The following is a 230,686-nucleotide window of genomic DNA, read 5'->3' as shown; positions in this document are numbered from 1 at the left end:
AATTTAAACCTTGACAACGCCACCATTACACTCAATTCCGCCTATCGCCACGATGCGGCAGGGGCGCAAACCGGCAGTGCGGCAGATGCGCCGCGCCGCCGTTCGCGCCGTTCCCTATTATCCGTTACGCCGCCAACTTCGGCAGAATCCCGTTTCAACACACTGACGGTAAACGGCAAATTGAACGGGCAGGGAACATTCCGCTTTATGTCGGAACTCTTCGGCTACCGCAGCGACAAATTGAAGCTGGCGGAAAGTTCCGAAGGCACTTACACCTTGGCTGTCAACAATACCGGCAACGAACCCGTAAGCCTCGAGCAATTGACGGTAGTGGAAGGGAAAGACAACAAACCGCTGTCCGAAAACCTTAATTTCACCCTGCAAAACGAACACGTCGATGCCGGCGCGTGGCGTTATCAGCTTATCCGCAAAGACGGCGAGTTCCGCCTGCATAATCCGGTCAAAGAACAAGAGCTCTCCGACAAACTCGACCAAGCGGAAAAAACAGAAGCCGCCCTGGCGGCGAAACAGGCGCAACTTGCCGCCAAACAACAGGAGGAAGAAGAAAAGGTGCGCTTGAAAAAGGCGGAAATTTCCGACGCTGTGCCGTCTGAAAGCGAATTGAACCGCCTCAATGCCGAACTTGAAGAGGCAAAAAAACAAACCGCCGCCGCCCAAGCCGCACAGGCGGAAAAAGAAGCCGCGTGGGCGCAGGCAAAAACGGCGGCAGCCGAAGCAGGCAGACGCGCCGAAGAAGCCGATGCCGGCTACCGGCACGGCAACACCTTGGAAGGTGCGGAAAATGCGGACGCGGCAAACCTTGCGCTGGCGAAGGCGCAAATTGCCGAACAAACCGCCAAAATCGATTGGGCGGAAGCCAAATTGACGCGCCTGAACCGAATCAGGGACGAACGTGAAAAAGCCGTTGCCGCAGCCGGGGAGGCAAAAGCCCTTGCCGACAAAATCGCAGAAACGGCGAAAGAAAAACAAGATTTGCAATCAATGGCGCTTTCACTGGCGAACGTGAAGGAAGAGCTGGTTATAACGGAGGCGGAACTGCAAAACGCCAAAGCCGAACGCGCAGTGCTGGAGGCAAAACGGGCATTGTTGGAACGCAGGCAGTCCGACAAAGTGCAAAAAGAACAGGAGGCGCAAACCGCCCTAACCGCCGCCCGGCAATCGGAAGCGGCGCGCGAAGGCGCGGCGGAAGCCAAGAAACAGGCGGAAAAAGACAACGCGCAAAGCCTTGACGCACTGAATGCGGCCGGGCGCGATGCCGCCGAGAAGGCAGAAAGCGTTGCCGAACTGGCTCGGCAGACAGGCGAGGAAAATGCCGGCATTATGCAGGCGGAGGAAGAGAAAAAACGGGCGCAGACGGATAAAGACACCGCCTTGGAGAAACAGCGCGAAGCGGAAACCCGGCCGGTTACCGCCGCCTTCCGCCGCGCACGCCGGGATTTGCCGCAACCGCAGCCCCAACCGCAGCGCGACCTGATCAGCCGTTATGCCAATAGCGGTTTGAGTGAATTTTCCGCCACGCTCAACAGCGTTTTCGCCGTACAGGACGAATTGGACCGCGTATTTGCCGAAGACCGCCGCAACGCCGTTTGGACAAGCGGCATCCGGGACACCAAACACTACCGTTCGCAAGATTTCCGCGCCTACCGCCAACAAACCGACCTGCGCCAAATCGGTATGCAGAAAAACCTCGGCAGCGGGCGCGTCGGCATCCTGTTTTCGCACAACCGGACCGAAAACACCTTCGACGACGGCATCGGCAACTCGGCACGGCTTGCCCACGGCGCCGTTTTCGGGCAATACGGCATCGGCAGGTTCGACATCGGCATCAGCGCGGGCGCGGGTTTTAGCAGCGGCAGCCTTTCAGACGGCATCGGAGGCAAAATCCGCCGCCGCGTGCTGCATTACGGCATTCAGGCACGATACCGCGCCGGTTTCGGCGGATTCGGCATCGAACCGCACATCGGCGCAACACGCTATTTCGTCCGAAAAGCGGATTACCGCTACGAAAACGTCAATATCGCCACCCCCGGCCTTGCGTTCAACCGCTACCGCGCAGGCATTAAGGCGGATTATCCATTCAAACCGGCGCAACACATTTCCATCACGCCTTATTTGAGCCTGTCCTATACCGATGCCGCTTCGGGCAAAGTCCGAACGCGCGTCAATACCGCCGTATTGGCGCAGGATTTCGGCAAAACCCGCAGTGCGGAATGGGGCGTAAACGCCGAAATCAAAGGTTTCACGCTGTCCCTCCACGCTGCCGCCGCCAAAGGCCCGCAACTGGAAGCGCAACACAGCGCGGGCATCAAATTAGGCTACCGCTGGTAAACAAACAAAAAGGGTTATCATTAAAATAGAAAATAGCCATATCGCCATTGAATCCTGCAACAAAAAGCTACGGATATTTATCCGAAATAACAGCAACCATCCGCCGTCATTCCCGCGAAAGCGGGAATCCGGTTTTTTGAGTCTCAATTATTTCTAATAAATTCTTGCCGCTTTGAGTTTCCGGATGCCCGCTTTCGCGGGAATAACAAATTAAAAGTTACTCAAAACTCAAAAGAAACCGAAACCGAACGGACTAGATTCCCACTTTAGCGGGAATGACGAATTAGAAGTTACTCAAAACTCAAAGAAACCGAAACCGAACGGACTAGATTCACACTTTCGTGGGAGTGACGCATTTTAGGTTTCTGTTTTTGGTTTTCTGTTCTGGTGAAAATAACGGGATTTTGGCTTGTGGTATTTGCCGGGAAAACAACAACCGCTCCGCCGTCATTCCCGCGCAGGCGGGAATCCAGCCTCGTCGGCACGGAAACTTATCAGAAAAAAAGGTTTCTCCAACCCTGCGTCCTAGATTCCCGCTTTCGTGGGAATGACGAATTAGAAGTTACTCAAAACTCAAAGAAACCGAAACCGGACGGACTAGATTCCCACTTTCGTGGGAATGACGGGATTTTAGATTGTGGGTATTTGTCAGGAATGGCGGTTTGGAAGTTACCCAAAGAAACCGGACAGGCCGGATTCCCGCTTTCGTGAAAGTGCCGGCGGCAAGGTTTTTCCAGATCAGTTTCCGCAACATCAATGCGCCTCTTCCCAATTCATCCCCGCGCCCACTTCCGCCGCCAACGGCACATCCAGCATCCCGTCATCCACTGCCGCCATCATCTGCGGCAGTTTTTCTTTCACCAAATCCAGCTCGGCTTCAGGGACTTCCAACACCAGTTCGTCATGCACCTGCATAATCAGTTTGCTTTGCAAAAGGTCGTCCCACGGGGAGGCTTCGCACTCTGAAAGCCAGCGGGATACGTCTATCATAGCGCGTTTGATGAGGTCGGACGCGGTGCCCTGCATCGGGGCGTTGATGGCGGCGCGTTCGGCACGGGCGCGGATGTTGGCGTTTGTGTGGCGGATGTCGGGCAGGTAAAGCCTTCTGCCGAATAAGGTTTCGACATAACCTTGCCCTGCCGCGCATTCCCTGGCGCGCTGCATATATTCGGCAACGCCGGGATAGCGGGCGAAATAGCGGTCGATAAAGTTTTTGGCGGAAAGGTTGTCGATGCCCAATGATTTTGCCAAACCGTATTGCCCCATACCGTAGATTAAGCCGAAGTTGATGGTTTTGGCGTAGCGGCGTTGTTCGGACGAGACGTTTTCAGGGGCGATGCCGAATACTTCGGCGGCGGTGCGGCGGTGTACGTCTTCGCCGTTTTGGAACGCGGCGATGAGGGTTTTGTCGCCGGAGAGGTGCGCCATAATGCGCAGCTCGATTTGGGAATAGTCGGCGGAAACGATGACGCTGCCCGGCGGCGCGGTAAAGGCGCGGCGGACTTTACGCCCTTCTTCGGTACGGATGGGGATATTTTGCAGGTTGGGGTTGTTGCCGGCGAGGCGGCCGGTGATGGCGACGGCTTGGGCGTAAGTGGTATGCACGCGCTTATCCCGGGGCGAAATCATTTCGGGCAGTTTGTCGGTGTAGGTGGATTTGAGTTTCGCCAAACTACGGTTTTTCAAGATGATTTTGGGCAGCGGATAGTCGGGCGCGAGTTGTTCCAACACGTCTTCGTTGGTCGAAATGCCGCCTTTGGCGGTTTTTTTCAGCCCTTTTGTCGGGATGCCCATTTTGTCGAACAGGATTTCTTGAAGCTGTTTGGGCGAGTTGAGGTTGAACGGCTGCCCGGCGGCGGCGTAGGCTTCTTGTTCGAGCTTCACCAGCTCCGCACCGAGTTCCGCGCTTTGGCGGGCGAGTTCGGCACGGTCGATTTGCACGCCGACGCGTTCCATTTCAAACAGCACCTGCGCGACGGGAAGCTCCATTTTTTCATACATTTCAAGCTGTTTGTCGTCCATTTGCGCGCGCAGGTGCGCTTCGAGGCGCAGGGCGAAATCGGCATCTTGGGCGGCGTATTCGGTTGCCGGCCCGATGGCGACATCGGCAAAACCGATTTGTTTCGCGCCTTTGCCGCACAGCGATTCGTAGGTAATGGTTTCCAAGCCGAGCCAGCGTCCGGACAATTCGTCCAAGCCGTGTCCCAGATGGCTCTCGATGATGTAGGAAGCGAGCATCGCATCGCCGACGATGCCGTTCAGGGCGATGCCGTAGTTGGCGAAAACGTGTTGGTCGTATTTGAGGTTTTGCCCGATTTTTTTCAGGGCGGAATTTTCCAAATGCGGTTTCAAGCGGTCTAATACATATTGCAAATCAAGCTGTTCTGGCGCGGCGGTCAGGCTGTGTCCTACGGGGATGTAAACCGCCTCTCCTGCTTGGAACGCAATGCTGATGCCGACTAGCGAGGCGTTCATCGCGTCTAATGACGTGGTTTCCGTATCGATGCCGATTTTTTCCGCCTGCGACAGTTTGTCCAATAAGGCGGCAAACTGCGCTTCGGTGGTAACGGCTTGATAATCCAGTTTTTCGGGGGCAACGGCTTTTTCAGGCAGCCTTTCAGACGGCATTTCCGCCGCCGGCGCAGCTTTTCCGCCGATTGCATCGCTGCCGGACAAACCGCCGTCCGCCGCTTCGTGCATACGGCTTTCCGCCTCTTTCAACCAAGTGCGGAAGCCCCAGCGTTTGAAATCAACCGCAAGCTGCGCCCATTTCGGCGTAGTGCGGCGCAGGCTTTCGAGGCCGTCTGAAAGCTCGGCGTGCAAGTCCACATCAGTTTTAATCGTAACCAAATCATACGACAGCGGCAGGCGCGGCAGGGCGGCACGCAGATTCTCGCCCACTTTGCCCTTGATTTCCAAAGCGTGTTCCATCACGCCTTGCAACGAGCCGTAGGCTTCCAGCCATTTTTCCGCCGTTTTCGGGCCGCATTTTTCCACTCCCGGCACGTTGTCCACCTTGTCGCCCGTCAGCGCGAGATAATCGCGGATCTGGTCGGGGCGCACGCCGAATTTTTCCTTCACGCCTTCAATGTCCAGCGTTTCGCCGCTCATCGTGTTCACCAGCGTTACGCTCTCGTTTACCAGCTGCGCCATATCCTTGTCGCCGGTGGAAACGATAACCTGCAAACCGTGTCCCACGCCCTGTTTTGCCAGCGTGCCGATCACATCGTCCGCCTCCACCTGCCCAATCACCAGCACCGGCCAGCCCGTCAGGCGCACCAATTCCGGCAGGGCTTCCGCCTGCGGGCGCAAATCGTCGGGCATCGGCGGGCGCGTCGCCTTGTATTCGGAAAACATCTGATGGCGGAAATTTTTGCCCTTTGCATCAAACACCACCGCGCAATAATCGTGCGGATAATCCGCACGAAGCCGGCGCAGCATATTCAACACGCCGTAAAGCGCGCCCGTGGGTGCGCCGTCGGGGGCGGTCAGGTTTTGCCGCAGCATCGCGTGATACGCGCGGTAGAGGTAGGACGAACCGTCAACGAGGAGGAGTGTAGGTCTGTTGGACATAAAAAACCCGCTTGAAACCGATAAGGGACAGGAAAAGAAACAGGGAAGGACGATTGCGGCGTGCAGGACGATGCCTGCTTCAAACCCGCTCCCGCACAACCCCGGATGATAAGGGAAGAGGTAAAGGCCGTCTGAAACCCTTGTTCAGACGGCATTTGCGGCGGATTAGGCGTTCAGCAGCCCTTCGTCCAGCGTCAGCTCTTCGTTTTTATTCACCGCCACTTTGCGCGCCAACACGTTTTGCGCGATTTGCTGCGCTTCGGCAAGCGAGTGCATCAGATAAGTGCCGCATTGGTATTCGTTCAGCTCGGGGATTTTGCTTTGGTCTTTGACATTCAAAACATCCTGCATCGAGGCGAGCCATGCGTCGGCGACCTGCTGTTCGGAAGGCGTGCCGATAAGGCTCATATAAAAACCGGTGCGGCAGCCCATCGGGGAAATGTCGATGATTTCCACGCCGTTTCCGTTCAAGTGGTCGCGCATAAAGCCTGCAAACAAATGCTCCAGCGTGTGTATGCCTTTTTCGGGCAGGATTTCTTTGTTGGGAACGCAAAAGCGCAGGTCGAATACGGTAATGGTGTCGCCTTTGGGTGTGGTCATGGTTTTCGCCACGCGTACGGCGGGGGCGTGCATACGGGTGTGGTCGACTTTAAAACTGTCTAACAGGGGCATTTTGTTATCCTTTTGTGCGGGTTATGTAGGTTTTCGGGAGAGGAGTTTGTCCAGCAATTCATCGTCCAAGACGCGGTTTTCGACTTTCAGCCATTCGCCTTGTGCTTCAGGGAAGCCGTTGCGGCAATATCCTGCCTGTTCGACAAAATCATAGACGGCATGGATGTAGTCGTTGATACACAATGCGGCTATGGTGCAGGCATCATCCCATAAAATCAAGACATGATTGGGGATATGTTTGTCGGATACATCTTCGACATTGTAGATGTGCAAGGCATCTAGAATCCCGTCTTGCGAAGCGGCATAGAAGTAGCCTGTGTCGCCGTCGTCTTCAAAGACGACACCATAAGGGACATGTTCGAAAAATGATTGTAAAACTTCGGGCGTGCCGACAGTAAAATTTCCGATTTCGGCAGTCCGATATAGAGGTAATTGTGCCATTGGGTAACAATCTTTTTATATCGAAAATTGAATCACAATTCGGCAATTGCCACCGCTTCGCCTGAAGCCGCGCTCAGGGCTTCGTTTAAAACATCATAAAAATCGCGGCTGTCGCGCGTTGCCAGCCATTTGCCGTTTTGTTCGGCGAAATGGTAGCCGCCGCTTTTTGCGGCAATCCACAATTCCTGATTGGGCGTGTGGCGGTTGACGATGATTTGCGTGCCGTCTCCGGCTTCGATGGTCAGGACGTTTCCGGCAAACCGGCAGTCGAAATCCCAGCCGTTTTCGTCGATTTGGTCTTCGATGTGTTCGAATAATGCTTCGCTCGCGCGGATAAACTCGCTTTCGGTCATCATAGCTTTTTGCGTGTTTTTTGTTTAAGATGCCGAATCTTGCCACATTCGCGCTTATGAAGGAAGTTTACCGATGAAATACGGCGTATTTTTTGCGGCGGCAACCGCCCTCCTGCTTTCCGCCTGCGGTTACAAAGGCGACCTCTACCTGCCCAAAGAAGGCGACAAGGCGCGTTTCGGCGTAATCCAAACCGGTTTGCAGCTTCAAAGCACACCGCAATCCGCCCCACCAACCCGAAAATGAAAACGAAAATATGACCCTGTTTTGCGAACAAGTCCCCTACCCCCGCCTTGCCGAAGCATTCGGAACGCCGCTTTATGTGTACAGCCAATCCGCGCTGACCGAAGCGTTTGAACACTACCAAACCGCCTTTGCCGCTTTAAACCCGCTCGTCTGTTACGCCGTCAAGGCAAACGGCAATCTGAGCATCATCAAACACTTCGCCTCGCTGGGCAGCGGTTTCGACATTGTCTCCGGCGGTGAGTTGGCGCGCGTTTTGGCGGCAGGCGGCGATGCGGCGAAAACGATTTTTTCCGGCGTGGGCAAAAGCGAGGCGGAAATCGAGTTCGCGCTGAATGCAGGCGTGAAATGCTTCAATATGGAAAGCATCCCCGAAATCGACCGCATTCAAAAGGTTGCCGCGCGTTTGGGCAAAACCGCGTCCGTCTCCCTGCGCGTCAATCCCGATGTCGATGCGAAAACCCATCCTTACATCTCCACAGGTCTGAAAGCCAACAAATTCGGCATCGCCTACGCCGACGCGCTCGAAGCCTACCGCCACGCCGCACAACAGCCCAATTTGAAAATCGTCGGCATCGACTGCCACATCGGTTCGCAACTGACCGACTTAAGCCCGCTGGTCGAAGCCTGCGAACGCATTTTGATTTTGGTTGACTCGCTTGCCGCCGAAGGCATTGTGTTGGAACACTTGGACTTGGGCGGCGGCGTCGGCATTGTTTACCAAGACGAAAAAGTGCCCGATTTGGGCGCGTATGCCCAAGCGGTTCAAAAACTGATCGGCACACGCCGTCTGAAACTCATTCTTGAGCCCGGTCGCAGCTTGGTCGGCAACGCAGGTTCGCTGCTGACACGCGTCGAGTTTGTCAAACACGGCGAAGAGAAAAACTTTGTGATGGTCGATGCGGCGATGAACGATTTAATGCGTCCGGCGCTTTATAATGCCTATCATCACATCGAGGCGGTCGAAACCAAAGACATTGAGCCTCTGACCGCCAACATCGTCGGCCCGATTTGCGAAACCGGCGACTTCCTCGGCAAAGACCGCACCATCGCCTGCGAAGAAGGCGATTTGCTGCTTATCCGCAGCGCGGGCGCGTATGGAGCCAGTATGGCGAGCAATTACAACGCGCGCAACCGTGCGGCGGAGGTATTGGTTGACGGCGGCGGATACCGGCTCATCCGCCGGCGCGAAACCTTGGAACAGCAAATGGCAAACGAACTCGCCTGCCTGTAAGCAGACCATCAAAATGCCGTCTGAAGCCTTCAGACGGCATTGTCCGTTTAAAGTGACATCTTAGGGCCGCATCGGCGGAATATTCAAGCACAGCCTATTTTTTTAATGACGGCATAACAAATCCCCGCCTCGCCCGGCTGCCGAAGGGAATGGTTGAAAAAAATTACGCGCCCCTGTTATGGGGTGCAATATCTAAGGAATTGAAATGAAACACGCCCCGATTATCCTCCTGCTTGCCGCTTTGTCCGCCACCCTCCTTTCGGCGGGTTGTTCCGGTCTGCCTGCCGCACAAACCCCGCTTTACAAACTGCCGCCCGCCGCGCCCATCCAACCCGCCAACCCATACAGCCGACCGCCTTCAGGCACGCCGGACGGCGCGTACAGCATCCGCGCCTCAAACGGGCGCGTCTTGAAAAGCATCGTCAAAAACGGCGTGTTCGACCGCTTTGTCGATATTTACCACCCAAACGGCAAACTGCATTCGCACACGCCGGTTGAAAACGGCGTGGCGCAAGGCTGGTCGCAAGGCTATACCGAACAGGGCATATTGCGGACGCGCATCCTGTACCGGGACGGGCATATCGTCCGAGCGCAAACTTTGGATGCGTCGGGCAAGGTGGAACGCGAATGGCAGCCGTAAAGGCAAATGCCGTCTGAAGCAGTTCAGACGGCATTTTTAACGCTCTAAAGGCTTACTCTTCCGGCAGCCTTAACAGGGAAAGCAGCAGCCCGCCCCAAATCACCGCGATGGCGGCAAGCATCATCACAATGGCGGAAGTACTCATTTTTCTTCTCCCTGTTCATGTTCGTGTTCGTCTTTGACATTAAAATCCTGACCGTGCTTCCAAGGCAGCAGCGACAGCAGCAGCCCGAACACGACCAACGCCGCCGACATCCCCCAGCCGAAAATATTGAGGAAACCATCCGGATAGTCGCCGTAGTTTTTCTCCAACAATCCGGCGGTGTCCTGATACAGCATATAGCCGAGCATCACGACGGTAAACACGACGCAGGCCGTCCACAAGCCGCCGACGCGGATGGAGGACAAAGCGTTCAGGTGCCTGCGTAATTCCGGCAGCCTGCCGCTGATGATGATGGCGGCAACATAAACAAAGCCGGCGGCAACAATGCCGTAGGTGTTGACGAATTTGTCCATCACGTCCAAAACCGGCAGCCCCGTCGCCGTACCGAACAACAGCGTAGAAACAATGCCCATCGGAATGCAGACCAGCAGCGTGGCGTTGACACGCCCGATGTTCAGCTTGTCCTGAATCGCCGCCACAATCACTTCAAGGATGGAAATCATCGACGTAACGCCGGCGAACACCAGCGAACCGAAAAACAATATGCCGATCAGCCAGCCCATCGGCGCCTGGTTGATAATGGTCGGAAAGGCGATAAACGCCAAACCGATGCCGCCGGAGGCAACCTCGTTGACCGCCTTACCGCCCGCCTGCGCCATAAAGCCCAATGCGGCAAACACACCGATGCCCGCGAGCAGTTCAAAGCTGCTGTTGGCAAAACCGACCACCAGCCCCGTTCCGCCCAAGTCGGTTTTTTTCTTCAAATAAGAAGAATAGGTAACCATAATGCCGAAGCAGATGGAAAGAGAGAAGAAAATCTGCCCGTATGCCGCCACCCAGACCTTGGAATCGGCGAGTTTCGACCAGTCGGGCGTAAATAATGCGTCCAAGCCCTTTGCCGCGCCCGGCAGCGTCAGCGAAATGCCGACCATAATCAAAAACATCACCAAAAGCAGCGGCATAAAGAACGACGAGGCGCGCGCCACGCCCTTTTGCACGCCCAAAGCCATAATGGCGGCGGTAAAAACCCACACGCCCGCCAAAGGGCCGGCCACTTTGCCGACAAAATCCAAGCCCAAGGCTTCCGGACCCGCCATTTGCAGGAAGTCCTTAAAGAAAAAACCCTGCGGATCCGCACCCCAGGCAGCGTTGACCGAATAATAGGTATAGCTTGCCGCCCAACCGATAATTACCGCGTAATAGATGCAGATGACGATATTGGTCATCACGTTCCACCAGCCCACAGGTTCAAACCATCGTCCGAGACGGCGGAAAGCCAAAGGCGCAGAACCACGGTAACGGTGTCCGATGGCATAATCGAGCAGCAGCAGCGGGATGCCCGCCGTCAAAAGGGCGACCAAATAAGGCAGGATGAACGCGCCGCCGCCGTTTTCAAAAGCAATATAGGGGAAACGCCAAATATTGCCCAAGCCGACGGCGGACCCGATGGCGGCAATCATAAACGCGCGGCGCGTGCCGAATGTGGCGCGTTCTTTCGTTTTGGAATCAGACACGTTGATACCTCTTGAATTATTTATTAAAAACAAGCCGTTATAGGCAAACATATATAGAAACAGCGTCTGACAGGGATAATGTCTTCTGAAAAAACAAACCGGCTTGTGGCCGATTGTTTACAATCTATGTGCTTATCGTAAAAAAATTTAACGCCGATGGCAAGCGGTGAAGGCTTGAAAACGAAAAAATTTTTTATCCAGATACAAAAACCACTCCATAAGAAACAACCTCCAACTTCCCCGTCATTCCCGCAAAAACAGAAACCAAAGTCCCGTCATTCCCGCGCAGGCGGGAATCCGGTTTTTTAAGTTTCGGTTGTTTCTGATAAATTCTTGCAGCTTTGGGTTCCTAGATTCCCGCTTTCGCGGGAATGACGCGGAAAGGTTGCTTTTCGTCATTCCCGCGCAGGCGGGAATCCGGTCTGTTCGGTTTCGGTTTTTTCCGATAGATTCCTGCCGCGTTAGGGGTTCTAGATTCCCGCTTTCGCGGGAATGACGGCGGAAAGGTTGCTGTTTTTCCGATAAATTCCTGCCGCTCTTCGTTTTTGGGATGGCGGGAAATATAGTGGATTAACAAAAATCAGGACAAGGCGACGAAGCCGCAGACAGTACAAATAGTACGGAACCGATTCACTTGGTGCTTCAGCACCTTAGAGAATCGTTCTCTTTGAGCTAAGGCGAGGCAACGACGTACTGGTTTTTGTTAATCCACTATAATTTTAAAGTTTGCGCCTTAGCTGTACTTATTCGAAAAAAAAAACCGCACGGCGTTGACCGTGCGGCTTGTTGTCTGAAGGTTTCAGACGGCATTGCTTACATCATGCCGCCCATACCGCCCATGCCGCCCATATCGGGCATAGCCGGTTTGTCTTCAGGGATTTCGGCAATCATACAGTCGGTCGTCAGCATCAGGCCGGCGATAGACGCGGCGTGTTGCAGCGCGGAGCGGGTTACTTTGGCGGGGTCGAGTACGCCCATTTCGATCATATCGCCGTACTCGCCGCTGCCAGCGTTGTAACCGTAGTTGCCTTTGCCTTCCAACACTTTGTTCACAACCACGCTAGGTTCGCCGCCTGCGTTGGCAACGATTTGGCGCAGCGGAGACTCAACGGCGCGCAATACGATTTGTACGCCTGCGTCTTGGTCGGCATTGCCGGTGTGCAGGTTTTCCAAAGCGGCACGGGCGCGCAACAGGGCTACGCCGCCGCCTGCAACCACGCCTTCTTCAACGGCTGCGCGGGTAGCGTGCAGCGCGTCTTCCACGCGGTCTTTTTTCTCTTTCATTTCGACTTCGGTAGCAGCACCGACTTTGATGACTGCCACGCCGCCTGCCAGCTTGGCAACGCGCTCTTGCAGTTTTTCTTTGTCGTAATCGCTGGTTGCGGTTTCGATTTGTTGGCGGATTTCGGCAACACGCGCTTCGATTTGGGCTGCCTCGCCGAAGCCGTCGATGATGGTGGTGTTTTCTTTACCGATTTCGATGCGTTTGGCCTGACCCAAGTCTTCCAAAGTGGCTTTTTCCAAAGACAGGCCGACTTCTTCGGAAATCACTGTGCCGCCGGTCAGGATGGCGATGTCTTGCAGCATCGCTTTGCGGCGGTCGCCGAAGCCCGGGGCTTTAACGGCAACGGTTTTCAGAATGCCGCGGATGTTGTTCACCACCAAAGTCGCCAAGGCTTCGCCTTCTACGTCTTCAGCGATAATCAACAGCGGACGGCTGGCTTTTGCCACTTGTTCCAAAACAGGCAGCAAGTCGCGGATGTTGCTGATTTTCTTGTCGAACAGCAAAACAAACGGGCTGTCCAAAGCAGCGATTTGTTTTTCAGCGTCGTTGATGAAGTAAGGGGACAGGTAGCCGCGGTCGAACTGCATACCTTCAACCACGTCCAGCTCGTTTTCCAAAGATTTGCCGTCTTCAACGGTAATCACGCCTTCTTTGCCGACTTTTTCCATCGCTTCGGCGATAATCGCGCCGACTTGTTCGTCAGAGTTGGCGGAAATCGAGCCGACTTGGGCGATTTCTTTGGAAGTGTCGCAAGGTTTGGCGATGTTTTTCAGCTCGTCAACCAAAGCGGCGACGGCTTTGTCGATACCGCGTTTCAGGTCGGTCGGGTTCATACCGGCGGTCACGTATTTCATACCTTCGGCAACGATGGATTGCGCCAATACGGTGGCGGTAGTCGTACCGTCGCCCGCTACGTCGTTGGTTTTGGATGCGACTTCTTTCACCATTTGCGCGCCCATATTTTCAAACTTGTCTTTCAGTTCGATTTCTTTGGCGACGGTAACGCCGTCTTTGGTGATGTGCGGGCCGCCGAAAGCGCGGTCAACCACCACGTTGCGGCCTTTGGGGCCCAAGGTTACGCGCACGGCGTTTGCCAGAATGTTCACGCCGTTTACCATTTTTTGGCGGACTTCATTGCCGAACTGTACGTCTTTTGCTGCCATTTCAATTCTCCAAAAATCATTAAAACTGTCTGATAAAACCGTTTATGCCGTCTGAAGGCGGTTTGCCGTTTCAGACGGCATCGTGTCCGTATTTATTTTTCAACGATGCCGAAAATATCTTCTTCGCGCATTACCAACAGCTCTTCGCCGTCGGCTTTGACGGTTTGGCCGCTGTATTTGCCGAAGATGATTTTGTCGCCGACTTTGACATCCAGCGGACGGCGCGCGCCGTCTTTACCGATTTTGCCCGCGCCCACGGCGATGACTTCGCCCATATCGGGTTTTTCGGCGGCCGCGCCCGGCAAAACGATGCCAGAGGCGGTTTTTTCTTCAGCTTCCAAGCGTTTGACGACAACGCGGTCGTGTAAAGGACGGATGGTCATATTTATGCTCCGATAAATGGTTTGAAAACAATCATCTGCCCGAACGGTTCGGACAGATTGAAGTGGAAACCGGGCTGCCGCCTGCCGGCCCGCCCGTATAAGTCGGCAAAATTAGGGTGTGTGCGGGTAAATTCAAGTGAGGCGGAAAAAATTTATTTCCGCCGTTTTTACATTTCCGACAAAACCTGTCAACAAAAAACAACACTTCGCAAATAAAAACGATAATCAGCTTTGCAAAAATCCCCCCCCCCCTGTTAATATAAATAAAAATAATTATTAATTATTTTTCTTATCCTGCCAAATCTTAACGGTTTGGCTTAACTTCCCTCATATACTCAAAAGGACGACTGAATGAACGCCCCATTGTTCCGCCTCAGCCTGCTCTCGCTCACACTTGCGGCAGGCTTTGCCCACGCAGCAGACAACGCCAATGTCGCATTGGATACCATTACCGTAAAAGGCGACCGCCAAGGCAGCAAAATCCGTACCAACATCGTTACGCTTCAGCAAAAAGACGAAAGCACCGCAACCGATATGCGCGAACTCTTAAAAGAAGAGCCCTCCATCGATTTCGGCGGCGGTAACGGCACATCCCAACATATGACCTTGCGCGGTATGGGTCAGAACTCTGTCGACATCAAGGTGGACAACGCCTATTCCGACAGCCAAATCCTTTACCACCAAGGCAGATTTATTGTCGATCCCGCTTTGGTTAAAGTCGTTTCCGTACAAAAAGGCGCGGGTTCCGCCTCTGCCGGTATCGGCGCGACCAACGGCGCGATTATCGCCAAAACCGTCGATGCCCAAGACCTGCTCAAAGGCTTGGATAAAAACTGGGGCGTGCGCCTCAACAGCGGCTTTGCCAGCAACGAAGGCGTAAGCTACGGCGCAAGCGTATTCGGAAAAGAGGGCAACTTCGACGGCTTGTTCTCTTACAACCGCAACGATGAAAAAGATTACGAAGCAGGTAAAGGCTTCCGTAATAATTTCAACGGCGGCAAAACCGTACCGTACAGCGCGCTGGACAAACGCAGCTACCTCGCCAAAATCGGAACAAGCTTCGGCGACGGCGACCACCGCATCGTGTTGAGCCATATGAAAGACCAGCACCGGGGCATCCGTACCGTCCGTGAAGAATTTACCGTTGGCGGCGATAAAGAGCGAATAAGTATGGAACGCCAAGCCCCTGCTTACCGCGAAACCACACAATCCAACACCAACTTGGAATATACGGGCAAAAACCTGGGCTTTGTCGAAAAACTGAATGCCAACGCCTATGTGTTGGAAAAGAAACGCTATTCCGCCGATGACAGCGGCAGCGGTTACGCAGGCAATGTGGTCGGCCCCAACCATACCCAAATCACCACTCGGGGTATGAATTTCAACTTCGACAGCCGCCTTGCCGAACAAACCCTGCTGAAATACGGTATCAACTACCGCCATCAGGAAATCAAACCGCAAGCGTTTTTGAATTCGGAATTCTCCATCCCGATAAAAGAAAAGAAAAACGGTCAAGAAGTCGATAAACCGATGGAACAACAAAAGAAAGACCGTGCAGATGAAGCCATTGTCCATTCCTACCGCCTGACCAACCCAACCAAAACGGATACCGGCGCGTATATCGAAGCCATTCACGAAATTAACGGCTTTACCCTGACCGGCGGGTTGCGTTACGACCGCTTCAAGGTGAAAACCCACGACGGCAAAACCGTTTCAAGCAGCAGCCTTAACCCGAGTTTCGGTGTAATTTGGCAGCCGCACGAACACTGGAGCTTCAGCGCGAGCCACAACTACGCCAGCCGCAGCCCGCGCCTGTATGACGCGCTGCAAACCCACGGCAAACGCGGCATCATCTCGATTGCCGACGGTACGAAAGCCGAACGCGCGCGCAATACCGAAATCGGCTTTAACTACAACGACGGCACGTTTGCCGCAAACGGCAGCTACTTCTGGCAAACCATCAAAGACGCGCTTGCCAATCCGCAAAACCGCCACGACTCTGTCGCCGTCCGTGAAGCCGTCAATGCCGGCTACATCAAAAACCACGGTTACGAATTGGGCGCATCCTACCGCACCGGCGGCTTGACTGCCAAAGTCGGCGTAAGCCACAGCAAACCGCGCTTTTACGATACCCATCCTAAAAAACTGTTGAGCGCGAACCCCGAGTTTGGCGCACAAACTGGTCGCACTTGGACAGCTTCCCTTGCCTACCGCTTCCAAAATCCGAATCTGGAAATCGGCTGGCGTGGACGCTATGTTCAAAAAGCCGTGGGTTCGATATTGGTGGCAGGTCAAAAAGACCGCAGCGGCAAATTGGAAAACGTTGTACGCCAAGGTTTCGGTGTGAACGATGTCTTCGCCAACTGGAAACCGCTGGGCAAAGACACGCTCAATGTCAATCTTTCAGTTAACAACGTGTTTAACAAGTTCTACTATCCGCACAGCCAACGCTGGACCAATACCCTGCCGGGCGTGGGCCGTGATGTACGCTTGGGCGTGAACTACAAGTTCTAAAACGCACATCCCGAAAAAATGCCGTCTGAAAGCCTTTCAGGCGGCATCTGTTCTGATAATTTGATATAGGTTATCATTTATCCTTTCTAAAGCCGTTCCGGTTTGTCCGACCGGCGGCTTTGCCCCAATATCCCCATTTTGGAGACACCCTATGTTGCGTTTGACCGCATTAACCCTCTGCACCGTCCTCGCCTTGGGCGCGTGTTCGCCGCAAAATTCCGACTCTGCCCCACAAGCCAAAGAACAGGCAGTTTCCGCCGCACAATCCGAAAGCGCGTCCGTTACCGTCAAAACCGCGCGCGGCGATGCGAAAGTGCCGCAAAATCCGGAGCGTATCGCCGTTTACGATTTGGGTATGCTCGACACTTTAAATAAATTGGGCGTGAAAACAGGTTTGTCCGTCGACACAAACCGCCTGCCCTACTTGGACGAATATTTCAAATCCACGAAACCTGCCGGCACGCTGTTCGAGCCGGATTACGAAGCACTTAACGCTTACAAACCGCAGCTCATCATCATCGGCAGCCGCGCCGCCAAAGCGTTTGACAAATTGAACGAAATCGCGCCGACCATCGAAATGACCGCCGATACCGCCAACCTCAAAGAAAGTGCCAAAGAGCGTATCGATGCGCTGGCGCAAATCTTCGGCAAACAGGCGGAAGCCGACAAGCTGAAGGCGGAAATCGATGCTTCGTTTGAAGCGGCGAAAACTGCCGCGCAAGGCAAAGGCAAAGGTTTGGTGATTCTGGTCAACGGCGGCAAGATGTCCGCCTTCGGCTCGTCTTCACGACTGGGCGGCTGGCTGCACAAAGACATCGGCGTTCCCGCTGTCGATGAATCAATTAAAGAAGGCAGCCACGGCCAGCCCGTCAGCTTCGAATACTTGAAAGAGAAAAATCCCGACTGGCTGTTTGTCCTTGACCGCAGCGCGGCCATCGGCGAAGAGGGTCAGGCGGCGAAAGACGTGTTGAATAATCCGCTGGTTGCCGAAACAACCGCCTGGAAAAAAGGACAAGTCGTTTACCTCGTTCCTGAAACTTATTTGGCGGCCGGTGGCGCGCAAGAGCTGCTGAATGCAAGCAAACAGGTTACCGACGCTTTTAACGCCGCGAAATAATGAAACGGCGGCATTCGATGCCGTCTGAAACACGGATGCAAACCGCTTCCTGTGTTTCAGACGGCATTGCCCGATACGGAGGCTTCAAACAAGGCTTTCCGCTCCGACGGTTCGGACTGCCTTGTTTGAATCTTCTACGCCTTAACGCTTTTCCCTTCTGTTTATGACTGCCAAACCTTTTTCCCTCAACCTGACCAACCTCCTGCTGCTGGCGGTGTTGTTTGCCGTCAGCCTGTCGGTCGGCGTTGCCGATTTCCGCTGGTCGGATGTGTTTTCGCTGTCCGACAGCCAGCAGGTTATGTTCATCAGCCGCCTGCCGCGCACGTTTGCGATTGTGCTGACGGGCGCGTCGATGGCGGTGGCGGGGATGATTATGCAGATTTTGATGCGCAACCGTTTTGTCGAGCCTTCTATGGCGGGCGCGGGTCAGAGTGCGGCTTTGGGTTTGCTTCTGATGTCCCTGCTGCTGCCTGCCGCACCGCTGCCGGTCAAAATGTTGGTTGCCGCCGTTGCCGCGCTAATCGGAATGCTGGTGTTTATGCTGCTTATCCGCCGCCTGCCGCCGACGGCGCAACTGATGGTGCCGCTGGTGGGGATTATTTTCGGCGGCGTGATTGAGGCGGTGGCGACGTTTGTCGCGTATGAGTTTGAGATGCTGCAAATGTTGGGCGTGTGGCAGCAGGGCGATTTTTCGAGCGTGCTGCTGGGGCGGTACGAGCTGCTTTGGATTACGGGCGGTTTGGCGGTGTTTGCCTATCTGATTGCCGACCGGCTGACGATTTTGGGGCTGGGCGAGACGGTGAGCGTGAATTTGGGTTTGAACCGGACGGCGGTGTTGTGGTCGGGTTTGATTATTGTGGCTTTGATTACGTCGCTGGTTATCGTTACGGTCGGCAATATTCCGTTTGTCGGGCTGGTCGTGCCGAACATCATCAGCCGCCTGATAGGCGACAGGCTGCGCCAAAGCCTGCCTGCGGTGGCCTTGCTGGGCGCGTCTTTGGTGTTGCTGTGCGATATTTTGGGACGCGTGATTGTGTTTCCGTTTGAAATTCCGGTATCGACCGTCTTCGGCGTATTGGGTACGGCGTTGTTTTTATGGCTTTTGTTAAGGAAACCCGCCTATGCCGTCTGAAAACAAAATTGAATTTATGCAGGGTTCGCCGCGCCCGTTATGGGCGGCATTCGCACTTTTACTGATCTGCTGCGGACTGTTTTTAACGCTCAATGTCAAAGGCGATTGGGATTTTGTACTGCAACTGCGGCTGACCAAACTTGCCGCGCTGCTGATGGTCGCCTATGCGGTCGGCGTGTCCACGCAACTCTTCCAAACGCTGACCAACAATCCGATTCTCACACCCTCGATTTTGGGTTTCGATTCGCTGTATGTGTTTTTGCAGACCTTGCTGGTGTTTACGCTCGGCGGCGTGGGCTATGCTTCCCTGCCGTTGACGGGCAAATTCGGCTTTGAACTGGTCGTTATGATGGGCGGCTCGCTGCTGTTGTTCTACACGCTCATCCGTCAGGGCGGGCGCGATTTGCCGCGTATGATTTTAATCGGCGTGATTTTCGGGATTTTGTTCCGCAGCCTGTCGTCGCTGCTTTCGCGCATGATAGACCCCGAAGAATTTACCGCGGCTCAGGCGAATATGTTTGCCGGATTCAATACCGTCCACAGCGAGCTTTTGGGCATAGGCGCGCTGATCCTGCTCGTCAGCGCGGCGGTCGTTTGGCGCGAACGCTACCGCTTGGACGTACACCTTTTAGGGCGCGACCAAGCCGTCAATTTGGGCATCAGCTACACGCGCAACACCTTATGGATACTGCTTTGGATTGCCGCATTGGTGGCGACGGCGACCGCCGTAGTCGGCCCGGTAAGCTTTTTCGGGCTTCTCGCCGCCTCGCTTGCCAACCACTTTTCCCCGTCCGTGCGCCATTCCGTCCGCCTGCCGATGACGGTTTGTGTCGGCGGCATCCTCTTGGTCGGCGGACAAACCGTATTCGAACACTTCTTGGGCATGAAGGCGGTATTAAGCGTGGTGGTCGAATTTGCGGGCGGACTCGTTTTCCTCTATCTCGTTTTAAAACACAAAAAATGACGGATGCCGTCTGAACGGCAGCCCGACTCGAAAGGACAAACCATATGACGCAAGAACGTTTCCCATCATTCTTCAACCAAGCCCCGACCATCACCGTCAGAGACCCGCTTGCCGACTTCCTCGGCGCGGCCGAAAACGGCATCCTCACTTACCGCTACGCCGATGCCGTGCGCCTGTGCGGACATTCCTGCCCGACCGTCGCGGGCGCGTACCTGATGGTTATCAAAGGTCTGAAAGCCCTTTACGGCGAAGAGCTGCCCGAACGCGGCGGCATCGAAGCCGCCATGCAGGGCGCGCGCGACGAAGGCACGGTCGGCGTAACCGCGTCCGTCGTCCAACTCCTTACCGGCGCAGCCCCCGAAACCGGCTTCGGAGGCATCGGAATGCAGGGACGCTTCGCCCGCCGTAACCTCTTATCCTTTGGTGCAGGCGAAATCAACGGCACACTGACCCTGCGCCGCAAAGACAACGGCAAAACCGTCGCCGTCAACCTCAACGCCGCCCTGCAACCCTTTGCACCCGAAATGCGCGAACTTATGCCCAAAGCCGTCGGCGGCAGCGCAAGCGCAGAAGAACTCGAACGCTTCGGACAACTCTGGCAGGCACGCGTCCGTGCCTTCCTGATTGACCAAGCCGACAACCCCGAATTTGTTACCGTCAGCGAAATCTAACCATACAGGAATAAAATTCAGACGGCCTCATCATTTAAAGGCCGTCTGAAAATCCAATTCCCCATATTCGAATCCGCCTATGATTACCATCCGCAACGTCAGCTACCGCATCGGCACTCGCCCCATTCTGGACAACATCAGCCTCGACATTCCCGAAGGCGGCATTACCGCACTGATCGGCCCCAACGGCGCAGGCAAGTCCACCCTCCTCTCCTTTATGGCGCGGCTTCAGCCTCTGGCACACGGCAACATCAGCTACGCAGGCAAAGACATCAAAACCACCCCCACCGCCGAACTCGCCCGCACGCTCTCCATCCTTACCCAAGAAAACAGCATCATGAGCCGCATTACCGTGCGCGACCTGCTGATGTTCGGCCGCTATCCCTACCACCAAGGCAGGCCGTCTGAAAACGACAAAACCATCGTCGAAGAAGCACTTGCCGAGTTCCACCTGCAAGACTTCGCCGACCGCTACCTGACCGAGCTTTCCGGCGGCCAACGCCAACGCGCCATGATTGCGATGGTGTTCTGCCAGCGCACCGACTACGTTTTGCTGGATGAACCGCTGAACAACCTCGATATGTATCACGCCCGCTCCCTCATGCAGATCCTGCGCCGGCTGACCGACGAACACAAACGCACCACCGTCGCCGTATTGCACGACATCAACCAAGCCGCAGCCTACGCCGACCACGTCGTCGCCATGAAAAACGGCAAAGTCGCCCTGACCGGCACACCCGAAGAAGTATTCACCGCACACAACATCAAAGAACTGTTCGACATGGACGTGGACGTACTCGACTACGAAGGCAAAAAACTCATCGTCCACCACATCTGAACCCGAAAAAAATGCCGTCTGAAAGCCTTTCAGACGGCATTTCCATTCCAAACGCTCAAACCGCCGCGTCCGAACGTTCGCCCGTGCGGATACGGATTGCCTCCTCGACCGGCAGCACAAAAATCTTGCCGTCGCCGATTTTGCCCGAACGCGCCACCTCGACAATCACGTCAATCGCGCGTTCCACAGCGTCATCCGCCAACACCAGCTCGATTTTGACCTTGGGCAGGAAATCGACGGCGTATTCCGCACCGCGATAGATTTCCGTATGCCCCTTCTGCCTGCCGAACCCTTTGACCTCGCTGACGGTCATCCCCGTAATGCCGATTTCCGTCAACGCCTCGCGCACGTCGTCGAGTTTGAACGGTTTGACAATCGCCTCGATTTTTTTCATCACATTCTCCATTAATTAACGTAAACAAACGACAAATATAGCAGAAACCGCCGGCAAACGATAAACGGTACTGTTCGCCCGGCGATGCGGCGATTTGCCGGAAACCGTCATTCCCGCGCAGGCGGGAATCCCGATCTCTGCATTTCAGCAATATTTAAAGGTTTCTGTAAATCCAAACTTCCATATTCCTAACCGTGCGGAAACGACGGCATTTGATCTAAAAACATACGGAAGCAGTTGCCCGCCCCTCTACTTCCTGCAATTATCCGCATACCCGGCTTTGGGTAAAAATCAGAAAAACAGATAAAACCCTTATTCCTTAATATCTTCAGACGGCACCTGTATTTTCCCCAACTGTATGCCGTCTGAAGATTGTCAACATTTTAAGCCAAAATATCCAAGCAATACAAACCTGTCCGGCGTATAATCCCTCTTTTTCCCAACCGCATTTGTGAGCCGAATTATGTCTGTCGTTTTGCCCTTGCGCGGCGTTACCGCCCTTTCCGATTTCCGTGTTGAAAAACTCTTGCAAAAAGCCGCCGCACTCGGTCTGCCCGAAGTGAAACTGAAAAGCGAATTTTGGTATTTCGTCGGCAGCGAGAAAGCACTTGATGCCGCGACTGTCGAAAAACTGCAAGCCTTGTTGGCGGCGCAAAGCGTTGAACAAACGCCAAAAGCGCGCGAAGGCTTGCATTTGTTTTTGGTCACGCCCCGTTTGGGTACGATTTCGCCGTGGGCTTCCAAGGCGACCAATATCGCGGAAAACTGCGGTTTGGCAGGCATCGAACGCATCGAGCGCGGTATGGCGGTGTGGCTGGAAGGTGCGCTTACCGATGAACAGAAACAGCAATGGGCGGCTTTGCTGCACGACCGCATGACTGAATCCGTGCTGCCCGATTTTCAGACGGCATCCAAATTATTCCACCATCTCGAATCCGAAACCTTTTCCACCGTCGATGTTTTGGGCGGCGGTAAAGAGGCTTTGGTCAAAGCCAATACCGAAACGGGTTTGGCACTTTCCGCCGACGAAATCGATTATCTGGTTGAAAACTATCAGGCTTTGCAGCGCAATCCGTCCGATGTTGAATTGATGATGTTCGCGCAGGCAAACAGCGAACACTGCCGCCACAAAATCTTCAACGCCGATTTCATCCTCAACGGCGAAAAACAGCCCAAATCCCTCTTCGGTATGATACGCGACACGCACAACGCGCATCCCGAAGGCACGGTCGTCGCTTATAAAGACAATTCGTCCGTAATCGAAGGCGCAAAAATCGAGCGTTTCTATCCGGATGCGGCGGAAAACCAAGGCTACCGTTTCCACGAAGAAGACACGCATATCATCATGAAAGTGGAAACGCACAACCATCCGACCGCCATCGCGCCGTTTGCAGGCGCGGCAACGGGTGCGGGCGGCGAAATCCGCGACGAAGGCGCAACGGGCAAAGGTTCGCGCCCGAAAGCAGGCCTGACCGGCTTTACCGTGTCCAACCTCAACATCCCCGGCCTCAAACAGCCGTGGGAACAAGATTACGGCAAGCCGGAACATATTTCCTCGCCGCTGGACATTATGATTGAAGGCCCCATCGGCGGCGCGGCGTTCAACAACGAATTCGGCCGCCCCAACCTCTTGGGCTACTTCCGCACTTTTGAAGAGAAGTTTGACGGTCAGGTTCGCGGCTACCACAAACCGATTATGATTGCCGGCGGCCTGGGCAGCATTCAGGCGCAGCAAACACATAAAGACGAAATCCCCGAAGGCGCATTGCTGATCCAACTGGGCGGCCCGGGCATGCTTATCGGCTTGGGCGGCGGTGCGGCTTCTTCGATGAATACCGGTACAAATGACGCGTTTTTGGACTTCAACTCCGTGCAACGCGGCAACCCCGAAATCGAACGCCGCGCGCAGGAAGTCATCGACCGCTGCTGGCAGCTCGGCGACAAAAACCCGATTATCTCCATCCACGACGTCGGCGCGGGCGGTCTGTCCAACGCCTTCCCCGAACTGGTCAACGATGCCGGACGCGGCGCGGTATTCGAGCTGCGCGAAGTGCCGCTGGAAGAACACGGTTTAACGCCTTTGCAAATCTGGTGCAACGAATCGCAAGAGCGTTATGTCTTGTCGATTTTGGAAAAAGATTTGGATGCCTTCCGCGCCATCTGCGAACGCGAACGCTGCCCGTTTGCCGTAGTCGGCACGGCGACCGGCGACGGCCATTTGAAAGTACGCGACGATTTATTCTCCAACAACCCCGTCGATTTGCCGCTGAACGTCTTGCTCGGCAAACCGCCCAAAACCACGCGTACCGACAAAACGGTTGCGCCGTCCAAAAAAACGTTTAACGCGGGCGATATCGACATTACCGAAGCCGCCTACCGCGTTTTGCGCCTGCCTGCCGTAGCCGCCAAAAACTTCCTGATTACTATCGGCGACCGCAGCGTCGGCGGTTTGACGCACCGCGATCAAATGGTCGGCAAATACCAAACCCCGGTAGCCGACTGCGCCGTGACTATGATGGGCTTCAACACCTATCGCGGCGAAGCGATGTCTATGGGTGAAAAACCGGCCGTCGCCCTGTTTGACGCGCCTGCCTCGGGCAGAATGTGCGTCGGCGAAGCCATTACCAATATCGCGGCGGTCAATATCGGCGACATCGGCAACATCAAACTTTCCGCCAACTGGATGGCGGCGTGCGGCAACGAGGGCGAAGACGAAAAACTCTACCGTACCGTCGAAGCGGTTTCTAAAGCCTGTCAGGCATTGGATTTGAGCATCCCCGTGGGCAAAGACAGCCTGTCGATGAAAACCGTTTGGCAGGACGGCGAAGAGAAAAAATCCGTCGTTTCGCCTTTAAGCCTGATTATCTCCGCGTTCGCGCCGGTTCAAGACGTACGCAAAACCGTTACGCCCGAATTGAAAAACGTCGAAGACAGCGTATTGCTGTTTGTCGATTTGGGCTTCGGCAAAGCGCGTATGGGCGGCTCGGCATTCGGTCAGGTGTATAACAATATGACCGGCGATGCGCCTGATTTGGACGATACGGGCCGTCTGAAAGCGTTTTACAACGTGATTCAGCAGCTTGTCGCCGAAGACAAACTCTTGGCGTATCACGACCGCAGCGACGGCGGCTTGTTTGCGACGCTGGCGGAAATGGCGTTTGCGGGGCGGGGCGGTATCAGTGCCGATATAGATTGCCTGATGGATAAATTCCTACCGATTCATTATCCGGATTTCCAAGGCGACCCGGCCGAAGACTTATCTGACGAACTTTATAATCATGCCGCCATTAAAATCTTATTCAATGAAGAATTAGGTGCGGTTATCCAAATCCGCCAACAAGATAGGGATTACGTTGATGCGGCATTTGAAGCGGCCGGCTTAACCGGTGCGGTCAGCCGGATTGGCTCTCCTGATTTTGACAATGAATCTATTTCTTTCTTTGGTTACGGTTATTTCCTAGAACAAAACCGTGCCGACCTGCAACGCGCTTGGCAGGAAACCAGCCACGCCATCCAACGCCTGCGCGACAACCCCGCCTGCGCCGACAGCGAGTTCGCCCTGATTGGCGACAACGGACGCAGCGCATTGTTTGCCGACCTGAAATTCGACGTGAACGAAGACATCGCCGCGCCGTTTATCAACAGCGGCGCGAAACCCAAAATCGCCATCCTGCGCGAACAGGGCGTGAACGGGCAAATCGAAATGGCGGCGGCGTTCACCCGCGCCGGATTCGATGCCTACGACGTGCATATGTCCGACCTGATGGCAGGCCGCGTCCGCCTTGCCGACTTCAAAATGCTGGCGGCGTGCGGCGGCTTCAGCTACGGCGACGTACTCGGCGCGGGCGAAGGCTGGGCGAAATCCATCCTGTTCCACCCCGCCTTACGCGACCAATTTGCCGCCTTCTTTGCCGATCCGGACACGCTGACATTGGGCGTGTGCAACGGCTGCCAAATGGTCAGCAACCTCGCCGAAATCATCCCCGGCACGGCAGGCTGGCCGAAGTTCAAACGCAACTTGAGCGAACAGTTTGAAGCGCGCCTGAGTATGGTTCATGTTCCAAAATCCGCATCGCTGATTCTGAACGAAATGCAAGGCTCCAGCCTGCCCGTCGTTGTCAGCCACGGCGAAGGCCGCGCCGACTTCGCGCTTCACGGCGGCAATATTTCCGCCGATTTGGGCATTGCGCTGCAATATGTAGACGGACAAAACCAGGTTACCCAAACCTACCCGCTCAACCCTAACGGCTCGCCGCAAGGTATTGCCGGTGTAACCAACGCCGACGGCCGCGTGACCATCATGATGCCGCATCCGGAACGCGTATACCGCGCCGCGCAAATGAGCTGGAAACCGGAAGACTGGACGGAATTGTCCGGCTGGTACCGCCTCTTCGCCGGCGCAAGAAAAGCTTTGGGCTAACCGCCCTACTCAAACCAATGCCGTCTGAAAAATATTTCAGACGGCATTCCCACATACCATCCTTTAAACGGCATCCGCCGCCGGGGAACACTCATGAAAATCACACCCGTCAAGGCTCTGACCGACAACTACATCTGGATGATACAGGAAGGCAACCGGGCCGTCTGCGTCGATCCTTCCGAACCTGCGCCCGTCTTGGAATTCCTCGTCCGCAACCGCCTTATGCTCGCCCAAACCTGGGTTACACACCCCCACCCCGACCACGAAGGCGGTGCTGCCGCATTATGGCGCGCCTATATGGAATCGCCCGTTTACGGCGAAACCGACATCGAAGCCGCCACCCACACCGTAACCGCCGGCACCCAATTCACCTTCGGCGACGTGCAGGTTACCGTTTGGGCAACCCCGGGCCATACCGGCCGCCATATCAGCTACCTCATGGAAACTTCAGACGGCATACACGTCTTTTGCGGCGACACCCTTTTTTCCGCCGGCTGCGGACGCGTGTTCACCGGCACAATCGAACAACTTTACGACAGCTTCCAACGGTTCAACCAATTACCCGAAGGCACCCTGTTTTATCCGGCGCACGAATACACCGCCGCCAACCTGCGTTTTGCCGCCCATATCGAGCCGGACAACGCCGACATTCAGACGGCATTGAAAGCGGCAGAGCATACGCCCACCCTGCCCGTTACTCTCGCCCACGAACGCCGCGTCAACCCGTTTTTGCGGACAGAAATCCCCGCCGTCCGCCAACGTGCCGAAGCCCTGGTCGGCAAAACGCTGAACAGCGGTTTGGAAGTATTCGCCGCCCTGCGCGGACTGAAAAACGCCTACCGCTGACCTGTCCTCCGAAAAATGCCGTCTGAAACCCGCGTTTCAGACGGCATTTGCGTTAAAAATAGTAAACTGTTTCAAAAGGGAGTAGAATAGTGCCGTTTCCAACCCTGCGCCTGTACCGTCAGGCTTTTATTATGGACCTTCCCAGTTCGTTTTTACTGAACGCCCCTTCCGATTCCAAACGACAATAACCATCCCGCCGGAATGCCTCCCCGCACACGGCGGGCGGAGCATTTATGAGCATCGAACCAACCCCTCCGAACCTTGAAAACGACGGTATCGAAAACGATGTAGAACGCGTTTCCGCCGATTTCGACCGTGTCCACTCCCTCTGCGAAATCCTCGAACCTGCTTTTGAACAAATCGAAAACGGTACACCGCTCGAAGACGCGCCGCTGCGCGACAAGCTGACCGAGCTGACCGTCCTCTTGAGCGAGCTGCACCCTGCCGACGTGGCGGCGGTATTGGAATCGCTGCCGCCGCGCGAACGCAATATCGTCTGGATTCTGGTCAAACCGGAAGACGATGGCGAAGTATTGCTGGAAGTGTCCGACGCGGTGCGCGAAACGCTGATCGAGTCGATGGACAAAGACGAATTGTTGGCGGCGGTCGATGATTTGGACGCAGACGAACTGGCGGAGCTGGCAGACGATTTGCCGCACCAAGTGGTTTATGAAGCCTTACAGACGCGCGATGAGGAAGAACGCGCCCAAGTCAAGGCGGCAATGTCCTACGAAGACAACCAAGTCGGTGCGATTATGGACTTCGAGTTGGTCAGCATCCGCGCCGATGTCGCCTGCGAAGTGGTGCTGCGTTATCTGCGCCGCTTCGAGCGTCTGCCCGACCATACCGACAAGATTTTCGTGGTCGATGAAAACGACGTGCTGCAAGGCGTACTGCCCATCCGCAAACTTTTGGTTGCCGACCCCGAAGACTTGGTGGAAAACGTGATGGCGAAAGATGTCGTGCGCTTCCGCGCCGAAGACGACGTGGAAGAAGCGGCGCAGGCATTTGAACGCTACGACTTGGTTACCGCGCCGGTGGTCGATGACGGCAAAAGGCTGATCGGCAGGATTACCGTTGACGAAATGGTGGACGTGATCCGCGAAGAGTCGGAAGCGGATATGCTGAATATGGCGGGTCTGCAGGAAGAAGAAGATTTGTTCGCACCCGTGTGGGACTCGGTGAAAAACCGCTGGACATGGCTTGCCGTCAACCTCTGTACGGCATTTGTCGCCAGCCGCGTCATCGGCGCGTTTGAAGGCAGTATCGAAAAAATCGTCGCACTCGCCGCGCTGATGCCCATCGTCGCCGGCATAGGCGGCAACTCGGGCAACCAAACCATCACCATGATTGTCCGCGCGATGGCGATGGGGCAGCTGACGGATACGCAGGCGGGGCGTTTGCTGAAAAAAGAAGTCGGTGTCGCCCTGGCCAACGGCATCATCTGGGGGACGGTGATGGGGGCGGTTTCGTGGCTGCTTTACGGCAGTCTCGGCATCGGGCTGGTGATGATTGCCGCGATGACGCTCAACCTGCTGCTGGCGGCAACGGTCGGCGTGCTGATTCCCGTCATTATGGAAAAGTTCGGACGCGATCCCGCACTGGGCAGTTCGGTACTGATTACCGCCGTTACCGATTCCGGCGGCTTCCTGATTTTCTTGGGTCTCGCCACCCTGTTCCTGCTTTGAATGCCGTCCGGACCCGCGCAAAAATGCCGTCTGAAGCGGAAGCTGCTTCAGACGGCATTTGACTATTTATCCTTGTTGCTCAAGATTATTGGACGGTATGCCGGGGCAGCCCTTTGGCAACGCCGACCACATCCTCTCCGAACAGGGCGTTGACATCGGTTTCGTCAAACACGTATTTGCTGTGGCAGAAGTCGCAATCAATCTCGATGCTGCCTTGTTCCGCCACCACGCCGCCGACTTCTTCCCCGCCCAGCATCAGCAGCATATCGCTGACCTTGCCCCGCGAACAGGTGCACGAAAATTCAAACGTTTCCGGCGCGAACACGCGCGGCGGCGTTTCGTGGAACAGGCGGTACAAAACATGTTGCGCATCCAATTCTACCAGCTCCTCCGCCGTCAGTGTGCGCGCCAGCGTGCTGACGTGTTCCCACGCCCCTTCATCCGACACCGCTTCGGGCAGACGCTGCACCAGCAGACCGCCCGCCGCTTCATCGCCTGCAGACAGGACGATGTGCGTATCAAGCTGTTCGGAACGTTTCATATAGTTCACCAACATTTGCGCGATACTGTCGCCTTCCAAAGGCACTACGCCCTGCCAGGGTTCGCCGTCTTTGGGCTGCAGCGTCAGCACGAATACGCCGTTGCCGCCCAAAAGGTCGCCGAGGCTTTCGTCATCGGCTATTTCTGCGGTTTCGTCCCACCGCGCGGTCGCACGGACGGTACGGTCGGAAGCCGCTTCCGCAACCAGCATTTTCAGCCGCCCCTGCCCCTGAACCTGCACAATCAGCGTGCCTTCGTTTTTCAAATTGCCCGACAGCAACACACCCGCCGCCAACAGCTCGCCCAAGGCGCGGCGGATGGCGGCGGGATAGTTTTTCTGTTTTACAATGTGCTGCCACACGTTTTCCAGACGGACGTGCAGCCCGCGCACGGGCATATCGTCGAAAATAAAGCGGGTACGCGCATCGGCGCAATCGGCAGGCGTTCGGTTCATCATTTTCCCTGACTGGTTATTCGGATGGCGGCTATATGGTTGCGGTCGGCGCGAAAACAAGGTCGGGCTGCGGACGCGCCTGTCCGGATATTTGATAAAACAAACAAAATCAACAGATTAACTAAATCTAACAAGCCGTTTTTTGCCAAACGCCTGTTTTTTTATATACAATCAACAAGATATTTTTAATTGATACAGCATAACATCGCACGGCGGTATGATGCCCCTGCACGGAAACGCCGATATGGATTCTTTTCTCAAGACGGTCGTTTTGGCGGTATTGTGGTCGGTATTTGCCGCCCGTCCCGCCTTTGCCGACGAGTTGACCAACCTGCTCAGCACCCGCGAGCAGATTCTCAAACAGTTTGCCGAAAACGAACAGCCCGTTTTACCCGTCAACCAAGCCCCCGACCGGCGGGCGGGCAATGCCGACGAACTCATCGGCAGCGCGATGGGGCTCTTGGGCATCGCCTACCGCTACGGCGGCACATCGGTCGCCACCGGTTTCGACTGCAGCGGCTTTATGCAGCACATCTTCAGACGCGCGATGGGCATCAACCTGCCGCGCACGTCGGCAGAACAGGCGCGGATGGGCTTCCCCGTTTCCCGGAGCGAATTGCAGCCCGGGGATATGGTGTTTTTCCGCACTCTGGGCGGCAGCCGCATTTCCCACGTCGGGCTCTACATCGGCAACGACCGCTTCATCCACGCGCCGCGCACGGGGAAAAATATCGAAATCACCAGCCTGAGCCACAAATATTGGAGCAGCAAATATGCGTTCGCCCGCCGGGTCAAGAAAAACGACCCGTCCCGCTTTTTGAACTGATTTTCCAAGGAATACGCAATGAGTATGCCCGAAATGCCCAAATGGTACGATGATGGCGGACAAATCGTATCCTGTACCGAAAAGGTCAAAGTAATGTCCGAGAATATGGCCGAACTGTACCAGACGGCACAAGATGCGTTTGAAGACGCGTTGCTGATGGGGTGCGGCGAAAACCAGTTGCGCGCTTACCTGCACACGCTGATCGAGGGCTTGGAAAACCCTTACTGCAAAGCTTAAACAGGGCAGGCGCGATGCGGCACGGTTCGTCCGTGCCGTTTTCCGTTTCCGCCTTCCGGCTTTTCAGACGGCATAAATACCGTTATGATTAAACAATTAACAAAATAAATCATACCACGCCGGCATCCGGACACCCGCTATGAACATCATCCGCGCACTACTCATCATCCTCGGCTGCCTCGCCGCCGGCGAAGCCGCCGTTTTCCTTGCAGGCATCAAACTGCCCGGCAGCATTATCGGTATGGGCATCCTGTTTTTCATGCTTCAGGCAGGATGGGTTCAAGCCGCGTGGCTGCAAGAATTGACCGACGCGCTGATGGCAAACTTAACGCTGTTCCTCGTACCGCCCTGCGTCGCCGTCATCAGCTACTTGGATTTGATTGCCGAAGGCTGGTTTCCCATCCTGACCGCCACCGCCGCCAGCACGCTGTGCGTCCTAATCGTTACCGGCAAAGTCCACCGCCTGATACGGGGTATTATCCGATGAACGAAATCCTCAGGCAGCCCAGCATCCTGCTTTTCCTCACGCTTGCCGTGTACGCGCTCGCCATCATTGTCAGAAAGCGCACGGGCAACATCTTCTGCAACCCCGTACTCGTCAGCACCGTGGTGCTGATTGCCTACCTGAAAATCCTCGACATCGATTATGCGGTGTACCACAACGCCGCACAGTTTATCGATTTCTGGCTCAAGCCCGCCGTCGTCGTGCTTGCCGTACCGCTCTACCAAAACCGCCGTAAAATCTTCAACCAGTGGCTGCCCGTCATCGTTTCGCAACTTGCGGGCAGCATTACGGGCATCGTTACGGGAATGTATTTCGCCAAATGGCTGGGGGCGGGGCACGAAGTCGTCCTCTCGCTTGCCGCCAAATCCGTGACCAACCCCATCGCCATCGAAATTACCCGTTCCATCGGCGGCATTCCCGCCATTACCGCCGCCACCGTCATCATCGCCGGTCTCGTCGGGCAGATTGCCGGTTACAAAATGTTGAAAAACACGGTCGTTATGCCCTCGTCGGTCGGAATGTCGCTCGGCACGGCCTCGCACGCGATGGGCATCGCCGCCTCGCTCGAACGCAGCCGGCGTATGGCGGCATACGCGGGATTAGGCTTAACCCTCAACGGCGTATTAACCGCACTCATCGCCCCGTTGATGATACCCCTTTTAGAATTTTGAAACCGCTTCAGACGGCATAGGCAGACGATGCCGTCTGAACACCGCACGACACAAGGAGAACCGTTATGGCTGTCAAACTGACCGAAAAAACCGCCGAACAACTCTACGGCATCGACGGCATCACCCTTTATACCGCCCAAGCCGGCATCAAAAAACCCGATCAAAACGACCTGACGCTGATCGACATAGCCGCCGGCAGCACCGTCGGGGCAGTGTTTACAAGCAACCGCTTCTGCGCCGCCCCCGTCCGCGTCGCCAAATCGCACCTTTTCGACGAAGACGGCGTGCGCGCCCTGATTATCAACACGGGCAATGCCAATGCCGGCACCGGCGAACAAGGCAGGCAGGACGCTTTGGCGGTTTGCGCCGCCGCCGCCGGATGGGCGGGCTGTTTGCCCAATCAGGTATTACCCTTTTCCACCGGCGTGATTCTCGAGCCGCTGCCCGCCGATAAAATCATCGCCGCCCTGCCCAAAATGCAGCCTGCCTTTTGGGACGTTGCGGCACGCGCCATTATGACTACCGACACCGTGCCCAAAGCCGCATCGCGCGAAGGCAAAGTCGGCGAAAAGCACACCGTCCGCGCCACCGGCATCGCCAAAGGCTCCGGTATGATTCATCCGAATATGGCGACGATGCTCGCCTTTATCGCCACCGATGCCAAAGTTTCCCAGCCCGTCCTCCAACTGATGACGCAGGAAATCGCCGACGAAACCTTCAACACCATCACCGTTGACGGCGACACCAGCACCAACGACAGCTTCGTCATCATCGCCACCGGCAAAAACAGCCAAAGCGAAATCGACAACATCGCCGACCCGCGTTACGCCCAACTCAAAGAATTGTTGTGCAGCCTCGCGCTCGAACTCGCCCAAGCCATCGTCCGCGACGGCGAGGGTGCGACCAAGTTCATCACCATCGAAGTGCAAAACGCCAAAACCCGCGAAGAGGCGCGCCAAGCCGCCTACGCCGTGGCACGTTCGCCGCTGGTCAAAACCGCCTTTTTCGCCTCCGACCCCAACCTCGGCAGGCTGCTCGCCGCCATCGGTTATGCCGGCATTGCCGACCTCGACACCGGCCTCGTGGAAATGTATCTCGACGATATCCTGGTTGCCGAACACGGCGGACGCGCCGCAAGCTACACCGAGGCGCAAGGACAGGCGGTGATGGCGAAAGACGAAATCACCGTCCGCATCAAGCTGCATCGCGGACAGGCCGCCGCCACCGTCTATACCTGCGACCTGTCGCACGGATACGTCTCCATCAACGCCGACTACCGCTCCTAAACCCGCCGGCCTTCAGACGGCATCGCCGGCAGGCAGGCCGTCTGAAAGCCGCTTTTCCCGCCACCGCCTTATGTTCCGCACACTTATCCGCAATCTACGCCGCAAAATCCGCCAAACCCGCCGCATTTCGCGCAAAAGCATCGCCTTTATGTTCCTTCTGGCAGGCTCCGCGCTTGTCGCCCTGACCGCGCTGTTTTTCGCCCGCCTTGCCGACTACGCCCTCGAACTGAATGCCGCGTGGGTGCAAAAATACCCGTGGTTCGCGTGGGTCGCGCTTCCTTTGGGTTTGCCTCTGATTGCGTGGTTCACACGCAAATTCGCCCCCTTTACCGCCGGCAGCGGTATTCCGCAAGTCATCGCCTCGCTGTCGCTGCCCTACGGCGCACAAAAAACACGGCTGCTCCGCCTCAAACCGACACTGCTGAAAATCCCGCTGACCTTTTTGGGTATGCTGTTCGGCGCGTCCATCGGGCGCGAAGGCCCGTCCGTCCAAGTCGGCGCGGCAGTGATGGGCGCGTGGGGCGCATGGTGCAAAAAACACGGTTTGGCATTCAAAGGGATGCAGGAAAACGATTTGATGGCGGCGGGCGCGGCGGGCGGCTTGGCAGCCGCATTCAACGCGCCTTTGGCAGGCGTGATTTTCGCCATTGAGGAACTCGGGCGCGGCATTATGCTGCGTTGGGAGCGGCAGATTCTTTTGGGCGTGCTCGCCTCCGGCTTCATACAGGTCGCCATTCAGGGAAACAACCCGTATTTTTCCGGTTTCAACGGCGGCGTGTTGGAAAATATTTTGATGTGGGTCGTGGCGGCCGGGCTGGTTTGCGGCGCGGCGGGCGGTCTGTTCGGACGGCTGCTCTATCAGGGCGCGGAGGCATTTTCCCCGCGCAAAATCCAAGGCTTCGTCCGCAACCGTCCGTTGCTGCTCGCGGCTGTCATGGGGCTGCTGCTTGCCGCGTTGGGCACGCTTTATCAGGGCAAAACCTACGGCACCGGCTACCACGAGGCCGCACAGGCGTTGCACGGCGTTTACGAAGCCCCCTTCGGTCTGGCGGCGGCGAAATGGCTCGCCACCGTATTCAGCTATTGGGCAGGCATTCCGGGCGGCATTTTCACTCCCTCGCTGACCATAGGCGCATTCTTAGGCGAACATATCGCCTCCGCCGCCGACGTATCCGCCGGTGCAAACATCATCGTCCTCATCTGCATGGCGGCATTTCTGGCGGGCGCGACACAATCCCCGATTACCTCCGCCGTCATCGTTATGGAAATGACCGGCGGGCAAAGCCTGCTGTTTTGGATGCTGATTGCCTGCATTTTCGCCTCGCAGGTTTCGCGCCAGTTTTCGCCGCAGCCGTTTTACCACGCATCGGGAATGCGTTTCCGCCGGCGCGTGCTTCAAGAAACCGCCGCCCAAACCGGCAATGCGCCTGCCGGACTGCAAGCCGCAAACAGCAAAGCGGGAATGCCGTCTGAAAATTAAAACGTCCCCCGATCAAACGCCGGCAGCCGCCTTGATTTGAATACCGTTCCGCCGCCGCTTGAAATTTCAGCAACAATGCCGTCTGAACGACAGAATGCGGTTTTCAGACGGCATTGCCCCATCCCGATATTGCCCGAACCCAACCAAAGCGTTTGCTATAATTTCATTTTTACCGTACCCGCACCAATCATGTTTCCCGATTTCTCCCAAACCCTCTCCAAAGACCGCCACTTCCTGCAATCCGCCTTCAAAAATCCCAACAAATACGGCGGTTTGTCCAAAGTCGAAGAAAAATACCGGAAATCGCACGAAATCTTTTTGAAGCGTTTGGCAGCATTGCCCAAACCCGAGTTCGACAACACCTTGCCTGTTCACGAAAAACTCGAAGAAATCAAAAAAACCATTGCCGAGAATCAGATAACGATTATTTGCGGCGAAACCGGTTCGGGCAAAACCACGCAGTTGCCCAAGATTTGTTTGGAACTAGGACGCGGGGCGGCGGGTTTGATCGGACATACCCAGCCGCGCCGTTTGGCGGCACGTTCCGTAGCGGAGCGGATTGCCGAAGAATTGAAATCGGAAATCGGCAGCGCGGTGGGCTATAAGGTGCGTTTTACCGACCACACGTCGCGCGATGCCTGCGTCAAGCTGATGACCGACGGCATCCTGCTGGCGGAAACGCAGACCGACCGTTATCTCGCCGCCTACGACACGATTATCATCGACGAAGCGCACGAGCGCAGCCTGAACATCGACTTCCTCTTGGGCTATTTGAAACAACTGCTGCCGCGCCGCCCCGATTTGAAAATCATCATCACCTCGGCAACCATAGACGCAGAACGCTTCTCCCGACACTTCAACGGCGCGCCTGTTTTAGAAGTAAGCGGGCGCACCTATCCCGTCGAAATCCTCTACCGCCCGCTGACCGGCAAAGACGAAGACGATGCAGAAGTCGAGCTGACCGACGCAATTGTCGATGCAGCCGACGAATTGGCGTGCTACGGCGAAGGCGATATCTTGGTATTCCTGCCGGGCGAGCGCGAAATCCGCGAAGCCGCCGAAGCCCTGCGCAAATCTACACTGCGCCGCAACGACGAAATCCTGCCCCTGTTCGCACGCCTGTCCCACGCCGAACAGCACAAAATCTTCCACCCTTCAGGCGCGAAACGCCGTATCGTGTTGGCAACCAACGTCGCCGAAACCTCGCTCACCGTGCCGGGCATCAAATACGTCATCGACACCGGCCTCGCGCGCGTCAAACGCTATTCCGCACGGGCAAAAGTAGAGCAGCTTCATGTCGAAAAAATCTCCCAAGCCGCCGCCCGCCAACGCTCCGGCCGCTGCGGACGCGTCTCCGCAGGCGTATGTATCCGACTGTTTTCAGAAGAAGATTTCAACAGCCGCACCGAATTCACCGACCCCGAAATCGTCCGCAGCAACCTCGCCGCCGTCATCCTGCGCATGGCATCGCTGAACCTGGGCGATGTGGCGGCATTCCCGTTTTTAGAAATGCCCGATTCGCGGTATATCAATGATGGGTTTCAGGTGTTGCTGGAATTGGGTGCGGTGGAGGCCGTCTGAAAGCAAAAAATAGCCTACACTCTATAACCTGCATCATATGAATTGAAGGATAAGTATATGGTTAATAAACCGCGTTTATTTGGATTAACCAACTCAAACCGAGATTTTTCTTTAAAAGATACTTGGGGAAAAAATCAATTTAATTCATCATTTCCCATTGCATTATGCTGCTATATGGCAAGTAAAGAGATTGATGTCAACTACTTGATTTCAAAAAATAATCAAATTAAATGTCAATCCATTTCTGTCAATGAAGTCTTTGGTGTCGAAGCAGATAGCCAAGATATATTTTTTGCATTTGAAACCGCCCACACACCTTTTGCAAAATATGTAGTCGGGTCATTGCCAAGAACGGATATTGTTATTCAAAATATCCGTACGGGGCAGTGTTTGACAGGTTTGGAGATAAAGTTTGCCGGACCATACGACATGCCATCTGTCTGATGAATTTTTTGGTAGCGAAATTGTTATACGCCCTGATAGCATAGTTTATTTGGCTTGTAGCATTGCTGAAAATTTTGGTCAAAATTTGAATGAGTTGATTGTTGCGTCTGAAATTTCAGGAGAGACAGATTGGTCCGATCCAAAACAGGTTATTCCTCTTTTCAACGATATTTCTATCACTTTAAATAACCTATGCAGAAATGAAACTGCTATTCAAAAGCCATTTTTAATACAACCAGTTTGGAAAACCATAGGGAAATCTCCCAGATTGGCGGAAAATTGTTTGGATGTATTTGTATGGAGTGATTTGGCTTTTGTTAGGTTTATACTTTCTATTGCTGATTTATCTGAAAATTGTTTAAAAATTACGCGACCAACCCGTACGGCAATTTGGCTGTATAAAATGCTATTGGATATTTGTCAAAATGGGAAATTCAACCATGAACAAATTATTGATACCTGCTCTTTCAATACAAAAAATGATAAGGCATTTTCTTCATCAGGGCAGATAACTAATCCGTTTATGAAAAGCACAAGGTTAGAAACACCGATTATTTTAAAATCAGAAATTAAAAAAATTATTTTAGGCGGGGGACAGGAATTGCTCAGCCCCGAAAGACGTTTTGATGCCATTCTTTATAATTCTCCCGAGTTGTTCTTATGAAATGTATTGATTTATTTGCAGGTTGTGGCGGTTTGTCTTTAGGATTTGAGCAGGCAGGCTTCGAAGTTTGTGCAGCTTTTGAAAAATGGGATAAGGCAATCGATATTTATAGAAAAAATTTTAATCACCCTGTCTACGAGACTGATTTAACCGATGAGCAAACAGCAATTTCACAAATTTCGAATTATCAACCTGATTTGATTATGGGCGGCCCGCCCTGCCAAGATTTTTCCAGTGCAGGAAAAAGAGATGTTACTTTGGGGCGTGCTGATTTAACTTATCATTTTGCCAATATCGTCTGTTCAGCCCACCCAACTTGGTTTGTGATGGAAAATGTAGAGCAAATTAAAAAGAGCCATATTTTGCATGATGTGATTAAACAATTCATGCAGGCAGATTATGGGCTGACTTCCGTTATTTTAGATGCTTCCTATTGTGGTGTGCCGCAAGCGAGAACCCGTTTTTTCTTAATAGGAAAATTGGGGGAAGAACATAATTTCCTTACACCGATTTTAACTGATCGTTTGGCGGAAAAACCGATGACAGTCCGAGATTATTTGGGTAATTCTTTAAATCTCGAACATTATTACCGCCACCCGAGAAACTATAATCGACGCGGTATATTCTCTATTGACGAACCCAGTCCGACAATTCGTGGGGTTAACCGTCCTATTCCCAAAGGTTATCGACTGAATAATTGCGACCCGCAAGGCATTGAGTTATCCGAAGTCCGACCACTTACTACCATAGAGCGCAGTTATATCCAAACTTTTCCAGAAGATTTTGTATTTGCGGGCACAAAAACAGATTTGGAACAGATGATAGGAAATGCGGTACCTGTTAATTTGGCTAAGTTTATTGCTGAATCTATCCGGAATTTTATAGAAAACCCACTTGTGAAAGGGTATGAAAATACAGATTTATTTGAAATAAAAGATAACTGTTTCATGTTGGCTGAAAAGGCCTTGCATAGAGATATAAGATATTAAGTCTGAATTATATTTAAGGTTTCATATCAAACCAGTACGGCACAAAAAAGCAGCCTGCACTTTTCAAATTGCCTTCCTATTTTCACAATCCCTTCTAAAACAATATGATGCAAGACACCAAAGATTTTTCAGGTAACCTGAAAGCCGCCCCATCCGATACTCCCCGCTACCGCCTGACCAAACTCGGCGAACAGATGGCGCGCCTGCCCATCGATCCCAAAATCGCGCGCATTTTGCTGGCGGCGAAGAAACACGACTGCATGGCGGAAATATTGGTGATTGCGTCCGCGCTGTCGATTCAAGACCCGCGCGAGCGGCCGTTGGAAGCGCGCGATGCCGCCGCCAAGGCGCACGAGCGTTTTACCGACAAGCAATCCGACTTCCTTGCCTACTTGAACATTTGGGACAGCTTCCAGCGCGAGCGCGACAAAGGTTTGTCCAACAAGCAGCTGGTGCAGTGGTGCCGCCAATATTTTCTGTCGCACCTGCGTATGCGCGAATGGCGCGAGCTGCACCACCAGCTTGCCCAAACTGCGATTGAAATGGGTTTGACCACCAAAGAAGCCGCGTTTAGGCAACCTCCTACCCAAGAGCAATTAAGGCCGTCTGAAAGCCAAGGCGACCAAGATTTGGCGGCCAAGCTCAAACAAAAACAACTGGACAAGAAACAACACCGCGCCCAAATCCGAGCCGCCAAAGAAGCAGGCTACGAACAAATCCACCGCGCCCTGCTGACCGGCCTCATCGCCAACGTCGGCATGAAATCTCCCGACGGCAACGACTATACCGGCGCGCGCGGCAGCCGCTTCCACCTTTTCCCCGCCTCCGCCCTGTTCAAAGCCAAACCCAAATGGGTGATGGCGGCAGAATTGGTTGAAACCACGCGCCTTTACGCGCGCGATGTCGCCGTCATCCAGCCCGAATGGATAGAGCAGGAAGCGCCGCACCTCGTCCGCTATCATTATTTCGAGCCGCACTGGGAGCAAAAACGCGGCGAAGTCGTCGCCAGCGAACGCGTGACGCTCTACGGCCTGACCGTATTGCCGCGCCGCCCCGTGTCCTACGGCAGAATCGCCCCCGAAGAAGCGCGCGAGATCTTTATCCGCAGCGCATTGGTGGCGCAGGAATGCGATTTGAAGGCAGACTTTTTTGCCCACAACAAAAAGCTGATTAAGGAAATTACCGAACTCGAACACAAATCGCGCAAGCAAGACGTATTGGTCAATGACGAAGCCCTGTTTGCGTTTTATAACGAACGCCTGCCCGATTTTTATACGGCGGACACGGTTTCAGACGACCTTCATCCTGCAAATCCGCAGCAAACTACCCCCTCCCTCGTGGGGGAGGGCTGGGGAGAGGGCAAAACAGTTGCCACACAAACCAACTTTTCCGCAACCGCAGCAAACCCTCTCCCTAACCCTCTCCCGCAGGAGAGGGAACAGAGTGCCGCAGCTTCAACAGTTTCAGACGACCCCAAAACCAATAAGCAGCCTGCACCTCAAAAAGGCTGTCTGAAACCTCTGCCCCTTGCCGATATCCGCACCTTCCAAGCCTGGCTCAAAACCGCCGAACGCGACAATCCGCGCCTGCTGTTCCTCAGCCGCGACGATTTGATGCAACACGCCGCCGCGCACATTACCGAAGAGCAGTTCCCCAAATTCTGGCAAACCGCAGACGGCAAGTTCAAACTTTCCTACCGCTTCGAGCCGCACCATCCGCTCGACGGTGTGACCATGACCGTGCCGCTGACCGTCCTCAACCGCCTGCACGCGCCGTCGCTCGAATGGCTGGTGCCCGGTATGTTACGCGAAAAAATCCAGCTGCTGATTAAAGCACTGCCGAAGCAAATCCGCCGCATTTGTGTGCCCGTGCCCGATTTCATCACCAAATTCCTCGAAAGCAATCCCGACCGCCAAGCGGCCATCATTCCCCAGTTGGCGCACTTTATCGCCAAAAGCGCAGGCGATATGCGGATTCTCGAGCAAATCGACCAAGACGCATGGGCGGCGCAAGAATTGCCCGAACACTGCTATCTGAATCTGCGCATTGTCGACGACGGCGGACAAGAGCTTGCCGGCGGCCGCAAACTGCACGAATTGCAACAACAACTCGGCCAAGCCGCCGCCGTTACCTTCCGCGACAACACCCAAGAATTCGAGCGCGACAACGTTACTGCATGGGACATCGGCACCCTGCCCGAATCCATCAAATTCGCCCGCGGCAAACAACAGCTCACCGGTTACCTCGGCCTGCAAAAAGAAAAAGACGGCCGCATCGCCCTGCGCCTGTTTGACACCACCGAAGCCGCCGAGCAGGCACACCGTCAAGGCGTAATCGAATTGATGAAGCTGCAATTAAAAGAGCAGGTAAAAGATTTGAACAAAGGCATCCAAGGTTTCACCCAAGCCGCCATGCTGCTCAAACACATCAACGCCGACACCCTGCGCGACGACCTCACCCAAGCCGTCTGCGACCGCGCCTTTATCGGCGAAGACGAGCTGCCGCGCAACGAAAAAGCCTTCAAAGAGCAAATCAAACGCGCCCGCAGCCGCCTGCCCGCCGTCAAAGAAGCCCTCAGCCGCTACCTGCAGGAAACCGCCGCCGCCTACGCCGAACTCAACGGCAAACTCGGCAAACACCCATTGACCCACCTCATGCGCCAACGCCTGCAAACCCTGCTTGCCGCCGGCTTCGCCACCCGCACCCCGTGGGCACAATGGCCGCGCCTCCCCATCTACCTCAAAGCCATGACCCTGCGCCTTGAAAAATACAGCAGCAACCCCGCCCGCGACGCAGCCCGCGAAGCCGATATTCGAGAGCTGGAACAAATGTGGCAGGAAAAAACAGACAGCCTGATCAAACAAGGCCTCCCCATTTCAGACGGCCTTGCAGGGTTTAAATGGATGATTGAAGAATTGAGGGTATCGCTGTTCGCGCAGGAATTGAAGACACCTTATCCGGTGTCGGTGAAGAGGTTATTGAAGGTGTGGGAGAGTCTTATTATCTCTGGCTGAAAGTGCCTGACGGGGACGATTTAAAACTATGGCTCACAAGGCAGCGATACAGGTTCTGCAGAGATGCCTTTTGGCGCGGGATACGCCGAACGGCAATCTGAGCAAGGGTTATATGCGCATCGCCCTGATGGCGGGCGTGGAAGAATGCGTGGAAGGTGCGCGGCGGATGGTTGCGCCATTCCGGCACGATTGAATATAAGGATTTGAGGCCGTCTGAAAACCGCTCGGAGCTTCGGGTGGCGCATTTTCAGACGGTCTTTGCAATCCTTCCTCAGACATTAGCCTGCTGCGTTCTTTTTTCCTTCGGAAATTTCGTAAACCGCCAGCGCGGGTAGGGCTAAATACACAATATTCGCAATCAGTTTAAGGTAAAGGTTTATATTTGGCAAGGAGACCACGGTCATCACACAGGCCACATGCACAATACCCAAAACAATCACTGCCGCATGAAGGGACTCGTTCCGTTCGTGCCATTTTGTCAGCATCCAAAGAAGAAGCATGGTTGCCGTACACATGCCTATGCCGAATAGAATGTTGTGAAGACAGCTAAGAGCACCGCTGGCCATTATTACAGATATTTCCAAGCAAATCAGAACGAACACCAAAGCAGAAAAACTCCCATACTGCCAACCCAATTTACAGAAGCCTTTACGCAAAGGAAATAATAATAATAAAAATGTTGCAGCAAAAACAATGCCGATTACAATCCATCCGTTCATTTTTTAGTCCCTCCAAGTCCGGTCGGGTCAGGAATAACATCAAATAATTTGTATTTTCCGTTCAGTCCGAAGAAGCATTTACAGATTTGCCATCAGCCATACATCTGAAGATGTACGGCTGATGGCATTGGTATTTTCAATGTTTTCAGCGCAAAAAAACATCAGCACATTCTTTCCTGTCCTTTTGGTATAGAGACATAAAATCTGTATCCGAACCTATAACCAATCCTTTGAGTAAACGGTTTTCAAGTTTTCTACCCTGGCATTCACACAATTTTTTTATAAGTGGCGTTGAAGCTAGCTTTTGCCTTTGGTCTTCATCCAGACCCTCTTTAGCTGCGCCATCATCTATATCTTTATAGCAAGCTTCTGTTACCATTTGTCTGGCTTTAGCTGCCTTTGCCTTTGCCGTTAGGCTTAGGTTGTCGGCACCGGCGGCTGCGGCAGTTCCAATCGACAATAATGCAACTGCCAATAAAAAATTCTTCATAACATTTCCTTTAAATAAAAGTTTTAGGAAATGTTATTTTATGTTTTGCGGGGGGGCAAGTATTTTTTTGTATACTTTAGTTATTTGTTGTAAATAATATTGTATTGAGAGTTTGAGTGAAGGAAGTTAAGGCCGTCTGAAAACATTTTCAGACGGTCTGCCCGCATTTAAATCCTTATCCGGGCTTACCGTCCAAGCACGGTGGGATGTAACGCTATGCATATAGCGAAGCGGTGAACAACACGCCCAAAGAGCTCAAGCTGTGCAGGTAGGAGGTCGGATGCACGGTCAACATGACTACGGTCAGTGTACGGAAAAACAATGCAAAAACCATCAGGTAGAAGGCGTTAGGTATCAGTTTCAGCGTGGGGTAGAGCTGGCGGCATTAAAGAAAGATGCTGTCTGGTTTTTTCAGACGGCATTATAAAATCTGTTTAACCTTTCAGATTAGTAATGTACACTCCGATACAATTTTTGCTACCATGCTCCATAAATCCACGGCTAAAGATATCCTTACTTATGTCCTATGATTTATCGAAACGACTTGTAATCGGCTTAGCATCAAGCGCACTATTCGACTTATCTGAATCGGATAATATATTTAGAACAGAAGGGGCAGAAACCTATAGGCAATATCAGAGGGAAAAACAAAACCATCCCCTAAAAGAAGGCGTTGCCTTTCCATTTATTAAGAAACTTCTGTCAATCAATGAAATAAACCCAAACGACCCATCGATTGAAGTTATTCTTTTATCCAAAAACAATCCAGATACCGGATTACAAATCATGAATCCGATAGAAGCCTATAGGCTTAATATTGCACGAGCCTCATTTCTTCAAGACAGAAACCCGCACAGATGCATTAAAACACTATCGATTGATTTGTAAGCAAGCCTACTTAAGTAACTTGCAGTCCTTATCGTTACCTTTAAAATAATCTAGTCCGTCATCGCACGAACTGGCGGACTTCTTGCAAATAAAGGTTACCGAATTCTCATTCATCTTAATAATAAAAGGATTTTTATCTTTATCTATGGCTACCGCCTTTAACATGAACTTACTATCTAAAGCCCCACGCGCAATTCCATTCAAACGGATACAAAAGCCTTCTGCCTCTTTAATCGGCAAACTTGGCCATTTAGTAGATGTTTGTTTAAACCTCCCATTCTGCAGATAAAACTTTTCCATAAAATGTGCATTTTCTAACAAAGCCGCCCGCACTGCATTTATCTTTGCTTTCTCAACATAATTGCGATAGCTCGGATAAACAATTAAAGCAAGTACAGACAATATCAAGACCACTGATATTAATTCAACCAGCGTAAACCCCCGATTATCAGTCATTACTTTACTTCCAATAAGAACAGATTATTCAACATATTTCTTTGAACAGACTTACTATCCCATTCAGCAGTATGCATATTTCCCACTCTATTTTTTAGCGGCGGGCGTTGCCGGTTTGGCGGGGGCCTTGGGCGCGGGCGCGCCGACCGAGGCCTGGTCCCTCAGCTTCGCCAGCACCGCGGGGCCGATACCCTTAACTTTCGTCAAATCGTCCACAGACTTAAACGCGCCGTTTTGCGCACGGTATTCCGCAATGGCCTTCGCCTTTGCAGGGCCTATCCCCGGCAGCGCCTCCAGCTCCTGCTGCGAGGCGGTATTGACGTTTACCGCCGCAAAGGAGAAGGCGCAGGAGAACAGCATACAGAACAGCACAAACATCTTCTTCATGGTTTTTCCTTTAAAGGTTGCAAACAATAAAACCGCATCCTGCGGACGATAAAACGCGCCATTCTAAAATGAATATCCAAAAGTTTCAAGCCGTTCCTCCGCAAACCCGGCCGGACACCGTACGGATACCGTCCCGCCACCCCCGACATTTTTTCCGCACAAAGCAAAGACCCCCGGATTCCGGGGGTCTTCTGAATGGGTGTTTGGCAGTGACCTACTTTCGCATGGAAGAACCACACTATCATCGGCGCTGAGTCGTTTCACGGTCCTGTTCGGGATGGGAAGGCGTGGGACCAACTCGCTATGGCCGCCAAACTCAAACTGTTACAAATCGGTAAAGCCTTAATCAATATATTCGGTGATGACTGAATCAGCCGGTAAGCTTTTATCCCTTGAAGTTCTTCAAATGATAGAGTCAAGCCTCACGAGCAATTAGTATAGGTCAGCTTCACGCGTTACCGCGCTTCCACACCCCACCTATCAACGTCCTAGTCTCGAACGACTCTTTAGTGCGGTTAAACCGCAAGGGAAGTCTCATCTTCAGGCGAGTTTCGCGCTTAGATGCTTTCAGCGCTTATCTCTTCCGAACTTAGCTACCCGGCTATGCCACTGGCGTGACAACCGGTACACCAGAGGTTCGTCCACTCCGGTCCTCTCGTACTAGGAGCAGCCCCCGTCAAACTTCCAACGCCCACTGCAGATAGGGACCAAACTGTCTCACGACGTTTTAAACCCAGCTCACGTACCACTTTAAATGGCGAACAGCCATACCCTTGGGACCGACTACAGCCCCAGGATGTGATGAGCCGACATCGAGGTGCCAAACTCCGCCGTCGATATGAACTCTTGGGCGGAATCAGCCTGTTATCCCCGGAGTACCTTTTATCCGTTGAGCGATGGCCCTTCCATACAGAACCACCGGATCACTATGTCCTGCTTTCGCACCTGCTCGACTTGTCGGTCTCGCAGTTAAGCTACCTTTTGCCATTGCACTATCAGTCCGATTTCCGACCGGACCTAGGTAACCTTCGAACTCCTCCGTTACTCTTTGGGAGGAGACCGCCCCAGTCAAACTGCCTACCATGCACGGTCCCCGACCCGGATGACGGGTCTGGGTTAGAACCTCAAAGACACCAGGGTGGTATTTCAAGGACGGCTCCGCAGAAACTGGCGTCTCTGCTTCCAAGCCTCCCACCTATCCTACACAAGTGACTTCAAAGTCCAATGCAAAGCTACAGTAAAGGTTCACGGGGTCTTTCCGTCTAGCAGCGGGTAGATTGCATCTTCACAACCACTTCAACTTCGCTGAGTCTCGGGAGGAGACAGTGTGGCCATCGTTACGCCATTCGTGCGGGTCGGAACTTACCCGACAAGGAATTTCGCTACCTTAGGACCGTTATAGTTACGGCCGCCGTTTACCGGGGCTTCGATCCGATGCTCTCACATCTTCAATTAACCTTCCGGCACCGGGCAGGCGTCACACCCTATACGTCCACTTTCGTGTTGGCAGAGTGCTGTGTTTTTAATAAACAGTCGCAGCCACCTATTCTCTGCGACCCTCCGGGGCTTACGGAGCAAGTCCTTAACCTTAGAGGGCATACCTTCTCCCGAAGTTACGGTATCAATTTGCCGAGTTCCTTCTCCCGAGTTCTCTCAAGCGCCTTAGAATTCTCATCCTGCCCACCTGTGTCGGTTTGCGGTACGGTTCGATTCAAACTGAAGCTTAGCGGCTTTTCCTGGAAGCGTGGTATCGGTTGCTTCGTGTCCGTAGACACTCGTCGTCACTTCTCGGTGTTAAGAAGACCCGGATTTGCCTAAGTCTTCCACCTACCGGCTTAAACAAGCTATTCCAACAGCTTGCCAACCTAACCTTCTCCGTCCCCACATCGCATTTGAATCAAGTACAGGAATATTAACCTGTTTCCCATCGACTACGCATTTCTGCCTCGCCTTAGGGGCCGACTCACCCTACGCCGATGAACGTTGCGTAGGAAACCTTGGGCTTTCGGCGAGCGGGCTTTTCACCCGCTTTATCGCTACTCATGTCAACATTCGCACTTCTGATACCTCCAGCACACTTTACAATGCGCCTTCATCGGCCTACAGAACGCTCCCCTACCATACGTGCAAGCACGTATCCGCGGCTTCGGTTATAGATTTGAGCCCCGTTACATCTTCCGCGCAGGACGACTCGACCAGTGAGCTATTACGCTTTCTTTAAATGATGGCTGCTTCTAAGCCAACATCCTGGCTGTCTGGGCCTTCCCACTTCGTTTACCACTTAATCTATCATTTGGGACCTTAGCCGGCGGTCTGGGTTGTTTCCCTCTTGACAACGGACGTTAGCACCCGCTGTCTGTCTCCCGAGGAACCACTTGATGGTATTCTGAGTTTGCCATGGGTTGGTAAGTTGCAATAACCCCCTAGCCATAACAGTGCTTTACCCCCATCAGTGTCTTGCTCGAGGCACTACCTAAATAGTTTTCGGGGAGAACCAGCTATCTCCGAGTTTGTTTAGCCTTTCACCCCTATCCACAGCTCATCCCCGCATTTTGCAACATGCGTGGGTTCGGTCCTCCAGTACCTGTTACGGCACCTTCAACCTGGCCATGGATAGATCACTCGGTTTCGGGTCTACACCCAGCAACTCATCGCCCTATTAAGACTCGGTTTCCCTACGCCTCCCCTATCCGGTTAAGCTCGCTACTGAATGTAAGTCGTTGACCCATTATACAAAAGGTACGCAGTCACACCACTAGGGCGCTCCCACTGTTTGTATGCATCAGGTTTCAGGTTCTGTTTCACTCCCCTCCCGGGGTTCTTTTCGCCTTTCCCTCACGGTACTGGTTCACTATCGGTCGATGATGAGTATTTAGCCTTGGAGGATGGTCCCCCCATATTCGGACAGGATTTCACGTGTCCCGCCCTACTTTTCGTACGCTTGGTACCACTATTGAGATTTCGAATACGGGACTGTCACCCGCTATGGTCAAGCTTCCCAGCTTGTTCTTCTATCTCGACAGTTATCACGTACAGGCTCCTCCGCGTTCGCTCGCCGCTACTTGCGGAATCTCGGTTGATTTCTTTTCCTCCGGGTACTTAGATGGTTCAGTTCTCCGGGTTCGCTTCTCTAAGTCTATGTATTCGACTTAGGATACTGCACAGAATGCAGTGGGTTTCCCCATTCGGACATCGCGGGATCATAGCCTTATTGCCGGCTTCCCCGCGCTTTTCGCAGGCTTACACGTCCTTCGTCGCCTATCATCGCCAAGGCATCCGCCTGATGCACTTATTCACTTGACTCTATCATTTCAAGAACTTCTTTGACTTCGTCTGTCTACCCGTTGACTAGGGAAACAGACTTGAAATTCCTACTCTGATAAAGCTTACTGCTTGTTGTGCCTTAATCCTGCCTTTTGTGTTTCAGGATTAAGTCGATACAATCATCACCCAAATTCTGTGTTTGTCTTCTTTTCCCTCTCGGGAGATTTTTATCCTTTGCAAAGGGTAAAAATCAAAACAAACTCATTGTCTTTGTTTGTTGATTTCGGCTTTCCAATTTGTTAAAGATCGATGCGTCGTTATTTTACTCCGCAAATCAAAATAAGTTGCTATAAAATATAAAAAAATAAAAGCAACAGGATTACTTTGATTTGCAAAGTTTTGGTGGAGGCAAACGGGATCGAACCGATGACCCCCTGCTTGCAAAGCAGGTGCTCTACCAACTGAGCTATGCCCCCGTTATTGGTGGGTCTGGGAGGACTTGAACCTCCGACCCCACGCTTATCAAGCGTGTGCTCTAACCAGCTGAGCTACAAACCCGGATTCTCTTCTCAAGCGAACCTTGCCTTCACTCAAGCTTCTTCCGCATCTTTTCAGTTTACCGATAAGTGTGAATGCCTAAAGCCCCTTCTTTCTCTAGAAAGGAGGTGATCCAGCCGCAGGTTCCCCTACGGCTACCTTGTTACGACTTCACCCCAGTCATGAAGCATACCGTGGCAAGCGGCCTCCTTGCGGTTAGCCTACCTGCTTCTGGTATCCCCCACTCCCATGGTGTGACGGGCGGTGTGTACAAGACCCGGGAACGTATTCACCGCAGTATGCTGACCTGCGATTACTAGCGATTCCGACTTCATGCACTCGAGTTGCAGAGTGCAATCCGGACTACGATCGGTTTTGTGAGATTGGCTCCGCCTCGCGGCTTGGCTACCCTCTGTACCGACCATTGTATGACGTGTGAAGCCCCGGTCATAAGGGCCATGAGGACTTGACGTCATCCCCACCTTCCTCCGGCTTGTCACCGGCAGTCTCATTAGAGTGCCCAACTGAATGATGGCAACTAATGACAAGGGTTGCGCTCGTTGCGGGACTTAACCCAACATCTCACGACACGAGCTGACGACAGCCATGCAGCACCTGTGTTACGGCTCCCGAAGGCACTCCCCCGTCTCCGGAGGATTCCGTACATGTCAAAACCGGGTAAGGTTCTTCGCGTTGCATCGAATTAATCCACATCATCCACCGCTTGTGCGGGTCCCCGTCAATTCCTTTGAGTTTTAATCTTGCGACCGTACTCCCCAGGCGGTCGATTTCACGCGTTAGCTTCGCTACCAAGCAGTCAGGCTGCCCAACAGCTAATCGACATCGTTTAGGGCGTGGACTACCAGGGTATCTAATCCTGTTTGCTACCCACGCTTTCGGGCATGAACGTCAGTGTTATCCCAGGAGGCTGCCTTCGCCATCGGTATTCCTCCACATCTCTACGCATTTCACTGCTACACGTGGAATTCTACCTCCCTCTGACACACTCTAGCCACCCAGTTCAGAACGCAATTCCCGGGTTGAGCCCGGGGATTTCACATCCTGCTTAAGTAACCGTCTGCGCCCGCTTTACGCCCAGTAATTCCGATTAACGCTCGCACCCTACGTATTACCGCGGCTGCTGGCACGTAGTTAGCCGGTGCTTATTCTTCGGGTACCGTCATCAGCCGAGGGTATTAACCCCGACCTTTTCTTCCCCGACAAAAGTCCTTTACAACCCGAAGGCCTTCTTCAGACACGCGGCATGGCTGGATCAGGCTTGCGCCCATTGTCCAAAATTCCCCACTGCTGCCTCCCGTAGGAGTCTGGGCCGTGTCTCAGTCCCAGTGTGGCGGATCGTCCTCTCAGACCCGCTACTGATCGTCGCCTTGGTGGGCCTTTACCCCGCCAACCAGCTAATCAGATATCGGCCGCTCGGATAGCGCAAGGCCCGAAGGTCCCCTGCTTTCTTCCTCAGAAAATATGCGGTATTAGCTGATCTTTCGATCAGTTATCCCCCACTGCCCGGTACGTTCCGATATGTTACTCACCCGTTCGCCACTCGCCGGCAGTAGTGCAAGCACTACCCCGCTGCCGTCCGACTTGCATGTGTAAAGCATGCCGCCAGCGTTCAATCTGAGCCAGGATCAAACTCTTATGTTCAATCTCTAACTTTTTTAACTTCTGGTCTGCTTCAAAGAAACCGACAGGACAATGTTCAAAACATTATCTTGTCTGTCTTTCAAACAGTGTGAGGCCCAAGGCACTCACACTTATCGGTAATCTGTTTTGTTAAAGAGCGTTTGAAACTGTCGGTATGTACGGCCGATGCGTCAAACATCCTGCAAACCGTGATATACTTGTCCGTTTCGTTCCGCCGCTTCGTCGGCAGCGAAGAACCGAACTATACGCCCGAAGACGGAGGCGGTCAACACTTTCAGCGGGATTTTTTGGGGAAATTCGTCATATCCCTGTCGGATAAGGGTTTTTATTTTTAAACTTTCATCCGAACTGTCCTGCAAAAACGGGAAACGCCTGCCTGTCGCTGCAATCTTGTCCTGCTCCGGTCAGGCTGTGCTTGAATCCCCTGTGCGCCGCCTTGCAAGTGCGCCGGCGGGGGCAGACGGCATTTTGACTTTTTATCTCTGCAAATTATCTCTGCAAAATGATTTCCAATACAAACTTGCTTCCCATATAGGCAATCATAAGGCTGACAAATCCGATGATGGTCCACACGGCGGCTTTTTTGCCGCGCCATGCGGTCATGCTGTGCTTGAGCAGCAGTCCGCCGTAAATCAGCCATGACAATATGCCGAATACGGTTTTATGGGTAAAGGTCATGGGTTTGCCGAATACGGCTTCGGCAAAAAATGTTCCGCTGACGACGGAATAGGTCAGCAGGATGAAACCTGCCCACATGGCCTGGAACATGAGTTTTTCCAAACTGAGCAGCGACGGCAGGAATCCTGCGAGCTTGGAGAAGCTCCTGCGGTGCAGGCTCCGATTCAGCAGCAGGGTCAAAACGGACAATAATGTTGCGATGCCGAACAGCCCGTATGCGAGCAGCGAAGTTCCGATATGCAGCATAAAGGGAAGGTCGGTAATTTCATATCCCGAGAATTTTCCCGGGAAAACCAAACCTGACAGCAGCATCAGTGCGGCGCAAGGATACAGCAGCAACTGCACTCCGCGCAGCGAATAGAAGAAGCTGCCGGCAAAATAAATAAACAGCATCATCCAGACAATTAGGCTGCCGGAATACCCGAAGCCCATAATGATGATTTTGTCTTGAATGACCGGCATAAGCAGTGCCGCGCCGTGGACGGTCAATGCCGCGCCCAAAACCGGCAATTCCGTCTTCCACGGGTAATCCCGGCCGCGCCCCTGCTGTTGGCAGTGCCATGCAAATGCACCCAATCCCGCGTAAACCGCCGTCAAAAAGATGAAAACTGTCGGCATGGTGGACTTTCTCTATCTATACTGTTGCGCCGTATGCGGCCGCTTATGAAATATTGGAACTTTTAACGTTGGAATTGTAAAATCCCCGTTTCGGGCAAGCCTTGGCGGATTTGCCGATATGCCGTCCGGCACACAAGCCGCATCAAATTATTTTGATTTTATTTTAACAAAGAATGCCCCTGATGGGGCAAGCTATTCTTATTCAGACCAAGGACCAGTATGTTAGACAATTTAACCGGCCGCTTCAGCAATGTCTTCAAAAACATCCGGGGGCAGGCCAAGCTGACCGAAGACAATATTAAAGAAGCCTTGCGCGAAGTCCGCCTCGCCCTGCTTGAGGCGGATGTCGCCCTGCCTGTCGTCAAAGAGTTCGTCAACAACGTCAAAGAAAAGGCACTCGGTCAGGAAGTGGCGGACAGCCTGACGCCGGATCAGGCATTTATCGGCGTGGTAAACAAAGCCCTGACCGAACTGATGGGCAAGGAAAACAAAACGCTGGATTTGTCGGTTGCACCGCCCGCCGTCGTGTTGATGGCGGGTTTGCAGGGCGCGGGCAAGACGACGACCGTCGGCAAACTCGCCCGCCTGTTGAAAAACGATCAGAAGAAAAAGGTTTTGGTCGTATCTGCCGACGTTTACCGCCCTGCCGCGATTGAACAACTGCGTCTGTTGGCCGAACAGGTCGGCGTGGATTTTTTCCCGTCCGATACCAACCAAAAACCGGTTGAGATTGCAACTGCCGCCGTCGATTACGCCAAAAAACATTTTTACGATGTCTTAATGGTCGATACCGCCGGCCGTTTGGCAATCGATGAAGAGATGATGAACGAAATCAAAGCGCTTCACGCGGCGGTCAACCCGGTTGAAACTTTGTTCGTCATCGATGCGATGCTGGGTCAGGATGCGGTAAACACTGCCCAAGCATTTAATGAAGCCCTGCCGCTGACCGGCATCGTGTTGACCAAGATGGACGGCGACTCGCGCGGCGGTGCGGCATTGTCCGTACGCCACGTAACCGGCAAACCGATTAAATTTATCGGTGTCGGCGAGAAAATCAACGGCCTCGAGCCTTTCCACCCCGACCGTATCGCCGGCCGCATTTTGGGTATGGGCGACGTATTGACCCTGATTGAAGACGTTCAAAAAGGCATAGACGAAGAAGCCGCCGCCAAAATGGCGAAAAAGCTGCAAAAAGGCAAAGGCTTCGACCTCAACGACTTTAAAGAACAAATCCAGCAGATGCGCAATATGGGCGGCTTGGAAAACCTAATGTCGAAAATGCCGGGCGAACTGGGCCAAATATCGAAACAAATCCCCGAAGGCACGGCAGAAAAAGCGATGGGCAAAGTAGAAGCCATCATCAACTCGATGACTCCAAAAGAACGCGCCAACCCTGCCCTGCTCAAAGCCGGCCGCAAACGCCGTATTGCCGCCGGCGCAGGGACGACGGTTCAAGAAGTCAACAAATTGCTCAAACAGTTTGAACAAATGCAGCAGATGATGAAGATGTTCAGCGGGAAAGGCTTGGGCAACCTGATGCGTATGGCGAAGGGGATGAGGGGGATGAAAGGGATGTTCCCGGGTTTGTAAGGTTTGAAAACGGATGCCGTCTGAAACGATTTTCAGACGGCATCTTGTCTGCTACCATATCCGCGCACCATCTTGCATCATCTTGAAACGGGGCGGCGCGCCTTTTCTTAACTTTCCGAACAGCCGAACCTGCCTGCCCGTGTGACAATCCCGCACCGGCAAAATCAGCCGGTTGTTCAAAAAAGCCCCACGGTCGGGGCAGTATGCGGGGGAGTGCCTTGTGCCTGCCCCACTTTCTTAAACCATAAAGGAAACATTATGAACCGTCGTCAATTTTTGGGCAGCGCCGCTGCCGTCTCCCTGGCTTCCGCCGCCTCTTTCGCGCGTGCACACGGACACGCCGACCACCACCATCATCACGATATGCAGCCTGCCGCCGCATCCGCCTACACCGCCGTCCGCCAAACTGCCGCACACTGTCTGGATGCCGGACAGGTTTGCCTGACACACTGCCTGTCCCTGCTTACCCAGGGCGATACGTCTATGTCCGACTGCGCGGTTGCCGTGCGCCAGATGCTTGCCTTATGCGGCGCGGTGCACGACCTTGCCGCACAAAATTCCCCTCTGACACGCGACGCGGCAAAAGTATGCCTCGATGCGTGCAAACAATGTGCCAAAGCCTGTAAAGAACACGCCGCCCACCATATGGAATGCAAAGCCTGTTACGAGTCCTGCCTCGACTGTATCAAAGAATGCGAAAAACTCGCCGCCTGATACTGAAAAATGCCGTCTGAACAGGGTTCAGACGGCATTTTTTTGACCGCGAAATTATGCGCCGAACACTTTCAAACGTTCTGCAACGGGTTGGAACGTTTTTTCTCCGGCAGGCGCACCGATTCCCCCGACGACCATTTGCGCGCGCAACAGCCAGTTTTCGGGGATATTCCACGCTTCGGCAATCGCCGCATCGGGCAACGGATTATAGTGTTGCAGGTTTGCACCTGCGCCGGCGGCGGCAAGCGTCGTCCAGACGGCATACTGTACCATCGCGTTCGCCTGGTCCGCCCAAACGGGAAAGTTGGCGGCATAAGCAGGGAACTGCTCCTGCAAACCTTTGACAACATTTTGATCTTCATAAAACAAAATAGTTGCCGCACCCGCCTTAAACAGCTTCAATTTTTGCGCGGTCGGTTCAAAACTGTCGGCAGGCACGACGGCACGCAGCGCGTCTTCGACAAATTGCCACACTTTGTCGTGCTCTTCGCCAAACAGCACGACTACACGGGCAGATTGGGAATTGAACGAAGAAGGTGTGTGCAAAACGGCGTGTTCGACGATTTGGACGATTTCATCTTTGCCGACGGGCAGGTTTTTATTTAGCGAATAAACGGAACGGCGGCTTTCCGCAGCCTGTTGCAGAGATTGGCGGCTCATTTCTTTTCCTTCCAAAAACATTCGTAAAATACGCTTCAGACGGCACGGTTCAGGCTTTACGCTTGAAAAACAGCCTGTCCAGCGACCACGCGCCGCCGCCCGCTGCCGCGATATAGAGGAATACGAAGCAGAACAGCACCGCGGACTCGCCGCCGTTGGCAATCGGGAACAAAGCATTGCCGGAAGCGTGCGCCATAAAATAGGCAACCGCCATCTGGCCGGACAAAACAAACGCGGCAGGGCGCGTAAACAAGCCCAACACCAGCAAAATGCCGCCGACGACTTCCAAAATACCGGCAAGCAGCATCAACCCTTCGGGCGAACCGCTGCCCATTTCAATGGGGAAGGCGAAGAATTTTGACGTACCGTGCAACAAAAATAGGTAGGCGGTTACGATACGCAAAACAGAAAGCAGAACAGGTTGGATACGGTTGCAGCAATTGGACATAAAAGCTCCTTCGATATTTGTCTTCATTTCAGACGGCAGAGTATAGATGTTTCCCCTTTTCAAATATATACTGCTTTTATTGATACAACTTTTCCACACAAGAAAATATGGACACCCTGTTCAGCCTCAAAGTTTTCCGCCAAGTCGTCCAAAGCGGCGGCTTCACCCGCGCCGCCGACGCGCTCGGCATCTCCACCGCAATGGCAAGCAAACACGTCAGCCACTTGGAAAACACCGTCCAAGCCAAACTCCTGCACCGCAACAGCCGCAACCTCAGCCTGACCGAAGCCGGGGAAGAATACTACCGGCAATGCAGTTACGCGCTCGACACGCTCGACGATGCCGCCCAAAAAGCCGCCGGAGGGACGGAAAAACCGCAGGGGCTGCTGCGCGTAACGATGCCGCTGTGGTTTGCCGGCAGCCTGATATGCAACTGGCTGGCAGAATACCGCGAACGTTATCCCGAAGTAACATTAGAACTGATTTTGGACAACCGCCACGTCGATTTGATTGCCGAAGGCGTGGATTTGGCGTTGCGCGTTTCCCAAACCCTTTCCCCTTCGCTGATTGCGCGCCCGCTGGCGGAAATCGAATTTGCCCTGCTTGCCTCGCCCGATTTCCTGAGGCGCAACGGCGTACCGGAAACGCCGGAAGAAGTGGCGGGGCTGCCCGCCGTCCTGCCGACCTACACCAACCAGCAGAAACTCGACATCACCCGCAAATCGGACGGCAAAAAATACCGGCTTGAGCTGACCCCCGTCATCCGTACCGACAATACGCTGATGATGCGCGAAATGATTAAGGCGGGCGCGTGCATCGGTTATCAGCCGTTTTGGGCGGTGGAACACGATTTGCGTTGCGGCTCGCTGGTGAGGCTGCTGCCCGAATACGCCACCCCGACCGTCCGACTGAACGCCGTTTATGCGGACAGGGCGTTTTTGAGTGCGAAAGTCCGCAGCTTCATCGATTTCCTGAACGAAAAAATCGCCAGCAGGAAAGGCAGCCGAAATGCCGTCTGAAACCGCCGCCACTGTTGCACACGCTATGTATACGCTCGTCTGGTTCCGGCAAAACCTCCGTATCCGCGACAACGCCGCCTTATGCGCCGCCGTTGCCGAAGGTTCGCCCATTATCGGCATTTGGATTGACGATGCCGAAACAGGCAACCCTCGCCGCACCGCGTTCTACCGCCAATCCGCCGCCGAACTCGCCCAAGTGCTCGCAGGGCGCGGCATCCCGCTCTACACGGCGGCATCGCCTGCCGGGCTTGTCCGGCTCGCCGTCCGCCTCAATATCCGCACCGTCATCGCCGACGCATCCCATACTTTTGCCGACAAACTCGCCGACAACGCCCTTTGGCACGAATTGGACAAACACGGCATCGCGTTAACCTTCGTCAACGACCGTTCCGTTTTCGACAACACCGACCTGATACCCGACAACGGTACGGCACACACCGATTTCAACCGCTACCGCGAAGTATGGCTCGACCGCTTTTCCAAGCACCCCCCCGCCGATTCGGACCTATTCGCGGCATACCGCCAACCCTTCCCCGAAAACCTGCCCGCCCCGCAGCCTGCCGCGTTTTCAGACGGCATCTTCCTGCCGCAAAACGGCGGCGAAACGGCGGCTTGGCGGCAGTGGCGGCGGTTTCTCGAACAGGCGGATTCCTACTCCGTCTTAAAGGATTTCCCCTCGCGCAAAAACACTTCGCTGATGGGCGCGTATTTGAGTGCCGGCTGCATCTCGCCGCGCCTGCTCGCGCGGGAAAGCCTCGAACGCCGTCTGAACGCGTGGGCGGACAACATCATCCGCCGAGATTTTTTCCTTCAACTTGCCCTGCAACACGCGGACGATGCTCCTTCAGACGGCAATCCGGAACACACCCTGCGCCTGACGCTTTGGCAGCAGGGCCGGACCGGCATTCCGATTATCGATGCCGCGATGCGCTGTTTGCACAAAACCGGCAGCCTCCACCCCGCCCTGAAACGCTTGAGCGCGGATTTTTTCTGCCACGTTTTAAACCTCCCCCGCCGCGAAGGCGAAATATGGTTTGCCCGGCAGCTGACCGATTTCGATGCGGCAATCAACCAAGGCAACTGGCGGCTTGCCGCCTCACGGCACACCTGCCCCGACATTGCCGCCGCCTCATACCGTACCGACCCGGACGGTACTTTTATCAAACGGCACATTCCCGAACTCGCCCACCTGTCCGCCGACACCGTCCACACGCCTTGGCGGTTTGCCTGTTCGGTCGATACCCACGGCTATCCCGCCCGCCCCGTCGCCGGCGTATAAGCGCGGCAATGCCGTCTGAAGCCCGTTTCCCGCTTCAGACGGCATTGTGTCCGAATGACTCAATATCTTCCGTTTTTCTCACTTTCAATAATCAGATACGTCCAAAACCGCCACCCAAGCCGACACCGTTCCCATCGCCAGCAAAAAATAGAAATCGATGACGAAGGACAAGTCAGCGACACCAGCGCGGCAAACGCCGTGACCATGCCGATAGCAAAGAGTTTTTCCAACAGCTTTTCCAAAGGCTTCGCCCACCGCACCGACACGGCAGGTCGTGCGGCGCGGGCTTGGCGGTTTTTCGTTTTGCGTTTGTTCACGGGCTGTCTCCGCTGTTTGAGGCCGTCTGAAAACCTTGGGATATGGTTTTCAGACGGCCTTTTGCTGTTTGCCTTACAGATACGGCAAATCAAACGCTTCGCCGTAGCTTTCGGCCAGAATGGTGTTGATGCGGGCGGCAAATTCAACGGCGGGCATCACGACGCTGTCAGGACGGGCGGCCACGGGGAAAACGCTGATGCCGTATCCCTCTTCCGCCAGCCACGGAACGCTGTCCTGCAAAAATTCTTCCAACTCGAATTCCCACACCGATTCGCCCTCGGATTTCACCATTTCGGCAAATTCCTGCTCCGGCCACACGGGCAGGAAAGTTGCCCCACCATCGTCCACCCAGAAACGGCATTCGCCTTCGTCGTCGGCCAACACATACAGCGTTTCCGCCTCGGCGATGTTTTTCAGTGCGTGCAGGCAGCGTTTGTCGGCGGCGGGTTGAGGATGTTGTCTATGGCCTGTTGCGGGTAGCTCATGGTTTTCCTTTAAACGGTTTTACGCGTCAATGTTCTGCGCGATCAGGGCGTTGTTTTCGATGAAGGCGCGGCGGGGTTCGACTTCGTCGCCCATCAAAACCGCCGGTTTCCTATCCGCGACCGATTGTTCTAATCAGTTCGTTCAAACTGTCAAGCTGCTGCTTTTGCCAAGTAATCAGTTTTTCTTTTTCCATCAATATGGCTTGCAAATAGCAGTTTTGCTGCTTCAGCTTTTCGATTTCGATCACATACTGCTCCTGCGATGCGTAATAGTTGGCGGAGTTGGTGCGGTTTTCCATATTCAGAAACACCAGATTTTTCTCAACCGTGAGCAGATCCACCACGTCCATGCCCAACACATCGGCGATTTTTTCCAGCTTGTCCATCTGCAAACCCACCTCCCCGCGCTCGATTTTGGCATAGCCGTTTACCGACATCTGAAGCTGCTCGGCCATGTTTTCCTGCGAGAAGTTTTTCAGCTCCCGGATTTTGCGGATTTTTTCGTGAACTTTCATCAATAACCTTCCTTCTGCGTGGGGCTAAGCAATATTGGTGGTGGGTGTTATGTAAATTGTTGTGAGTTTAACATAATACGCTTTGTACCTATATAGAAGATTTTTGCTTACAGGAGTTTATTTAAATGAATAAACTATTGCTTTTCTGCATGATTCCAGTGCTGGCTGCTTGTCAATCGGTACAGCCTTATGTTGATGCTTATCTGAATGACCTTAACCAAAAACTGCAACAGAATATTGAAGGGTTGCAGACTGAATCTGCTTCAAACACTGAGCCGAAAAACACTGAGCCGGAGATTGTAAAAGATGAAGCGAATGCTTTGCCAGAAAAGGTATCTCACAAAAAATCAGGTGGTTCGGCTGAGCTTAATCCGTCGGATATTGCGAAACTGATAGCCGACAACCGGCTGCCTAAAGCCAAAAGTATGTGGAAACTGCTTCCTGAGTGCCGCAAGCAATTTAGCTTGCAATATTCTCTTTTGGAGAAAGATGGTAGACCTGAGAGAAAAAATATATTAATGAATTGGTTATTGATTGCAGACGAACTACACAGGAGCAAACAAAATAACGGGTTGATAGATACATTTACAGCACAAAAATTGGAGAACGTTTGCAAGAAGACAAATGTTACTTTGGTTGACACGGCTGCAAAGCAATTTGGATTAAATCTAAGTCAGATAAGGAAAATGCAGAATCGTTCTGAGTTTATTGACGTTAAATTTTAGGAGTAAACATGGATATCAAACAAAACTATGACTGGCTGCGCGACTTTCACGGCTGCGACGGCGGCGACATCGGATCGCCCGAGAAACCGTCTGTGTGGGTATGCGGCATCGAATGGGGCGGCGGGCACACCGTTGAAAACCTGCGGCAGATTGCGGCAGAGCCGTACACGGGCGACACGGAGTTCGGTTATGGAGACTGGCAGGAATGCGTTGCCTATCCTTACAACATCAGCGTCTGCAAACTGTTGTGCGCCTTAAACGGCGGGCAGGTAGAGAATTACCGCCGCTTTGCCGAAGAAGTGCAGCCGTTTGTACACAAAGCGGATTCGGGCTATTTCAAAATGAACCTGTATCCGATTGCGTTTAAAAACACTGATGCCAGCCTTTGGCAGCAGGAGTTTTCCGAGATTACGGGTTTTGCCGACAAGCAGGAATACGTCAATTTCTGCAACAAATACCGCTTTGCCCAAATGAACCAATGGGCGGAACAATACCGCCCGCGCCTGATTATCGGATTCGGCACATCTTACGATAAGGAGTTTAACGTTGCGTTTTCAGACGGCCTTTCAGGTTTTCGTCAGGAAGAAATCGTCGGAAAAAAATTAAAATGGAAGCGCAATCAAAACGACACATTGCTGGCAGTATTGCCGTTCCCGAGCGGTTCTCACGGTTTGAACAGTAACGAATCTTTGCAGAAATTCGGCGAAAGACTGGCGGAGTTGCTGGTCGGCAGGGAGTAAAACAGCATTTAATAGTTGGGGCAGGTTTCACAGCAAGCATAGTTTGGGTTGCCAAAACCAACAGATAGCATGAGACCTTTGCAAAATTCCCCAAAATCCCCCAAATTCCCACCAAGACATTTAGGGGATTTCTCATGAGCACCTTCTTCCGGCAAACCGCCCAAGCCATGATTGCCAAACACATCGACCGCTTCCCACTATTGAAGTTGGATCAAGTGATTGATTGGCAGCCGATCGAACAATACCTGAATCGTCAAAAGACCCGTTACCTTCGAGATCACCGTGGCCGTCCCGCCCATCCTGTCGCCGGTATTCCCTAAGCGGCACGGCAACCTAAAACAAATGCCGTCTGAACTTCCGTTTCAGACGGCATTGTGTCCGAATGACTCAATATCTTCCGTTTTTTTCACTTTCAATAATCAGGTATGCCCAAATCACCGCCACCCAAGCCGACACCGTTCCCATCGCCAGCAAAAAATGCTGCCAATCCGTCATCGGCGGTACAGGGCAACGGCCACATTCGATTTCCGCGCCGCCCAACAACCGGTACAGCAGCATATCCGCAATCCAAAGCAACAACGGGTATTTCAAACGCTGCAACCAAAAAACCAACCACGTCCGCACGATTCACCTCACCCCCATTCCGACAACGATATTGTACCGCTTCCGTGCAATGTTAAAATAAGCCCACTTCTACCGCCGTACAAAACGCTATGCTCACCGATTTAGAAAAAAACGCCATCCGCGACCATTACCAAAATATCGGCAAAAACCTGCCCGGTTTCCGTCCGCGTGCTTCGCAGCGGGAAATGATTGCGGCGGTTGCCAACGCTTTTTCGCGGACGTTGGCGCGTGAAGAAGGCGGCGAGCCGCCCAAGCGCGAGGGCGAGAGCATCGCCGTAATCGAAGGGCCGACCGGCGTGGGCAAATCGTTGGCCTATCTTTTGGCGGGCGGCATCATGGCGCAAACGCGCGGCAAGTGGCTGATTGTGAGCAGCGCAACGGTTGCCTTGCAGGAGCAGTTGGTTGACCGCGACCTGCCGTTTCTGGTCGAAAAAAGCGGTTTGGAGCTGAGCTTCGCGCTTGCCAAAGGGCGCGGCCGCTATCTCTGCCCCTACAAACTCTACCAACTGACGCAAAACAACGCCCAGCAAAACCTGCTTGGTTTTGAAGCGCCGGAAGTATTGTGGGACAGCAAACCCAAGCCCGAAGAATTGAAGCTGCTGCGCGACATTGCCGACGAATTTTCTGCCCGACGGTTCAATGGCGACCGCGACGCCTGGCCGGAAAAAATCGACGACGCGGTTTGGCTCAAAGTGACCAACGACCGCCACGGCTGCCTTAAAGCCGCCTGTCCCAACCGCGCCGAATGCCCGTTTTACCTGGCACGCGATGTCTTGGAAACCGTCGATGTCGTCGTTGCCAACCACGACCTTCTGCTTGCCGACATCAGTATGGGCGGCGGCGTGATTCTGCCCGCGCCCGAAAACAGTTTCTATTGCATAGACGAAGCGCACCACCTGCCCAAAAAAGCCCTCAGCCGTTTTGCCGCCGAACATTCATGGAATATTGCCGTTTGGACGCTGGAAAAACTGCCGCAGCTGACCGGCAAAATTGCCGCGCTTACCGATAAAGCCGAACTTGCCAACCTTGCCGACGAAGCCGCCGCATCCTTGCTCGACAGCCTGCACGAATGGCAGTTCCATTTGGCGGAAGAGCCGTCTTTAAGTCTGGGGTCGTCTGAAAACGACAGACGAACCAACAGCGAACCGACTTGGCTGTGGGAAGACGGCAAAATCCCCGAAGGCCTCGAAACCACCGTTTCCAATACGGCCGTTGCCGCGCGCAGCCTGCTCAAACACGTTATCGGGCTGAACGATGCGCTTTCCGCCGCGCGCCGCGAAAAAGAACAGGACGGCGCGCTCCTCGACCGCCTGACCGGCGATTTCGGCATCTTCATCGCCCGTATCGAACAAATCAGCGCGGTTTGGGATTTGCTCTCTACCGTTCCCATTGAGGGCGAAGAGCCGTTGGCAAAATGGATAACCCGCCGCGCCGACGACAAAAACGACTACATTTTCAACGCCAGCCCCATCAGCAGCGCGTCCCACCTTGCCAACAGCCTGTGGCGGCGGGCGGCAGGCGCGGTGTTGACCTCCGCCACCCTGCAATCCTTGGGCAACTTTAACCTGATGCTGCGCCAAACCGGGCTGCAATGGCTGCCCGAAACCACCACCCTCGCTCTCAAAAGCCCCTTTGACTTTGAAAAACAGGGCGAACTCTACATCCCTCCCATATACGCCAGCCCCAAAGACCCCGAAGCCCACACCGCCGCCGTCATCGAATGGCTGCCCAAGCTTATTTCACCCACCGAAGCCATCGGCACGCTCGTCCTGTTTTCCTCGCGCAAACAAATGCAGGATGTCGCCCTGCGCCTGCCCGGAGACTACCTGCCGCTCTTGCTCGTACAAGGCGAATTACCCAAAGCCGTCCTCCTGCAAAAACACCACCGGGCCATAGAAGAAGGCAAAGCCAGCATCATCTTCGGACTCGACAGCTTTGCCGAAGGACTCGACCTGCCCGGCGCCGCCTGCGTGCAAGTCATCATCGCCAAGCTGCCGTTTGCGATGCCCGACAACCCCATCGAAAAAACCCAAAACCGCTGGATAGAACAGCGCGGCGGCAACCCCTTCATCGAAATCACCGTTCCCGAAGCCGGCATCAAACTCATCCAGGCCGTCGGCCGCCTCATCCGCACCGAGCAAGACTACGGCCGTGTAACCATCCTCGACAACCGCATCAAAACGCAACGCTACGGGCAGCAATTATTGGCCGGCCTGCCGCCGTTTAAAAGGATAGGGTAAAAAAATGCCGTCTGAACACATCTTCAGACGGCATTCCCGGCAGATACGGCACGCCGAACTCGTTGCCATGACAGGCTCTACTCTTACACTAATCCCACTTGCCTTCCAAAACTTCTTTCAAGAATTTCTTGGTCATCCAAAATGAGTGTTTGGTAATTCTCAGTCCATTCGGTAATTCATCCGTATCAGATAATTTTCCTTTACCGACAAATTTTCCTTTTTCAATCTCATAGTAAGAATTGCTGGCATGGATTTTGGTAAAAATTACTTGATTTACCCGACTTTGTGGAAAATTGGTAGAAACACGGTTATTTTGGAAGGTGAGCTTCACACTATTTTTGATAATATTCCTCGTTTCCTGCCAAACTCGTTGCAATTCTTCTATTTGACTATCGGGAAATCCCCAAAATTTCATGGAATCCAATACAAATAATTTAGGCTCAATTTCCTTAAACACGACAAATAAAAATTGCTTGCTGAAAATTTCCAAATAAGGTTGAGAATCCTCCCAATTGTCATTTTCAGACAATTCTTTAAATTGATAGGTTTTGAATGGCGAATCTTCTTTGGGCAACCCTTCTTTATCCACCCGAATTACCCGCAAATTCATATTTGCCTTCTGAAATTCCTGTGTTTTTTCAATATCACCCGTCAAGCCTAATATTTTTCGGATCAATATGCTGTTTTTCCCTTTAGCTTTCGGATTGACTTTAAATAATTTATAAAGCTCGCTCTCTGAACACCCTTTGTAAACAGAGATTCTTTCCTCGATTATTTTCGTAAAAGATTTTTCCTTACCTCGAGAGGTTTCCGTTATACTTTCGTCCTCCTGCCCTCCCTGGTTGAAAATTCTATTTCGGATAAGATTGGTCATGTAGCTAGCTTTCAATTCCCAAGCTCGCTGTTTCGCTAGTTCGTTACCAAACGGCTGTTTCCGAAAATCCTTTCCGTGCCCCTCCCCTTTGGTACAAGTTGATAAATATTTACCATCAGATTCAGATAACTGATGGGCGTTTCCATCCTTAATCTTTTTCGTAATCTTTTGATAATCTTCAAGAATGACAGCCATATCTTCTTCAAACCATTCGTACAGGAAGATTTTTTCGATACTGTAATCTTCCATAGTTTGTCCAGAAATCAGACCGTTATAAAACAGTAAAAGAAGGTTTTGGCACTTTTGCCAAAGATGGGTTTTGTAGAAATCATCCAAATTTTCTGTTTCATAATTCAAGATATTTAATACCAAGCGCTCCTTTGCACTGATTGTGCCATTTTTATTTATCTTAAAAGGAGTAACTTTCAACTCCACGCCTATTTTTTCAAAATCTGGTGTCGAATCGTTATTGGGCAGATAGCCGAAAAAGTATTTTTCAATGTAATTTCCGTACTGACCTTTAGACCTCATACTAATGGGTTTATCATCCATTGTTGAAACTGTCTTATTCACATAATCTTGATACGTTTTGTACGGAGATTTCCTATATTCTTCCATCAGCTCGGAAAACTTCCGATTAAGCAGCCGTTCGGAATACTCCAAAACGCTTTCAACTTTACTGTCGTCATAATCAAATAAGTCCTTGCTCATTTATTCCCCCGTTCTCTGTTGCGGCATAAAGCCTGTCCTAAATACTTTCAACTTGATCGATTTTTCGAAATGGTATATAGTCTTGGAAGAATAAAAAATCAAGGCAGAAAAAAATGAAAGTTCTTGAATTATTTGCCGGTGTCGGTGGTTTTCGAATCGGACTCGAAAATGCGAACAAAGACTTGTTTGAAACAAAATGGGCAAACCAATGGGAACCTTCCCGAAAATCTCAAGATGCTTTTGAGGTTTACGATTACCATTTCCCAAACAGCGAAAACATCAACATCAGCATCGCAGACATTACAAATGAAAAATTTTCCGAAATGGATGCCGATATGATTGTCGGAGGCTTTCCATGCCAAGACTATTCTGTTGCCCGCAGTAAAAAAAACGAGCAAGGAATCGAGGGGAAAAAAGGAGTTCTCTTTTGGGAAATCATCCGTGCCACCCGCATCATTCGCCCCAAATACCTCATTCTTGAAAATGTTGACCGATTGCTAAAAGCACCGTCTAAACAGCGGGGACGTGATTTTGCCATCATGCTGGCAGCCTTTGCCAATTTAGGCTACTCCGTTGAATGGCGGGTTATCAACGCAGCCGAATACGGACGCAGCCAACGCCGTCGCCGCGTTTTCTTTTTCGTTTACCGCAACGATACGGATTTTGCCAAGCAAATTGATAAGCAATGCGAGAATAAAGCCCCCGTCTTTGAAAAAAACAAGTACGATGACTACCTTTTTCATACTGGTCTGTTTGCAACACAATTTCCAGTCAAACCTGCACCTCTAAAGAACCGTCAGGTTTACCACGAACTAGCTGAAGATATTGTCGATGTATCGGACAACTTTACTGGAACGGTTTGGAATACCGGCATCATGCGCCATGGAAAATACTATTCTGTCGACACTGAACCAGATTACGACGGCAAACCGATTACGCTGAGGGAAATCTTGCAAAATGAAGAGGATGTCCCAAAGAAATATTTCCTGACAGATTCTACAACACTAGAAAAATTCCAATACCTGCGAGGATCAAAAAAAATCGAGCGGATTTCTGCCGACGGTCATACCTATATCTACTCCGAAGGCGGTATGTCGCCTTATGACGACCTGAATCTTCCTGCGCGTACCATGTTGACCTCTGAAGGATCTGTCAACCGCTCCACCCACCTTCTAAAAGTGCATGACAAATATCGTCTTCTCACACCTATCGAAGCGGAGAGGCTGCAAGATTTTCCAGACAACTGGACAGCAAAGAAAAAACTAGCAGATGGCTCTATTGCCGATGTCTCGGACAAAATGCGTATGTTCTTTATGGGGAATGCCCTAGTAACCGAAATTGTTAGAAAAATTGGAGAGTTTATCAAATCATGAACTTCACCCGACTGCTCAACCAAGTCTTAAGCACGGTTCAAAAAAAGGCAACACATTCTCCGACAGCCCGCTCAATTCATTCGGCGGAGGCGCGCCGGTTGCCGGTGCCGCCTCCATGCTGCTGAACGGTAAAAACCGCAAAACCATCACCAAAATCGGTTCGACCGCCGCTTTGGGCTACCTCGCCTACCGGGGCTATCAGATGTGGCAGCAAAACAAAGGGCGGGCAACCGTAACACAAAGCGATTTCCAACCTGCCGGAGAAACTGAAGAAACATACAGCCGCACCGTATTGCGCACCATGATAGCCGCCGCCGCTTCAGACGGCATGATAGACGAAGCCGAACGCCGGACTATCGGACAGGAAAGCGGCACAGACCCCGAAACCGCCGCATGGCTCGCCGCCGAATACCGCCTTCCCGCAAGCATCGAAGACATCGCCGCCTCCGTCGGTAACGATGAGGCGCTGGCGGCGGAGGCCTATCTGGCGGCAAGACTGGTATGTGCCGATTTGTCGCGGAAAGAAACCGTCTTCCTCTCCCGCCTGTCGCAGGCTTTGGAACTGGATGACAATCTGGTGGAAAACTTGGAAAGGCAATTGGGGTTTTGATTCAAAATTCCCTCCCGCAGGGGAGGGAAAATAAAAACCGCCGCCGCCACGAAGGGCAAACGGCGGCATAGGCTGCCAAAGGCAATATCCGACAAGAAGGCAGGCTACTGCAATGCGCCGCCGTGGGAAGATTTAAGCAGGCGTTCGTGTTTGTGGAATTCCCGCCCCATATAATAAGAACCGAAATAGGTCAGGTGGTCTTGGTCGCCGTAAAGATAGCGTCCGTGTATTTCGACCGTGTTTTTGGGCAGGTATTTTTGTGCGTCCACCCAATGCACATTGGGGATATCTTTAACCAAATCAAAAACCGCCTGATTGCTCTTGCCGATGTCGCCCATAGCCTGAATGGGGCGGAGATATTGGTTTGCGGCAAATCTTTTCAATTTTTCCTCCCTCAGGGGCGAACGGCTGATTGATGTGTTGTTTGCAAAAACATAGACGGGTTTGACGGCGGCTATCCTTTTGACGGTTTCCCTGAATCGGGCTTGGAACCCGGGTATTAGGAAGGATTGCGCTTCAAATCTCGGCACGGGCTGGCCGCCCATCCTCAAATCATAGAATTGGGCAATGAAAACGGCTTCGGCTTTTTCAACTTCATCCCGGTATTTTCGACATAACGGGTTGTCTGCCAGCTTCTCATCTACCCAAACCAAACACTCCGAATCGAGGGACAGGATTTTGGCTTTCCACCCTTCCCGGCTGCCGACATAATCCAGAAACCCCCGCAGGTGTCCGGCGTGCGAGTCGCCGAGGGTCAGGACGGTTTCCGGAAAATGATTTTCCGCAGCAAGGGGCGCGCCGGGCAACGGGCGGAGGTGTTCCTGTTTCAATATCCCCCTTGCGTACAGGTTGTAACCGACAAGTATCAGGGACGGGGCGAGATAGAGGCAGAAAAATGCCTTTTTGAAGGTCATCTTCCGTTTTCTAAGCGGCTGTTCAATCAAATAATAACTCAACAGGGAAAATCCGGCCGTCAACGCGGCAACCGCCGATACGGCAGGCAGTCCGAGCTGTTTGTCGCCTGTAATGTAATGGGCGAAGGCAATAAAAATCCAATGGTACAGGTATAGGGAATAAGAGATTTTGCCGACAAATACGATGGGGCTTGCCGACAGGATGCGGGTCGGAAGTGTCCCGTATTGCATACTCCGGATAAGCAGTGCCGTCAGCAGGCAGGGAAGGAGCAGGGTCATTCCCGGGATAAACGGATTGTGTTTGTCAATCACGAACAGGCAGGCAAGCAATGCGCCGAAGCAGAGTGATGAAAGCAACTGCCGTTTTCCGTTTGCTGTTTGCCGTCTGCCGTTTTGCGTTTGCCCGTAAACCGCCAGCAGCGAACCTGCCAACAGCTCGGGAAACCTCAGTGTCGAAAGGTAATAAGTATTGGGTTGGTTGAGAATATCGGTATAAAACCCGCTTGGCAAAAACGATGAGGCAGTCAAAATCAGAAACAGGATGATGCTGATGTTACGCAGCACCCGTAGCGATTTGGTTTTTTTGCAGCAGAATATCAGCAAAAGGGGATACAGGAGGTAATACTGTTCCTCTACCGCCAAAGACCAAATATGCAGTACGGGGTTCTCGTTGGCACTCAAATCGAAATACCCCTGCTGAAACCCCAAATAAATATTGGACAAGAAAACCGCAGAAAGCTCCACGGTTTTCCGCATTTGGTTGAAATCTTCGTAAAGGAAGATTTGAGAGGCAATCACCGAAGCCAGCGACACGGCCGCAATAAAGGCAGGGTAAATCCGCTTAATCCTGCGGGTATAAAAACCCCGGAAAGAAAAAGAACCGTTCTGTATTTCAGAAAGAATGATGCCGGTAATGAGGAATCCCGAGATGACAAAGAAAATGTCCACCCCCAAGAATCCTCCGGGCAGCCAGCGGTTATTCAGGTGGAAAATAATGACGGATAGCACGGCAACGGCCCGCAATCCGTCAATTTCAGGCCTGTATCGGACAGCTTGCATAAATATCGCCCCTGTATATCCGGTATTTTAAAAATGCCGTCTGAACGCGCGTTCAGACGGCATCGGTTTCAATAAACGCTCAAATCCGTTTCGCCAACGCTTCAGCCTTGCCCACATACAGCGCGGGGGTCAGCTCAAGCAATTTTGCTTTGGCTTCGGTAGGGATTTCCAGCGATCCGATGAAGACTTTCAGCACTTCGGGCGTGATGCCGCCTTTGCCGCGCGTCAGGTCTTTCAGTTTTTCGTAAGGATTGGCGACACCGTAACGGCGCATCACGGTTTGAATCGGCTCGGCGAGCAGCTCCCAAGTGGCATCCAAATCGGCGGCAAGGGCGGCAGGGTTGGGTTCGAGCTTGTTCAGACCGCGCAGGTGGGCGGCGAAGCCCAACACGGCATAGCCCACGCCCACGCCCATATTGCGTAAGACGGTGCTGTCGGTCAAATCGCGCTGCCAGCGTGAGACGGGTAGTTTTTCCGCCAAAAAACCCAATACGGCGTTGGCCATACCGAGGTTGCCTTCGGAGTTTTCAAAGTCGATGGGGTTGACTTTGTGCGGCATCGTGGAAGAACCGACTTCACCTGCTTTGACTTTTTGTTTGAAGTAACCCAATGAAATATAACCCCAAACATCGCGGTTGAAGTCGATGAGAATCGTGTTGATGCGGCTGAGGGTTTGGAAAAACTCCGCCATATAGTCGTGCGGCTCGATTTGGATGGTGTAGGGGTTGAAGGTCAGACCGAGGCTGATTTCGACAAAGTTGCGGCAGTGGGTTTCCCAATCCACATCGGGATAAGCAACCATATGGGCGTTGTAGTTGCCGACCGCGCCGTTGATTTTGCCGAGGAACTCTTGCGCTTGCAGGTTTTTAAACTGGCGTTGCAGGCGGTACACGATATTGGCGGTTTCTTTGCCCAAAGTGGTCGGCGTGGCGGGCTGGCCATGCGTGCGGCTCATCATCGGGACGGCGGCAAGGTCGTGCGCCATAGCGGTGAGTTTGCCGATGATTTCGGCAAGTTTGGGCAGGATGACGGTTTCGCGCGCTTCCTGCAGCATCAGGGCGTGGGACAGGTTGTTGATGTCTTCGCTGGTGCAGGCGAAGTGGATGAACTCGCCCACGGCGGCGACTTCGGGCACTTCGGCAAAACGTTTTTTCAACCAATATTCGATGGCTTTGACATCGTGATTGGTGGTCGCTTCGATGGTTTTGACGGCGGCAGCGTCTTCCAATGAAAAGTTTTCAATCACTGTGTCGATTTCGGCAAGCGTTTCGGCACTGAAGGGCGGCACTTCGGCAATCTTCGGCTCGGCGGCGAGGGCTTTGAGCCAGTTTAATTCGACTTTGACGCGCGCCTTCATCAGGCCGTACTCTGAAAAAATCGGGCGCAATGCTTCAACGGATTGGGCATAACGGCCGTCTAGGGGGGAAAGCGAGGCGATGGGGTTGATCATATCGGCATCCTGTTCGGAAAAGACATCAAAATTTGTTAAATTGTTTGCAATTATACATCACTCTCAGGACGCTATGCCGTCTGAAGCCCGTGTTCCGACAGATACGCAACGATTTCGTCTTCGTCGTCCGATATGGCGAACAAAGAGGCCGCGCCTTCAGAAATCAGACCGCGCGCCAAAAGCTGCGCGTTTATCCACTCCGCCAAACCCGACCAGAACGCCTTTCCGACCAAAACGACCGGACGCGGCGGCACTTTGCCCGTCTGCACCAAGGTCAGGATTTCAAACAATTCGTCCAGCGTCCCGAAGCCGCCCGGCATCACGACATATGCTTGGGAATAGCGGAAAAACACCGCCTTGCGTTCGGCAAAACGGGAAAACCGCAAGGCGATGTCCTGATACGGATTCGGTTTCTGCTCGTGCGGCAAAACGATGTTCAGCCCCACCGAAACCGACTTCCCGGCAAACGCGCCCTTGTTTGCCGCCTCCATAATCCCCGGCCCGCCGCCCGAAATAACGGCAATACCCGAATCCGACAGCCGCCTCGCCAGACGGCAGGCAAACGTATAATCCGCATGATTCTGCGGCGTGCGCGCGCTGCCGAAGATACTGACTGCCGGAAACACGCCCGCCAATACTTCGTCTGCCTGCCGGCGTTCGGCATCGTAACGCGCCTGCTCCGGCACACGGTTTACATTCTCCATTCCGTCCTCCGTTTAAAAACGGCGATTGTACCCCGTCAAAAACGCAACGCAAGCACCGCAAAGCCGCGCCAAACCTTTTTTCAGACGGCATTTTCGGTAATCTGCTAAAATCGCCCGCTTGAGTTTCCACAGAAAAATCCGAAAAATGTTTCAACACACAGGACGGCACATAAAGCACCGCCCTATGTGTTGCCCTGATTTGGAAGGGGTTGCGCCCCTCCCAAATAAATTCTGATTCTACCGCCCTAAAGGTTGGGGTTTCAACCGAAAAGGAAACACGATGAATATCTTTTACGAAGAGTCCGGTCAATTCAAAGTCGCCGCCGTCGTCCAAAAAAACGATGCCACCTACCAAGTCGATACCCAACACGGCAAACGCACCAAAGTGAAGGCAAACAATGTCTTTGCCGAGTTTGACGGCGATATGGCGGCATTTTTGGAGAACGCGCAGGCACAAGCGGCAGACATTGACACCGATTTATTGTGGGAAGTATGCGGCGAAGAGGAATTTACCGCCGAAGCCATCGCCGAAGAATATTACGGACACGCGCCGACCAAAACCGAGCTGGCGGCAACTTTGATTGCACTTTACGCCGCGCCGGTGTATTTCTACAAAAAAGCCAAAGGCGTGTTCAAAGCCGCGCCCGAAGAAACCTTAAAACAAGCGCTTGCCGCCATCGAACGCAAAAAACAACAAGACGCGCAAATCGACGCTTGGGCGGAAGCCTTGAAACGCGGCGAGATGCCGTCTGAAATCGCGGCGGATTTGAAAACCATCTTACACGCGCCCGACAAGCAATCATTGACCTACAAAGCCTTTACCAAAGCCGCCGACGCATTGAAAACCTCCGCCTACGAATTGGCGAAAAAAACGGGCGGCATTACGTCCATTCCCCAATACCTGCAAGACGGGTTTGAAATCAAATACTTCCCCAAAGGAACAGGCTTTCCCGACCTTCCCCTTCCCGAAATGCCCGACCTGCCCAAAGCCGATGTTACCGCCTTTTCCATTGACGACGAATCGACCACCGAAGTGGACGATGCCTTGAGCCTGACCGACTTGGGCAACGGCACGAAGCGCGTCGGTATCCACATCGCCGCGCCGTCGCTTGCCGTTAAACCGGGCGACAAAATGGAACAAATCATTATGCAGCGGTTGAGTACGGTTTATTTTCCCAACGGCAAAATCACTATGCTGCCCGAAAACTGGATAGCCGCGTTCAGCCTTGATGCAGGCGCACACCGCCCTGCCGTCAGCATTTATTTTGATATGGACAACGAGTTCAACGTCGGCACGCCGACCTGCAAAATCGAAGCCGTCAACATCGCCGCAAACCTGCGTATCCAAGCCATCGAGCCGCATTTCAACGCCGAAACCGGCTTGGACGAAGCCGGCGAAATGATGTTCGCCCACCATCAAGACCTGATTTGGTTCTATCAATTCGCCACCGCCCTGCAAAAAGCGCGCGGCAAATACGAACCCGACCGCGTGCCGCAATACGATTACAGCATCGAATTGGATGAGGAAGGCAAGGTATCCGTCGTCCGCCGCGAACGCGGTTCGCCCATCGATACACTGGTCAGCGAGATGATGATTTTGGCCAACAGCACTTGGGCGCAGATGCTCCACGACAACGACCTGCCCGGCCTTTTCCGCGTCCAACCGGCAGGCAAAGTGCGTATGAGCACCAAATCCGAGCCGCACATCGGTATGGGCGTGCAGCATTACGGCTGGTTTACCTCGCCGCTGCGCCGCGCCGCCGACTACATCAACCAAAAACAACTCCTCAGCCTGATCGACGACTCCGCCGAGCCGCTGTATCAGAACAGCGATGCCGAGCTTTTTGCCGCACTGCGCGACTTTGATGCCGCCTATACCGCCTACGCCGATTTCCAACGGCAGATGGAAGCCTACTGGAGCCTGGTTTACCTGCAACAGCAAAGCATCAGCGAACTGACCGCGACGATTCTGAAAGAAGACCTCGTCCGCATCGAAGGCCTGCCGCTGGTCACGCGCGCGACCGGTATTCCGTTTGACGCGCTGCCCAAATCGCAGGCATTGTTCAAAATCACCGAATTGGATGCCGAGAAGCAGTTTGTCGCGCTCAACTACATCAAGGCAGCCGCACCTGCGGGCAAAACGGCAGGCAATGCCGTCTGAAGCCGTGTGCGGCAAATTCCCACAACCCAAAATCCCGTCATTCCCACAGTCGGGAATCCGGTTTTTTGGGTTTCCGTTGTTTTTGCGCTTCAGTAAACTTCCAAACCGCCATTTCCGACAAATACCCGCAACCTAAAATCCCGTCATTCCCGCGAAAGCGGGAATCCAGACCTTTAAACTCCAGCCATTCCCGATAAATTCCTGTTACTTTTCGTTGCTAGATTCCCGCTTTCGCGGGAATGACGATGGAAAGATTGTTGTTGTGTCAGATAACGCTGTGATTTTGAATAACCGGACTCCCGCCTGCGCGGAAATAACGGCGGAGAGATGATTGTGATTTCGGATAACGCCGTGATTTTGAAATTTTGAAATGACAAGATAGGTATTTTCCATTTCCGTCATATCTGCCGATTTCGTGCGTCAAAATGCCGTCTGAAGCCTGTTTCAGGTTTCAGACGGCATTGCCTGCACGCTTACCGTTTAATAAGCGTATGTTTTACCGCTAAATATTTAGAGGCACTTACCATTCTAAATTGACACCGGCGTGATAAGCCGCACCGCCGCCGGGTGCAAAGGCAAATCCTGCTTTTGTTGCAAATTTTTCGTTGTAACGGTAACCGACACCGACGGCAAATGCGGATTGCGACTGATAGCCGCCTACAGCGGCGGTAACGTTTGCCTTGCCAACAGAGTAGGGTTGGAATAAACCGCTTAACGCGGCTTGTGCCGCCAAACCGCGTTTCAGTTTTTTGTTTTCAGCATCTGCCGTTTTTCCGTCATTTGTTGCAACAACCGAAGTCCCATTAGAATTTGTTGCAACAACCGCAGTCTCATCAGAATTCGTCGCTGCAAGCGAGTAATTAGAAATTACCCCCCCCCCGCGATTACCAGCAGGGAAAGTACTGATGGTGCCAATAATTTTTTCATCATTAAAATTCCTATGTTTAATATAATACAAAGCGTGAAATTACGATTAATCCGCCATTTTCCAACTTATGCGGAAAATATGCTTCCCAACCGTAAGCCTGCATTGTAAAACAATAACATTCAATTACTGAATAATTTTCGCAGATTCAAGGAAAAAATCCTGATTCCTTACTTCTGCCTTCTTTGTTTCATCATTCCCCGGCAGGCGCGGATTTGGTTTTTGCGTTTCAATTGCTTTTAGGTTTCAGGCAACTTTTAAATCGTCATTCCTGATAAATACCCGCAATCTAAAATCCCGTCATTCCCGCGCAGATGGGAATCTAGGTTTGTCCGCACGAAAACCGATATGCCGTCATTCCCGCGAAAGCGGGAATCCAGACCTTTAAACTCCAGCCATTCCCGATAAATTCCTGTTACTTTTCGTTGCTAGATTCCCGCCTGCGCGGGAATGACGAATGACGGTGTAAAAGTAACTCGAAATTCAAAAAAGCCATACCGCCCGGATTTTTGCCGATCGGTATGGCTTTTTGATTCAAACCGTTTCAACGGATGTCGATGTACGCGCCGGAATGCAGGTCGCGCAACAGTTCGGCGGTTGCCTGTTCGGCTTTCTGTTGGAAAATATATTGCCGCACGGAGTTGCGGATACGTTCTTCCGGCGTGCCGGCATCGCGCACTTCGTTCAATTTGATGATGTGCCAGCCGAATTGGGTGCGGACGGGCGCGCTGACCTGGCCGGGTTTGAGCGCGTGGACGGCCGCCTCAAACGGCGCAACCATCACGCCGTCTGAAAACCAGCCCAAGTCGCCGCCGTTGCCCGCGCCCGCGTCTTGCGAATATTGGCGCGCCAAGCCGGAAAAATCCGTGCCGTTGCGCGCTTGATCGTAAATTTTACGAATCGTGCTTTCTGCGCCGACAGCGGCGTTTTCGCCGTCTGCCTTAATCAGGATGTGTTGGGCGCGGTATTGGCGCAGCGGCTCGCCTTCGGGCAGGGTAATGCCCTGTTTCTGCGCCTGTTCGATAAAGCGGTCAACCTCTGCCTCGCTTACCCGGCTGTTCTGCATCACTGCCTGCTGGCGGACTTTTTCGGCAATAATGCTGTCGGCAAGTTCGCGGCGTTGTTCGGCAGACAGGTGCTTAAGCTGCGGATTCTGCGCGGCGGCGGCATCGATTTCCGCTTCGCTTGCCTGAATGTTGCGGCGTTTGCCCGCCTGTACGATCAGGGATTGGTTAACCAGCTGCATCAGGACTTGCCCGGTCAATTCCTCATCACCGATTTGCACGTCTTTGGGCAGGTTTGCCTTGGCATCGGCAACGGCCTGCGCCAGCCTGCGGCGCGTGATGACTTCGTTGTCGGCAACGGCGGCGATGCCGTCTGAAAAGTGTATGCCGCCTTCCTGTCCGGCGGGGGAGGCTGCTTGGCGCGCCGGCTTGGCGGCAGGTGCGGGTTTTGCCTTGTGCGGGGCGGCATAGCCGAAGTTTGCCGCCAACAGTGCGGACGCAATGATCAGGGTTTTGATTTTCATCTGTTTTTCCTTATCGGTTAAACCCGCCCTGCGGTTCGGCGGGTTGTTTGTCGGGCGTGCCGGGGCGGTTTTGCGGAACCGGCAAAATATCATCAATCAGGGTTGCGCCCCGTGCCTGCGGGAGGAGCCCAGGTTCGGAATATAGCCGGGAACGGCGACATCCATCCTGTCTGCGGGATTTTTGCCGACATTGCTCAAATCTTTCAGGTGCAGGGTAAGGAAGACGGCGTTTTTGTAGGTATCCCTGCCGGTAACGTAACGCTGCGCGTACACGCCCGCGCCCCAGCAGCCGCAACTGCTCCGGTATTCCGCACCCGCCAGCACCTCTATCGGTTTTTTGGCTTCAAAACCGTAGTTGTAGCGGACGACGGCCGACAGGTTGCGCGTCAGCGGCCACTGTGCGGACAGGTCGAGCTGGCTGAGTTTGTCGTAAAAATAGGAGCCGTCCGCCTGCAGGTAGATTTTTTCGTTGCGCCCGTATTTGTAACGGGCGTTCAACACTTTTCCGGGGGCGGGGCGGTAGCCTGCGCCGACGGCGTAATGTTCGGCGCGTTTGTCGTTTTGGTTGTAGTGGATGCTGCTGTCGAGGGTGAAATGCCCGCCTATGCCGCCGGAGGCGAATGCCACCCAGTCGGAACGGCTGCGCGGATTTTTGCCGACGCTGCCGTCAAGCATCACCGCATCATCCTTGAAATAGAATTTCTGACCGATGCCGGCGCGGAAACGCTCTTCCCCCGTCGCGCCGTCCAAAATACGGCTCTGCACGGCGGCGGAAAGGCTGTTGGCGGCATTGATCCTGTCGTTGCCGTAATAGAGGTTTTCACGGAAGAGCTGCCCGTAACCGAAGCTGCTTTCCGACGAATCGAAATTGGGCAGGTCGTTTTGGGATTTGGCCGGGATATAGTTGTAGAACAGGCGCGGCTCGAGGGTTTGCACGACTTCGCCGCCGAACAGCCGCGTATTCCGCTCAAAAGTCGTGCCGCCGTCGATATTGACAACGGGCAAAACGCGCCCGACGCTGCGGGACGCTTTGCCGCCGAAACTGTCGAGGCTGTAATAAGTGGCGTGCAGCCCGAGTTTGGGGCGGACGTAGCCCCAACTGTTGCTGAAATCCCATTTGATACCGGGATACACGACCAGTCGGCTGCCGTCTTGGCGGCTGTCGTGGCTGAAGCGGGTAAATTGTGCGGACACGCCGATTTGCGCCCTGCCTGCGTTTTTATGCCAATCGGCAGAAAGGCGCGGCATCAGGGCATACGGTTTGTCTTTGTAGCCGCTTTGGTTCGCCAGCGTCTGGTATTTCTGAACCGAAAGGCCGGCATTCAGGCTGCCTCCCGCCGCCCTGCCGCCATAATCCAGCCATACGCGGCGGTTGAGGTTGACGTTGCCGGCGATTTCCCCGCTGCCGTAAAAGTCGCGGTAGTAGCCGCTGTCGGAGACTTGGTTGAAATCGACACCCGCCTGAAGCGTGTCGGAAATGTCGTGCCGGTGCTGCCATTTCGCCTGATAGCGGTTGTTCCTGCCGCTTTTCTTATCGTGCGGCAGCCAGGTCAGGTCGGCCTGTCCGGCATAATCCGGTCGCAGGTAGCGTACCTGCCCGTCAAAGACCGCGCCGCGTTCGCCGATCACGCCGGGCGCGAACGTGGCATCGAGATTGGGGGCAAGGTTGAAATAATAGGGGGCGGAAAGGGAAATGCCGTCCGAACCGGCGGATACGGACGGGACGAGCAGGCCGCTTTTGCGGTTGCCGTCAAGCGGGAAGTCCGCCCAAGGCGTATAGAAAAGGGGAACACCGCCGAACACGAAGGCGGCGTGTTTGGCAACGCCTATGCCTTTTTCCCGATCGGCTTCGACAGAGGCAGCCTTGACATACCAGCCGGCATCGCCGGCGGAACAGGTGTTGAATTGGGTTTCCGTCAGTTTGTAATGCCCTTCGCCCAACATTTCGGCGGTGCGGCTGACACTTTGCAGCCGCCGTCCGCCGTGTTCGGTTTCCATGCGGACGTTGTGCGCTTCGCCGGTCTGCTGCTCGAGATTGTAGGTCAGGGTTTCGCCCCGAATCAGCGTACCGTCCTGTTGGAGGGCGAAACGGTCGCCGGCGGTAACGGTGTCGCCCGACTGGTCGTAATCCGCCCAGTCGGCATTAAGGGTTGTCCGGTTGCGTTCGACGACGACGTTGCCTTCGGCACGCACCTGCACCTGCGACTGTCCTTCCATCCTGTCGGCAACAATGCGCGTATAGTCTTCGGGGATGGATGCTTCGCCGCTGCCTTGGACGGCAGATTCGGTTTTTTCGGGTTTGCCGCTTTCGTTACTGCAAAATAGGCAGGTCGAGCCGAGGGTCAAATCGGAAGTTTGTGCGGATTCGGACGCGCCCTGCGCGCCGCCTTCTGCGACACGCCCGTCCGCCTCTTCCGCCGCAACGGTATCGGCGGCGCAATGCGTGCCGAAACAGAGGCCCAGTGCCAGCACCAGTGGTTTGAGTGAAAATAAACGAGCCAAAATCGCCCCTCGAGTCGGTTTACCGGTTAGAATAGCGTTTATTGTAACCTGAAATGCCCGGATACTGTTATGCAACGGCAAACCGAACTGAAAGATTGGCTTCAGACCGTTTATCCCGAACGGGACTTCGATCTGTCCTTCGCGGCGGCGGATGCAGATTTCCGCCGCTATTTCCGTGCAACGTTTTCAGACGGCGGCAGCGTCGTCTGCATGGATGCGCCGCCCGACAAGATGAGTGTCGCACCTTATTTGAAGGTGCAGAAACTGTTTGACATGGTCAATGTGCCGCAGGTATTGCACGCGGACACGGATTTGGGGTTTGTGGTATTGAACGACTTGGGCAATACGACGTTTTTGACCGCGATGCTTCAGGAGCAGGGCGAAGCGGCGCACAAAGCCCTGCTTTTGGAGGCAATCGGCGAGCTGGTCGAATTGCAGAAGGCAAGCCGTGAAGGGGTTTTGCCCGAATATGACCGTGAAACGATGCTGCGCGAAATCAACCTGTTCCCGGAATGGTTTGTCGCAAAAGAATTGGGGCGCGAATTAACATTCAAACAACGCCAACTTTGGCAGCAGACCGTCGATACGCTGCTGCCGCCCCTGTTGGCGCAGCCCAAAGTCTATGTGCACCGCGACTTTATCGTCCGCAACCTGATGCTGACGCGCGGCAGGCCGGGCGTTTTAGACTTCCAAGACGCGCTTTACGGCCCGATTTCCTACGATTTGGTGTCGCTGTTGCGCGATGCCTTTATCGAATGGGAAGAAGAATTTGTCTTGGACTTGGTTATCCGCTACTGGGAAAAGGCGCGGGCTGCCGGCTTGCCCGTCCCCGAGGCATTTGACGAGTTTTACCGCCGGTTCGAATGGATGGGCGTGCAGCGGCACTTGAAGGTTGCAGGCATCTTCGCACGCCTGTACTACCGCGACGGCAAAGACAAATACCGTCCGGAAATCCCGCGTTTCTTAAACTATCTGCGCCGCGTATCGCGCCGTTATGCCGAACTCGCCCCGCTCTACGCGCTCTTGGTCGAACTGGTCGGCGATGAAGAACTGGAAACGGGCTTTACGTTTTAAACCCAATCAAAATGCCGTCTGAAAACCAAGTTTCAGACGGCATTTTTCAAACGGGCTTACTGCGCGGCTTTTTGTTCTTCGCGTACTTTGTCCGCCAAAAGGTCGATGGTGTTCATACCGGACTCCCAGTCGGCAAATTCGACTTTATATTTGCCGCCGACGATAACCGTGGGCGTACCGTCGATTTGGAAGGTTTCGGTCAGCTCCTGCATTTTGCCGGCACGCGCCTGGCTTTCGGGAGATTCGTAGGCGGCAAGGACTTTTTTGCCGTCAAAGGCGGTTTGTTCGCCCAGCCATTTTTTGAGGACTTCCGGCTCTTGCAGCTTAATTTTCTGATTAACCATCGCATCGAAAATATGGCTGTTCGCCACATCTTTGCTTTCGGCGGCAGCCATATCGACGGCGGCGGCGAGGCGTGCCAGCGGCAGCATTTCTTTCTGCCAGACGACGTGTTCGGTACGCAGGTACATATCGTCTTTAAAAGACTTGGCGTGTTTGCTCAAAACAGGTTCGAGGTGGGCGCAGTGCGGACAGAAGTAGCCGAAAAATTCGAGCACTTCAACCTTGCCTGTCTGCTGTTGGGGAATCGGGTTGGCAAGGACGGTGTAGTTTTGCCCTTCGACCAGCCCGGCGGGGGCGGCGGCGGAAGCGGCAGGCGCGCTGTCGGCGGGGACGCTGGTTTGGACTTTGCTGTCGCACGCGGCAAGGGCGAACAGGGCGGCAACGCCGAGGGCGAGGTGTCTGGATTTCATACGGCTCTCCGTGATGTTGGAAATGAATGTTGGAAATCAATCGGAATCCGGCTATTTTATTGCATTTCCGCGTGTTGATACAGTTTGCCGCCGGAAAAGGAAGCTTTCGTATCGGGAAACCGCTTCAGACGGCATCAAACCCGATGCCGTCTGAAGCGGTTTCTGTCGTACAATACGCGCCGTTGCCCCAAACGGGTACGACTGTTGAGGAACAATAATGAATATGCTTGGAGCTTTGGCAAAAGTCGGCAGCCTGACGATGGTGTCGCGCGTTTTGGGATTTGTGCGCGATACGGTCATTGCGCGCGCATTCGGCGCGGGTATGGCGACGGATGCGTTTTTTGTCGCGTTCAAACTGCCCAACCTGCTGCGCCGCGTGTTTGCGGAAGGGGCGTTTGCCCAAGCGTTCGTGCCGATTTTGGCGGAATACAAGGAAACGCGTTCGAAAGAGGCGGCGGAGGCTTTTATCCGCCATGTGGCGGGGATGCTGTCGTTTGTACTGGTCATCGTTACCGCGCTGGGCATACTTGCCGCGCCTTGGGTGATTTATGTTTCCGCACCCGGCTTTGCCCAAGATGCCGACAAATTTCAGCTTTCCATCGGTTTGCTGCGGATTACGTTCCCCTATATCTTATTGATTTCACTTTCCTCTTTTGTCGGCTCGGTACTCAATTCTTATCATAAGTTCGGCATTCCGGCGTTTACGCCCACGTTTCTGAACGTGTCGTTTATCGTATTCGCGCTGTTTTTCGTACCGTATTTCGATCCGCCCGTTACCGCACTGGCATGGGCGGTTTTTGCCGGCGGCATTTTGCAACTCGGCTTTCAGCTCCCTTGGTTGGCGAAACTGGGTTTTTTGAAACTGCCCAAACTGAATTTCAAAGATGCGGCGGTCAACCGCGTCATGAAACAGATGGCGCCTGCGATTTTGGGCGTGAGCGTGGCGCAGATTTCTTTGGTGATTAACACGATTTTCGCGTCTTATCTGCAATCGGGCAGCGTTTCATGGATGTATTACGCCGACCGCATGATGGAACTGCCCGGCGGCGTGCTGGGGGCGGCACTCGGTACGATTTTGCTGCCGACTTTGTCCAAACACGCGGCAAACCAAGATACGGAACAGTTTTCCGCCCTGCTCGACTGGGGTTTGCGCCTGTGCATGCTGCTGACGCTGCCGGCGGCGGTCGGAATGGCGGTGTTGTCGTTCCCGCTGGTGGCGACGCTGTTTATGTACCGCGAATTCACGCTGTTTGACGCGCAAATGACACAACACGCGCTGATTGCCTATTCTTTCGGTTTAATCGGTTTGATCATGATTAAAGTGTTGGCGCCCGGCTTTTATGCGCGGCAAAACATCAAAACGCCCGTCAAAATCGCCATCTTCACGCTTATCTGCACGCAGTTGATGAACCTCGCCTTTATCGGCCCGTTGAAACACGCCGGACTTTCGCTCGCCATCGGTTTGGGCGCGTGCATCAATGCCGGATTGTTGTTCTTCCTGTTACGCAGACACGGCATTTACCGCCCCGGCAAGGGTTGGGCGGCATTTTTGGCGAAAATGCTGCTCGCGCTCGCCGTGATGTGCGGCGGACTGTGGGCGGCGCAGGCTTGCCTGCCGTTTGAATGGGCACACGCCGGCGGAATGCGGAAAGCGGGGCAGCTCTGCATCCTGATTGTCATCGGCGGCGGACTGTATTTCGCCTCGCTGGCGGCTTTGGGCTTCCGTCCGCGCCATTTCAAACGGGTGGAAAGCTGACCGGAGCGCCGCCTTTTGCCGGCAAACGCTTTTTCCGCGCGTCCGTGCCGACCGGGCTGCCGCACCATCAATGCCGTCTGAAAACAGAAAAACCGATACCTTATGATTTTGACACCGCCGGACACACCGTTTTTCCTCCGCAACGGCAATGCCGATACGATTGCCGCCAAATTCCTGCAACGCCCCGCGCCCGTCTACCGCCGAGAGCTGCTTCCCGACAGCACGGGTAAAACCAAAGTCGCCTACGACTTTTCAGACGGCATTTCGCCCGATGCGCCGCTGGTCGTGCTGTTTCACGGTTTGGAAGGAAGCAGCCGCAGCCATTACGCGGTCGAACTGATGCTCGCGGTACGCGATCGGGGTTGGAACGGCGCAGTCGTCCATTTCCGCAGCTGCGGCGGCATTGCCAACACCGCTCCGGTGTTCTACCACTTGGGCGATACCGCCGAAATCGCCTTTACTTTGGACACGCTTGCCGCGCGTTACCGTGAAATATACGCCGTCGGCGTATCGCTGGGCGGCAACGCGCTGGCAAAATATTTGGGCGAACGGGGCGAAAACGCGCTGCCGCAAGCCGCTGCCGCCGTATCCGCCCCCGTCGATGCAGAGGCGGCAGGCAGACGCTTCGACAGCGGCATCACGCGGCTGCTCTACACGCGCTACTTCCTCCGCACACTGATACCCAAAGCACGTTCGCTCCAAGGTTTTCAGACGGCATTTGCCGCAGGGTGCAAAACACTGGGCGAGTTTGACGACCGCTTCACCGCACCGCTGCACGGCTTTGCCGACCGGCACGACTACTACCGCCGAACTTCCTGCAAACCGCTGCTCAAACACGTTGCCAAACCGCTGCTCCTGCTCAATGCCGCCAACGACCCCTTCCTGCCGCCCGAAGCCCTGCCCCGCGCAGACGAAGTGTCCGAAGCCGTTACCCTGTTCCAGCCGGCACACGGCGGACACGCCGGCTTTGTCGGCAGCACCGGCGGCAGGCTGCACCTGCAATGGCTGCCGCAGACCGTCCTGTCCTATTTCGACAGCTTCCGCACAAACAGGCGTTAACGGTTTGATGCTAATATTCCCCCCTTTCCCCGGACAAATACGGAACACGACATGACCGACATCCTCAATAAAATCCTTACCGCCAAGGCACAGGAAGTTGCCGCCCAAAAAGCCGCCGTCAACGCCGAACACATCCGAGCACTTGCCGCAGAAGCCGCGCCCGTCCGCAGCTTTATCGGTTCGATACGCGGCAAACACCGCCTCAACCTGCCCGCCGTCATAGCCGAAATCAAAAAGGCAAGCCCGAGCAAAGGGTTAATCCGTCCGGACTTCCGACCGGCCGAGATTGCACGCGCCTATGAAAACGCCGGAGCGGCGTGTTTGTCCGTACTGACCGACGAACCCTATTTCCAAGGTTCGCCCGAATACCTCAAACAGGCGCGCGAAGCCGTATCGCTGCCCGTGCTGCGCAAAGACTTCATTATCGACGAATATCAGGTTTATCAGGCGCGCGCATGGGGGGCGGATGCCGTCCTGCTGATTGCCGCCGCACTGGAACAGGAACAATTGGAACGCTTTGAAGCGGTGGCGCACGAATTGGGCATGACCGTCCTGCTCGAGCTGCACGATGAAAGCGAATTGGAAAAATGCCGCAACCTGACCACGCCGTTGTGGGGCGTAAACAACCGCAACCTGAGGACTTTTGAAGTCTCCCTCGACCAAACCCTGTCGCTGCTGCCCGCGCTGGAAGGCAAAACCGTCGTTACCGAAAGCGGCATTACGGGTAAGGCGGATGTGGAATTTATGCGGACGCGCGGCGTGCACACCTTCCTGATCGGCGAAACGTTCATGCGTGCCGGCGATATTGAGGCGGAAGTGGGCAAACTCTTCTAAATCCCGATTTCAGACGGCATATTGCCGCCGACCGATCAACATCCTTACCGAGCACGGAACAATGACGCACCGACCGACCGCCAAACAGATTTTGCACGAAGTATTCGGCTATCCCGAATTTCGCGGCAGGCAGGAGGCTGTCATCAATACTTTGGCAGACGGCGGCAGTTTGACGGTGCTGATGCCGACGGGCGGGGGCAAGTCTTTGTGTTACCAGATTCCCGCTCTGATGCGCGAAGGCGTGGCGGTTGTCGTATCGCCGCTGATTGCGCTGATGAACGACCAAGTGGCGAACCTGCACGCCGCCGGCATCGAAGCGGCGGCAGTCAACAGCGGCACATCGGCAGACGAGGCGCGCGAGATTGCCGACCGGCTTGCCCAAGGCCGTCTGAAGCTGCTTTATGTCGCGCCGGAACGCTTGGTTACCGACCGCTTTTTGCGTTTCCTCGACCAACAAACCGTCAGCCTGTTCGCCATTGACGAGGCGCATTGCGTCAGCCAGTGGGGACACGATTTCCGCCCCGAATACCAACAGCTCGGCATCCTTGCCGAACGCTATCCGAACGTCCCGCGCATCGCCCTGACCGCTACCGCCGATGCCGCCACGCGCGCCGACATCAAGCATTATCTGCACTTGGACGACGCGCCCGAATTTGTCTCCAGCTTCGACCGTCCGAACATCTATTATCAGGTTATCGAAAAAAACAACGGCAAAAAACAATTGCTGGATTTCATCCGCAAAGAAATGGCGGGGCAAAGCGGCATTGTGTATTGCCTAAGCCGCAAAAAGGTTGAAGATGTGGCGCGGTTTTTGCGTGAAAACGGATTAAACGCGATTCCGTATCACGCCGGTTTGGGTATGGACGTGCGCGAGGAAAACCAACGCCGCTTTACGCGTGAAGACAATATTATCGTGGTGGCGACCGTGGCGTTCGGTATGGGCATAGACAAACCCGACGTGCGCTTTGTCGCCCATCTCGATATGCCCCAGAGTGTCGAACATTTCTATCAGGAATCGGGGCGCGCCGGCCGGGACGGGCTGCCTGCCGCGAGCTGGCTGTGTTACGGCCTGAACGATTGGGTGTTGCTGCGCGAACGCATCGCCGAAGGCAACAGCGGCGAAGTGCAAAAGCAAATCGAAATGCAAAAACTCGATGCCATGCTTGCCGTCTGCGAAACCGCCGCCTGCCGCCGCGTGCTGCTGCTCAAACATTTCGGCGAAGCATCCGAACCCTGCGGCCATTGCGACAACTGCCTGCATCCGCCCGTACGGTTTGACGGCACGGTGTTGGTGCAAAAACTCCTAAGCTGCGTGTACCGCGCCGGACAACGTTTTGCCGCCGGTTACATCACCAACCTTTTGCGCGGCAAAAGCGACGATTGGATACGCGGCAACCGGCACGAACAACTGTCCACATTCGGCATCGGTACGGAGTTGTCCGACAAAGAATGGCGCAGCGTCATCCGCCAGTGCATCAGCCTCGGCTACCTCACCGTCAACATTACCCGATATCAGGCATTGCAACTGACCGAAGCCGCCAAAAAAGTCCTCAAAGGCGAAACCGAAGTGATGCTGCGTCCGCTCAAGCGCGACAAGCCCACCGTCCGCACCCTCAAAGACAACTGGCTGCGTACCGAACGCGAAGAACGCCTGTGGCAGGCATTGCGCGTCTGGCGTATGAAACAGGCTGAAGCCGAAGGCATCCCCGCCTATATGATTTTCGGCGACAAAACCCTGCGCGACCTTGTCGAAAAAATGCCGCAAGACCTCAACGGTCTGCGCGACATCTACGGCTTGGGCGAAGCCAAAACCGACCGTTTCGGACACGGCATCCTCGAAGTCTGCCGCAACGCCGCCGGCTTCAGCCGCGACGCGGTCATCCGTCCTCAAACCGAACGCGAACAGCAACTGCGCCAAAAACTCGAAGCCTGGCGGTATAAACGGGCAAGGGCGGAAAACTGCGCCCTGCATGCCGTCCTCTCCGACGAAAGCCTTGCCGATATGCTTGCCGCCACGCCCGAAACCGAAACCGACCTCGAAGGCGTGCACGGCTTGGGCAGCGTACGCGCCGCCAAATACGGACGGGACATCCTCGCCGTCTGCCGTCCGTTTTCAGACGGCATCGATGAAACCGCCAAACGCAAACGCCGCCTGATGCGCGCCCTGATCCAATGGTGCGGCGAAACGGCAAAACACGAACAGTCCGAACCCTACCGCATTCTCAGCAAAGCCGCCCTGCGCGCCATTGCCGCCAAACAGCCGGAAGGCTTGGCGGAGCTTGCCGCCGTATACGGCGTAGGCGAAGAAAAAGCCGCACGTTACGGTGCGGCGGTGTTGGCGGTGTTGGAACGGGATGCCGTCTGAAGCCCGTTACCAAGTTTCAGACGGCATTGCCCCTATTTAAAAATTCCTGTTTTTATCAAATATTTCAAACAGTTTTTCCTTGTCAGCACAAGACCCCTCCGGTATCAGGTCCAATATCGTTTCCAACGCCTCGGCAATATCTTCCCGTTCTACCGTGTCGATAAAGTGTTTTTTGTCCATTTTGTTGAAACCTCCGGTATAGGCTTTGACCGCCTCTGCCAGCCCCCCTCCTATGTTTTCAGGCGGATTGCCGAGCAGTTTGACCACGCCGGCACGGGTTTTCCGGTACAGCTCCGCCGCTTTTTTGGCTTGGCTTTTCGGGATATGCTCCGCGCCGTCCCAATCGCGGAAGGGGTTGTCGAAATTTTGCGCCAGCCATTCGGGTTTTCGGGCTTTTTCTATCCACAGGTCCAGCCCGTCTTCCTTCCGTTTCTTATAAAGTTTCTTCACTGCCTTCGCCGCCTCTTCGGGCAGGCTGCTCATCCACAGCCTGTGCAGCTTCGGCAGCCGGTCGGGATGCGGGATGTCGTCCGCGCCGAAACCGAACAAATCTACGGTAGTGAACACTTCCAAATCCTCAAATCCCGATACGGCGGAAAAATTGGCGATATTGCCCGGTTTGCCCCACAGCCGTATGGTTTTGAGCTTGGGATAAGTTTCCGACAGGTTTTGCATATCGAAATCGGCAATGCCCATAACGTTGACGGCGGTCAGGTTTTCCAAACCCTGCACTTTGGGAACGCTTTTGCCCACTTCCAAAATCAGACCCGCGCCCTTTTCGGCGGTATAGACCTTGCAGTTTTCCTTGATTTCGCCTTTCAGGTTCAGGCTGTCCAAGCCTTCGTTCAAATAAAGCGATTCCACGCCGGTCATATCGACAGAAAGGTCGGTTATGCGCGTATTGCTGAAATCCAGCACGGTCTGACCGTGGTTTTCCAGACACAATCGGGTGATAAACGGATATTCCTCCAGATATTCATATAGATTTTTATGCCATTTGGTCAGAAACAGCGAAGACAGGCAGGGAAACGCCTTCAGTTCCATCGCGTCTTCAAAATCGTCCCAAACATCGCTCAAATTCTGTTTGGATATACCGTATTCCCGTCCGGCAAACATCACGGTCTTTTTGCTTTTGGCGGCTTTTTTGAATGCCTTTCTCTGTTTTTCGGGTATCTGCTGCCATCTCAACTGACGGTACACGTCGTAGCCGTCGCCCCAAAAAGAGGCATACCGCTGCGTGTCTTCGCCGACCAGCGGCGCGGTATTCCCAACCCGTACATATCCCGTTGGCACGACGGCACTTGCCTTATACATGTGCAGACCGCGTTCCCAATACATAAAGTCTTTGTAAAGCGGTTTCAAATCCGCCAGCTCCTCCGCCCCAAGCGGTTTGTTGCCCTGCCAGTCCAAAGCCAGCAGGGTTGCATATGTTTTTTTGCCACCGTGTTCTTCAACCCGGGTAACCTGGCAGGCAGTGTACTGCTTCAGTCTGATGTTATAGACGCAATATACGTCTCCGGCATCGGCATACATCGGCATTTCCTTTATTTCTGTAGGTTTTCACAGACAGATACCGTCTGAAACCTGGAAACGGCTTCAGACGGCTTCAGACGGCATCTGCACATCATCTTATCTAGTACAGCCCCTAAATTTTTATTCATGGAGATTTTCATTTATTAAAAATTCGGGTAAGTTTTTAAACAAAAAAAATTCATCTCCCCAATTAATCATATTCAACACTGATTGGGAAAAAATTAGCCGAAACCCGATTTCATCATCATCAAGATATAGTTTTCTCATTTCCAATAGGTCTTCATCTTTAAGGAAACCAAAAAAATCAAAATCGGTTAAATCGAATATTTTAAGCTCTCCATAACTACCTAAAGATACGTTTTCAGCTTCCTTGTTGATTTCATAAGACAGATTCGGTTCGCTGCCATTACACTTAAATAAAACAGAGATCCCTTCCAAATCAAACTGTATTTCATCGGGACGTTGGACATCAATATCAAGATCCGTTTCGTCATATATGAAGAAAAGCCCCTTTACTGATAAAATCCTTCCATTTAACTCATTCATTTATTTACCCTTATCCCTTTTTTTACTGATGGATTAGTTAAGCCATTCTTCGGAAAGAACTGCACCACGTTCTCCCCTTGCGGCAGCATCAGTTTTTTCACGGCGTGTCCGTACACTGTTTCCAGCGTAATACTCAAACCGCCTTCCCGTTCAAATATTGTCCCGACACACGAACGCGCGGCGTTTTCATCGTTCCACGACATCGCCCGCCAAACGCCCAGCGTGTCCATATCCGCCCAAAACGTTTCCGCCTTTTTGTAATCCAACACCAGCTTCGCCGTATCGGTAACGGGGTCGTAAAACCCGTTTTCAGCAAGCATATCGCCCAAGTCGTGCATATCGGGGAAAAGCGCGCTGCGGCTTTCAATGCCATTTTCTTTCAGACGGCATTTCAGTTCCGCCAAGGTATCTCGCCCGAAGCAGGTGAAAAACAGCAGCCCGTCCGTCTCCAGCGCGCGCGCCCAGTTGTGCAGCACAGGAAGGATTTGTTCCGCCGCCAACAGTCCGAGATTCGACCACAACATATCGGCACACGCTTCGGGCAGCGGCGCGGTCGGGGATTGGCAGTGTTGCACCACGCCCTTACCCGTAAACCTTTGCCAAAAACCGCCCTTGCGCACGGCTGCGGCAGCCGCCAAAAAATCCGCACGGGAATCGTATTCTTCAAATACCGCCTGCGGATATCGTTTCGCCAGCAGGCTGCGGCTGATGTCCGCATCCGCACCGGCAAGCAGGATATGTTTGGGCGCGTTGCGGACGAGTGTCAGCCGTTGGTCGGTATGTTCGGCAAGATGGCGGTGAACCTGCCAGCGTGCGTCCTGATGGTTCATCTCAAACCCCTTCCACAAAGTCGCGGTACAGCGCGGCAAACGCTTCCGCGTGGCTTAAAAACGGCGCGTGTGCCGCCTTTTCCATCACAACCAGCCTGCTGCCCTTCAAACGGCGGTGCAGATACTCGCCCATACGCGGCGGCGTAATCGCGTCTTTGCCGCCGAACACCAGCAGTACCGGAACATCTATCTTGTCCAACAAATGCCGCGCATCCGCCCTTTCCGCCGCGTCCAAAGCTTCATGTAAGGCGGAGGGCGTGCCGCACCGTGCCAAATCGGGCAGGATTCTGCCGATGATTTCGGCGGCATCGGGCGCGTGCAGAAGCTGTAATTGTAGAAACTGTTTGATATGTTTGGCATAATCCGAACGGAACGCACCGACCATTTTGCCCAATGCAGGCGCGGCAAGCCCTTCGGGATAGTCTTCGGCGGCCGTCAGCCGGGCGAAACTCGCCGTCAGGCAGAGCGAACGGACTTTGTCAGGATGGCGCGCCGCCAGATACAGCGCGACCAATCCGCCGAGCGACCAGCCGAAAATGTCGGCCGGCGCGTCAATTTGGGCGGCAACAGCATCGGCGGCTGCCTCAATATCGAAGGGTTGCACGAAGGGCGCGTCGCCGTGTCCGGGCAAATCGACGGCGGACACCGGCCACGTTGCGGGCAGGCGCGGCATCAAATCGTCGAACACGTGGCGGTTCGCCCCCCAACCGTGTATCAGGTAAACTTTTTTGACGGCATCAGGCATGGATTTTCTCTCTTGTTGGCGGCGCATTGCAGACGCGCCCACTATCAGGCGTTGCGTATTATGCCACGGTTCGTCCGGCGTTTCAGACGGCATCTGCGGCGGCTGCCGCGACGATTTGGCGGCATACCGCACCGACGCGGCAAACAGCTGCCCCCTGTGTTTCAGACACATCCAAGGCGGATCGGTATGCGGCGCGTGCCAGAAAAAACCGCCCGCATTCGACCGGATGTGGGCTTCGCTGTATTACGAACTGCCCGTCAGCAATATGATACGCGCGCTGAAACACTTGGCAGATTTGAGTATGGCGCGCCCGTTGGCAGACCTGATGATGCAGAATCCGCCCGACAGGCTTGCAGACGAATGTTTCGATTTCGTCCTGCCCGTACCGCTGGGCAAAGAACGGCTGCTGCAACGCGGCTTCAACCAAAGCGAAAGCATCGTTGGGCTGCTGGCGCAGCATTACGGTTGGCGCACGCTGCCCCGACACACCGTTTTCCGCCGCCACCGGCCGCCGCAAAGCACGCTCAAAGGCAGCGAACGGCGGCGAAACATCAAAAACGCCTTTGAAATCCGCGAACCGCTGCCGAAAGGCTGTAATATTTTGTTAATCGACGATGTCTTTACCACCGGCGCGACACTGAACGAACTGGCGAAGATGCTGAAAAAATCGGGCGCGCGCCGCGTCTGCTGCTGGACGCTGGCACGCACGCCAATGAAAAAATAACTAAATTTTTTGACACCTATGCCGCCTTGTGGCAAGGTTACGCGCCTATAAGTGATTGATATTTATGTTTACCATTGTTTTATACCAACCGGAAATCCCCCCGAATACAGGCAACATCATCCGCCTGTGCGCCAATACCGGTGCGGATTTGCACCTTGTCAAACCGCTCGGTTTCCCATTGGATTCCGCCAAAATGAAACGCGCCGGACTCGACTACCACGAGTTCGCCAGCCTGACGGTGCACGAAAACTTCGACGACTGCCTCAAGGCGCTGGCAGGCAGGCGCATTTTCGCCCTGACCACCAAAGGCACGGCGCGTCCCGATGAAACGGCGTTTCAAAAAGGCGACGTTTTACTGTTCGGGCCGGAAACGCGCGGGCTGCCCGCCGACATCCTCGACAGCCTGCCCGCCGCGCAAAAAATCCGCCTGCCTATGCAGCCCGGCAGCCGGAGTATGAACCTGTCCAACACCGTCGCCGTGATTCTCTTTGAAGCGTGGCGGCAACACGGTTACGCGGGCGGCGTTTGAACGCAAGTTCATGCCGTCTGAAAACCCGTCCGGACACGATGCCCATTCATCTTTAACTCAAGAACGGAACACGTTTTGACTTTAACCCGAAAAACCCTTTTCCTCCTCACCGCCGCATTCGGCACACATTCCCTTCAGACGGCATCCGCCGACGCAGTGGTCAAGGCAGAAAAACTGCACGCCTCCGCCAACCGCAGCTACAAAGTCGCCGGAAAACGCTACACGCCGATAAACCAAGTTGCCGAATTCACGCAAACCGGCAACGCCTCGTGGTACGGCGGCAGGTTTCACGGGCGCAAAACTTCCGGCGGAGAACGATACGATATGAACGCCTTTACCGCCGCCCACAAAACCCTGCCCATCCCCAGCTATGTGCGCGTAACCAATACCAAAAACGGCAAAAGCGTCATCGTCCGCGTCAACGACCGCGGCCCCTTCCATAGCAACCGCATCATCGACGTATCCAAAGCCGCCGCGCAAAAATTGGGCTTTGTCAGCCAAGGGACGGCGCACGTCAAAATCGAACAAATCGTCCCGGGCCAATCCGCACCGTCCGCCGGCAAAGACATCTTTATCGACTTAAAATCCTTCGGTACGGAACACGAAGCACAAACCTATCTGAACCAGGCCGCCCAAAACTTCGCCGCTTCGACATCAAGCCCGAACCTCGCCATTGAAAAACGCCGTTACGAATACGTCGTCAAAATGGGCCCGTTTGCCTCGCAGGAACGCGCCGCCGAAGCCGAAGCTCAGGCGCGCGGTATGGTTCGGGCGGTACTGACCGCCGGCTGACGGTCATTTGATGCCTTATTAATATCCGCATTTTCCAACCCCCGATTTACAAAGGCAAAATATGAACATCAAACACCTTCTCTTGACCGCCGCCGCAACCGCACTGATGGGCATTTCCGCCCCCGCACTCGCCCACCACGACGGACACGGCGATGACGACCACGGACACGCCGCACACCAACACGACAAACAAGACAAAATCATCAGCCGCGCCCAAGCCGAAAAAGCGGCGTTGGCGCGTATCGGCGGCAAAATCACCGACATCGATCTCGAACACGACAACGGCCGTCCGCATTACGATATCGAAATCGTCAAAAACGGACAGGAATACAAAGTCGTTGTCGATGCCCGCACCGGCCGCGTGATTTCCTCCCGCCGCGACGACTGAATTTGATACAATCCGTGCCGTCTGAAGCCCGAACCGGTTTCAGACGGCATTTTGCACCCGACACTTCAGGATTCGGCACATTATGATCAGCAGGCTGACCGGCAAACTGGTTGAAAAAAACCCTCCGCAAATCGTCATCGATGTCAACGGTGTCGGCTACGAAGCCGACGTATCGATGCAGACCTTCTGCAACCTGCCGCCCGTGGGCGAAAGCGTACAACTGTTTACCCAACTTATCATTCGGGAAGACGCACATCTTTTATTTGGTTTTGCCACTGCGGAAGAACGCAAGACCTTCCGCCAACTGATCAAGGTCGGCGGCATCGGCGCGAAAACGGCTTTGGGCATTTTGTCGGCGATGACGGCAGACGAGCTGGCGCGGGCGGTGGCGGAAGAAGACGTGAAACGCCTGTCTTCCGCTCCAGGAATCGGCAAAAAAACCGCCGAACGTATGGTTTTGGAACTGCGCGGCAAGCTGGTCGCGCATACGGTAACGGACGGGCTGTTTGCCGCCGCACCCGCCGCCGACGAAACGGAAGACATCGTCAGCACGCTGCTTGCGCTGGGTTACAGCGAACGCGAAGCAAAAGCGGCGGTCAAAGGCGTTCCGAAGGGGGCGGACGTGGGCGAAGGCGTGCGCCTTGCCCTGAAAAACCTGCTGAAATAATGCCGTCTGAAGGCGGCGCGGCGTTTTCCCTGCCGAAACCCTGCGTTTCCGCCCCGTGCTGTCTTCCCGACGGCTTTTCCCGTAAAATGGCGTTATTGTCCTTCCTTTCAGACGGCATTGTGTTTGATGCCGTCTGAAACTGTTTTACCGAAATCGAAAACAATGTTGAACAAAATCTTTTCCTGGTTCGAATCCCGAATCGACCCTTATCCGGAAGCTGCCCCGAAAACGCCCGAAAAAGGCTTGCGGCGGTTTGTCTGGAGCAGTATGGCCGGGGTGCGGAAATGGATCGCCGCCCTGGCGGTGCTGACCGCCGGCATCGGCATTATGGAAGCCCTGGTTTTTCAATTTATGGGCAAAATCGTGGAATGGCTCGGCAAATACGCGCCCGCCGAACTGTTTGCCGAAAAAGGTTGGGAACTGGCGGCCATGGCGGCGATGATGGTGTTTTCGGTCGTGTGGGCGTTTGCCGCGTCCAACGTGCGCCTGCAAACCCTTCAGGGCGTGTTCCCTATGCGCCTGCGCTGGAATTTCCACCGCCTGATGCTGAACCAGAGCCTCGGTTTTTATCAGGACGAATTTGCCGGCCGCGTGTCCGCCAAAGTCATGCAGACCGCGCTGGCGTTGCGCGACGCGGTGATGACGGTTGCCGATATGGTCGTTTATGTGTCGGTGTATTTCATCACCTCCGGCGTGATTCTCGCCTCGCTCGACTCATGGCTGCTGCTGCCCTTTATCGGCTGGATTGTCGGTTTTGCTTCGGTAATGCGCCTGCTGATTCCCAAGCTCGGCAAAACCGCCGCGCGGCAGGCGGATGCCCGCTCGCTGATGACCGGCCGCATTACCGATGCCTATTCCAATATCGCCACCGTCAAACTCTTCTCCCACGGCGCGCGCGAAGCCGCCTATGCCAAGCAGTCAATGGAAGAATTTATGGTTACGGTGCGCGCCCAAATGCGGCTGGCGACGCTGCTGCATTCGTGCAGCTTCATCGTCAACACTTCGCTGACCCTCTCCACCGCCGCACTGGGCATCTGGCTCTGGCACAACGGACAGGTCGGCGTGGGCGCGGTCGCCACCGCCACCGCGATGGCGTTGCGCGTCAACGGTTTGTCGCAATACATTATGTGGGAATCCGCCCGATTGTTTGAAAACATCGGTACCGTCAACGACGGTATGGCAACCCTGTCCAAACCGCACACCATCCTCGACAAGCCTCGGGCATTGCCGCTAAAAGTGCCGCAAGGCGCAATCAAATTCGAACACGTCGATTTCTCCTACGAAGCCGGCAAACCGCTGCTCAACGGCTTTAACCTGAATATCAAACCCGGCGAAAAAGTCGGCTTGATCGGACGCAGCGGCGCGGGCAAATCCACCATCGTCAACCTGCTTTTGCGCTTCTACGAACCGCAAAGCGGCACGGTTTCGATCGACGGGCAGGACATAAGCGGCGTGACCCAAGAATCTTTACGCGCCCAAATCGGCCTGGTTACGCAAGATACTTCTCTGCTGCACCGTTCCGTGCGCGACAACATCATCTACGGCCGCCCCGACGCGACCGATGCCGAAATGATTTCCGCCGCCGAACGCGCCGAAGCCGCCGGCTTCATCCCCGAACTTTCCGATGCCAAAGGGCGGCGCGGCTATGACGCGCACGTCGGCGAACGCGGCGTGAAACTCTCCGGCGGGCAACGCCAGCGCATCGCCATCGCCCGCGTGATGCTCAAAGACGCACCCATCCTGCTGCTTGACGAAGCCACCAGCGCGCTCGATTCCGAAGTCGAAGCCGCCATCCAAGAAAGCCTTGACAAAATGATGGACGGCAAAACCGTCATCGCCATCGCCCACCGCCTCTCCACCATCGCCGCGATGGACAGGCTCGTCGTCCTCGACAAAGGCCGCATCATCGAAGAAGGCACACACGCCGAACTCCTCGAAAAACGCGGGCTTTACGCCAAACTCTGGGCGCACCAGAGCGGCGGTTTCCTCAGCGAACACGTCGAGTGGCAGCACGACTGAACCGATGCCGTCCGAACACCCGTTTTCAGACGGCATTTCCACACCCAACCCCAAAGAAACCATGAACGACACCGCCCAAATTACCGCCAGCTACGGCCGCCGCTACATCGTCCGCACGCCCGACGGCACAACCTACGAAGCCAGCACCCGCAAAAAACGCGTCGATTTCGCCTGCGGCGACCGCGTCCGCATCAGCCCCGTCAACGCCGAACAAGTCGTGATTGAAGATTTTTTACCGCGCCAAAGCCTGCTCTACCGCCAAGACGCGTGGAAAACCAAACTCATTGCCGCCAACGTTACCCAACTCCTCATCGTAACCGCCGCCGTCCCGAGTCCGAGCGTGCGGCTGCTACAGCGCGCCCTGCTTGCCGCCGAAGCCGCCGGCATCCGCGCCGTCATCGTCCTGAACAAAGCCGACCTGCCCGAAACCGCCCTTTGGCGCGAAAAACTCAAATTCTACGAAACGCTGGGTTATCCCGTCATCGAAACCCGCGCGCTGGAAAACGCCGACAGCCTGCGTCCCATTTTGGAAGGGCAGACCAACATCCTGCTCGGACAAAGCGGTATGGGCAAATCCACCCTGACCAACGCCCTTTTGGGCAGCCAAACCGCCCGTACCGGCGACATTTCCGCCTCGCTCGATTCCGGCAGGCACACCACCACCCACGCCCGGCTTTACGATTTGAACGGCGAAACCCAACTCATCGACTCCCCGGGTTTGCAGGAATTTGGTTTACACCACCTCCAAGCCGCCGATTTGCCGCGCTATTTCCCCGATTTCCGCCACCTTGTCGGGCAATGCCGCTTCCACAACTGCACCCACCGCGCCGAACCCGGCTGCGCCTTCAAAGCCGCCGCCGAAACCGGGGCGGCAAGCCCAGAACGCCTCGCCTTTTTGCAGGGCATCACCGACGAACTGCTCGGGTAACGCCTTGCCGTTTGCAGGACAAAACAATGCCGTCTGAAACCGGATTCGGGTTTCAGACGGCATCCGTTTTACAAAAATGCTACAATCCGCTTTTTACCGGAACACCCGAAACTATGTTTCAACACACAGGACGACACATAAAGCACCGCCCTATGTGCCGTCCTGATTTGGAAGGGCTTACACCCCTCCCAAATAAAGTCTGATTCTACCGCCCCGAAGGACAGATGTCCAAGTGGCGGGGTTTCAACCGAAAAGGAAACACGATGAAGAAAAACGCACCGAAATCGTTTGAAGAAGCCTTGTCACGCCTTGAATCGCTGACGCAGTCTATGCAGGGCGAAATGCCCTTGGAAGACGCGCTTGCCGCCTATCAGGAAGGCAACGAACTGGTCAGATACTGCCAAACCAAGCTGGCACAAGTCGAACAGAAATTACAGGTTTTGGATGCGGACGGGCCGAAGGAGTTGAACCTTGAATCCGACGAATGATTTGAAAGCGTGGCAACAGAGGGCGCAGGCACAGACAGAGCTGCTGCTGGAACGCTTTTTGCCGTCTGAAAACGAAATCCCGCACACGCTGCACGAAGCGATGCGTTATGCGGTTTTAGACGGCGGCAAGCGTCTGCGCCCTATGCTGGTTCTGGCGGCTTCGGAATTGGGCGAGTCCGTGGCGGATGCGGTCGGACAGGCAATGGCGGCAATCGAGATGATTCACGCCTATTCGCTGGTTCACGACGATATGCCGGCGATGGACAACGACAGCCTGCGCCGGGGCAAACCGACCTGCCATGTGAAATATGGCGAAGCCACCGCGCTACTGACCGGCGATGCTTTGCAGACGCAGGCGTTTGACGTATTGAGCCGTCCGACAGAACTGCCCGCCGCACGCCAGTTGGCGATGCTGTCGGTGTTGGCAAAAGCGGGTGGAAGCAGGGGTATGGCGGGCGGTCAGGCAATCGATTTGGCAAACGTCGGCAGGCAGATGCCGCAAGCCGATTTGGAACAGATGCACAGCCTGAAAACAGGTGCGCTAATCCGTGCGGCGGTTGTATTGGGGTCGATGTCTTGCCCGAATCTGTCTGAAGACAGTCTGGCGATATTGGATGATTATGCGGCAAAACTGGGGCTGGCGTTCCAAGTCATCGACGATGTGTTGGATTGTGAAGCGGACACGGCGACTTTGGGCAAGACGGCGGGCAAAGACGCAGACAACGACAAGCCGACTTATGTGAAACTGATGGGCTTGGAAGCGGCGCGCCCATACGCGCACAAACTGGTTGCCGAAGCGGTCGCGCTGCTCGAACCCTTCGGCAATAAGGCATTACGGCTCAGGCAGCTTGCCGAATTTACGATTGCGCGCACATACTGAGCAGACTCGGATATGCCGGGACCTTTGCAAAATTCCCCCAAATCCCCTAAATTCCCATCAAGACATTTAGGGGATTTTTGGAGTTTTACAAAGGTCTCTAGTATTGCTTATCATATCCGTGTACCTCTTCAGAAAGTATGATGATGAATGCCCTAAACAAAACCATCTTATCCGTTTCTGTCGCTCTAGGATTGAGCGCCTGCGCTTCCGTCAAAACCGCAGACATCTACGACCTAGACTTTTCCAAACAAAAATACACCGAACAAAGCATCGAAGTGAACGGTCAAACCATCAAATTCCGCGCTTACGAAAACGTGGTGTACGTCCGCAATCCTGTTGATACCCGTTACGAAATCATCAATATTTATGTACCCGAAGCCTATTACAACGGCGGCGAGATAGACGGTTTCAACGCCGAAACCGCACCGATTTTCCTGCCCAACCAAATCGGCGGCTATATGCCCGCCGAACCGGGCAAACCCGCTTTAGAAGGCAAACGCGGCGAGCCTGAAAACGGCCAAAAATCGCCCAACGCCGCCCTGGTTGCCCTCTCCGAAGGCTACGTCGTCGCATCCCCCGGCGCACGCGGCCGGACAGAACCCACCGGTAAAGCACCCGCCGCCATTGTCGATTTGAAAGCCGCCGTCCGTTACCTGAAAGCCAACGACAAAGCCATGCCCGGCGATGCCGAAAAAATCATTTCCAACGGCACAAGCGCGGGCGGCGCGATGTCCGCCCTCTTAGGCGCAACAGCCGACCAAAAAGATTACGAAAACCACCTCAAAGCCTTAGGCGCGGCAGACGGCAGCGACAAGGTTTTCGCCGTATCCGCCTACTGCCCGATTACCGATTTGGACCATGCCGACATGGCTTATGAATGGCAGTTCAACGGCGTTAACGACTACAAAAAAATGAACATTTCCATGCTCGACTACCGCGTCAAACGCGAGCTGGTCGCCGGCACGCTGTCCGATGACGAGAAAAAACTGTCCGACCTCCTCAAACCGCTGTACCCCGCCTATCTCAACAGCCTGAACCTGAAATCCCCCGAAGGCAAACCCCTGACGCTGGATGCCCAAGGCAACGGCAGCTTTAAAAACCATATCGCCGGTCTGCTCGCCCAATCCGCACAAACCCAGCTTGATGCAGGCAAAGACCTGAGCGACCGCGCTTGGCTGACCGTCCGTAACGGCAAAGTCGTCTCCGTCGATTTCGATGCCTACGCCAAAGCCGCCGGCCGCCAAAAAACACCGCCTGCCTTTGACGGCGTAGATTTGAGCGCGGGCGAAAACCAACTCTTCGGCACAGAGAAAGTCGACAAACGCCACTTCACCGCGTTCTCCATGCAACACAATACCGCCGCCAACGCCGAAATCGCGGACGAAGAAACCGTCAAAATCATGAACCCGCTCAACTATATCGGCAAACCGGGCGTAAGCCTGCCGCAAAACTGGCGTATCCGCGTCGGCACCAACGACCGCGACACCTCACTGGCAGTCTCCGCCGTCTTAGCCGCCAAACTGCAAAACAACGGCTACACCGTCGACTACGCCCTGCCTTGGGATGTCGGCCACGGCGGCGATTATGACTTGGACGAACTGTTTGCCTGGATGAAACAGGTCAGCAGAGCTGCAAAATAATTGTTCGCAACATAGATTGAGATGAGATTTCGTATCCCGTTTTAATTGGAAAAATGCCGTCCGAACAAGGCTTCAGACGGCATTATTGTTACCCTATTCCCTGTTGCGCGTGTGCCAGAAATACCGCCGCACAAAACAGGGAAACGCAAAAATCAGGTACAGGCAGACGGCTGTGGCGTAAAACTCCCAACCCTGATCGTGTACCGATCCCGCACGGGATTCGAGGATGTAGGCAAGAACGGCGGTCAGCGCGAAACCTGCCGCCAGCTCGATCAGGTGGTGTCCGAAATGTTTGCGCTTGAGCGGAACAATGCCGAACAGCCTGACAGTGAGAAACGGGGCATTGGCAAAAATCAAGGCAAGCAGCAAAAGGATGTACATCGATACGGTCATAATTCCCTTCCTTCCCTTTCAGACGGCATTCCGGCCTGCGGATGCCGTCTGAAACCGAAAAACGGCAGCCCCTCATACGGCTGCCGTCTCGGCGGCTTACAGCGTATTTTCCAGCGCCTTGGCGCACCAGTCGATAACGGTTTGCGGCATAATGCCCCACAGCACCAACAGCAGCGCGTTGACGCTCAAGAGGAATTTTGCGGCATTGTTGCCGGCTGCGGCAGGGCGGGCGCGGTCGGATTCGTCAAAATACATGACTTTGACCACGCGCAGGTAGTAGAACGCGCCAATCAGCGACATCACGACGGCAAACACCGACAACCATACATGGCCTTGTTTCAAAAGCGCCATAATCACGCCGAATTTGGCGTAAAAGCCCATCAGCGGCGGAATACCCGCCATAGAGAACATAACCAGCAGCATCAAAAAGGCAAGCCATACGCGGTGTTGGTTCAACCCTGCCAAATCGCCGATGTTTTCGCACTCGTTGTCCCCGTCCGACAACACCATCAACACGCCGAACCCTGCCGCCGCCATCAGCGCGTAAGTTACCGCGTAATACAGCCCCGCCGCAAAACCGACCGCGCCCGCCATAAACGCCAGCAGGATAAAGCCCATATGTGAAATAGTGGAATAGGCGAGCATACGTTTGATATTGGTCTGCATGATGGCGGCAAGGTTACCGACCAGCAGCGAAGCGGCGGCAAGCAGGGCAAACATCGGCGACCAGTCCTGATGCACCGTACCCAAGCCGGTAACGAGGATGCGGAAGGCGAAAACGACGGCGGCAATTTTCGGCAGCGTGCCGGCCAGCGCGGCGACGGAAGTGGGCGCGCCCTGATAGACATCGGGCACCCACATATGGAACGGCGCCGCACCCAGCTTGAACGCGACGGCGACGACAATAAACACCAAACCCAGTTTTAAAAGCCAAACATTTGCCTGTTCGTTATACGAGTTTGCCAATACTGTGGCAAATTCCAGCGAACCGGTCGCGCCGTAAACCATAGAAATGCCGTAAAGCAATAATCCGGAAGCCAAAGCACCCAAAACAAAATATTTCAAAGCGGCTTCGGCGGCAAAGCCGGAATCGCGGCGCAGGGCGATCAGGGCGTAAAGTGCGAGCGACAGCAGCTCCAAACCGATATAGGCGGTAAGGAAATGCCCCGCGCCCACCATCACGCCCATACCCAAAAGGGCAAACAGCGACAGGGTGTAAAACTCGCCTTTAAACAGGTTGCGCGTTTGATTATAAGGCTTGGCATAAACAAACATGGCAAACGTCAAAGCATATAAAACCATTTTTGCCAAACGCGACATACCGTCCGCAATATACATCCCGTTGAATGAAGACGTACTGCCCTGCTCCCAAACGGCAAGCTGCACCGCCGCCGTAACCGCCACCGTTGCCAGCGCGCCGTAATGCGTCAAACGGCGTTTGTCATCACTGACCCACAAGTCCGCCAGCAACAATAACACCAGCAGCGCAAACAGCACGATTTCGGGCAACGCGGGCATTAAATTCAAATCAGACCAGTTCATTTATACACCTCAAATCTTGCTTTGCGCCACATGGGCAATCAAATCGTTTGCCGCCTGATGCACCACTTCGATAAACGCGTTCGGATACAGACCCATACCCAAAACAGCAATCGCCAAAACCGCCAAAATCGCAAATTCGCGGCAATTGATGTCTTTCATTTCGGCAACGTGCGGATTGCGAATCGCGCCGAAAATCACGCGTTTGTACATCCACAGGGTGTAAGACGCACCGTAAATCAAAGTCATGGCAGCCAACGCGCCGACCCAGAAATTCACTTTGACCGCGCCCATAATCACCATAAACTCGCCCACGAAGCCGGAAGTTGCAGGCAGACCGGCATTGGCCATACCGAACAACATCATAAACGCCGCAAACTTAGGCATCACATTGACCACGCCGCCGTAATCGGCAATATTGCGGGTATGCAGGCGGTCGTACATCACGCCGATACACATAAACATCGCGGCAGACACAAAACCGTGGGAAATCATTTGAATGATTGCGCCTTTCAATGCCCAGTCATTCAGTTGGCCGTTCACAAACAGGAACATACCCAAAGTGACAAAACCCATATGGCTGATGGAAGAGTATGCCACCAGTTTTTTCATATCGGTTTGCACCAAAGCCACCATACCGATATAAATCACGGCAATCAGGCTCAATACAATGATCACAGGGGCAAAATAGCGTGCCGCATCCGGCATAATCGGCAGGATAAAGCGCAAGAAACCATACGCACCCAGTTTCAGCGTAATTGCCGCCAACACCATCGAACCGCCGGTCGGCGCTTCAACGTGGGCATCCGGCAACCAAGTGTGCACGGGGAACATCGGCACTTTTACAGCGAATGACAGGAAGAATGCCGCAAACAAAAGCTGTTGTACGCCCAACGGAATCTGTTTGATGTTTTGGAAATCGACAATAGAGAAGCTGCCTGTTTGATAGTACAGGTAAACCATAGCAACCAGCATCAGGAGCGAACCCATCAGCGTATAGAGGAACAGCTTGACCGACGCATAGACGCGGCGCGGGCCGCCCCATACACCGATAATCAGGTACAGCGGAATCAGCATACCCTCGAAGAACACATAAAACAGAATCGCATCCTGCGCGGCAAACGCACCGTTAATCAAACCCGACATCATCAGGAAAGCGGCCATATACTGCGCCGGACGTTTCTGAATAACTTCCCAACCGGCCAATACCACCAACAGCGTAATAAACGCATTCAAGATGATAAAGAGCACTGAAATACCGTCCACGCCCAATGCATAGTTGATTTTCAGAAGCGGAATCCACTCGTGGAACTCGGTAAACTGATAGCCGCCGCTCAAACGGTCGAAACCGGCAAACAGGGGCAGCGTTACCAAGAAACCGGCAAGCGCACCCACGAAGGCAAGCACACGCGCCAGCGGCGCACGGCTGTCTTTACCGGCCGCCAAAACCAGCACGCCTGCGGCGATGGGTATCCATATTGCCAAGCTGAGTAGGTAGTTGGAAAACATAGTGGTTAACCTGTGGTTAGAATAAAAATATCGTTGTACGGGTTGGTTTGTCAGACGACGTTTTAAGAGGCCGTCTGAAACCTCATCCTTATCGGAACAATCCCCAGAAGGTCATACCGAGCAGTACCAATACGCCGAATACCATAGCGGCGGCGTAGGTGTAGATAAAGCCGGTTTGGGCTTTACGCACTTGCGCGGCAACCGCGCCGACCAGTTTGGCGGAGCCGTTGACGATGCCGTTGTCGATAATGGCGGTATCGCCGACTTTCCAAAAGAAGGTACCCAATGCGCGCGTGCCTTTGGCGAAAACGTTGAAATACAGGGCATCGAGGTAGTATTTGTTTTCAAACAAAACGTAAACCGGACGGAACGCCTGCGCGATTTTGGCGGGCAGGTGCGGCAGTTTGACGTACAAAAGCCACGCGGCGGCAACACCGGCAGCCGCCAAATACAAAACAGGCGATGTCAAGCTGTGCGACACCATTGCCAATGCGCCGTGGAACTCTTCCTTCATGATGTGCATGGTCGGATGCGCGTCGGCGTTGACGAAAATCACGTCTTTGAAGAAATCGCCGTAAAGCATAGGCTCGATGGCAAGGTAGCCGATGATGACGGACGGAATCGCAAGCAAAATCAAAGGCAGGGTAACAACCAGCGGGCTTTCGTGCGGATTGTCGTTTTTGCCCAAGCCGTGATGTTCTTCGCCATGATGATCGTCATGATGTTCGGGCAGGCTGCGCCATTTCTCTTCGCCGTGGAACACCATAAAGTATTGGCGGAATGCGTAAAAAGCGGTAACGAACACACTGGCAAGGACGGCAAAATAAGCAAAGCCGCTGCCCGGCAGGGTGCTGTATTTCGCTGCTTCGATAATCGAATCTTTAGAATAGAAGCCGGAGAAGAACGGCGTACCGATCAGCGACAAATTGCCGATCAGCATAGTCAGCCAAGTAACCGGCATATATTTTTTCAGGTTGCCCATATGGCGCATATCTTGGTCGTGATGCATACCGATAATCGCGCTACCTGCCGCCAAGAACAGCAAGGCTTTAAAGAAGGCGTGGGTCATGACGTGGAACATCGCCACGGAATAGGCGGACGCGCCCAAAGCCACGGTCATATAGCCCAGTTGCGACAGGGTGGAATACGCAACCACGCGCTTGATGTCGTTTTGAATCACGCCCAAGAAGCCCATAAACAGGGCGGTAATCGCGCCGATCACCATAATGACAGACAGCGCGGTGCTGCTCATCTCATAAATCGGCGACATACGCGACACCATAAACAAACCCGCCGTAACCATGGTTGCGGCGTGAATCAATGCGGAAATCGGGGTCGGGCCTTCCATCGAATCAGGCAGCCAGACGTGCAGCGGGAATTGTGCCGATTTACCCATCGCACCGACAAACAGGAGCAAACAGGTTACAGTAATCAAAGACCATTCCACACCGGGGAACAATTGAATGGTGGCCGTCTGAACATTAGGCAGATAAGCGAATACATCTTGATAGCGCAGGCTGCCGCCGAAATAGGCAAGCACCAAGCCGATACCGAGCAAAAAGCCGAAATCGCCGACACGGTTGATCAGAAAGGCTTTCAGGTTGGCAAATGTTGCGCTTGGACGTTTGAAATAGAAACCGATCAAGAGATACGACACCAAGCCCACAGCCTCCCAGCCGAAGAAGAGCTGGATGAAGTTGTTGCTCATAATCAGCATCAACATGCTGAATGTAAACAAAGAAATATAGCTGAAGAAGCGTTGGTAGCCGACTTTTTCATCGTGCATATAGCCGATGGTGTAGATATGCACCATCAACGACACGCCCGTTACCACGACCATCATCATCGCCGTCATCGTATCGACCAAGAAGCCGACGGAGAAATCCAAGCCGCCCATTGTCAGCCAGGTATAGACGTTTTCGTCAAACTTGGCACGGCTGCCATTGAGGAATCCCCACAGCACATAAGCCGACAGCACGGCGGACACCGCCACACCGAGTATCGTAACCGTATGCGCGCCGGCACGTCCGATTTTATTGCCGAACAAACCCGCAATCAGCGAGCCTGCCAAAGGCACGAGGGCAATGATGAGATATAAAGTCATGTCGTTCATTTGATTGAATCCGATTGATTTAAAAATCTATGTTTATTTCGTACAAAATTACTTCGGAAAAACAAATCCAACACGCTCCAATCGTTTGCGTGCCACAGCTAATTGCTCTTCAGTAAATAAATCACACCACGGCTTTTGTAACACCAGATATTCCATACTGTATTTCAAGGTGTGGACTCCGCCACCACTCAGAATCAGCTCTGTAAAACCGGTCTGAGTCTTCTTTTCCCCCGTACTCAATAATTTATCCGCCGCCTCTTTACCACCAAATTCATTTACAATTTGTAAAAATCGTGTCGCCTTGTAAGGTTGCGGCAAATTCAAAGCCTCCTGATAAATATTTAACATGGCTTTATGAAATTCTTGTTCTAACTGATTTTTATCCATCATTCTTCTTCCAATATTTCAGACCGGATTATTCTTACCCAGAATTTCTTTTCTCATCCGCTCCCGTCTGATCACCTACCGAATCAGGTCGTCTGAAACAGTCTGAAATCGCTTTTCAGACGACCCTCAGCCTTTTTCATACCCTTCGTAATAATACGACTGCTCGATACCTTTAAAGATGATTTCACGGTTGTCCACATCGTCAGTCAGGTTATCCTTTAACAGAAAGCGCAGTTCTAAATCGTTGACGGGACTGCGTTCCATCGCCTGCAAATACAAGGTTTTGCTTACATTTTGCCAGTTTACGACTTTTTTCAGGTTTTTTTTCAGCACCAAATCCAGCCAGATGCGGGTACTTCTGCCATTACCCTCCAAAAACGGATGGGCAATGTTCATTTCAACATATTTGGCGATGATTTCTTCAAAAGTCCGCTCGGGCATCTGCTCGATTTTAACCAAAGCCTCTTTTAAATACATGGCGTTGGCAAAACGGAAACCGCCTTTGGAAATGTTGTCTTCCCTGATTTGACCCGCAAAATCATATAAGCCGCCGAACAGGTAACGGTGAATCTGTTGCAGGCCCGCGGTGGTACCGACTTCGATACGGTCAATGTCGCCGCTTTCAAACAGGCGGCGGGCATTATGCAGGCTTTGTTCGTCTATGGATTTCATCGTTTTTCCTATCGGGTTTTCAGACGGCATCGGTGTCTTGTCAGGTCTCGACCCAACCTACCTTTACCCTTTCAACTCATCCAAATCGGCAACATTAATCGTTTGTCGGTTGCGGTACACCAGCACCATAATCGCCAAACCGATGGCGGATTCGGCAGCGGCAACGGTCAGTACGAAGAATACGAAAATCTGTCCGGCGGTATCGCCCAAATGTTGCGAGAAGGCGATAAAGTTGAAGTTCACCGCCAAGAGCATCAGCTCGATGGACATCAGCAATACCAGTACGTTTTTGCGGTTCATAAAGATACCCATTGCGCTGATACCGAACAGGAGCGCGCCCAATACCAAATAATGCGTCAAGGTAATCATGCTTTGCCCTCCCCTTCCGGCTTGAGGTCGTCTGAAACTTCGTTTTCTTCGGCAGATTCGACTTGCGGTTTGACCGCTTCCATTTTCACCAGACGCATACGGCCTTGGTCGGCGCGCACTTTAACTTGGTCGGCTGGATCCATTCGTTTCGGATTGGTAGTTTTGCGGTGAACCAGCGCAATCGCCGCCACCATACCCAACAGCAGCAATACCGCCGCCAATTCAAACGGCAACAGGTAGTCGGTATAAATACGGCTGCCCAAATCGCGGATATTGTTGTAATCGGCGGGAATGTCTTTCATCAGACCAAATGCGGCCAGGTCGGTTTTCGGGTTGACCAAAATCAGAATCAGGGCAACCGCCAACAATGTACCGACCACGCCGGCAACCGGCGCGTGCCGCCAAAAACCGGCGCGCATTTCCTCGATGTCGATGTTCAGCATCATCACGACGAACAGGAACAACACCATCACGGCGCCGACGTAAACCACCACCAGCGTCACACCCAAAAACTCAGCCTGCATCAGCATCCAAATCATCGCGCTCACGCAGAAGGTCAGCACCAGATGCAAAGCGGCGTGGACAGGGTTTTTAGCTGTAACGGTACGAACCGCTCCGTACAAAACGATGGCGGCAAGGATATAGAACAGAATCGCGGAAAAAGTCATTCGTCTGCTCCTTAACGATACGGCGCGTCAGCGGCTTTGCGTTTGGCGATTTCAGCTTCGTATTTGTCGCCGATTGCCAAAAGAATCGGCTTGGTCATATGCAAGTCGCCTTTTTTCTCGCCGTGGTATTCGAAAATATGGGTTTCCACAATCGCATCGGTCGGACACGCCTCTTCGCAGAAACCGCAGAAGATGCACTTGGTCAGGTCGATGTCGTAACGCTTGGTGCGGCGCGTGCCGTCTTCGCGTTCTTCCGATTCGATGTTGATCGCCATTGCCGGACACACCGCCTCGCACAATTTGCACGCGATGCAGCGTTCCTCGCCGTTCGGATAACGGCGTTGCGCGTGCAAACCCCTGAAACGCACGGATTGCGGCGTTTTCTCTTCGGGGAAATAAATCGTGTCTTTGCGGGCGAAAAAGTTTTTGAGCGTTACGCCCAAGCCTTTTACCAACTCGCCAAGCAGAAAGGTTTTTACTAAGTTAGCCATATTATTCAACCCATTATCTCAGGGAATATTTTGAGGGCTTCAAGCCGTCTGAAAACCGGTTATTTTAAAAACGAAACGTTGAAATCCGTTTCACCGCGTTCATCTTCGCGCATATGCACATTGTAATGGCGCACCTGACCGCAAGCCTGGACTGTCCACACTTCCTCGGACTGTATCCGCCCTTCCACACGTTTGACATCGCTGATTTTTGCATCGATGGCTTTGATGTTTTGGCATAAGAAAGCGGTACTTTCCCATTGCTTGATGACCTTCGCGACATCATTGCGCAAAACATTGTCGCCGCCGAACGCGGTACTTTGACCGCCGTATTGGATATCGCCGACAAAGGCGCACGATGCCAAGATGGCGGAAGACAATATTGCTGCATATCTCTTCATTTGCTTCATCCTTTCAAAAGCCGCATCTGAATCAAAGTTTTCAGACGGCCTATTTCCACAAATTCAGCGGTGAAATCATCCACACGCCCAAAATCACGATGTAGGCAAAGCCGATCGGAATCAGCACTTTCCAGCCCAAACGCATAATTTGGTCGTAACGGTAGCGTGGGAAAGTTGCACGAATCCACAGATACCAGTACAGCACCGCCGCCATTTTCACGAACATCCAAAATGCGGAAGGCGTACCGATAAAGCCCCAGCTTTGCGGGAACGGAGACAGCCAGCCGCCGAGGAACATCAGCGATGTCAGCGCGGCAATCAGAATCATGAAAATGTATTCGGCAAGGAAGAACAGCGCGAACGCGAAGCCGGAATATTCAACGTGGTGTCCGGCAACGATTTCAGACTCGCCCTCTGCCACGTCAAACGGTGCGCGGTTGGTTTCGGCAACGGCGGAAATCAAATAGACGATGAAGATTGGGAAGAGCGGCAGCCAGTTCCAAGAGAATACCGAACCGCCGGCAATACCTTTAGCTTGTGCGGCAACGATGTCGGAGAAGTTCATGCTGCCCGACACCATCACGACGCACACCAGCGCGGCACTCATGGCGATTTCGTAGGAAATGCTTTGCGCGGAAGCACGCATTGCGCCCAAGAACGAATATTTGGAGTTGGAAGCCCAGCCCGCGATGATCACGCCGTAAACCGACAGCGAGGTAATCATCAGGATGTACAAAAGACCGATATTGATGTTGGTCAGCACCCATTCTTCGTTGAACGGAATCACTGCCCACGCCGCGAAAGACGGTGCAAGCGACATAATCGGGCCAATATAGAACAGGGCTTTGTTTGACAGCTTCGGACGGGTTACTTCTTTAAACAAGAGTTTGAACACGTCGGCAAACGGCTGAATCAGACCCCACGGGCCGGTTACGTTCGGGCCGACGCGAAGCTGCATAAAGCCGATGACTTTACGTTCAAAATAAGTCAGGTAGGCAACGGTCAGAATCAGCGGAATCAGGATAATCACGATTTTGACGATGACGGATACCACCAAGCCCACGGTGATACCCAAATCGCCCAGACCGAGCGTTGCGGCAAAGAGGTTTTGGAACCATTCCTGCATAATCAAGCTCCCGCCAGTTCAATAGTGTCCATCAACGCACCCAGCGCGGCATTTTCGGTATGCAGCGGCAGATGCACCACGTTTTCAGGCAGTCCGGCATCGGCTTTGACGGCAACCGATACGCTTGCGCCGTTTTGTTTGGCGACGGCGGTTTGTCCGTCTTGCAGGCCCAAGCGTCCCAAAGTGTTCGGATTCACACGCGCGGCAGGCACGGCAGCATGGACGGTTGCCTGCAACGGTGCGGAACGGCGCACGATGGCATCGGTGTGATAGATGCCCACTCCGCCCACGCGCACGAGGCGGCTTGATGCCGTCTGAAAATCTTTTTGAGTCGAAGACACGCGGTTGTCCAGTTTGGACGGCAGGCTTTCCGCGTCCAGCGCGTCTTTCAGAATCGCGGCGGTATCGTGGTATTCAAAACCTTGCAGGTCAAACAGGTTGCCCAATACGCGCAACACTTTCCACAGCGGACGCGAGTCGCCGAAGCCTTGTACCACGCCGTGGAAGGATTGCAGACGGCCTTCCATATTGATGAAGCTGCCTGATGTTTCGGTAAACGGCGCAATCGGCAGCAATACGTCGCACACATCCAGCAGCGTTTTGCTGACAAACGGTGTAAACGCCATCACGCTTTTCGCCTGTTTCAACGCGGCTACGGCTTTTGCACCGTCAACCGTATCGATTTCAGGCTCGACATTGAGCAGCAAGACTGCCTGTTTCGGCGCGTTTGCCATTTCGGCAACGCTCTCGCCGGAGTTCACGCCCAAGACATCCGCACCGACGCTGTTGGCAGCCTGCGGCAGAATGCCCAGCACCGCGCCGGTCGCGTCTGCCAGCTCTTGCGCGGCGGCATAAATGGCGGCGTAATCAGGATGGTTTTGCACTTCCGCGCCCAAAATCACCGCTGCTTTTTCAGCGTTTTTCAGGCTGGCGGTAACGGCGTGTTCCGCATTGGCAGACAGGTTTTTCAGACGGCCTGCCCACTCGTCGGGATGTGCGGCTTCTTGAGAGAGAAGCGGCATCAACAACTCTTCCTTGCTGCCGGCCAATACGCTCAAGGCCATACGGTCTTTGGCGGCGCGGCGCAAGCGGGCGGTCAGGAGCGGCTGTTCTTTGCGCAAGTTCGCGCCGACTACCAATACGGCATCGTTGTCAGCCAAAGATTCAATGCTTTGTCCCAACCATTGCGCACCTTTAAGGCCGTCTGAAAGACGTTTGTCTTGTTGGCGCAAACGGGTTGCAAAGTTTTTAACACCCAAGCCGTCGGCGAGTTTTTTGGCCAGATACAGCTCTTCAACCGTATTCATCGGGTTCGCCCAAACGCCGACTTGGTTTTGGTTGCCGTCTTTGGCGATACATTCAATCGCGCTGCGGACATATTCCAACGCGGTTTTCCAATCCACGTCCATCCACTCGCCGCCCTGTTTGATTTTCGGGTTTTTCAGACGGCTTTCGTGATACAGGCCTTCGTAGGCGAAACGGTCGCGGTCGGACAGCCAGCATTCGTTGATGGCTTCGTTTTCCAGCGGCAACACACGGCGGACGGTATGGTCTTTGGTTTGCACAATCAAATTGCTGCCCAAAGCATCATGGGCGGAAACGGATTTGCGGCGGTTCAATTCCCAAGTACGCGCATTGAAGCGGAACGGTTTGCTGGTCAATGCGCCGACAGGACACAAATCGATGACGTTGCCCGACAATTCGGTTTCCACTGCTTTACCGATAAAAGGCATAATCTCGGAGTGTTCGCCGCGATTCGCCATCGCAATTTCCTGCAGACCGGCGATTTCTTCGGTGAATCGCACGCAGCGGGTGCAGTGGATGCAGCGGCTCATTTCCTCGGCGGAAACCAAAGGCCCCATATCTTTGCCGACGACGGAACGTTTTTCTTCGGTATAGCGGCTGGTGGTTTTGCCGTAGCCCACCGCCAAATCCTGCAACTGGCATTCGCCGCCCTGGTCGCAGGTCGGACAATCAAGCGGATGGTTGATGAGCAGGAACTCCATCACGCCTTCTTGCGCCTCTCGGGCTTTTGCCGAATGCGTACGCACAATCATGCCGTCCGTTACCGGCGTGGCACAGGCTGGCAGAGGTTTGGGGGCTTTTTCCACGTCCACCAGACACATACGGCAGTTGGCGGCGATGGAAAGTTTTTTGTGGTAACAGAAATGCGGGATATAAGTACCGAGCTTGTGCGCGGCTTCAATCACCGTCGCGCCCTGCTCCACAGATACCTGTTTGCCGTCGATTTCGATTTGTAACATGGTTCGTTCCTAGTTACGGGTATTTGATAAATCATTCTTTTGGATGCCGTCTGAAAACTCAGCACCACTTATTCGGCTTCATCGGCCCGCCGTGTTCGATGTAATGCACAAACTCATCACGGAAATGCTTGGTAAAGCTGCGGACGGGGAAGACGGCGGCATCGGCAAGGGCGCAGATGGTGCGGCCTGCCATTTGGTTGCCGACAGAATCGAGCAAATCCAAGTCTTCCATACGGCCTTTGCCTTCTACGATGCGGTGGACGATGCGGTAAAGCCAGCCGGTGCCTTCACGACAAGGCGTACATTGGCCGCAGGATTCGTCGTAGTAGAAGTAGCTCAAGCGTTCGAGGGCTTTGACCATGCACACGTCTTCGTCCATCACGATAATCGCGCCGGAACCCAACATCGAGCCTGCTTTGGAAATCGAGTCGTAGTCCATATTGGTCTGCATCATGATGTCGGCAGGCAATACGGGCGCGGACGAACCGCCGGGGATAACGGCTTTGAGTTTTTTGCCGCCGCGCATACCGCCCGCCATTTTCAAGACTTCGGCAAACGGCGTGCCCAACGGCACTTCATAGTTGCCCGGACGTTCGACGTGGCCAGAAATACAGAACAATTTAGTACCGCCTGCATTCGGAATACCTTTATCGGCAAATGCCTGTCCGCCGTCACGGATAATGAATGGAACGGAGGAGAACGTTTCGGTATTGTTGATGGTGGTCGGTTTGCCGTACAGGCCGAACGACGCAGGGAATGGCGGCTTAAAGCGCGGCTGGCCTTTTTTGCCTTCCAACGATTCGAGCAAGGCGGTTTCTTCGCCGCAAATATATGCGCCGTAGCCGTGGTGGGCGAAGAGTTCGAATTCCAAATCCGAACCCAAAATATTTTTACCCAAAAAGCCTGCGGCACGCGCCTGCTCCAAAGCGGCCTCAAAGCGTTGGTAGCCTTCGAAAATTTCGCCGTGAATATAGTTGTAACCGGCTTTCGCACCCATCGCGTAACCGGCGATAATCATGCCTTCAATCAGAGCATGGGGGTTGAACATGATGATGTCGCGGTCTTTGAACGTACCCGGTTCGCCTTCGTCGGTATTGCAGACGACGTATTTTTCGCCGGGGAAGGAACGGGGCATAAAGCTCCATTTCAAGCCGGTCGGGAAGCCCGCACCGCCGCGCCCGCGCAAGCCGGAGGTTTTGACTTCGTCAATCACATCGGTTTGCGAGATGTTTTCGGACAGGATTTTACGCAGGGCGGTATAGCCGCCGCGTTTGACGTATTCGTCCAATGTCCAGCAATCGGGATTGGCGGTATCCACTTGGTCAAAAATCACGCCTGATTGGTAAATAGCCATTTTTGGTGTGCCTGTTTGTTTTCGTATCGGTTGCGGCTGCCTGCCGTCTCAATGTTCCTGATGCCGTCTGAAACGGTTTGTCTGTTTTCAGACGGCATTTTCCTGTCTTCGTTTAATCTGAACCAAACCTGCGTTTGTTCTTCCCGTCATCAATCAAAATTACCATCCGCCGCATTTGTCTTCACATGGAATGCCGTCGCCATCACCGTCCATCTTGGTATCGGAACAGTTCCTTACAAACCATTTGGCTTCTTCGCACGAAGTCATTTGTGAGCAATGTTGCCTGCCGTCGCAACGGTATGGGCTGCTGTCGGGCTGCTGCCGTTTTATTTCGGGCAATACTTGCGTTTTAACCGGCGTATTTTCCTGTTTCGGAGTCAGCTTCTCTGACGCATATTGATACGCCTTATAGCCGATTACCGAAACAAGCAGCAAACCGACCAACAAAGACAACACAACCTGAACAATCGAAGTGGGAGATTCCTCGTCTTTTCGATGTTTCTTGCGGTATCCGGGAGAAACTGCACGCTCCCGATTCAGATAGCGTATCTGTTTTGCAGAAAATCTTCCCTTGCCGTCTGAAACCACTTCAAAACCGACCGCCTCGTTAATCTCAGGACGCGGGTTTCTTGGGGAAAAGTCGGAAATATGGCAGAAGATTTCTTTGTTACCGCCGTCTATCCGTATAAAACCATAACCTTTTTCGTCATCCCACTTGACGATTACCCCCCTCATCAACCACTCCCCTTTTTTATTGTTACTTTTTAAAATCACAATTTAGAATTTTGGAATAACTAGTAAGTTTGATTACAAACCTAATGTGTTCAGACGATCTATTCCAACTCCGCCAGTTTCTTCTCAATCGCCTCTTCGGTCATAAAGCTGCACATGCTGTGGTTGTTGACCAGCATAACCGGAGCGTCGCCGCACGCCCCCATGCATTCGCCTTCGACAAGGGTAAATTTGCCGTCGGGCGTGGTTTCACCGTAGCCGATACCGAGTCTTTGTTTGAGGTATTCGCCGGTAGCCATACCGCCGCGCAGGGCGCAGGGCAGGTTGGTACAAACGGTCAGTTTGTATTTGCCGACAGGCTCAAGGTCGTACATATTGTAGAAGGTAGCGACTTCGTAGGCTTGTGCAGGCGAGATGCCGATGTAGTCGGCGACAAAGGCGATGGTCTCGGGAGCAAGCCAGCCTTTTTCGGTTTGGGCAATACGCAATGCGCCCATGATGGCGGAGCGGCGTTGGTCGGCAGGGTATTTCGCCAACTCTATGTCGATTTGTTTTAAGGATTCTGCGGATAACATTATCGGTCAACCTCCCCGAATACGATGTCCTGCGTACCGATGATGGCAACGACGTCGGCGAGCATGTGGCCTTTTGCCATTTCGTCCATGCCTTGCAGGTGGGCGAAGCCGGGTGCGCGGATTTTCAGGCGGTAGGGTTTGTTCGCGCCGTCTGAAATGATGTAAACGCCGAACTCGCCTTTCGGGTGTTCGACAGCGGTGTAGGTCTCGCCCTCGGGAACGTGCATACCCTCGGTAAAGAGTTTGAAATGGTGAATCAGGTCTTCCATACCTGTTTTCATTTCGGTACGTTTGGGCGGAGCGAATTTGTGGTTGGTGGTGATGACCGGACCGGGATTCACGCGCAACCACTCGGAGCATTGTTTGATGATGCGTACGGATTGGCGCATTTCTTCCATACGGCAGAGGTAACGGTCGTAGCAGTCGCCGTTGACACCGACGGGGATGTCGAAATCCATTTTGCCGTACACTTCGTAAGGCTGCGTCTTACGCACGTCCCATTCCACGCCCGAACCGCGCAGCATCACGCCGGTAAAGCCTTTTTGCATGGCACGCTCGGGAGAGACAACGCCGATGCCGACGGTACGCTGTTTCCAGATGCGGTTGTCGGTCAGGAGGGTTTCGAGTGTGTCGATATTTTTGGGGAAGCGTTCGCAGAAGGCATCGATAAAGTCGAGCATGGTGCCTTCGCGGGATTCGTTGAGCTGCTTTAATACTTTGGCGTTGCGGAATTTGCTGCTCTCGTATTTAGGCATGAAGTCGGGCAGGTCGCGGTAAACGCCGCCGGGACGGAAGTAGGCGGCGTGCATACGCGCGCCGGAAACGGCTTCGTACAAGTCCATCAGCTCTTCGCGGTCGCGGAAGGCGTAAAGAATGGCGGTCATCGCGCCGATGTCGAAGGCATGCGAACCGATGCCCATCAAGTGATTGAGGATGCGCGTTACTTCGGCGAACATCACGCGGATGTATTGGGCGCGGATAGGCACATCGATACCGGCAAGTTTTTCTACTGCCAAACAATACGCCTGCTCATTGACCATCATGGAAACGTAGTCCAAGCGGTCCATATAGGGCAGGGCTTGCAGATAGGTTTTGGTTTCCGCCAGTTTTTCGGTACCTCGGTGCAAGAGGCCGATATGCGGGTCGGCACGGACGATTTGTTCGCCGTCCAACTCCAAAATCATACGCAATACGCCGTGCGCCGCAGGGTGTTGCGGGCCGAAGTTGATGGTGTAGTTTCTTAATTTATTGGCCACCGTAGTTCTCCTCACGGACGATACGCGGCGTGATCTCGCGCGGCTCAATGGTAACAGGTTGGTAAATCACGCGTTTTTGCTCTTCGTCGTAACGCATTTCCACATAGCCGGAAATCGGGAAATCTTTGCGGAACGGATGTCCGACAAAACCGTAATCGGTCAGGATGCGGCGCAGGTCGGGATGGTTGTTGAACATGATGCCGTACATATCGAAGGCTTCGCGTTCGTACCAATCCGCGCTGTTGTAAATATCGACGACGGATTCGACTACGGGGAAGTCGTCGTCTGAAACCCAGACGCGTACGCGGATGCGTTGATTGTTTTTAACGGAAAGCAGCTGACTGACGACGGCAAAGCGTTTGCCCTGCCATACTTCGTTTTTGTAAGTGCTGTAATCGACACCGCACAAATCGACCAGAAGCTCGAAATGCAGCTCTTCATGGTCGCGCAATGCGGTCATGACGGAAATATAGTGTTCGGGCAGACACTCAACGGTAATCTCGCCCAAAGCTGAAATGACTTTGCCTGCCTGATTGCCCAAAACTCGGCTGACGGTCTCGTATAAGTTTTGAATGCTTGCCATATCGTTCCCCCTCCTACTCGTCCCGCGCGATGGTGGAAGTGCGCTTGATTTTTTGCTGGAGCTGAATCAGGCCGTAAATCAGGGCTTCCGCAGTCGGCGGACAACCCGGTACATAAACGTCTACCGGCACGACGCGGTCGGCACCGCGCACAACGGAATAAGAATAGTGATAATAGCCGCCGCCGTTGGCACACGAACCCATAGACAACACCCAGCGCGGCTCGGCGAGCTGGTCATATACGCGGCGCAGGGCGGGCGCCATTTTGTTGGTCAGCGTACCTGCCACAATCATCAGGTCGGCCTGACGGGGAGACGGACGGAAAATAATGCCGAAACGGTCAAGGTCATAACGCGCCATACCCGCGTGCATCATTTCCACGGCGCAGCAGGCCAAGCCGAAAGTAACCGGCCACAATGAACCGGTACGCATATAGTTCAACACCGTATCCGCGCTGGTGGTGATGAAACCTTTTTTCAAAACGCCTTCTATTCCCATTCCAGCGCACCTTTTTTCCATTCGTAAATAAAGCCTACCGTCAGAACGACGATAAACACCAGCATAGACCAGAAGCCGTACGCGCCCAAATCTTTGAACACGACTGCCCACGGCAACATGAACGCAACCTCCAAATCAAACAGGATGAAGAGGATGGCGACGAGGTAATAGCGCACGTCGAACTTCATCCTTGCGTTTTCAAAGGCTTCAAAACCGCATTCGTAAGGCGCGTCTTTTTCGGCGTAGTGGCGTTTCGGGCCCAAAATCGTGCCGAGCAGGATAAACAGCACGCCGGCCGCGAGGCCGACGAGGATGAATACGAGGACGGGAAAGTAACTGGCCAACATAATTGATGCCTGACTGGTTGACGGACAAATCGTTAAAACAAGCTGCTATTTTAGCGAATTTCAAAACCCATTAAAAGGTAAACAGGCAAAAAACACCAATAAATACAACCATTTTATGATAACGATTCTTATTTTGATTTTATAAATACCCTATCTGATTTCCCCTTTACCGCTTGCTCCCCGCATTCCTCCTTACCCGCATACAGAAATGCCGTCTGAAAGCTTCAGACGGCATAGGATAATGTATGGTAAAACTATCGGACAGCCTGCAAGGCTTCGCGCACGCCGGCTTTGAGTTCCGCACCCAAACGCCTGCCCAACAGCGTGCCGAAATCGTCCTGCCGCGTGTAATCGACCAAATCCGGGGCTTTGACCACGTCTCGCGCCACGCTGTAAATATTGCCGAGTCCGTCCACCAGCCCGACTTTCTGCGCATCCGCACCCGTGTACACCCGACCGCTGAACACGTCGGGATATTGTCGGAATTTGAGGCGGCCGCCGCGTCCGGTTTTGACGGCTTTGATGAACTCGCCGTGTATGCCGGTCAGCATTTCTTCCCAGATTTTCGACTGTTCGGGCGTTTCGGGCGAAAACGGATCGCCCATGCCTTTGTTGCTGCCCGCAATTTTAACCCTGCGTTTCACGCCGATTTTTTCCATCAGGCCGGTCGCGTCGAAACTGCTGCCGATAACGCCGATGCTGCCGACGATGCTGGACGGGTCGGCATAGATTTTATCCGCCGCCGCCGCGATGTAGTAGCAGCCGGACGCGCACATATCCTCCGCCACGAGATAAACGGGGATGCCGGGATGTTGCGCCTTCAGACGGCGTATTTCTTCAAAAGCGGTGTTGGAGACGACGGGCGAACCGCCGGGGCTGTTGGCGCGGATGACGATGGCTTTTGCCTGCGGATTTTTGTAGGCGGCTTCCATACCGTCTTTGAGTTTTTTGACCTGGTCTTCTACGCCGTTGCCGATTTCGCCGTACAGGTTGACGACTGCGGTATGCGGCGTATTGCCCGTCAACTGCAATGCGCTTTCGTCTTTTTGGAAAATGCCTGCAATCAGGGCAACCAGAATCAGGGTGCTGACGGCGCGCCAGATGTTTTTCCACATCCGCTCCCTGCGCCTGTCCCGATAGGCGGACAGCAGCACTTCGCGCATAATGTCGCGTTCCCATAAGGTTTCCCCCGCATTTTTTGCTTCGGGTGCTTCGTTTTCTCTTCTGATTCGGTATTGCATGGTTTTCCTTAAATATCGTCCGATTTGGGCAAACGGTTTTCAGTTTACCCGATTTTTCAGCTCTGCTCCCAATCCGTCCAAGCTGTGCAACACTTCCGCCCACGCCGCGTCCAAAAGGTTGACGGCTTCTCCTTCGGCTTTGATGCCGAACTCAATGTGCGGTTTGACCTGCGTGCCGTCTGAATGCGTCCAACCGACGCTGGGCAGGCTGTACGAACGCACGCCGGGATAAGTTTGCTCGATATGCTCCATAATCGGCGTAATGCGCGATTCGGGCTGCTCGAACACATACACGCTGCGGCTGCCGCGTTTGGTTTGGTTGAAGCGGCCGACGTAATAAGTATCCAAAACCCATTCCGCCATCGGGTGCGCCATCACGGGGAAGCCGGGGAAAAAATAATGCTCGCGGATAGAAAATCCGGCGATGTTGTTAAACGGATTGGGCACCAATTCCGCGCCTTCGGGAAAGTCCGCCATTTTCAGACGTTGGGCGTGTTCCGGCGAATCGAGCGGCTCGCCGCGTTTCAGGGTTACGCCTTCGATAAACCCGGCGGCTTGCGCGTGGCGGACGACGGGCAAATCCAAAGCAGCCGCTGCGGCTTGGCGCGTGTGGTCGTCGGGCGTGGCACCGATGCCGCCGGTAACAAACGTCGGTATGCCGTCTGAAAAGCTGCGGCGCAGTTGTTTGACCAGCAAATCGGGTTCGTCGGGCAGATATTGCACCTGATTGAGCTTCAGCCCTTTGGATTCGAGCAGGGATTTGAAAAAGGCGAAATGCTTGTCTTGGCGGCTGCCGTGTAAGATTTCGTCGCCGATGATGATAAGGTTGAACGCGTTCATAATGTTTTCGGTTTTAAATACCGCCTGAAACGGCGGAATACCCGTTCAGACGGCATGATGGCTGACAATATTTCCTATTTATAAGATAATGGCTTTGATTTTTCAAGCTATCGAGGATTTTTTCATGAACCAAAACCATACTATTTTACAAAACCTCCCCGTCGGTCAGAAAGTCGGCATCGCCTTCTCCGGCGGACTTGATACCTCCGCCGCGCTGTTGTGGATGAAACTCAAAGGCGCGCTGCCTTATGCCTACACCGCCAACCTCGGGCAGCCCGACGAAGACGACTACAATGCCATTCCCAAAAAAGCAATGGAATACGGTGCGGAAAACGCCCGCCTGATCGACTGCCGCGCGCAGTTGGCACACGAAGGCATCGCCGCCATCCAATGCGGCGCGTTCCACGTTTCCACCGGCGGCATCGCCTATTTCAACACCACGCCTCTGGGTCGCGCCGTAACCGGCACGATGCTTGTTTCCGCAATGAAAGAAGACGATGTGAATATCTGGGGCGACGGCAGCACCTACAAAGGCAACGACATCGAGCGTTTCTACCGCTACGGTTTGCTTACCAATCCCGCGCTGAAAATCTACAAACCCTGGCTCGACCAGCAATTTATCGACGAACTCGGCGGCCGCCACGAAATGAGCGAATTTCTGATTGCCAACGGCTTCAACTACAAAATGTCGGTTGAAAAAGCCTACTCCACCGATTCCAATATGCTCGGCGCGACCCACGAAGCCAAAGACTTGGAATTTTTGAACTCGGGCATCAAAATCGTCAAACCCATTATGGGCGTTGCCTTCTGGGATGAAAACGTCGAAATCGAACCCGAAGAAGTCAGCGTGCGCTTTGAAGAAGGCGTGCCCGTCGCATTAAACGGCAAAGAATACACCGATCCTGTCGAACTCTTCCTTGAAGCCAACCGCATCGGCGGCCGCCACGGCTTGGGTATGAGCGACCAAATCGAAAACCGCATCATCGAAGCCAAATCACGCGGCATCTACGAAGCCCCGGGTATGGCGTTGTTCCACATCGCCTACGAACGCTTGGTCACCGGCATCCACAACGAAGACACCATCGAACAATACCGCATCAACGGCCTGCGCCTCGGCCGCCTGCTCTACCAAGGCCGCTGGTTCGACAGCCAAGCCTTGATGTTGCGCGAAACCGCCCAACGCTGGGTCGCCAAAGCCATCACCGGCGAAGTCACCCTCGAACTGCGGCGCGGCAACGACTACTCGATTCTGAACACCGAATCGCCCAACCTGACCTACCAACCCGAACGCCTGAGTATGGAAAAAGTCGAAGATGCAGCGTTTACCCCGCTCGACCGCATCGGACAGCTCACGATGCGCAACCTCGACATCACCGACACCCGCGCCAAACTGGGTATCTACTCGCAAAGCGGTTTGTTGGCATTGGGCGAAGGCTCGGTATTGCCGCAGTTGGGCAATAAGCAATAAGTTTCGCCGCATTGCATCGCTGCAATTTAAGGGATGGTCTGAAAAGGCAATCCCTCAATTAAAGGAATCCTATGAAAGAATACAAAGTCGTCATTTATCAGGAAAGCCTGTTGTCCAGCCTGTTTTTCGGCGCGGCAAAGGTCAACCCCGTCAATTTCAGCGCGTTCCTCAACAAACAAACCCCCGAAGGCTGGCGGGTCGTAACGATGGAAAAAGATTTGCGCCGTATGCTGTTGTTTTTCAAACGCGAAGCCTACGTCGTCATTTTGGAGCGGGACCGTGTTTAAGCTCGGCGTTTATGCCTGTCTCGGACTGTTTGCCGGCTGGGTGCTGCTGCTGATCGTGCAACTCTGGTTTTCTTTTCTCGAAGCGGAATTATTCTTCAAAATCACACTGACTATGGCGGGGCTGTTTGTCATCATCCTCGCCGCCCTGCTGGTATTCGGCCAGTATTTTTCCGAAAAGAAAATGAAAGACGACGGGTTTATCAACTGATGCGGATTTGAACCGGATTCGCAACCCAAACATCACAATGCCGTCTGAACGCCCCCGCTTCAGACGGCATACCGTTTCCGCAAGCCCTTTCGGCACATAAGGCGCGCCTCGTTGTACCGCCCCGAGTGCGGGTATTCAAGCGTTAGGGAAATGCCGATGAGATTCTTTTTGTTAAAACGCAGCCGTTTAAAAAAACAGGCCGTCTGAACATTCAGACGGCCTGTGCTTCACTTTCATATTTCAACGGTCTGAAAAAGGCGGGCGGGATGCCGCCGATACGCGCGGCATCAACATCAATCCTGCTCTTTTTTGCCGGCAAACACGCCGAATCCTCCCTTTTCCGCATCTGTCGGGCGATAGCTGTATTTCCCCGCCACTTCCTCGCCGGCCGGGCCGTAAAACTTTCCGGAAACATCCCCGCCGCCATTTTCCGTCCAAGTCCCCTTAAAGCCGTTTCCATTGATGGCGGCTTTGAATTTTTGCGTACCCATATGCAAATCATCGCCGCTGTCGATAATGCCGTCCACAGATTTGCTGCCGAAATCGACTTTTGCGGCAAACCTGCCTTTGGTCGGGTACGAACGTCCGTTTTCCGTATGGAAATGCAGCACTTCGCCGTTGTACACGGCTGTGCCAGCAAGCATTTCGCCTTTTGCCGGTTCGCCTTGCACACGGAGGGCATACGATCCGCCGGACAATTTTTCCGCCCCGTAAGTCAGATACCGGTAATTCCCTTCGGGCGCGAAGATATTGCCGGGATGCTCCGTCAGGATGACCGCCTCCCCATCGACAATCAGCGTATCCGCCTGATTGACGGGGATTAGCGGCATCTCGGCAGGAAGCGACCTCCTCGACCGTGCAGAACGCCTAACTCGCGCAGATGAAGTGGACTTGTCTTTATAAATGATGACATATTTATTCACCCCATTAGCTTGAACTTCTGTCGCGACCAAATTAGTAAACTTTTCTCCATCTTTTTTATATTTCTCAATTTTCTTTTCATCACTTAACGATTCAAATTCTGATTTTGACGGTGCTTCTTCATCTAAGAAATCACTACCGCATACTGTGTCTTTACAATGAGTCAAGGTTATATTTTGCGACGGCCCATCAAGTTTGATGCCATTAGCCACGTTCGTCCTTCCAAAATCGCCGCCGCTATTCGTAGTGGCAGGGTTTGACGCAGGGGTGGAATCTGAAGAACCGGCGGCTTGATTGTTTCCGGCTTGATTTGCACCTTGGGCAGCCATATTGCCGGCATTTTCCCCTACCGACGGATCGTCCCCCTGCATTCCGTCCGCCGTATTTGCCATATCCGGTTGGTTTGCCGGCTGCTCCGATTCCCCGGCATCCGTTGCTTGATTTTCCATATTTCCGGCAGGCATATTCGGATCCGGGGTGTGATTCGGTGTCGAACTATCTGTACCGGCGGCTTTTTGCGGCATATCATCTTGCGCCCCCTCGTCTTCATTTTTGGGATTATCCGCTGTTGCCGCACCGCCATTGCCTGTATTTTCTTCCGAAACCGCCGCCATATCTTGACTGCCTTGTGTGGATGGCGCGCCCTGTCCTTGAGAACCTGCCTGTGGCGCATCTTCTTTTACCTCTGTCTCTTTTTCAGCAACAACAGGAGCGGCCGGTTTTGACAGCGTGTCCGCCGATTTAACATCGGGCGATCCGCCACCGCCGCCCCCACAGGCTGAAAGGGCAACAATACAAGCCATTGCAATCACACTGCGTTTAAACATCATCATCTCCTTCATATTCAAGGCAGCCGGTATTGTTTCCGCCATATGCCCATAAAATTGTAAAAATATGCCGTCTGAACGCCAAACGGGCTTCAGACGGCATAGCTTGGTTTATTCCGCCCGGTTTCTCTGTCGGCCCAAATCGGCGGCAGCGGTAAACAAAACATCGGTTGAAGAATTCAACGCCGTTTCCGCCGAATCCTGAATCACGCCGATGATAAAGCCGACGGCAACCACCTGCATGGCGACATCGTTGCTGATGCCGAACAGGCTGCACGCCAGCGGAATCAGCAGCAGCGAACCGCCTGCCACGCCGGATGCGCCGCACGCACTGACGGTTGCCACCAGGCTCAAAAGCAGCGCGGTGGCAAAATCAACATGAATCCCTTGAGTGTACGCGGCCGACATTGCCAACACGGTAATCGTAATCGCCGCACCCGCCATATTGATGGTCGCCCCCAACGGGATGGAAATCGAATAAGTGTCTTCGTGCAGCCCCAGTTTTTTCGCCAAAGCCATATTCACGGGGATATTGGCGGCGGAAGAACGGGTAAAGAAGGCATACACGCCGCTTTCGCGCAAACAGGTAAACACCAGCGGATAAGGATTACTGCGGATTTTCCACCACACGATGGCGGGATTGACCGCCAGCGCGATAAACGCCATACAGCCCAACAGCACTGCAAGCAGCTTCGCGTACCCCGCCAGCGCGCCGAAACCCGTCTCCGCGATTGTGGACGACACCAGCCCGAAAATGCCCAAAGGGGCAAAACGGATAATCCATTTCACGACGGTGGAAACCGCTTCCGCCAAATCGGCAACGACCTGCCGCGTAACGTCCGAACCGTGATTCCGCAACGCCGCGCCCAAAACCAAAGCCCAAGCCAGAATGCCGATATAGTTGGCATTGGCAATCGCGTTAATCGGGTTGGCGACCAGGTTCATCAGCAGCGATTTCAACACTTCCACAATGCCGGAAGGCGGCGCGGCGGACACATCGCCCGCGCCCGCCAAAACAATGTGCGTCGGGAAAACCATACCGGCGATGACGGCGGTCAGGGCTGCGGAAAATGTGCCGATGAGGTAAAGGACGATAATCGGCCTGATATGCGCCTTGTTGCCTTTTTGGTGCTGTGCGATTGTGGCCGCCACCAAGATAAATACCAAAACCGGCGCGACCGCTTTGAGCGCGCCGACAAACAGGCTGCCGAACAAGCCTGCCGCCAAGCCCAGTTGCGGGGAAACCGAACCGATTACGATGCCCAACGCCAAACCGGCGGCAATCTGCCTGACCAGGCTGACGCGGCCGATCGCATGAAATAAGGATTTGCCGAACGCCATAATTCTTCCTTATGTTGTGATATGTTAAAAAATGTTGTATTTTAAAAGAAAACTCATTCTCTGTGTTTTTTTATTTTTCGGCTGTGTTTTAAGGTGCGTTGATTTGCCCTATGCAGTGCCGGACAGGCTTTGCTTTATCATTCGGCGCGACGGTTTAATTTATTGAACGAAAATAAATTTATTTATTTAATCCCGTTTATTTTCCGGCACTATTCCGAAACGCAGCCTGTTTTCCATATGCGGATTGGAAACAAAATACCTTAAAACAAGCAGATACATTTCCGGCGGGCCGCAACCTCCGAAATACCGGCGGCAGTATGCCGTCTGAAGCGTCCCGCCCCGTCCGAACAGTGTTAAAATCGAAAGCCGCCACACCGATACCCGACACCCGTACCATGATGATCAAACCGACCGCCCTGCTCCTGCCGGCTTTATTTTTCTTTCCGCACGCATACGCGCCTGCCGCCGACCTTTCCGAAAACAAGGCGGCGGGTTTCGCATTGTTCAAAAACAAAAGCCCCGACACCGAATCAGTCAAATTAAAACCCAAATTCCCCGTCCGCATCGACACGCAGGACAGTGAAATCAAAGATATGGTCGAAGAACACCTGCCGCTCATCACGCAGCAGCAGGAAGAAGTATTGGACAAAGAACAAACAGGCTTCCTTGCCGAAGAAGCACCGGACAACGTTAAAACGATGCTCCGCAGCAAAGGTTATTTCAGCAGCAAAGTCAGCCTGACGGAAAAAGACGGAGCTTATACGGTACACATCACACCGGGTCCGCGCACCAAAATCGCCAACGTCGGCGTCGCCATCCTCGGCGACATCCTTTCAGACGGCAACCTCGCCGAATACTACCGCAACGCGCTGGAAAACTGGCAGCAGCCGGTAGGCAGCGATTTCGATCAGGACAGTTGGGAAAACAGCAAAACTTCCGTCCTCGGCGCGGTAACGCGCAAAGCCTACCCGCTTGCCAAGCTCGGCAACACCCGGGCGGCCGTCAACCCCGATACCGCCACCGCCGATTTGAACGTCGTCGTGGACAGCGGCCGCCCCATCGCCTTCGGCGACTTTGAAATTACCGGCACACAGCGTTACCCCGAACAAATCGTCTCCGGCCTGGCGCGCTTCCAACCGGGCACGCCCTACGACCTCGACCTGCTGCTCGACTTCCAACAGGCGCTCGAACAAAACGGGCATTATTCCGGCGCGTCCGTACAAGCCGACTTCGACCGCCTCCAAGGCGACCGCGTCCCCGTCAAAGTCAGCGTAACCGAGGTCAAACGCCACAAACTCGAAACCGGCATCCGCCTCGATTCGGAATACGGTTTGGGCGGCAAAATCGCCTACGACTATTACAACCTCTTCAACAAAGGCTATATCGGTTCGGTCGTCTGGGATATGGACAAATATGAAACCACGCTTGCCGCCGGCATCAGCCAGCCGCGCAACTACCGGGGCAACTACTGGACAAGCAACGTTTCCTACAACCGTTCGACCACCCAAAACCTCGAAAAACGCGCCTTCTCCGGCGGCGTCTGGTATGTGCGCGACCGCGCGGGCATTGATGCCAGGCTGGGGGCGGAATTTCTCGCAGAAGGCCGGAAAATCCCCGGCTCGGCTGTCGATTTGGGCAACAGCCACGCCACGATGCTGACCGCCTCTTGGAAACGCCAGCTGCTCAACAACATGCTGCATCCTGAAAACGGCCATTACCTCGACGGCAAAATCGGGACGACTTTGGGCGCATTCCTGTCCTCCACCGCGCTGATCCGCACCTCTGCCCGCGCAGGTTATTTCTTCACGCCCGAAAACAAAAAACTCGGCACGTTCATCATACGCGGACAAGCGGGTTACACCGTTGCCCGCGACAATGCCGACGTTCCTTCGGGGCTGATGTTCCGCAGCGGCGGCGCGTCTTCCGTGCGCGGTTACGAACTCGACAGCATCGGACTTGCCGGCCCGAACGGATCGGTCCTGCCCGAACGCGCCCTCTTGGTGGGCAGTCTGGAATACCAACTGCCGTTTACGCGCACCCTGTCCGGCGCGGTATTCCACGATATGGGCGATGCCGCCGCCAATTTCAAACGTATGAAGCTGAAACACGGTTCGGGACTGGGCGTACGCTGGTTCAGCCCGCTCGCACCGTTTTCCTTCGACATCGCCTACGGGCACAGCGATAAGAAAATCCGCTGGCACATCAGCTTGGGAACACGCTTCTAAACCGATACGGCCGCTTCAGACGGCATTGCAGCAAACTATTTTGAAACAGACATTATGACCGATACCGCACCGACAGATACCGATCCGACCGAAAACGGCACGCGCAAAATGCCGTCTGAACACCGCCCTGCCCCGCCGGCAAAAAAACGCCGCCCGCTGCTGAAGCTGTCGGCAGCACTGCTGTCTATCCTGATTTTGGCAGTATGTTTCCTCAGCTGGCTCGCCGGTACGGAATCCGGTTTGCGTTTCGGGCTGTACCAAATCCCGTCTTGGTTCGGCGTAAACATTTCCTCCCAAAACCTCAAAGGCACGCTGCTCGACGGCTTCGACGGCGACAACTGGTCGATAGAAACCGAGGGTGCAGACCTTAAAATCAGCCGCTTCCGCTTCACGTGGAAACCGTCCGAACTGATGCGCCGCAGCCTGCACATTACCGAAATTTCCGCCGGCGACATCGCTATCGTTACCAAACCGACTCCGCCTAAAGAAGAACGCCCGCCGCTCAGCCTTCCCGACAGCATAGACCTGCCTGCCGCCGTCTATCTCGACCGCTTCGAGACGGGCAAAATCAGCGCAGGCAAAGCCTTTGACAAACAAACTGTCTATCTCGAACGGCTGGATGCTTCATACCGTTATGACATCAAAGGACACCGCCTCGACCTGAAGGCTGCCGACACGCCGTGGAGCAGTTCGTCGGGGTCAGCCTCGGTCGGCTTGAAAAAACCGTTTGCCCTCGATACCGCCATTTACACCAAAGGCGGACTCGAAGGCAAAACCATACACAGTACGGCTCGGCTGAGCGGCAGCCTGAAGGATGTGCGCGCCGAACTGGCGATCGACGGCGGCAATATCCGCCTCTCGGGAAAATCCGTCATCCACCCGTTTGCCGAATCATTGGATAAAACATTGGAAGAAGTGCTGGTCAAAGGGTTCAACATCAACCCGGCCGCTTTCGTGCCTTCCCTGCCCGATGCCGGGCTGAATTTCGACCTGACCGCCATCCCGTCGTTTTCAGACGGCATCGCGCTGGAAGGTTCGCTCGATTTGGAAAACACCAAAGCCGGCTTTGCCGACCGCAACGGCATCCCCGTCCGTCAGGTTTTAGGCAGCTTTGTCATCCGGCAGGACGGCACGGTGCATATCGGCAATACGTCCGCCGCCCTGCTCGGACGGGGCGGCATCAGGCTGTCGGGTAAAATCGACACCGGAAAAGACATCCTCGATTTAAATATAGGCATCAACTCCGTCAGCGCGGAAGACGTGCTGCAAACCGCGTTCAAAGGCAGGTTGGACGGCAGCATCGGCATCGGCGGCACGACCGCCTCGCCCAAAATCTCTTGGCAACTCGGCACTGGCACGGCGCGCACGGACGGCAGCCTCGCCATCGCAAGCGACCCCGCAAACGGACAGCGGAAACTGGTGCTCGACACCGTCAACATCACCGCCGGTCAAGGCAGCCTGTCTGCCCAAGGCTATCTCGAGCTGTTTAAAGACCGCCTGCTCAAGCTGGACATCCGTTCCCGCGCATTCGACCCTTCGCGCATCGATCCGCAACTTCCGGCAGGCAATATCAACGGCTCAATAAACCTTGTCGGCGAACTGGCAAAAGAGAAATTCACAGGCAAAATGCGGTTTTTACCCGGCACGTTCAACGGCGTACCGATTGCCGGCAGTGCCGACATTGTTTACGAGTCCCGCCACCTTCCACGCGCCGCCGCCGATTTGCGGCTGGGGCGGAACATTATTAAAACAGACGGCGGCTTCGGCAAAAAAGGCGACCGGCTCAATCTCAATATCACCGCACCCGATTTATCACGTTTCGGTTTCGGACTCGCGGGGTCTTTAAATGTACGCGGACACCTTTCCGGCGATTTGGACGGCGGCATCCGAACCTTTGAAACCGACCTTTCCGGCGCGGCGCGCAACCTGCACATCGGCAAGGCGGCAGACATCCGTTCGCTCGATTTCACGCTCAAAGGTTCGCCCGACACAAGCCGTCCGATACGCGCCGACATTAAAGGCAGCCGCCTTTCGCTGTCGGGCGGGGCGGCGGTTGTCGATACCGCCGACCTGACGCTGGACGGCACGGGCGCGCAGCACCGCATCCGCACACACGCCGCCATCACGCTGGACGGCAAACCGTTCAAATTCGATTTGGACGCTTCAGGCGGCATCAACAGGGAACTTACCCGATGGAAAGGCAGCATCGGCATCCTCGACATCGGCGGCGCGTTCAACCTCAAGCTGCAAAACCGTATGACGCTCGAAGCCGGTGCGGAACGCGTGGCGGCAAGTGCGGCAAATTGGCAGGCAATGGGCGGCAGCCTCAACCTGCAACACTTTTCTTGGGATAAAAAAACCGGCATATCGGCAAAAGGCGGCGCACACGGTCTGCATATCGCCGAGTTGCACAATTTCTTCAAACCGCCCTTCGAACACAATCTGGTTTTAAACGGCGACTGGGATGTCGCCTACGGGCGCAACGCGCGCGGCTATCTCAATATCAGCCGGCAAAGCGGCGATGCCGTATTGCCCGGCGGGCAGGCTTTGGGTTTGAACGCATTTTCCCTGAAAACGCGCTTTCAAAACGATCGCATCGGAATCCTGCTTGACGGCAGCGCGCGTTTCGGACGGATTAACGCCGATTTGGGCATCGGCAACGCCTTCGGCGGCAATATGGCAAATGCACCGCTCGGCGGCAGGATTACCGCCTCCCTTCCCGACTTGGGCGCATTGAAGCCCTTTCTGCCCGCCGCCGCGCAAAACATTACCGGCAGCCTGAATGCCGCCGCGCAAATCGGCGGACGGGTCGGCTCTCCGTCCGTCAATGCCGCCGTCAACGGCAGCAGCAACTACGGGAAAATCAACGGCAACATCACCGTCGGGCAAAGCCGCTCCTTCGATACCGCGCCTTTGGGCGGCAGGCTCAACCTGACCGTTGCCGATGCCGAAGTATTCCGCAACTTCCTACCGGTCGGACAAACTGTCAAAGGCAGCCTGAATGCCGCCGTAACCCTCGGCGGCAGCATCTCCGACCCGCACTTGGGCGGCAGCATCAACGGCGACAAACTCTATTACCGCAACCAAACCCAAGGCATCATCTTGGACAACGGCTCGCTGCGTTCGCATATCGCGGGCAGGAAATGGGTAATCGACAGCCTGAAATTCCGGCACGAAGGAACGGCGGAACTCTCCGGCACGGTCGGTATGGAAAACAGCGGACCCGATGTCGATATCGGCGCGGTGTTCGACAAATACCGCATCCTGTCCCGCCCCAACCGCCGCCTGACGGTTTCCGGCAACACCCGCCTGCGCTATTCGCCGCAAAAAGGCATATCCGTTACCGGGATGATTAAAACGGATCAGGGGCTGTTCGGTTCGCAAAAATCCTCAATGCCGTCCGTTGGCGACGATGTCGTCGTATTGGGCGAAGTCAAGAAAGAGGCGGTGGCACCGCTCCCCGTCAATATGAACCTGACTTTAGACCTCAATGACGGCATCCGCTTCGCCGGCTACGGCGCGGACGTTACCATAGGCGGCAAACTGACCCTGACCGCGCAACCGGGCGGAAGCGTGCGGGGCGTGGGCACGGTCCGCGTCATCAAAGGGCGTTACAAGGCATACGGGCAGGATTTGGACATTACCAAAGGCACGGTCTCCTTTGTCGGCCCGCTCAACGACCCCAACCTCAACATCCGCGCCGAACGCCGCCTTTCCCCCGTCGGTGCGGGCGTGGAAATATTGGGCAGCCTCAACAGCCCGCGCATTACACTGACGGCAAACGAACCGATGAGTGAAAAAGACAAGCTCTCCTGGCTCATCCTCAACCGCGCCGGCAGCGGCAGCAGCGGCGACAATGCCGCCCTGTCCGCAGCCGCAGGCGCGCTGCTTGCCGGACAAATCAACGACCGCATCGGGCTGGTGGATGATTTGGGCTTTACCAGCAAGCGCAGCCGCAACGCGCAAACCGGCGAACTCAACCCCGCCGAACAGGTGCTGACCGTCGGCAAACAACTGACCGGCAAACTCTACATCGGCTACGAATACGGCATCTCCAGCGCGGAACAGTCCGTCAAACTGATTTACCGGCTGACCCGCGCCATACAGGCGGTTGCCCGTATCGGCAGCCTTTCATCGGGCGGCGAGCTGACATACACCATACGTTTCGACCGCCTATTCGGTTCGGACAAAAAAGACTCCGCCGGAAACGGCAAAGGGAAATAAACGGTTTTCAGACGGCGCGGCACTGTCCGCCGCCGTGCCGTCTGAAAGGCGCGCCGCCAAACCGGACATTTGAAAACCTGCTTTTCCGCCGCCGTCCGCCTGCAAGGGAACAGAATCGATATAGTGAATTAACAAAAATCAGGACAAGGCGACGAAGCCGCAGACAGTACAAATAGTACGGAACCGATTCACTTGGTGCTTCAGCACCTTAGAGAATCGTTCTCTTTGAGCTAAGGCGAGGCAACGCCGTACCGGTTTTTGTTAATCCGCTATATTCCGCCATCTCTAAGATTTACAGCGATACACGGGTAATTTAAGGAATGCCCGAACCGTCATTCCCGCAACCTTTCGTCATTCCCGCAACCTTTCGTCATTCCCGCGAAAGCGGGAATCTAGAATCTCGGACTTTCAGATAATCTTTGAATATTGCTGTTGTTCTAAGGTCTAGATTCCCGCCTGCGCGGGAATGACGGCTGCAGATGCCCGACGGTCTTTATAGCGGATTAACAAAAATCAGGACAAGGCGACGAAGCCGCAGACAGTACAGATAGTACGGAACCGATTCACTTGGTGCTTGAGCACCTTAGAGAATCGTTCTCTTTGAGCTAAGGCGAGGCAACGCCGTACTGGTTTAAATTTAATCCACTATAAAAAACCGCCCTATCGGATAAGCCGCTTGACTGAAAAGGCTTTACCCGCGCCGTATCGGAACACGTACTCTAAAATACAATCCATTGAATTGAAACAAATATAAAAACATTTGACCGCAAAAACGGCAGCGCATCATTTGACAAAGAATGACAATATCGGTTACAAACCGATTTTCATACAAAAAACACCGCCGCCGTCCGCATCCGTTTCAGACGGCATTGAGAGAAAATCTTTTAGGAGAACCTTTATATCCCGGCATCCCGCCCGCACCGGAGAAAAAACATTCTTCGGCCACCCCTTCCAGCTTTCCACCCTCTTCCATATCGAATTGTGGGAACGTTTTTCATTTTATGGAATGCAGGGCATCCTGCTGATTTACCTCTACTACACCGCCGACAAAGGCGGCTTGGGCATAGACAAAACCCTCGCCGGCGGCATTGTCGGCGCATACAGCGGCAGCGTGTACCTGTCCACCATTTTGGGGGCGTGGTTTGCCGACCGAGTATGGGGTGCGGAAAAAACCCTCTTCCTCTCGGGCATCGTCGTGATGCTCGGACACATCGTCCTTGCCGCCGCCCCGGGCCTGTACGGCCTTTTAATCGGGCTGATATTCATCGCATTGGGCAGCGGCGGTGTGAAATCTACGGCCAGCTCTATGGTAGGCGCATTATACGAACAGGACGAAATGCGCCCGCTGCGCGATGCGGGATTTTCCATTTTCTACATCGCCATCAATATCGGCGGCTTCTTAGGCCCCTTATTGACCGGACTGCTTCAAGAAAACATCGGTTTCCATTATGGTTTCGGCGCGGCGGCGGTCGGTATGGCATTCGGCTTGTGGCGTTATTCCTTGGGACGTAAAAACCTGCCCCACCCCACCGTCCCCCATCCGCTTTCAAAAGGACAGGGCAAAACTGCGGCCGCCGTCGGCATTGCCCTCATCGCCGCACTTGCAACCGCCATCAAAACGGGGCTTGTCAACCTCGACAATTTCTCCGGCATCCTCTTATCTACCGTCATCCTTGCCGTCATCGCCTATTTCGCCCGCCTGCTGACCAACCCCCGCGTCAGTTCCGACAACAAACGGCACATCATCGCCTACATCCCGCTTTTCCTGACCATCTGTATGTTTTGGGCCGTTTGGTTTCAGATTTACACCGTAGCAACCGTCTATTTCGACGAAACCGTCAACCGCACCATCGGTTCGTTTACCGTGCCCGTCGCCTGGAAAGATTCTATGCAAAGCCTGTGGGTCATCCTGTTTTCCGGACTTATGGCGGCAATGTGGACAAAAATGGGGCGCAAACAGCCCAAAACCCCGCTGAAATTCGCTATGGCGGTATTTGTTACCGGCGCGTCGTTTTTGGGATTCATCCCCTTTATTTCCGCCGGCACGCCGATGCCTATTGCGGTTTTCGCACTGATCGTCCTCGCCATCACGATAGGCGAACTGATGATTTCCCCGATTGCGCTGTCCATCTCCACCAAAATCGCACCGCCTTTATTCAAAACCCAAATGGTCGCCCTTAATTTCCTTGCCTTTTCATTAGGCTTCACTTTGGGCGGCGTATTGTTTGAAAAAGGCTATCAGGCGGGCGACGAAATCGGCTTCTACCGGCTGCTGTTCTACATCGGCGCAGCCACAGGCTTCCTGCTGCTCCTGCTCGTCCCCAAATTGAACAAAATGCTCGAAGGCACAGACTAAGTCCCGCCCCGATGCCGTCTGAACCCTTCAGACGGCATTTTTCCGCATAATGAAACCAAACCGTTTCCACCCGACAGGACAGGCTCCCCCCAACCGGAAGGCAGCCTGCCGATTGTCATTTAAATATCTGACTGATTCCGTCTGTTTGCAAGGGAAATAGCCGTTTATTTCCGCTTGGGCGGAAACCGGTTCTATTGAGTAAAAGGCATTTTATCCGACTAAATTAGTGCTGCATCAACGGAATATATAGTGGATTAACAAAAATCAGGACAAGGCGACGAAGCCGCAGACAGTACGGATAGTACGGAATCGATTCACTTGGTGCTTCAGCACCTTAGAGAATCGTTCTCTTTGAGCTAAGGCGAGGCAACACCGTACCGGTTTTTGTTAATCCACTATAAAAACACAACCTAAATAAAAATGCCGTCTGAACCATATTTCAGGTTTCAGACGGCATTTGCGTGTCGGATGCACACCGGACGGGCGGTAAGCCGGGTTCTGTCTCGGACAGTCATTCCTCTAGGCATACCGTTGCCGGTATGCTCAAGCAACCTACCCGAACGCTCGGCGGGCAGCGTCATTGCGTTCTGTTTGGTCTTGCTCCGAATGGGGTTTGGCCTGCCGCATATTGTTACCAAATGCGCGGTGCGCCCTTACCGCACCTTTTCACCCTTGCCTGTGCTGCCAAAGCAGCCATCGGCGGTTTTGCTTTCTGTTCCACTTTCCGTCGCGTTACCGCGCCCGGCCGTTAACCGGCATTCTACCCTGCGGAGCCCGGACTTTCCTCCCCGTATGCCTTACGCGATACGCGGCGACTGTCTGCCCGTCCCGTGTGCGGCGCGGATTATAACACGAAACGCAAAAATGCCGTCTGAAACGGTACAGGTTTCAGACGGCATACAGCCTAAACTACACACCCTGTTTCAGGCTGGCTTCGATAAAGCCGTCCAAGTCGCCGTCCAATACGGCTTTGGTGTTGCCGACTTCGTAGCCTGTACGCAAGTCTTTGATACGTGAGGAATCCAAAACATACGAACGGATTTGGCTGCCCCAACCCACATCGGATTTACCTTCTTCCAATGCCTGTTTCTCTTCGTTGCGTTTGCGCATTTCCAATTCATACAGTTTGGATTTCAACATTTCCATCGCGGCCGCTTTGTTGGCGTGTTGAGAACGGTCGTTTTGACATTGCACCACAATCCCCGTCGGCTCGTGGGTAATGCGCACGGCGGAGTCGGTTTTATTGATGTGCTGACCGCCCGCACCCGATGCGCGATAGGTATCGATGCGCAAATCGGCGGGGTTGATTTCGATTTCGATGGAATCGTCGATTTCAGGGTAAACGAACACGGAGGCAAACGAGGTATGGCGTTTGTTGTTCGAGTCAAACGGCGAATAGCGCACCAAGCGGTGAACGCCGGTTTCGGTACGCAGCAAACCATAAGCGTATTCGCCTTCCACGCGGATAGTGGCGCGGTTGATGCCTGCGATTTCGCCGTCGTCTTCCTCAAGGATTTCGATTTTGAAGCCTTTGCGCTCGGCGTAGCGGCTGTACATACGGAACAGCATACCCGCCCAGTCTTCCGCTTCGGTACCGCCCGCGCCTGCAGTGATGTCGATAAAACAGTTGTTCGGGTCGGCGGGCTGGTTGAACATCCGTTTGAACTCCAAATCCGCCATCTGTTTTTCCAGCCCCACCACGTCTTCCTTCACAGCGGCAAAACCTTCTTCGTCGTTTTCTTCGACGGTCATTTCAATCAGCATGCGGTTGTCTTCGATGCCCGAAGCGATGTTGTCCAGCGTCAGCACGATGCCTTCAAGGATTTTGCGCTCTTTGCCGATTTCTTGGGCGCGTTTCGGGTCGTTCCAAAGTTCGGGGTCTTCAGAAAGGCCGACAACTTCTTCCAATCGGTCTTTCTTGCCCTGATAATCCATATAGACGCGGATGTCTTCGCTGCGTTTCTCCAAGTCGTTCAGGGTGTTGTTGAGCTGGTTGATTACTTCGGCTTCCATGATTCTTTTGTTCTTTCAAAATTTTAGGGGCGTATTGTACGGGATTCGGGTATTTTTTTCTATGGATAAAGCCTTCTGGAAACACGTTCAGACGGCATAGCGTCAATAACGGTATGCCGCTAGTTTGCGTTTGATTTCAGGCAATGCGGCACGTGCGGCCTCCTCGCCCAACCGGATGGCGCGTTTTTTCTGATCGAATCCGCCGACTGCACCCAAATCCAAAACCTGCGGTTTGATAACCACATCCGCCTGCCCCAACTCATTTTGCAACGCGGAAACGCTCATCACGTTCAGCGTCTGATCGAGATAAGAGAAGAAACCTTGACCGACATTTTTGCTCGGACGTGCGGAAATATCGACAGCAATCACGAAATTCGCCCCCTGCCGCCTGGCCGAACTGACAGGGACAGGCTGAGACAGGCCGCCGTCAACATATGTATGCCCGCTGATGATAACAGGTTGGAACACATTGGGAATGGCTGCGGAAGCACGAACCGCCTGCCCGGCATTCCCCTGATTGAAAGCGGCGGCCTTGCCGGTTTCAAAATTAGTGGCAACGGCGGCAAATTTGATGGGAAACTGCTGAATCTGCCTGCCGCCGACTTTTCGGTTGATGTAATTTTGCAGCTTTTCGCCTTTGATAAAACCACTGGTGGACAAGGTTAAATCGACTAAATCGGTTTTACCTAAAATTTCGGCTTCCAATTCGAGGCGGTCGGGCGACATACCCGATGCAAAAAGGCTGCCGACTATCGAACCTGCCGATGTGCCGGTTACTACTTTTACAGGAATACCGTTTTCTTTCAAAACCTTAATAATGCCTATATGGGCAAATCCTTTAGATGCGCCGCCACCGAGAGCCAAACCGACCACTGCGGCGGGTTTGGCGGTTTGCACCGGCTTGCGGGCGGCATTGTTTCCCGCCGTACCGCAGGCGGCAAGCAACGCGGCGGCGGCGATTGCCAAAAGTGGTCTGATTTTTGAAAACGTTACCATATTTTCCATTCCTTTATATATCGCATCCTGTCAAAGGGGGATTGCTTTTCTTAACAACCACCTTTGACAGCCAAGCGAAAGGGGCTTTGTTAAGTCATCATCAAAATTAATATTTTCTTTTTTTCCTTTACGGAAATTGTAATTGTTGGGGTTATATGAATGATCGAAGCCACCATCAATAGTTTCATTTTCCAGCGACATAGGCCGTTGCCCCTATAAATACTGAGATGGCAAAGGAAATATGCCTTCACTTTCTGGATAATTTTCCACATTACTAGACAGCCAGAGTTCAAAGATTTTGTAATCGTCAAAGAAACCAAATATATACCCTCGCTTTAGTAAGTCTATATAATCTTTTTGAGAAACTACCAAAGGATTTCCGTTTCTTATTACTCTTGATTGTCTAATAAAAAGTTCTTTATTGTATGATAAGAAAATCGCTAAATCTGGATATATTATATTTTCTTTCTCTAAATCAACTTGCCCTATCAGTTTCCAAATCTTCTTTCTTATGGCTGTTTCTATACAGGCTTTATAAGTCTTAAACCCAACAGAAAGAAGCTCATCCATATTGGCTGTCTTTTCCGAGAGATAATCAAAAATACCAAACTCGTATTGCCTCACCCTACATATGTAAGCAAATTTCCCATTTGGGAGCGAGATTTCATAGATTTTTCCGTATTTTTTTACACCCTTATCCATATTGATTATTTTTAATGTGATTTATTTGATAAATTATCATCGAGTAGTCCCGTTTTGTTGTTGTCGGGATTAACATTTGAAAGCATACCGTCCAAGGCGGGAATTATCTCACAACACCGCCGTTATCCAAATATCCCACCTTTTTCCCTTTCTTTCCGTCAAAATACTTTCTTTTTATATTCATTAACTTGTTAAATTATTGGCTGCCGGGTGTCAGTTTTTCCGACAAAATCCGTCTAATGGGGTATCAACAGAACCAAAATAGGAACACTTATGAAAATCGGAACAACTTGGCAGACGGCATCCGCTATGCTGGTTTTGCGTCTGTTTGCCGCATATGAATTTTTGGAATCGGGTTTGCAAAAATGGAACGGGGAGAATTGGTTTTCCGAAATCAACGATCAATTTCCATTCCCGTTCAACTTGCTGCCGGACGCGTTAAACTGGAATCTCGCGATGTATGCGGAGCTTTTGCTGCCCGTACTGTTGCTTTTGGGTTTGGCAACGCGCCTGTCGGCATTGGGGCTGATGGTCGTTACCGCCGTCGCCTGGGCTGCGGTTCACGCCGGTTCGGGTTACAATGTCTGCGACAACGGTTATAAAATGGCTTTAATTTATATCGTGGTATTAATCCCGCTGCTTTTGCAGGGTGCGGGCGGATGGTCGCTGGATACGCTGCTGAAAAAACGGTTTTGCCCCCGATGCCGTCTGAAACAAGATTGATTCAGTCGTGGAATCTGACTTTAAACATTCCAACCTTATCTCGTTAACTTGATATTCTGAAAAGGAAATAGAAATGAACAAAAACATTGCTGCCGCACTCGCCGGTGCTTTATCCCTGTCTTTGGCCGCCGGTGCCGTTGCCGCCGACAAACCGGCAAGCAACGCAACAGGCGTTCAAAAATCCGCCCAAGGCTCTTGCGGCGCGTCCAAATCTGCCGAAGGTTCGTGCGGCGCGGCTGCTTCTAAAGCAGGAGAAGGCAAATGCGGCGAGGGCAAATGCGGTGCAACCGTAAAAAAAGCCCACAAACACACCAAAGCATCTAAAGCCAAAGCCAAATCTGCCGAAGGCAAATGCGGCGAAGGCAAATGCGGTTCTAAATAATCCCACCCCTTCAAACCAAGCCGCGTTTTTCAGTAAAATGCGGCTTTTTTAACGGCAAACAAAGATTTTTTTAAACAAGCACATTATTCTTTTGTGCCATCCGAACCGGGTAAAAATATGATTCAACACGCAGGCTTAGGCTACCGCCGCGACTTGGCGGAAGACTTTCTTTCACTTTCAGACGACAGCCCGATACGCTTTATTGAAGCTGCCCCCGAAAACTGGCTGAAAATGGGCGGCAGGGCGCGCAAACAGTTTGACCGCGTAGCGGAACGGCTGCCGCTGGCGTTGCACGGATTGTCTATGTCGCTGGGCGGGCAAGCCCCGCTGGATACTGATTTGATAGATGGCATCAAAGAAATGATGCGCCGTTACGATTGCACGTTTTTCTCCGATCATTTGAGCTACTGCCACGACGGCGGTCATCTTTACGATTTGTTGCCGCTGCCCTTCACTGAAGAAATGGTGCATCATACGGCACGGCGTATCCGCGAAGTGCAAGACCGTTTGGGCTGCCGCATCGCTGTAGAAAACACGTCCTACTACCTGCATTCCCCGCTTGCCGAAATGAACGAGGTCGAGTTCCTCAACGCAGTTGCACGCGAGGCCGATTGCGGCATTCATCTGGACGTGAACAATATCTACGTCAACGCCGTCAATCACGGCCTGCTGTCGCCGGAGGCTTTTTTGGAAAACGTTGACGCAGGGCGCGTGTGCTACATCCACATCGCCGGACACGATGCCGAAAATCCCGAATTACTGATTGATACCCACGGGGCGGCAGTTTTGCCGACTGTTTGGGACTTGCTCGAACTTGCCTATGCCAAACTGCCGACGATTCCGCCCACCCTGTTGGAACGCGATTTCAATTTCCCACCTTTTGCCGAACTCGAAGCCGAAGTTGCCAAAATTGCCGACTATCAAACGCGTGCCGGAAAGGAATACCGCCGTGCAGCCTGAAACCTCCGCCCAATACCAGCACCGTTTCGCCCAAGCCATACGCGGGGGCGAAGCCGCAGACGGCCTGCCGCAAGACCGCCTGAACGTCTATATCCGCCTGATACGCAACAATATCCACAGCTTTATCGACCGCTGCTATACCGAAACGCTGCAATACTTTGACAGCGAAGAATGGGGCCGTCTGAAAGAAGGTTTCGTCCGCGATGCGCGCGCCCAAACGCCCTATTTTCAAGAAATCCCCGGCGAGTTCCTACAATATTGCCAAAGCCTGCCGCTTTCAGACGACATTTTGGCACTGATGGATTTTGAATATACCCAATTACTGGCAGAAGTTGCACAAATTCCGGATATTCCCGACATTCATTATTCAAATCACAGCAAATACACGCCCTCCCCTGCGGCCTTTATCCGGCAATATCGATATGATGTTACCGATGATTTGCAGGAAGCGGAAACAGCCTTGTTAATATGGCGAAATGCCGAAGATGATGTGATGTACCAAACATTGGACGGCTTCGATATGATGCTGCTGGAGATAATGGGTTCCTCCGCGCTTTCGTTTGACACCCTCGCCCAAACCCTTGTCGAATTTATGCCCGAAGCCGATAATTGGAAAAATATTTTGCTTGGTAAATGGTCAGGTTGGATTGAACAAAGGATTATCATCCCCTCCCTGTCCGCCATATCCGAAAATATGGAAGGCAATTCCCCGGACCAAAACCATCTATCCGCATAAAATTACCTTGTTCCCGATACTATGCCGCTACCCGACCTGACCGATGCCGAATTAATGGAGTCGCGCAAACTGCTTCTGCATTTTGCGCGGCTCCAGTTGCCCGACCACCCTGATTTGGCTGAAGATTTAGTGCAGGAAACATTGCTGTCCGCATACAGCGCAGGCGACAGTTTTCAAGGCAGGGCGCTTGTCAACAGCTGGCTTTTTGCCATATTGAAAAACAAAATTATTGACGCATTACGTCAAATCGGGAGGCAGAGGAAAGTCTTTACCGCACTGGATGACGAGCTGCTGGATGAAGCATTTGAAAGCCATTTTTCCCAAAACGGGCATTGGACGCCGGAAGGGCAGCCGCAACATTGGAACACTCCGGAAAAATCATTAAATAACAACGAATTTCAAAAAATTCTGCAAAGCTGCCTATACAACCTGCCTGAAAACACCGCACGGGTATTTACCCTGAAGGAAATACTCGGTTTTTCATCCGGCGAAATACAACAAATGTGCGGTATCAGCACGGCCAACTACCACACCATTATGCACCGCGCCCGAGAATCATTGCGCCAATGCCTGCAAATCAAATGGTTCAACCAAAAAAACCTGAAGTAAACGTTATGAAAAAATGCCGCGATATTGCCCTGCTTCTTTCCAAACATCAGGAACGGGAAACCACCCCGGGCGAGAAGATTTCCATATATATGCACCTGCTGTTCTGCCCGCATTGCCGGGAATATAAAAGACAGCTTCAAACCATCAAAATATCACTGGCAAAAACAACCAGAACTTCAAAATAAATGCCGTCTGAAAGGGCTTCAGACGGCATAAGCTGACGGAAACAAATCAAACCGATTTACTGTTATCGGCAGTTCATCCATAATACACGCTTCAAAAGCAGCATATTCCCATACGGAATGTATAAATACGCAAAACACGAAGGCTGCATCAATTTGCCATATTTGCCTCATTTCACAGACGACACTACCCCTCCCGCCCAACCCGTTCTTTCTGAATGAGCAGATTTCAATGATTAAGGAAACCCCAATGCGCCCAATCTTCCTATCTTTCGTTTTACTTCCTATATTGCTAACCGCCTGCAGCACACCGGACAAGTCTGCCCGATGGGAAAATATCGGCACAATCTCAAACGGCAATATTCATACATATATCAATAAAGACAGCGTGAGAAAAAACGGAAATCTGATGATTTTCCAAGATAAAAAAGTTGTGACCAATCTAAAACAAGAACGTTTTGCCAACACCCCCGCATACAAGACTGCCATTGCCGAGTGGGAAATCCACTGCAACAACAAAACATACCGCTTAAGTTCGCTACAGTTGTTTGATACAAAAAACACAGAAATTTCCACACAAAGCTACACAGCCTCTTCCCTCCGCCCGATGAGCATCCTGTCTGGGACATTAACCGAAAAACAATATGAAACCGTATGCGGAAAAAAACTCTGATTGTAACTTATACACAAACTTATCCACAAGCCTTATCATAAAAATGCCGTCTGAAATACTGAAATATCCGCATTTCAGACGGCATTTTGCCATTTTCCTGAAAAGTTACCCCAAAAATTATCCACATTATTTTTTCAAACCGGCTTCCATCCGAAATATAAACTTGCTATACAATTTCATTATCCAAACGTAAATTGTTCCATTGATACACAAAACTGCTTGCCCCCATAATTTTGATAAAGCATTTTTTGCATTCCCGGCTTCGTCCCGTAACCAACACAGCCTCTAAAAAATAATCGCTTGTTTTGACACCGATACACTCATACAAATACAGAAATTCAAGAAAATAGCCTTGTGTATTGACCATCTCAAGCAATTCAGAAAAATCAAGAAATTTTCTGACTGTAAACAAACGTTTCCCTAAAAAAACGATGTCTTCAAAAATATCGACCAAATAATCATCTTCGGCGTTTTCATTTTCATGGGTTAAAACAACACGGGAAAAATCTGTTTTCAGATGCTTGCCCGCTTGATTGTTCGGATTATTGTTCAGAACGACAAAACCGTCCTCAAAATCAAAGCAGACGTTGCGTCCTTCTACCTTTATCTCTGTGCAATAACAATCATGTAGAGAAATACCATCCGAAAAATTTTTTCTTTGCGTATGCAAAAAAGTTTTCATTCAAGCCCCCATATCTAACGCAAACGTTTACCTGTTTCCCCGTCGATAATCTGACTCGGCGATTTCTGCCTGCCGATTCTCCCGCCGACAATCCACACATCGCGTCCGAACTGCCTTCTGACTTCCCTCTCCGCCCGACACGCACGTTTGCCCGCCCGATTACATGAAGTGGAAACCAAAGGCATACCCAATGCCTGACACAAACGCCTTGCACCTGCATGATCGGGAATCCTGACCGCCAACTTGCTGCGCTGTTTCCCCCGCAACTCGGGTAATACGCAGGATTTGGCGGATAATAGGAACGTTTTAGGGGCGGGCCATTCTTTTCTAAGCATATCCTGCAGATTTTCAGACGGCATTTGAAGCAAAGGCTGTAATTGTTCAAATTGATTCCCGATGACAATCATCCCCTTATGTTGCGGCCTTTTTTTCAAATGCGCCAACTTACCGAGTGCTTTGGCTAATGTCGGAAGACACCCCAAACCATAACAAGATTCGGTCGGATAGGCGACCAAACCGCCTTTTTTCAAATAAACGCTTAACTTACGTTGCGCTGATGCTGCGATAATTCTCGGAAATAACATAATATAAAATGCCGTCTGAAGCGTATCAGTCACTTGGCTTCAGACGGCATCATCCTCTTTCTAATTAACGGTTAATCGCTTTATCGGCAATGTCTTTACGGTATTGCATCCCGTCAAAGCTGATTTTTTCCAATGCGTCATACGCCTTGGCTTTGGCTTGCGCCACATCGTCGCCCAATCCTACGACACACAATACTCGTCCGCCGTTGGTCAATACGTCGCCTTTCCCGTTTGCCGTTGTACCTGCGTGGAAAACTTTGCCGATTTGGTTGGCGGCATCCAGACCAGAAATAACATCGCCTTTTTTAGGCGTTTCAGGATAATTTTGTGCCGCCAGCACCACGCCTACGGCAGTTTGCGGGTTCCATTCTGCGGTTACACTATCGAGTTTGCCGTCTATTGCCGCTTCGACCAAATCCGCCAAGTCGCTGTTCAGGCGGCTCATAATCGGCTGAGTTTCGGGATCGCCGAAACGGCAGTTAAACTCAATCGTATAGGGTGCTCCGCTTTGATCGATCATCAAACCTGCGTACAGGAAACCGGTGAACTCATATCCTTCCGCTTTCATCCCCGCTACGGTCGGCAAAATAATCTCGTTCATCGCGCGCTCGTACACAGCAGGCGTTACCACGGGCGCGGGACTGTACGCACCCATACCGCCCGTATTCGGGCCTTTATCGCCGTCCAAGAGACGTTTGTGGTCTTGGCTGGTCGCCATAGGCAACACATGATTGCCATCAACCATGACGATAAAGCTCGCTTCTTCGCCTCGCAGAAAATCTTCAATCACAACACGTGCGCCGGCATTGCCCATTTTGTTGCCCAGCAGCATATCGTCAATCGCAGCATGCGCTTCATCCAAAGTCATCGCCACAATCACGCCTTTACCTGCCGCCAAACCATCGGCTTTGATAACGATAGGCGCACCTTTCTGATTGACGTAATCGTGTGCAGCATCGGCATTTTCAAAGGTTTGGTATTGCGCGGTCGGGATATTGTATTTCGCCATAAATGCTTTGGCGAAATCTTTAGAACTTTCCAACTGCGCTGCATATTGTGTCGGACCAAATATTTTTAGCCCCGCGGCACGAAAATCATCCACAATACCTGCCGCCAAAGGTGCTTCAGGGCCAACGACGGTAAAAGTAATATTTTCTTTACGACAGAATTCAATCAAATCCTGATGCGCAGTCAAGGCGACGTTTTGGAGCTTGGGTTCAATCGCCGTACCGGCATTACCGGGCGCAACAAATACCGTTTCCACTTTGGGCGACTGCGCCAATTTCCAAGCCAGCGCGTGTTCGCGACCGCCATTACCGATAACCAGCAGTTTCATGCCATCTCCTTGACAAATATATACTTTTAACAAAAACTCAACATAAAGGGACTTTTGTCCCGTTTGAATAAATTTTAGTGGAATCAAACAAAGACCGCTTCATTCCACTATGCCAATCTATTTAACTTATCCACAAAATTGAAAAAGGACAAGCAACCATGCAAAAACGTATTGATGAAATCCAAAGCAAATACCGCGAATGGTGTCATTTACTACCGCAATTAGAAGAAGACATCCGGCGTTGGAAACATGCCGCCGCTTTGATTCGCGATATGGACAATTTCTATACCCACGAATATCAGGCGTGTCATCAGGCTATTGAAGACGGGGCAGAACTAGATTTGCGTACGGAAGGCGAATACAGCATTATGAGGAAGATGCGTTATGGAACGCGCTGGGCGAATCCCATCAATCGGCTTGGCTATATTTACGCTCCAGCGTCGATGCCTTAGACAGATATATGCAAGAAGATTAATGAGCGAAGAGGTCGTCTGGAAACCCTAAGATATGGGTTTTCAGACGACCTTTTCATTCAAAAGGCTTTTCCGTATCTACTTCAATCTGCCGTGTATTCTTCCAAGCTGCAACACAGACTTCATAATTCGCCAACGACAAACTTACCGTCAATCGGCAATCCAACTGTAAATCCTGCTCCAATATACCCGCCTGATATTGTTTGGCAATGCGTATCGCTTCATTCAAAAACGGATATTCACATTTCAGCCAAACGGTTTTTTCAATATTCTTTTCAACTACTTCTGCAACTGCCAACACTTGAGCCGTCGCCTCTTTATACGCATATATCAGACCTGGAACACCCAATAAAGTACCACCGAAATAGCGCACGACCACAACCAAAACATCGGTGATACCTACCGAATCAATCTGCCCCAAAATCGGCCGACCCGCGCTTCCTGACGGTTCTCCATCATCGTTGGCGCGAAATTGCATGCCATCCACACCCAAACGATAGGCATAGCACCAGTGTCGCGCTTTATGATGCTCTTCCTTTAACGGATCGAGGTATTTTTTCACGTCAGCCAATGTCCGAATCGGATAGGCAAATGCGATAAAACGGCTGCCTTTATCTTTAAACTCAGCCCGCGTCGGGGAAGTAATGGTTTTATAAGTCGTAATCATACTGAAATGTTTTCAGACGACCTCATTAATAATAAGGTCGTCTGAACGTTTCACGTGAAACATCAATTTTTCAATGCTTCTGTTAATTGCGGGACGATTTCGAATAAATCGCCAACCAATCCGTAATCAGCTACATTGAAAATCGGCGCATCGGCATCTTTATTGATTGCGACAATCACTTTACTGTCTTGCATACCGGCAACATGTTGAATCGCACCTGAAATACCGATTGCAAAATACAGCTGTGGCGCAACCACCTTACCGGTTTGTCCGACTTGAGCATCGTTTGGCGCATATTCGGCATCCACTGCCGCACGGGATGCACCGATTGCCGCACCCAAAACATCCGCCAACGGTGTCAGCACTTCATTAAATTTCTCCGCACTACCCAGCGCACGACCGCCGGAAACAATCACTTTTGCCTGAGTCAACTCAGGACGATCGGAATGGGAAAGCTGGCGGTTCACAAAACGGCTCAGGTTTTGAGCAGGGGTTGCTTCAACATTAATTGCTTCAGCGTTACCACCTTGCGCAGGAGCTGCATCAAAAGCCGTCGCACGAAAAGTCAGCACCAATTTTTCCGAATCAGCCCGCACGGTTTCAAATGCATTCCCTGCGTAAATCGGGCGTACAAAAGTCGTGTTATCCACAATCTCGGTCAAGTCGGAAATTTGCGGTACGTCTAATAAGGCGGCTACACGGGGCAAAAGGTTTTTACCAAATGTGGTTGCCGTTGCTGCAACATGGCGGTAATCCGCTGCCAATTTGACAACCAACGGAGCCAGTTCTTCAGCCAAACCTTCGGCATAATAGGCAGCATCTGCAACCAAAACTTTTTCCACACCCGCTACTTGCTTCGCGGATTCCACTACGGCCGATGCATCGCTTCCGGCAACCAATAAATCGACTTTGCCCATTTTGGCGGCAGCAGTAACAGCATGCAAAGTGGCAGGATTCAACTGTTTGTTGTCGTGTTCGGCAATAATCAATACGCTCATTTCAGTCTCCTCAAATCACTTTGGCTTCGTTTTTCAATTTTTCAACCAATTCGGCAACGCTTGCTACTTTTACGCCTGCCTGACGCGCTTTAGGCTCGGCGAATTTCACCGTTTTCAGACGAGGTGAAATGTCGGTAACCAAATCGGCAGGAGTTAGTTTTTCCAGAGGTTTTTTCTTTGCCGCCATAATATTGGGGAGTTTGACAAAGCGCGGCTCGTTCAAACGCAAATCAGCACTGATAACAGCAGGCAGTTTCAATGCAATGGTTTCTTCGCCGCCATCGATTTCGCGCACAATCTGCACTTCGTCACTTTCAATTTGTACCTTTGAAGCAAACGTACCTTGCGCCGCATTCAACAAAGCTGCCAGCATTTGCGCCACTTGGTTGGCATCATCATCGATTGCCTGTTTACCCAAAAAGAAAATTTGCGGATTTTCTTTGTCCGCAACAGCTTTCAGCAGCTTGGCAACTGCCAGCGGCTCCAATTTTGCATCGGTTTCAACATGAATGGCACGATCGGCACCCATCGCCAAAGCGGTACGCAAGGTTTCTTCGCATTTTTTTCCACCCAAAGAAACCGCTACGATTTCGCTCACTTTTCCGGCTTCTTTTAGTCGGACGGCTTCTTCCACAGCAATTTCGTCAAACGGATTCATCGACATTTTGACATTACCGATATCTACATCCGAACCATCGGCTTTTACACGAACTTTGACGTTGTAGTCCACTACGCGCTTTACCGCGACCAGTGCTTTCATTGAATTCTCCCAAAAGAACGTTGCTTTCCATTCAGCGAAACCAAACCTTCTTTCCTATAAAACCAAATCCGCTTTCCTTAAAAACGAATTTATTTAAAAATCTTCCGGATAATACTTGCCGATTATATTATTTTAAAGTATTTACTCAGACCGGCAGGTATACATTCCCACACTCGATAAATTGGAAGCATCACCCCGCCATTTCAGTTTCAGACGGCATCCGAACCTTATCGGCAGCCACGCAATCCATTAATGTTTGATAAACCAAATCCGCAGTCGGAATCTGCCCGATATTGCCCAAATTTTTTGCAACAGCCGAAACCTGAACACCTGTTTTAATCGGATCGGTATCAGTATAAATACCGACCACAGGTTTTTCCAAAGCATTTGCCAAATGCAGCAAACCAGTATCCACGCCGACAATTCCGACCGCCTGCTTCAACAGATACGCCGCCTGCAACAAATTCATTTTATCGCACACAATGGCAAAAGGCAGCCCATCTGCAATCTGTTCCGCACGCGCCTTTTCAGTCTCGTTTCCCCAAGGCAGGTAAACGTTGCATTGTTGTTCTTCATTTAATTTTTGCAGCAACACTCGCCAATTTTCCATAGACCATAACTTACTGTCCCGGCTGGTCGCATGTAAAGCAACATAATACGGTTGCTCTAAGTTTTTCAGACAACCTACTTCGGGAACAGTCAAACCGAATACCTGCGTTTCAGGCATCACATACTCAAACACTTGGGCAAACAACTCACGGTTGCGCCAAACGGCATTTTTACCTTTGGGTACAGCGTATGTTTTCACATACGCCAAAGCAGCCCATCCCTCGCGCGCACTGTGTTTATCCAAACCATAAATAGGGGATTTTGCCATTTTGGCGAAACACGCGCTTTTAATCAGACCCTGACTGTCCAATACGAAATCAAATGCTTCCTGCCGCAAAGTCTGTTTCAGACGACCTATTTCATGCCAAGTTTCAGACTGAAAGAGATGTTTGCGCCATTGCCGCCATTTCATTACATGGATTTTTTTCACAAACGGATGCAGGCGCACAATATCGGCAAATCCGGCTTCACACAACCAATGAAGTTCCACACTGGAGTATTGGCGCGCCAAATCTTCGATTGCGGGCAAAGTGTGAATTAAATCGCCCATACTGGACAAGCGGACAAGCAAAATTTTCATACTTTAGAAAGGGAGGGTTTCACGTGAAACAATTATAAGTTATTGATTGTTGATATAATTTTTAATTTCTTCAGCGTTTTTTAAGATAATTGCACCGGCAGAACGCATTTCCTGCCATGCCGCTTTAATAGTTTCCGGCGCAATACCCCGACAAGCCGCCTCATTGACGACAACCTGCCAACAACCACCTTCAAGTAACTGTAAAACCGTTGTTTTCACACAATAATCTGTAGCCAAGCTGCCGACAATGACCGTATCCGTATTTTGACAGCACAGCCATTCAATCAACCCTGTGCTCAGTTTTTCCTCAATATCGTGAAAACACGCGCCGTAAGGATGTAATTCGGGATCAACGCCTTTCCAAACGCAATAATCGTATTCTTTGGCAGAAGGCAGCCCATCCAACAATTCATAGCCTCGCGTACCAACCATCGCATGAGCCACCCAAGTCAAATCCGCATCGGGCAAACCTGTCGGTTTCAACATATCAATAGGGTTATCCACAAGCCATTTTGCCGCCATATGATGCGCATCTTTCGTCATCACACGCAAATCCGCCAAAGCGGCTTGGGCATTCAACTCCTCGACAATCAGATGCCCCTCGTTCACAGGCAGCTCGTCAGGACACAAAGGCGTAAAAGTTTTTTGTGCATCAACATCAATGGAAACAATCATCTCATCATTTCAACACGATTAAAATGCCCTGTATTATAACAAATTACTGCCCGAAAGCGGTAAAACCGGCTGTGATAAGATAAGGTTTTTCCAAAAAACTTATCCACAATCTTATGACTTATACCCTTACCCCCATCGGCACCGCCCGCTCGCCCTACAAACAGAAATTCGGCATCGCCCGCCAGCCCGGTTTGGTCTCCGCCGCAGAAGCCTGCATCGAGCTGAATCCTGAATTTACCGCAGACAGCGTGCGCGGGCTGGAAGATTTCGATTATGTGTGGATAAGTTTTATCTTCCACGGCGTATTGGATGAAGGCTGGGCGCAAATGGTGCGCCCGCCACGGCTCGGCGGCAAACAAAAAATGGGCGTGTTCGCCACGCGCAGCCCCCACCGCCCCAACCATCTCGGACTCTCGCTCCTGAAACTCGAACGCATCGAAACCGGCAAACCCGTCCGCCTCTATTGCAGCGGTGCAGACCTGCTGGACGGCACGCCGATTGTGGACATCAAGCCTTATATCCCCTTTGTCGAATCCAAACCCGATGCTGCATCCGGTTTCGTCAGCGGCAAACCCGTAGAGTTGGAAGTCGTTTGGCAGGAAAACATCGGTGCGGAAAATTTATCTGCAAACACCAAAAAACTCATCATCCAAAGTATTGCCCAAGACCCGCGCCCCGCCTATCAGGATATTCCCGAACGGATTTATGTGATGAATATTGCGGATTACGAAGTCAGGTTTCAAATCGAGGAAAACCGCGCAACCGTTATTGATCTTTCCCTAACCCCGCTTTAAATCGGGCAAAAATCCGGTTTTGCCGCATAGCAGTTGAACAAACGGCTGTTGTTTGTTCGCCATAAGCCGCAATATCAAGTGACAGATAAACAATGCCGTCTGAACACATTGCGCTCAGACGGCATTTACTTATCCACAGGTTTGTTCAAGCCTTAGATTTTGCCTGCAAAGTATTCCAAAGTGCGGACGAGTTGGCAGGTGTAGGACATTTCATTGTCGTACCAGGCAACGGTTTTCACCAGTTGTTTGCCGCCCACGGTCATCACGCGGGTTTGGGTCGCATCGAAGAGCGAGCCGTATTCGATGCCGACAACGTCGGAAGAAACAATTTGATCTTCGTTGTAGCCGTAAGATTCGCTGGCGGCGGCTTTCATCGCGGCGTTGATTTCTTCTTTGGTTACAGGGCGTTCGAGGACGGAAACCAATTCGGTCAGCGAGCCGGTGGCGACGGGGACGCGTTGGGCGGAGCCGTCGAGTTTGCCGTTCAATTCGGGGATAACCAGACCGATGGCTTTGGCGGCACCGGTGCTGTTGGGCACAATATTGAGCGCGGCGGCGCGGGCGCGGCGCAAATCGCCTTTGCGGTGCGGCGCGTCAAGGGGGTTTTGGTCGCCGGTGTAGGCGTGGATGGTGGTCATCAGACCTTCGACCACGCCGAACTCTTTTTGCAGGACTGCCGCCATCGGGGCAAGACAGTTGGTGGTGCAGGAAGCGGCGGAGATGACGGTTTCGCTGCCGTCCAAAATATCTTGGTTCACACCATATACGACGGTTTTCACATCATTGCCGCCGGGGGCGGAAATCACGACTTTGCGCGCGCCGGCACGGATATGGGCTTCGGCTTTGGTTTTGTTGGTAAAGAAGCCGGTGCATTCGAGAACGACATCCACACCCAACTCGCCCCAAGGTAATTCTTCGGGATTCGGATTGGCGAAAACCTTGATTTCTTTGCCGTTTACCACGATGGCATCGTCTTTCAGTTCGGCTGTGCCTTGGAAACGGCCTTGGGTGCTGTCGTATTTGAAAAGGTGCAGCAGCATTTCGGCCGGGGTCAGGTCGTTGACGGCGACGACTTCAATACCGTGGGCTTTTTCAATTTGACGCAATGCGAGGCGGCCGATGCGGCCGAAACCGTTAATCGCTACTTTGATGCTCATATTTTGTCTCCGGGTTGTGAAATAAAGTCCAATGTCTGTATTGTATTCTGAAACAAAATTACATTCCACTATTACATAAAATTACTTGTGCTTTGTTTGATACAGATGAATTTCGTTATTTTAAAACGCACACTCAATATTTGACTTTAAATTTTAATGATGATTTTGATGATTGCCGCCTGTTATGTGTATAAGTAGAAATAGTTTGGGTTTTTCATTAACTTATTGTGAAGATTTTTTGAGTTTAAGAATTGAAGTTGAAGTAGGGCAGAAGTGGATATTTTAGGCTTTTCAATATTTGCTATGGATAACTTTTCCCTTTTCCAAGGTGTGCCGACAGATTTACAAACAAGTTTCCCCCACTCTTTCGCGCCGTCTGAAACAAATCCTTTTTGCTACAATACCGGTCTTCCATATTGATAAGGCAGCCTTATGAGCAAATCCGCCGTTTCCCCGATGATGCAGCAGTATCTCGCCATCAAATCGCAACACGCCGACAAGTTGGTGTTTTACCGTATGGGCGATTTTTACGAATTGTTTTTGGATGATGCGGTGGAAGCGGCGAAGCTGTTGGACATCACCCTGACCACGCGCGGGCAGATGGACGGCGTGCCGATTAAGATGGCGGGCGTGCCGTTTCACGCGGCGGAGCAGTATCTGGCGCGGCTGGTGAAGATGGGCAAAAGCGTGGCGGTGTGCGAACAGGTGGGCGAAGTCGGCGCGGGCAAAGGGCCGGTGGAGCGCAAAGTCGTGCGCATCGTTACGCCCGGTACGCTGACCGACGCGGCGTTTTTGGAAGACAAGGAAACCAACCGCATCGCGGCGGTAAATATAGACAAAAAACACATCGCTATCGCGTGGGCATCTTTGCAAAGCGGCGAATTCAAAACCAAGCTGACGACGGCGGACAAACTCGCTGACGAGCTGGCGCGTTTGCAGGCGGCGGAAATTCTGTTACCCGAAGGCAAAAGCCTGCCTGACGGTTTTCAGGCAAACTTCTCCAACATCACGTGCCTGAACCCGTGGCAGTTTGCCGCCGATGCGGGCGCGAAACTGTTGACCGAATACTTCGGCTGCCAAGACCTGCACGGCTTCGGTTTGGACGGCAAGGAACACGAAGCCGCCGTCGGCGCGGCGGGCGCGCTGCTGAACTACATCCGCCTGACGCAAAACCTGATGCCGCAACACCTCGACGGCATTTCGCTCGAAACCGACAGCCAATATATCGGTATGGATGCCGCCACGCGCCGCAACCTCGAAATCACGCAAACCCTCTCCGGCAAAAAATCGCCGACCCTGTTTTCCATACTCGACGGCTGCGCCACCCATATGGGCAGCCGCCTTTTGGCACTCTGGCTGCACCACCCCTTACGCAGCCGCGCCCACATCCGCGCCCGCCAAGAAGCCGTTGCCGCGCTGGAAAGCCAATACAAGCCTCTCCAATGCCGTCTGAAAAGCATTGCCGACATCGAACGCATCGCCGCCCGCATCGCCGTCGGCAACGCCCGTCCGCGCGACCTCGCCGCCCTGCGCGACAGCCTGTTTGCCCTGTCCGAAATCGAATTGTCCGCCGAGGGCAGCAGTCTCTTAGAAACCTTCAAAGCCATTTTTCCCGAAACCCTGCCCGTCGCCGAAACCCTCAAAGCCGCCGTGATGCCCGAACCCGCCGTCTGGCTCAAAGACGGCGGCGTCATCAACCAAGGTTATTCGGCAGAACTTGACGAATTGCGCCACATCCAAAACCACGGCGACGAATTCCTGCTTGAGCTTGAAGCGCGCGAACGCGAACGTACCGGACTCTCCACCCTCAAAGTCGAGTTCAACCGCGTTCACGGCTTTTACATTGAATTATCCAAAACCCAAGCCGGACAAGCACCCGCCGACTACCAACGCCGCCAGACCCTGAAAAACGCCGAACGCTTCATCACGCCCGAACTCAAAACCTTCGAAGACAAAGTCCTGACCGCGCAAGAGCAGGCATTGGCATTGGAAAAACGCCTGTTTGAAGCCCTGCTGAAAGAAGTTCAGACGGCATTGCCGCAGCTTCAAAAAGCCGCCAAAGCCGCCGCCGCACTCGACGTACTTTCCACGTTTGCCGCCATTGCCGCCGAACACGGCTTCGTCCGCCCCGAGTTTGCCGACTATCCGGTTATCCGCATCGAAAACGGCCGGCATCCCGTCGTCGAACAGCAGGTGCGCCACTTCACCGCCAACCACACCGACCTCAACCACAAACACCGCCTCATTCTGCTTACAGGCCCGAATATGGGCGGCAAATCCACTTATATGCGCCAAGTCGCCCTCATCGTCCTATTGGCGCACACCGGCAGCTTCGTGCCTGCCGATTCCGCCCGAATCGACCCCGTCGATCAAATTTTCACCCGCATCGGCGCATCCGACGATCTCGCCTCCAACCGCTCCACCTTTATGGTCGAAATGAGCGAAACCGCCTGCATCCTCCACCACGCCACCGAACAAAGCCTTGTTTTAATGGACGAAGTCGGACGCGGCACTTCGACTTTTGACGGACTCGCCATCGCCCACGCCGTTGCCGGACACCTGCTGCAAAAAAACAAATCCTTCAGCCTCTTCGCCACCCATTATTTTGAATTGACGCGCCTGCCCGAAACCTGCGCCGCCGCCGTCAATATGCATCTTTCCGCGCTCGAACAGGGGAGGGATATTGTGTTTTTACACCAAATCCAACCCGGTCCCGCCGGCAAAAGCTACGGCATCGCCGTCGCCAAACTCGCCGGCCTGCCCAACCGCGCTTTGAAAGCCGCCCAAAAATATCTGGACGAACTCGAAGCCCAAGCCGCCGACGCACAACCGCAGCTCGATATTTTCAATCTTGCGCAGGAAGGACGGGGCGGTTCGGATGCCGGCACGCCGGCGGACGACGATGCGGGCAGCCGTTCGGACGGCATCCTGACCGAAACATTAAACCGGCTCGACCCGGACAAATTGACCCCGTTGGAAGCCCTGTCCGAGTTGTACAGACTGAAAGAATTGGCCCGGGCATCCTCATAAGGTTTGCGTTCAAGCCGGTTTCCCTTGCAAACGGATGAAATCAACCGATTCAAACACATACAAAAAAACCGCCCGCTCCCGCAGACGGCATTCGCCGGGCAATCCGAAAAGATATGACGGATATTTTATCCGCAGGCCGGCGCAGTGTTAAGCCGCACCGGCTCCGGATTGGCAATCTCCGTATGTTGCCGCCGGTAAAAAACACCGCCGCCTTTGTTTTCCGCAAAATCAGAATGCATCGGTTAATTTCCCGCCGCTTTCGTCCCTCCTGCACCATAAACCGCATTCCAAGCATGGTTCAAACGCAGCCCCGCCTGCTTCAATTCCTCTTCCTGCCTTGCTTTCATCGCCATCGCCTTGGGGATTTCCGCCTCCAAGCGTGTAATATCCGCCTGCGCCGCCTGCAAACGCCGGCGCGCATCTTCCAAATCCGACTGCATCCCGATAATTTTTCCGTCCAGATTGTTTTGCTTTTGCAATAAGGCGCGGTAACCGGATTGGATACTGAGCAGATTGTCTTCAGCATCCCCGGCCCATACGCTTGTAGAAAAAACAACCATCAGAAAATACAATATTTTTTTCATTTTCAACTTCCGTTTGAATGCCGTCTGAAGCCGTATTCCGACATCAGACGGCATCGCCCGCGCCTGTGGATAACTTAAGCGCGGATGCGTTTCAACACTTCTTCTTTGCCGATTAATGCCAACACGGCATCGACGCTCGGGGTTTTCGCCGTACCGCAGACGGCGAGGCGCAGGGGCATACCGAGCTTGCCCATTTTGATGCCTTCTTCGTCGCAGAAAGGTTTGAAGAGGTCGTGGATGGCTTCGGCATTCCAGTCTTCCAAACCTTCAAGGCGTTCGGCGAAGCGCAGCATACGGGCGGCGGCTTCGTCGTCCCAATGTTTCTGCACGTCTGCTTCGGCAGGCGTTTGTTTGACGTAGAAGTAGAGGCACTCGTCGGCAAGCGTGTTCAGATCTTGGGCGCGGTCTTTGACCAATGCCAACACGTCTTCCAAAGCAGGTTTGCCTGTTTCGTGAAGTCCGCGCAACGAGAGGCGCGGTTTGACGAGTTCGGCGAGCTTGTCGTTAGCGGTGATTTTGATGTGTTCGCCGTTAATCCAATAGAGTTTTTTCAAGTCCATACGGCTTGGGGACGGGGAAACGTCTTTCAAATCAAACCATTCGATAAATTGTTCCATCGTGAAGAACTCATCGTCGCCGTGCGCCCAGCCCAAACGCGCCAGATAGTTGAGCATCGCTTCGGGCAGGATGCCCATCGCGCCGAAATCGGTAATGGCGACGGTATCGCCGCTGCGTTTGGAGATTTTTTTGCCTTGTTCGTTGAGAATCATCGGCAGATGACCGTATTCGGGCAGGTTTGCGCCGATGGCTTTCAAGATATTGATTTGTTTCGGGGTATTGTTTACATGGTCGTCACCCCGGATAACGTGGGTAACGCCCATGTCGTAGTCGTCCACCACGACGCAGAAGTTGTAGGTCGGCGTGCCGTCGGCGCGGGCGATAATCAGGTCGTCGAGGGCTTCGTTGGGGATAGAAATTTCGCCTTTGACCAGGTCTGTCCATTTGGTAACGCCGTCCAAAGGCGTTTTGAAGCGGACGACGGGTTGCACGCCGGCAGGAATTTCGGGCATGGTTTTGCCTGCTTCCGGCCGCCAGCGGCGGTCGTAAGTCGCCGTACCTTCCTTTTCGGCTTTCTCGCGCATCGCTTCCAATTCTTCTTTGCTGCAATAGCAGTAGTAGGCATCGCCTTTTGCCAAGAGTTCGGCGATGACTTCTTTATAGCGTTCGAAGCGGCGGGTTTGGTACACCACGTTGTCGGCGTTGTCGTAATCCAGTCCGACCCATTTCATGCCGTCGAGGATGATGTTGGCGGATTCGGCGGTGGACCGCGCCAAGTCGGTGTCTTCGATACGCAATAAAAATTCGCCTTTGTGATGGCGGGCAAACGCCCAAGAAAACAAGGCGGTGCGTACGCCGCCGATGTGCAGGTAGCCGGTGGGGCTGGGGGCGAAACGGGTTTTGACGGTCATAATGGCTCCGAAATCTTTGAAAGCGTTTATTTTACTGGTTTTACCGTGCTTGGGCATCAAAAATGCCGTCTGAAACTTACTTGCGGATAAGTTTCAGACGGCATTTTTCTACCGCTTCAATCAGACAGCCATCCCCAAAAGCGGCCGCCCCATTTTTCCAAACGGTAGAGGGATAACGCATATCCCTCTTGCAGCATAAAGATTTTTTTCTTATTTCCCGCATCAAAGCGCGTGGTCGGCGTGGCAGACATATAAACGCGGACACCCAAATCCTCCGCCATTTCCGCCGCCCGCGCCAAATGGTAGGGATCGCTGACAATCACCACGCTGGCAATACCGTTGGCACGCAAAACCGGACGGATGTTGTTCAGGTTTTCATAAGTGTTGCGCGAAGTGTTTTCAAACAGGATGTTGCGCGGCGGAATTCCTTGCTTGAGCGCGTACCGCCGCCCGACTTCCGCCTCCGTCATATAACCCTTTTTACTCCTGCCGCCGGTAAAAATGATTTTGCCAACCCTGCGGCTCTGATAAAGCGCGATGGCGTGGTTGATGCGTTCCCGAAAAACCGGGGAAGGGCGTTTGTCCCACGCGGCGGCGCCCAACACCAGCGCGGCATCCGCCCGGACATACGGCGGCAAAACCTGACCGCCCGTCCGATAAACCGCCCAAACGGATGAGGCAAACACCAGCAAAAGCGGAAAAACACTCAAACAGAAACCGCCCAACAGGTAATAGCGCAAGCCGTTGCGGCTGCAAAACAGCCGTTTGTTCACAATACCGCTTCGATATTTTCCAGCGGTCTGCCGACAGCCGCCTTACCGTTTGCCAAAACAATCGGACGCTCCAACAGGGCGGGATGATCGGCGATGGCACGCAGCAGCGCGTCATTATCCAAATCAGGGTTGTCCAAACCCAATTCCTTGTACAAATCATCTTTCACACGCATCATCCCGCGCGCCGATGCCAAACCCAATTTGTTGAAAATATCCTTCAATTCGGACAAGTCGGGCGGCGTATCCAAATATTTGACCACTTCGGCAGCAATGCCGCGTTCTTCCAATAGGGACAAGGCGGCGCGCGATTTGCTGCAACGGGGATTGTGGAAAATTTTGATTTCAGACATGACATTTCCTTACTTCTCGACAATCCCCTTATTATCGGCTTACGCAGGATTTTACTCAATATCCCGCCTCCAACCGTACCAAACGGTTTACAATACCCGAATCGACATACAAAGGACAAAACGATGAAATACTTGAATCTTGCCGCAATCGCCCTTGCCGCCACATTTGCCGCACATACCGCCTCGGCAGACGAACTGGCCGGATGGAAAGACGGTGCCGCGCAAAGCCTGCAATCGCTCAAAGCCCCCGTCCGCATCGTCAACCTTTGGGCGACCTGGTGCGGCCCGTGCCGCAAAGAGATGCCGGTGATGTCAAAATGGTACAAAGCGCAGAAAAAAGGTAGCGTCGATATGGTCGGTATCGCGCTCGACACGTCCGACAATATCGGCAACTTCCTCAAGCAAACCCCTGTTTCCTACCCGATTTGGCGTTACACCGGGGCGAACAGCCGAAACTTTATGAAATCCTACGGAAACACTGTCGGCGTACTGCCCTTTACCGTCGTCGAAGCCCCGAAATGCGGATACAGGCAGACCATTACAGGGGAGGCAAACGAAAAAAGCCTGACCGAAGCCGTCAAACTCGCCCATTCAAAATGCCGTTAAACGCCGGATGCCGTCTGAAGCCGCTTCAGACGGCATTTTTCCCGCCCGGCCGCCAGTATCCGCCAAACTTATCCACTATCTAAAAACAGGCGGAATCTTTATAATCTCCGTTACTTACTTATTGTTCAGACGGCATACCGCAGACACCCCGCCTTCAGGCAGACAAACTGATACGGTATGCCCATTCCTTACAGGACCTCCTATGATCCGTTTCGAACAAGTTTCCAAAACCTACCCCGGCGGTTTTGAAGCCCTGAAAAACGTCAGCTTCCAAATCAAAAAAGGCGAGATGATTTTTATCGCCGGACACTCCGGTTCGGGCAAGTCCACCGTCCTCAAGCTGATTTCAGGCATTACCAAACCCGGCAAAGGCAAAGTGTGGTTCAACAATCAAGACTTGGGCGAACTGTCCGACAACCAAATCGGCTTTATGCGCCAACACATCGGCATCGTATTCCAAGACCACAAAATCCTCTACGACCGCAACGTCCTGCAAAACGTCATCCTCCCGCTGCGGATTATCGGCTATCCGCCGCGAAAAGCCGAAGAACGCGCCCGCATCGCCATCGAAAAAGTCGGCTTGAAAGGGCGAGAATTAGACGATCCCGTCACCCTCTCGGGCGGCGAACAGCAACGCCTGTGCATCGCCCGCGCCGTCGTCCACCAGCCCGGCCTGCTGATTGCCGACGAACCCTCCGCCAACCTCGACCGCGCCTACGCGCTCGATATTATGGAATTGTTCAAAACCTTCCACGAAGCAGGAACCACCGTCATCGTCGCCGCCCACGACGAAACCCTGATGGCGGACTACGGTCACCGCATCCTGCGCCTCTCGAAAGGACGGCTCGCATGAGCATCATCCACTACCTCTCGCTGCACATCGAATCCGCCCGCACCGCGCTCAAAGAGCTTCTGCGCCAACCCTTCGGCACGCTGCTCACCCTCCTGATGCTCGCCGTCGCGATGACCCTGCCGCTGTTTATGTATCTGGGCATCCAAAGCGGGCAAAGCGTGTTGGGCAAACTCAACGAGTCGCCGCAAATCACCATCTATATGGAAACCGCCGCCGCACAAAGCGACAGCGATACCGTCCGCAGCCTGCTGGCGCGCGACAAACGGATCGCCAACGTCCGCTTCATCGGCAAGGAAGACGGCTTGGCGGAATTACAGTCCAACCTCGACCAAAATTTGGTTTCGATGCTCGACGGCAACCCGCTGCCCGACGCATTTATCGTTACCCCCGACCCGGCAACCACGCCCGCGCAAATGCAGGCAATCTACCGGGACATTACCAAACTGCCTATGGTCGAATCCGCGTCTATGGATACCGAATGGGTGCAAACGCTGTACCAAATCAACGAGTTCATCCGCAAAATCCTATGGTTTCTTTCCCTGACGCTGGGTATGGCGTTCGTCCTTGTCGCACACAACACCATCCGCCTGCAAATCCTCAGCCGCAAAGAAGAAATCGAAATCACCAAACTCTTGGGCGCGCCCGCATCGTTCATCCGCCGCCCCTTCCTTTATCAGGCAATGTGGCAGAGCATCCTTTCCGCCGCCGTCAGCCTGGGGCTTTGCGGTTGGCTGCTTTCCGCCGTGCGCCCCTTGGTCGATGCCATCTTCAAACCCTACGGGCTCAATATCGGCTGGCGTTTCTTTTATCCTGAAGAAATCGCGCTGGTGTTCGGCTTCGTCATCGCGTTGGGCGTATTCGGAGCGTGGCTTGCCACCACCCGGCATCTGCTCGGCTTCAAAGCCAAAAAATAAGGGGCTGTACTAGATTAGCCCTAAATTCCACACCAATCCCGTAGGATTTTTAGCTGCCGGGACGGTGTGCCGAAGTTAAATCGAAATTCGCATTCTCTCAAGAACAGCGGGAAAGATTTACGATCGATTCCGTTGTATTTTCGCAAGACGCGTTTTGACTGATTCCAAAAGTTCTCAATGCCGTTAATGTGGTTTTGACGGTCTGCAAATTCCTTGGAATGGTTGATACGGTAATGGATAAAACCGCTCACGTCCAACTTGTCGTAGCTGCTCAGACTATCGGTATAAACAATACTGTCCGGCATGATTTTCTTTTTGATGACAGGGAGTAACGTTTCAGACTTGGCATTATCTACGATAACGGTATAGACCCGTCCGTTGCGTTTCAGAATGCTGAAGACAACCACTTTTCCTGCCGCACCGCGACCACGTCTGCCTTTACGCCGTCCGCCGAAATAGCTTTCGTCCAGCTCGACAGGGCCCTCAAAAACCTCATCGGCAGCCAAGGCCAAATGATAATTGATAACCGTGCGGATTTTACGGTAGAACAGTGCTGCCGAATTGGGATGGATACCCAAAATATCGGCGGCAGAACGGGCGGTAACTTCCAGCACAAAAAAACGGAGCAGTTCTTTCTGTACTTTTTTCTTTAATTTGCAGTGTGTTATCTTCATACTTTGAGGGTAACATATCTGCTAATCTAGTACAGCCCCAAAAATAAAACACCGTCAAAAATGCCGTCTGAACCCGTTTCAGACGGCATTTCAATTTGCCAGTATAATGGCGCATTTTCCAATAAGGACTCCCCACTATGCTGACACCCGAACAAGTCAAAGCCCTGATTGCAGGCGTGGCAAAATGCGAACATATCGAAGTAGAAGGCGACGGACACCATTTTTTCGCCGTCATCGTTTCATCGGAATTTGAAGGCAAGGCACGCCTCGCGCGCCACCGCCTGATTAAAGACGGACTCAAAGCCCAACTGGAAAGCAACGAACTGCACGCACTTTCCATTTCGGTTGCCGCCACTCCGGCGGAATGGAATGCCAAAGCGCAATAACCGCCACACAAAAATGCCGTCTGAAACCATTTCGTTTCAGACGGCATTTTTTAGATCAAACCGCTTACGCGCCGCGTTTTTCCAAAGCGGCTACGGCGGGCAGCTCTTTGCCTTCCAAGAACTCAAGGAACGCGCCGCCGCCGGTGGAGATGTAGCCGATTTGACCGGTAACGCCGAACTTGGCAATCGCCGCCAGCGTGTCGCCGCCTCCCGCAATCGAGAAGGCTTTGCTTTGGGCGATGGCTTCGGCAAGGGCTTTCGTGCCGCCTGCGAACTGATCGAACTCAAACACGCCGACCGGCCCGTTCCATACCACCGTACCGGCAGCTTTGAGCAAATCGGCAAGCGCGGCGGCGGATTTCGGGCCGATGTCCAAAATCATCTCGTCTTCGGCAACGTCGGCAATGTCTTTTACCACCGCTTCGGCATCGGCGGCAAAGGCTTTGGCAACGACGACATCGGTCGGCAGCGGCACAGAACCGCCTTTGGCCGCCATTTTCGCCATAATTTTTTTAGATTCTTCCACCAAATCGTGTTCCGCCAAAGATTTACCGATGGCTTTGCCTTCCGCCAACAGGAAGGTGTTGGCAATGCCGCCGCCGACGATGAGTTGGTCGACTTTATCCGCCAGCGATTCGAGGATGGTCAGCTTGGTGGACACTTTGCTGCCGGCAACGATGGCAACCATCGGGCGCGCGGGTTGTTTCAAGGCTTTGCCCAAAGCGTCGAGTTCGCCCGCCATCAATACGCCGGCGCAGGCAACGGGCGCGGCTTGGGCAACGGCTTCAGTCGAGGCTTGGGCGCGGTGTGCGGTGCCGAACGCGTCATTGACGAACACGTCGCACAAGGCGGCGTAGGCTTTGCCCAGTTCCAAATCGTTTTTCTTCTCGCCCTTGTTGATACGCACGTTTTGCAGCATCACGACATCGCCCGCGTTCAAAGCCGGTTTGTTTTCGCGCCAGTCGTTCAATACTTTCACGTCTTTGCCCAACAGGCTGCCCAAGTGTGCGGCAACGGGCGCAACGTCGTCTTCGGGATGGAATTCGCCTTCGGTCGGGCGGCCCAAGTGGGTCATTACGATGACGGACGCGCCGTTGTCCAAGCAGTATTTGACGGACGCAAGCGAGGCGCGGATACGGGTGTCGTCGCTGATTTTGCCGTCTTTGAACGGCACGTTCATATCGGCGCGGATGAGGACGGTTTTGCCCTGCACGTTTTGTTCGGTCAGTTTTAAAAATGCCATAATCAGTCCTTTTCAATCAGTGTTTGCGATACAGAAACAATTAATGCCGTCTGAAGGCTTCAGACGGCATCGCAACCCGCTCAGCCGGATACGCGCTCGATTTTCGCGCCGACGCTGCCGAGTTTTTTTTCAATATTTTCATAACCGCGATCCAAGTGGTAAATCTGTTCGACCACGGTTTCACCGCGTGCCGCCAAACCGGCGATAACGAGGCTTGCGGACGCGCGCAAATCCGTCGCCTTGACGACCGCGCCGGAAAGCTGTTCCACACCCTGCACAAATGCCGTATTGCCCTCGGTTGTAATGTTCGCCCCCATCCGGTTCAACTCGGGGACGTGCATAAAGCGGTTTTCAAAAATCGTTTCCACCACGCGGCAGCTTCCCTCCGCCACGGCATTCAATGCCATAAACTGCGCCTGCATATCCGTGGGGAAACCGGGGTGGACGACCGTGCGGATGTCCACCGCCTTCGGACGCTGCCGCATATCGATAGCGATCCAATCGTCGCCCGCCTCAATCACCGCACCTGCCTCGACCAGTTTGTCCAACACCACTTCCATCGTTTTCGGGGCGGCATTCCTCAAAACCACCCTGCCGCCGGTTATCGCCACCGCGCACAGAAACGTCCCCGCTTCAATCCGGTCGGGGACGACGCTGTGTTCGCAGCCGTGCAGCTCGCCCGCGCCTTCCACGATCATGGTCGATGTTCCGATGCCGCTGATTTTCGCGCCCATTTTGACCAGGCATTCCGCCAAATCGACCACTTCAGGCTCGATGGCGCAGTTTTCCAAAACCGTCGTACCTTCCGCCAGCGTCGCCGCCATCAGCAGGTTTTCCGTGCCGCCGACGGTAACGACATTCATCGCCACGCGCGTACCTTTAAGTTTACCCTTGGCCTTGACGTAACCGTGTTCGATGACGATTTCCGCCCCCATCGCTTCCAAGCCTTTCAAATGCTGATCGACGGGGCGCGAACCGATGGCGCAGCCGCCCGGTAGGCTGACTTGCGCCTCGCCGAAACGCGCCAGCGTCGGACCAAGCACCAAAATCGAAGCACGCATCGTCCGAACCAATTCGTAAGGGGCGCAGGTATTGTTTACCGTGCCGCCGTTGATTTCAAACTCGCTGATATTGTCGGTCAGGACGCGCGCGCCCATCCCCTGAAGCAGTTTTTGCGTGGTTTTCACATCTGCCAGCATAGGGACGTTTTTCAGGCGCAACGTACCCGATGTCAGCAAACCCGCGCACATCAGCGGCAATGCCGCGTTTTTCGCGCCCGAGACCGTTATTTCCCCGTTGAGCGGGCCGTTTGCGGAGATTTTCAGTTTGTCCACGTTTGTTCTTTCCTGGTGGGTACTTGTAATATTTCAATACTCGGGACAACGCATAAAGCATCACCCGATGAAGGTTGCAGAGGCGGAATTATAAGGGATTTTCGGGAAAAATACGGAAGCCGCCCCAAAGAATTTGACGAAATGCCGCACTTTCCGAACAAGGATTGCCGGAAAACAAAAAAAGCCGAGTTTTGAAAACTCAGCTTTTTTGCTTTATCTGGTGGGTCGTGAGCGATTCGAACGCTCGACCAACGGATTAAAAGTCCGCTGCTCTACCGGCTGAGCTAACGACCCGATAAGTTTGGAATTCTACAGACCGGCCGAAACCCTGTCAAGCCCCTTGCGGGCGGACGGGCGTTATGTCCGCTTATCGGCCTGTTTTTTCGTATAAACCAAAGAAGTCAATACCGATGCGCCCAACGCGCCGAACACCACCGACAACGAAACGGAAATCGGGATGTGCACCCAATGCATCACCAGCATTTTCAAACCGATAAAGCTCAAAACAAATGCCAAGCCGTATTTCAGGAAGATAAAGCGTTCCGCCACGTCGGCCAGCAGGAAATACATCGCCCGCAAACCCAAAATGGCGAAAATATTGGAGGTCAGCACGATAAACGGATCGGTGGTAACGGCAAAGACGGCAGGGATGCTGTCCACGGCAAACACGACATCGCTCAATTCAATCATGACCAGCACCAAAAACAGCGGCGTGGCGATTTTTTTGCCGTTTTCGACGGTAAAAAATTTCTCGCCGTGAAATTCCGTGCCGACCGGAACGACTTTCTTGACGGCATTCAGCAGCCTGCTGTTTGCCAAATCCTCTTCCTCATCGCCTTCGGGCTTCATCATGTGTATGCCGGTATAGAGCAGGACCGCGCCGAACAGATACAGAATCCACTCGAACTGCCGAACCAGTGCCGCGCCGACGAAAATCATGACGGTGCGCAATACCAATGCGCCCAATACGCCGTACAGCAGCACGCGGTGCTGAAACTGCGGTGCGACTTTGAAGTAGCCGAAAATCATCAGGAACACGAAAATATTATCGACTGCCAACGATTTTTCCAAAATGTAGCCGGTAAAGAATTCCAATACTTTTTCTTTTGCGACTGCCGCGCCGTAGCCGGGATTGCCGGCGAGTTCGAAATACAGCCATCCGGCAAACAGGCAGGATACGGCAACCCACAAGCCGCTCCATGCCAAGGTTTCTTTGATGCCGACTTTATGGCTGCCGTTTTTCTTCAGCGAAAACATATCCAAGGCAATCATGACCAGCACTGCCGTAAAAAAAACACCGTAAAACAACGGCGACCCGATGCCGGGATATTCTGTCATGGTTCAATCTCCTGATTTGAAATGTAGTTGTGTTACCAGCTGATATAAAACATCGCTTTTGCCAAAAACACAATCAGCAGCATATGGGTAAAGACGACGGCGTGTATGTATTTCGACCACCCGACCGTCAGTGTGGAACGCGCCATTTTGACGACGGCGATGGCGAAGTGCGCCAACACGCTGAAAGCCAAAAGGATTTTCAGCGTCAGCATCGTACCGAAGGAAGTGGCAAACGGTTCGCCCAATATAGGAAGGTAGCGGTTTGCCGCCATCACGATGCCGCTGGCGAACAGCAGTCCGACCACAAACGGCATCACCCTGACGGCGCGGTAGGACATTGCCTTTTCCACTTCGCGCCGCGACTCGCGCGACACCCGCCCCGTATGCAGGACGGATAAGACCAGCACTTCAAAAAACACGCCGCCGACAAAGGCAATGGCGCAATACAGGTGGACGATGTGCGCGACGGCATAAATACTCATACGATACCCCTACCGGAATCTGCAAATGCCGATTGTATCACCCGCATACGGAATCCGCATTCCGCACCGACCGGTAAATCATTTCCGCCATTCGGACGCTTGCGCCCCGGTGCGGCGAAATAAAATGCCCGATCCGCTCCCGCGCCGCCGTTCCAATCTCTTTGTGCGACAGCAACGACTCGACCGCCTTCCGCCACTCATCGGCAGATTTTACCTGTATTGCCGCACCTGCCTCTGCGGCACGGGCGCACGCCTGTTCAAAATTGTAGGTCGAGAAGCCGAATATCGTCGGAACGCCGCAGGAAAGCGGTTCGATGATGTTTTGACAGCCGGAATCCACCAGGCTGCCGCCGACAAAGGCGGCATCGGCAGTCAGGTAATACGCATACAGCTCGCCCATACTGTCGCCTATCCACACCTGCGTATCGGGTTTGACCGGCAAACCGTCGCTGCGCCGCTGAACCTTAAACCCGAAGCGTTCTGCCGTTTCAAATGCCGTCTGAAAATGCTCGGGATGGCGCGGCACGATGACCAGCAGCGCATTTCCGCGATATTCCCGCCACGCCGCCAGCAGTTTTTCCGCCTCGTCTTCGCCCCGATAAACGCGCGTGCTGCCGCATACGGCAACCGGCCGGCCTCCGATTCGTTCTTTAAACTGCCCCGCCAGCGTTTTCATCCGTTCAGACGGCATCAGGTCGTATTTGGTGTTGCCGCACACCTGCACGGATGCCGCGCCCAAGTCCGCCAGCCTGTCCGCATCGCCCGGGGTTTGCGCCAGGCAGCCGTCCAATCCGCCCAACGCCGGCCCGATCAGATTGCGGATTTTTTGGTATCCCGCCGCCGATTTTTCCGACAGCCTTGCGTTTGCCAAAAACAGCGGAACGCCCGATTTCCGGCACTCCGTCATCAGGTTGGGCCAGATTTCCGTTTCCATCAGCACGCCGAACACGGGGCGGTGTTCGCGCAAAAACTGCCTTACCCACGTTTTTTTGTCATACGGAAGATAGCGGCATTGCGCGTCGGGGAACAAATCTTGCGCCGTTTCGCGCCCCGTCGGGGTCATCTGGGTAATCAGCAGCGGCGCGTCCGGAAACCGCCGCCCCAACTCCTTTGCCAACGGCAGGGCGGCGCGCGTTTCTCCGACCGATACCGCGTGTATCCAAACCGCACCGGTAACCGGTCCGGTGTAAGGCGCGCCGAAGCGTTCGCCCCAATGTTCCGCATAAGCCGGCGTTTTTTCCGCACGCCGCCTCAAATAACGCCGTATCAGGGGTGGCGCAAACCACCACAACACATCATAAAGCCATTGCCACATCACACATTTCCGTAACACAAATGCCGTCTGAAGGCTTCAGACGGCATATTCCGAAACCGGTTCAAATATCGTAAGCGGTCGAAGCGGTATCTCCGCCTTTGCCCGTCCAGTTGGTATGGAAAAACTCGCCGCGCGGCTTGTCGGTGCGCTCGTAAGTGTGCGCGCCGAAGTAGTCGCGCTGCGCCTGAAGCAGGTTGGCGGGCAGGCGTTGCGCCGTGTAGCCGTCCAAGAACGTGATGGCGGATGCCGTGCAGGGCATAGGGATGCCGCACTCGACCGCCTTGGCGACCACCCTGCGCCACGCCGGCAGGCAGTTTTCCAAAATATTTTTAAAATATCCGTCCTCGCCCAAAAACACCAAATCCGGATTGTTTTCATACGCGTCGCGGATATTGCCCAAAAACGCGCTGCGGATGATGCAGCCTTCGCGCCAGAGCAGGGCGGTGTTGCCGTAATCCAAATCCCAGCCGTAGCTTTCGCCCGCTTCCCGAATCAGCATAAAGCCTTGGGCATACGAAATAATTTTGGAGGCGAGCAAGGCTTGGCGCAAATCGCCGACCCATTGTTTTTTGTCGCCGCCGACCGGCAACGCCTGCCGCGCAAACAGTCCGCCCATCCGGACGCGCTGTTCTTTGAACGACGAAACGCAGCGGGCGAACACCGCCTCGGAAATCAGCGTCAGCGGGATGCCCAAATCCAAGGCGTTGATGCCCGTCCATTTGCCCGTGCCTTTCTGCCCCGCCGTATCGAGGATTTTTTCGACCAGGGGTTCGCCGCCCTCGTCTTTGTACGCCAAAATTGCCGCTGTGATTTCAATCAGATAAGAATCCAGCTCGGTTTTGTTCCACTCGGCAAACACGCGGTGCATTTCATCGTAGGACAATCCCAAACCGTCTTTCATAAACTGGTAAGCCTCGCAAATCAACTGCATATCGCCGTATTCGATGCCGTTGTGCACCATTTTGACAAAATGTCCCGCACCGTCTTTGCCGACCCAGTCGCAACACGGTTCGCCCTGCGGCGTTTTGGCGGCAATCGCCTGAAAAATCGGCTTGACCGCATCCCAAGCGCGCACATCCCCGCCCGGCATAATGGATGGCCCGCGCCGCGCCCCTTCTTCCCCGCCGGACACGCCCGCACCGACAAACAAAATCCCTTTTTCGGTAAGATAACGCGTGCGGCGCGTCGAGTCCGAATAATTGGCGTTGCCGCCGTCGATAATAATGTCTCCCTCGTCCAACAGGGGCAGCAGTTGTTCGATAAAGTCGTCAACCACCGAACCGGCACGAACCATCATCATAATTTTTCGCGGTTTTTCCAGCTTATCGACCAAATCTTGCAAAGAATACGCGCCGATAATATTAGTTCCTTTTGCCGCGCCGTTTAAAAATTCGTCCACCTTGGCAGTCGTGCGGTTGTAGGCAACCACCTTAAATCCGCAATCGTTCATATTCAAAATCAGGTTTTGACCCATAACCGCCAAACCGATCACGCCGATATCGCCTTTCATTGCCGGAAGCTCCGTTATTAATTAAATTTATCAGCCGCAACTTTAGCTGATTTACACTTGTTTAACAATCCTTAACTTTTTAATTTTTTGAAAAGATGCCTTAACTTTACCGCGCTGTTTTTGAGGAAGCGTTCCAGAAAAATAATAAAGTTTTAAATAATAAAAAGATGATTATGTTGAGCTTGCCGTTTTACTGTGTATAAGTTTATTTAAATTTGAAAATCAAACAGATAAATTCTAAAAAGGGATGTCGGCAAAGCTGTTGCCGCATTGTGCGGATGTGTGGATATTTTTAAAGTACGGTGAGAGTTTGTGGATAAATTCAACATTGTGCAAACCGGTAACCGGAGTTTTTAATGTGCCTCCGTCCGGAATTTTAAAAGCGTTAATCCTGTGCGATGTGCGTGAATAAGGTTTTACATTGCTGTGCATAAACAGTGGAGAACACAAATCGCTCGTAACTATTTTTTTAATATTCAATCGGATATATTTGTTTTGCTTGTGTATAAGTGCCGGATATCCAGGGTGTGGGAATAGTCTTTTGGGATTTGGGTGGGAGTGGGAGTGGTTGGCGGTAAAAAAACAGCCGAAAACCTGTATTTGGGTTTCGGCTGCCGGGGATGGTTTCTGCAAAGGGCTTTGCTTATTGGAAAACTGCCGGAAATGCCGTCTGAAGCGGCCGGGGATTCTGCGCGGGCGTTGTGCGTGTCAGGCGGATAATACGGCGGTTTGCGGAGGGCTTATCCGCATTTTTTGAGGTTCAGCTCGTGAAACGCGGCAGGCAGGTTTTCGTTGTCTGCAAATTCGACCCATTCGTAGGCGGTTTCGTCCGCCAAAACCGCGCGCAAGAGCGCGTTGTTGATGGCGTGTCCCGATTTGTAGCCTTCAAATGCGCCGATGAGCGGATGTCCGACGATATACAAATCGCCGATGGCATCAAGGATTTTGTGGCGCACAAACTCGTCGGGATAGCGCAAACCTTCCGGATTCAGGATATCCGTGTCGTCAATTACGATGGCGTTGTTCAAATTGCCACCCAAGCCGAGATTGTGGGCGCGCATCATTTCCACTTCGTGCATAAAGCCGAAGGTGCGCGCGCGCGCGATTTCGTCGATGTAGGATTTGCCTGCGAAATCAATTTCAAACGTCGGCGAGCTGCGGTTGAAGACCGGATGGTCGAATTCGATGGTCAGGGTAACTTTAAAGCCGTCATACGGCGTAAATCGTACCCATTTGCCCGCTTCTTTGATTTCGACGGGTTTGAGAATTTTTAAAAAACGCTTTTGCGCCTTTTGGTCGACAACGCCCGCATCTTGCAGGAGGTAAATAAACGGCAGGCTGGAGCCGTCCATAATCGGGATTTCGGGCGCGTTCAACTCAATCAGCGCGTTGTCGATGCCGTAGGCGGACAACGCGGACATAATGTGTTCGATCGTGCCGACGCGCACGCCTTTGTCGGTAACGATGGTGGAGGACAGGCGGGTATCGTTGATCAAATAAGGGGTCAGTTTGATTTGTTCGCCCATTTCGCCGTCCAAATCGGTACGGCGGAAGGAAATCCCGCTGTTTTCAGGCGCGGGATGCAGGGTCAGCGCGACCCGTTCGCCGGAATGCAGCCCGACGCCGGTCACGCCGATGGATTTCGCCAAAGTTCTTTGCAGCATAAACCGCTTCCTTATCAATGGGGTAAGTTTTGGAATAATACGATAAAACCGAAAAAACAGGCTATGTTTTTCCATAGTATTTGCCAATACGGATGTTTTCTTGAAAACAAAATGCCGTCTGAAACCGCAATCTGCATTTCAGACGGCATCGGGTGTGCTGTCTTATTCGTACACTTTCAGCAGCTCGACTTCAAATATCAAAGTGGCGTGCGGGGGAATCACACCGCCGGCACCGTGTACGCCGTAAGCCATTTCAGAAGGGATGGTCAGCTTGCGTTTGCCGCCTTCCTTCATTCCGCCGAAGCCTTCGTCCCAACCTTTGATGACTTGTCCGACACCGAGCGTGATGGTCAGCGGCTGGCGGCGGTCGAGACTGGAGTCGAATTTGGTTCCATTTTCCAGCCAGCCGGTGTAGTGGACGGTGATTTCTTTACCTGTTACCGCCTCTTTTCCGAAGCCTTCCTGCAAATCTTCAATAATCAGGCTGCCCATATCTGTCCTTTCGTTGCTTGTTGGTCAAAACGGCAAGGGTAACATACCGTCCGGCGAAGTCAAATGCCGCCAATTGTCAGCCGCACCGGTGCAGCGGGAACAGCAGTTGTTGTTTGACCGTTTTATGTTTTTCGTAACGGTTCCAGGCTTTTTCATGGGAATATAGTGGATTAACAAAAATCAGGACAAGGCGACGAAGCCGCAGACAGTACAAATAGTACGGCAAGGCGAGGCAACGCCGTACTGGTTTTTGTTAATCCACTATAGAAAACGACGGTGTTGATTAGGGGTTCGACCAGCGCGACCGCTCCCGATACGCCTATACTGCCCGTCAGCACATAGGTTACACTGAAGGCGGTGGTGAAATGCAGTGCGGCAAAAGTCAGGGTTTTAAGCATCATCCTCTCCCGGATTGAATATTTACAGAGAGATGATAAGGATTATCATCAGACCGTGCCGGTTTAAATTTGCTATTTGCTGTTAGTGTAAATAAATCAATTTTTTAATAAGGATAGAAATAATGAATCACAAAAAGATAGTCGTTCTGGATGCGGATACTTTACCCGGTTGGGCTTTTCACTTCGATTTTCCGCACGAGCTTGCGGTTTACGGTACGACAGATGCTGCGGAAACGGCAGGACGGGTGCGCGACGCGCATATTATCATCACCAATAAGGTGATGATTTCCGCCGACATTATTGCGGATAATCCTCAGCTTGAGCTGATTGCCGTCAGTGCGACCGGCGTGAACAATGTCGATATCGAGGCGGCGAAGGCGGCCGGCGTTGCGGTATGCAATGTCCGCGCCTACGGAAACGAATCGGTTGCGGAACATGCCTTTATGCTGATGATTGCCCTGATGCGGAATTTGCCCGCCTATCAGCGTGATGTTGCGGCAGGATTATGGGAGAAGTCGCCGTTTTTCTGCCATTACGGCGCGCCGATTCGGGATTTGAACGGTAAAACGCTGGCGGTTTTCGGACGCGGCAATATAGGACGGACGCTGGCAGGATACGCGCAGGCGTTCGGGATGGGGGTGGTGTTTGCCGAACACAAACACGCGCCCGCTGTGCGCGAAGGCTATGTTGCCTTTGAAAATGCGGTACGGACTGCCGATGTGTTGTCGCTGCACTGTCCGCTGAATGCCCAAACTGAAAATATGATAGGCGAAAATGAGTTGCGGCAGATGAAGCCCGGTGCGGTTTTGATTAATTGCGGGCGCGGCGGGCTGGTGGATGAAAACGCGCTGCTTGCCGCACTCAAATACGGGCAGATCGGCGGGGCGGGCGTGGATGTTTTGACGAATGAGCCGCCTAAAAACGGCAATCCTCTGTTGAAGGCACGACTTCCCAATCTGATTGTTACGCCGCATACCGCGTGGGCAAGCCGCGAGGCTTTGGACAGGCTGTTTGATATATTGTTGGCGAACATTCACGCCTTTGTGAAAGGCGAGGCGCAAAACCGGGTGGTTTGAGCTTGTCGGGATGACGAAAAAATGCCGTCTGAACGTCCAAAGGGTTCAGACGGCATTGTTTTGATATTTTTGCTTAACCGACTTTGTCGCCCGGTTGCGCGCCTGTATCCACATCCAAGAGCTTCAGTTTTCCCTCTGCCGTGGCGGCACTCAAAATCATACCTTCGGATACGCCGAATTTTGCCATTTTGCGCGGGGCGAAGTTGGCGACGGCGATGACCATTCTTCCGTTTAACTCGGCAGGGTTGGGATAAGACGCGGCGATGCCGGAGAAGATGATACGTTTTTCAAAACCGAAATCGAGGTCGAATTTCAGGAGTTTGGTGCTGCCTTCGACGGCTTCGCAGTTCAATACTTTGGCGACGCGCATGTCGATTTTCATAAAGTCGTCGAAACTTGCCTGTTCGGCGACTTTTTCGTATTTGCTGTCTTCAACAGGCGCGGGGGTTGTCTGAATACTTTGTTTGTTGGCTTCGATTAAATCGTCCACTTGTTTTTGCTCCACTCGTTGCATTAAATGTTCGTATTTGTTGATGGTGTGTTCGCCCAAGGTTACCCTTGTGTTCGCCCAAGTAATCGCGTCCAGATTGAGGAAACGCGCGGCGTTGGCGGCGGTTTGCGGCAACACGGGGGCGAGGTAGGCGGTCAGTATGGTGAAGGCGTTGATGAGCTCGCTGCATACTTCGTGCAGGCGTTCGTCTTGACCTTCTTGTTTGGCGAGTTCCCACGGTTTGTTGGCATCGACGTATTCGTTCACGGCATCCGCCAAAGCCATAATGTCGCGCAGGGCTTTGGCGTATTCGCGGTTTTCGTAGCATTCGGCGATGGCTTCGCTTTGTGCGGTCAGTTTTGCCAGCAATGCGCTGTCGGAAACGTCTTTGAGTTTTCCTTCAAAGCGTTTGGCGATGAAACCTGAAGCGCGGGCGGCGATGTTGACGTATTTGCCGACGAGGTCGCTGTTGACGCGCGAGATAAAGTCTTGCAGGTTCAAATCGATGTCTTCGATTTTGCTGTTGAGTTTGGCGGCGATGTAGTAGCGCATCCACTCGGGGTTTAGGCCTTGTTCCAGATAGGATTTGGCGGTAATAAACGTGCCGCGCGATTTGGACATTTTTTGTCCGTCGACGGTTAGGAAGCCGTGTGCGTACACGCCGGTCGGGGAGCGGTGGCCGGAGAAATGCAGCATAGCGGGCCAGAACAGGGCGTGGAAATAGAGGATGTCTTTGCCGATGAAGTGGTACATCTCGGTTTGGCTGCCGGCTTTGAAGTATTCGTCGAAATCGATGCCGATGCGGCCGCACAGGTTTTTAAACGATGCCATGTAGCCGACGGGCGCGTCCAGCCAGACGTAGAAGTATTTGCCCGGCGCGTCGGGGATTTCAAAACCGAAATATGGCGCGTCGCGGGAAATGTCCCAGTCGGACAGGGTGGTTTCTTCACCTTCACCCAGCCATTCTTTCATTTTGTTAAGGGCTTCGGCTTGCAGATGGGGCTTGCCGTCGTGCGGGTTGTTGCCGGAAGTCCAAGCTTTGAGGAAGTCGGCGCATTCGCCCAGTTTGAAGAAGAAATGTTCGGATTCGCGCAATTCGGGTTTCACGCCGGAGACGGCGGAATACGGGTTGATCAGTTCGGTCGGGGAGTAGGTCGTGCCGCAGACTTCGCAGTTGTCGCCGTATTGGTCTTGGGCGTGGCATTTGGGGCATTCGCCTTTGACGAAGCGGTCGGGCAGGAACATTTGCTTTTCAGGATCGAAAAGCTGCTCGATGACGCGGCTTTCGATTTTGCCGCCGGCTTTCAACGCGCGGTAAATGTCTTGGGAAAACTGTTTGTTTTCAGGGGAATGGGTGCTGTAATAATTGTCGTAGCCGATGAAAAAGCCGGTGAAGTCGGCGAGGTGCTCTTCGCGCACTTTGGCAATCATGTCTTCGGGCGCAATGCCTTGTTTTTGCGCGGCAAGCATCACGGGCGTGCCGTGGGTGTCGTCGGCGCAGCAGTAGTGGCACTCGTGGCCGCGCAGTTTTTGAAAGCGCACCCAAACGTCGGTTTGGATGTGTTCGACCATGTGGCCGAGGTGGATGCTGCCGTTGGCATAGGGCAGGGCGGAGGTAACTAAGATTTTGCGTGTCATATTGTGCTTTGCAAACAATGGGTAAAGGCGGATTATACCGCAAATCAAACGGGGAAATGCCGTCTGAAGCCTGAAAAATCGGGCTTCAGACGGCATTTTTGCCAACCGGCGGTATTTATTCGACGGTTACGGATTTCGCCAGGTTGCGCGGCTTGTCCACATCCGTGCCGCGCGCGAGGGCGGTGTGGTAGGCGAGGAGCTGCACGGGGACGGTATGCACGACGGGGGATAATTCTCCGACATGGCGCGGTGCGCGGATAACGTGCACGCCTTCGGTGGCATTAAAATTGCTGTCGAGGTCGGCAAAGACGAAAAGTTCGCCGCCGCGCGCGCCGACTTCCTGCATATTGGCTTTGACTTTGTCCAGCAGGCTGTCATTGGGCGCGATGACGACGACGGGCATATTTTCGTCCACCAGGGCAAGCGGCCCGTGCTTCAGTTCGCCGGCAGGATAGGCTTCGGCGTGGATGTAGGTGATTTCCTTCAGCTTCAACGCACCCTCGAGGGCAATCGGGTAATGGATGCCGCGCCCTAAAAACAGCGCGCTGGTTTTCTTGGCAAACTGTTGCGCCCAAGCGGCAATTTGCGGTTCGAGGTTCAAAGCGTGCTGTACGCTGCCGGGAAGCTGGCGGAGTTCTTCGGTATAACGTGCTTCATCTTCGCCGGATACCAAGCCGCGTACCTTCGCCAGTGTTACCGCCAAACCGAACAGTGCAACCAGTTGCGTGGTAAATGCTTTGGTCGAGGCGACGCCGATTTCCGCACCGGCACGGGTATAAAGCACGAGGCTGCTTTCGCGCGGCAGGGCGGATTCCATCACGTTGCAGATGGAGAGGCTGTGGCGGTGTCCCAAGGATTTGGCGTATTTCAAAGCCTCCATCGTGTCCAGCGTTTCGCCGGATTGGGAAATGGTAATGACCAGTTGGTCGGAATCAGCAATCACGCTGCGGTATCGGTATTCGCTGGCGATTTCGACGTCGGCCGGGATTTTGGCGATGGATTCCAACCAATATTTGGCGGTCAGCGCGGCGTAATAGGAAGTGCCGCAGGCAAGGATTTTGACGCTGCGGATGCTTTCAAACACGCTTTTGGCGTTTTTGCCGAAGTTTTCAGGGATGAAGCCGCCGTCGAGGAAAACTTCCGCCGTGTCCGCAATCGCGCGCGGCTGCTCGTGGATTTCCTTTTGCATAAAGTGGCTGTACGGCCCCAGCTCCAAAGAGGCGAGCGAGAGTTCGGATACCTTGACTTTGCGTTCGGCAGGCAGGCCGCTTTTATCGGTCAGCCTTTTGATGCCGTCTGAAGCCAGCAGCGCGATGTCGCCGTCTTCGAGGTACGCCACGCGGCGCGTAAAGGCGATGACGGCGGATACGTCCGAAGCGATAAAGGTTTCATCGTCGCCCAAAGCGACCAAAAGCGGGCAGCCCATACGCGCCACAACTAATTCATCAGGCTTGTCTTGGGCAATAACCGCGATGGCGTATGCGCCGTGGAAACGTTTGACCGCTTTCTGCACGGCTTCAAACAGCCTGCCGCCGTTTTGCGCGTATTCGTGATTGATGCTGTGTGCGATGACTTCGGTATCCGTTTGCGATTCAAAACGGTATCCCAAACCTTCCAAGCGTTTGCGTTCGCTTTCAAAGTTTTCGATGATGCCGTTGTGGACGACCGCAATCATACCGCCGCTGATGTGCGGGTGGGCGTTCGGCTCGGTAACGCCGCCGTGTGTCGCCCAGCGCGTATGCCCGATGCCGATGCTGCCGCTGATGCCTTTTTCGCGTGCTGCGTCCTCCATAAGCTGCACGCGTCCGACGCGGCGCACGCGTTTGATTTTGCCGTCGGTGTTGACGGCAATACCTGATGAATCATAACCCCGGTATTCGAGGCGTTTGAGGCCGTCGGTCAGAAAATCGACGACGTTGTGATGGGCGCGGATGGCGCCGACGATACCGCACATAACTGTTCCTTAGTATCAGGTTGAAAAAAAACAGGCGCGGACGGCTCCCGTGCCGCACCTTCCGCTTCGGATTATAAACCGCCTTCCGCGCCGAAAAACAGCAAAATGCCGTCTGAAGGCTTGGGCTTGCTCAAAAAAGGAGGGATTTCCCCGCCTGACTGGGATGGGCGTTCAGACGGCATTGCCTGCCGCCGGTTTATAGTTTTTGCAAATCAATATTGACAAGCTGAAAAAAAAAAACAATATACTCGCTCGGTCTTAATGTTAACGGAGTATGGAAATGAAACAAATGCTTTTGGCCGTCGGCGTGGCGGCGGTGTTGGCGGGTTGCGGCAAGGATGCCGACGGTTACGAGGGTTATTGGCGCGAAAAGTCGGACAAAAAAGAGGGTATGATTGCCGTAAAAAAAGAAAAAGGCAATTACTTCCTTAATAAAATCAACGTGGTTACAGGTAAGGAAACATCTGTGGTTTTGTCTGAAAAAGACGGCGCGCTTTCGATAAACACGGGGATAGGGGAAATCCCGATCAAACTTTCCGACGACGGGAAAGAGCTGTATGTCGAACGCAGGCAGTATGTCAAAACCGATGCGGCGATGAAGGACAAAATCATCGCCCATCAGAAAAAGTGCGGACAAACGGCACAGGCATATCTCGACGCGCGAAATGCGTTGCCGTCAAACCAGACGTATCAGCAGCATCAGGCGGCGATCGAGCAGTTGAAACGGCGGTTTGAAGCCGAGTTTGACGAATTGGAAAAAGAAATCAAATGCAACGGCAGAAAACTGGCATTGTCGTTTTAGCGTAGGATAACAGGGAGGATGCCGCCGTCCGAATCGGATGTGCGGTTTCCTGACTGGTACGGGCGGGCAGGAATGTCCGCCTTTTTTTTGTTCGGACGCGTTTGAATATCCGTTTGATTCTGTTCGTTTGCAAGGGGGTATTTCCGTTCGGGCGGAAATCAATTCCGTTAAATAAAAAGCATTTTGCCCGGCCGGCTTGTGCCGGCGGCGCATCAAAACTCCGCCTTAATGCGCCCGATTGCCAGGGGATGGGCTTCAGACGGCATTGTTTGGCAGGTTTACGGCCGGTATTCGGGTTTCATGCCGTTGGGCAGAAGCTGCCAGACATAACCCGGTTCTTTCATTTTACCTGCCGTTTTACCCGCTTCGTCGCCGTACCCCCAGAAATAATCCACGCGCACCGCGCCTTTAATCGCGCTGCCGGTATCCTGCGCCATAATCAGGCGGTTGAGGGCTTTGCGGGTAACCGGGTGGGCGGTGGCGACAAATAAGGGTGCGCCCAAGGTAATGTAGTGCCGGTCGACCGCGCCGGCATATTCCCCCATCAGCGGCGTTCCCAGTGCGCCGACGGGGCCGTCATTGCCGCTTCCGGCAAGCTCGCGGAAAAAGATATAGCTGGGGTTTTGCCCCAAAACTTCGGCGAGGCGTTGCGGATTTTGCCGCATATAGGCTTTGATGCCCTGCATCGAAGTCTGTCCGAGTTTGAGGTAGCCTTTGTCCGCCATATAGCGTCCGATGGAAACATAGGGATGTTCGTTTTTGTCGGCATAGCCGATGCGGATGTATTTGCCGGACGGGGTTTTCAGACGGCCCGAGCCTTGGATGTGCATAAAAAAAAGTTCGACAGGGTCTTCGGCGTAACCGAGTATCGGGGCTTTGCCGTCAAGCGCGCCGCCATTGATTTGGTTGCGCGTGTGGTAGGGGAGGAAGCGGCTTCCTTCAAACCTGCCTTTGATTGCCGTTGTGCGCGCGGTGATGGGGAATTGGGAGAGGTCGGCGGTATGCGTGCCTCCGGTATTGTCGATTGTGCCGCTGTTTTTTCCCGTCTGCCTGATGCGGACAAAGGCTTTTCCGCCCCTCAAACCGGCAGGCAGGGGGACGGAGATAAAATCGTCGGGAATGCCGTAAATCGGGAAGCGGGCCTGTGCCGTCTGCCTGTCGTCGCCCTTCAGCACCGGCTCGTAATAGCCGGTAACCGTACCGGCAAGGCTTCCGTTGCCTGCAACCTGCCACGGCGTGAAATAGCGTTCAAAAAACTGTTTTGCCTGAAAGGAATGGACGGGGGTTTGAAAGGCTTGGGCACACACATCCTGCCAGCCTTGGCGGTTTTTCAAATTGGCGCAGCCAAGCCTGAAAGACTGCAGGCTTTTGGCGAAATCCTGCGCCGCCCAGTGGGGCAGGGACAGGTGCGGCACAACGGTATAAACGGCCCCGCCGCCGCCGACCGTCGTTCCGGCGGGGTCGGGGATGCCGGCCGGCCGGTCCGGGCCGTTGATGACGGATGTGTCGGGTTGCGGAAAGGTTTGGATGCTCTTGCTTTGGCAGGCGGCGAGGATGGCGGCGGCGATGCCGCACAGGGCGGCGCGGAACAGGTATTTTTTCATAATGGACAATGTTGCCGGCAGTAATAAGAAAGATGGTTTCGGGCGGCGTTGCGGCAGCCGTGGAGAGGGGATTTTAACACAGGGCGCAGCTGCAGCCTGCGGAACTTTCCGCCGCGCGGTACTGCAGATAAAAAATAACTTGCATTTGTATTTACAAGCAATGAAAATATTCCGATAATATATTATTCATCATCCTTGTTCGTTCGCGTTTATGCTGGTCGCTTTTTTAATTATGTTGCGCGAGGGCATCGAAGCTGCGCTCATCGTCGGCATCGTTGCCGGTTTTTTGAAACAGTCCGGACATTCCAAACTGATGCCCAAGGTTTGGTTCGGGGTCGTCCTTGCTTCTTTGATGTGTTTGGGCATCGGATACGGCATCCATTCTGCAACGGGCGAGATTCCCCAAAAGCAGCAGGAGTTCGTCGTCGGCATTATCGGTTTGGTTGCTGTCGCGATGCTGACTTATATGATTTTATGGATGAAAAAAGCCGCCCGTTCGATGAAGCGGCAGCTTCAGGATTCTGTGCAGGCGGCTTTGAACCGTGGCAGCGGTCAAGGATGGGCTTTGGTTGGTATGGCGTTTCTTGCCGTGGCGCGCGAAGGTTTGGAGAGCGTTTTTTTCCTGCTTGCCGTATTCAAACAGAGCCCGACGTGGCAGATGCCGGCTGGTGCGGTAGCGGGGGTTTTGGCTGCCGCCGTGATTGGCGCGTTGATTTATCAGGGTGGGATGCGCCTGAATCTGGCGAAGTTTTTCCGTTGGACGGGGGCGTTTTTGATTGTCGTTGCCGCCGGTCTGCTTGCCGGTTCGCTGCGCGCGCTGCATGAAGCAGGCATTTGGAACGCGCTTCAGGATATTGTGTTCGACTCATCAAAATATTTGCACGAAGACAGCCCGTTGGGCGTGCTGCTCGGCGGATTTTTCGGCTATACCGACCATCCGACGCAGGGCGAGGCCTTGGTTTGGCTGCTGTACCTTATTCCCGTCATAACTTGGTTTTTGTGCGGCAGCAGGCCGTCTGAAACTTTAACCCGTAAAGAGGAGCTGAAATGAGAAAATTCAATTTGACCGCATTGTCCGTGATGCTTGCCTTAGGTTTGACCGCGTGCCAGCCGCCGGAGGCGGAGAAAGCTGCGTCGGCAGCGTCCGGTGAGGCGCAAACCGCCAACGAGGGCGGTGCGGTCAGTATCGCCGTCAACGACAATGCCTGCGAACCGATGAATCTGACCGTGCCGAGCGGACAGGTTGTGTTCAATATTAAAAACAACAGCGGCCGCAAGCTCGAATGGGAAATCCTGAAAGGCGTGATGGTGGTGGACGAGCGCGAAAACATCGCCCCCGGACTTTCCGATAAAATGACTGTAACCCTGCTGCCGGGCGAATACGAAATGACCTGCGGTCTTTTGACCAATCCGCGCGGCAAGCTGGTGGTTACCGACAGCGGCTTTAAAGACACTGCCAATAAAGCGGATTTGGAAAAACTGTCCCAGCCGCTCGCCGACTATAAAGCCTACGTTCAAGGCGAGGTTAAAGAGCTGGTGGCGAAAACCAAAACCTTTACCGAAGCTGTCAAAGCCGGCGACATTGAAAAGGCCAAATCTCTGTTTGCCGCCACCCGCGTCCATTACGAACGCATCGAACCGATTGCCGAGCTTTTCAGCGAACTCGACCCCGTCATCGATGCGCGTGAGGACGACTTCAAAGACGGCGCGAAAGATGCCGGGTTTACCGGCTTCCACCGTATCGAACACGCCCTTTGGGTAGAAAAAGACGTGTCCGGCGTGAAAGAAATCGCAGCCAAACTGATGACCGATGTCGAAGCCCTGCAAAAAGAAATCGACGCATTGGCATTCCCTCCGGGCAAAGTGGTCGGCGGCGCGTCCGAACTGATTGAAGAAGTGGCGGGCAGTAAAATCAGCGGTGAAGAAGACCGTTACAGTCACACCGATTTGAGCGACTTCCAAGCCAATGTGGACGGATCTAAAAAAATCGTCGATTTGTTCCGTCCGTTGATTGAGGCCAAAAACAAAGCCCTGTTGGAAAAAACCGATACCAACTTCAAACAGGTCAACGAAATTCTGGCGAAATACCGTACTAAAGACGGTTTTGAAACCTACGACAAGCTGAGCGAAGCCGACCGCAAAGCGTTACAAGCCCCTGTTAACGCGCTTGCCGAAGACCTTGCCCAACTTCGCGGCATACTCGGCTTGAAATAAGCCTTGGGCGTTCAGACGGCATTTGGCGGCAGATGCCGTCTGAAATTTTATCTGCAAAACCGGAAGGCATTGGAAAAGGCGGAGGTTTCCGTTTCCTGCGTTCCGCCGTATCGGATACCGAGTTTAAACAAAGGATAAAAAACATGAGTACGAACAACCCGACACAACCGGCCAGGCGCACCCTCTTTAAAACCGCACTCGCAGCCGGAGCAATCGGCGCAATTGGAGGTTATCTCGGCGGTAAAAAACAGGGCAAAACCGCCGAACGCACTGCCGAAAGCCAACACTCGCCCCAAGCTTATCCCTGCTACGGCGAACATCAGGCAGGCATCGTTACGCCGCAACAGGCGTTTTCCATTATGTGCGCCTTCGACGTTACCGCGCAAAGTGCCAAGCAGCTGGAAAATCTGTTCCGCACACTGACTGCCCGCATCGAGTTTCTCACCCAAGGTGGCGAATACCAAGACGGCGACGACAAACTTCCACCAGCCGGCAGCGGCATTTTGGGCAAAGCCTTCAACCCCGACGGGGTGACCGTTACCGTGGGGGTGGGCAGCAGCCTGTTTGACGGCCGGTTCGGACTCAAAGACAAAAAACCGGTTCATTTGCAGGAAATGCGCGACTTCTCCAACGATAAGCTGCAAAAAAGCTGGTGCGACGGCGATTTGAGCCTGCAAATCTGCGCCTTCACCCCCGAAACCTGCCAAGCCGCCCTGCGCGACATCATCAAACACACCGCCCAAACCGCCGTTATCCGCTGGAGTATCGACGGATGGCAGCCCAAATCCGAACCCGGCGCGATGGCGGCGCGCAACCTGTTGGGCTTCCGCGACGGCACGGGCAACCCCAAAGTTTCCGACCCCAAAATCGCCGACGAGGTTTTGTGGACGGGTGTGGCCGCCAACAGCCTCGACGAACCGGAGTGGGCGAAAAACGGCAGCTATCAGGCAGTCCGCCTTATCCGCCACTTTGTCGAGTTTTGGGACAGGACGCCGCTTCAAGAGCAAACCGACATTTTCGGGCGGCGCAAATACAGCGGCGCGCCGATGGACGGCAAAAAAGAAGCCGACCAACCGGATTTTGCCAAAGACCCCGAGGGCAATACCACGCCCAAAGACAGCCATATGCGGCTTGCCAACCCGCGCGATCCTGAATTCCTCAAAAAACACCGCCTCTTCCGCCGCGCCTACAGCTATTCGCGCGGACTCGCCTCAAGCGGACAGCTTGATGTCGGGCTGGTGTTCGTCTGCTATCAGGCAAACCTTGCCGACGGATTCATCTTCGTGCAAAACCTCCTTAACGGCGAACCGCTGGAAGAATACATCAGCCCCTTCGGCGGCGGCTATTTCTTCGTGCTGCCCGGCGTGGGAAAAGGCGGCTTCTTGGGACAAGGGCTGCTGGGCGTATAAATCCGCCATATAAAAAACGCCGTCCGAACCTTGCCAAACGGGTTCGGACGGCGTTTCTTGTTTTGGACGGTCAGGCTTTTTTGACGAATTCGGATTTTAAATTCATCGCGCTGCCGTCGATTTTACAGCCGATGTTGTGATCGCCTTCCTGCAGGCGTATGCCTTTGACTTTTGTACCTTGTTTGATTGTCATCGAGCTGCCTTTTACCTTGAGGTCTTTGATGAGGATGACGGTATCGCCGTTTTGCAGTGCCGCGCCGTTGGCATCGCGCGCTTGAGCCGCAAGGTCGGCGGCGGATTCGGTTTCATTCCATTCGTGGGCGCATTCGGGGCAGATGTATTGTCCGCCGTCTTCGTAGGTGTACTCGGAGGCGCATTGCGGGCAAGGGGGTAATGACATAGTTTGCCGTCCTTATCGGATGTTCGTTTTTGGGATGCCGTCTGAAGCCTGAAACCGGCTTCAGACGGCATAGTTTTATCGCTTGTCTTTTTCCGGCCTCACCCAGCCTTCGATGACGGTTTGGCGGGCGCGGGCGAGGGCGAGTTTGTTGTCTTCGACGTTTTTGGTAATCGAGCTGCCTGCGCCGGTGGTTACTTTGTTGCCCAGTGTTACAGGGGCAACCAGTACGCAGTTTGAACCGATGCGCACTTCGTCGCCGATGACGGTTTTGTGTTTGTTCACACCGTCGTAGTTGGCAATAATCGTACCTGCGCCGAAGTTGGTTTTGCTGCCGACTTCGGCATCGCCTATGTAGGTGAGGTGGTTGGCTTTGGTGCCTTTGCCGATGGCGGCGTTTTTGATTTCGACGAAGTTGCCGACGTGTACGTCGTCTGAAAGGCGGGCTTGCGGACGCAGGCGGGCGTACGGGCCGATTCGGTTGTTTTCGCCGACTTCGCAGTCTTCGAGGTGGGAGAAGGGGGCGATTTTGCTGTTGGCACCGATTTTGGCGTTTTTGATGACACAGTTAGCACCGATTTCAACGTTGTCGCCGAGTTCGACTTCGCCTTCAAAGATACAGTTCACATCAATCACGACATCTTGCCCGTGTTTCAGACGGCCTCGTAAATCGAAACGTGCCGGGTCGCGCAGGGTAACGCCTGCTTTGAGCAATTCTTGAGCCTGTTCGGTTTGGAAGATGCGTTCGAGTTCGGCGAGCTGGAGTTTGTTGTTCACGCCGGCGGCGAGGTAGGAGGCGTGCACTTGGACGGGATGAACTTTAATACCGTCGGCAACGGCTTTGGCGATGAGGTCGGTCAGATAGTATTCGCCTTGGGCATTGTTGCTGGAGAGGCTGTTCAGCCAGTTTTCCAGTTTGGCGTTGGGCAGGACGAGAATGCCTGTGTTGATTTCTTTCACGGCTTTTTGGGCGGTACTTGCGTCTTTTTCTTCGACAATGGCGGTTACGCTGCCGTTGCCGTCGCGGATGATGCGCCCCAAACCTGACGGGTCGTTGGGAACGTCGGTCAATAGCCCGACGTCGCCGCCGGCGGCTTCGAGCAGGGTTTCGAGGGTTTCAACGTCAATCAGGGGAACGTCGCCGTACAACACCAGCGTGCGGCCTTCGGCGGCAAGGTGGGGCAGGGCGGTTTTGACGGCGTGGCCGGTGCCGAGCTGTTCGGTTTGTTCGACCCAGACGACATCGCATTTGACGGTGTCCAAAACTTGCTCTTTGCCGTGGCCGACGACGACGCAGATGTTTTGCGGATTCAGCGCGGCGGCGGTGCCGATCACGCGCCCGAGCATTGTTTCGCCGCCGATTTCGTGTAAAACCTTGGGCTTTTGCGAATACATGCGCGTGCCTTTGCCGGCGGCGAGGATGACGATGTTTAAAGTATTGTGCGGCATAGCGTTTTCCTGTGCGATGCCGTCTGAAGCGGCTTCAGACGGCATCGGGTCGGTTTATCGGTTTTGAAACTTTGGTTTTTGCCAGTGTTGGCGATGCTCTTCGTCGGCGTTGTTGCCGGTTTGGTCGGGCAACACGGCGCGGCGTTCGGGGCGGTATTGGTTGTAGTTCATATTTTTCGAATAGCTGCCGTCTTGGTAATAAACGGGCGTGCCGGCGGGATATTTTTGACGGACGGCGGTTTTGCCGCTGCCGTCTTGATAAGTTTCCCACGCGCAGCCCGACAAAAGGGCGGCGGCAGTCATCAGGACAAGGAAGGTTTTACGCATAACATTCTTTCGTATTTTCGGGGTTTGTGCGGGTATTGTAATGATTTTGGCAGCGTTCTGACAAAGTTTCTGCATACCGCGCCGGCATTGTGCGGCGTGTTGTTGATGTTAAATGGCCGCAAGGTCGGATTTTCTTGCGTTTCAAACCGTGAAAATTTGTTATGATGTTATTTTACAGCGAATAAAGGAGGACTCGGAATGAAACGGAAGATTTGGCTGCTGCCGCTGCTGGCGGTTTCGGCATACCTGCAGGCGCAGACGGAAGTCAGGCTGGCGGTGCATAAGTCGTTCAGCCTGCCCAAAGGGCTGATTGCGCGCTTCGAGCGGGCAAACGATGCGAAGGTGTCGATTATTCAGGCGGGTGGCGCGAACGAAATGCTCAACAAACTGATTTTGAGCCGCGCCAACCCGATTGCCGACGCGGTGTACGGTTTGGACAACGCCAATATCGGCAAGGCGCGGGAAATGGGTATTTTGGCGGCGGCGCAACCGGGGTCTGCCCCCGTCGCGGTCGGGCTGCCTTCGGCTTTGGCGGTCGATTACGGCTATGTGGCCATCAATTACGACAAAAAATGGTTTGAAGGCAAAAAGCTGCCCCTGCCGCAAACCCTGCAGGATTTGACCCGCCCCGAATATAAAAACCTATTGGTCGTGCCGTCCCCCGCCACGTCGTCCCCGGGGCTGGGCTTCCTGATGGCGAACATCAGCGGGATGGGCGAAGAAGGCGCGTTCAAATGGTGGGCACAGATGCGGCAGAACGGCGTGAAGGTCGCCAAAGGCTGGAGCGAGGCATATTACACCGACTTTTCGCACAACGGCGGCGCGTATCCGCTGGTGGTCGGTTATGCCGCCAGCCCGGCGGCGGAAGTGTATTTTTCCAAAGGCAAATACAGCGAGCCGCCGACGGGCAACCTGTTTTTAAAAGGCGGCGTATTCCGCCAGGTCGAAGGCGCGGCGGTCTTGAAGGGCGCGAAACAGCCGGAATTGGCGGCAAAACTGGTGCAATGGCTGCAAAGTCGGGAAGTGCAGCAGGCGGTTCCGTCCGAAATGTGGGTTTACCCCGCCGTCAAAAACACGCGCCTGCCCGACGTGTTCCGCTTCGCCCAAGCCCCGACGCACACCACCGCCCCCGCGCAGCGCGATATTGATGCGAACCAGCGCGGATGGGTTTCCCGTTGGATCAGGACGGTTTTGAAATAAAACAAACATACCGCCCCGCAGGGCTTCAGACGGCATTTTTACACCTGTGCCGATTACGCCGCACGGGGCGGATGTTCTATCGAGAGGAAAAACAATGGACTTCAAACAATTTGATTTTTTACACCTGATCAGTGCTTCCGGCTGGGAGCATCTGGCTGAAAAGGCGTGGGCGTTCGGGCTGAACCTCGCCGCCGCGCTGCTTATTTTCTTGGTTGGGAAATGGGCGGCGAAACGCATTGTCGCCGTGATGAGGGCGGCGATGACGCGCGCCAAGGTCGATGCCACGCTGATCAGCTTCCTCGGCAACGTCGCCAATATCGGGCTGCTGATTTTGGTGATTATTGCCGCATTGGGCCGGTTGGGCGTTTCCACAACATCCGTAACCGCCTTAATCGGCGGCGCGGGTTTGGCGGTGGCGTTGTCTCTGAAAGACCAGCTGTCCAATTTTGCCGCAGGCGCGCTGATTATCCTGTTCCGCCCGTTCAAAGTCGGCGATTTTATCCGCGTCGGCGGTTTTGAAGGACATGTCCGGGAAATCAAGATGGTGCAGACTTCTTTGCGGACGACCGACAACGAAGAAGTCGTGCTGCCCAACAGCGTGGTGATGGGCAACAGCATCGTCAACCGTTCCGTCCTGCCGCTTTGCCGCGCCCAAGTGGTTGTCGGCGTCGATTACGACTGCGATTTGAAAGTGGCGAAAGAGGCGGTGTTGAAAGCCGCCACCGAGCACCCCTTGTGCGTTCAAAACGAAGAGCGGCAGGCCGCCGCCTACATCACCGCCTTGGGCGACAATGCCATCGAAATCACATTATGGGCTTGGGCAAACGAAGCAGACCGCTGGACGCTGCAATGCGATTTGAACGAACAAGTGGTCGAAAACCTCCGCAAAGTCAATATCAACATCCCGTTCCCGCAACGCGACATACACATCATCAATTCTTAAACGCCGTCTGAAAGGGGAGTGGGAAATGGACGCATTGCACACCATCGCCCGAAACCTGACGAAAAAACGTCAAACCGTAAGCTGTGCCGAATCCTGTACGGGCGGAATGCTTGCCGCCGCATTCACAAGCGTTGCAGGCAGTTCGCAATGGTTTGAACAAAGTTTCGTGACATACAGCAACAAAGCCAAAGAAGACCGCTTGGGCGTGTTGCCCGAAACCCTGCTCGAACACGGCGCGGTCAGCCGCCAAACCGTCTATGAGATGGCGCGCGGCGCGAAAGCCGTGGCGCAGGCGGATTACGCCGTCGGTATTTCCGGCATCGCCGGCCCGGGCGGCGGCAGCGAAAGCAAACCCGTCGGCACGGTTTGGTTCGGGTTTGCCTTTCCAGGCGGAAGTTGCGAAGCAATGCGCCGTTTTGACGGCAACCGCGAATCCGTCCGCGCGCAGGCGGTCGCCTTCGCGTTGGAACGGTTGGCGGGGCTGGTTGAAAACGGCGGCGATGCCGTCTGAACAAAATCTCCGTCTGGACAAAATTCCCGCCGGATAAAAAATGCCGTCTGAAACGTTTCGGATTTCAGACGGCATTTTGTCATACGCGATAACGGATTAGGTGGCTTATTTCACTTTACCCTTCAACGCGCCGTAGCCTGCCGCGTCCATTTGTTCCAGCGGGATGAATTTCAAGCTCGCGCCGTTGATGCAGTAGCGCAGTCCGCCTTTGTCGCGCGGGCCGTCGGGGAAGACGTGTCCCAAGTGCGAATCGGCGGCGTGGCTGCGCACTTCGGTGCGGCGCATATTGAAGCTGAAATCATCGTGTTCGGTAACGGATTTTGCATCAATCGGGCGCGTGAAGCTCGGCCAGCCGCAGCCGGAATCGTATTTGTCGGCAGAGCTGAACAAAGGTTCGCCGCTGACAACGTCCACATAAATGCCGGGTTTGAACAGGTGGTCGTATTCGTGGCTGAAGGCGTATTCGGTCGCGCTTTTTTGGGTCACTTGGTATTGCTCTTCGGTCAGGGTGCGTTTGAGTTCGGCATCGCTCGGTTTTTTATACGTCGCCGCGTCGAAGCCTTTGCCTTGCGGGGCGGTTTTGGTTTTGCCCGGCAGCGGTTCGTCGGCTTTGCGGATATCGATGTGGCAGTAGCCGTTGGGGTTTTTAATCAGGTAGTCCTGATGGTATTCCTCGGCATCGTAAAAGTTTTTCAGCGGCTCGTTTTCGACGACGAGGGGAAGTTTGTATTTTTGCTGCTCGCGTTTGAGCGCGGCGGCGATAACGGCTTTTTCGGCAGGGTCGGTGTAGTACACGCCGCTGCGGTATTGCGTGCCGGTGTCGTTGCCCTGTTTGTTGAGGCTGGTCGGATCGACGACGCGGAAATAATATTGCAGGATGTCGTCGAGGCTGAGTTTGTCGGCATCGTAAGTCACTTTGACGGTTTCGGCGTGGCCCGTATGGCGGTAGGACACGTCTTCATAGCTCGGATTTTTCGTGTTGCCGTTGGCGTAGCCGGATACCGCGTCAACCACGCCGTCTATGCGTTGGAAATAGGCTTCCAAGCCCCAGAAGCAGCCGCCGGCGAGGTAGATGGTGCGCGTGTTCATGATTTTTGAATCCTTTTTCTGTGTGTCGGGTTTGTAGAACGAATGTTTCAAACTGCCCAAATCGGCATTCGGGTCGCGGATTAACGCCAATGCCTGCGCTTCGTTGATGCTGCCTTTGACGATGCGCTGTACGTCGCCGTCTTTACCGATTAACGCCCACGAGGGGTAAACGCTGATGTTCAGGCTTTGGGCAATCGTGCCGCCGTTGTCGGTAACGACGGGCAGCTTGGGATAGTTCAAACCGGCATACCATTTTTGGAAGTCGCCGTCTTTTTTCTCGTGCAGAAAGCCGGGGGAGGCGACGGTAATCAGGTTGGCGGAGCCGAATTTTGCATCTTGCGCCCATTTTTCGGTCTGTCCCAATTCGGACAGACACAAAGGACACCAGCTCGCCCAGAATTTAATCAGCGTCGGTTTGTCTTTTTTCAAATAAACATCGGCGGGGCGGTTGTCCGCGGTTTTCAAAGTGGACAAAGTATGCGGCACGGTCGCGGCTTCGGCATCGGCGATTTTGGGCGAACACGCGCCCAGCGCAAACAGACAGCCGAACTTGGCGCAAAGGGAAAAGAAAGTACGGTGTTTCATTTTGATGTTTCCTGTGTGGACGGTTTGTATGGTTAGACGTTTGAGATGCCGAAACCTTACAGCCCGGATTTTCGGACAACCCTGCCGCGCAAAATACGCTACAATACGGTCTATTTCAAGTTTCTAAAATTAAAAGGAAAATTCAATGTTCAGCTTCTTCCGTCGCAAGAAAAAACAGGAAACTCCGGCTCCTGAGGAGGCTCAAATTCAGGAAACCGCAGTAAAAGCGGAATCTGAAGTTGCTCAAATAGTTGAAAATATTAAAGAAGATGCTGAATCTTTAACGGAAAGCGTCAAAGGGCGGGTCGAATCTGCCGTTGAAACTGTCAGCGGTGCGGTTGAACAGGTAAAGGAAACCGTTGCCGAGATGCCGTCTGAAGCGGCGGAAGCGGCTGAAAAAGCAGCGGAATATGTTGAATCCGCAAAAGAAGCCGTTGCCGAAACCGTCAGCGGTGCGGTTGAACAAGTAAAGGAAGCTGTTGCCGCGATGCCGTCTGAAGCGGTTGAAAAAGCGGCGGAATGCGTTGAGTCCGCAAAAGAAGCAGTCGTTGAAACCGTCAGCAAGGCTGTTGAGCAGGTTCAAGAAACCGTTGCCGCGATGCCGTCTGAAGCAGGGGAAGCGGCTGAAAAAGCAGCGGAACAAGTCGAAGCGGTGAAAGAAACTGTTGCCGAAACCGTCAGCGAGGCTGTCGAGCAAGTTCAAGAAGCCGTTGCGGAAGCCGTTGCAACAACTGAAGAACACAAGCTCAGTTGGGCGGCGCGTTTGAAACAAGGTTTGACCAAATCGCGCGACAAAATGGCGAAATCGCTGGCGGGCGTGTTCGGCGGCGGACAAATCGACGAAGATTTATACGAAGAGCTGGAAACCGTGCTGATTACCGGCGATATGGGCATGGAAGCCACCGAATACCTGATGAAAGACGTGCGCGACCGCGTCAGTCTCAAAGGGCTGAAAGACGGCAACGAATTGCGCGGCGCGTTGAAAGAAGCCTTGTACGACCTGATTAAGCCTTTGGAAAAACCGCTGGTCTTGCCCGAAACCAAAGAGCCTTTCGTGATTATGCTTGCCGGTATCAACGGCGCGGGCAAAACCACGTCTATTGGCAAACTCGCCAAATATTTCCAAGCGCAGGGCAAATCTGTGCTGCTTGCCGCCGGCGACACCTTCCGCGCCGCCGCGCGTGAGCAGCTTCAAGCTTGGGGCGAACGCAACAACGTAACCGTGATTTCGCAAACCACGGGCGATTCCGCAGCCGTCTGCTTCGATGCCGTCCAAGCCGCCAAAGCGCGCGGCATCGACATCGTGCTGGCCGACACCGCCGGCCGCCTGCCCACGCAGCTTCATTTGATGGAAGAAATCAAAAAAGTGAAGCGCGTGCTGCAAAAAGCTATGCCCGACGCGCCGCACGAAATCATCGTCGTCCTCGATGCCAACATCGGGCAAAACGCCGTCAACCAAGTTAAAGCCTTTGACGACGCATTGGGGCTGACCGGCTTAATCGTAACCAAACTCGACGGCACGGCAAAAGGCGGCATCCTCGCCGCGCTCGCCTCCGACCGTCCTATCCCCGTCCGCTACATCGGCGTGGGCGAAGGCATAGACGATTTGCGCCCGTTTGACGCGCGCGCGTTTATTGACGCGCTGCTGGATTGAGCCGAAATGCCGTCTGAAAACGGCGGATTGGTGTTTTCGGGAGAGGGTAGGTTGTAGCAACTGTATTTTCACTCCGTCGGGTGGGCTGTAGGGTGGGCTTCAGCCCACCAATCCACCAATCCCAATCCACCAATCCCACCAACTCACCCACTCCCACCCTATCTCCAAAAAAATGCAAACGCCCTCCCGCGCCTGACACATTTACCGTACAAAATACCGAAACCGCCTCATACGGTATTTCACAAACCTTAACACCCGCGCGTAAAAACCGTATAAACCCGAAACCGCCGCTGCCGCATCCCCTATAATTTCATCCAATAAAAAAACGAGGCACATATCATGGCAAAAAAATTCCCCATATTCCCCAAAAACCCCGAGCGCATCTGCTGGGGGTGCGACAAATATTGCCGCGAAGACGATTTGCAGTGCGGCAACGGCTGCGAGCGCATCCAACACCCCATCGAGCTGGACGGGCGCGAGTGGTACAAAAAAGGCGACTGGAGCAACCTCTTGAACGAAGCCCAGCAAATCGAACTGGGTTTGAAAGAAGCCCCGAAACCCGCCAAACCCCACATCAAACTCCCCCTTAAAAACAAAGCCGGGTTGTAACGGCAAACCGATGCCGTCATTCCCGCGCAGGCGGGAATCTAGGTCTGTCGGTATAGGAACTTATCGGATAAAACGGTTTATCCAACCCTGCGTTCTAGATTCCCACTTTCGTGGGAATGACGGGATGCGGGTTTCTGTGCGGACGTGTTCGGATTCCCGCCTGCGCGGGAATGACGATTCGGATATTCCTGACAGGGTGGATTCTCAAGGTGTTGTATAGGGTGTAGGAAGATTCGTAAAGGGCGGGTTGTAGGGTGGGCTTCAGCCTACCGAATCAAGGGTTTTTGGCGAACCGGCGGGATTCGGCGGTTTCGGTTTTCGGCGGAGTTGGTGGGATTTGATGGAATCGGTGGGCTGAAGCCCACCCTACAGCCCACCACCCACCACCTTACGCATTTATCCTGCGCCTGCCGATATACCGTCATTCCCACGCAGGCGGGAATCTGGATTTGTCGGTGCGGGAATTTATCGGGAAAAAAGGTTTCTTTAGATTTTACGTCCTAGATTCCCACTTTCGTGGGAATGACGGTCCGGGTGTTTCTGACGATTCGGGCATTCCTATGGTTTTGCAGGGCGGGCTTTGTCCCGCCATTTTTGCCAACCTCGCCAACTTAGCCATTTACGCCGTGCCGACCGGGTGCCGGCAAACCGATGCCGTCTGAAAACGGTAAAAGCGTTGTGATTGGTGTAATTTGGTGTAATTTGGTGGGCTGAAGCCCACCCTACAGCCCGCCGGACAGCCTGCCTTAAAGCCCGCTCCGCAACCTGCACCTTGCACATTTTCACTGTGCATCAGGCACTGGCAAAGTATGCGTACTGTCTTCCAACCTGCATGACATTCTGCCCGTGCTTTGCGTATTTGCCATGAAAAATGGCGAAACTGCTTCAGACGGCATTTGGGGTGTGTTTGTGCGGGATTTGGCGGTAGGCGCGGTAGTAGGGTTCGAGTTGGCGGGCGATGAGTTGGAGCTGCCGGTGGAGGATGTGGCTTTGCGTGCTGCCGCTTTGTGTGCCGAGTGTGTCGAGTTCGCCGCGCAGGCTGTCCAATTCTGTTTGAAAGTTTGCGGCTTCCATATCGGGCAGGTGTTGGAATATCCGGGCGGTGTGTTCCGCCGCCCGGTAAAACTGTGCGTTGAATTCGGGGCTGCACCCTTCGTGCATTTCGCTGCGGTATGCGCCGAGTGCGGAAATGTAGCCGGTCAGGGCGTAGCCGGTTTTGAGGAGGGTGAAGCCGGGTTGCAGGCTGCCGGCGAATTTTTCGGGTTCGCCGCTCATATCGGATAGGGTGCTGCTGAGGGCGGCGGTGTGTTCGTGGGCGCGGCGGCGGGTGATGCGGTATTCGATGTCGTCGCCGGTTTCGCCGGTTTTGAGGCGTTCGGCGATTTTTTGGAGGTATGCGCCGCTGCTGCGGACGGTAAGGTCGGCGGTGCGTTCGAGTGTGAGGTATTTCCAGTCGGGCCACAGGTAGCTGACTGCCGCCCAGGCGAGGGATGCGCCGACTATGGTGTCGATGATGCGGACGGGCAGGAGCGCGTAAACGTCAAAACCGGCAAGCGAGAGGCCGGTCAGGGCCTGGATGGTGATGAAGAAGGTGGAAAAGCTGTATTTGTAGGTGCGGGTGATGAAGAAGAGGGTGGTGCCGACGACGACAATCCAGAGTTTGGTTTCGACAGACGGGGTGAAGTAGGGGACGAGCGAGCCGACGATTACGCCGAGTATGGTGCCGGCGATGCGTTGGCGGACGCGGCTTTTGGTGGCGGTGTAGTTGGGCTGGCAGACGAAGAGGGCGGTCAGCAGTATCCAGTAGCCGAGGTTGAGGCGGAGGGCTTCGACGATGGTGCAGGCGGCGGCAACGACGAGGGACAGGCGGACGGCGTGGCGGAATACGCCGGATTCGGGGGTGAGGTGCGGAAGGATGGTTTTCCGGATGTTTTTGAGGCTGTCGGTTTCGAGGGCGGCAATGCGGGTGTCGTCCGGACGGTCGTTTTCGGCGGTGCTGCCGCTGTGCTTGAGTTGGCGGAATTGTTGGTCGACGCTGCCGAGGTTGTCGAGCAGGCGGCCGAGGTGGCGGATGTCGGGGCTGTCGTTGCCGTCTGAAAGGAGGCGCAGCGACTGGCGGCAGCCTTCGATGGCGCGTCCGAGGCGTTTGCTGTATGTGTAGTCTTTGCCCGCCCGGATGGCTTGGGCGGTGTTGCGGCACGCCTGCCCCTGCATTTCGAGCAGCCGGCGGATGCGGAAGATGATGTCGGTGTTTTTGAATTTTTCGGACATTTCCTGATAATCGACGTGGGCGGAGCTGATGCGTTCGTGTATGTCCTGGGCGGCAAAGTAGTAGCGCAGCATTTTGGCGGTGCGCGGGTGGCGGTGTTTGCCGCGAAGGCGGTAAAACAGGGCGGAGCGGCAGCGGTTGAAGGCGGTGATGACGTTTGTGTTGATCATGGCGAGGTCGAGGTGGCGGTTGCTTATCCATTCGGCTTCGTCGGGATCGAAAAAGTCGGCTTTGGCTTCGAGGTAGCCGCCGAGCGCGTCGTAGGCGGCGGCGACGCTTTCCTGTATGGGGCGGTGGGGCAGGATGATTTGGAAGAGGAGGATGCAGGTGCTGTACAGTACGGTGCCGCACAGAATCATAAAGGGGTTGGTCAGCCAGTAGGTTTCGGGGGTGTAGGTGAGGGTGGTGTAGGTGGCGACGACGAGTGTGCCGAATGCGAAAGTGCGGTATTTGAGTCCGAACGCGCCCAGCATTGTGAAGCAGAAGGTCATCAGGGTCATGACGAGGACAAACGGCCACCCTGTGCCGAGGGTGGTTTGCGCCGCGAGAGAGGACAGGGTAAACAGGGCGACGGTGACGATGATGTTTTTCAGACGGCCTGTCAGGCGGTTGTCCAAATCGACCAGCCCGCCGGCGATAATGCCGAGCACGAAGGGCATAGCGAGTTTGGGACTGCCGGTTTGCCATACGATGGCGGCGGCGGCCGAAACGGCGGTAAAGACGGGGAGCGAGGTAAGCAGCAGGGGTTTGAGGGGCGGGGTGTTCATGGTTTGTCCGATCGGGTGTTGTCCGGAAGGGGCGAAGCGATGCCGTCTGAAAACGGGGCGGTGCTTTCAGACGGCATCGTACCGCAGGCGGTCAGGAAACGAGGTTGAGACCGTTGACCCTGTCGTAAAGGAGTTCGGGCATTTTGCCTTCTTCGTACAGTTGGATGTGCAACCGCAGGTTGTTGGCGGAAACGGACTGGCGCAGGGCTTCTTCGTAACTGATGATGCCGTGACGGTACAGTTCGAAAAGGTTTTGGTCCATCGTCTGCATTCCGTCGGTTTTGGCGGTTTCCATGATTTTATTGATGTTCATCAGGTCGCCCTTCAGGATGAAGTCTTGGATGGCGGGCGTGTTGATGAGCAGATCGACAACCGCCGTCCTGCCCGTTTTGTCTTTTTTGAGGGCGAGGCGTTGGCAGACGATACCGGACAGGTTGAGGGCGATGTCGATCAGTATTTGCTTGTGCTGTTCTTTGGGGTAGAAGTTGAGTATGCGTTCGAGCGACTGCGGCGCGGTGTTGGCGTGGAGCGTAAAAATGCACAGGTGGCCGGTTTGGGCGAGCTGCATCGCGTATTCCATATTTTCCCTGCTGCGGACTTCGCCGATGCAGACCACGTCGGGGGACTGGCGCATAGCGTTTTGTACCGCCGTCTGCCAGTTTATGGTGTCGACGCCGATTTCGCGCTGGGTAAAGATGCAGCGGCGCGGTTTGTAGATAAACTCTATCGGGTCTTCGATGGTAACGATATGGCCGGGCAGGGTTTTGTTGCGATGTTCGAGCATAGTCGCCATCGTGGTGGATTTGCCCGAACCGGTAGGCCCGACGATAATCAGCAGCCCGCGCGGCGCGACGGCGAGGTCTTTAAGTTTTTCGGGCAGGCCCAATTCCTGCATTTGCGGGATGACGTGGTTGATGCGCCGCAAAACCAAACCTGCGTGGCCTTGGCTGTGGTAGGCGTTGGCGCGGTAGCGCGTGCCGCTGCGCGATTGGACGGAGTAGTTGATTTCGCCGTCGCGCCGGAATATTTCCGATTGTTCGGCGTTCATCGTCGATGCGGCGATGGCGGCGGTTTCCTCGCCCGTCAAAGCCTTTTGCGGCTGCGGGGTTAAGGCACCGTTGATTTTCAACGAGGGCGGGAATCCTTTGCTGATAAGGATGTCGGACGCGCTTTGCGCTTCTGCGGTTTCGCACAGGCGGTCGAGCAGCGGGTGGAGGTGTGCGCCGATTTCGGCCGGGGTTTCGGAGCGGCTTTGTTTTTTTTGAGAATACACTTGAACCATTTCGTCCAAGATGTCGTGCAGGTTATTGGTACTCATCGTTAACTTCTTTTCAGTTTAAGCCTTGCAGTTTTCGGCGGCAGGTTTCAACAGAAAGGCGGACGCTTCCTGTTCGGAACGGTATGCCGTTTAAGCAACCGTGTGTCAGAAACTCATACTTTCGCTGTTTTGCGCGCGTTTGCGTGCGACTTCCGGTGCGATCAGCCCTTGGCGCACCAGCGATTGCAGCGACTGGTCCATCGTCTGCATACCGCTCGCCTGTCCGGTTTGCAGGACGGAGTTGATTTGTGTGATTTTGTTTTCGCGGATGAGGTTGCGGACGGCGGGGTTGGAAATCAGGATTTCGTGCGAGGCGACACGGCCGTTGCCGTCGCGCGTTTTCAGCAGGTTTTGGGAAATGACGGCGGTCAGCGATTCGGACAGCATAGAGCGCACCATTTCCTTTTCCCCCGCCGGGAATACGTCCACGATACGGTCGACGGTTTTTGCCGCGCCGGTCGTGTGCAGCGTGCCGAAAACCAAGTGTCCGGTTTCGGCGGCGGTCAGCGCCAGCCCGATGGTTTCGGGGTCGCGCATCTCGCCGACCAGGATAACGTCGGGGTCTTCGCGCAATGCGGAACTCAGCGCGTTGGCGAAGCTGAGGGTGTGCTGGTGCAGCTCGCGCTGGTTAATCAGGGATTTTTTGCTTTGGTGGACGAATTCGATCGGGTCTTCGATGGTCAGGATGTGTGCCGGCTGGGTTTCGTTGATGTAGTTGATCATTGCGGCAAGCGTGGTCGATTTGCCCGAACCGGTAGGGCCGGTAACCAATACCATACCGCGCGGCGATTCTGCGATTTTTTGGAAAATGCGCGGGGCTTTCAATTCTTCCAGCGATAAGACGGTGCTGGGAATGGTGCGGAATACGGCGGCGGGGCCGCGGCCGGTGTTGAAGGCGTTGACGCGGAATCGGGCGACGTTGGGCAGTTCGAACGAGAAGTCGACTTCCAAGTTTTGCTGGTAGATTTTCCGCTGATGGTCGTTCATCACCGAAGTTACCATATTGCCGACCTCTTCCGCGCTCATTTCGGGAAGGTTGATGCGCCGCATATCACCGTGAACCCGAATCATAGGGGATATGCCCGAACTCAGGTGAAGGTCGGATGCTTTGTTTTTAACGCCGAAGGCGAGTAAGTCGGTAATCTGCATAATGGGATATTGTCCAGTATAATGTTTGGGTCGTTTGGTGTTTCCTACTTCTGAATTTTACTGCCCTGATTCTTGGGATTCAACTATTTAAGCATTTTTACCGGGGATAATTTATGACGGTTTTGCAAGAACGTTATCGTGAGGTGTCCGACCGTATCGGGAAATTGGTTCTGCAGGCGGGAAGGAAGCCGCATTCCGTCAGCCTGATTGCCGTCAGTAAGACTTTCCCTTCAGACGGCATCCGCGAAGTTTACGCCGCCGGACAGCGTGATTTCGGCGAGAACTATATTCAGGAGTGGTACGGTAAAACGGAAGAGTTGGCGGATTTGCCCGACATCGTGTGGCACGTCATCGGCGATGTGCAGTCCAACAAAACCAAATTTGTCGCCGAACGCGCGCATTGGGTGCATACCGTATGCCGTCTGAAAACCGCCCGCCGTTTGAGCGAACAGCGTCCTTCCTCAATGCCGCCTTTGCAGGTGTGTATCGAGGTGAACATTGCGGGCGAGGCGGCGAAACACGGTGTCGCGCCCGAAGAAGCGGTCGCGCTTGCGGTCGAAGTGGCGAAGTTGCCGAATATCGTCGTACGCGGCTTGATGTGTGTTGCCAAAGCCAATAGCAGTGAAACGGAGTTGAAAACCCAGTTTCAGACCATGCAAAAGCTGCTTGCCGACCTCAATGCGGCAGGCGTTAAGGCAGACGTGCTGTCTATGGGGATGTCGGACGATATGCCTGCCGCCATTGAGTGCGGTGCGACACACGTCCGTATCGGCAGCGCGATTTTCGGGAAAAGGGGCAGATTGGAATGCGTACAATAAAATATCTTGCAATGGTGTTATTGCTTATGTTTACGGTTACCGGCTGTCAGTTGGCGGGTTGGTATCCATGTCCGTCGTTGTCCGGCTGGTGTTTCCCCAAAAAACCTCCTGCCATCGATTTTTGGGATATTGGCGGCGAGAGTCCGCCGTCTTTAGAGGACTACGAGATACCGCTTTCAGACGGCAATTATTCCGTCAGGGCAAACGAATATGAATCCGCACAACAATCTTACTTTTACAGGAAAATAGGGAAGTTTGAAGCCTGCGGGTTGGATTGGCGTACGCGTGACGGCAAACCTTTGATTGAGACGTTCAAACAGGAAGGTTTTGATTGTTTGAAAAAGCAGGGGTTGCGGCGCAACGGTCTGTCCGAGCGCGTCCGATGGTAAAAAATTGGGAATGAATTTAGTAAGGTAATTTTGAATAGGGTAGAAATAATGAATGTTTATTTTCTCGGCGGCGGCAATATGGCGGCTGCCGTTGCGGGCGGATTGGTCAAACAAGGGGGATACCGCATCCATATAGCCAACCGGGGTGCGGAAAAACGCGAACGTTTGGAAAAAGAGTTGGGGGTCGAAACTTCGGCAACCCTGCCGGAATTGCATTCGGATGATGTTTTGATTCTTGCCGTCAAACCACAGGATATGGAAGCTGCGTGCAAAAATATCCGCACCAACGGCGCATTGGTGCTTTCTGTCGCAGCCGGATTGTCAGTCGGTACGCTCAGCCGTTACCTCGGGGGAATACGCCGCATTGTCCGGGTTATGCCGAATACGCCCGGGAAAATAGGACTGGGTGTATCCGGTATGTATGCCGAAGCGGAAGTATTGGAAACAGACTGCAAGATTGCCGATCGAATCATGAAATCTGTCGGTTTGACCGTTTGGTTGGAAGATGAAGCGCAAATGCACAGTATCACCGGCATCAGCGGCAGCGGGCCGGCATATGTGTTTTATCTGTTGGACGCATTGCAAAATGCCGCCATCCGACAAGGGTTTGATATCGCAGAAGCACGCGCGCTCAGCCTGGCAACATTTAAAGGAGCGGTTGCCATTGCCGAGCAGACGGGTGAAGATTTCGAGAAGCTTCAAAAAAATGTAACGTCAAAAGGCGGGACAACCCACGAAGCTGTGGAAGCCTTCAGACGGCATCGTGTCGCCGAAGCCATAAATGAAGGCGTTTGTGCCTGTGTGCGCCGTTCGCAGGAAATGGAACGGCAATATCAATAATGTAAAGAAAATAAAAAAACCAATCCAAAACGTGTTATGATGCGCGTTTTCAAAAACGCCTTAGGCAATAAGCCTCATAAAAATCAAAGGAATAAAGCCACTTTGTGGTGCTTTGTTTTTTTCGGTGAACCGAAAGGACATACATTATGGCAAAGCTGACAGAACAAGATATTTTGAATTGGAGCGGGCCGGAAGACGATTATATGAATGACGATCATCTGGCTTTTTTCCGCGAATTGCTGGTAAAAATGCAAGACGAACTCATCGAAAATGCTTCCGCTACGACAGGACATCTCCAGGAACATGAATCAGCCCCCGATCCCGCCGACCGTGCCACACAGGAAGAAGAGTACGCATTGGAACTCCGTACCCGCGATCGGGAACGAAAACTTCTCAGTAAAATACAGGCGACCATCCGCAATATTGACAGGGGCGATTATGGATTCTGTGCCGATACGGGAGAGCCTATCGGGCTGAAGCGGCTGTTGGCGCGCCCGACCGCCACTTTGTCCGTAGAGGCGCAAGAGCGTCGTGAGAGAATGAAAAAACAGTTTGCCGACTGATAGCGGCAAACGAAAATGCCGTCTGAAGCCCCGAGTTTCAGACGGCATATTCACAAAGGCGCACCAGTCAGAGGAGAAGAGGAAGGGATTTTTGGAGGCGGCGCAGCATTTGGCGGAAATAAAAAACCTTATCCGACAGGTATATGACAACAATTCCCGAAAAAATCCCACTGAAAGTATTGACCGTATTCGTCTTCGGGCGTATAGTTCGCGTCTTCGCTGCTGACGAAGCGGCGGTGATGAAGCAGTTCAAACGCTCTTTAACAAAACAGATTACCGATAAGTGTGAGTGCCTTGGGCCTCACACTGTTTGAAAGACAGACAAGATAATGTTTTGAACATTGTCCTGTCGGTTTCTTTGAAGCAGACCAGAAGTTAAAAAAGTTAGAGATTGAACATAAGAGTTTGATCCTGGCTCAGATTGAACGCTGGCGGCATGCTTTACACATGCAAGTCGGACGGCAGCGGGGTAGTGCTTGCACTACTGCCGGCGAGTGGCGAACGGGTGAGTAACATATCGGAACGTACCGGGCAGTGGGGGATAACTGATCGAAAGATCAGCTAATACCGCATATTTTCTGAGGAAGAAAGCAGGGGACCTTCGGGCCTTGCGCTATCCGAGCGGCCGATATCTGATTAGCTGGTTGGCGGGGTAAAGGCCCACCAAGGCGACGATCAGTAGCGGGTCTGAGAGGACGATCCGCCACACTGGGACTGAGACACGGCCCAGACTCCTACGGGAGGCAGCAGTGGGGAATTTTGGACAATGGGCGCAAGCCTGATCCAGCCATGCCGCGTGTCTGAAGAAGGCCTTCGGGTTGTAAAGGACTTTTGTCGGGGAAGAAAAGGTCGGGGTTAATACCCTCGGCTGATGACGGTACCCGAAGAATAAGCACCGGCTAACTACGTGCCAGCAGCCGCGGTAATACGTAGGGTGCGAGCGTTAATCGGAATTACTGGGCGTAAAGCGGGCGCAGACGGTTACTTAAGCAGGATGTGAAATCCCCGGGCTCAACCCGGGAATTGCGTTCTGAACTGGGTGGCTAGAGTGTGTCAGAGGGAGGTAGAATTCCACGTGTAGCAGTGAAATGCGTAGAGATGTGGAGGAATACCGATGGCGAAGGCAGCCTCCTGGGATAACACTGACGTTCATGCCCGAAAGCGTGGGTAGCAAACAGGATTAGATACCCTGGTAGTCCACGCCCTAAACGATGTCGATTAGCTGTTGGGCAGCCTGACTGCTTGGTAGCGAAGCTAACGCGTGAAATCGACCGCCTGGGGAGTACGGTCGCAAGATTAAAACTCAAAGGAATTGACGGGGACCCGCACAAGCGGTGGATGATGTGGATTAATTCGATGCAACGCGAAGAACCTTACCCGGTTTTGACATGTACGGAATCCTCCGGAGACGGGGGAGTGCCTTCGGGAGCCGTAACACAGGTGCTGCATGGCTGTCGTCAGCTCGTGTCGTGAGATGTTGGGTTAAGTCCCGCAACGAGCGCAACCCTTGTCATTAGTTGCCATCATTCAGTTGGGCACTCTAATGAGACTGCCGGTGACAAGCCGGAGGAAGGTGGGGATGACGTCAAGTCCTCATGGCCCTTATGACCGGGGCTTCACACGTCATACAATGGTCGGTACAGAGGGTAGCCAAGCCGCGAGGCGGAGCCAATCTCACAAAACCGATCGTAGTCCGGATTGCACTCTGCAACTCGAGTGCATGAAGTCGGAATCGCTAGTAATCGCAGGTCAGCATACTGCGGTGAATACGTTCCCGGGTCTTGTACACACCGCCCGTCACACCATGGGAGTGGGGGATACCAGAAGCAGGTAGGCTAACCGCAAGGAGGCCGCTTGCCACGGTATGCTTCATGACTGGGGTGAAGTCGTAACAAGGTAGCCGTAGGGGAACCTGCGGCTGGATCACCTCCTTTCTAGAGAAAGAAGGGGCTTTAGGCATTCACACTTATCGGTAAACTGAAAAGATGCGGAAGAAGCTTGAGTGAAGGCAAGGTTCGCTTGAGAAGAGAATCCGGGTTTGTAGCTCAGCTGGTTAGAGCACACGCTTGATAAGCGTGGGGTCGGAGGTTCAAGTCCTCCCAGACCCACCAATAACGGGGGCATAGCTCAGTTGGTAGAGCACCTGCTTTGCAAGCAGGGGGTCATCGGTTCGATCCCGTTTGCCTCCACCAAAACTTTGCAAATCAAAGTAATCCTGTTGCTTTTATTTTTTTATATTTTATAGCAACTTATTTTGATTTGCGGAGTAAAATAACGACGCATCGATCTTTAACAAATTGGAAAGCCGAAATCAACAAACAAAGACAATGAGTTTGTTTTGATTTTTACCCTTTGCAAAGGATAAAAATCTCCCGAGAGGGAAAAGAAGACAAACACAGAATTTGGGTGATGATTGTATCGACTTAATCCTGAAACACAAAAGGCAGGATTAAGGCACAACAAGCAGTAAGCTTTATCAGAGTAGGAATTTCAAGTCTGTTTCCCTAGTCAACGGGTAGACAGACGAAGTCAAAGAAGTTCTTGAAATGATAGAGTCAAGTGAATAAGTGCATCAGGCGGATGCCTTGGCGATGATAGGCGACGAAGGACGTGTAAGCCTGCGAAAAGCGCGGGGAAGCCGGCAATAAGGCTATGATCCCGCGATGTCCGAATGGGGAAACCCACTGCATTCTGTGCAGTATCCTAAGTCGAATACATAGACTTAGAGAAGCGAACCCGGAGAACTGAACCATCTAAGTACCCGGAGGAAAAGAAATCAACCGAGATTCCGCAAGTAGCGGCGAGCGAACGCGGAGGAGCCTGTACGTGATAACTGTCGAGATAGAAGAACAAGCTGGGAAGCTTGACCATAGCGGGTGACAGTCCCGTATTCGAAATCTCAATAGTGGTACCAAGCGTACGAAAAGTAGGGCGGGACACGTGAAATCCTGTCCGAATATGGGGGGACCATCCTCCAAGGCTAAATACTCATCATCGACCGATAGTGAACCAGTACCGTGAGGGAAAGGCGAAAAGAACCCCGGGAGGGGAGTGAAACAGAACCTGAAACCTGATGCATACAAACAGTGGGAGCGCCCTAGTGGTGTGACTGCGTACCTTTTGTATAATGGGTCAACGACTTACATTCAGTAGCGAGCTTAACCGGATAGGGGAGGCGTAGGGAAACCGAGTCTTAATAGGGCGATGAGTTGCTGGGTGTAGACCCGAAACCGAGTGATCTATCCATGGCCAGGTTGAAGGTGCCGTAACAGGTACTGGAGGACCGAACCCACGCATGTTGCAAAATGCGGGGATGAGCTGTGGATAGGGGTGAAAGGCTAAACAAACTCGGAGATAGCTGGTTCTCCCCGAAAACTATTTAGGTAGTGCCTCGAGCAAGACACTGATGGGGGTAAAGCACTGTTATGGCTAGGGGGTTATTGCAACTTACCAACCCATGGCAAACTCAGAATACCATCAAGTGGTTCCTCGGGAGACAGACAGCGGGTGCTAACGTCCGTTGTCAAGAGGGAAACAACCCAGACCGCCGGCTAAGGTCCCAAATGATAGATTAAGTGGTAAACGAAGTGGGAAGGCCCAGACAGCCAGGATGTTGGCTTAGAAGCAGCCATCATTTAAAGAAAGCGTAATAGCTCACTGGTCGAGTCGTCCTGCGCGGAAGATGTAACGGGGCTCAAATCTATAACCGAAGCCGCGGATACGTGCTTGCACGTATGGTAGGGGAGCGTTCTGTAGGCCGATGAAGGCGCATTGTAAAGTGTGCTGGAGGTATCAGAAGTGCGAATGTTGACATGAGTAGCGATAAAGCGGGTGAAAAGCCCGCTCGCCGAAAGCCCAAGGTTTCCTACGCAACGTTCATCGGCGTAGGGTGAGTCGGCCCCTAAGGCGAGGCAGAAATGCGTAGTCGATGGGAAACAGGTTAATATTCCTGTACTTGATTCAAATGCGATGTGGGGACGGAGAAGGTTAGGTTGGCAAGCTGTTGGAATAGCTTGTTTAAGCCGGTAGGTGGAAGACTTAGGCAAATCCGGGTCTTCTTAACACCGAGAAGTGACGACGAGTGTCTACGGACACGAAGCAACCGATACCACGCTTCCAGGAAAAGCCGCTAAGCTTCAGTTTGAATCGAACCGTACCGCAAACCGACACAGGTGGGCAGGATGAGAATTCTAAGGCGCTTGAGAGAACTCGGGAGAAGGAACTCGGCAAATTGATACCGTAACTTCGGGAGAAGGTATGCCCTCTAAGGTTAAGGACTTGCTCCGTAAGCCCCGGAGGGTCGCAGAGAATAGGTGGCTGCGACTGTTTATTAAAAACACAGCACTCTGCCAACACGAAAGTGGACGTATAGGGTGTGACGCCTGCCCGGTGCCGGAAGGTTAATTGAAGATGTGAGAGCATCGGATCGAAGCCCCGGTAAACGGCGGCCGTAACTATAACGGTCCTAAGGTAGCGAAATTCCTTGTCGGGTAAGTTCCGACCCGCACGAATGGCGTAACGATGGCCACACTGTCTCCTCCCGAGACTCAGCGAAGTTGAAGTGGTTGTGAAGATGCAATCTACCCGCTGCTAGACGGAAAGACCCCGTGAACCTTTACTGTAGCTTTGCATTGGACTTTGAAGTCACTTGTGTAGGATAGGTGGGAGGCTTGGAAGCAGAGACGCCAGTTTCTGCGGAGCCGTCCTTGAAATACCACCCTGGTGTCTTTGAGGTTCTAACCCAGACCCGTCATCCGGGTCGGGGACCGTGCATGGTAGGCAGTTTGACTGGGGCGGTCTCCTCCCAAAGAGTAACGGAGGAGTTCGAAGGTTACCTAGGTCCGGTCGGAAATCGGACTGATAGTGCAATGGCAAAAGGTAGCTTAACTGCGAGACCGACAAGTCGAGCAGGTGCGAAAGCAGGACATAGTGATCCGGTGGTTCTGTATGGAAGGGCCATCGCTCAACGGATAAAAGGTACTCCGGGGATAACAGGCTGATTCCGCCCAAGAGTTCATATCGACGGCGGAGTTTGGCACCTCGATGTCGGCTCATCACATCCTGGGGCTGTAGTCGGTCCCAAGGGTATGGCTGTTCGCCATTTAAAGTGGTACGTGAGCTGGGTTTAAAACGTCGTGAGACAGTTTGGTCCCTATCTGCAGTGGGCGTTGGAAGTTTGACGGGGGCTGCTCCTAGTACGAGAGGACCGGAGTGGACGAACCTCTGGTGTACCGGTTGTCACGCCAGTGGCATAGCCGGGTAGCTAAGTTCGGAAGAGATAAGCGCTGAAAGCATCTAAGCGCGAAACTCGCCTGAAGATGAGACTTCCCTTGCGGTTTAACCGCACTAAAGAGTCGTTCGAGACTAGGACGTTGATAGGTGGGGTGTGGAAGCGCGGTAACGCGTGAAGCTGACCTATACTAATTGCTCGTGAGGCTTGACTCTATCATTTGAAGAACTTCAAGGGATAAAAGCTTACCGGCTGATTCAGTCATCACCGAATATATTGATTAAGGCTTTACCGATTTGTAACAGTTTGAGTTTGGCGGCCATAGCGAGTTGGTCCCACGCCTTCCCATCCCGAACAGGACCGTGAAACGACTCAGCGCCGATGATAGTGTGGTTCTTCCATGCGAAAGTAGGTCACTGCCAAACACCCATTCAGAAGACCCCCGGAATCCGGGGGTTTTTGCTTTGCCCGGAAAAAATGTCGGGGATGGCGGGACGGAGTCCGTACGGTGTCCGGCCGGGTTTGCGGAGGAACGGCTTGAAACTTTTGGATATTCATTTTAGAATGGCGCGTTTTATCGTCCGCAGGATGCGGTTTTATTTAAAGGAAAAACCATGAAGAAGATGTTTGTGCTGTTCTGTATGCTGTTCTCCTGCGCCTTCTCCTTTGCGGCGGTAAACGTCAATACCGCCTCGCAGCAGGAGCTGGAGGCGCTGCCGGGGATAGGCCCTGCAAAGGCGAAGGCCATTGCGGAATACCGTGCGCAAAACGGCGCGTTTAAGTCTGTGGACGATTTGACGAAAGTTAAGGGTATCGGCCCCGCGGTGCTGGCGAAGCTGAGGGACCAGGCCTCGGTCGGCGCGCCCGCGCCCAAGGCCCCCGCCAAACCGGCAACGCCCGCAGCTAAAAAATAGGGCGTATGTGCCGACAAAGTGCCGTCCGACCATGGGTCGGGCGGCGTTTTTATAACAGAAACACTTCATGGCGGTTGGTTTTATGCTTGTCTAAGTTTTTGTGTCGTGCATACCTGAAGATTTCAGACGGCATCGGTTTATGCCGTCTGAAAAGTGTATTCCGTTTCAGTTTGTAAGCTATGGCAGTCTGTTTGTCTTGTGTTTTGCGCAATTGCCCTTATTTTAAGCCGTGATTTTATTTTGAATTAGATGAAAAGATGAGCAATCAAGATTTTTATGCCACCTTGGGTGTGGCAAAAACAGCTACCGATGAAGAAATTAAAAAAGCCTACCGTAAATTGGCGATGAAATACCATCCCGACCGCAATCCTGACAATAAAGAGGCGGAAGAGAAGTTTAAAGAAGTACAAAAGGCGTATGAAACTTTGTCCGACAAGGAAAAGCGCGCTATGTACGACCAGTATGGTCATGCGGCGTTTGAAGGCGGCGGACAGGGGGGCTTCGGAGGGTTTGGAGGATTTGGTGGTGCTCAAGGTTTTGACTTTGGGGATATTTTCAGCCAAATGTTTGGAGGCGGTTCGGGGCGCGCCCAGCCTGATTATCAGGGTGAGGACGTTCAAGTCGGTATCGAAATCACGCTTGAAGAAGCAGCAAAAGGCGTGAAGAAACGCATCAATATTCCGACTTATGAATCGTGTGATGTCTGTAACGGCAGCGGCGCGAAACCGGGGACATCCCCGGAAACCTGCCCGACTTGCAAAGGTTCGGGTACGGTGCACATCCAGCAGGCGATTTTCCGTATGCAGCAGACTTGTCCGACCTGCCACGGTGCCGGCAAACACATTAAAGAACCTTGCGTCAAATGCCGTGGCGCGGGGCGGAATAAGGCGGTCAAGACGGTGGAAGTCAATATTCCCGCCGGTATCGATGACGGGCAGCGTATCCGTTTGAGCGGCGAAGGCGGGCCGGGTATGCACGGCGCGCCTGCAGGCGATTTGTATGTAACGGTGCGTATCAGGGCGCATAAGATTTTCCAACGCGATGGTTTGGATTTGCATTGCGAACTGCCGATCAGTTTTGCCACGGCTGCTTTGGGCGGGGAGTTGGAAGTGCCGACCTTGGACGGCAAAGTCAAGCTCACCGTCCCCAAAGAAACCCAAACCGGCAGGAGGATGCGCGTGAAGGGTAAGGGTGTCAAATCTTTACGCAGCAGCGCGACCGGCGATTTGTACTGCCATATTGTTGTCGAAACGCCTGTCAATTTGACCGACCGTCAAAAAGAGCTTTTGGAAGAGTTTGAACGGATTTCTACCGGGTTGGAAAATCAAACACCGCGTAAGAAATCGTTTTTAGACAAGCTGCGCGATTTGTTTGATTGATTTTGAGGCTTGTAAACAGGCGGCCGTATCGGGGAATCTCCCTGATACGGCTGTTTTTGTTTGCTTGAAAATAGTTTTTATTTTCAAGGAAGTAAGAGATAGGATTGGATAACTGTTTTTAACTGTTCTTTTTAAAACTTGACATTATGACATATTGCCAACAATATGCGGGAATCTGTTGTCAAAGGAAGAATAATGAATAAATCTTTATCTGGTTCGGTAGAAGAATACCGCGAACTGACGCTCCGAGGCATGATACTCGGTGCATTGATTACTGTAATTTTTACTGCGTCCAACGTTTACCTCGGTTTGAAAGTCGGACTGACCTTTGCCTCGTCGATTCCGGCGGCAGTGATTTCGATGGCGGTTTTAAAGTTTTTCAAAGGCAGCAATATTTTGGAAAACAACATGGTGCAGACCCAAGCTTCGGCGGCGGGTACGCTTTCGACCATCATCTTCGTCCTGCCCGGTTTGCTGATGGCGGGCTACTGGAGCGGTTTTCCGTTCTGGCAGACGACGCTTTTATGTGTTGCCGGCGGGATTTTGGGGGTAATTTTTACCATTCCGCTGCGTTACGCGATGGTGGTGAAAAGCGATTTGCCTTATCCGGAAGGTGTGGCGGCTGCTGAAATTTTGAAAGTGGGCGGTCATGAAGAAGGGGATGACCGTCAGGGAGGCAGCGGCATCAAAGAGCTGGCGGCAGGCGGCGCGTTGGCGGGATTGATGAGCTTTTGCGCCGGAGGTCTGCGCGTGATTGCCGATAGCGCGAGTTATTGGTTTAAAAGCGGTACGGCGATTTTCCAGCTGCCGATGGGCTTTTCACTGGCATTGTTGGGCGCGGGCTATTTGGTCGGACTGACGGGCGGCATCGCCATCCTGTTGGGCATTTCGATTGCTTGGGGTATTGCCGTGCCGTATTTCTCCTCACACATCCCGCAGCCTTCTGATATAGAAATGGCGGCGTTTGCGATGAAGCTGTGGAAGGAAAAAGTACGCTTCATCGGCGCGGGAACCATAGGTATCGCGGCGGTTTGGACGCTTTTGATGCTGCTCAAGCCAATGGTGGAAGGCATGAGGATGTCGTTTAAGAGTTTTGGCGGCGGTGCGCCCGCTACAGAACGCGCTGAACAGGATTTGTCGCCTAAAGCCATGATTTTCTGGGTATTGTCTATGATGTTTATTCTAGGCGTGTCGTTTTACCACTTTATCGGCGATTCGCACATTACGGGCGGCATGGCTTGGCTTTTAGTGGTCGTTTGCACGCTTTTGGCTTCCGTCATCGGCTTTTTGGTCGCCGCCGCCTGCGGTTATATGGCGGGTTTGGTCGGCTCGTCTTCCAGCCCGATTTCCGGCGTGGGCATCGTTTCCATCGTCGTGATTTCGCTGGTTTTGCTGCTGGTGGGCGAATCCGGCGGTTTGATGGCGGATGAGGCAAACCGCAAATTTTTGCTGGCACTGACTTTATTTTGCGGCTCGGCAGTAATCTGCGTGGCTTCGATCTCCAATGACAACCTGCAAGACCTGAAAACCGGCTACCTGCTCAAAGCCACGCCTTGGCGGCAGCAAGTCGCCCTGATTATCGGCTGTATCGTCGGTGCGCTGGTTATTTCACCCGTGTTGGAACTGCTTTACGAAGCCTACGGCTTTACCGGCGCAATGCCGCGCGAAGGCATGGATGCGGCGCAGGCTTTGGCAGCCCCTCAAGCGACTTTGATGACGACCATCGCGTCGGGCATTTTCGCCCACAACCTTGAATGGGTCTATATCTTTACCGGCATCGCGATTGGCGCGGTGTTGATTGCCGCCGATTTGGTGTTGAAAAAATCATCAGGCGGCAAACTTGCCCTGCCCGTCCTTGCGGTCGGTATGGGCATTTATCTGCCGCCGTCCGTCAATATGCCCATCGTGGCAGGCGCGGTGTTGGCGGCGGTGTTGAAACACATCATCGGCAAAAAAGCGGAAAACCGTGAAGGCCGTCTGAAAAACGCCGACCGTATCGGTACGCTTTTCGCGGCCGGCCTGATTGTCGGTGAAAGCCTGATCGGTGTGATTATGGCGTTTATTATTGCCTTCTCTGTAACCAACGGCGGCTCGGATGCGCCGCTTGCGTTGAATCTGCAAAACTGGGATGCCGCCGCTTCTTGGCTGGGCTTGGCGTTCTTCGTTACCGGAATGATTATTTTTGCACGGCGCGTACTGAAGGCGGGTAGGTAGCCTGTCGGAAAAAATGCCGTCTGAAACGTTCAGACGGCATTTTTTATCGGGAAAGCGTAAGGCGGAGCTTTTCGGCTTGCGCCCACGTTTTGCCGGCAAGGTCTTTGGGCGACAGCAGCGGCGCGGTTTGAAGCGGCCAGCCTATGCCTATTGCCGGGTCGTTCCATATTAAAACCTGTTCGGCTTCCGGCTTGTAATAGTCCGTGCATTTGTACACGACTTCCGCCGTGTCGCCCAAAACGTAGAACCCGTGCGCGAAGCCTTCGGGTATCCAAAGCTGGTATCGGTTTTGCGCCGACAGGGTTGCGCCCGCCCATTTGCCGAAAGTCGGCGAACCTTCTCGCATATCGACGGCCACGTCGAACACTTCGCCGACAACTACGCGTACGAGTTTGCCTTGTGTGTTTTCGGTTTGGTAGTGCAGGCCGCGCAATACGCCTTTGCGTGATTGGGAATGGTTTTCCTGCACGAAGGTTCGATCGGCAATATTTTCTTTGAACCACCCGTCGCGGAAGGTTTCCATAAAAAAGCCGCGCCCGTCTTTGAAGACTTGCGGTTTTAAAAGTTTTACGTCGGGGAGGGCGGTGTCGATGATGTTCATGATTTTCTCTGTATGTCGTCTGAAGAAAGTGGTTCAGACGGCATTTATTTGCCGATCAGGCGCAGCAGGTATTGCCCGTAGGCGGTTTTTTCCAAAGGCTTTGCCTGTGTTTCCACATCTTTTTTCGTCAGCCAGCCGTTGCGCCAAGCGATTTCTTCGAGGCAGGCGATGTGCAGGTTTTGGATGTTTTGCACGGTTTGCACGAAGGAAGCCGCCTCGTGCAGGCTCTCGTGCGTGCCGGTGTCCAACCATGCGAAACCGCGCCCTAAGATTTGGACGGAGAGTGAGCCGTCTTCCAAATACAGACGGTTGAGGTCGGAGATTTCCAATTCGCCGCGTGAGGACGGTTTGAGCTGTTTGGCGAACTCGACGGCGCGGTTGTCGTAGAAGTACAAACCGGTTACCGCCCAATCGGATTTGGGCCGTTGCGGTTTCTCTTCGATAGACAGGGCGTTGAAGTTTTCGTCAAATCCAACCACGCCGAAACGTTCGGGATTTTTGACCTGATAAGCAAACACGGTTGCGCCGTGTTTTTTTGCCGCCGCCTGCCGCAATGTTTGCGTAAACGACTGACCGTAAAAAATATTGTCGCCCAAAACCAAGCAGACGTTGTCGTTACCGATAAATTCTTCGCCGATGATAAATGCCTGTGCCAAGCCGTCGGGAGCGGGTTGCACGGCATAGCTGATGGAAATGCCGAAATCGCTGCCGTCGCCGAGCAGGCGTTTGAAAGAGGCGTTGTCTTCGGGCGCGGTAATCACCAAAATATCGCGGATTCCTGCCAACATCAATACGGACAAGGGATAGTAAATCATGGGCTTGTCGTACACGGGCAGCAGCTGTTTGGATACGCCGCGCGTGACGGGGTAGAGGCGCGTGCCGCTGCCGCCCGCAAGGATGATGCCTTTCATTTTTTTCTTTCTTCTTTTGCGATGGGTTTTCAGACGGCATTGCGTCGGGATGCCGTCTGAAAACTATTTGCCCGTACCTAAACGTTCCGTGCGGTTTTGCCGTTTTAGGCGTTTTGCCGCCGGGTTTTGTTGTCCAAATACCATTGCACGGTTTTGCGGATGCCGGATTCGAATGTTTCCTGAGGTTTCCAGCCCAGTTCCCTGCCGATTTTGGCTGCGTCGACGGCGTAGCGCACGTCATGGCCGGGGCGGTCTTGTACGAAAGTAATCAAATCTTCATAACGCGCCACGCCGGCCGGTTTTTCGGGGGCGAGTTCTTCCAAAAGGGCGCAGATGGTTTTGACGACTTCAATATTGGCTTTTTCATTGTGGCCGCCGATATTGTAGGTTTCGCCGGCAACGCCTTTGCTAACAAGCTGATATAGTGCGCGCGCGTGGTCTTCGACAAACAGCCAGTCACGGATTTGCATACCGTCGCCGTACACGGGCAGCGGTTTGCCGGAAAGCGCGTTCAGAATCGTCAGCGGGATGAGTTTTTCGGGGAATTGTCGGGGCCCGTAATTATTGGAACAGTTGCTGACAATGGCGGGCAGCCCGTAAGTCCGTTGCCACGCGCGGACAAGATGATCGGAAGATGCTTTAGACGCGGCATAAGGACTGGACGGCGCGTAGGGCGCGGTTTCGGTAAACAAATCGTTTGTGCCGCCTAAATCGCCATAGACTTCATCGGTGGAAATATGGTGGAAACGGAAGGCTTCGCGTTTTTCAGACGGCATTTGCCGCCGGTAGGCACGCGCAGCTTCCAGCAGATTGAATGTGCCGACGATATTGGTTTGGATAAACTCGCCTGCCGAATCGATAGAGCGGTCGACATGGCTTTCCGCCGCCAAGTGCATCACGGCATCAGGCCGGTATTGCGCGAATACGCGGTCGAGTTCGGCGCGGTCGCAAATATTCACTTGTTCAAAAGCATAGCGAGGATTATCGGCTACCTCAGTCAAAGATTCCAAATTGCCGGCATAAGTCAGCTTATCGACATTGACGACAGAATCTTGGGTGTTTTGGATAATATGGCGGACAACGGCAGAACCGATAAAGCCCGCGCCGCCGGTAACGAGGATGGTTTTTTTGTTTGCGGTTTGCATTTAATCCCCATATCCGTTGGGGTTGCGGCTGACCCAACGCCACGAATCCTCCATCATTTGCGCAAGGCTGCGTTTGGTTTCCCAGCCAGTCTCTTGTTTGGTATGGGACGGGTCGGCAAAGGAACACGCCAAGTCGCCGACGCGGCGGGGTTGGATTTGATAGGGAATATTTAAGCCGGAAGCGGCTTCAAAGGCGCGGATGATTTCCAAAACGGAATAGGCGCGCCCCGAACCCAAGTTGAACAAATGTACGCCGGAAAGGCCGCCTTTTGCCTTCATTGCCGCGATATGCCCTTCTGCCAAATCCATCACATGAATATAGTCGCGCATTCCTGTACCGTCGGGGGTCGGATAATCGCCGCCAAATACCGACAGTTGCGGCAGCCTGCCCGAAGCCACTTGGCAGATATAGGGCAAAAGGTTGTTGGGAATACCGTTGGGCTGTTCGCCGATCAAACCACTTTCGTGCGCGCCGATCGGGTTGAAATAGCGCAACAAAATCACGCTCCAACGCGGATCGGCTTTTTGGATGTCGGTTAACATCCGTTCCACCATCGCTTTGGACGCACCGTAAGGATTAGCGGTATCGCCTGGGCGCATATCTTCCGTATAGGGGACTTTTTCCGCATTGCCGTAAACGGTTGCCGACGAGCTGAATACGATTTTGAACACGCCCGCGCGCGCCATTTCTTCCGCCAGCACCAAGCTGCCGTAAACATTGTTGCCGTAATATTTCATCGGCTCGGCAACGCTTTCCCCCACTGCCTTCAAACCGGCAAAATGGATGACGGATTCGATTTCGTGTTCTGAAAAAATCTGCCTCAAAATCTGACGATCGCGGATGTCGCCCTGATAAAACGGTATGTTTCTGCCGGTAATTTGCCGAAGGCGCGGGAGGACGGCGGCAGACGAGTTGCACAGATTATCCAGAATCACGGCATCGTAACCGGATTGGACGAGCGAGACGGCGGTGTGCGAACCGATAAAGCCGGTGCCGCCGGTAATCAGGACGGTCATAAACATTCCTTTCAGATTGTATCGGGCAAAGTATATCAGTATTATCTTCATCTTTTCCAAACGATTACCCACATTGCGCCGTCGGCTGTTCAGACGGCATCACGGAGGCAATTTATGAACATCACCCGAATCCTCTCCCAAGAACTCTCCGCCACTGCCGCGCAAATTACCGCCGCTATCGAGCTTTTGGACGACGGCGCGACCGTACCCTTTATCGCGCGTTACCGTAAAGAAGCCACGGGCGGGCTGGACGATACGCAGCTGCGCCAGCTTGCCGAGCGGCTGCAATACCTGCGCGAGTTGGAAGAGCGCAAAGCCGTTGTTTTAAAAAGTATTGAAGAGCAAGGCAAGCTTTCAGACGACCTCAGGGCGCAAATCGAAGCCGCCGACAACAAAACCGCGCTGGAAGACCTGTATCTGCCCTACAAGCCCAAACGCCGCACCAAAGCGCAAATCGCGCGCGAACACGGTTTGCAGCCGCTGGCGGACGTGTTGCTTGCCGAGCAGCCGCAGGACGTGGAAGCCACCGCACGGGGCTACCTGAACGAAAACGTCCCCGACGCTAAAGCCGCGCTGGATGGCGCGCGCGCGATTCTGATGGAGCAGTTTGCCGAAGACGCGGAACTCATCGGCACGCTGCGCGATAAGTTGTGGAACAAAGCCGAAATCCACGCGCAAGTCATTGAAGGCAAACAAACCGAAGGCGAAAAATTCAGCGATTATTTCGACCACCGCGAACCCGTCCGCACGATGCCCAGCCACCGTGCACTGGCGGTTTTGCGCGGCCGCAACGAAGGCGTGTTGAACATCGCGCTCAAATACCGGCCCGACGACACGCCGATTACCCAGCCAAGCGAATACGAGCAAATCATCGCCCGCCGTTTCAAGGTTTCAGACGGCTGCAAATGGCTGCGCGACACCGTGCGCCTGACTTGGCGCGCAAAAATCTTTTTGTCGTTGGAACTTGAAGCCTTAAATAGTTTGAAAGAAGCCGCCGACACCGACGCGATTACCGTGTTCGCCCGCAATCTCAAAGACTTGCTGCTCGCCGCGCCTGCCGGACGGCTGACGACTTTGGGTCTCGATCCCGGCTACCGTAACGGCGTGAAATGCGCCGTGGTGGACGACACGGGCAAGCTGCTGGATACTGTCATCGTCTATTTGCATCAAGAAAACAATATGTTGGCAACGCTGTCGCGCCTGATTAAACAGCACGGCGTGAAGCTCATCGCCATCGGCAATGGCACCGCCAGCCGAGAAACCGACAAAATCGCGGGCGAACTGGTGCGTGAAATGTCGAAAATGGGGCTGCACAAAATCGTCGTTTCCGAAGCCGGCGCGTCGATTTATTCCGCGTCCGAACTGGCGGCGCGCGAGTTCCCCGACTTGGACGTTTCCCTGCGCGGCGCGGTGTCCATCGCCCGCAGGCTGCAAGACCCACTTGCCGAGTTGGTCAAAATCGACCCTAAATCCATCGGCGTGGGGTAGTATCAGCACGACGTAAACCAAAGCCGGCTCGCCAAATCGCTGGACGCGGTGGTCGAAGACTGCGTGAACGCCGTCGGCGTGGACGTGAACACCGCCTCTGTCCCACTCTTGGCGAGGATTTCCGGTTTAAATCAAACCCTTGCCCAAAACATTGTCGCCTACCGCGATGAAAACGGCGCGTTCGACAGCCGTAAAAAATTGCTGAAAGTACCGCGTTTGGGCGAAAAAACCTTCGAGCAGGCGGCAGGTTTTTTGCGGATTAACGGCGGCAAAGAGCCGCTGGACGCGAGCGCGGTGCATCCCGAAGCCTATCCCGTCGTCGCCAAAATGCTGGCGCAACAAGGCATTACCGCCGCCGAACTCATCGGCAACCGCGAGCGCGTGAAGCAAATCAAAGCGTCCGACTTCACCGACGAACGCTTCGGCCTGCCGACCATTCTGGACATCTTGTCCGAGCTGGAAAAACCCGGCCGTGATCCGCGCGGCGCGTTTCAGACGGCATCGTTTGCCGAAGGCATCCACGAAATCAGCGACTTGCAAGTCGGTATGATTTTAGAGGGCGTGGTTTCCAACGTCGCCAACTTCGGCGCGTTCGTGGACATCGGCGTCCATCAGGACGGCTTGGTACACATCTCCGCCCTGTCCAACAAGTTCGTCCAAGACCCTCGCGAAGTTGTGAAAGCCGGCGATGTGGTGAAAGTGAAAGTGCTGGAAGTCGATGCCGCACGCAAACGCATTGCGTTGACGATGCGCTTGGATGACGAACCGGGCGGCGCAAAACATAAAATGCCGTATGAAAACCGCAGCCGCGAACGGACAGCCGGCCGCAAACCCCAACGCAACGACCGCGCCCCGGCCAATTCGGCGATGGCGGATGCGTTTGCGAAGTTGAAGCGGTAAGTCCGACAGCAGGGATGTACAGTGACAGATGCAGCGGCGGGTTTTGCCCCCGCTTTTTCTGTTGTTTCAAATATGTGTATTCCCATGATGCCGTCTGAAGACTGTTCAGACGGCATTTGATTTGGTTGTGGCAGTGGTATGGCGGCAGGCGTATAGTTTCAAATTATTGCCAACCTGTTTAAATAAGGAGTCCGAACCATGAAAAAAGTTCTGTTTGCCGCGCTGGTGTCCTGTTTTTCGGTTTCTGCGTTTGCGGCGTGTGCCGACAGTCGGCAGCAGTGTGTAATCTATAAAAACGGCAATGTGGCGGCGGAGGGCGGCTGTACGGTCAGCAAGTGCCAAAGTGCCGATGCGCAAGTGTTGAAGTGGAAGATGAAAAACGGCAAAGGCGTAACCGTTGAAATCGGCAAAGACGGCAAGGTTTCGGTGAACAAAAAACCGGGAGCGAAAGCGAACAACAGCAATGCGGCAGGTATGGGTTTGACGTGTTATGCCGCCGATGCGGACAAGCGCGAGCAGTTCTGTTCGACCAATTATTGAACAGGTGCAAATGCCCGATGCCGTCTGAACGGAGTTTCAGACGGCATTTTGTTTGTAAAAAATAGTTGTAAAAAACGGCAATTCTTTGACAAGCCTTAACTGTTCCCCTAATATCCCTGCGTCTGCGCCCCTTCGGGCGGACATAAAGAAAAACATTTTAGGAGGTCAAACGATATGGAATGGGCGTTTAACAGTTATTACACTTTGATTGCCGCCACTTTGGTTTTGCTGGTCGGCAAGGTTTTAGTTAAGAAAATCAAATTTTTGCGTGATTTCAACATCCCCGAACCCGTGGCGGGCGGGCTGATTGCCGCGATTATCCTGTTTGCGCTGCACGAAGTGTACGGCGTGAGCTTCAAATTTGAAAAACCGCTGCAAGATGCGTTTATGCTGATTTTCTTCACGTCCATCGGCTTGAGCGCGGATTTTTCCCGCTTGAAGGCGGGCGGTTTGCCGCTGGTGGTGTTTACCGCGATTGTGGGCGGATTTATCCTGGTGCAAAACTTTGTCGGGGTCGGACTGGCTTCCGCTTTGGGTTTGGATCCGCTCATCGGTCTGATTACCGGTTCGGTTACGCTGACGGGCGGACACGGTACGGCGGGTGCCTGGGGGCCGGATTTTGAAACCAAATACGGCTTGGTCGGCGCAACCGGCTTGGGTATGGCTTCGGCTACTTTCGGGCTGGTGTTCGGCGGTCTGATCGGCGGGCCGGTTGCGCGCCGCCTGATCAACAAAATGGGGCGCAAACCGGTTGAAAACACAAAACAGGCTCAGGACGACAACGCGGACGACGTGTTCGAGCAGGCAAAACGCACCCGCCTGATTACTGCCGAATCTGCCGTTGAAACGCTGGCTATGTTTGCCGCGTGTCTGGCGTTTGCCGAGATTATGGACGGCTTCGACAAAGAATACCTGTTCGACCTGCCCAAATTCGTGTGGTGTCTGTTTGGCGGCGTGGTCATCCGCAACATCCTCACCGCCGCATTCAAGGTCAATATGTTCGACCGCGCCATCGATGTGTTCGGCAATGCTTCGCTTTCGCTTTTCTTGGCAATGGCGTTGCTGAATTTGAAACTGTGGGAGCTGACCGGTTTGGCGGGGCCTGTAACCGTCATCCTTGCCGTACAAACCGTGGTGATGGTTTTGTACGCGACTTTTGTTACCTATGTCTTTATGGGGCGCGACTATGATGCGGCGGTGTTGGCTGCCGGCAATTGCGGTTTCGGCTTGGGTGCAACGCCGACGGCGGTGGCAAATATGCAGTCCATCACGCATACTTTCGGCGCGTCGCATAAGGCGTTTTTGATTGTGCCTATGGTCGGCGCGTTCTTCGTCGATTTGATTAATGCCGCGATTCTTACCGGCTTTGTGAATTTCTTTAAAGGCTGATTTTTACGCCTTTCCGACAAAGCACCTGCAAGGTTTACCGCCGGCAGGTGCTTTTGCTATGATAGCCGCCATCGGTCTGCACCGTTTGGAAGGAACATCATGTATCGGAAACTCATTGCGCTGCCGTTTGCCCTGCTGCTTGCCGCGTGCGGCAGGGAAGAACCGCCCAAGGCGTTGGAATGCGCCAACCCCGCCGTGTTGCAGGACATACGCGGCAATATTCAGGAAACGCTCACGCAGGAAGCGCGTTCTTTCGCGCGCGAAGACGGCAGGCAGTTTGTCGATGCCGACAAAATTATCGCTGCCGCCTACGGTTTGGCGTTTTCTTTGGAACACGCTTCGGAAACGCAGGAAGGCGGGCGCACGTTCTGTATCGCCGATTTGAACATTACCGTGCCGTCTGAAACGCTTGCCGATGCCGAGGCAAACAGCCCCCTGTTGTATGGGGAAACCGCTTTGTCGGATATTGTGCGGCAGAAGACGGGCGGCAATGTCGAGTTTAAAGACGGCGTATTGACGGCAGCCGTCCGCTTCCTGCCCGTCAAAGATGGTCAGACGGCATTTGTCGACAACACGGTCGGTATGGCGGCGCAAACGCTGTCTGCCGCGTTGCTGCCTTACGGCGTGAAGAGCATCGTGATGATAGACGGCAAGGCGGTGAAAAAAGAAGACGCGGTCAGGATTTTGAGCGGAAAAGCCCCCGAACCGCCGTCCAAACCCACGCCCGAAGACATTTTGGAACACAATGCCGCCGCCAGCGATGCGGGCGTACCCCAAGCCGCAGAAGGCGCGCCCGAACCGGAAATCCTGCATCCCGACGACGGCGAGCGTGCCAATACCGTTACCGTATCACAGGGCGAAGTGGAAGAGGCGCGCGTACAAAACCAACGTGCGGAATCCGAAATTACCAAACTTTGGGGAGGACTCGATACCGACGTGCAAAAAGAGCTGGTTGGCGAACAACGCAAGTGGGCGCAGGAAAAAATCAGCAACTGCCGACAAGCCGCCGCGCAGGCAGACGGGAAAGAATACGCCGAATATCTCAAATTGCAGTGCGACACGCGGATGACGCGCGAACGGATACAGTATCTTCGCGGCTATTCCATCGATTAGGGGCAAACCGATGAATACCGTCCCCAAAAGCAGGATTCCCGTCAAACCGCTGCCCGAAAAAACCACAGACGAAGCCAAAGTCGAAAAATGGCGGCAGCTCGGTGCGGAACACGGTTTGTCGGGCGAATGGGCAGTTGCCGCCAGATTGGGCGAAAACGGTTTTACCGAAGAACAAATGGAAAATATCGCCAACCTGTTCGGCAGATAAAGGGAAAATTGACGGAAATGCCGTCTGAAACCCTGTTGTCGGTTTCAGACGGCATTTTGACCAATACGGTACGCAGGCGCAAAACAGCCGTCTTTTCCTGTGTTTCCTATGCTGATGTTCCAACACACGGGACGGCACACAAAGCACCGCCCTAAAGGGCGGGATTTCAACCGGAAAGGAAATACGATAAAATCGGCAATTTGCCGTAAACTTAAAAAGTTCCATCTATATCGAGGAGACATTATGCATTACCCCCCCCGCAAAATGAACATTTCGAGCAAGACCTTATCCCTTACACCGTCCGCTTCAGACTCAATCAAATCCTTCCCGAACTCGACTGCCATTGGCAGGAAAATCTGACAGAAATCTTCAAAACACTTTCTCCCGAAGCCGGTCAGGCCGCCTGTACGCAAATCCTTTCCCGACACGGCATAAGCTATAACGAAGCCGACGGTTCTTTCACTTACCTTCCCAAAAAACGCATTTCGTTTTCTTCTTTGGCAACGGATATTCCCATTCCCGACCTCAAACGGCTGGCGGGGCATATTGCGGAACGCCTGGATGTATTGGCGCAATGCGAATCGCCGGTTTATATTGCCGACATTCTCGAAAGCGTGCTGTCCGTTATCAAAAACGTCGATACTGGGGGCAAGCGCGCACGGGAAAATTTCAAACAGATTCTGAAAACCGAATTTATTTACGCCGCCGCTGCGGTATTGAAAAACAAAACCAAATGGGAAATCCCCGAAAATACCCGCAATCTCGATTCGGACATCATCTGTACCTATATCTGCGAAGTGTTCCTAAAATCACACCTGCTCGGCAACAGTTTTCCGATGATGCGCCCGCGCGAAGTGAAGCAGATGCCCGAACCGGTGTTTGACAAAGTATTGTTTGCCGAACAGCGCGCCCGCCAGTTGGAAGTTATCCGAACGTCAAAATACATCTTCGCCATCGCGCCTTATTACACCGACGATATTCCGTTTTCCCTACGCCGCTTCCTGTCGGAAGACAAACTTTATACCAGCTACAACCGCTATTACACCGCCATCCATATTCCCGTCCGCAACATCACTCAGAATGATGCCCTGCGTTTTGCCAACGGTTTGAAACAGATTCTTTCGCTGCAATCCGGCGTGAGCTGGGAAATCATCGATATGATGGACAGGATAGAGGAAAACTACGACAAAAAAGCCCTGCCGCTGCTGTTTTCGCCGTTCCCCGCGCAAGTCGAACGCACGCAGGCGATTGCCGCCAGATTGGACCAATTCGAGCGGTTGTTGGGCGACACCGTCCTCGATCCGTTCTACTATTGCCTGACGCGTATGGCGAAGGGCGAGGAAGATTTGAAATATATTTATATCGCCTTCCGCCAGTCTTTCGGCGGCATCTTCAATTCGTTTGAAAACTTCCGCCTGCTGCCCGCGCTGTGGATGAGCAGGGATGTGGAAAATATGTCCGACCGCATGAATGCCTATATTTCCGCAATGGAAGACCGCCGCCGCGAGATATTGTCCATTCGGCAGGGAAAGCCTGAAGAAGAATTTTCCCGCAAGATGGTCGTCTGCCTGACCGACTTGGAAAATTGTCTGGAAAAACACCTCGAACAGTTCGGGCCGGTATCGGAAAGTATCGAAGCCTGTACCGCCAAACTGCAGGAGCAACCGTCGTTCTTCAACAGGCTGATGAAAACCAACGACAAGCTCAACAGGCAGATTGACGTGTTGCAGAAACAGTCGGCAGCCATCCACAACGAAGCCTATATCGAAATGAACACGCTGCTTTACCGCCATCGCGAAGTGGTTTCCGTCCACAACCGCAAGGCGGATTATGCGGAAAAGGGCAAAGAGCGGATTGCGCTGTTCCCGCGTGGCTTGAACGGCATCACCAAGCTGCCCGCCGCCGTTTTGCTGCCCGAGCGTCCCTACCATTTTGATATGAAGGAGGTTCTGCATATATTCTCCCGGATACCGAGGTAGGCGTATCGGCTGCCGGATAAAAATGCACCCCGTCATTCCTGTCTGTACGGGGATGGCGGCGGTGTTTTCCTGCTTCGTTTTCAATCGAGCCTAAAACAATGCCGTCTGAAACGGAAATCTGTTTCAGACGGCATTTCTACAATCAAACGGCGGGCTGTTTATTTGAATTTGTAGGTGTATTGCAGGCCGATGATGTCGGCGTGGTTTTTGAAACGTGCGGAAGACGCGCCTTTGCTGTCCACATCGTTGCCGCTTGCCTTCGCCGTGCGGTAGCTGGTGTCGTTGATGTGGATGTGGGTGTAGGCGGCATCGACGACGTGGTTTTTACCGATATTGTATTTCATACCGGCGGAGAACCAGATGCGGTTGCCGTCGGGCAGGCTGTTCATACGGTAGTCGGCGTTGCGGACGGGCGATTTGTCAAAAGCGATGCCGGCGCGCAGTTGCAGCGGTTCGCTGATTTGATAAGAACCGCCCAAGCCGACTTTGTAGGTGTTGCGCCAGTTGGGCGTGATGGTGGTGCGGTCAGATTTGCCTTTGACGACGGTTTTTTCTTTTTCAAAAACCAGTTCCGCCTTATTGAAGCGGCTGTGGCGCGTCCAAGTTACGTCGCCGAACAGGTTGGCTTTGTCGGACACTTTGTACATGCCGTGTACGGACAAAGACTCAGGCGTTACGATTTTGACGCGGGCTTTTTCATTCGCCGTGTAACCGTTTGCTGCGAGTGCCGTACTCCACATTGCTTTCGCCGCCGTGTCGTCTGCCGCCCATTCGGCATCGCCTTTGAGCGTGTGTGAAACTTTGGAACGGTAGTTCACACCCACGCGCGCGCGGTCGTTGATGTCCCACATCCACGCCAGTTGGTAGCCGAAGCCCCAATCGCTGCCTTTGACATCGGCGTGTCCGTCGGCTTTGATTTGAGCAGCGGCAGTAGGATTAGAAGGTGTTGCTTGCAGCATTTGCGCTTTTTTTGGGATCCCCCAGTCGGCATATTTGCGCAGCTCGGCAGAAGTATGTTGGGCGATGATGCCTGCGCCGAAGGAATGGCGTTCGTTGAGTTTCCACGCGGCGACGGGTTCGACGGCGATACTGGTCAGACCGAGCTTGTTGATGTTGTGGCGCAACACGGAATCTTTTTCGTATTCGGTGGCAGAGCCGAAGGGGACGTAAACGCCCAAACCCAAAGTTACGTCGTCATTGACTTTGTATGCGCCGTAGATGTGGGGCGCAACCGTGGTTTTGGTGATTTTGCCGCTTTTCGAACCTTGGACGGGAATGCCGGTAAAGTCGGTGGCGGAATCCGCCTCATAACGGATGCTGGGCAACACGATGTTGGCGTTGACGGAAATCTGGCTGCTGTCGAGTTTGGTCAGGCCGGCGGGGTTGTAGAAGATGGTCGATGCGTCGGCGGCTTCTGCGGCGGCGGCATTTGCCGTGCTTTGCGCGTTGACCGACTGTGTGCCGAAGTGGTAGCCGGATGCTTGTGCGGATGCGGCGGCAAAGGCAGTGCCGAGCAGCAGGACGGTTTTTTTCAGTGTGGAAGGGGTCATTTCAGTTTCCGTAAAAAGGCGGACGGTGGACAAATAAAAAAGGCAGTCGGAATTGCCTTGTTTCGCTTTAGTATAGGTACTCGATTTTATCCGATGTTGCCGGATTTGCACAATTTTTCCGGTTTGCCCGAGCCGCCGGGCAAAAAATGCCGTCTGAAGCCTCGGGCATCGGCTTCAGACGGCATTTTCCACTCAGGGCGGATTATTTGACGCGCAGCACTTCCAGTGTGTTGGTCGAACCGGATTCGCGCATTTGCGAGCCGCTGGTAATGATGTACTGGTCGCCGGAATGCAGGATGTTATGTTCCACCAGCATCGTTTCGACTTCATTTAACGCCGTGTCGTGGTCGGTGCTGGTTGCCAAAATCAACGGACGCACGCCGCGGTACATCGCCATACGGCGTTGGGCGGAAACGCTCGGGGTCAGCGCGAAAATCGGCAGGGTGATGTTGTGGCGGCTGATTTCAAAGGCGGTCGAACCGCTTTCGGTCAGGGCGACGATGGCTTTGGCGTGAACCGCGCGCGCCACGCTGACCGCGCCGCCGGCAACCGCCAGGTTGGTGCTGACCGCTTCGGGATACTCCGCCTGTTCGGCAACGCCGTTGAGCGAATCCTGCTCTTTTTCCGCAGCCGCGCAGATAATCGCCATTTGGCTGACGGTTTCAAACGGATACGCGCCGACGGCGGTTTCGGCGGAACACATCACCGCATCGGTACCGTCCAATACCGCGTTTGCCACATCGCTGACTTCCGCGCGGGTCGGCACGGGGTTGGTAATCATCGATTCCATCATTTGCGTCGCCGTAATGCTGAAGCGGCGCAACTCGCGGGCGCGGCGGATCATCCGTTTTTGCAGGGCGGGGACGGCGGCGTGTCCGACTTCGACCGCCAAGTCGCCGCGCGCAACCATAATGCCGTCGCCGGCAAGGATGATTTCGTCCAAGTTTTCAATCGCTTCCACGCGTTCGATTTTGGAAACCAAACCGGGGCGCACGGCAGTGCTGCCCTTCATTTCTTCTTCGACTTTGGCGCGCGCGATGTGCAAATCTTCGGCGGATTTCACAAAGCTGATGGCGAGGTAGTCGCAACCGATGGCAATCGCGGTTTTCAGGTCGCGGAAGTCTTTTTCGGTCAACGCGCCTGCGGACAGACCGCCACCGCGTTTGTTGATGCCCTTGTTGCTTTTCAGGACGTGGCTGTTTTCCACCCTTGTGATAATCCTGCTGCCTTCGACGGATTCCACGGTCAGGGTCAGCAGGCCGTCGTCCAGCCACAATACGTCGCCTGCGGCAACGTCGTCGGGCAGGTCGCGGTAGTCCAAACCGACCGCTTCGCGCGTGCCTTCGCCTTCAAGCGCGGCATCGAGTACCAATGTTTCGCCTTTGTTCAATTCGATGCCGCCGCCGGCGATTTTGCCCACGCGGATTTTCGGCCCCTGCAGGTCGGCAATAATGGCGATTTCCTGTCCGGCGCGTTTTGCCGCCTCACGCACGATGCGGGCGTTTTCCTGATGGAATTCGGGCGTGCCGTGGCTGAAGTTGAAGCGGACGACGTTCAGGCCGCCGACGCGGATCATATCTTCCAACAGTTCGACGTTGTTGCTGCCCGGCCCCAAGGTGGCGACGATTTTGGTGTTGTGGCTGATGCGGGTCAGATCGCGGCTTGTCTGGTTCATATGAAAGTCCTTTCGGTTTCAAGTCGGAGGTTTTGCGGTATTTTGTTGCAAAATTACAGAAATTCGGGGGTAAATCGGCATTTCCCCGGGTTCTTTTGTCTGCCGTTTAAAAATATGATTGAAATTAATGGGTTGATATTTTACCCGCAAACAACCGTTTTGGCGCAAAATTACACGGTTTTATGACTTAGGCTAAATTTATTTTTTGTTCGGCGGCTTGCGCGGTCGGGTATAGTGGATTAAATTTAAATCAGGACAAGGCGACGAAGCCGCAGACAGTACAAATAGTACGGCAAGGCGAGGCAACGCCGTACTGGTTTAAATTTAATCCACTATAAAATGAAGGTTTTGAACGGTTGGTCGGATAGGAAGATGTGGCGGGTTTTGAGTGCTTTGCCGATAGGCGTGGTGTTTTGTGATTTGATCTACGGTTTTGTGTTGAACGTGTTGCAGGGTTTGGATTTGCAGCGTGCCGTGCCGGATTCGGAAGGCGTGTTGGCGGTTACGCCCGATATTGCGTTCAACAGTTTGCAGATTGTCGCCAACGGGGGGATGGCGGCGGTGGTCTGTTTCGGGTTGGCGGTTGTGTTTCTGCTCAACCGTTCGGTGCGGCGGCGGCAGGTGTTGGAAATCGGGGTGTTCCGGATGTTGGGGCTGGTGGCGGTGTTGGCGTTCAGCGCGCCTTCGCTGTGGGAGTGGGCGAACGCGCTGCCGCTGCTGCTGAAGGGCGCGGACGTGGTCAATACGGGCAATGCGCGTTATGTGCTGACGGCTTTGTGTATGCCCTTTCCGGCGGTGTCGTGCGGCATCGGGCTGGTGGGGCGGTTCAGGCTTCAGACGGCATCGGGCAGGGCGGCAAAGTCAGGGGGTACGGGCAAGGCGGACGGATAGGGCGCATATTTTAAAATGCCGTCTGAAAGGGCTTCAGACGGCATTTTTCAGTGGGCGTGCCGGGTTTCGATACCGGCTTTGATTTCGCCGTAAACCTGAGTGCCGCCTTGTCCGGACGGGGTGGCGCAGGCGGCGAGTGCCGACAGGGTGCAGATGAGGATGAGTGTTTTCATTTGGGATCGCAACGGAAGTGGTAGGCGCAGATTTCAAAACCGTTTTTGAAATACAGGCGGTGCGCGTCGGCGCGGTCGTGGTTGACGTGGACGTTAAGGTGGATTTTGGTAACCCCTGTTTCCGCGCCGATTTTGCGGACTTCTTCCAAAAGGCGTGAGGCGTAGCCTTTGCGGCGGCTTTGCGGCAGGGTAACGATGTCGTCGATATGGATATGTCGGCCGCCGGCGAGGGTGCAGGCTTCGCGGAAGCCGCAGACGGCGACGGCGTTGTGTTTGCCTTCTTCAAAAATACCCAGCAGGCGGTAGCCTTGGGGGCGTTGGATTTTGTTGATTTGTTCGGTAAAGCGGTTGATGTCGGTCAGGGCGGAACGCAAAACGCTCAAGGCTGCAAAGGCGGAGGACGTGTCTTCCGTGCCGATTTCGCGCAAAACGTAGGATGCGCCCGAGACGGTCTGTTCCTGTGCTTTCTCGGCGGCGTGTTTTTCTTCGATTGCCTGTGCCAGTGGGACGTTTCCTGCTTCGTCTTCGTCTGCTTTTCCGTGTTCGCGCTCTTCGATCAGTGCCTTGCAGTCGATGACGCGCAGGTCGTTGTCGGCGGCAAAGTCCATCAGGAAGCGGAACATCTGCGGATTGTCGGTTTCCAGTTTTTTATCGACGGCGACGCAGCGGATGTTGTCCACTAAAATCGGGCGCACCCATTTCGAGTAGGAGAGGCGGTTGTCTTTGGTGAACGAGGACAGGATGCCGCACAGGCGTTCCGCCCAGTCGCTGGGGCGGAAAACCTTGCCGGAACTCGTTGTGCCGTGGATGACGACTTCGTAGGGGTTGCAGACTAACATGGCGGCTTCCTGAAAAGAAATGTCTGGCGCGATTATACCTTATGCTTATGCGGGCGTGTTTGGATATGCCGTCTGAAAAGTACGGGATTCGTGCGGTAAAACTTTGCGGCGGCAAATATGCGATAATGCGCGCCGTATTGCCGCTTTTGCGAAGCTGTTCCGCAAACATACGGGCGGCGTGGACGTATAACCGGATACCCGCCTGACGCGGGTTTTTTACGGAAGGGGGGCAAAAATGCCTAATCCGCTTTACAGACAGCATATCATCTCCATTTCGGATTTGTCGCGCGAACAGTTGGAATGCCTGCTTCAGACGGCATTGAAGCTGAAGGCGCATCCGCGCGGCGATTTGTTGGAAGGCAAACTCATCGGGTCGTGCTTTTTCGAGCCGTCCACGCGCACGAGGCTGTCGTTTGAAACGGCGGTGCAGCGGCTGGGCGGCAAGGTCATCGGCTTTTCGGACGGCGCGAATACCAGTGCCAAAAAAGGCGAGACGCTTGCCGATACCGCCCGCATCATTTCCGGCTACACCGACGCAATCATCCAACGCCATCCCAAAGACGGCGCGGCGCGCGTGGCGGCGGAGTTTTCGCGCGTCCCCGTCATCAACGCCGGCGACGGCACGAACCAGCACCCCAGTCAGACCTTGTTGGATCTGGTAACAATTTATGAAACGCAGGGGCGTTTGGACAAGCTCAAAATCGCGATGGCGGGCGACTTGAAATACGGGCGCACCGTGCATTCGCTTTGTCAGGCGTTGAAACGTTGGGGCTGCGAATTTGCCTTCGTCTCGCCGCCCAGCCTCGCGATGCCCGACTACATTACCGAAGAGTTGGATGAAGCCGGCTGCCGATACCGTATCCTCGGCAGTTTGGAAGAAGCGGCGGAATGGGCGGACATCCTGTATATGACCCGTGTTCAGCGCGAGCGTTTCGACGAACAGGAATTTGCCAAAATCCAAGGCAAATTCAACCTCGAAGCGTCTATGCTCGCCCGCGCCAAACCGAACCTGCGCGTGCTGCACCCTTTGCCGCGCGTGGACGAAATCCATCCCGATGTCGATGCCACGCCGCACGCCTATTATTTCGAGCAGGCGACCAACGGCGTTTATGCGCGTATGGCGATATTGTCGCTGGTGTTGAACGAAGAAGTGTGAGGAACAGATATGGAAACCCCGAAACTCAGTGTCGAAGCCATTGAAAAAGGTACGGTGATCGACCATATTCCCGCCGGCAGGGGGCTGGCCATCCTGCGCCAGTTCAAACTTTTGCACTACGGCAACGCGGTAACCGTGGGCTTCAACCTGCCCAGCAAAACCCAAGGCAGCAAAGACATCATCAAAATCAAAGGCGTGTGCTTGGACGACAAAGCCGCCGACCGCCTCGCCCTGTTCGCCCCCGAAGCGGTGGTCAATACCATCGACAATTTCAAGGTCGTGCAGAAGCGGCATTTGAACCTACCCGACGAAATCGCCGAAGTGTTCCGCTGCCCGAACCCCAATTGCGCCGGCCACGGCGAGCCGGTCAAAAGCCGGTTTTATGTTAAAAAACACAACGGGCAGACGCGGCTGAAATGCCACTACTGCGAAAAAACCTACAGCCGGGATTCGGTGGCGGAAGCCTGACGGATTCCCTTAAACCGAGTGGGCGGCATTTCGTCTGCCGCCTGTTTTGCCAATCTGAAATGGAATGATGATGCACGCTTCTGTCCAAAGCCGTTTCGCACCGATACTTTATGTTTTGATTTTCTTTGCCGGTTTTTTGACCGCGCAAATCTGGTTCAATCAGAAAGCCTATACTGAAGAGCTGCCTCCGCTTCTGTCCGCATTGTCCGCTGTCGCGCTGGTGTGGCTGGCGTGGGCGTTCGTGTCGGCGCGTTCAAAGGCTAAGGCGGAAAAGTTCTACCGCGAAAAAATGATACAGAACGAAAGCATACACCCCGTCCTGCACGCTTCTTTGCAACACTTGGAACACAAGCCGCAAATGCTCGCCCTGCTGGTCAAAAACCACGGCAAAGGGATGGCGGAACAGGTCAGGTTTAAGGCGGAAGTGCTGCCCGACGACGAAGACGCGCGCACGATTGCCGCCGAGTTGGCAAAAATGGATATGTTTGCATTGGGGACGGACGCGGTCGCCTCGGGCGAAACCTATGGACGCGTGTTCGCCGATATTTTCGAGTTGTCGGCGGCTTTGGAAGGGCGCGCGTTCAAAGGAATGTTGAAACTGACGGCGGAATATAAAAACATCTTCGGCGATGCCTGCCGTTCGGAAACGGCGTTGGATTTGGGCGCGCTCAATCAGGCGTTGCAGGAGATTTCAAAAACGCCGGAAAAGCCCAAGCGGATATTTTATTGAAGGTGTCCCGATGCGCGGGGCGCGCACCGGCGGCGCGGCGGCTTTTTCCGGCAACAATGCCGTCTGAAGGCTTCAGACGGCATTTTTTTCAGGGGGCGGCGGCAAAGCGGCAAGATTGGGTTTGGATACTCGGTTGCTTCCATTTGGCTGCAAGGGAAATAGCCGCTTGTTTCCGTTCGGGCGGAAACCGGTTCTATCGGATAAAAGACATTTTGTCCGGCTAATTAAAGTTGTGCATCAACGGAATATGGAAACGCAGCCTCAATAAAAATGCCGTCTGAAGCCTTCAGACGGCATTGTTGCCGAGGGGTTATTGGAAAGGGTCGGAATCGACGCGAGCGCGGCCCTGATCCGGCATATTGTCCAAATCCCGTCCCGGATTGGCAGCGGTGTCGCCTACGGAAATATCGGAGATGTTTTCCAAAATAATGGCGTAAGCCAAGTTCGGCGCAGTGTGGTAAACCATTGCCAAACCCACTTCTTCGGCGGGTGTCGAAATCAGTTCGACGGTATCCCTGCTTTTCGGTTCTTCCGCCAAATTGTTGGAGAGGTTGACCTGCATCGTTTTCTTGCGTTTGTAGAGGCTTATTACCGCGCCTTTGTCCAATCCGTCCGCCTCGCCTTTGTCTATCGTAATGGTTTTGAACTGTCCGCCGACCCCCGCGCCTTCAAACACGGAAACGATTTTCGCCTGAATCGGGCGGGACGGCTCGTGCGGCACCATATTGAAGCGGTCGGTGTCTTCCGGCATTTTCATCAGGTAATCGCCCTGCTGTATTTCGGAAATGGCGGTTTCGACCACCAGCGGCTGTATCGAACGGGTACGCAGCGGGGTAATCAGAGGATGGGTGCGGCTGTAGTATTCGTTGTCTTTCAACCGTTCTTCAGCCTGCTTGGAGCGTTGTCCGAGGGCGGAGTCGGTATAGTCGAGGGAGCGTACGATGCCGCTGAATGCGACTTCTTGTCCGAGGAATCTGCCCGTATCCGGATCGGTGATGTTTTTATTGATGCGGTAGGTCAGATAGCGGCCCGGCTCTTTCAGGCCTTTGGTGTAAACCCGGGTGCCTTTGGTGTACAGCAGCCTGCCTTCCGGACCCGAAACCAGGCGCGGCGCGGCAGCGGTTTCTTTGCGGGAAACGATTTGCGGGTGCTGCATAAAGATGCGGTAGAAGTTGACATTGACGGCAGGGATGCCGTATCCGGACACTTCCTTATCCGGACTCATTTTGACGACGGGGATGCCGTCTGTCTGTTCCAGGCCGAGGCGCGGTTCGCCGTTAATGTAGCGCAACACCAATACCTGGCCCGGATAAATCAGGTCGGGATTGTGGATTCGGCTGCGGTTCGCGCCCCACAGGCGGCCCCATTGCCACGGGCTGTACAGGTATTTGCCCGAAATGCCCCACAGGGTGTCGCCCTGTTTGACTGTGTAGCGTTGCGGCGCGTTCGGGCGTACCTTCAGATTTGCCGCCAAAGTTTGTGTTGAGAATGCCATACCTGCCGCGCAGAGCAGGGTTATAATACGACGTTGCATAACCGTTCCCCTTATCTGATAAATTTCGGTTTGTCTTGCCTGATTGGGTTGGAAAAAGCGGCGGCGGTCTTTTCGGGACGTGCCGCGTGATAATAAATGTTTCGCATTTTAACATCGAATTATCCGCACCATCACGGTAATTATGAAAAACAGGCGGCGTATCCGCCGAAGGAAAGAGAAAATTATGGCTTTACTGAATATCTTGCAATATCCCGACGAGCGTCTGCACACGGTGGCAAAGCCTGTCGAACAAGTCGACGGGCGCATCCAAAAGCTGGTTGCCGATATGTTTGAAACGATGTACGAGGCGCGCGGCATCGGGCTGGCGGCGACGCAGGTCGATGTGCACGAGCGCGTGGTCGTGATGGATTTGTCCGAAAACCGCAGCGAACCGCGCGTGTTCATCAACCCCGTCATTGTTGAGAAAGACGGTGAAACCACTTACGAAGAGGGCTGCCTGTCGGTGCCGGGTATTTACGACACCGTAACCCGCGCCGAACGCGTCAAGGTCGAGGCTTTGAACGAAAAAGGCGAAAAGTTCACGCTGGAGGCGGACGGCTTGCTGGCGATTTGCGTGCAGCACGAGTTGGACCACCTGATGGGCATTGTGTTTGTCGAACGCCTGTCGCAGCTCAAGCAGAGCCGGATTAAGACCAAGTTGAAAAAACGTCAGAAACATACGATTTGACCCTTTTGCCGTGCCGTCTGAACGCTGCAAAGTTTTCAGACGGCACGGTCTTGTCCGACAATTTTACGCACACGCAGGAATACGCTATGAAAGTCATCTTCGCCGGAACGCCCGATTTTGCCGCCGCCGCTTTAAAAGCCGTTGCCGCCGCCGGTTTTGAAATCCCGCTGGTGCTGACTCAGCCCGACCGCCCTAAAGGACGCGGTATGCAGTTGACCGCATCGCCGGTCAAACAGGCTGCTTTGGAATTGGGTTTGACCGTGGCGCAGCCCGAAAAGCTGCGCAACAACGCCGAAGCCCTGCAAATGCTCAAAGAGGTCGAGGCAGACGTAATGGTGGTTGCCGCCTACGGTTTGATTCTGCCGCAAGACGTGTTGGATGTGCCGAAACACGGCTGCCTCAATATCCACGCCTCGCTGCTGCCCCGTTGGCGCGGCGCGGCGCCGATTCAGCGCGCGATTGAGGCAGGCGATGCCGAAACCGGCGTGTGCATTATGCAGATGGACATCGGTTTGGACACCGGCGATGTGGTCAGCGAACACCGCTACGCCATCCAACCGACCGATACCGCCAACGAAGTCCACGACGCGCTGATGGAAATCGGGGCGGCGGCGGTTGTTGCCGATTTGCAACAGCTTCAAAGCAAAGGCCGTCTGAACGCGGTCAAACAGCCCGAAGAAGGTGTTACTTACGCCCAAAAACTAAGCAAAGAAGAGGCGCGTATCGATTGGAGCGAAAGCGCGGCGGTTATCGAACGCAAAATCCGCGCCTTCAACCCCGTGCCTGCCGCGTGGGTTGAGTATCAGGGCAAGCCGATGAAAATCCGGCGGGCGGAAGTGGTGGCGCAACAAGGCGCGGCAGGCGAAGTGTTGTCCTGTTCGGCGGACGGTTTGGTCGTTGCCTGCGGCGAAAACGCGCTGAAGATTACCGAATTGCAGCCCGCCGGCGGCAGGCGTATGAATGTCGCGGCGTTTGCGGCGGGACGGCATATCGAAGCAGGGACGAAGCTGTAAATCCCTTCAGACGGCATTCCGATCCGCAAACGGGAATGCCGTCTGAAGCCATCAGTTGAAGAAAGCGAATCACATAATATGAGTATGGCACTTGCCCAAAAACTTGCCGCCGACAGCATTGCGGCGGTTGCCGAAGGGCGCAACCTTCAGGACGTGTTGGCGCAAATCCGCACCGCGCATCCCGATCTTACGGCGCAGGAAAACGGCGCGTTGCAGGACATCGCCTACGGCTGCCAGCGTTATTTGGGCAGTTTGAAACATATACTCGCGCAGATGCTGAAAAAGCCGATTGGCAATCCGCAGCTCGAAAGCCTGCTTTTGGCGGCGTTGTACCAACTGCATTACACGCGCAACGCGCCGCACGCCGTGGTCAATGAGGCAGTGGAGAGCATCGCCAAAATCGGACGCGGGCAGTACCGTTCGTTTGCCAACGCGGTTTTGCGCCGCTTTTTGCGCGAACGCGACAAGCTTGTGGCTTCCTGTAAAAAAGACGATGTGGCGAAACACAACCTGCCGCTGTGGTGGGTGGCTTACTTGAAAAACCATTATCCGAAACACTGGCACAACATCACTGCCGCGCTGCAATCCCATCCGCCGATGACGTTGCGCGTCAACCGCCGACACGGCAATGCTGAAAGCTATTTGGAAAAACTGGTGGCGGAAGGTATCGCGGCTAAGGCGTTGGACGAATATGCGGTTACGTTGGAAGAAGCCGTGCCGGTAAACCGCCTGCCCGGCTTTTCAGACGGCATCGTTTCGGTACAGGACTTCGGCGCGCAGCAGGCGGCGTATCTCCTTAACCCGAAAGACGGCGAACGGATTTTGGACGCGTGCGCCGCGCCGGGCGGCAAGACGGGGCATATCTTGGAATTGGCGGATTGCCGTGTTACCGCCTTGGACATTGATGCAGGCCGTCTGAAACGGGTGGAAGACAATATCGCGCGTCTGGGCTTTCAGACGGCATCGACGGCGTGTGCCGATGCGCGGGATTTGGCGGCGTGGTATGATGGAAAGCCTTTCGACGCAATCCTTGCCGACGTGCCGTGCACCGCCTCGGGCGTGGCGCGGCGCAATCCCGACGTGAAATGGCTGCGCCGTCCGACCGACGCGCTCAAAACCGCCCGTCAGCAAGAAGCCCTGCTGGACGCACTTTGGCAGACGCTGAAACAGGGCGGCAGAATGCTGCTTGCCACCTGTTCCGTGTTCGTCGAGGAAAACGACGGGCAATTGCAAAAATTCCTCAGCCGCCATAACGATGCCGAACCGATCGAATCGCGGGTGCTTTTACCGAACAAACACCAAGATGGCTTTTATTACGCGCTTATTCAAAAGCATTAAACAATGGCTTGTGCTGCTGCCGCTGCTTTCCGTTTTGCCGGACGCGGCGGCGGAGGGCATTGCCGCGACCCGCGCCGAAGCGAGGATAACCGACGGCGGGCGGCTTTCCATCAGCAGCCGTTTCCAAACCGAGCTGCCCGACCAGCTCCAACAGGCGTTGCGCCGGGGCGTGCCGCTCAACTTTACCTTAAGCTGGCAGCTTTCCGCCCCGACAATCGCTTCTTATCGGTTTAAATTGGGGCAATTAATCGGCGATGACGACAATATTGACTACAAACTGAGTTTCCATCCGCTGACCAACCGCTACCGCGTTACCGTCGGCGCGTTTTCGACAGACTACGACACTTTGGGTGCGGCATTGCGTGCGACCGGCGCGGTTGCCAACTGGAAAGTCCTGAACAAAGGCGCGTTGTCCGGTGCGGAAGCAGGGGAAACCAAGGCGGAAATCCGCTTGCTGCTGTCCACTTCAAAATTGCCCAAGCCTTTCCAAATCAACGCATTGACTTCTCAAAACTGGCATTTGGATTCGGGTTGGAAACCTCTAAACATCATCGGGAACAAATAATGCGCCGCTTCCTACTGATCGCAGCCATATGCGCCGTCGTCCTGTTGTATGGACTGACGGCGGCAACCGGCAGCACCAGTTCGCTGGCGGATTATTTCTGGTGGATAGTCGCATTCAGCGCAATGCTGCTGCTGGTGTTGTCCGCCGTTTTGGCACGTTATGTCATATTGCTGTTGAAAGACAGGCGCGACGGCGTATTCGGTTCGCAGATTGCCAAACGCCTTTCCGGGATGTTCACGCTGGTCGCCGTATTGCCCGGCGTGTTTCTGTTCGGCGTTTCCGCACAGTTCATCAACGGTACGATTAATTCGTGGTTCGGCAACGACACCCACGAAGCCCTCGAACGCAGCCTCAATTTGAGCAAGTCCGCATTGAATCTGGCGGCAGACAACGCCCTCGGCAACGCCGTCCCCGTGCAGATAGACCTCATCGGCGCGGCTTCCCTGCCCGGGGATATGGGCAGGGTGCTGGAACATTATGCCGGCAGCTTTACCCAGTTGTCCCTTTACAATGCCGCAAGCGGCAAAATCGAAAAAAGCATCAACCCGCACAAGCTCGATCAGCCGTTTCCGGATAAGGCGCGTTGGGAAAAAATCCAACAGGCGGGTTCGGTCAGGGATTTGGAAAGCATAGGCGGCGTATTGTACGCGCAGGGCTGGCTGTCGGCGGGTACGCACAACGGGCGCGATTACGCCCTGTTTTTCCGCCAGCCGATTCCCAAAGACGTGGCAGAGGATGCCGTCTTAATCGAAAAGGCGCGGGCGAAATATGCCGAGTTGAGTTACAGCAAAAAAGGTTTGCAGACCTTTTTCCTGGCAACCCTGCTGATTGCCTCGCTGCTGTCGATTTTTCTTGCACTGGTGATGGCGCTGTATTTCGCCCGCCGTTTCGTCGAACCCGTCCTATCGCTTGCCGAGGGGGCGAAGGCGGTGGCGCAAGGCGATTTCAGCCAAACCCGTCCTGTTTTACGCAATGATGAGTTCGGGCGTTTGACCAAACTGTTCAACCATATGACCGAGCAGCTTTCCATCGCCAAAGAAGCAGACGAGCGCAACAGGAGGCGCGAAGAAGCCGCCAGACATTATCTCGAATGCGTGCTGGAGGGGCTGACCACGGGCGTGGTGGTGTTTGACGAACAAGGCCGTCTGAAAACCTTCAACAAAGCGGCGGAACAGATTTTAGGCTTGTCGCTCGTGCCGTTGTGGGGCAGCAGCCGGCACGGTTGGCACGGCGTTTCGGCGCAGCAGTCCCTGCTTGCCGAAGTGTTTGCCGCCATCGGCGCGGCGGCAGGTACGGACAAACCGGTCCAGGTGGAATATGCCGCGCCGGACGATGCCAAAATCCTGCTGGGCAAGG

Annotated in this window: 208 protein-coding genes, 5 tRNA genes, 6 rRNA genes, 1 other RNA gene and 9 pseudogenes (2 of these 229 only partly in view); 118 read left to right on the top strand and 111 right to left on the bottom strand. The window is 53.8% G+C overall.

Translation table 11 applies throughout. The features are described from left to right. A protein-coding gene (gene app, locus FGL10_RS10220) for an adhesion and penetration autotransporter App (protein ID WP_003711153.1) crosses the window boundary here: on the top strand, positions 1 to 2,349 show its final stretch. 2,676 nt of this gene lie to the left of the window's left edge; only the last 2,349 of its 5,025 coding nucleotides appear in the window; the start codon falls outside the window, past its left edge; the stop codon is at positions 2,347 to 2,349. A 753-nt stretch (positions 2,350 to 3,102) separates the two neighbouring features. Here app and polA read toward each other — a convergent pair. The 4 genes from polA to cyaY form a co-directional block, all read right to left on the bottom strand. After that, positions 3,103 to 5,922 (bottom strand): DNA polymerase I, encoded by a 2,820-nt coding sequence (gene polA / locus FGL10_RS10200; RefSeq protein ID WP_003711155.1) that lies wholly within the window; start codon positions 5,920 to 5,922, stop codon positions 3,103 to 3,105. Between the two features lie 165 nt (positions 5,923 to 6,087). After that, positions 6,088 to 6,594 (bottom strand): S-ribosylhomocysteine lyase, encoded by a 507-nt coding sequence (luxS, locus tag FGL10_RS10190; protein ID WP_003711156.1) that lies wholly within the window; start codon positions 6,592 to 6,594, stop codon positions 6,088 to 6,090. A gap of 21 nt (positions 6,595 to 6,615) precedes the next feature. Continuing rightward, a complete protein-coding gene (locus tag FGL10_RS10185) occupies positions 6,616 to 7,035 on the bottom strand; it encodes a DUF2251 domain-containing protein (protein WP_003711157.1) in 420 nt (139 codons plus the stop codon). A gap of 32 nt (positions 7,036 to 7,067) precedes the next feature. Further along, positions 7,068 to 7,391 carry an iron donor protein CyaY gene (gene cyaY, locus FGL10_RS10180; RefSeq protein WP_003711158.1) on the bottom strand — a complete coding sequence of 108 codons (324 nt, stop codon included), beginning with the start codon at positions 7,389 to 7,391 and terminating at the stop codon, positions 7,068 to 7,070. 70 nt (positions 7,392 to 7,461) lie between these two features. On the opposite strand from cyaY, the gene lptM reads away from it, so the two are divergent. The 3 genes from lptM (at position 7,462) to FGL10_RS10165 (ending at position 9,503) form a co-directional block, all read left to right on the top strand. Beyond that, positions 7,462 to 7,632, top strand: a complete 171-nt coding sequence (gene lptM, locus FGL10_RS10175) for an LPS translocon maturation chaperone LptM (RefSeq protein ID WP_003711159.1) — start codon at positions 7,462 to 7,464, stop codon at positions 7,630 to 7,632. A gap of 10 nt (positions 7,633 to 7,642) precedes the next feature. Beyond that, positions 7,643 to 8,863: a diaminopimelate decarboxylase gene (gene lysA, locus FGL10_RS10170; protein WP_003711160.1), complete on the top strand. Its 1,221-nt coding sequence runs from the start codon at positions 7,643 to 7,645 to the stop codon at positions 8,861 to 8,863. A gap of 205 nt (positions 8,864 to 9,068) precedes the next feature. After that, positions 9,069 to 9,503: a toxin-antitoxin system YwqK family antitoxin gene (locus FGL10_RS10165; protein WP_003711161.1), complete on the top strand. Its 435-nt coding sequence runs from the start codon at positions 9,069 to 9,071 to the stop codon at positions 9,501 to 9,503. Between the two features lie 52 nt (positions 9,504 to 9,555). Here FGL10_RS10165 and FGL10_RS10160 read toward each other — a convergent pair whose 3' ends face one another. The 4 genes from FGL10_RS10160 to FGL10_RS10140 all read right to left on the bottom strand — a co-directional run bounded on the left by FGL10_RS10160 (position 9,556) and on the right by FGL10_RS10140 (position 14,011). After that, positions 9,556 to 9,648 carry a methionine/alanine import family NSS transporter small subunit gene (locus FGL10_RS10160; RefSeq protein ID WP_036470488.1) on the bottom strand — a complete coding sequence of 31 codons (93 nt, stop codon included), beginning with the start codon at positions 9,646 to 9,648 and terminating at the stop codon, positions 9,556 to 9,558. Continuing rightward, a complete protein-coding gene (locus FGL10_RS10155) occupies positions 9,645 to 11,180 on the bottom strand; it encodes a sodium-dependent transporter (protein WP_115178313.1) in 1,536 nt (511 codons plus the stop codon). Before FGL10_RS10155 ends, FGL10_RS10160 begins: the two co-directional genes overlap by 4 nt. Before the next feature lie 813 nt (positions 11,181 to 11,993). After that, entirely contained in the window at positions 11,994 to 13,628 is a 1,635-nt protein-coding gene (gene groL, locus FGL10_RS10145; RefSeq protein ID WP_003710680.1) for a chaperonin GroEL, read from the bottom strand. Positions 13,629 to 13,720: 92 nt separating this feature from the next. After that, positions 13,721 to 14,011: a co-chaperone GroES gene (locus FGL10_RS10140; RefSeq protein ID WP_002214868.1), complete on the bottom strand. Its 291-nt coding sequence runs from the start codon at positions 14,009 to 14,011 to the stop codon at positions 13,721 to 13,723. Positions 14,012 to 14,362: 351 nt separating this feature from the next. On the opposite strand from FGL10_RS10140, the gene fetA reads away from it, so the two are divergent. The 6 genes from fetA (at position 14,363) to FGL10_RS10110 (ending at position 21,247) form a co-directional block, all read left to right on the top strand. Next, a complete protein-coding gene (fetA, locus tag FGL10_RS10135) occupies positions 14,363 to 16,525 on the top strand; it encodes a TonB-dependent siderophore receptor FetA/FrpB (protein ID WP_003710677.1) in 2,163 nt (720 codons plus the stop codon). 151 nt (positions 16,526 to 16,676) lie between these two features. Beyond that, positions 16,677 to 17,642 carry a siderophore ABC transporter substrate-binding protein gene (locus FGL10_RS10130; protein ID WP_003710675.1) on the top strand — a complete coding sequence of 322 codons (966 nt, stop codon included), beginning with the start codon at positions 16,677 to 16,679 and terminating at the stop codon, positions 17,640 to 17,642. Between the two features lie 163 nt (positions 17,643 to 17,805). Next, complete coding sequence (locus tag FGL10_RS10125; protein ID WP_003710674.1) at positions 17,806 to 18,774, top strand: ABC transporter permease; 969 nt, start codon at positions 17,806 to 17,808, stop codon at positions 18,772 to 18,774. Beyond that, positions 18,764 to 19,738, top strand: a complete 975-nt coding sequence (locus FGL10_RS10120) for an iron chelate uptake ABC transporter family permease subunit (protein ID WP_003710672.1) — start codon at positions 18,764 to 18,766, stop codon at positions 19,736 to 19,738. The genes FGL10_RS10125 and FGL10_RS10120 overlap by 11 nt, the downstream gene beginning before the upstream one ends. Before the next feature lie 44 nt (positions 19,739 to 19,782). Beyond that, a complete protein-coding gene (locus FGL10_RS10115) occupies positions 19,783 to 20,409 on the top strand; it encodes an FmdE family protein (RefSeq protein ID WP_003710671.1) in 627 nt (208 codons plus the stop codon). Between the two features lie 79 nt (positions 20,410 to 20,488). Next, positions 20,489 to 21,247 carry an iron ABC transporter ATP-binding protein gene (locus FGL10_RS10110; protein ID WP_003710669.1) on the top strand — a complete coding sequence of 253 codons (759 nt, stop codon included), beginning with the start codon at positions 20,489 to 20,491 and terminating at the stop codon, positions 21,245 to 21,247. Positions 21,248 to 21,302: 55 nt separating this feature from the next. Here FGL10_RS10110 and FGL10_RS10105 read toward each other — a convergent pair whose 3' ends face one another. Further along, positions 21,303 to 21,641: a P-II family nitrogen regulator gene (locus FGL10_RS10105; protein WP_002218119.1), complete on the bottom strand. Its 339-nt coding sequence runs from the start codon at positions 21,639 to 21,641 to the stop codon at positions 21,303 to 21,305. 94 nt (positions 21,642 to 21,735) lie between these two features. Between FGL10_RS10105 and FGL10_RS10100 the strand changes: the two genes are divergently transcribed. The 4 genes from FGL10_RS10100 (at position 21,736) to mgtE (ending at position 28,595) form a co-directional block, all read left to right on the top strand. Continuing rightward, on the top strand, positions 21,736 to 21,948 hold the full coding sequence (locus FGL10_RS10100; protein ID WP_003710665.1) for a hypothetical protein: 213 nt from the start codon (positions 21,736 to 21,738) through the stop codon (positions 21,946 to 21,948). A 156-nt stretch (positions 21,949 to 22,104) separates the two neighbouring features. Next, positions 22,105 to 26,061 (top strand): phosphoribosylformylglycinamidine synthase, encoded by a 3,957-nt coding sequence (gene purL, locus FGL10_RS10095; RefSeq protein ID WP_003710663.1) that lies wholly within the window; start codon positions 22,105 to 22,107, stop codon positions 26,059 to 26,061. 93 nt (positions 26,062 to 26,154) lie between these two features. Then, entirely contained in the window at positions 26,155 to 26,907 is a 753-nt protein-coding gene (gene gloB, locus FGL10_RS10090; RefSeq protein ID WP_003710662.1) for a hydroxyacylglutathione hydrolase, read from the top strand. 233 nt (positions 26,908 to 27,140) lie between these two features. After that, on the top strand, positions 27,141 to 28,595 hold the full coding sequence (gene mgtE / locus FGL10_RS10085) for a magnesium transporter (RefSeq protein WP_003710660.1): 1,455 nt from the start codon (positions 27,141 to 27,143) through the stop codon (positions 28,593 to 28,595). A gap of 85 nt (positions 28,596 to 28,680) precedes the next feature. On the opposite strand, the gene hslO is transcribed toward mgtE, so the two are convergent. Beyond that, positions 28,681 to 29,589, bottom strand: coding sequence for an Hsp33 family molecular chaperone HslO (hslO, locus tag FGL10_RS10080; RefSeq protein WP_036470200.1), 909 nt, complete (start codon positions 29,587 to 29,589; stop codon positions 28,681 to 28,683). Positions 29,590 to 29,833: 244 nt separating this feature from the next. Here hslO and FGL10_RS10070 point away from each other — a divergent pair, with 244 nt between their 5' ends. The 11 genes and pseudogenes from FGL10_RS10070 to FGL10_RS10020 all read left to right on the top strand — a co-directional run. Continuing rightward, complete coding sequence (locus tag FGL10_RS10070) at positions 29,834 to 30,415, top strand: C40 family peptidase (RefSeq protein WP_138251455.1); 582 nt, start codon at positions 29,834 to 29,836, stop codon at positions 30,413 to 30,415. 18 nt (positions 30,416 to 30,433) lie between these two features. After that, positions 30,434 to 30,652, top strand: a complete 219-nt coding sequence (locus FGL10_RS10065) for a hypothetical protein (RefSeq protein ID WP_003710652.1) — start codon at positions 30,434 to 30,436, stop codon at positions 30,650 to 30,652. Between the two features lie 139 nt (positions 30,653 to 30,791). Then, complete coding sequence (locus FGL10_RS10060) at positions 30,792 to 31,139, top strand: CidA/LrgA family protein (RefSeq protein ID WP_003710651.1); 348 nt, start codon at positions 30,792 to 30,794, stop codon at positions 31,137 to 31,139. Beyond that, positions 31,136 to 31,828 carry an LrgB family protein gene (locus FGL10_RS10055; protein WP_003710650.1) on the top strand — a complete coding sequence of 231 codons (693 nt, stop codon included), beginning with the start codon at positions 31,136 to 31,138 and terminating at the stop codon, positions 31,826 to 31,828. The genes FGL10_RS10060 and FGL10_RS10055 overlap by 4 nt, the downstream gene beginning before the upstream one ends. Before the next feature lie 65 nt (positions 31,829 to 31,893). Beyond that, positions 31,894 to 33,114 (top strand): bifunctional glutamate N-acetyltransferase/amino-acid acetyltransferase ArgJ, encoded by a 1,221-nt coding sequence (argJ, locus tag FGL10_RS10050; protein WP_003710648.1) that lies wholly within the window; start codon positions 31,894 to 31,896, stop codon positions 33,112 to 33,114. Between the two features lie 70 nt (positions 33,115 to 33,184). Then, positions 33,185 to 34,594, top strand: a complete 1,410-nt coding sequence (locus FGL10_RS10045; protein ID WP_003710646.1) for a chloride channel protein — start codon at positions 33,185 to 33,187, stop codon at positions 34,592 to 34,594. Between the two features lie 189 nt (positions 34,595 to 34,783). Continuing rightward, the gene (gene hrpA / locus FGL10_RS10040) at positions 34,784 to 36,175 is read left to right on the top strand and encodes an ATP-dependent RNA helicase HrpA (protein ID WP_003710645.1); all 1,392 of its coding nucleotides are present in this window, start codon (positions 34,784 to 34,786) and stop codon (positions 36,173 to 36,175) included. Positions 36,176 to 36,232: 57 nt separating this feature from the next. Next, positions 36,233 to 37,283: pseudogene (locus tag FGL10_RS10035) on the top strand (HindVP family restriction endonuclease). Beyond that, a complete protein-coding gene (locus tag FGL10_RS10030; RefSeq protein WP_003710638.1) occupies positions 37,280 to 38,272 on the top strand; it encodes a DNA cytosine methyltransferase in 993 nt (330 codons plus the stop codon). Before FGL10_RS10035 ends, FGL10_RS10030 begins: the two are co-directional and overlap by 4 nt. Positions 38,273 to 38,379: 107 nt before the next feature. Further along, positions 38,380 to 41,286, top strand: a complete 2,907-nt coding sequence (locus FGL10_RS10025; RefSeq protein ID WP_036475251.1) for a DUF3418 domain-containing protein — start codon at positions 38,380 to 38,382, stop codon at positions 41,284 to 41,286. After that, positions 41,268 to 41,479 (top strand): annotated as a pseudogene (locus FGL10_RS10020) (succinyldiaminopimelate transaminase); the annotation flags it as partial. The gene FGL10_RS10025 and the pseudogene FGL10_RS10020, both read left to right, overlap by 19 nt. 85 nt (positions 41,480 to 41,564) lie before the next feature. Here FGL10_RS10020 and FGL10_RS10015 read toward each other — a convergent pair. Together FGL10_RS10015 and FGL10_RS10010 are read right to left on the bottom strand one after the other, a co-directional pair. Further along, complete coding sequence (locus tag FGL10_RS10015) at positions 41,565 to 42,005, bottom strand: hypothetical protein (RefSeq protein ID WP_003710628.1); 441 nt, start codon at positions 42,003 to 42,005, stop codon at positions 41,565 to 41,567. Between the two features lie 145 nt (positions 42,006 to 42,150). Next, positions 42,151 to 42,495, bottom strand: a complete 345-nt coding sequence (locus tag FGL10_RS10010; RefSeq protein WP_003710626.1) for a hypothetical protein — start codon at positions 42,493 to 42,495, stop codon at positions 42,151 to 42,153. 519 nt (positions 42,496 to 43,014) lie between these two features. Here FGL10_RS10010 and FGL10_RS10005 point away from each other — a divergent pair. Beyond that, positions 43,015 to 43,383 carry a 5'-nucleotidase gene (locus FGL10_RS10005; RefSeq protein ID WP_003710619.1) on the top strand — a complete coding sequence of 123 codons (369 nt, stop codon included), beginning with the start codon at positions 43,015 to 43,017 and terminating at the stop codon, positions 43,381 to 43,383. A 6-nt stretch (positions 43,384 to 43,389) separates the two neighbouring features. On the opposite strand, the gene FGL10_RS10000 is transcribed toward FGL10_RS10005, so the two are convergent. From FGL10_RS10000 to FGL10_RS09960, 8 genes and pseudogenes are all read right to left on the bottom strand, one after another. Beyond that, on the bottom strand, positions 43,390 to 43,839 hold the full coding sequence (locus tag FGL10_RS10000; RefSeq protein WP_003710616.1) for a type IV pilin protein: 450 nt from the start codon (positions 43,837 to 43,839) through the stop codon (positions 43,390 to 43,392). 87 nt (positions 43,840 to 43,926) lie between these two features. Then, positions 43,927 to 44,393, bottom strand: a pseudogene (locus FGL10_RS12675) (helix-hairpin-helix domain-containing protein). Positions 44,394 to 44,427: 34 nt separating this feature from the next. Further along, a 5S ribosomal RNA gene (rrf, locus tag FGL10_RS09990) occupies positions 44,428 to 44,541 on the bottom strand. A gap of 96 nt (positions 44,542 to 44,637) precedes the next feature. Continuing rightward, positions 44,638 to 47,529 (bottom strand): 23S ribosomal RNA (locus tag FGL10_RS09985). A gap of 361 nt (positions 47,530 to 47,890) precedes the next feature. Continuing rightward, positions 47,891 to 47,966: transfer RNA gene (locus FGL10_RS09980), tRNA-Ala, on the bottom strand. A gap of 5 nt (positions 47,967 to 47,971) precedes the next feature. Continuing rightward, positions 47,972 to 48,048 (bottom strand) — tRNA-Ile (locus tag FGL10_RS09975). A gap of 100 nt (positions 48,049 to 48,148) precedes the next feature. After that, a 16S ribosomal RNA gene (locus tag FGL10_RS09970) occupies positions 48,149 to 49,689 on the bottom strand. Between the two features lie 489 nt (positions 49,690 to 50,178). After that, positions 50,179 to 50,985 carry a cytochrome C assembly family protein gene (locus FGL10_RS09960; protein WP_003708241.1) on the bottom strand — a complete coding sequence of 269 codons (807 nt, stop codon included), beginning with the start codon at positions 50,983 to 50,985 and terminating at the stop codon, positions 50,179 to 50,181. Between the two features lie 219 nt (positions 50,986 to 51,204). On the opposite strand from FGL10_RS09960, the gene ffh reads away from it, so the two are divergent. The 3 genes from ffh to FGL10_RS09950 all read left to right on the top strand — a co-directional run bounded on the left by ffh (position 51,205) and on the right by FGL10_RS09950 (position 53,289). Further along, positions 51,205 to 52,575, top strand: a complete 1,371-nt coding sequence (gene ffh, locus FGL10_RS09955) for a signal recognition particle protein (protein WP_003708236.1) — start codon at positions 51,205 to 51,207, stop codon at positions 52,573 to 52,575. 13 nt (positions 52,576 to 52,588) lie between these two features. Next, a complete protein-coding gene (locus FGL10_RS12840; RefSeq protein WP_003708234.1) occupies positions 52,589 to 52,720 on the top strand; it encodes a hypothetical protein in 132 nt (43 codons plus the stop codon). 113 nt (positions 52,721 to 52,833) lie between these two features. Further along, entirely contained in the window at positions 52,834 to 53,289 is a 456-nt protein-coding gene (locus tag FGL10_RS09950) for a four-helix bundle copper-binding protein (RefSeq protein WP_003708232.1), read from the top strand. A gap of 54 nt (positions 53,290 to 53,343) precedes the next feature. On the opposite strand, the gene FGL10_RS09945 is transcribed toward FGL10_RS09950, so the two are convergent. Beyond that, positions 53,344 to 53,949: a nitroreductase family protein gene (locus FGL10_RS09945; RefSeq protein WP_036469434.1), complete on the bottom strand. Its 606-nt coding sequence runs from the start codon at positions 53,947 to 53,949 to the stop codon at positions 53,344 to 53,346. 49 nt (positions 53,950 to 53,998) lie between these two features. Further along, positions 53,999 to 54,397, bottom strand: a complete 399-nt coding sequence (locus tag FGL10_RS09940) for a DoxX family protein (protein ID WP_036469432.1) — start codon at positions 54,395 to 54,397, stop codon at positions 53,999 to 54,001. A 107-nt stretch (positions 54,398 to 54,504) separates the two neighbouring features. On the opposite strand from FGL10_RS09940, the gene FGL10_RS09935 reads away from it, so the two are divergent. Then, positions 54,505 to 55,416, top strand: a complete 912-nt coding sequence (locus FGL10_RS09935; protein ID WP_003708227.1) for a LysR family transcriptional regulator — start codon at positions 54,505 to 54,507, stop codon at positions 55,414 to 55,416. After that, positions 55,406 to 56,695, top strand: a complete 1,290-nt coding sequence (locus tag FGL10_RS09930) for an FAD-binding domain-containing protein (RefSeq protein ID WP_003708226.1) — start codon at positions 55,406 to 55,408, stop codon at positions 56,693 to 56,695. Before FGL10_RS09935 ends, FGL10_RS09930 begins: the two co-directional genes overlap by 11 nt. Positions 56,696 to 56,754: 59 nt before the next feature. Here FGL10_RS09930 and FGL10_RS09925 read toward each other — a convergent pair whose 3' ends face one another. The 3 genes from FGL10_RS09925 to FGL10_RS09915 all read right to left on the bottom strand — a co-directional run bounded on the left by FGL10_RS09925 (position 56,755) and on the right by FGL10_RS09915 (position 58,013). Next, complete coding sequence (locus tag FGL10_RS09925; protein ID WP_138251454.1) at positions 56,755 to 57,012, bottom strand: hypothetical protein; 258 nt, start codon at positions 57,010 to 57,012, stop codon at positions 56,755 to 56,757. Between the two features lie 73 nt (positions 57,013 to 57,085). Beyond that, complete coding sequence (locus FGL10_RS09920; RefSeq protein ID WP_013449606.1) at positions 57,086 to 57,397, bottom strand: DUF2750 domain-containing protein; 312 nt, start codon at positions 57,395 to 57,397, stop codon at positions 57,086 to 57,088. Between the two features lie 211 nt (positions 57,398 to 57,608). Continuing rightward, positions 57,609 to 58,013 (bottom strand): helix-turn-helix domain-containing protein, encoded by a 405-nt coding sequence (locus FGL10_RS09915; RefSeq protein WP_003708222.1) that lies wholly within the window; start codon positions 58,011 to 58,013, stop codon positions 57,609 to 57,611. 125 nt (positions 58,014 to 58,138) lie between these two features. Here FGL10_RS09915 and FGL10_RS09910 point away from each other — a divergent pair, with 125 nt between their 5' ends. The 5 genes and pseudogenes from FGL10_RS09910 to dinG all read left to right on the top strand — a co-directional run bounded on the left by FGL10_RS09910 (position 58,139) and on the right by dinG (position 62,342). Continuing rightward, the gene (locus FGL10_RS09910) at positions 58,139 to 58,738 is read left to right on the top strand and encodes a hypothetical protein (protein WP_003708220.1); all 600 of its coding nucleotides are present in this window, start codon (positions 58,139 to 58,141) and stop codon (positions 58,736 to 58,738) included. Between the two features lie 8 nt (positions 58,739 to 58,746). Beyond that, on the top strand, positions 58,747 to 59,478 hold the full coding sequence (locus FGL10_RS09905) for a hypothetical protein (RefSeq protein ID WP_003708219.1): 732 nt from the start codon (positions 58,747 to 58,749) through the stop codon (positions 59,476 to 59,478). Positions 59,479 to 59,612: 134 nt separating this feature from the next. Further along, a pseudogene (locus FGL10_RS09900) lies at positions 59,613 to 59,783 on the top strand (IS5/IS1182 family transposase); the annotation flags it as partial. 77 nt (positions 59,784 to 59,860) lie between these two features. Beyond that, positions 59,861 to 60,163, top strand: coding sequence for a hypothetical protein (locus tag FGL10_RS09895; RefSeq protein WP_003708217.1), 303 nt, complete (start codon positions 59,861 to 59,863; stop codon positions 60,161 to 60,163). Positions 60,164 to 60,191: 28 nt separating this feature from the next. Continuing rightward, positions 60,192 to 62,342: an ATP-dependent DNA helicase DinG gene (gene dinG, locus FGL10_RS09890; RefSeq protein ID WP_003708215.1), complete on the top strand. Its 2,151-nt coding sequence runs from the start codon at positions 60,192 to 60,194 to the stop codon at positions 62,340 to 62,342. 88 nt (positions 62,343 to 62,430) lie between these two features. Here dinG and FGL10_RS09885 read toward each other — a convergent pair whose 3' ends face one another. Next, positions 62,431 to 63,927 carry a Sau3AI family type II restriction endonuclease gene (locus tag FGL10_RS09885; protein WP_003708212.1) on the bottom strand — a complete coding sequence of 499 codons (1,497 nt, stop codon included), beginning with the start codon at positions 63,925 to 63,927 and terminating at the stop codon, positions 62,431 to 62,433. A 113-nt stretch (positions 63,928 to 64,040) separates the two neighbouring features. On the opposite strand from FGL10_RS09885, the gene FGL10_RS09880 reads away from it, so the two are divergent. Both FGL10_RS09880 and FGL10_RS09875 read left to right on the top strand, forming a co-directional pair. Further along, the gene (locus FGL10_RS09880; RefSeq protein WP_002256347.1) at positions 64,041 to 65,300 is read left to right on the top strand and encodes a DNA cytosine methyltransferase; all 1,260 of its coding nucleotides are present in this window, start codon (positions 64,041 to 64,043) and stop codon (positions 65,298 to 65,300) included. After that, positions 65,297 to 65,910 (top strand): annotated as a pseudogene (locus FGL10_RS09875) (tellurite resistance TerB family protein). The gene FGL10_RS09880 and the pseudogene FGL10_RS09875 overlap by 4 nt, the downstream one beginning before the upstream one ends. A 104-nt stretch (positions 65,911 to 66,014) precedes the next feature. Here the strand turns inward: FGL10_RS09875 and FGL10_RS09870 are convergent. The 3 genes from FGL10_RS09870 to FGL10_RS09860 all read right to left on the bottom strand — a co-directional run bounded on the left by FGL10_RS09870 (position 66,015) and on the right by FGL10_RS09860 (position 70,037). After that, entirely contained in the window at positions 66,015 to 67,883 is a 1,869-nt protein-coding gene (locus FGL10_RS09870) for an acyltransferase family protein (protein ID WP_003708204.1), read from the bottom strand. Between the two features lie 79 nt (positions 67,884 to 67,962). Further along, on the bottom strand, positions 67,963 to 69,333 hold the full coding sequence (purB, locus tag FGL10_RS09865) for an adenylosuccinate lyase (RefSeq protein WP_003708201.1): 1,371 nt from the start codon (positions 69,331 to 69,333) through the stop codon (positions 67,963 to 67,965). A 71-nt stretch (positions 69,334 to 69,404) separates the two neighbouring features. Beyond that, positions 69,405 to 70,037, bottom strand: a complete 633-nt coding sequence (locus tag FGL10_RS09860) for an LOG family protein (protein ID WP_003708200.1) — start codon at positions 70,035 to 70,037, stop codon at positions 69,405 to 69,407. Between the two features lie 280 nt (positions 70,038 to 70,317). Here FGL10_RS09860 and FGL10_RS09855 point away from each other — a divergent pair, with 280 nt between their 5' ends. Continuing rightward, complete coding sequence (locus FGL10_RS09855; protein ID WP_003708198.1) at positions 70,318 to 72,198, top strand: ribonuclease catalytic domain-containing protein; 1,881 nt, start codon at positions 70,318 to 70,320, stop codon at positions 72,196 to 72,198. A gap of 520 nt (positions 72,199 to 72,718) precedes the next feature. On the opposite strand, the gene FGL10_RS09845 is transcribed toward FGL10_RS09855, so the two are convergent. From FGL10_RS09845 to FGL10_RS09830, 3 genes are all read right to left on the bottom strand, one after another. Further along, entirely contained in the window at positions 72,719 to 73,156 is a 438-nt protein-coding gene (locus tag FGL10_RS09845; protein WP_100206015.1) for a YadA C-terminal domain-containing protein, read from the bottom strand. A 511-nt stretch (positions 73,157 to 73,667) separates the two neighbouring features. Next, a complete protein-coding gene (locus FGL10_RS09835; protein ID WP_004467662.1) occupies positions 73,668 to 74,651 on the bottom strand; it encodes a peptidylprolyl isomerase in 984 nt (327 codons plus the stop codon). A 96-nt stretch (positions 74,652 to 74,747) separates the two neighbouring features. Then, on the bottom strand, positions 74,748 to 77,153 hold the full coding sequence (locus tag FGL10_RS09830) for an LPS-assembly protein LptD (protein WP_003708188.1): 2,406 nt from the start codon (positions 77,151 to 77,153) through the stop codon (positions 74,748 to 74,750). Positions 77,154 to 77,222: 69 nt separating this feature from the next. Between FGL10_RS09830 and amgK the strand changes: the two genes are divergently transcribed. Further along, a complete protein-coding gene (gene amgK / locus FGL10_RS09825) occupies positions 77,223 to 78,227 on the top strand; it encodes an N-acetylmuramate/N-acetylglucosamine kinase AmgK (protein ID WP_003708187.1) in 1,005 nt (334 codons plus the stop codon). 56 nt (positions 78,228 to 78,283) lie between these two features. Here the strand turns inward: amgK and FGL10_RS09820 are convergent, their stop codons facing one another. Further along, a complete protein-coding gene (locus FGL10_RS09820) occupies positions 78,284 to 78,979 on the bottom strand; it encodes a thiol:disulfide interchange protein DsbA/DsbL (RefSeq protein ID WP_003708186.1) in 696 nt (231 codons plus the stop codon). Positions 78,980 to 79,005: 26 nt separating this feature from the next. Here FGL10_RS09820 and FGL10_RS09815 point away from each other — a divergent pair, with 26 nt between their 5' ends. The 5 genes from FGL10_RS09815 (at position 79,006) to recQ (ending at position 84,993) form a co-directional block, all read left to right on the top strand. After that, positions 79,006 to 79,197, top strand: coding sequence for a hypothetical protein (locus FGL10_RS09815; protein WP_002215672.1), 192 nt, complete (start codon positions 79,006 to 79,008; stop codon positions 79,195 to 79,197). Next, positions 79,197 to 80,735, top strand: coding sequence for a murein biosynthesis integral membrane protein MurJ (gene murJ, locus FGL10_RS09810; protein WP_003708184.1), 1,539 nt, complete (start codon positions 79,197 to 79,199; stop codon positions 80,733 to 80,735). Before FGL10_RS09815 ends, murJ begins: the two co-directional genes overlap by 1 nt. A 102-nt stretch (positions 80,736 to 80,837) precedes the next feature. Further along, a complete protein-coding gene (locus FGL10_RS09805) occupies positions 80,838 to 81,794 on the top strand; it encodes a YheT family hydrolase (RefSeq protein ID WP_003708182.1) in 957 nt (318 codons plus the stop codon). Positions 81,795 to 81,845: 51 nt separating this feature from the next. Further along, positions 81,846 to 82,628, top strand: coding sequence for an indole-3-glycerol phosphate synthase TrpC (gene trpC / locus FGL10_RS09800; protein WP_003708179.1), 783 nt, complete (start codon positions 81,846 to 81,848; stop codon positions 82,626 to 82,628). A 61-nt stretch (positions 82,629 to 82,689) separates the two neighbouring features. Next, on the top strand, positions 82,690 to 84,993 hold the full coding sequence (gene recQ / locus FGL10_RS09795) for a DNA helicase RecQ (protein WP_003708177.1): 2,304 nt from the start codon (positions 82,690 to 82,692) through the stop codon (positions 84,991 to 84,993). Between the two features lie 36 nt (positions 84,994 to 85,029). Here recQ and FGL10_RS09790 read toward each other — a convergent pair whose 3' ends face one another. From FGL10_RS09790 to bioH, 4 genes are all read right to left on the bottom strand, one after another. Next, positions 85,030 to 86,526 (bottom strand): gliding motility protein, encoded by a 1,497-nt coding sequence (locus tag FGL10_RS09790; protein WP_171007438.1) that lies wholly within the window; start codon positions 86,524 to 86,526, stop codon positions 85,030 to 85,032. 120 nt (positions 86,527 to 86,646) lie between these two features. Then, complete coding sequence (locus FGL10_RS09785) at positions 86,647 to 87,072, bottom strand: hypothetical protein (protein ID WP_003708174.1); 426 nt, start codon at positions 87,070 to 87,072, stop codon at positions 86,647 to 86,649. Further along, the gene (locus tag FGL10_RS09780; protein WP_003708172.1) at positions 87,069 to 87,902 is read right to left on the bottom strand and encodes a class I SAM-dependent methyltransferase; all 834 of its coding nucleotides are present in this window, start codon (positions 87,900 to 87,902) and stop codon (positions 87,069 to 87,071) included. The genes FGL10_RS09785 and FGL10_RS09780 overlap by 4 nt, the downstream gene beginning before the upstream one ends. A 1-nt stretch (position 87,903) precedes the next feature. Then, on the bottom strand, positions 87,904 to 88,647 hold the full coding sequence (bioH, locus tag FGL10_RS09775; RefSeq protein ID WP_036469427.1) for a pimeloyl-ACP methyl ester esterase BioH: 744 nt from the start codon (positions 88,645 to 88,647) through the stop codon (positions 87,904 to 87,906). On the opposite strand from bioH, the gene FGL10_RS09770 reads away from it, so the two are divergent. The 11 genes from FGL10_RS09770 (at position 88,646) to FGL10_RS09715 (ending at position 97,702) form a co-directional block, all read left to right on the top strand. After that, on the top strand, positions 88,646 to 89,371 hold the full coding sequence (locus FGL10_RS09770; RefSeq protein WP_036469424.1) for a ComFC family protein: 726 nt from the start codon (positions 88,646 to 88,648) through the stop codon (positions 89,369 to 89,371). The two genes, bioH and FGL10_RS09770, sit on opposite strands and share 2 nt — an antisense overlap. Before the next feature lie 64 nt (positions 89,372 to 89,435). Next, positions 89,436 to 89,900 (top strand): tRNA (uridine(34)/cytosine(34)/5-carboxymethylaminomethyluridine(34)-2'-O)-methyltransferase TrmL, encoded by a 465-nt coding sequence (gene trmL / locus FGL10_RS09765; protein ID WP_002218664.1) that lies wholly within the window; start codon positions 89,436 to 89,438, stop codon positions 89,898 to 89,900. Between the two features lie 75 nt (positions 89,901 to 89,975). Then, complete coding sequence (locus tag FGL10_RS09760) at positions 89,976 to 90,692, top strand: septal ring lytic transglycosylase RlpA family protein (protein WP_003708165.1); 717 nt, start codon at positions 89,976 to 89,978, stop codon at positions 90,690 to 90,692. A gap of 61 nt (positions 90,693 to 90,753) precedes the next feature. Next, on the top strand, positions 90,754 to 91,080 hold the full coding sequence (locus tag FGL10_RS09755; protein ID WP_003708163.1) for a PepSY domain-containing protein: 327 nt from the start codon (positions 90,754 to 90,756) through the stop codon (positions 91,078 to 91,080). Between the two features lie 82 nt (positions 91,081 to 91,162). Continuing rightward, the gene (gene ruvA, locus FGL10_RS09750) at positions 91,163 to 91,747 is read left to right on the top strand and encodes a Holliday junction branch migration protein RuvA (RefSeq protein ID WP_003708160.1); all 585 of its coding nucleotides are present in this window, start codon (positions 91,163 to 91,165) and stop codon (positions 91,745 to 91,747) included. Then, the gene (locus tag FGL10_RS09745) at positions 91,747 to 91,884 is read left to right on the top strand and encodes a hypothetical protein (protein WP_003708159.1); all 138 of its coding nucleotides are present in this window, start codon (positions 91,747 to 91,749) and stop codon (positions 91,882 to 91,884) included. Before ruvA ends, FGL10_RS09745 begins: the two co-directional genes overlap by 1 nt. Positions 91,885 to 91,909: 25 nt before the next feature. Beyond that, the gene (locus tag FGL10_RS09740) at positions 91,910 to 93,766 is read left to right on the top strand and encodes an ABC transporter ATP-binding protein (RefSeq protein ID WP_003708157.1); all 1,857 of its coding nucleotides are present in this window, start codon (positions 91,910 to 91,912) and stop codon (positions 93,764 to 93,766) included. Between the two features lie 4 nt (positions 93,767 to 93,770). Next, positions 93,771 to 94,694, top strand: a complete 924-nt coding sequence (gene rsgA / locus FGL10_RS09735) for a ribosome small subunit-dependent GTPase A (RefSeq protein WP_003708155.1) — start codon at positions 93,771 to 93,773, stop codon at positions 94,692 to 94,694. A 224-nt stretch (positions 94,695 to 94,918) separates the two neighbouring features. Next, a complete protein-coding gene (locus tag FGL10_RS09725; RefSeq protein ID WP_003708151.1) occupies positions 94,919 to 95,182 on the top strand; it encodes an exodeoxyribonuclease VII small subunit in 264 nt (87 codons plus the stop codon). Further along, positions 95,166 to 96,062 (top strand): polyprenyl synthetase family protein, encoded by an 897-nt coding sequence (locus FGL10_RS09720; protein WP_036469421.1) that lies wholly within the window; start codon positions 95,166 to 95,168, stop codon positions 96,060 to 96,062. Before FGL10_RS09725 ends, FGL10_RS09720 begins: the two co-directional genes overlap by 17 nt. A gap of 143 nt (positions 96,063 to 96,205) precedes the next feature. Then, on the top strand, positions 96,206 to 97,702 hold the full coding sequence (locus FGL10_RS09715) for a subtype B tannase (RefSeq protein WP_171007437.1): 1,497 nt from the start codon (positions 96,206 to 96,208) through the stop codon (positions 97,700 to 97,702). A gap of 93 nt (positions 97,703 to 97,795) precedes the next feature. Here the strand turns inward: FGL10_RS09715 and FGL10_RS09710 are convergent, their stop codons facing one another. The 22 genes from FGL10_RS09710 to FGL10_RS09610 form a co-directional block, all read right to left on the bottom strand. Beyond that, complete coding sequence (locus FGL10_RS09710; protein WP_003708146.1) at positions 97,796 to 98,095, bottom strand: DUF2818 family protein; 300 nt, start codon at positions 98,093 to 98,095, stop codon at positions 97,796 to 97,798. A gap of 96 nt (positions 98,096 to 98,191) precedes the next feature. Continuing rightward, the gene (gene nuoN / locus FGL10_RS09705; RefSeq protein WP_003708143.1) at positions 98,192 to 99,637 is read right to left on the bottom strand and encodes an NADH-quinone oxidoreductase subunit NuoN; all 1,446 of its coding nucleotides are present in this window, start codon (positions 99,635 to 99,637) and stop codon (positions 98,192 to 98,194) included. 9 nt (positions 99,638 to 99,646) lie between these two features. Beyond that, positions 99,647 to 101,143 carry an NADH-quinone oxidoreductase subunit M gene (locus tag FGL10_RS09700; RefSeq protein ID WP_003708141.1) on the bottom strand — a complete coding sequence of 499 codons (1,497 nt, stop codon included), beginning with the start codon at positions 101,141 to 101,143 and terminating at the stop codon, positions 99,647 to 99,649. A gap of 88 nt (positions 101,144 to 101,231) precedes the next feature. After that, on the bottom strand, positions 101,232 to 103,256 hold the full coding sequence (gene nuoL, locus FGL10_RS09695) for an NADH-quinone oxidoreductase subunit L (protein ID WP_003708139.1): 2,025 nt from the start codon (positions 103,254 to 103,256) through the stop codon (positions 101,232 to 101,234). A gap of 48 nt (positions 103,257 to 103,304) precedes the next feature. Then, positions 103,305 to 103,646 (bottom strand): hypothetical protein, encoded by a 342-nt coding sequence (locus tag FGL10_RS09690; RefSeq protein WP_003708136.1) that lies wholly within the window; start codon positions 103,644 to 103,646, stop codon positions 103,305 to 103,307. A 123-nt stretch (positions 103,647 to 103,769) separates the two neighbouring features. Then, entirely contained in the window at positions 103,770 to 104,345 is a 576-nt protein-coding gene (fic, locus tag FGL10_RS09685; RefSeq protein WP_002215631.1) for a protein adenylyltransferase Fic, read from the bottom strand. Positions 104,346 to 104,378: 33 nt separating this feature from the next. Next, positions 104,379 to 104,684: an NADH-quinone oxidoreductase subunit NuoK gene (gene nuoK, locus FGL10_RS09680; RefSeq protein WP_002215628.1), complete on the bottom strand. Its 306-nt coding sequence runs from the start codon at positions 104,682 to 104,684 to the stop codon at positions 104,379 to 104,381. Continuing rightward, a complete protein-coding gene (locus FGL10_RS09675) occupies positions 104,681 to 105,352 on the bottom strand; it encodes an NADH-quinone oxidoreductase subunit J (protein ID WP_003708133.1) in 672 nt (223 codons plus the stop codon). Before FGL10_RS09675 ends, nuoK begins: the two co-directional genes overlap by 4 nt. A gap of 11 nt (positions 105,353 to 105,363) precedes the next feature. Beyond that, positions 105,364 to 105,843, bottom strand: a complete 480-nt coding sequence (gene nuoI / locus FGL10_RS09670; protein ID WP_002218650.1) for an NADH-quinone oxidoreductase subunit NuoI — start codon at positions 105,841 to 105,843, stop codon at positions 105,364 to 105,366. A gap of 59 nt (positions 105,844 to 105,902) precedes the next feature. Beyond that, the gene (locus tag FGL10_RS09665) at positions 105,903 to 106,241 is read right to left on the bottom strand and encodes a hypothetical protein (RefSeq protein ID WP_004467706.1); all 339 of its coding nucleotides are present in this window, start codon (positions 106,239 to 106,241) and stop codon (positions 105,903 to 105,905) included. Positions 106,242 to 106,290: 49 nt separating this feature from the next. Further along, the gene (nuoH, locus tag FGL10_RS09660; protein ID WP_002216340.1) at positions 106,291 to 107,367 is read right to left on the bottom strand and encodes an NADH-quinone oxidoreductase subunit NuoH; all 1,077 of its coding nucleotides are present in this window, start codon (positions 107,365 to 107,367) and stop codon (positions 106,291 to 106,293) included. 2 nt (positions 107,368 to 107,369) lie between these two features. Next, positions 107,370 to 109,631, bottom strand: coding sequence for an NADH-quinone oxidoreductase subunit NuoG (gene nuoG / locus FGL10_RS09655; protein WP_003708128.1), 2,262 nt, complete (start codon positions 109,629 to 109,631; stop codon positions 107,370 to 107,372). Between the two features lie 58 nt (positions 109,632 to 109,689). Next, positions 109,690 to 110,985: an NADH-quinone oxidoreductase subunit NuoF gene (nuoF, locus tag FGL10_RS09650; protein WP_003708127.1), complete on the bottom strand. Its 1,296-nt coding sequence runs from the start codon at positions 110,983 to 110,985 to the stop codon at positions 109,690 to 109,692. Next, the gene (locus tag FGL10_RS12835; protein ID WP_003708125.1) at positions 110,961 to 111,083 is read right to left on the bottom strand and encodes a hypothetical protein; all 123 of its coding nucleotides are present in this window, start codon (positions 111,081 to 111,083) and stop codon (positions 110,961 to 110,963) included. The genes nuoF and FGL10_RS12835 overlap by 25 nt, the downstream gene beginning before the upstream one ends. 61 nt (positions 111,084 to 111,144) lie before the next feature. Further along, positions 111,145 to 111,720, bottom strand: coding sequence for an excalibur calcium-binding domain-containing protein (locus tag FGL10_RS09645; RefSeq protein WP_036469414.1), 576 nt, complete (start codon positions 111,718 to 111,720; stop codon positions 111,145 to 111,147). Between the two features lie 98 nt (positions 111,721 to 111,818). Then, positions 111,819 to 112,292, bottom strand: a complete 474-nt coding sequence (nuoE, locus tag FGL10_RS09640; protein WP_003708120.1) for an NADH-quinone oxidoreductase subunit NuoE — start codon at positions 112,290 to 112,292, stop codon at positions 111,819 to 111,821. After that, positions 112,292 to 113,548 (bottom strand): NADH dehydrogenase (quinone) subunit D, encoded by a 1,257-nt coding sequence (gene nuoD / locus FGL10_RS09635; RefSeq protein WP_003708118.1) that lies wholly within the window; start codon positions 113,546 to 113,548, stop codon positions 112,292 to 112,294. Before nuoD ends, nuoE begins: the two co-directional genes overlap by 1 nt. Continuing rightward, positions 113,538 to 114,131, bottom strand: a complete 594-nt coding sequence (locus tag FGL10_RS09630) for an NADH-quinone oxidoreductase subunit C (protein WP_002223321.1) — start codon at positions 114,129 to 114,131, stop codon at positions 113,538 to 113,540. The genes nuoD and FGL10_RS09630 overlap by 11 nt, the downstream gene beginning before the upstream one ends. Before the next feature lie 13 nt (positions 114,132 to 114,144). Beyond that, a complete protein-coding gene (locus FGL10_RS09625) occupies positions 114,145 to 114,627 on the bottom strand; it encodes a NuoB/complex I 20 kDa subunit family protein (RefSeq protein WP_002215610.1) in 483 nt (160 codons plus the stop codon). Then, a complete protein-coding gene (locus FGL10_RS09620) occupies positions 114,618 to 114,974 on the bottom strand; it encodes an NADH-quinone oxidoreductase subunit A (protein WP_003708115.1) in 357 nt (118 codons plus the stop codon). The genes FGL10_RS09625 and FGL10_RS09620 overlap by 10 nt, the downstream gene beginning before the upstream one ends. Before the next feature lie 254 nt (positions 114,975 to 115,228). After that, positions 115,229 to 116,215, bottom strand: a complete 987-nt coding sequence (locus FGL10_RS09615) for a S49 family peptidase (RefSeq protein ID WP_003708114.1) — start codon at positions 116,213 to 116,215, stop codon at positions 115,229 to 115,231. Positions 116,216 to 116,254: 39 nt separating this feature from the next. Further along, positions 116,255 to 117,055, bottom strand: a complete 801-nt coding sequence (locus tag FGL10_RS09610) for a competence/damage-inducible protein A (RefSeq protein ID WP_003708112.1) — start codon at positions 117,053 to 117,055, stop codon at positions 116,255 to 116,257. A gap of 124 nt (positions 117,056 to 117,179) precedes the next feature. Here FGL10_RS09610 and argG point away from each other — a divergent pair, with 124 nt between their 5' ends. From argG to FGL10_RS09595, 3 genes are all read left to right on the top strand, one after another. Further along, a complete protein-coding gene (gene argG, locus FGL10_RS09605) occupies positions 117,180 to 118,523 on the top strand; it encodes an argininosuccinate synthase (protein WP_036469445.1) in 1,344 nt (447 codons plus the stop codon). 71 nt (positions 118,524 to 118,594) lie between these two features. Next, positions 118,595 to 118,810: a DUF4177 domain-containing protein gene (locus FGL10_RS09600; RefSeq protein ID WP_002218233.1), complete on the top strand. Its 216-nt coding sequence runs from the start codon at positions 118,595 to 118,597 to the stop codon at positions 118,808 to 118,810. Continuing rightward, on the top strand, positions 118,803 to 119,018 hold the full coding sequence (locus FGL10_RS09595; RefSeq protein ID WP_002215129.1) for a hypothetical protein: 216 nt from the start codon (positions 118,803 to 118,805) through the stop codon (positions 119,016 to 119,018). Before FGL10_RS09600 ends, FGL10_RS09595 begins: the two co-directional genes overlap by 8 nt. Positions 119,019 to 119,311: 293 nt before the next feature. On the opposite strand, the gene FGL10_RS09590 is transcribed toward FGL10_RS09595, so the two are convergent. Both FGL10_RS09590 and sstT read right to left on the bottom strand, forming a co-directional pair. Continuing rightward, the gene (locus tag FGL10_RS09590; RefSeq protein WP_036469443.1) at positions 119,312 to 120,766 is read right to left on the bottom strand and encodes a transferrin-binding protein-like solute binding protein; all 1,455 of its coding nucleotides are present in this window, start codon (positions 120,764 to 120,766) and stop codon (positions 119,312 to 119,314) included. A gap of 111 nt (positions 120,767 to 120,877) precedes the next feature. After that, positions 120,878 to 122,107: a serine/threonine transporter SstT gene (sstT, locus tag FGL10_RS09585; protein ID WP_003708102.1), complete on the bottom strand. Its 1,230-nt coding sequence runs from the start codon at positions 122,105 to 122,107 to the stop codon at positions 120,878 to 120,880. A gap of 395 nt (positions 122,108 to 122,502) precedes the next feature. Here sstT and FGL10_RS09570 point away from each other — a divergent pair, with 395 nt between their 5' ends. Together FGL10_RS09570 and FGL10_RS09565 are read left to right on the top strand one after the other, a co-directional pair. Next, entirely contained in the window at positions 122,503 to 124,332 is a 1,830-nt protein-coding gene (locus tag FGL10_RS09570) for an autotransporter assembly complex protein TamA (RefSeq protein ID WP_003708097.1), read from the top strand. Between the two features lie 54 nt (positions 124,333 to 124,386). Then, positions 124,387 to 128,556: a translocation/assembly module TamB domain-containing protein gene (locus FGL10_RS09565; RefSeq protein ID WP_003708094.1), complete on the top strand. Its 4,170-nt coding sequence runs from the start codon at positions 124,387 to 124,389 to the stop codon at positions 128,554 to 128,556. On the opposite strand, the gene FGL10_RS09560 is transcribed toward FGL10_RS09565, so the two are convergent. Beyond that, positions 128,506 to 128,691 carry a hypothetical protein gene (locus FGL10_RS09560; protein WP_036469412.1) on the bottom strand — a complete coding sequence of 62 codons (186 nt, stop codon included), beginning with the start codon at positions 128,689 to 128,691 and terminating at the stop codon, positions 128,506 to 128,508. The genes FGL10_RS09565 and FGL10_RS09560 overlap by 51 nt on opposite strands. A 763-nt stretch (positions 128,692 to 129,454) precedes the next feature. On the opposite strand from FGL10_RS09560, the gene FGL10_RS09550 reads away from it, so the two are divergent. Beyond that, the gene (locus FGL10_RS09550; protein WP_036470259.1) at positions 129,455 to 130,912 is read left to right on the top strand and encodes an oligopeptide:H+ symporter; all 1,458 of its coding nucleotides are present in this window, start codon (positions 129,455 to 129,457) and stop codon (positions 130,910 to 130,912) included. Between the two features lie 471 nt (positions 130,913 to 131,383). Here the strand turns inward: FGL10_RS09550 and rnpB are convergent. The 5 genes from rnpB to FGL10_RS09525 form a co-directional block, all read right to left on the bottom strand. Next, an RNA gene (gene rnpB, locus FGL10_RS09540) (RNase P RNA component class A) lies at positions 131,384 to 131,743 on the bottom strand. Between the two features lie 78 nt (positions 131,744 to 131,821). Beyond that, positions 131,822 to 132,925: a peptide chain release factor 2 gene (gene prfB / locus FGL10_RS09535; RefSeq protein WP_003710756.1), complete on the bottom strand. Its 1,104-nt coding sequence runs from the start codon at positions 132,923 to 132,925 to the stop codon at positions 131,822 to 131,824. Between the two features lie 102 nt (positions 132,926 to 133,027). After that, on the bottom strand, positions 133,028 to 133,921 hold the full coding sequence (locus FGL10_RS09530; protein WP_169740413.1) for a patatin-like phospholipase family protein: 894 nt from the start codon (positions 133,919 to 133,921) through the stop codon (positions 133,028 to 133,030). A 30-nt stretch (positions 133,922 to 133,951) separates the two neighbouring features. Beyond that, positions 133,952 to 134,122 carry a hypothetical protein gene (locus FGL10_RS12160; RefSeq protein WP_169740412.1) on the bottom strand — a complete coding sequence of 57 codons (171 nt, stop codon included), beginning with the start codon at positions 134,120 to 134,122 and terminating at the stop codon, positions 133,952 to 133,954. 12 nt (positions 134,123 to 134,134) lie between these two features. Continuing rightward, positions 134,135 to 134,623: an Imm26 family immunity protein gene (locus FGL10_RS09525; RefSeq protein ID WP_003710759.1), complete on the bottom strand. Its 489-nt coding sequence runs from the start codon at positions 134,621 to 134,623 to the stop codon at positions 134,135 to 134,137. Between the two features lie 273 nt (positions 134,624 to 134,896). On the opposite strand from FGL10_RS09525, the gene FGL10_RS09520 reads away from it, so the two are divergent. The 7 genes from FGL10_RS09520 to FGL10_RS09485 all read left to right on the top strand — a co-directional run bounded on the left by FGL10_RS09520 (position 134,897) and on the right by FGL10_RS09485 (position 138,888). Further along, positions 134,897 to 135,346: an HvfX family Cu-binding RiPP maturation protein gene (locus tag FGL10_RS09520; RefSeq protein ID WP_003710760.1), complete on the top strand. Its 450-nt coding sequence runs from the start codon at positions 134,897 to 134,899 to the stop codon at positions 135,344 to 135,346. A 73-nt stretch (positions 135,347 to 135,419) separates the two neighbouring features. Beyond that, on the top strand, positions 135,420 to 135,728 hold the full coding sequence (locus FGL10_RS09515) for an HvfA family oxazolone/thioamide-modified RiPP metallophore (RefSeq protein WP_003688122.1): 309 nt from the start codon (positions 135,420 to 135,422) through the stop codon (positions 135,726 to 135,728). A gap of 117 nt (positions 135,729 to 135,845) precedes the next feature. After that, a complete protein-coding gene (locus FGL10_RS09510) occupies positions 135,846 to 136,688 on the top strand; it encodes an HvfB family MNIO-type RiPP peptide maturase (protein ID WP_003710761.1) in 843 nt (280 codons plus the stop codon). Continuing rightward, complete coding sequence (locus FGL10_RS09505; protein WP_003710762.1) at positions 136,678 to 137,424, top strand: HvfC family RiPP maturation protein; 747 nt, start codon at positions 136,678 to 136,680, stop codon at positions 137,422 to 137,424. Before FGL10_RS09510 ends, FGL10_RS09505 begins: the two co-directional genes overlap by 11 nt. Before the next feature lie 21 nt (positions 137,425 to 137,445). After that, complete coding sequence (locus tag FGL10_RS09500; RefSeq protein ID WP_003710763.1) at positions 137,446 to 138,033, top strand: sigma-70 family RNA polymerase sigma factor; 588 nt, start codon at positions 137,446 to 137,448, stop codon at positions 138,031 to 138,033. A gap of 5 nt (positions 138,034 to 138,038) precedes the next feature. Beyond that, a complete protein-coding gene (locus tag FGL10_RS09495) occupies positions 138,039 to 138,218 on the top strand; it encodes a zf-HC2 domain-containing protein (protein ID WP_003710764.1) in 180 nt (59 codons plus the stop codon). Between the two features lie 229 nt (positions 138,219 to 138,447). After that, entirely contained in the window at positions 138,448 to 138,888 is a 441-nt protein-coding gene (locus FGL10_RS09485; RefSeq protein ID WP_003710766.1) for a surface-adhesin E family protein, read from the top strand. A 166-nt stretch (positions 138,889 to 139,054) separates the two neighbouring features. On the opposite strand, the gene FGL10_RS09480 is transcribed toward FGL10_RS09485, so the two are convergent. The 3 genes from FGL10_RS09480 to purD are packed head-to-tail and all read right to left on the bottom strand — an operon-like array spanning position 139,055 to position 141,490. Continuing rightward, positions 139,055 to 139,570 carry a hypothetical protein gene (locus FGL10_RS09480; protein WP_003710767.1) on the bottom strand — a complete coding sequence of 172 codons (516 nt, stop codon included), beginning with the start codon at positions 139,568 to 139,570 and terminating at the stop codon, positions 139,055 to 139,057. A 14-nt stretch (positions 139,571 to 139,584) separates the two neighbouring features. Next, positions 139,585 to 140,187, bottom strand: a complete 603-nt coding sequence (locus tag FGL10_RS09475; protein WP_171007436.1) for an L-threonylcarbamoyladenylate synthase — start codon at positions 140,185 to 140,187, stop codon at positions 139,585 to 139,587. Positions 140,188 to 140,218: 31 nt separating this feature from the next. Next, on the bottom strand, positions 140,219 to 141,490 hold the full coding sequence (gene purD, locus FGL10_RS09470; protein WP_036470256.1) for a phosphoribosylamine--glycine ligase: 1,272 nt from the start codon (positions 141,488 to 141,490) through the stop codon (positions 140,219 to 140,221). A 158-nt stretch (positions 141,491 to 141,648) separates the two neighbouring features. Between purD and FGL10_RS09465 the strand changes: the two are divergent. Continuing rightward, positions 141,649 to 141,965: pseudogene (locus tag FGL10_RS09465) on the top strand (DUF4298 domain-containing protein). Between the two features lie 53 nt (positions 141,966 to 142,018). Here the strand turns inward: FGL10_RS09465 and FGL10_RS09460 are convergent. From FGL10_RS09460 to FGL10_RS09440, 5 genes are all read right to left on the bottom strand, one after another. Continuing rightward, positions 142,019 to 142,630, bottom strand: coding sequence for an IMPACT family protein (locus tag FGL10_RS09460; RefSeq protein WP_003710771.1), 612 nt, complete (start codon positions 142,628 to 142,630; stop codon positions 142,019 to 142,021). A gap of 62 nt (positions 142,631 to 142,692) precedes the next feature. Further along, the gene (locus FGL10_RS09455; protein ID WP_003710773.1) at positions 142,693 to 143,628 is read right to left on the bottom strand and encodes an electron transfer flavoprotein subunit alpha/FixB family protein; all 936 of its coding nucleotides are present in this window, start codon (positions 143,626 to 143,628) and stop codon (positions 142,693 to 142,695) included. A 10-nt stretch (positions 143,629 to 143,638) separates the two neighbouring features. Next, a complete protein-coding gene (locus FGL10_RS09450; RefSeq protein ID WP_003710776.1) occupies positions 143,639 to 144,388 on the bottom strand; it encodes an electron transfer flavoprotein subunit beta/FixA family protein in 750 nt (249 codons plus the stop codon). A gap of 190 nt (positions 144,389 to 144,578) precedes the next feature. Then, the gene (gene waaC / locus FGL10_RS09445) at positions 144,579 to 145,577 is read right to left on the bottom strand and encodes a lipopolysaccharide heptosyltransferase I (RefSeq protein ID WP_003710778.1); all 999 of its coding nucleotides are present in this window, start codon (positions 145,575 to 145,577) and stop codon (positions 144,579 to 144,581) included. Between the two features lie 39 nt (positions 145,578 to 145,616). After that, complete coding sequence (locus FGL10_RS09440) at positions 145,617 to 146,252, bottom strand: nicotinamidase (RefSeq protein WP_138251451.1); 636 nt, start codon at positions 146,250 to 146,252, stop codon at positions 145,617 to 145,619. Between the two features lie 113 nt (positions 146,253 to 146,365). On the opposite strand from FGL10_RS09440, the gene tsaA reads away from it, so the two are divergent. Beyond that, the gene (gene tsaA, locus FGL10_RS09435) at positions 146,366 to 147,046 is read left to right on the top strand and encodes a tRNA (N6-threonylcarbamoyladenosine(37)-N6)-methyltransferase TrmO (protein ID WP_003710782.1); all 681 of its coding nucleotides are present in this window, start codon (positions 146,366 to 146,368) and stop codon (positions 147,044 to 147,046) included. Between the two features lie 152 nt (positions 147,047 to 147,198). Here the strand turns inward: tsaA and gap are convergent, their stop codons facing one another. Next, positions 147,199 to 148,203 (bottom strand): type I glyceraldehyde-3-phosphate dehydrogenase, encoded by a 1,005-nt coding sequence (gap, locus tag FGL10_RS09430; protein ID WP_003710785.1) that lies wholly within the window; start codon positions 148,201 to 148,203, stop codon positions 147,199 to 147,201. Positions 148,204 to 148,635: 432 nt separating this feature from the next. Here gap and mutS point away from each other — a divergent pair, with 432 nt between their 5' ends. After that, on the top strand, positions 148,636 to 151,233 hold the full coding sequence (gene mutS / locus FGL10_RS09425; protein ID WP_003710788.1) for a DNA mismatch repair protein MutS: 2,598 nt from the start codon (positions 148,636 to 148,638) through the stop codon (positions 151,231 to 151,233). A 242-nt stretch (positions 151,234 to 151,475) separates the two neighbouring features. Here the strand turns inward: mutS and FGL10_RS09420 are convergent, their stop codons facing one another. From FGL10_RS09420 to arsC, 4 genes are all read right to left on the bottom strand, one after another. Further along, entirely contained in the window at positions 151,476 to 151,871 is a 396-nt protein-coding gene (locus FGL10_RS09420; protein ID WP_003710791.1) for a coiled-coil domain-containing protein, read from the bottom strand. A 20-nt stretch (positions 151,872 to 151,891) separates the two neighbouring features. Continuing rightward, positions 151,892 to 153,286 (bottom strand): glutamate--tRNA ligase, encoded by a 1,395-nt coding sequence (gltX, locus tag FGL10_RS09415; RefSeq protein ID WP_036470261.1) that lies wholly within the window; start codon positions 153,284 to 153,286, stop codon positions 151,892 to 151,894. A gap of 116 nt (positions 153,287 to 153,402) precedes the next feature. Further along, the gene (locus tag FGL10_RS09410) at positions 153,403 to 154,059 is read right to left on the bottom strand and encodes a YdcF family protein (protein WP_003710795.1); all 657 of its coding nucleotides are present in this window, start codon (positions 154,057 to 154,059) and stop codon (positions 153,403 to 153,405) included. Beyond that, a complete protein-coding gene (arsC, locus tag FGL10_RS09405) occupies positions 154,056 to 154,409 on the bottom strand; it encodes an arsenate reductase (glutaredoxin) (RefSeq protein WP_002242104.1) in 354 nt (117 codons plus the stop codon). The genes FGL10_RS09410 and arsC overlap by 4 nt, the downstream gene beginning before the upstream one ends. A gap of 123 nt (positions 154,410 to 154,532) precedes the next feature. On the opposite strand from arsC, the gene FGL10_RS09400 reads away from it, so the two are divergent. From FGL10_RS09400 to ftsX, 3 genes are all read left to right on the top strand, one after another. Further along, positions 154,533 to 155,015 carry a TlpA disulfide reductase family protein gene (locus FGL10_RS09400; RefSeq protein WP_003710797.1) on the top strand — a complete coding sequence of 161 codons (483 nt, stop codon included), beginning with the start codon at positions 154,533 to 154,535 and terminating at the stop codon, positions 155,013 to 155,015. 202 nt (positions 155,016 to 155,217) lie between these two features. Then, positions 155,218 to 155,868, top strand: a complete 651-nt coding sequence (locus FGL10_RS09390) for a cell division ATP-binding protein FtsE (RefSeq protein ID WP_003710799.1) — start codon at positions 155,218 to 155,220, stop codon at positions 155,866 to 155,868. Beyond that, positions 155,865 to 156,782, top strand: coding sequence for a permease-like cell division protein FtsX (ftsX, locus tag FGL10_RS09385; RefSeq protein WP_003710800.1), 918 nt, complete (start codon positions 155,865 to 155,867; stop codon positions 156,780 to 156,782). Before FGL10_RS09390 ends, ftsX begins: the two co-directional genes overlap by 4 nt. A 20-nt stretch (positions 156,783 to 156,802) precedes the next feature. Here ftsX and FGL10_RS09380 read toward each other — a convergent pair whose 3' ends face one another. Then, positions 156,803 to 157,456 (bottom strand): IS1595 family transposase, encoded by a 654-nt coding sequence (locus FGL10_RS09380; protein WP_138251450.1) that lies wholly within the window; start codon positions 157,454 to 157,456, stop codon positions 156,803 to 156,805. 137 nt (positions 157,457 to 157,593) lie between these two features. Between FGL10_RS09380 and FGL10_RS09375 the strand changes: the two genes are divergently transcribed. Continuing rightward, positions 157,594 to 157,842 (top strand): BolA family protein, encoded by a 249-nt coding sequence (locus FGL10_RS09375; protein ID WP_002240894.1) that lies wholly within the window; start codon positions 157,594 to 157,596, stop codon positions 157,840 to 157,842. Between the two features lie 64 nt (positions 157,843 to 157,906). On the opposite strand, the gene FGL10_RS09370 is transcribed toward FGL10_RS09375, so the two are convergent. The 11 genes and pseudogenes from FGL10_RS09370 to FGL10_RS13040 form a co-directional block, all read right to left on the bottom strand. Continuing rightward, positions 157,907 to 159,085 carry a phosphoglycerate kinase gene (locus FGL10_RS09370; protein WP_003710693.1) on the bottom strand — a complete coding sequence of 393 codons (1,179 nt, stop codon included), beginning with the start codon at positions 159,083 to 159,085 and terminating at the stop codon, positions 157,907 to 157,909. 80 nt (positions 159,086 to 159,165) lie between these two features. Then, a complete protein-coding gene (gene murA, locus FGL10_RS09365) occupies positions 159,166 to 160,419 on the bottom strand; it encodes a UDP-N-acetylglucosamine 1-carboxyvinyltransferase (RefSeq protein ID WP_003710694.1) in 1,254 nt (417 codons plus the stop codon). 218 nt (positions 160,420 to 160,637) lie between these two features. Beyond that, positions 160,638 to 160,713 (bottom strand) — tRNA-Lys (locus tag FGL10_RS09355). Positions 160,714 to 160,776: 63 nt separating this feature from the next. After that, positions 160,777 to 161,757: a TerC family protein gene (locus FGL10_RS09350; protein ID WP_003710696.1), complete on the bottom strand. Its 981-nt coding sequence runs from the start codon at positions 161,755 to 161,757 to the stop codon at positions 160,777 to 160,779. A 32-nt stretch (positions 161,758 to 161,789) separates the two neighbouring features. Next, positions 161,790 to 162,239 (bottom strand): CopD family copper resistance protein, encoded by a 450-nt coding sequence (locus tag FGL10_RS09345; protein ID WP_002240898.1) that lies wholly within the window; start codon positions 162,237 to 162,239, stop codon positions 161,790 to 161,792. 37 nt (positions 162,240 to 162,276) lie between these two features. Then, positions 162,277 to 163,554, bottom strand: coding sequence for a lipid IV(A) 3-deoxy-D-manno-octulosonic acid transferase (gene waaA / locus FGL10_RS09340; RefSeq protein ID WP_003710697.1), 1,278 nt, complete (start codon positions 163,552 to 163,554; stop codon positions 162,277 to 162,279). 61 nt (positions 163,555 to 163,615) lie between these two features. After that, positions 163,616 to 165,064 carry a decarboxylating NADP(+)-dependent phosphogluconate dehydrogenase gene (gnd, locus tag FGL10_RS09335; RefSeq protein WP_036475242.1) on the bottom strand — a complete coding sequence of 483 codons (1,449 nt, stop codon included), beginning with the start codon at positions 165,062 to 165,064 and terminating at the stop codon, positions 163,616 to 163,618. Positions 165,065 to 165,804: 740 nt separating this feature from the next. After that, positions 165,805 to 166,728: a UDP-3-O-acyl-N-acetylglucosamine deacetylase gene (gene lpxC / locus FGL10_RS09325; RefSeq protein WP_004467813.1), complete on the bottom strand. Its 924-nt coding sequence runs from the start codon at positions 166,726 to 166,728 to the stop codon at positions 165,805 to 165,807. 14 nt (positions 166,729 to 166,742) lie between these two features. Next, complete coding sequence (locus FGL10_RS12830) at positions 166,743 to 166,877, bottom strand: hypothetical protein (protein ID WP_269472463.1); 135 nt, start codon at positions 166,875 to 166,877, stop codon at positions 166,743 to 166,745. 13 nt (positions 166,878 to 166,890) lie between these two features. Further along, positions 166,891 to 167,220 (bottom strand): FKBP-type peptidyl-prolyl cis-trans isomerase, encoded by a 330-nt coding sequence (locus FGL10_RS09320; protein ID WP_003710703.1) that lies wholly within the window; start codon positions 167,218 to 167,220, stop codon positions 166,891 to 166,893. Positions 167,221 to 167,543: 323 nt separating this feature from the next. Next, a pseudogene (locus FGL10_RS13040) lies at positions 167,544 to 167,618 on the bottom strand (DUF2061 domain-containing protein); the annotation flags it as partial. Positions 167,619 to 167,740: 122 nt separating this feature from the next. Here FGL10_RS13040 and FGL10_RS09305 point away from each other — a divergent pair. Beyond that, positions 167,741 to 168,694, top strand: coding sequence for a D-2-hydroxyacid dehydrogenase (locus FGL10_RS09305; RefSeq protein ID WP_003710709.1), 954 nt, complete (start codon positions 167,741 to 167,743; stop codon positions 168,692 to 168,694). Between the two features lie 73 nt (positions 168,695 to 168,767). Here FGL10_RS09305 and metG read toward each other — a convergent pair whose 3' ends face one another. Both metG and glmS read right to left on the bottom strand, forming a co-directional pair. Continuing rightward, positions 168,768 to 170,822 carry a methionine--tRNA ligase gene (gene metG, locus FGL10_RS09300; protein WP_036470229.1) on the bottom strand — a complete coding sequence of 685 codons (2,055 nt, stop codon included), beginning with the start codon at positions 170,820 to 170,822 and terminating at the stop codon, positions 168,768 to 168,770. A 115-nt stretch (positions 170,823 to 170,937) separates the two neighbouring features. Then, entirely contained in the window at positions 170,938 to 172,776 is a 1,839-nt protein-coding gene (gene glmS, locus FGL10_RS09295) for a glutamine--fructose-6-phosphate transaminase (isomerizing) (protein WP_003710715.1), read from the bottom strand. Between the two features lie 280 nt (positions 172,777 to 173,056). On the opposite strand from glmS, the gene FGL10_RS09285 reads away from it, so the two are divergent. Then, complete coding sequence (locus FGL10_RS09285) at positions 173,057 to 173,578, top strand: hypothetical protein (protein ID WP_036470232.1); 522 nt, start codon at positions 173,057 to 173,059, stop codon at positions 173,576 to 173,578. A 278-nt stretch (positions 173,579 to 173,856) separates the two neighbouring features. Here the strand turns inward: FGL10_RS09285 and mltA are convergent, their stop codons facing one another. Beyond that, a complete protein-coding gene (gene mltA, locus FGL10_RS09280) occupies positions 173,857 to 175,182 on the bottom strand; it encodes a murein transglycosylase A (protein ID WP_003710722.1) in 1,326 nt (441 codons plus the stop codon). Between the two features lies 1 nt (position 175,183). On the opposite strand from mltA, the gene FGL10_RS12150 reads away from it, so the two are divergent. The 4 genes from FGL10_RS12150 (at position 175,184) to efeB (ending at position 178,805) form a co-directional block, all read left to right on the top strand. Beyond that, on the top strand, positions 175,184 to 175,360 hold the full coding sequence (locus FGL10_RS12150) for a hypothetical protein (protein WP_155270591.1): 177 nt from the start codon (positions 175,184 to 175,186) through the stop codon (positions 175,358 to 175,360). Between the two features lie 33 nt (positions 175,361 to 175,393). Next, the gene (gene efeU, locus FGL10_RS09275; protein WP_002237410.1) at positions 175,394 to 176,233 is read left to right on the top strand and encodes an iron uptake transporter permease EfeU; all 840 of its coding nucleotides are present in this window, start codon (positions 175,394 to 175,396) and stop codon (positions 176,231 to 176,233) included. After that, positions 176,230 to 177,396, top strand: coding sequence for an iron uptake system protein EfeO (gene efeO, locus FGL10_RS09270; protein ID WP_003710726.1), 1,167 nt, complete (start codon positions 176,230 to 176,232; stop codon positions 177,394 to 177,396). The genes efeU and efeO overlap by 4 nt, the downstream gene beginning before the upstream one ends. A 143-nt stretch (positions 177,397 to 177,539) precedes the next feature. Further along, positions 177,540 to 178,805: an iron uptake transporter deferrochelatase/peroxidase subunit gene (efeB, locus tag FGL10_RS09265; RefSeq protein ID WP_036470235.1), complete on the top strand. Its 1,266-nt coding sequence runs from the start codon at positions 177,540 to 177,542 to the stop codon at positions 178,803 to 178,805. Between the two features lie 70 nt (positions 178,806 to 178,875). Here the strand turns inward: efeB and FGL10_RS09260 are convergent, their stop codons facing one another. The 3 genes from FGL10_RS09260 to FGL10_RS09250 all read right to left on the bottom strand — a co-directional run bounded on the left by FGL10_RS09260 (position 178,876) and on the right by FGL10_RS09250 (position 180,978). Beyond that, positions 178,876 to 179,205 (bottom strand): zinc ribbon domain-containing protein YjdM, encoded by a 330-nt coding sequence (locus FGL10_RS09260; protein WP_003710730.1) that lies wholly within the window; start codon positions 179,203 to 179,205, stop codon positions 178,876 to 178,878. 75 nt (positions 179,206 to 179,280) lie between these two features. Further along, the gene (glmU, locus tag FGL10_RS09255; protein ID WP_036470238.1) at positions 179,281 to 180,651 is read right to left on the bottom strand and encodes a bifunctional UDP-N-acetylglucosamine diphosphorylase/glucosamine-1-phosphate N-acetyltransferase GlmU; all 1,371 of its coding nucleotides are present in this window, start codon (positions 180,649 to 180,651) and stop codon (positions 179,281 to 179,283) included. Between the two features lie 54 nt (positions 180,652 to 180,705). Then, complete coding sequence (locus tag FGL10_RS09250) at positions 180,706 to 180,978, bottom strand: spore cortex protein (protein WP_036470225.1); 273 nt, start codon at positions 180,976 to 180,978, stop codon at positions 180,706 to 180,708. A gap of 198 nt (positions 180,979 to 181,176) precedes the next feature. Here FGL10_RS09250 and FGL10_RS09240 point away from each other — a divergent pair, with 198 nt between their 5' ends. The 3 genes from FGL10_RS09240 to FGL10_RS09230 all read left to right on the top strand — a co-directional run bounded on the left by FGL10_RS09240 (position 181,177) and on the right by FGL10_RS09230 (position 183,632). Further along, positions 181,177 to 182,178, top strand: coding sequence for a thiamine ABC transporter substrate-binding protein (locus FGL10_RS09240; protein ID WP_003710734.1), 1,002 nt, complete (start codon positions 181,177 to 181,179; stop codon positions 182,176 to 182,178). A gap of 94 nt (positions 182,179 to 182,272) precedes the next feature. Beyond that, a complete protein-coding gene (locus FGL10_RS09235) occupies positions 182,273 to 183,121 on the top strand; it encodes a mechanosensitive ion channel family protein (protein ID WP_003710736.1) in 849 nt (282 codons plus the stop codon). Positions 183,122 to 183,146: 25 nt separating this feature from the next. Then, positions 183,147 to 183,632: a CinA family protein gene (locus FGL10_RS09230; RefSeq protein ID WP_003710738.1), complete on the top strand. Its 486-nt coding sequence runs from the start codon at positions 183,147 to 183,149 to the stop codon at positions 183,630 to 183,632. A gap of 105 nt (positions 183,633 to 183,737) precedes the next feature. Here the strand turns inward: FGL10_RS09230 and msrAB are convergent, their stop codons facing one another. Continuing rightward, entirely contained in the window at positions 183,738 to 185,306 is a 1,569-nt protein-coding gene (gene msrAB / locus FGL10_RS09225; RefSeq protein ID WP_003710740.1) for a bifunctional peptide-methionine (S)-S-oxide reductase MsrA/peptide-methionine (R)-S-oxide reductase MsrB, read from the bottom strand. A 145-nt stretch (positions 185,307 to 185,451) separates the two neighbouring features. Between msrAB and ftsY the strand changes: the two genes are divergently transcribed. Together ftsY and FGL10_RS09215 are read left to right on the top strand one after the other, a co-directional pair. Then, a complete protein-coding gene (ftsY, locus tag FGL10_RS09220) occupies positions 185,452 to 186,960 on the top strand; it encodes a signal recognition particle-docking protein FtsY (RefSeq protein ID WP_036475240.1) in 1,509 nt (502 codons plus the stop codon). Positions 186,961 to 187,299: 339 nt separating this feature from the next. Then, positions 187,300 to 187,569: a DUF3079 domain-containing protein gene (locus FGL10_RS09215; protein WP_013448172.1), complete on the top strand. Its 270-nt coding sequence runs from the start codon at positions 187,300 to 187,302 to the stop codon at positions 187,567 to 187,569. Positions 187,570 to 188,454: 885 nt separating this feature from the next. On the opposite strand, the gene yccS is transcribed toward FGL10_RS09215, so the two are convergent. The 3 genes from yccS to pilT all read right to left on the bottom strand — a co-directional run bounded on the left by yccS (position 188,455) and on the right by pilT (position 193,072). Then, positions 188,455 to 190,605 carry a YccS family putative transporter gene (gene yccS, locus FGL10_RS09205; protein ID WP_003711226.1) on the bottom strand — a complete coding sequence of 717 codons (2,151 nt, stop codon included), beginning with the start codon at positions 190,603 to 190,605 and terminating at the stop codon, positions 188,455 to 188,457. A 91-nt stretch (positions 190,606 to 190,696) separates the two neighbouring features. After that, positions 190,697 to 191,923, bottom strand: a complete 1,227-nt coding sequence (locus FGL10_RS09200; protein WP_003711227.1) for a PilT/PilU family type 4a pilus ATPase — start codon at positions 191,921 to 191,923, stop codon at positions 190,697 to 190,699. Between the two features lie 105 nt (positions 191,924 to 192,028). Further along, entirely contained in the window at positions 192,029 to 193,072 is a 1,044-nt protein-coding gene (gene pilT / locus FGL10_RS09195) for a type IV pilus twitching motility protein PilT (protein ID WP_003711230.1), read from the bottom strand. Positions 193,073 to 193,185: 113 nt separating this feature from the next. Between pilT and FGL10_RS09190 the strand changes: the two genes are divergently transcribed. From FGL10_RS09190 to FGL10_RS09125, 13 genes and pseudogenes are all read left to right on the top strand, one after another. Continuing rightward, positions 193,186 to 193,890 (top strand): YggS family pyridoxal phosphate-dependent enzyme, encoded by a 705-nt coding sequence (locus tag FGL10_RS09190; protein ID WP_003711231.1) that lies wholly within the window; start codon positions 193,186 to 193,188, stop codon positions 193,888 to 193,890. Beyond that, a complete protein-coding gene (locus tag FGL10_RS09185) occupies positions 193,878 to 194,279 on the top strand; it encodes a hypothetical protein (protein WP_003711233.1) in 402 nt (133 codons plus the stop codon). Before FGL10_RS09190 ends, FGL10_RS09185 begins: the two co-directional genes overlap by 13 nt. Positions 194,280 to 194,309: 30 nt before the next feature. After that, entirely contained in the window at positions 194,310 to 195,119 is an 810-nt protein-coding gene (proC, locus tag FGL10_RS09180; RefSeq protein WP_269472462.1) for a pyrroline-5-carboxylate reductase, read from the top strand. Between the two features lie 146 nt (positions 195,120 to 195,265). Then, positions 195,266 to 195,682 (top strand): RNA polymerase-binding protein DksA, encoded by a 417-nt coding sequence (gene dksA, locus FGL10_RS09175; protein WP_003711237.1) that lies wholly within the window; start codon positions 195,266 to 195,268, stop codon positions 195,680 to 195,682. Positions 195,683 to 195,697: 15 nt separating this feature from the next. Next, on the top strand, positions 195,698 to 195,829 hold the full coding sequence (locus FGL10_RS12825; protein WP_268931566.1) for a hypothetical protein: 132 nt from the start codon (positions 195,698 to 195,700) through the stop codon (positions 195,827 to 195,829). A gap of 246 nt (positions 195,830 to 196,075) precedes the next feature. Next, positions 196,076 to 197,616, top strand: a 16S ribosomal RNA gene (locus FGL10_RS09160). A gap of 100 nt (positions 197,617 to 197,716) precedes the next feature. Continuing rightward, positions 197,717 to 197,793, top strand: a tRNA-Ile gene (locus FGL10_RS09155). Positions 197,794 to 197,798: 5 nt separating this feature from the next. Next, positions 197,799 to 197,874: transfer RNA gene (locus FGL10_RS09150), tRNA-Ala, on the top strand. A 361-nt stretch (positions 197,875 to 198,235) separates the two neighbouring features. Continuing rightward, a 23S ribosomal RNA gene (locus FGL10_RS09145) occupies positions 198,236 to 201,127 on the top strand. Positions 201,128 to 201,223: 96 nt separating this feature from the next. Beyond that, positions 201,224 to 201,337, top strand: a 5S ribosomal RNA gene (gene rrf, locus FGL10_RS09140). 34 nt (positions 201,338 to 201,371) lie between these two features. Then, positions 201,372 to 201,826 (top strand): annotated as a pseudogene (locus FGL10_RS09135) (helix-hairpin-helix domain-containing protein). 257 nt (positions 201,827 to 202,083) lie between these two features. Next, complete coding sequence (gene dnaJ / locus FGL10_RS09130) at positions 202,084 to 203,205, top strand: molecular chaperone DnaJ (RefSeq protein ID WP_003707055.1); 1,122 nt, start codon at positions 202,084 to 202,086, stop codon at positions 203,203 to 203,205. A gap of 195 nt (positions 203,206 to 203,400) precedes the next feature. Continuing rightward, positions 203,401 to 205,419: an OPT family oligopeptide transporter gene (locus tag FGL10_RS09125; protein ID WP_036469087.1), complete on the top strand. Its 2,019-nt coding sequence runs from the start codon at positions 203,401 to 203,403 to the stop codon at positions 205,417 to 205,419. A gap of 43 nt (positions 205,420 to 205,462) precedes the next feature. Here FGL10_RS09125 and rfbC read toward each other — a convergent pair whose 3' ends face one another. The 4 genes from rfbC to galE form a co-directional block, all read right to left on the bottom strand. Further along, positions 205,463 to 206,020: a dTDP-4-dehydrorhamnose 3,5-epimerase gene (gene rfbC, locus FGL10_RS09120; RefSeq protein ID WP_003707060.1), complete on the bottom strand. Its 558-nt coding sequence runs from the start codon at positions 206,018 to 206,020 to the stop codon at positions 205,463 to 205,465. A 44-nt stretch (positions 206,021 to 206,064) separates the two neighbouring features. After that, positions 206,065 to 206,931 (bottom strand): glucose-1-phosphate thymidylyltransferase RfbA, encoded by an 867-nt coding sequence (gene rfbA / locus FGL10_RS09115; RefSeq protein ID WP_003707061.1) that lies wholly within the window; start codon positions 206,929 to 206,931, stop codon positions 206,065 to 206,067. 104 nt (positions 206,932 to 207,035) lie between these two features. Beyond that, positions 207,036 to 208,076, bottom strand: a complete 1,041-nt coding sequence (gene rfbB, locus FGL10_RS09110) for a dTDP-glucose 4,6-dehydratase (protein WP_003707063.1) — start codon at positions 208,074 to 208,076, stop codon at positions 207,036 to 207,038. Next, on the bottom strand, positions 208,077 to 209,093 hold the full coding sequence (gene galE / locus FGL10_RS09105; protein WP_036469089.1) for a UDP-glucose 4-epimerase GalE: 1,017 nt from the start codon (positions 209,091 to 209,093) through the stop codon (positions 208,077 to 208,079). A 114-nt stretch (positions 209,094 to 209,207) separates the two neighbouring features. Here galE and FGL10_RS09100 point away from each other — a divergent pair. The 7 genes and pseudogenes from FGL10_RS09100 to FGL10_RS12665 all read left to right on the top strand — a co-directional run bounded on the left by FGL10_RS09100 (position 209,208) and on the right by FGL10_RS12665 (position 216,710). Further along, positions 209,208 to 211,481 (top strand): annotated as a pseudogene (locus FGL10_RS09100) (Tex family protein). A 198-nt stretch (positions 211,482 to 211,679) separates the two neighbouring features. Further along, complete coding sequence (locus FGL10_RS09095; protein ID WP_003707071.1) at positions 211,680 to 212,021, top strand: hypothetical protein; 342 nt, start codon at positions 211,680 to 211,682, stop codon at positions 212,019 to 212,021. Between the two features lie 174 nt (positions 212,022 to 212,195). Further along, positions 212,196 to 213,410, top strand: a complete 1,215-nt coding sequence (gene gltS / locus FGL10_RS09090; RefSeq protein ID WP_003707074.1) for a sodium/glutamate symporter — start codon at positions 212,196 to 212,198, stop codon at positions 213,408 to 213,410. 99 nt (positions 213,411 to 213,509) lie between these two features. Further along, positions 213,510 to 214,523 carry a lysozyme inhibitor LprI family protein gene (locus FGL10_RS09085; RefSeq protein ID WP_003707076.1) on the top strand — a complete coding sequence of 338 codons (1,014 nt, stop codon included), beginning with the start codon at positions 213,510 to 213,512 and terminating at the stop codon, positions 214,521 to 214,523. A 10-nt stretch (positions 214,524 to 214,533) separates the two neighbouring features. Beyond that, complete coding sequence (locus FGL10_RS09080; protein WP_002225930.1) at positions 214,534 to 214,731, top strand: hypothetical protein; 198 nt, start codon at positions 214,534 to 214,536, stop codon at positions 214,729 to 214,731. A 17-nt stretch (positions 214,732 to 214,748) separates the two neighbouring features. Continuing rightward, positions 214,749 to 214,886: a hypothetical protein gene (locus tag FGL10_RS09075; RefSeq protein ID WP_118779497.1), complete on the top strand. Its 138-nt coding sequence runs from the start codon at positions 214,749 to 214,751 to the stop codon at positions 214,884 to 214,886. Positions 214,887 to 215,228: 342 nt separating this feature from the next. Beyond that, the gene (locus FGL10_RS12665; protein WP_232043743.1) at positions 215,229 to 216,710 is read left to right on the top strand and encodes a hypothetical protein; all 1,482 of its coding nucleotides are present in this window, start codon (positions 215,229 to 215,231) and stop codon (positions 216,708 to 216,710) included. Between the two features lie 158 nt (positions 216,711 to 216,868). Here FGL10_RS12665 and FGL10_RS09060 read toward each other — a convergent pair whose 3' ends face one another. Together FGL10_RS09060 and pyk are read right to left on the bottom strand one after the other, a co-directional pair. Beyond that, positions 216,869 to 218,260 (bottom strand): OmpP1/FadL family transporter, encoded by a 1,392-nt coding sequence (locus FGL10_RS09060; protein ID WP_003707084.1) that lies wholly within the window; start codon positions 218,258 to 218,260, stop codon positions 216,869 to 216,871. Positions 218,261 to 218,462: 202 nt separating this feature from the next. Then, entirely contained in the window at positions 218,463 to 219,935 is a 1,473-nt protein-coding gene (gene pyk, locus FGL10_RS09055; protein WP_002228858.1) for a pyruvate kinase, read from the bottom strand. A gap of 339 nt (positions 219,936 to 220,274) precedes the next feature. Between pyk and FGL10_RS09045 the strand changes: the two genes are divergently transcribed. Next, positions 220,275 to 220,826, top strand: a complete 552-nt coding sequence (locus FGL10_RS09045) for a hypothetical protein (RefSeq protein WP_003707087.1) — start codon at positions 220,275 to 220,277, stop codon at positions 220,824 to 220,826. 47 nt (positions 220,827 to 220,873) lie between these two features. Here FGL10_RS09045 and FGL10_RS12820 read toward each other — a convergent pair whose 3' ends face one another. Together FGL10_RS12820 and FGL10_RS09040 are read right to left on the bottom strand one after the other, a co-directional pair. Next, positions 220,874 to 220,999, bottom strand: coding sequence for a hypothetical protein (locus tag FGL10_RS12820; RefSeq protein ID WP_003707089.1), 126 nt, complete (start codon positions 220,997 to 220,999; stop codon positions 220,874 to 220,876). Beyond that, positions 220,996 to 221,838 carry a GNAT family N-acetyltransferase gene (locus FGL10_RS09040; RefSeq protein ID WP_003707090.1) on the bottom strand — a complete coding sequence of 281 codons (843 nt, stop codon included), beginning with the start codon at positions 221,836 to 221,838 and terminating at the stop codon, positions 220,996 to 220,998. Before FGL10_RS09040 ends, FGL10_RS12820 begins: the two co-directional genes overlap by 4 nt. Positions 221,839 to 221,903: 65 nt before the next feature. On the opposite strand from FGL10_RS09040, the gene FGL10_RS12145 reads away from it, so the two are divergent. The 5 genes from FGL10_RS12145 to FGL10_RS12140 all read left to right on the top strand — a co-directional run bounded on the left by FGL10_RS12145 (position 221,904) and on the right by FGL10_RS12140 (position 224,416). Beyond that, the gene (locus FGL10_RS12145; RefSeq protein WP_155270590.1) at positions 221,904 to 222,044 is read left to right on the top strand and encodes a hypothetical protein; all 141 of its coding nucleotides are present in this window, start codon (positions 221,904 to 221,906) and stop codon (positions 222,042 to 222,044) included. Between the two features lie 29 nt (positions 222,045 to 222,073). Continuing rightward, positions 222,074 to 222,994: an aspartate carbamoyltransferase gene (gene pyrB, locus FGL10_RS09035; RefSeq protein ID WP_002237525.1), complete on the top strand. Its 921-nt coding sequence runs from the start codon at positions 222,074 to 222,076 to the stop codon at positions 222,992 to 222,994. 9 nt (positions 222,995 to 223,003) lie between these two features. Further along, on the top strand, positions 223,004 to 223,462 hold the full coding sequence (gene pyrI / locus FGL10_RS09030) for an aspartate carbamoyltransferase regulatory subunit (protein ID WP_003707093.1): 459 nt from the start codon (positions 223,004 to 223,006) through the stop codon (positions 223,460 to 223,462). Between the two features lie 64 nt (positions 223,463 to 223,526). Beyond that, positions 223,527 to 224,192, top strand: a complete 666-nt coding sequence (locus tag FGL10_RS09025) for a DUF8453 domain-containing protein (protein WP_003707094.1) — start codon at positions 223,527 to 223,529, stop codon at positions 224,190 to 224,192. A 56-nt stretch (positions 224,193 to 224,248) separates the two neighbouring features. Further along, a complete protein-coding gene (locus tag FGL10_RS12140) occupies positions 224,249 to 224,416 on the top strand; it encodes a hypothetical protein (protein ID WP_155270589.1) in 168 nt (55 codons plus the stop codon). An 86-nt stretch (positions 224,417 to 224,502) separates the two neighbouring features. On the opposite strand, the gene FGL10_RS09020 is transcribed toward FGL10_RS12140, so the two are convergent. Then, positions 224,503 to 225,726: a LysM peptidoglycan-binding domain-containing protein gene (locus FGL10_RS09020; protein ID WP_003707098.1), complete on the bottom strand. Its 1,224-nt coding sequence runs from the start codon at positions 225,724 to 225,726 to the stop codon at positions 224,503 to 224,505. Between the two features lie 184 nt (positions 225,727 to 225,910). On the opposite strand from FGL10_RS09020, the gene def reads away from it, so the two are divergent. The 5 genes from def to FGL10_RS08995 all read left to right on the top strand — a co-directional run. Next, on the top strand, positions 225,911 to 226,414 hold the full coding sequence (gene def, locus FGL10_RS09015) for a peptide deformylase (RefSeq protein ID WP_036469097.1): 504 nt from the start codon (positions 225,911 to 225,913) through the stop codon (positions 226,412 to 226,414). Between the two features lie 86 nt (positions 226,415 to 226,500). Continuing rightward, positions 226,501 to 227,427, top strand: coding sequence for a methionyl-tRNA formyltransferase (fmt, locus tag FGL10_RS09010; RefSeq protein ID WP_036469129.1), 927 nt, complete (start codon positions 226,501 to 226,503; stop codon positions 227,425 to 227,427). Positions 227,428 to 227,505: 78 nt separating this feature from the next. Continuing rightward, a complete protein-coding gene (gene rsmB, locus FGL10_RS09005; RefSeq protein WP_003707104.1) occupies positions 227,506 to 228,765 on the top strand; it encodes a 16S rRNA (cytosine(967)-C(5))-methyltransferase RsmB in 1,260 nt (419 codons plus the stop codon). After that, positions 228,731 to 229,330, top strand: a complete 600-nt coding sequence (locus FGL10_RS09000) for a DUF4390 domain-containing protein (RefSeq protein ID WP_003707105.1) — start codon at positions 228,731 to 228,733, stop codon at positions 229,328 to 229,330. The genes rsmB and FGL10_RS09000 overlap by 35 nt, the downstream gene beginning before the upstream one ends. Beyond that, positions 229,330 to 230,686, top strand: partial view of a sensor histidine kinase gene (locus tag FGL10_RS08995; protein ID WP_003707107.1) — the 5' portion only. The gene runs 749 nt beyond the window's last position; 1,357 of the gene's 2,106 nt are visible here — the first part of the coding sequence; its start codon is at positions 229,330 to 229,332; its stop codon lies off the right edge, out of view. The genes FGL10_RS09000 and FGL10_RS08995 overlap by 1 nt, the downstream gene beginning before the upstream one ends.

This window comes from Neisseria lactamica (genome assembly GCF_901482445.1).
Classification (GTDB): domain Bacteria; phylum Pseudomonadota; class Gammaproteobacteria; order Burkholderiales; family Neisseriaceae; genus Neisseria; species Neisseria lactamica.
This window is presented reverse-complemented; position numbering and strand designations above follow the sequence as displayed.

Bases quoted from the DNA above. Each gene is read 5' to 3' on its own strand.
- recQ (WP_003708177.1), top strand. From the start codon at position 82,690: ATGACGCACCGACCGACCGCCAAACAGATTTTGCACGAAGTATTCGGC.
- FGL10_RS09785 (WP_003708174.1), bottom strand. From the start codon at position 87,072: ATGAATGAGTTAAATGGAAGGATTTTATCAGTAAAGGGGCTTTTCTTC.
- FGL10_RS10070 (WP_138251455.1), top strand. From the start codon at position 29,834: ATGGATTCTTTTCTCAAGACGGTCGTTTTGGCGGTATTGTGGTCGGTA.
- FGL10_RS09200 (WP_003711227.1), bottom strand. From the start codon at position 191,923: ATGAGTACCAATAACCTGCACGACATCTTGGACGAAATGGTTCAAGTG.
- FGL10_RS10160 (WP_036470488.1), bottom strand. From the start codon at position 9,648: ATGAGTACTTCCGCCATTGTGATGATGCTTGCCGCCATCGCGGTGATT.
- FGL10_RS10110 (WP_003710669.1), top strand. From the start codon at position 20,489: ATGATTACCATCCGCAACGTCAGCTACCGCATCGGCACTCGCCCCATT.
- FGL10_RS09375 (WP_002240894.1), top strand. From the start codon at position 157,594: ATGCTGACACCCGAACAAGTCAAAGCCCTGATTGCAGGCGTGGCAAAA.
- trpC (WP_003708179.1), top strand. From the start codon at position 81,846: ATGACCGACATCCTCAATAAAATCCTTACCGCCAAGGCACAGGAAGTT.
- FGL10_RS09870 (WP_003708204.1), bottom strand. From the start codon at position 67,883: ATGCAAGCTGTCCGATACAGGCCTGAAATTGACGGATTGCGGGCCGTT.
- FGL10_RS09570 (WP_003708097.1), top strand. From the start codon at position 122,503: ATGATGATCAAACCGACCGCCCTGCTCCTGCCGGCTTTATTTTTCTTT.
- pilT (WP_003711230.1), bottom strand. From the start codon at position 193,072: ATGCAGATTACCGACTTACTCGCCTTCGGCGTTAAAAACAAAGCATCC.
- FGL10_RS09910 (WP_003708220.1), top strand. From the start codon at position 58,139: ATGAATAAACTATTGCTTTTCTGCATGATTCCAGTGCTGGCTGCTTGT.
- lpxC (WP_004467813.1), bottom strand. From the start codon at position 166,728: ATGCTGCAAAGAACTTTGGCGAAATCCATCGGCGTGACCGGCGTCGGG.
- amgK (WP_003708187.1), top strand. From the start codon at position 77,223: ATGCAACGGCAAACCGAACTGAAAGATTGGCTTCAGACCGTTTATCCC.
- nuoK (WP_002215628.1), bottom strand. From the start codon at position 104,684: ATGATTACCTTGACGCATTATTTGGTATTGGGCGCGCTCCTGTTCGGT.
- FGL10_RS10120 (WP_003710672.1), top strand. From the start codon at position 18,764: ATGCCGTCTGAAAACAAAATTGAATTTATGCAGGGTTCGCCGCGCCCG.
- FGL10_RS09075 (WP_118779497.1), top strand. From the start codon at position 214,749: ATGCCGTCTGAAACCCTGTTGTCGGTTTCAGACGGCATTTTGACCAAT.
- FGL10_RS09285 (WP_036470232.1), top strand. From the start codon at position 173,057: ATGAAACAAATGCTTTTGGCCGTCGGCGTGGCGGCGGTGTTGGCGGGT.
- gnd (WP_036475242.1), bottom strand. From the start codon at position 165,064: ATGAAAGGCGATATCGGCGTGATCGGTTTGGCGGTTATGGGTCAAAAC.
- FGL10_RS09485 (WP_003710766.1), top strand. From the start codon at position 138,448: ATGATTAAGGAAACCCCAATGCGCCCAATCTTCCTATCTTTCGTTTTA.
- FGL10_RS09615 (WP_003708114.1), bottom strand. From the start codon at position 116,215: ATGCAATACCGAATCAGAAGAGAAAACGAAGCACCCGAAGCAAAAAAT.
- glmU (WP_036470238.1), bottom strand. From the start codon at position 180,651: ATGCCGCACAATACTTTAAACATCGTCATCCTCGCCGCCGGCAAAGGC.
- bioH (WP_036469427.1), bottom strand. From the start codon at position 88,647: ATGCCTGATGCCGTCAAAAAAGTTTACCTGATACACGGTTGGGGGGCG.
- waaC (WP_003710778.1), bottom strand. From the start codon at position 145,577: ATGAAAATTTTGCTTGTCCGCTTGTCCAGTATGGGCGATTTAATTCAC.
- FGL10_RS09080 (WP_002225930.1), top strand. From the start codon at position 214,534: ATGAATACCGTCCCCAAAAGCAGGATTCCCGTCAAACCGCTGCCCGAA.
- FGL10_RS10055 (WP_003710650.1), top strand. From the start codon at position 31,136: ATGAACGAAATCCTCAGGCAGCCCAGCATCCTGCTTTTCCTCACGCTT.
- FGL10_RS09515 (WP_003688122.1), top strand. From the start codon at position 135,420: ATGAACAAAAACATTGCTGCCGCACTCGCCGGTGCTTTATCCCTGTCT.
- FGL10_RS09755 (WP_003708163.1), top strand. From the start codon at position 90,754: ATGAACATCAAACACCTTCTCTTGACCGCCGCCGCAACCGCACTGATG.
- nuoH (WP_002216340.1), bottom strand. From the start codon at position 107,367: ATGCAGGAATGGTTCCAAAACCTCTTTGCCGCAACGCTCGGTCTGGGC.
- FGL10_RS09000 (WP_003707105.1), top strand. From the start codon at position 228,731: ATGGCTTTTATTACGCGCTTATTCAAAAGCATTAAACAATGGCTTGTG.
- FGL10_RS10045 (WP_003710646.1), top strand. From the start codon at position 33,185: ATGTTCCGCACACTTATCCGCAATCTACGCCGCAAAATCCGCCAAACC.
- tsaA (WP_003710782.1), top strand. From the start codon at position 146,366: ATGACTTATACCCTTACCCCCATCGGCACCGCCCGCTCGCCCTACAAA.
- FGL10_RS12160 (WP_169740412.1), bottom strand. From the start codon at position 134,122: ATGTCGCTGGAAAATGAAACTATTGATGGTGGCTTCGATCATTCATAT.
- FGL10_RS09370 (WP_003710693.1), bottom strand. From the start codon at position 159,085: ATGGCATTTTTAAAACTGACCGAACAAAACGTGCAGGGCAAAACCGTC.
- prfB (WP_003710756.1), bottom strand. From the start codon at position 132,925: ATGGAAGCCGAAGTAATCAACCAGCTCAACAACACCCTGAACGACTTG.
- ftsX (WP_003710800.1), top strand. From the start codon at position 155,865: ATGAGCATCATCCACTACCTCTCGCTGCACATCGAATCCGCCCGCACC.
- FGL10_RS09700 (WP_003708141.1), bottom strand. From the start codon at position 101,143: ATGTTTTCCAACTACCTACTCAGCTTGGCAATATGGATACCCATCGCC.
- FGL10_RS10105 (WP_002218119.1), bottom strand. From the start codon at position 21,641: ATGAAAAAAATCGAGGCGATTGTCAAACCGTTCAAACTCGACGACGTG.
- FGL10_RS09820 (WP_003708186.1), bottom strand. From the start codon at position 78,979: ATGAAATCCAGACACCTCGCCCTCGGCGTTGCCGCCCTGTTCGCCCTT.
- FGL10_RS09455 (WP_003710773.1), bottom strand. From the start codon at position 143,628: ATGAGCGTATTGATTATTGCCGAACACGACAACAAACAGTTGAATCCT.
- FGL10_RS09620 (WP_003708115.1), bottom strand. From the start codon at position 114,974: ATGTTGGCCAGTTACTTTCCCGTCCTCGTATTCATCCTCGTCGGCCTC.
- FGL10_RS09185 (WP_003711233.1), top strand. From the start codon at position 193,878: ATGCGTACAATAAAATATCTTGCAATGGTGTTATTGCTTATGTTTACG.
- FGL10_RS09835 (WP_004467662.1), bottom strand. From the start codon at position 74,651: ATGAAAATCAAAACCCTGATCATTGCGTCCGCACTGTTGGCGGCAAAC.
- FGL10_RS09780 (WP_003708172.1), bottom strand. From the start codon at position 87,902: ATGAACCATCAGGACGCACGCTGGCAGGTTCACCGCCATCTTGCCGAA.
- FGL10_RS09675 (WP_003708133.1), bottom strand. From the start codon at position 105,352: ATGACTTTTTCCGCGATTCTGTTCTATATCCTTGCCGCCATCGTTTTG.
- FGL10_RS09240 (WP_003710734.1), top strand. From the start codon at position 181,177: ATGAAACGGAAGATTTGGCTGCTGCCGCTGCTGGCGGTTTCGGCATAC.
- FGL10_RS09860 (WP_003708200.1), bottom strand. From the start codon at position 70,037: ATGGAGAATGTAAACCGTGTGCCGGAGCAGGCGCGTTACGATGCCGAA.
- FGL10_RS09645 (WP_036469414.1), bottom strand. From the start codon at position 111,720: ATGAGGGGGGTAATCGTCAAGTGGGATGACGAAAAAGGTTATGGTTTT.
- efeO (WP_003710726.1), top strand. From the start codon at position 176,230: ATGAGAAAATTCAATTTGACCGCATTGTCCGTGATGCTTGCCTTAGGT.
- FGL10_RS09915 (WP_003708222.1), bottom strand. From the start codon at position 58,013: ATGAAAGTTCACGAAAAAATCCGCAAAATCCGGGAGCTGAAAAACTTC.
- def (WP_036469097.1), top strand. From the start codon at position 225,911: ATGGCTTTACTGAATATCTTGCAATATCCCGACGAGCGTCTGCACACG.
- argG (WP_036469445.1), top strand. From the start codon at position 117,180: ATGAACCAAAACCATACTATTTTACAAAACCTCCCCGTCGGTCAGAAA.
- FGL10_RS10030 (WP_003710638.1), top strand. From the start codon at position 37,280: ATGAAATGTATTGATTTATTTGCAGGTTGTGGCGGTTTGTCTTTAGGA.
- FGL10_RS09230 (WP_003710738.1), top strand. From the start codon at position 183,147: ATGGACGCATTGCACACCATCGCCCGAAACCTGACGAAAAAACGTCAA.
- pyk (WP_002228858.1), bottom strand. From the start codon at position 219,935: ATGAACCAGACAAGCCGCGATCTGACCCGCATCAGCCACAACACCAAA.
- FGL10_RS09885 (WP_003708212.1), bottom strand. From the start codon at position 63,927: ATGAGCAAGGACTTATTTGATTATGACGACAGTAAAGTTGAAAGCGTT.
- nuoF (WP_003708127.1), bottom strand. From the start codon at position 110,985: ATGGCTATTTACCAATCAGGCGTGATTTTTGACCAAGTGGATACCGCC.
- FGL10_RS09935 (WP_003708227.1), top strand. From the start codon at position 54,505: ATGGACACCCTGTTCAGCCTCAAAGTTTTCCGCCAAGTCGTCCAAAGC.
- FGL10_RS09345 (WP_002240898.1), bottom strand. From the start codon at position 162,239: ATGAGTATTTATGCCGTCGCGCACATCGTCCACCTGTATTGCGCCATT.
- rfbA (WP_003707061.1), bottom strand. From the start codon at position 206,931: ATGAAAGGCATCATCCTTGCGGGCGGCAGCGGCACGCGCCTCTACCCC.
- trmL (WP_002218664.1), top strand. From the start codon at position 89,436: ATGTTTACCATTGTTTTATACCAACCGGAAATCCCCCCGAATACAGGC.
- FGL10_RS09450 (WP_003710776.1), bottom strand. From the start codon at position 144,388: ATGAAAGCACTGGTCGCGGTAAAGCGCGTAGTGGACTACAACGTCAAA.
- FGL10_RS12150 (WP_155270591.1), top strand. From the start codon at position 175,184: ATGGACAATGTTGCCGGCAGTAATAAGAAAGATGGTTTCGGGCGGCGT.
- FGL10_RS09590 (WP_036469443.1), bottom strand. From the start codon at position 120,766: ATGTTTAAACGCAGTGTGATTGCAATGGCTTGTATTGTTGCCCTTTCA.
- gltX (WP_036470261.1), bottom strand. From the start codon at position 153,286: ATGACCGTCAAAACCCGTTTCGCCCCCAGCCCCACCGGCTACCTGCAC.
- FGL10_RS09770 (WP_036469424.1), top strand. From the start codon at position 88,646: ATGGATTTTCTCTCTTGTTGGCGGCGCATTGCAGACGCGCCCACTATC.
- FGL10_RS09745 (WP_003708159.1), top strand. From the start codon at position 91,747: ATGCCGTCTGAAGGCGGCGCGGCGTTTTCCCTGCCGAAACCCTGCGTT.
- arsC (WP_002242104.1), bottom strand. From the start codon at position 154,409: ATGTCTGAAATCAAAATTTTCCACAATCCCCGTTGCAGCAAATCGCGC.
- FGL10_RS10005 (WP_003710619.1), top strand. From the start codon at position 43,015: ATGTCCTATGATTTATCGAAACGACTTGTAATCGGCTTAGCATCAAGC.
- lysA (WP_003711160.1), top strand. From the start codon at position 7,643: ATGACCCTGTTTTGCGAACAAGTCCCCTACCCCCGCCTTGCCGAAGCA.
- fic (WP_002215631.1), bottom strand. From the start codon at position 104,345: ATGCCGTCTGAAAACCCGATAGGAAAAACGATGAAATCCATAGACGAA.
- hslO (WP_036470200.1), bottom strand. From the start codon at position 29,589: ATGAACCGAACGCCTGCCGATTGCGCCGATGCGCGTACCCGCTTTATT.
- FGL10_RS09950 (WP_003708232.1), top strand. From the start codon at position 52,834: ATGAACCGTCGTCAATTTTTGGGCAGCGCCGCTGCCGTCTCCCTGGCT.
- groL (WP_003710680.1), bottom strand. From the start codon at position 13,628: ATGGCAGCAAAAGACGTACAGTTCGGCAATGAAGTCCGCCAAAAAATG.
- FGL10_RS09880 (WP_002256347.1), top strand. From the start codon at position 64,041: ATGAAAGTTCTTGAATTATTTGCCGGTGTCGGTGGTTTTCGAATCGGA.
- FGL10_RS09895 (WP_003708217.1), top strand. From the start codon at position 59,861: ATGACTCAATATCTTCCGTTTTTTTCACTTTCAATAATCAGGTATGCC.
- FGL10_RS09085 (WP_003707076.1), top strand. From the start codon at position 213,510: ATGTATCGGAAACTCATTGCGCTGCCGTTTGCCCTGCTGCTTGCCGCG.
- rfbB (WP_003707063.1), bottom strand. From the start codon at position 208,076: ATGCAAACCGCAAACAAAAAAACCATCCTCGTTACCGGCGGCGCGGGC.
- murJ (WP_003708184.1), top strand. From the start codon at position 79,197: ATGAATATGCTTGGAGCTTTGGCAAAAGTCGGCAGCCTGACGATGGTG.
- nuoL (WP_003708139.1), bottom strand. From the start codon at position 103,256: ATGAACGACATGACTTTATATCTCATCATTGCCCTCGTGCCTTTGGCA.
- msrAB (WP_003710740.1), bottom strand. From the start codon at position 185,306: ATGAAACACCGTACTTTCTTTTCCCTTTGCGCCAAGTTCGGCTGTCTG.
- FGL10_RS09565 (WP_003708094.1), top strand. From the start codon at position 124,387: ATGACCGATACCGCACCGACAGATACCGATCCGACCGAAAACGGCACG.
- FGL10_RS09500 (WP_003710763.1), top strand. From the start codon at position 137,446: ATGCCGCTACCCGACCTGACCGATGCCGAATTAATGGAGTCGCGCAAA.
- FGL10_RS09725 (WP_003708151.1), top strand. From the start codon at position 94,919: ATGTCCAAGTGGCGGGGTTTCAACCGAAAAGGAAACACGATGAAGAAA.
- FGL10_RS12145 (WP_155270590.1), top strand. From the start codon at position 221,904: ATGCCGTCTGAAAAGTACGGGATTCGTGCGGTAAAACTTTGCGGCGGC.
- FGL10_RS09260 (WP_003710730.1), bottom strand. From the start codon at position 179,205: ATGTCATTACCCCCTTGCCCGCAATGCGCCTCCGAGTACACCTACGAA.
- FGL10_RS09190 (WP_003711231.1), top strand. From the start codon at position 193,186: ATGACGGTTTTGCAAGAACGTTATCGTGAGGTGTCCGACCGTATCGGG.
- FGL10_RS10010 (WP_003710626.1), bottom strand. From the start codon at position 42,495: ATGAAGAATTTTTTATTGGCAGTTGCATTATTGTCGATTGGAACTGCC.
- FGL10_RS12835 (WP_003708125.1), bottom strand. From the start codon at position 111,083: ATGCCGTCTGAAAACAGACAAACCGTTTCAGACGGCATCAGGAACATT.
- rfbC (WP_003707060.1), bottom strand. From the start codon at position 206,020: ATGAACATCATCGACACCGCCCTCCCCGACGTAAAACTTTTAAAACCG.
- FGL10_RS09480 (WP_003710767.1), bottom strand. From the start codon at position 139,570: ATGAAAACTTTTTTGCATACGCAAAGAAAAAATTTTTCGGATGGTATT.
- gap (WP_003710785.1), bottom strand. From the start codon at position 148,203: ATGAGCATCAAAGTAGCGATTAACGGTTTCGGCCGCATCGGCCGCCTC.
- FGL10_RS09235 (WP_003710736.1), top strand. From the start codon at position 182,273: ATGGACTTCAAACAATTTGATTTTTTACACCTGATCAGTGCTTCCGGC.
- nuoG (WP_003708128.1), bottom strand. From the start codon at position 109,631: ATGTTACAAATCGAAATCGACGGCAAACAGGTATCTGTGGAGCAGGGC.
- polA (WP_003711155.1), bottom strand. From the start codon at position 5,922: ATGTCCAACAGACCTACACTCCTCCTCGTTGACGGTTCGTCCTACCTC.
- FGL10_RS10115 (WP_003710671.1), top strand. From the start codon at position 19,783: ATGACGCAAGAACGTTTCCCATCATTCTTCAACCAAGCCCCGACCATC.
- FGL10_RS12825 (WP_268931566.1), top strand. From the start codon at position 195,698: ATGCCGTCTGAAGCCCCGAGTTTCAGACGGCATATTCACAAAGGCGCA.
- FGL10_RS09665 (WP_004467706.1), bottom strand. From the start codon at position 106,241: ATGAAGAGATATGCAGCAATATTGTCTTCCGCCATCTTGGCATCGTGC.
- mltA (WP_003710722.1), bottom strand. From the start codon at position 175,182: ATGAAAAAATACCTGTTCCGCGCCGCCCTGTGCGGCATCGCCGCCGCC.
- FGL10_RS09525 (WP_003710759.1), bottom strand. From the start codon at position 134,623: ATGGATAAGGGTGTAAAAAAATACGGAAAAATCTATGAAATCTCGCTC.
- FGL10_RS09690 (WP_003708136.1), bottom strand. From the start codon at position 103,646: ATGATGGATAAAAATCAGTTAGAACAAGAATTTCATAAAGCCATGTTA.
- FGL10_RS12840 (WP_003708234.1), top strand. From the start codon at position 52,589: ATGCCGTCTGAAACGATTTTCAGACGGCATCTTGTCTGCTACCATATC.
- FGL10_RS09930 (WP_003708226.1), top strand. From the start codon at position 55,406: ATGCCGTCTGAAACCGCCGCCACTGTTGCACACGCTATGTATACGCTC.
- ffh (WP_003708236.1), top strand. From the start codon at position 51,205: ATGTTAGACAATTTAACCGGCCGCTTCAGCAATGTCTTCAAAAACATC.
- FGL10_RS09710 (WP_003708146.1), bottom strand. From the start codon at position 98,095: ATGACCGTATCGATGTACATCCTTTTGCTGCTTGCCTTGATTTTTGCC.
- FGL10_RS09460 (WP_003710771.1), bottom strand. From the start codon at position 142,630: ATGATTACGACTTATAAAACCATTACTTCCCCGACGCGGGCTGAGTTT.
- FGL10_RS09520 (WP_003710760.1), top strand. From the start codon at position 134,897: ATGAAAATCGGAACAACTTGGCAGACGGCATCCGCTATGCTGGTTTTG.
- FGL10_RS09320 (WP_003710703.1), bottom strand. From the start codon at position 167,220: ATGGGCAGCCTGATTATTGAAGATTTGCAGGAAGGCTTCGGAAAAGAG.
- dnaJ (WP_003707055.1), top strand. From the start codon at position 202,084: ATGAGCAATCAAGATTTTTATGCCACCTTGGGTGTGGCAAAAACAGCT.
- metG (WP_036470229.1), bottom strand. From the start codon at position 170,822: ATGACACGCAAAATCTTAGTTACCTCCGCCCTGCCCTATGCCAACGGC.
- FGL10_RS09630 (WP_002223321.1), bottom strand. From the start codon at position 114,131: ATGGCAAGCATTCAAAACTTATACGAGACCGTCAGCCGAGTTTTGGGC.
- purB (WP_003708201.1), bottom strand. From the start codon at position 69,333: ATGATCAACCCCATCGCCTCGCTTTCCCCCCTAGACGGCCGTTATGCC.
- FGL10_RS10060 (WP_003710651.1), top strand. From the start codon at position 30,792: ATGAACATCATCCGCGCACTACTCATCATCCTCGGCTGCCTCGCCGCC.
- FGL10_RS10185 (WP_003711157.1), bottom strand. From the start codon at position 7,035: ATGGCACAATTACCTCTATATCGGACTGCCGAAATCGGAAATTTTACT.
- FGL10_RS09960 (WP_003708241.1), bottom strand. From the start codon at position 50,985: ATGCCGACAGTTTTCATCTTTTTGACGGCGGTTTACGCGGGATTGGGT.
- gltS (WP_003707074.1), top strand. From the start codon at position 212,196: ATGGAATGGGCGTTTAACAGTTATTACACTTTGATTGCCGCCACTTTG.
- FGL10_RS09905 (WP_003708219.1), top strand. From the start codon at position 58,747: ATGGATATCAAACAAAACTATGACTGGCTGCGCGACTTTCACGGCTGC.
- purL (WP_003710663.1), top strand. From the start codon at position 22,105: ATGTCTGTCGTTTTGCCCTTGCGCGGCGTTACCGCCCTTTCCGATTTC.
- FGL10_RS09715 (WP_171007437.1), top strand. From the start codon at position 96,206: ATGAATGCCCTAAACAAAACCATCTTATCCGTTTCTGTCGCTCTAGGA.
- FGL10_RS12830 (WP_269472463.1), bottom strand. From the start codon at position 166,877: ATGCCGTCTGAAATGCAGATTGCGGTTTCAGACGGCATTTTGTTTTCA.
- waaA (WP_003710697.1), bottom strand. From the start codon at position 163,554: ATGTGGCAATGGCTTTATGATGTGTTGTGGTGGTTTGCGCCACCCCTG.
- FGL10_RS09940 (WP_036469432.1), bottom strand. From the start codon at position 54,397: ATGTCCAATTGCTGCAACCGTATCCAACCTGTTCTGCTTTCTGTTTTG.
- galE (WP_036469089.1), bottom strand. From the start codon at position 209,093: ATGACCGTCCTGATTACCGGCGGCACCGGCTTTATCGGTTCGCACACC.
- FGL10_RS09025 (WP_003707094.1), top strand. From the start codon at position 223,527: ATGATGATGCACGCTTCTGTCCAAAGCCGTTTCGCACCGATACTTTAT.
- FGL10_RS09530 (WP_169740413.1), bottom strand. From the start codon at position 133,921: ATGGTAACGTTTTCAAAAATCAGACCACTTTTGGCAATCGCCGCCGCC.
- FGL10_RS09945 (WP_036469434.1), bottom strand. From the start codon at position 53,949: ATGAGCCGCCAATCTCTGCAACAGGCTGCGGAAAGCCGCCGTTCCGTT.
- FGL10_RS09610 (WP_003708112.1), bottom strand. From the start codon at position 117,055: ATGAACGCGTTCAACCTTATCATCATCGGCGACGAAATCTTACACGGC.
- gloB (WP_003710662.1), top strand. From the start codon at position 26,155: ATGAAAATCACACCCGTCAAGGCTCTGACCGACAACTACATCTGGATG.
- FGL10_RS09305 (WP_003710709.1), top strand. From the start codon at position 167,741: ATGAATCACAAAAAGATAGTCGTTCTGGATGCGGATACTTTACCCGGT.
- fetA (WP_003710677.1), top strand. From the start codon at position 14,363: ATGAACGCCCCATTGTTCCGCCTCAGCCTGCTCTCGCTCACACTTGCG.
- pyrI (WP_003707093.1), top strand. From the start codon at position 223,004: ATGGAAACCCCGAAACTCAGTGTCGAAGCCATTGAAAAAGGTACGGTG.
- FGL10_RS09495 (WP_003710764.1), top strand. From the start codon at position 138,039: ATGAAAAAATGCCGCGATATTGCCCTGCTTCTTTCCAAACATCAGGAA.
- glmS (WP_003710715.1), bottom strand. From the start codon at position 172,776: ATGTGCGGTATCGTCGGCGCCATCCGCGCCCATCACAACGTCGTCGAT.
- efeU (WP_002237410.1), top strand. From the start codon at position 175,394: ATGCTGGTCGCTTTTTTAATTATGTTGCGCGAGGGCATCGAAGCTGCG.
- FGL10_RS10165 (WP_003711161.1), top strand. From the start codon at position 9,069: ATGAAACACGCCCCGATTATCCTCCTGCTTGCCGCTTTGTCCGCCACC.
- FGL10_RS09045 (WP_003707087.1), top strand. From the start codon at position 220,275: ATGAAGGTTTTGAACGGTTGGTCGGATAGGAAGATGTGGCGGGTTTTG.
- FGL10_RS09060 (WP_003707084.1), bottom strand. From the start codon at position 218,260: ATGACCCCTTCCACACTGAAAAAAACCGTCCTGCTGCTCGGCACTGCC.
- FGL10_RS09625 (WP_002215610.1), bottom strand. From the start codon at position 114,627: ATGGGAATAGAAGGCGTTTTGAAAAAAGGTTTCATCACCACCAGCGCG.
- pyrB (WP_002237525.1), top strand. From the start codon at position 222,074: ATGCCTAATCCGCTTTACAGACAGCATATCATCTCCATTTCGGATTTG.
- hrpA (WP_003710645.1), top strand. From the start codon at position 34,784: ATGTTTCCCGATTTCTCCCAAACCCTCTCCAAAGACCGCCACTTCCTG.
- FGL10_RS10065 (WP_003710652.1), top strand. From the start codon at position 30,434: ATGAGTATGCCCGAAATGCCCAAATGGTACGATGATGGCGGACAAATC.
- nuoE (WP_003708120.1), bottom strand. From the start codon at position 112,292: ATGTTATCCGCAGAATCCTTAAAACAAATCGACATAGAGTTGGCGAAA.
- FGL10_RS09125 (WP_036469087.1), top strand. From the start codon at position 203,401: ATGAATAAATCTTTATCTGGTTCGGTAGAAGAATACCGCGAACTGACG.
- argJ (WP_003710648.1), top strand. From the start codon at position 31,894: ATGGCTGTCAAACTGACCGAAAAAACCGCCGAACAACTCTACGGCATC.
- FGL10_RS10125 (WP_003710674.1), top strand. From the start codon at position 17,806: ATGACTGCCAAACCTTTTTCCCTCAACCTGACCAACCTCCTGCTGCTG.
- FGL10_RS09350 (WP_003710696.1), bottom strand. From the start codon at position 161,757: ATGACAGAATATCCCGGCATCGGGTCGCCGTTGTTTTACGGTGTTTTT.
- cyaY (WP_003711158.1), bottom strand. From the start codon at position 7,391: ATGATGACCGAAAGCGAGTTTATCCGCGCGAGCGAAGCATTATTCGAA.
- FGL10_RS09510 (WP_003710761.1), top strand. From the start codon at position 135,846: ATGATTCAACACGCAGGCTTAGGCTACCGCCGCGACTTGGCGGAAGAC.
- FGL10_RS09740 (WP_003708157.1), top strand. From the start codon at position 91,910: ATGTTGAACAAAATCTTTTCCTGGTTCGAATCCCGAATCGACCCTTAT.
- nuoI (WP_002218650.1), bottom strand. From the start codon at position 105,843: ATGGCTAACTTAGTAAAAACCTTTCTGCTTGGCGAGTTGGTAAAAGGC.
- FGL10_RS09815 (WP_002215672.1), top strand. From the start codon at position 79,006: ATGTTGGAAATCAATCGGAATCCGGCTATTTTATTGCATTTCCGCGTG.
- FGL10_RS09600 (WP_002218233.1), top strand. From the start codon at position 118,595: ATGAAAGAATACAAAGTCGTCATTTATCAGGAAAGCCTGTTGTCCAGC.
- dinG (WP_003708215.1), top strand. From the start codon at position 60,192: ATGCTCACCGATTTAGAAAAAAACGCCATCCGCGACCATTACCAAAAT.
- FGL10_RS09095 (WP_003707071.1), top strand. From the start codon at position 211,680: ATGAAAAAAGTTCTGTTTGCCGCGCTGGTGTCCTGTTTTTCGGTTTCT.
- mutS (WP_003710788.1), top strand. From the start codon at position 148,636: ATGAGCAAATCCGCCGTTTCCCCGATGATGCAGCAGTATCTCGCCATC.
- yccS (WP_003711226.1), bottom strand. From the start codon at position 190,605: ATGAACACCCCGCCCCTCAAACCCCTGCTGCTTACCTCGCTCCCCGTC.
- FGL10_RS09215 (WP_013448172.1), top strand. From the start codon at position 187,300: ATGGCAAAAAAATTCCCCATATTCCCCAAAAACCCCGAGCGCATCTGC.
- rsmB (WP_003707104.1), top strand. From the start codon at position 227,506: ATGAGTATGGCACTTGCCCAAAAACTTGCCGCCGACAGCATTGCGGCG.
- FGL10_RS09020 (WP_003707098.1), bottom strand. From the start codon at position 225,726: ATGCAACGTCGTATTATAACCCTGCTCTGCGCGGCAGGTATGGCATTC.
- FGL10_RS09855 (WP_003708198.1), top strand. From the start codon at position 70,318: ATGAATATCTTTTACGAAGAGTCCGGTCAATTCAAAGTCGCCGCCGTC.
- dksA (WP_003711237.1), top strand. From the start codon at position 195,266: ATGGCAAAGCTGACAGAACAAGATATTTTGAATTGGAGCGGGCCGGAA.
- luxS (WP_003711156.1), bottom strand. From the start codon at position 6,594: ATGCCCCTGTTAGACAGTTTTAAAGTCGACCACACCCGTATGCACGCC.
- ruvA (WP_003708160.1), top strand. From the start codon at position 91,163: ATGATCAGCAGGCTGACCGGCAAACTGGTTGAAAAAAACCCTCCGCAA.
- fmt (WP_036469129.1), top strand. From the start codon at position 226,501: ATGAAAGTCATCTTCGCCGGAACGCCCGATTTTGCCGCCGCCGCTTTA.
- mgtE (WP_003710660.1), top strand. From the start codon at position 27,141: ATGAGCATCGAACCAACCCCTCCGAACCTTGAAAACGACGGTATCGAA.
- FGL10_RS09790 (WP_171007438.1), bottom strand. From the start codon at position 86,526: ATGTATGCCGATGCCGGAGACGTATATTGCGTCTATAACATCAGACTG.
- FGL10_RS10015 (WP_003710628.1), bottom strand. From the start codon at position 42,005: ATGAACGGATGGATTGTAATCGGCATTGTTTTTGCTGCAACATTTTTA.
- FGL10_RS10140 (WP_002214868.1), bottom strand. From the start codon at position 14,011: ATGACCATCCGTCCTTTACACGACCGCGTTGTCGTCAAACGCTTGGAA.
- FGL10_RS09390 (WP_003710799.1), top strand. From the start codon at position 155,218: ATGATCCGTTTCGAACAAGTTTCCAAAACCTACCCCGGCGGTTTTGAA.
- FGL10_RS09380 (WP_138251450.1), bottom strand. From the start codon at position 157,456: ATGAAGATAACACACTGCAAATTAAAGAAAAAAGTACAGAAAGAACTG.
- FGL10_RS10130 (WP_003710675.1), top strand. From the start codon at position 16,677: ATGTTGCGTTTGACCGCATTAACCCTCTGCACCGTCCTCGCCTTGGGC.
- lptM (WP_003711159.1), top strand. From the start codon at position 7,462: ATGAAATACGGCGTATTTTTTGCGGCGGCAACCGCCCTCCTGCTTTCC.
- FGL10_RS09805 (WP_003708182.1), top strand. From the start codon at position 80,838: ATGATTTTGACACCGCCGGACACACCGTTTTTCCTCCGCAACGGCAAT.
- sstT (WP_003708102.1), bottom strand. From the start codon at position 122,107: ATGGCGTTCGGCAAATCCTTATTTCATGCGATCGGCCGCGTCAGCCTG.
- efeB (WP_036470235.1), top strand. From the start codon at position 177,540: ATGAGTACGAACAACCCGACACAACCGGCCAGGCGCACCCTCTTTAAA.
- rsgA (WP_003708155.1), top strand. From the start codon at position 93,771: ATGCCGTCCGAACACCCGTTTTCAGACGGCATTTCCACACCCAACCCC.
- FGL10_RS12820 (WP_003707089.1), bottom strand. From the start codon at position 220,999: ATGAAAACACTCATCCTCATCTGCACCCTGTCGGCACTCGCCGCCTGC.
- nuoN (WP_003708143.1), bottom strand. From the start codon at position 99,637: ATGAACTGGTCTGATTTGAATTTAATGCCCGCGTTGCCCGAAATCGTG.
- FGL10_RS10025 (WP_036475251.1), top strand. From the start codon at position 38,380: ATGCAAGACACCAAAGATTTTTCAGGTAACCTGAAAGCCGCCCCATCC.
- FGL10_RS09400 (WP_003710797.1), top strand. From the start codon at position 154,533: ATGAAATACTTGAATCTTGCCGCAATCGCCCTTGCCGCCACATTTGCC.
- FGL10_RS09040 (WP_003707090.1), bottom strand. From the start codon at position 221,838: ATGTTAGTCTGCAACCCCTACGAAGTCGTCATCCACGGCACAACGAGT.
- ftsY (WP_036475240.1), top strand. From the start codon at position 185,452: ATGTTCAGCTTCTTCCGTCGCAAGAAAAAACAGGAAACTCCGGCTCCT.
- FGL10_RS12140 (WP_155270589.1), top strand. From the start codon at position 224,249: ATGCCGTCTGAAGGCTTCAGACGGCATTTTTTTCAGGGGGCGGCGGCA.
- purD (WP_036470256.1), bottom strand. From the start codon at position 141,490: ATGAAACTGCTGGTTATCGGTAATGGCGGTCGCGAACACGCGCTGGCT.
- FGL10_RS09420 (WP_003710791.1), bottom strand. From the start codon at position 151,871: ATGCCGTCTGATGTCGGAATACGGCTTCAGACGGCATTCAAACGGAAG.
- FGL10_RS09250 (WP_036470225.1), bottom strand. From the start codon at position 180,978: ATGCGTAAAACCTTCCTTGTCCTGATGACTGCCGCCGCCCTTTTGTCG.
- FGL10_RS09440 (WP_138251451.1), bottom strand. From the start codon at position 146,252: ATGATTGTTTCCATTGATGTTGATGCACAAAAAACTTTTACGCCTTTG.
- FGL10_RS10000 (WP_003710616.1), bottom strand. From the start codon at position 43,839: ATGACTGATAATCGGGGGTTTACGCTGGTTGAATTAATATCAGTGGTC.